Here is a 230,686-nt window from a genome sequence, read left to right on the forward strand (position 1 = left end):
GAATCCGTTCTTTGATGCACAGCTCGATGAACGGTTCGTAGGCCGGATCGGTGCAGATGGGTCCACCGACCGACATCCCGAAGCCGATGAACTCGACGCGGTTCGCAACGCAGCGCCGCAGCTCGTCGAGCGCCTTTGGTTCCGAGGGCTGCAACTTGATCCAGTGCCCGAGGATCACATCCGGGAAGCGGCGCTGCACCTCAAAAGCATAGTCGTGCTGGCTGCGCGCTTCTTCGATCGGCATGTCGGTCGTGTACGCGAGATCGAGCACGGCGCGCACGTTGCTCGTGCGAAAGTCCTCGGCCATTTTCTCTTCGCCGTAAAGCTCGCCCGACCAATTGAAGTATTTCTTCAGTTTCGCGAACGCCTCGGCGCCTTCGGGTTCGAACCAGTTGCCGGGATTGCCGTACCAGCCGCGCTTGGTGCCCCAGTGCGAGTGCATGTCGATAATGCGCGGGACGGGCAGTTCGCTCACGTGTTCACTTCTTTCGTTTGTCGAGGACGCGTTTGACTTTGGCGTTGGAATGCAACCCGGTGATCTCGTCGAGCGATCCGCGCGGAGCCAGCTCCACGCCGACGCGCAGGCCAAGACCCTCGCGCAGACGTTGCGTGAGCGTTTCTCGGATCGGCTGCGTGGCATTGTCGAGCGCTGCACACTCGAGCAGCACGGTCATCTCATCGGCGCCTGCCGCATCGCGATCCACGACGCAGATGTACTCGCCGGTCAGGTGCGGATCGTTGCCGAGAATTCCGGCGACCGCTTCGGGAAACACGTTGATGCCGCGCACCTTCACCATGTTGTCGCTGCGGCCGAACAGCTTCTCGAGGCGTCGCAGCCTGATGCCGCACGCACACTCGGAAGGCATGATCGCCGAGACGTCGTTGTAGTTGTAGCGAATCAGCGGAGCGCTGTACTTGAAGAATGTCGTCACCACGATGTTGCCGCGTTCACCATCGGGCAGCGCGCGATTCGTCTCGGTGTCACAGATCTCGACTTCGTACGCGTCTTCGTAGATGTGCATTCCGTTCTTGTGCTCGCACTCGGAGGCCATATTTCCGGCTTCGTGACCGCCGTAGCAGTCATAGGCGGGGACGCCCCACAGCTCTTCGATCGCGGTGCGATCGTCGGTGCCGAGGTACGAATCGATCAGGCGCACCGAGAGTGATTTTGGATCGATGCCCATCTCGTCGCGAGCGACGAGTCCCACGTGACGCACGTATGCGGGAAAGCCGACGAGCACGGTCGTCTTCCAGGCGCGTGCGATCTCGATTTGCCGGCGCGTCGGCGTCACCGAGCCGCCGCCGGTAATCATCGGAACGGCGCCGGTATATTTCCAAACCGCTTCTTGCAAGCCGTTGCCGCCGTTCGGCAAACCGACGGCCAGCATGACCTGCACGACGTCCCCGGGACGCACGCCGTGCATGTGCAGCGTGCGCGCGCGCAAGATCGCCATGACTTCACGGTCTTGCGGCGCGTACAGCATCGCGCGCGGAAAGCCGGTCGTGCCGCCGCTGCTCTGCAGCGAGATCGGCATGCGCGCGCCGTCCTCGGGCGTGATCCCCATGAAATCTCCGAAGGGCGGATGCGCGGCAATGCTGTCGCGAAAATCGTAGACCGAGCAGACCGGAATCTTGTGCAGATCTTCGAGTCCGTTTACGTCGCCCGGTTCGAGGCCGGCGTTCTTCCAGTGCCGCTGGTAAAACGGAATCTCCCACGCACGCTGCATCTCTTTACGGAAGCGCTCTTGCTTGCGTGCGTGCAGCTCGTCACGCGAAAGGCGATAGACACGCTCGCTCGCGAGCGGTGCGGGCGGATAATCTTCGAGAAGCTGTTCGAAATCGAGCGCGTACGGATAGTACGGGATCGTCATAGGAGGCTGCGCACGAGACCGCCGTCGACTTGCGTTGTCGTCCCGGTGATGAATCCTCCGCGTTCCGACGCGAGAAACGTGATGAAGCCCGCGACGTCGTCGGCCGTACCGAGCCGTCCGATCGGAACGTCGTCGAGCATGCGTTTCAAATCTTCTTGCGGATCGCTGCCTTGCGCTTCCGCCTTCTTGCGCATGACTTTCTCGAGCCGCGCCGTCGCGATGCGGCCCGGGCAGATCGTGTTGACCGTGATCTGGTCGCGTCCGATTTCGAGAGCCAGCGTTTTCGCAAAGCCGACGACGCCCGCCCAGGTTGCAATCGACAGTCCGAGCGATGCGCTCGTGTTCTTCACGGATGCCGTCGTGACGTTGATGATCCGGCCGCCGCCCGCTTTGCGCATATGCGGAATGCACAGACGCGACATGCGCACGACACTCATCAGATTGCGCTGCACGGCCGCTTCCCATGCGGCATCATCGAAGGTTTCCAGCAATCCGACGGGAGGCGCGCCGTCGTTGTTCACGAGAATGTCGACGCGCCCGAAACGCTCAACCGTCTCCGCAACGAACTTCGCGTTGTCGTCCGCGGAAGCGACGTCGCCTTGAACGGTGTGGACCTGCGCCTTTGCTTCGGAGCGTACGCGCTCGGCTGCGAGTTCGAGATCGGCAACGCGGCGTGCCGTCATCGTTACCGACGCGCCTTCGAGTGCGAGCGCCCGCGCCGTCGCATAACCGATGCCCTGGCTTGATCCCGATACGATCGCGACGCGGCCGCGCAGCCCGAGATCCATCTAGTGTGCCGCGACGAATTGTCCGTTACGGACGACCACCAGTTGCGTCGAGCGCGCACCTTTATGATCGCCTTTACGGAACGAGCGTGGCGTGCCGATTGCCGCCGCATACGAGAACGCCTTGTCGGTACCCGCGATGTAATCGTGCAGCGTTTCGAGTCCTGCGATCAGGCGGTCGCGCGTGAGATCTTTGCCCGCACGGCGCATGCCTTCGGCCAGGCAATACATGTCCGAATATGCAGCCAGGGTATAGTGATTCGGCACGCCGGACGGCGGATTCGGAAAGCGCTTCGCAAAGCGCGCTTTCCAATCGGCGATCGGCCCCGTCGTCTCGCCGATGAACTGGCGCGAGACGATCCAGAACGAGTAGAGTCCGTCGATCGAGGCGCCGCCGACGCGAATGATGTTCGCATCGGTGAACGTCCCGTCGCCGAGCAATTTCGACGTCACCCCGGCGCGCTTGAGCTGCGGGATCAGCCGTCCGCCGTCGATCGGAAGGCCGCACATGTAGAGGGCATCGGGATTTGCGCTCTTGATGGCATTGGCTTGCGTCGTGAAATCGGTGTCGCCACTTCGGAATTTCTGCTCGACGACGAGCTTCATGCCGTTTGCCGCGAGCTGCGGCTCCACGAGGTTGACGGCGGCCGTGCACAAGGCTTCATCGCTCGTGACGATACCAACGGTCTTCGCCTTGAGCTCTTTCTTGAGCGCCTCGATGATCGAGTTTGCGATGTCGGCGCGCACGATCGTCATGCCGCTGAAGACGTACGGGCTGTAGGTCTCGAGTACGCGCGGATCCGAGGCGAGCGAGTCGTAGTAGACGATGCCGCCTTGCTCCACGAGCGGGATTACGGAAACTGTCGCCGTGCTCGTGCCGCCGCCCATGATCGCGAAGACGCTGTCTTGTTCGCTCAGACGCCGCACGGCAAGAATGCCGCCTTCGGCCGTGCCGTTGTCGTCTTCGTAGACCGTCTTGATTTGACGTCCGTTCACGCCGCCGTGCGCGTTGATCTCATCGACGGCCATGTCGATGCCCGCACGAAAACCTTGACCGACGGTGCTGGCCGGTCCGGTCAACGCAACTTGCACGCCGATCAGAATCGAGTTCGGCGTGACACCTTGCACGTCAGCGGCGCGTACGTTTCCCGCGCATAACAACGCGAAGAATAAAGCGATGACGACATAACGACGGATCATGGTAGCTCCCTCAATGATTAGCGAGCAAACCATACTGTCGCCGAGAGCGAAGTCCCTACTTCGTTTTTCCGCCAGGCTTCTCGAAGAAAATCGCGATGCGCGTCAACGTCGGCTGCGTATCTTTGTGCTCGATGATACCGATGAAGAATGCTGCCTCATCGGGCTTACTGATTGGTGCCGTTGCTTATGATCGTGTTGGTCGTGGCTCCGGGCTTGTTGCCGCTGATCGGAAGGCCGCCGCTCGCTCCAAGCACGCGCGCTTCAACTTCACCGCAGCCGCGCTCGATCTCGCCGAACTCGACACCGTGTGAAGGCTCGTTGGCAAGCTCGACCAGCGTCGAGATCGCAATCACCTGAACCTCATGTCCGGCAAAGACGATGTTCTCCATCGCGGTTTGCCGGTCGATGCACATCCGCTGTGTCTTGACCGGCGTGGCCGCGATCATCAGCGCTTGCAACGCATTGGCCCACGTTTTTGCGGCTGCCGGTTCCCACTTCAGCTTGACTTCCATGCGATCGCGCAAGCTGTAATTCAAGTCGTCGGCATAACCCCAGCGCGCGTCGGGAGAGACGGCTTTGGGATTCTTCTCGTTCGGATACAGCACCCACGATGCGATCGGAGTCAGAAGATGATCGCCGAGAAATCCATAGTCACCCATCGCAAACAGGATGCTCGCGGCTTGATCGATCGAGATTGTGATGAAGTTTTCTTCATCCATCTTGGCGGCAGCCGGAGAGAAGAGAAAGTCGAAGAAGCGCTCGGCGCGAGCTTTATACGGCGCGAGCTCTTTGGGCGAGCCTTTGCCGAGCACGAGATAAAATTCGCCGAGTGCGTTCTTCTGTGTGTAGGGATTGCCGTTGAGGAGCGCATCCCAGATCGTGTCGATCATCCCCTGCGATTGCAGCTTGGAAAAGTTCTCGGCCTTCATATAACGGATGAGATGCGTGCCCATCGTTTCCGATTCGTGCAGGCACTCCGTCGACGCGATCACCTTCGGATCCAAGAAGAGTTTGAGCTCGTCGCCGGCGACGGCATCGCGCTTGATGCGAATGCGCGGAATCGTGCGCGCGGCTGCGAGGCGCACGAAGTAGCTCGGATCCTTGAAGCACGTGCGTGCAAGCGAGATGTACGCCTTGGTTCCGGCCGGCGAGCCGAGTTTGTCGGCATACGCCTCGATATCCATGATGCAGTTGAGCTTGATCGTGTCCGATCCATCGCCCTGATCCAAGCAATTGATCGCACTATCGAGACTCTCGTGCAATGCGCGCACGGTTGGCGCCGGAGTCGGCGTCGGTTTCGGCGTTGCGCCGGCGCTGGGAGCCCCCGCGGCATCGAGGGTCGAGCACGTTAGCACGAACGCGACCATCACCGCGAAAAGTGCGGTGACGATCCTTGAGGCAGAGGTCATGCGCTATGCTTCACAATCGGGGTCCGATTTCACTTCACGACGGCCGTCGCAAACCCATCAGATTCTAATCGCCGCACGACCTCATCCGCATCCTGGGGATGCTGCGTTTCGAACGATACCATCAGGTATGCGCTGCGTGCCGAGATCTCTGAGAATTGGCGCTGGTGGTCGACCTCGAGGATATTCGCGCCAAGAGCGCTGACCGTCGTCGCGACGCGTGCGAGCGCGCCCGGCTGATCCGGAAGCGCGACGCGAATGATGTGCACACGGTGCTCGCGCAGCCGAACGCGCGCGATAATCGAAGCGAGCAACCCCGTGTCGATGTTCCCGCCCGAAACGACGAGCGCGACGGACTTATTCGCAAATCGTTCCGGCTGGGAGAGCAAGAGCGCAAGCGGCGCCGCGCCCGCACCTTCGACGACCAACTTCTCGGATTCGAGAAACGAGTGGATCGCGCGTTCGATCTCGCGCTCCGAGACCATCAAGACTTCGTCGACCAGCTCGCGCGCGATCACGAGCGGCAACTCGCCGATCGTCTTCACCGCAATGCCTTCCGCGATCGTCTCGCGGCCGACCGCGCTGATCGGTTCGCTCGAGAGCAGCTGCGCAAGCGACGGATAGACTTCCGTTTCCACGCCGATGATTTTCGTTTTCGGTGAGAGCGTCTTCACCGCGACGAGAATGCCGCCGAGCAAACCGCCGCCGCCGACGGGAACGATAATGGCATCGAGATCGACCGCGGCTTCGACGATCTCCATGCCGACCGTACCTTGGCCCGCGATCACGAGCGCGTCGTCGTAGGGATGCACGAAGGTGAGATTGCGTTCTTTTTCGAGCGCGTAGGCGCGTTCCGAGGCTTCAGTCAGCGTCTCACCGTGCAGCACGACGGTTGCGCCGAAACCTTCGGTCCGCCGTACTTTGAAGAATGGCGTCGTCGCCGGCATGACGATCGTCGCGGGAACGCCCATCGTCTGCGCGACGTAAGCCACCGACTGCGCATGATTGCCGGCCGAGAGCGCGATCACGCCGCGCGCGCGCTCGTCTGCGGTCAGATGCGCCATGCGGTTCGCGGCGCCGCGGTCTTTGAACGAACCGGTGATTTGGCGGTTCTCGAGCTTGAGGAAGACGCGCCCGCCGGTCAGCTCAGAAAACGCCAAAGACTCGACGAGATTCGTGCGCCGAACGCGACCGCGAATCGTCGTCGCCGCGCGTTTTATGTCCTCGATGTCGATCAGGCTTTGTGTTTTCGTTTCGGATCCTCCGGCGACGGGAATCGACGGCCCCCGTCCGGTAACTCGCGCTCATGCCAGCCTGCGACGTTATGATTACGCTCTCCCTGCTCGACACAATTCCCGACGGTCAGGAGCAGCTCAAACGCTTCACCGACGCCGGTTACCGGATCAACGTGCACACGGTTCCGCGGCCGCTGACCGAAGACGAAGTCGCCGCGTTTATGCCGGGCGTGCGCGGTTGGGTGTGCGGCACCGATCGATTTACGCGAAAAGCCTTGGAGCACGGCGATAAGCTCGAAATACTTGCTCGCTCGGGCGTCGGCTACGACGCGATCGACACGGCGGCATGCGACGATCTCGGCATTGCCGTTGCCACGACTCCGGGCGCCAACAACGTTGCGGTTGCGGAGTTTGCGCTCGGCATGGTCTTCGCGCTGTCGCGCCAGCTCGTGTGGTCGGATATCGTCGTGCGCCGCAAGCGCTGGGAGCGCGGGCTCATCAACGGCAACTCGCCGCTTGGGAAAACTCTCGGCATCGTCGGCTTCAACAACATCGGCCAAACGCTCGCAAAGATTGCCGGGCCGCTCGGCATGAAGATCATTTACAACGACATTCTGGGTGATTTTGCTCCGAAAGAATTGGGCGCGAAATATGCCGAGTTCGATGAGCTGCTGCGCACGGCCGATTTCGTTTCGTTGCACGTTCCTTTAACGCCGAAAACGAAGAACTTGATCTCGACGCGCGAGCTCGAGCTCATGAAAGACTCGGCCTATCTCATCAATACGTCGCGCGGCGGCATCGTCGACGAAGCGGCGCTGTATAAGGGCCTCAAGGCCAATGTCATCGCCGGCGCCGCGCTCGACGTCTTCGACCAAGAGCCGATCAACACGGACAATCCGCTCTTTGAGCTCGAGAATCTGATCATGACGCCGCACATGGCGGGCGTCAGCACCGAGGCCAAGTCGGCGATGCTGCGCATGGCCGTCGACAACACGCTGGCCGTCCTCGCCGGCGAGTATCCGAAGACGATCGTCAACAACCCGCGCAAGAAGACGAAGACGCCGTAGCAGAGGGAGCGGCCGGTCGGCCCCGAAATTGCCCCGCGAGGCAAAAACTGAATGCCAGCTACGATTGCGCTGCAGATCAATACGTCATACCAGGCGACGCCGCTTACGAGCGGCGCATTGTCTGCTGTTGCCGCGACCAATAAGGTCGCGATCACCACGCCGCCGTCCGTCAACGTGCCGGAGCGGCTCGATCCGCCCGTGCACACGGGGGTTCCGGTTGGATCTCCCGGCGCGACCGTGAAAGGCGCGGCGTTGAATTACTCCGGGAACGCGGACGTTACGCCCGCGGTCAAGTTTAGCTAGCTTCGCGGAAGTTCGGTTGCCGTGAGCCGCATTCTCGTGACTGGGGCAACCGGCACGTGCGGGCCTTTCGTCGTGCGCGAGCTGCTCGCGCGCAACTATGAGGTTACGGCGCATGCGCGGCGTCCGGCGATCGTCGAAGGCGCCAGCAACATTTCGGCCGAGCTCTACGCGTTCGGAACGCTGCATCGGCACATCCAGGCCGCCGACGGCGGGATCGTGCATCTGGCCTGCACGCGCACGAAGCGCCGCAACATGGTCGTCACGAGCGACATTCTCGGAACCGGAACGCTGGTCGAGATGTGGGAGCGCGGACCGTTCATTCTCGCCAGTAGCCAGATGGTATACGGCGCGTCGAACGAGCCCGCGACAGAAGAAACGCCCGTTCAGCCGACGTCGTCGTGGTTCGACATGGGCAAGTACGTCAACGAGTTTCAGCTCGGTCAGGTGTGCGATCGCGAGAAGCGCGGCGCCGGGATCGCGCTGCGCATTCCGGTCGTGCTTTCCGCGTCGCGCGGCAAGTTTCAAACGCTCGACATGTTGTACAACGACATGGTACGCGGCGCGACGTTCGTCTTCGAATCGGACGAAGCGCTCGAAACCTCCGGCAGCGATTATATCGGCGTACGCGATCTCGCGCACGCGATCGGATCAGCGCTCGCTATAAAGCAAAGCGGCGCATATAACGTCAGCTGCGGCTACTTCAGGTGGCGCGAGCTCCTCGACGGGCTCGTCAAGTTGACCGGCGTCAAAGGTAAGTTCATGATTCGGCCCGGCGGCGTCCGGACGGACATGGAAGCGCAGCTGCCGCAGCGTCAGTCACGCGTCGACGCCAGCAAATTCCAAGCCGCCGTACCGGATTTCGCGCCGATCGAGACGGTCGAGCAGATTCTCGATGAGTACGCGGTCGCTATCGGAAAGGCACCCCAGCCGGTCGCGCCCGAAACATAGGCATGGCCCCGAAGCGGTCCAGATACTACCTAGCAGTAGCAAAGCAGGAAGCGCTGTTAGCGTGCGACCTCTATAATGAACCGCGCCAGCCCCGCTCCTTCGAGCTGTTCGTCGTGCACATGGAGACCGCGTGGCTGAATCTCTTCCACTCCGCCGAGCTGGGTGGTGAAGAAGAGAGCTGGGACGCGAACGGATCGAACATCGTCTCACGGCGCGGCAACTGCGCGCGCTCGAGACCGTCGTCTCGGGAAAAGCGCTGGCGTACTTGCGCGAGTTCGGCGAACGTCAATCGCTCGGTTCGAGCTTGCGTTTCCCGGTTTTTCTCGCCTCGCTCGAACGCGATGCACCGGAGATGCTGCAAGAGTCGTACCGGCGCGTCCCTGTTGGGGTGAGAAAGTTCATCGAAGCCTTCGATGCCTCAACGAAAGAGGCGGTGCGCGTCGATCCGGCCTACGATTTCAAAGTCTATCTCGTCCCGAAAAGCGCGGGTGGACCGGCCGCCGATCTCGCGATGGAGTTCGTGCGGCTCGAAGATCTCTCACCCGAACAGCGCGAGCATGTGCAGGCCGGCACGGTCAAAGTCCGGCCCAAGGGCAAGAGCGAGCATCCCGACGCGACCGATACGCGCTATTGTTTCTTCGACTTCGTGCATCGCGATTACACGTACACGCAAGCCTGGACGGAGAAGCTAAAGGAAGCGCTAGCGCACGATCCCGAGCGGGTCGCGGCTGCGTGGAAGGCCGCCGATCAGCGCGCGCCGATGAGCGGCCGCGTCGCCTGATCGAGATTGCCGTCGGCAAAGACGAGCGCGATGTAATCGCGATCGGCTAATCCCTCGTCGATTCCGTGCTTCACGGCTGGAATGATGGTATCGAGCAACGGCAACGGTACTTTGACGTGCGCTCCCGCTTCGTGGGCCAACAGGAGATCCTTGTAGAGCGCGCCCAGCGAGAACCGAGGTTCGGTATCGTGATCGTGGAGCTGCTTAACTTTCGAGTTTGCAATTCGGGTAAACGCTCCGCTCAAGGAATCGATTGCGACGCTTTCATCGATGCCGGCTCGTACGCACAGTCTAAGGAGCCCGCGCAGTGATTCAGCGACGATCCCGATGATCGTATTGTTCGCAAGCTTGAGGAACGCGCTCGAACCCGTTGGACCCACGAACGTCGTGGTGCCGAGGGCGCCGAGAAGTTCTCGCACGCGCTCGTACGTTGTTTGCTGCCCGCTGACGAGAACCGTCAGCTTACCGGTGCGTGCCAGGTCGACGCTCCCGAGCACGGGTGAGGCGAGAAACTCAATGCCCTTGCGCTCCGCCGCCTCGCCCAGCGTTTGATACATAGCCGGCGAGAGCGTTGACATTTCGATGACGACGGTGGGTGGTGCAGTCGCTGGAATGATTTTCGCGAGCGTGATCTCTTTTGCCGCATTGTCGTCCCACAGCATCACCAATACGGCATCGAGGCCACGGACGAGCTCTTCCGGAGATGCGGCAGGCTCGGCGCCGATGGCCACGAGCCGCTGGACGTGCTCCGCCGAGCGGTCCCAGACTTTGACCTGATGGTGCTTACCGATGAGGTTCTCGGCAAAGGCGCTTCCCATCTTGCCGAGCCCTGCGATTCCGACGCGCATCTTACACAGCAGCCATTTCCGGCGGAGCCATGAACTCGGGTCCGACCGGATCGTGAATCTCTTCGCTCAAGATCCGCTCGACTTCGGAGAGCGCGCTTGCGTCGAGATCGAATCCGAATGCACCATCGATCGCGTCGAGCTGGTCCGGACGGCGCGCTCCCCAGAGCACTGCACCGACGGCAGGTTGATCGAGCGTCCAACGAACGGCCAGATCGATCACTCCCTTTCCGTAACGTGTCCGTGCAAGCTCGTCCAAACGCCGCACGGCGCCCAGATATTGTGGATAACGCGGCTGTGTGAACTTCGGATCGACGCGACGCAGGTCGTCACCACTGAATTTTGTGTTCTCGTTCATCTTGCCGCTGAGCAGACCCCGGCAGAGCACGCCGTATGTGAGCGCGGTCAAGCCCTGCTCGCGCGCGTAGGGCAGCACGCTCTTTTCGGCAGCACGTTCGAAAAGATTGTAGGGAGGCTGAACGGTGTGCAACGGCGCGATTTTGCGAAACGCGTCCATTTGCGCCGGCGAGAAATTGCTCACGCCGATCGCGCGAATCTTTCCCGCGGCAAATAAACGGCCCATGGTTTCCGCGGTGTCGTCGATCGGCGTCGCTGGATCTGGCCAATGCACCTGATAAATGTCGATGTGGTCGGTCTGCAAGCGCCGCAGCGAATCGTCGATCTCTTTCATGATTCGCGCGCGCGACGCGTCACGATGCACGTTGCCGTGCTCGTCCCACGCAAGGCCGACCTTCGTTGCGATGACCGCGCTGTCGCGTTTACCCGCGAGCGCGCGTCCAACGACATCTTCGGAATGTCCCTGTCCGTATGCAGGCGCGGTATCGATCAGCGTGATGCCGAGATCCAGCGCGCGATGAATCGTTTCTATTGACGCGGCGTCGTCACTGCCGCCCCACATCCACCCACCCATCGCCCAGGTTCCGAGGCCGATGCGCGAGATGCGGATTCCCGTGGTAGAGACGTTGATGTTTTCCATGATGGTCCTTTCATACCACCCAACGCTTATAAAATCGCGTGTGTTGCCTGAAGAAGCAATTTCCACGTGACGGTCGCACCGTCGGACATTGGATCAGGAATCATTCCGAATCCGCGCGCGAGCATCGAGAACGGAACGTTGATACGGAGGGCGTACCCGACCAGCTCGCTGTACCCTCGCTCGCGTGCTTCCTCGACGACGCGCTCGAGCAACGCGCGTGCAACACCGCGCCGCCGGCCGTCGCGTGCGACAACGATCGCAAGCTCAGCCGTACGGTCGTCGATCGCGATTGCGTGCGCCGTGCCGAGCGGTTCGGCGCCCTCGAAAGCAATGAACCCGATTGCATCGGGTCGCGAGACCGACTCTTCGATGAATTCGGGTTCAAAATGATCGACGGCATGGAAGAAGCGACAATAGCGATCTTCCTCGCTTGTGTCCTCGAGGATCATCCGATATGCGTCACCGTCGTCCGGCGCGATTGGACGAATCTCCACGAGCCCAGTGTTACCTCTGTGCCACGTGTCCCGGAATCAGGGCAACAAGGCGGCCTTTTTCATTGCTCGCGAGCTGCTCGCTGTTCTCCGGCTCGACGACTTCGACAGTGTAAGCTACGCGTGGATGCGGCGTTACTTCACGTTGCGCAACCACCATCACGCTGCGCTCTTTGTCGCTTTGGGTCGCGACGTAGCGGCACACGGTTCCGGTGGTCGGCGACAGTCGCATCGGCGTACCGACGACGGCACTAATTTCCGTTTCGGAAAGAACCGAGCACGCAACGCCGGGTATGACTTTACTCGGATCGCGCGGTGGCGCGAAGGCAAAAGCCGCTAAAATTGCGACAATAATCGCAATAACTGCTAAGCCTTGTGTAGAGTAGGGAACTTGAGGGCCGATATAAGGATCGGTATAAGTGCGTTCGTACATATTACATACAAGTGTAATCATTAAACGCTAAGTTGCATCGGGCAATTGTCGAATGATTGCGCCGATTTACATCAAGTCTGTACTCCAAACGGGATCGCTCGCCGCACGCAACACATCGCGTGCATCTGCTTTCCATCGCGCGCGTGCGATCGTCGAAAGCGGTGCCACCATCAAAATAGCATCTTTACGCGCACGCACCGTTCCGCGCGGTAAGACTTCGCGTGCGGGCGAGGGCGGCAGCCATCCGGTGATGCGACGTAAGTCGCCTGCAGCCGCACGCAACAGTGGAGGGATCAAATGCGCGTGCTGCGGTCCCGCGAAAGAAAATTCATCGACCACGAAGGCGTCGCTTTTGACGACGCGGCGCCCCAAACAATAGGCCAAAATCCGGCGATTAGCGTGAATCGCGAGGTTTACGGTATGCCCGGGTTCGGGCTGAATGCGATGCCGCGCGCGGATCAATTCCCACACGAGGGGCGTGCGGTGAAGCGCGTATTGCCGCTGGTCGTCGATCGCGGCGAAGCAGCGCGCGACGGCGGGCCAATCGTCGTCTCGAATGTGCGCCGGCTTGATGCGCTCGAACGCGAGCGAGTCGGCGCGCAGCGTGAAGATGCGTGAGGGTAGCGCGTAAAAGCCGATCTCCTCATAAAACTGCGGCCGGATGTTCGAATACAGAATCGCGAGATCGGTTCCGTTCTTGCGTTCCTCATCGAGAAGCGCCGCGAGCATCGCCGTCGCAAGTCCTTGGCCGCGATACTCATCGCGGGTGAAGACTGCACCGATTCCGATCGAGCGCAGCATTCGATCACCGCAGCGCAGATCGCGTTCGTAGCGCTTACACGAGCTTGCGATGTCGCCGTTCACGCGCAGCCCAAGCATCGAGAAGCGTCGCTTGCCAAAACCGCTCTTTGCGAGATCTTTGAGATCGTTCACGTAGCGCTCCATGCTGCGGCCTTCGGCCCAGAGCGATGCCGAGTAGGGGAGCACCGCGCGTGTGTACTCCTCGGTTGCGATCGGCTCGAGCTTCAGCACGTACGCGTGCGAAAGAGTGGAATACGTTCGAGCTCGGCCAGCAGCTCAGGTGCGGAGATGCCGCGCGTCGGCCGGTCCCAGGCCGTGAGCCAGCAGCGCTGCGTGGCACGCGTCATCGCGCAGTACAGCAGCCTGCGCGCCTCGGCCGCGTGCGATTGGAGCACCTTGCCGCCTTGATACTGATACCACGTGAATTTTGCGGTTCGAGATGCGCGCGCATCGCCGACGTTATCTTTCGGAATGATGCCGGAACCGGTCGTATAGACGAATGCATCCGGAACCCAATACGGCGGAAACGCGCCGGCGCGCAGGTTCGGAACGAAGACCGATTCGTATGCGCAGCCTTTGACGGCATCGATCTGCGCCACAACGACCCCGCTGCGCTCGACCGGGCCCGGATCGCATTGCGGCCATTCGGATTTTGCGATCCGCTCCAGGTACGTGAGCAAATCGCCAAGCGTGCGCGTGCGATCGGCGCGCGCGTAGCGAGCGATCCGCGCCATCAAGCGTTCGAGCAGATCCCGGCGGTGTGCGAGACGCGCACCATTCTCGCCGGGGTCGGGCTCGAAGATGCCGCCTTCCATTACGATGAGCCGCGACGCGTCTTCGAGCGAAGCGCTCGCAACGATCTCGCGCCAGCGCAGCCGCAGCGCGCGGAAGCGTTCGAGAAGCATGCGCGCATCGGGCTCTAAATCGATATCGCGCGCACCCTCGATCACGTTTTGTCCGAGGCGAACGTCACGGTTGCGGTCCGAACGCACGCGTGGCGATTCCCCTTCGGTCTCGGCTTCCGACGGCGGAAAGAGCCGGGCTTGCGCATCGGACGCTTCGCCGCACAGCGTCACGAGCGTTGCGTCCGAAAGTCGCATCGTCGGCGTTTGCAGCACGCGTAAGAGCCAATCGTGCCGCGACGGATCGACGACCGACCATAACAGCGAGAGGGCATCTTGCACGACGCGTGAGCCGAGGACGTCGAGGTCTCCGATCAGCGTGACCGGCACGTCGTCATCGAGCAGGGCATCGACATACGGACGCGCGTAGCGCAGCGTGCGCACGAGGATCGCGATCGATTGCGGTTGTGTGCCCGCTTCGAGCAGCTTTGCGATCTCGGCGGCGATGAACGTGGCCTCTTTCTCGTGTGAGCCGACCCGCTGCAGCGCGATCGTCCCTTGCGGTTCGGTGAAGACGTTGCGGTCTTGCAAGAATTCGTGTGCGACGGCGATGATCGTGGCGCGCGGTTCCGAGGGAGCCGGCATCTGCAAGACGTCGCGGCCGGTGAAAACTTGCTCCGGTCGCGCGCCGGCGAACGTGCGCGTGGATTGATCCGGGTCGCCGGCGAACGTGACGCCCGTCAGCTCTTTGCCGTAGATCGCGCGCAAGAATCCAAGCTCACCGAGCGTGACGTCCTGCGCGTCGTCGATGAAGGCGAGCGGCCAGCGTTCGCGTGCGCGTTGTGCCGCACCATCGACGCTGACCAAAACACGCGTCGCTTCGGCCATCGCATCAATGTCGGTCAAGCAGCCGCGCGATTCGCTGTCGGCGACGTAGATCAGGTACGTTTTCTCGAGGATCTTCGCGAGATCGATCTCGCGGCGGCGCTGACGTTCGAGCTCGGGACCGTCGGCATTGAGCGAATCGCGATAGCGGCGCGCGGCGATCAGCAAATCGGGATTCGCAAGATTCGGCGGCTTTGCGTACCATTCGGTCGCTTTGTGCAGTGCGGTTTCGAGAAAACGCTTGGGCGTGATGCCGGCGGCGCGCAGCTTGCGAATCAAACGGTACGCGGCTTGCGCAAAACGCTCGGGCGCGCGTAGGCCCGCAACCTCATAGTCGAGATCGCCGCCCAGCTCCGGTTCTGCGACCTCGAGCCACTCGAGCGAGAAGAGCGACGCCGCGGCGTTTTGAAAGTGCGTCTCGGCATCGACGTCTTCGATTCGGCCAAGCTCGAGCGCGAGTCCCGAGACGAACGCATTCTGCTCGAGGATTTCGAACGCATACGTTGCTAGCGTCGTGCCGCCGATACGCGCGGCGGAAAGCGGATGCGGCGAGGCGACGATCAAACGGTCGCGCGGAAACTCTGCGGCTGCGATGCGCGCCAGCAGCTCGCGTGTTTTTCCGCTGCCAGGTTTGCCGGTGATGATCATCGTGCGAACGCCATCGTGTCGTCGGTCGGCTTTTCGCGGCACGACGGCGCGTAGACGCAGTAGCGGCACGACGACGGATCGTCGGTCGCCGGAAAATGCTCGATCGTCCCCGACGCGAGCATCTTTCCCAGCTCGACCATCTTCGTGCGCGCGCGCTCCAACTCGATGACGGGAATCACGCCGCGCGTCGCGTTGTCATTCTTCACGGGCGGACCGCTCGGCACGATCTCCAGCTCGATCGGCGCGACCTCGACGTGCGCTTCACGCAGCGGGACCAGCGCGATACTCCGGACGGTCTCGCCGGCCAGCGTCTGCGCCCAATAGTAGTACGAGAGCTGAAATTCGCTGTCGTCGTTGATCGCGCGCCGGTATTCGGCAGCCGATTCCGCGATCGAGCCGGTCTTATAATCGAAGACGGTCACGCGACCGCTGCGTTCGTCGCGATCGACCCGGTCGATGTAGCCGCGGAATTCGAGGCCGTCGAGCTCGATGTCGGCTTTGATTTCGCAGCCGATCACTTCGAAGGGTTCTTTCTTCGCGCGCTCTTGCAGCCACGCGAGATATTTTCGCGCGGTGCGCTGCGCGCGCAGGCGGTTGAGCCGAAACTCGACTTCGGAGCTGAAATGAATGCGATGCGTCTCGAACGCCGTGTTGATCTCGCCTTCGAGCCGCAGCTCGAGCTCACGCGGAGCGACGGCGGCAATCGACGGATAAACTTTATGGAAGGCTTCGAGCGCGGCGTGAAATGCAGTGCCATACGCCGAGGCCGAGCTTGGCTTGTCTTCAACCGCGCGGCAGAGGTAGCGGAAGTACCATTTGCGCGGGCACTCCGCGTACAGGTTCAGCGACGAGGCGCTGAAATGCCGGTGCCCGGGCAGCGGTCGATCGGGTTCTTGCACGGCGAGCTGCGGCGCATCGGTTTTCGGAACGCTTGCTGTAGGCTTGGCTTCCAGCTCGCGATCGAACGCAAGCTGGACGTCCTCGATCTCCCACGTTTTTCCGAGGCGCTCGCCGGCCGCGTCAACCGCGGCTGCAATCGCGAGAACTTTCTCGCCGTCATCCAGCGCAAGCTCGCGCACGATCGTCGTAACGACTTCGCGCGCGGTCGCGCCTTGCGTGCGGTACGCCGCACCGATCCGTTCGGGCAGCCGCTCGTCGCGCGAGCCAATCCAGGCGAGCGCGTCATTCACGCCGCGTAGCGTCCGCGCATCGATCTGCGTTTTCGCCGGCGCTTCCTTAGGAAGCGTGATTCCAAGCTCGGCAAGTCGCGTCGCGATCGCGTCGCGCAGGTCGGCGGGGACTTGTGGATCGCTGCCGGCCAGCGACGCGTCGACGCGCCATGCAAAAGCCGGGCTTCGGACACTCCGCTTCGCCGGGCCATCCAGCGTCGCGCCCAGAAGCGCGATTAGGCAGCGGCGGACGAGCCCTTCCACACAGGCGTGCTTCCAGCCGCGGGGCCTTCGCCCTCCGTTCGTGAAGCACAACTCGTGCGCAGGATAATCGTCGGCGTCTCGGGAGCAAGCGGCAGCGCGTATGCGTTCGCGTTGATGCGCGCGCTGAACGCGACCGGGGATATCGAAACGCACCTTGTCCTTTCCAAGCAAGCCCCGCTGACGATCGCGATCGAGATGCCTGGGAAGAACGTTTCCGATCTCGAGCAGCTTGCCGACGTCGTGCATCGCGAATCCGATCTGGCCGCCTCGATCTCGAGCGGATCGTTCAAAACGGATGGGATGGTCGTCATTCCGTGTTCGATCAAAACGGCGTCCTCGATCGCATATTCGTTCAACGACAATCTGATCGCGCGCGCCGCGGACGTGTGTCTCAAAGAGCGCCGCAAGCTGGTGCTCGTCGTGCGCGAGACGCCGTTGCATCTCGGACACTTGCGCACGCTCACACAACTTGCAGAAATCGGCGCTATCATCTTGCCGCCGGTTCCTGGGATGTACGCACAACCGCAAAGCGTTGACGACATTCTCAATCACACGGTCGGCAAAGTGCTCGACCAGCTCGCGATCGAGAACGAGCTGTTTACGCGCTGGCGCTAGAGGGAAGCGGATTTGCGTCTGATTTCGAGAAGGGCGAGCGTATGACGGGCGTCGATCTAGCGACCGGTCTGCGCTATTTCGGCGCAAAGGAAATGGAAGCGTTGACGCCCGCGCCGCAGCGAAGCTGCGAGCTTGCGGCGCAAGCGCTACGCTGGCTTGCGTCTGGTGAGATCGAAGTGCCGCCGAAGTTCGGCGTGCACCCGCACGATTTCAACGTGCACGCGATGCCCGCGTATTGCAAGCCGCTCGACGTGATCGCGGTCAAGTGGGTCGCCGATTTTCCGCTCAATCGTGCTAAAGGCGTGCCCACCGTGAGCGCGATGATCATTCTGAACGACGGGCAAACCGGAATCCCGTACGCGATCATGGACGGCAATTGGCTGACCGGCGTTCGCACCGCCGCAATGACGGCGGTGTCGCTTGCAGCCTGTTCGCATGGCGCGAGCGTCATGGCGCTCATCGGCACGGGATTGCAAGCGCGCACACACCTCTCGATCATTCCGATTGCGCTTCCGTCGTTGCACACCGTGCGCGTCGTCGGCCGCACTCCGGACGCTGCAGAAAGATTCGTCGCTTCGAATCCGGTTGTATCGTCGCGCTTGAATGTCGAAGCCTTTGCCGACATCGGCGAGGCATTGAGCGGAGCCGATATCGTCGTCACGGCGACCAACGAAATCAACAACCCGGTGCTCGATCCGAAGATGCTGCACAGCGGCGCGACCGTTGCGCTCGTCGACAATCCCGCAAAAGAGTTTGCCGTGCTTCGCTTGGCGGATCGTGTCATTGTCGACGATCGTGCGCCGTTCGAGACGCCGGAAGGACACCAGCGCTTCAAACGCGGCCTACCGCGAATCAATTCGGTGATCGGTCACATCTTACTCGGCTCCGAGCGCGGTCGCACCGAACCCGATCAGCTCGTCGTCATCGCCAATCTCGGCAACGCGGCACTCGACGTCGTCTTCGCCGACGAGATTTATAAGAAAGCCACGGTCAGCTAGCGCATCGTCGCGCGCACGCCCCCCTTTGTCATCCCGAGCGTAGGCGCGAAGCGCCGCAGTCGAGGGACAGCGACTATCGCTCGAGGTACACGACGTCGTGCGCGTAATCGAAAGTGACGCGAAATGCTTCGAAAACGTCGCGACCGACGAGACCGTCGAGAAACATCGTTTTCATCCAGACGGGTTCGTTATCGACGATCAGAATTCTCGTCATATTGAATCGAAAGTTTCCGAGACTGATCGGCTTCGTCTGAAATTCTTGGCCCGGTATAGATGGAGAATTCACGAAGAAACTGGCGCCGACACCCAATCCCGACAGCGAGGGTCCTACAACTGCGTCCTTTGCGAACGACTGGAAAAGCAGCGTACGATCGTCGCCGGTATCAAACAGCATCGTTGCGCGCCTGTCGCCGAACATAACGTGCACCAGAGGCAGTTGATCGATAAAGCCGATGTCTATGGCGCTTCCGTGAATTTTGCTCGCATCGAAGCTTCCGTTCGGGTACACGACCACTTCGTGCTTTTGAAAGTCGAGCATAACGACGTTTGAGCGAAAGAAGGCGGAGCCGATTAATCCCGTGATGACGGTCCCATCCGGCCGTACCCATTCGCCCTTCATTCTGCCGAATCGGCAATTGTGCGCGTGCAGCGCTCCAACGTCCATATCTGTGACGAAACGGCGGGACCCGTTTTCGCTGATGCCGGCGGTTGCCGCAGCTCGCGGAGAGATAGCTAATGAGTTGGTCCCCGAATCGAGCAGAAACCAGAAGTTGTGTCCGTTGATCGTTCCTTGCACGAGAACGCCGTCTTTACTGAAATGCGACGGAATGATTTGCGGCGTCGTCGCATCGGTGACAAACAGATGATGCGGAGTCGGAGACGGCGTCGGTACTGAAGTCTGCGCGTAGCTCGAGTTGTGCGATGCGAGCAAAAATCCGAACGCAAGAACGATCGACGCAAAACGGCGCATGGTGATTGCTCCTTAGGCGGCTCCCAAGAAGCGTTCGGCAAGCGCGAGATCACTCTTGCGGTCGACGTTAAATGCGAGGTCGGGCGCGGAGACGACCGCGCGCACCCGATATCCGAGAAGTGTCGACGCGCGGGCTTCGGCCGCGCTGATCGGAAGCATTCCCAGGGCAAAGCGCAGGACGACGTCCCAGCCAAATGCGCGTGCGAGACGCAGCGGGCTCTTCCGCGCGGCTGCGAGCTCGTCCAAGAATTGCGTAAGTGCCGACACTACGCGCGGCCGCATCCCAAAAACGGCTCCACCGCAATACACGCCGCCGCGCATCCGTGCCCAGGTATGTGGCACACCCGGGTATTGTTTCTCGTGCGTTTTCTTCTCGGCGATCGAGTAGACGAGATCCGCGTCGATCGATGCGAGCGTCTGTGTGAAGTTTTCGAGACTCGCGGTTGAGAGCAGCGGCGCATCCGACGTAACGACGAGCATCATCGCATCGGGATCGGTCTCAGAAAGTCCGCGCTGCACGCTTTCGATGATCCGCTCGCCCGAGCTGCGTCGTACGTCGGCAAGCGTGAGCGCCGAATCCTCAAGCGCGATCGTCGGCGCAACGACGGTAATTTGCTCGATCGCAGGCACTGTCCGCAGCGTCTTCAGGACGCGCGTTACCATCGGCACACCGCCGACAGGAATGAAGGCTTTGTTGACCGCCCCCGTTCCTTCGCAGACAGCGTCACGCCGTCCACCGGCAAGTACGAGCGCGTTCAGCGCCAGGGTTTCGTTGGGGCGAGGGGTGCGACGTGTACGCGCACTTTGCTCGGAACTTTGAGACGCTCCGCGATTGCCTTTGCTTCGCCTTCGGTTTCCGCGAGTGCGAAGCAGCTCGAACCACTGCCGCTCAATCGCGCGAGACGTGCACCGGCTGCGCGCAGTGCATCGAGCGCACCCGCGATCTTCGGTTCGCGCGCGGCGATGACGCTTTCGAAATCGTTCATGCTCGTCGCGATAACAGCATTGAAGTCGCCGCGTTGCACGGCTTCGACTGCGGTGATACTCGGCGATTCGTTGCGCGAGGCCACTTTGAATCTCTTGCCGCGCTTGGAATCGAGCGCACTGTATGCGACGGCCGTCTCGACGGCGACAGGCGGCATCACGATCACTGTCCACCAATCGGGCAGTGTGCCGAGCGCCGTAACGCGTTCGCCCGTTCCCTCGACGAGCGCACCGGTTTCGACTAAAAAGAACGGAACGTCGGAGCCCAGTCCGCGCGCGATCTTGACGAAATCTTTCTCGCCGAGCGCGCCAAACGCGCCGGAAGCCGCGGCGCGTAAAATCGCAGCGCCGTCACTCGATCCCCCGCCAAGACCACCGCCGGTCGGAATGTGTTTTTCGAGGGTGACATCAAGCGCCGGCTGGATTTCGAGCGCATCGAACGCGCGTACCACCAGATTCGATTTATCGCGCGGCGCGCCGTCGTCGCACACAAATGCAAACCGTTCGGCCGGCTGCCAGCGCACGACATCGTGCAAGCCGATCGGGAGCATCACGCTTCGTACGCGGTGATAACCGTCGGCGCGGCGAGCCATGATCTCGAGCGTCAGATTGATCTTTGCCGGCGCTTGCGCCGCTCCGGATTGCAACATCAGCCGCACGTTTCGCAGGAAGGCCGATGGCCCCCGCTCGCATACCCCTAGTCCACATGGGGCCGAGTTACGATGCGCAACATAACGAGTTCTGCGCCTACGTCTTACCGGAGGCGCAGACGCCCTTTGGTTTGACCCTCGGAAACTACAAAACGTTTGCGACTTCGACCCCAAAAGGCGGCGTGCGCGGCCTCTGGGATGCCGATACCGATCAAATCATTTTCGGCGTGCATCAGATCGCTTATCGCGTCCATGGACGCGAGACGCACTTCCCGTATCAGATCACGCGCGACTTCACGTTTCTTCCGTATGCGCAGATTTCGGAATTCGAGCTCGAAGACCAGATCGCGGTTACGGAGGCATTCTACGTGCCGTGCGGGCCGCGCCACGACCGGCTCGTCGCGTTCGTCGTCGACGTCACGCTGCACAATCCCGGACGCGAAGAGCGCACGGTCAGTCTCTTTCCGTGGTCGCTGCTGATCGGTCAACGTTTTTACGGCGAGCCCGAAAAAGAAGTGCGCGCGAGCGTCGTCGATCGTTACATCCGCTCCGTCAACGAAGAGACGGGCGCCGTGCGTTGGTGGGGCGGTTCGCGTCAGCCGGATTCGGCGGTCGTCGCGCTACGCGAACAAGTGCTCTTGCACGGGATGCGCACCGGACGCCTGATCGAACGAGAGCACCTCGACGAAGTCACCCCGCAGTTGGCCGAGTACGTCAGCAACCGCATCTTCGGGGCCTTCGAGTACGGCATCAATGTCGCGCCCGGAGCCCGCGAGTCGATACGGCTCGCGGTGGTCTTTAATAGGAAAGGCGACGCGCTCGCGAAGCCCGCGCTCGAACAGCTCCTCGCCGATTCGGGAGCGCTCCACGAGACGCAGCGCTTTTACGCAAAGCAACTCTCGTTCGCGCGCTTCATGACGCCCTCGCCCGAGATCTCGCGTGGCACGGTCTGGGCCAAGACCAACATGATGCGGATCGTCAAAGATTATCCGCAAGGTTGGGGCTCGACGAACTCGCCGCCCTCGGACATCCTCGTCTCGCGCGATACGTCGTGGTTCGTTCACGGCTTCGATTACTTTATGCCACAATTCTCGCGCGACTCGCTCGACGTGTTCAACAAGTTTCTCGAGCCGACGGGGCAAGTCGTCGAATACGTGCGCGGCGTTTCCGGCTTCAAGACGTCGTACGAGCTCAACATCAACGACGACACGCCGCTGCACATCATCGCGCTCTTGCACCACTACAACGTCACGCGCGACGATGAGTGGCTCAAATCCGTCTACCCTCTGATCGTGAAGATTGCGGATTTCATTCTCTCGCAGCGCGATGCAAACGGTCTCGTATTCTGTAAGGCTTCGGGCGTCGATATGTTCGGCATAAGCTCGTGGCGCAATATCATCCCGTACTACAATCTGTCCGGCGCCGTAACGGAAATCAACTCGGAATGCTATTTCGCGCTCGAGTCGGCGGCAGTTTGCGCTGCAGTCCTCGGCGAGAACGAAGCGTGGCAACGCTTCTCCGATGAAGCGACCAAATTGCGCGAAGCAATTCGCGCCCGCTTGTTCAACGCGGACACGACCGCATTCGTCCTCAATTACGATCAGAACTCGAACTACCAGGATAACTTCACAGCCGATGAAGTCTTCCCGGTGCTCTTTCGCTGTTCGGATCCCGACGAGAGCCGCGCCATCCTCAAGCGTCTTTCCGAGCCCGATTTCACGACGCCGGTCGGCTTGCGCACGATCTCGACGGCGGACGGTTGGTATTTCCCCTCGCACGGATTTGGTTTGCTGGGCGGCATCTGGCCGGATCTGACGATTTGGTTCGCAGTTGCGCTCGCGCGCAACGGAACGCCGGGCGCGGCTGCGCATTGGTTGCGCATCATTTATGCAACGGTAGAAGAAGGCGCGGCTCGTAACGCCGTTCCCGGGCAATTTCCAGAATGGTTCGACGGCGGCTCGCTCACGAATCGCGGCATGTACATGTCGCCGTGGACGGGTGCGAAGTATTTGTGGGCGGTTGCGGAAACGCTGATGGGTCTCGATGGATATCGCACGACCGGACGTTTTCATATCTCGCCGCTGTTGCCCGATGACTTCTTGTGGGTCGCTGCCGTGAAGGTGCAATGGGGCGGACGTTTGTGTACGTACGTCATCGATCAGACGAACGAGACGATCTACGGCGACATGCGCGAAGCCTCAGCCGAAGAACCGTATCGCGTCGTCTACGCGGGCCGCGACGTGAGCGATGAGGTCACGACGTCGCCCGTGGAAGTTGGCGCGGTCGCATTCGAAGACGACGACGGCGGCATTCGTATCTTTGCCTGTAACTGGAACGATCGCACGCGCAACGTGTCGGTCGAGTTTCGCGGTGAAACGCATCGCCGTCGTTTGTATGCGGGTGAGCTCGCGGAAATAGCGATCGGTGCACCGCGGCTCGTCGATATCATTCCGGAGATCGCAGCCTCCTAATGCGCTCGCGGCGTCCGCAAGTATCGCTCATGCTCGTCTTAGGCGGCATCGTACTGCTCGTCTCGATTTTCATTGGAGAAAAGATGGGCGAACGCGTGATCAAGCGGTCGACCGAAACCGCAATTCTCGTCCCGGAAGTGCAAACCGCCGCACCTATTCCGACGGCGTCCGCCGACCAAGCCGGCCCTATTCGCGATTGGCGGAAGCTGCAGGTTGTCACGGTTGCGACCGACCCCGGATTCCCAGACCCGCGTGTCACGCCAACCCCTACCCCGAAGCCCAAGCCGACGCATACTCCCTTGCCGCAGCCGACCTACTACTTCCCGACGCCATCGCCTGAACCGAGCGGGGAACCGGCGTCACCGGGCCCGAGTACGACACCGCAGCTTCCCGGGACGTAAGCGGTTATGATAGTGTAGGGACTTCGGAGGACAAGGCACTTACAGTGGATCGTACCGGTACAATCACCGTTAAGCGCGGAGCCGCGCAAATGCTCAAGGGTGGCGTCATCATGGATGTCACCGATGCGAAGCAAGCCGTAATCGCGCAAGAAGCCGGCGCCGTTGCCGTCATGGCGCTCGAACGCGTTCCCGCCGACATTCGCAAAGAAGGCGGCGTAGCACGCATGAGCGATCTGAAAAAGATTCGCGAGATCATGGATGCCGTGACGATTCCGGTCATGGCAAAAGCGCGCATCGGGCATTTCGCAGAGGCGCAAGTGCTGCAAATTCTCGGCGTCGATTGGGTCGACGAATCCGAAGTCCTCACGCCGGCCGATGAAAAGTATCACATCGACAAAGAGCAGTTCACGATTCCGTTCGTGTGTGGTGCGCGCAATCTCGGCGAAGCGCTGCGGCGTATTGCCGAAGGCGCAGCGATGATTCGCAGCAAGGGTGAAGCCGGCAGCGGCAACATCGTCGAGGCCGTGACGCACATGCGCGCGATTCGCGACGGTATCGCCGAGCTGACCGCCGTTCCAAAGGAAGAGCTCGTCGCGCGTGCGCGCGATATCGGTGCGCCGCTCGAGATCATCCGCGAGGTCGCCGAAAAAGGGCGCTTGCCCGTCGTGCTGTTTTGCGCGGGCGGTGTTGCGACGCCGGCTGATGCTGCCCTCATGATGCAGCTCGGCGCCGAAGGCATCTTTGTCGGCAGCGGCATCTTTAAGTCGGAAGACCCGGCGAGATTTGCCAAAGCCATCGTCGATGCAACCACGCACTATAGCGATCCGAAGATCGTGATGGACGCGCAGATGCAAATCGCAGGCGCCGGAGCAATGCCCGGACTTGACGTCCGCACGATCCCGCAAGAGCAACTGATGTCGGTGCGGGGCGTCTGAAGAAAAAACCCATCGTTGGCGTTCTCGCGTTGCAGGGAGATGTTTCCGAACATCTCTCAGCCTTGACGCGCGCGGGTGCGGAAGCGATAGAAGTGAAGACGCCTGAAGATCTCGCGCGCGTTGCTGCGCTCATAATTCCGGGCGGCGAGTCAACGACCGTGATGAAGCTGCTCAAGCGTTTTGGCCTGGAAGCGCCGATCAAGAAGCGCGCTTCCGACGGAATGCCGCTGTGGGGCACGTGCATGGGAATGATCGTCGCCGCGCACGACGTCGCCGATCTCAAGGATCAGCCGACGCTCGACCTGATCGACATTACGGTGCGCCGCAACGCCTTTGGGCGTCAGGTTGCCTCGGCCGAGGTCGATCTGTCCATTCCGGCGCTCGGGGTCGAGCCGTTTCCGGCCGTCTTCATTCGGGCGCCCTGGATCGAGCGTGCGGGCCCGGACGTTGACGTCCTCGCTAGCCGCGACGGCCACGTGGTCTTCGTGCGGCAAAAGAACGTCCTGGGCTCCTCGTTCCACCCCGAGCTGACCCACGACGACCGCCTCCACCGGTATTTTGTGGGGATGGTGCCGCAGGCCCCATAGTTGCCGGGGAGCGAATGTTTCACGCGATGACGACGTTCGCTGTTACGCCGGTTATCGAACAATGTGGCCATGCGTTCGACAGGTTGAGTACCAGGCCTGAATTGCGCGCGTCTGCTTTTAAGAAGCGAGGACTGTCATGAACGACGTCCTCGTTTTAAATTTCACGTATGAGGCGCTGAACATTACGACGTTCCAGCGCGCCGTGAAATTGATCTTCGCCGGTAAGGCCGAGATCGTGCACGATCGCGACCGGATTCTCACATCAGCCAAGTGGGAATTGCGGATGCCCTCGATCATTCGGATGCTTTATTACATCCGGCGTCCGATGCAAAAGGTCGCGCTCACGAAGAAGAACGTCCTCTTACGCGACGACTACACGTGCCAATACTGCGGACTCCGCGGCGAACGCATGATGACAGTCGATCACGTTGTCCCACGCAGCCGGGGAGGACCCTCGACGTGGGAGAATCTTGTGTGTGCGTGCATGCGATGCAACAATCGCAAGAACAATCGCTCTCCCCAGGATGCCAATATGTCACTCAAGCGCCGGCCCAAGACTCCGAAGTACATCCCGTGGATCCAGATCCGGAGAAACACGTTCCCCGGCGAGTGGCATAAGTTTCTCTTCCTCTACAACGTCTCCATAGAGACGAAGCTCGAGGGATAGGGCCCTCCGGTGTCCGCAGAGCTCCCGGCTTACGTCACGGTGACGGACGCGGCCGGACGAGTCCTTTTCCGCCGCCTGGCGACCGCCGCCGAGATCGAAGAAGCGATCCAAATCGCACGTGCGGCCGACGGAGAGGCCGAGCAGGTCCTCAAGCGAATCGCAAAAGACAGGGACAAGGTACTCTCCGCACAGGCGAAACGTGCTCAGGCCGAGGCTGATGCCAAAGCTGAGCCCGTTATCCAGGTCGTCGAGGCGGGGGTAGTCACGGAACCTCAGGACGAGCCATTCATGACGACGGAACACTTGCCCGAATTCGAAGGCGACTCGACGTTCCCAGATTTTGTTGAAAGCTCAGCTCCAATCCACCAAGAGCCGAAGGAAGGTAAAGACGCCTTTACGGCTTTTGGGGACGACGAGCTCGACTTTCTGGGCGCGCTCGACGAGGAGAAGGGTAAAAGGGCATTATGATCCGGCGGATTGAGGGCGAACGCCCATCTCAAGTTCAGCGCAAGCTTGCGCTGCGGCGGACCGGCACCGAGCTGGTCCCACTTACCGATTCGGTACCGCTTTTAGCGTTGCGTTACTCGAACGGCTTTGTCACGGTCGAAGTGTCGTATGACGCGCTGGATCGCTTCATCGATCTCACGGGCGACATTCCGCTCCCGGTTACGAACGATCCGGAAACCGGCGATCGCCGTTCCTACGATGGAACGCGCGGCGTCAAAGTTATCTACGATCGCCTTCTGAAGCTGCGCGAGGTCACGTCGCAAAGCCGTGACGGTCTAACCATCCGCGTTAACTTCCCGGCCGGAACAGGGCAGGGCGTCGCGGCCTAAACTCGACCAAAACCGCACGCCGTATTTCGACGTGCTAATGGACTACGTCGATACAGGCGTCGTGCCATTTCACACGCCCGGACACCAACAGGGTCACGGGATGGATCGTGCTTTTCGCGAGTTCGTCGGCGACAACGTGTTGGCGATCGATCTCACGCAGATCCGCGGCCTCGACGATCTGTTGCAGCCTGAAAGCGCGCTGGTCGATGCGCAAGAGCTTGCGGCGCAAGCCTACGGCGCCGATCATTCGTTCTTTTTGATCAACGGGAGTACAAGCGGCAATCAGTGCATGATGATGGCCGCGATCAATCCCGGCGAAAAAATCGCAATTCCGCGTAACTCACACAAGAGCGCGATGGGCGCTCTTATTATGAGTGGCGCTATTCCGGTGTACATGCAGCCGCAAGTCAGCGAAGCGCTGCACATGGACCACACCGTTACGCCAGAAACGGTGAAGGCCACGCTCGAAGCAAACCCCGATGTGAAAGCCGTCTACGTCGTGAGCCCGACGTACTACGGCGCGCAAGCAAATCTCGCGGCCATCGCGCGCATCTCGCACGCGCATCACGTGCCGCTGCTCGTCGATGAAGCCTGGGGCCCGCACTTCCATTTTCATCCAGCGCTGCCGACCGACGCGCTGGCTGCGGGCGCCGACATGTGCATCAACTCGACGCACAAGATGATCGGCTCGATGTCGCAAACCGCGATGTTGCATCTGCAAGGCCGGCGCATACCGCTCGACCGCGTCAAGGCAGTCTACAAACTCTTTCTCTCGACGTCGCCGAATTTGGTGCTGGTCGCATCGCTCGACGTCGCACGACGTCAGATGGCGACGATTGGTGAAGCGCTGCTCGCGCGCACGATCGATCTCGCGAACGAAATCCGCCGGCAGCTCAACGAGATTCCGAACGTCTATTGCTTTGGACGCGAGCTCGTCGACGGCAAAGGCGTCTACGACTTCGATCCGTGCAAGATCACGATCACGGTCAAGGATCTTGGCTACACGGGTTATGAGGCCGAAGAGATTCTGCGCCGGCGCTACAACGTGCAAGTCGAGCTCGCCGATCTCTTCAACTGCGTCGCGCTGATCACGATCGGCACGACCGGGAAGGCTGCTGACGAGCTCGTGCACGCGGTGCGCGAGCTGGCACGCGAAGACCGTCCGGTCGACATCTTTTCGCCCTCGGGCGTCCTCGAGCGCCGGATCAAAACCGGGACGTACCATTTGCCGAAGATTCCGCCGATGCGGCTCTCGCCGCGCGAAGCGTTTCTGTCGCCGACCGAGCTCATTCCGTTCAAACAGAGCGCCGGACGCGTGTGCGCCGAGGTCATCACGCCGTATCCGCCTGGCATTCCGGTGATCTCACCCGGCGAGGTGATCACGAAAGAGATCATCGACTATTTGGGCCTTGAGAAGAAAGCCGGTGTGAAGATGCAGGGTCCCTACGACGACGACCTCCGCCGCATCCGCGTAGTCAAGGGCGTCTAACTTGTCATCCCGAGCGTAGGCGCGAAGCGCCGTAGTCGAGGGACAGCGGAAATCGTTGAGTCTCAAGTACCACATGTAATCTGAGGATTCGGGAATGCTAAGAGCATGCGTTGGATCCGCCCCGCCGGATTTGCACTCGCGATGCTCTTGCTGATGACCTCGCCCGCGGTCGCCGATTCGCCGGTGCAGCAGCTCGAAAGCAGCGTGCGTGCCTCGCTTTCGACCGTCGGGACAACTGACGACGCTGCCGGGCTAGTACGCGCACGGCCGTCGATCAAGACAGCCGTCGCCCCAGAGGTCACCCAACGTGCCCCGGATCCATTGATGACGGTCGTGCATCGCGTCATGAACTTGACCGGCGGCTGGCGCCTCAGTGCGGGCATAAGCCCCGGGATGCAAATCCTTGGCGTTACCGCCAACGGACGCGTCGTCGAAGATCATTGGATGAATTTCCACATAAGCGTAGGCCTGCCACTGAGATAATCTCGTCGGGCGCCTTTGTCATCCCGAGCGTAGGCGCGATCTTGTCATCCCGAGCGTAGGCGCGATCTTGTCATCCCGAGCGTAGGCGCGAAGCGCCGTAGTCGAGGGACAGCGAACAACCTCATCGTGGCAACAATGGTTCGCGCAACAGTCACGCTTCTGGCGGTCGTCATTAGCTTTCTCGCGGAGGCAGCGTTGTGCGCGCGTTTCGACGCAGGCAGCGGCCCCGCCATGACCGCCGCGTTCTTGGCGCTCGGACTCGGCCGCCGTGCAACGACGCGATCGCTGCAGGCGACGCTGATCGCGATCGCGACGCTGCCGCTCGTCGCGATCGCCGGTACGGCGTTCGCCCTCCTTGCGCACACGGAACCCATCGCCGGCGCAGCCCTCTACGTCGTCGCGATGTCACTCGCCGTGTGGTCGCGCGGATTTGGCGAACGTTGGGCGCGCATCGGCGAGGTCGTTGCGTTCCCGTTGCTTGCGATGCTCATCGTCCCGGCCGCACCGCGCGCGCCTGGCGGAACGCTCGTCGATCTTGGCTTGATCATCGCGGCCGGCATCGTCCCGTACGTCATGGTCACGTTGCTGTCGACCGTCGCGCTTCGCCTGAACCTCGTTCATGCAGATCATCACGTACCGAGACCGCCGACCGAGCGTTCGCGCAACATCAGCATGCGCATGGCGCCACAAGTCGTTGTCTCACTCAGCGCCGCGTTCGCGCTTGGCATGCTTGTGTTTCCGCATCACGTCGCGTGGGTCGTGCTCACAGCGTTCATCGTTTCGGGAGCAACGCGCGGACGCGAAGACGCTGCGTATCGTGCGCTCGCGCGCGTTGCCGGCGCCGTAGGCGGCACGATCGCGGCCGCCGTACTGCAATACGCGGTTCCCGCAGACGCAAGCGTCTCGTGGGCCGTCATTCTCATTTGTTTGTTCGCCGGAACGGCACTGCGCGAGTTCAACTACGCCTACTGGGCCGCGGCATTCACGCTTGTCCTTGCGATGCTGCAGCGCTTCGGCGAAGGCTTCAGCTTCGTATTACTCGGCTCGCGCATCGAAGCAATCATTGCGGGCGCGATCTGCGGCGTGCTGGCCGCGTGGTTTGTGATGCCGATTCCAACCAAGCTCGTCGCGCGGCGTCTCGTTGCTGACGCGCTGAACGCACTCCTCGATCTCTTCGCTTCCGGGGAAAGGCCGCGCGAGCGGCATCACGAGCTTCGTATTTTCGAGCATCGGATCAAAGAGCTCGACAACGTCGGGCCGGCGCTCGCTTTTCACCGACGGCTGCCAACCGTCGATGACGACGATCACGCCTCAGAATGGATCGGCCTGCTCCGGTCGACGCTTCCGGGCGTACGCGCCCTCACGACGGAAGACGGAGCCCTGGGAGAGGAGCGCCGCGCCGCAATCGAGCGCGCCGTTCAGCTCTCGAGACGGGCACTCGGAAAGGGTTCCGAACCCGTCGCCATGGCACTGCGGCGCCTCAAGGCGTCGGTCGACGAGAGGTGAAGGTTGCGCGCATGTTAGCTCAAGAGACGACGAACCTTCTGCAGAAGACAAGCATCGACTGCGTGATGATGTGGTCGCGCTGGCAGCCCGATCGCACGATGAACTTCAATTCGTTCTTCATCAAGGGCAAGGAGAACGTACTGGTCGATCCGGTGGCCCTGACCGACGACGACGCGAAGGTGATCGATGCCGAAGGCGGCGTCGCCTGGATCGTGCTCACGACGCGCGATCACGAGCGCGAAGCAGCGGCGCTCGCGCAGCGCTTCAATGCAAAGATCGCGGCACCCGAGCTCGACGTGCCGGAGATCAAAGCGAAGGTTGATCGTCCGTTACGTGAAGGCGATCGCATCGGACGCGTCACCGTCGTGCAGCTTGAAGGGATGAAATCGCCGGGTGAGTTTGCGCTACAGCTCGATGACGACGCTACCGTGATCGTCGGCGACGCGCTCTGGGGTGATCCGCCTGGTTCGCTGCGAACAGTTCCGGACGCAAAGCTCGGTGATGCAAAGAAGGCCGTGCTGAGCCTGCGCCGTCTGTGGGCACTCGAGCCGAAGAATATCTTAGTTGGCGACGGTTACTGTATCTTCGGCGGCGCGATGGCGGCGCTCGAAGCCTTCTTGAAATCGCGCAGCGACGTACTGATCTACAAGATCAATCTCGACGAGCTCGCGAATTGGAAGAAGCGCAAGGGCCCCGGCCGTCACGCGCGCAGCCAAGCCGAAGTCGGACTTTTACTCGGTGCGCGCAAGCTCGGTTATCAAATGTTCGAGATTCCACCCGGCAATTTCGCGACCGCGATGCACATGCACACGGATGAAGAAGAGCTGTACGTCGTCTTCGATGGCGAGGGCGTGATCAGGTTCCCGTTCGGCGAGTATCCGATTCGCAAAGGCGATATGATTGCAATGCCGATCGGAGATCACGCAACGCATCGCATTCAGAACACCGGCAAAGCACCGATGATCGTGCTTGCACTTGCGAACAACGCATCCGACGACAGCGTCTACTATCCGGATTCCGACAAGCTGCTCTACTCACGCCACGTAAAGCGGCGCATGGTCAGCGGCAACGGCGGCGCCGATCTCGACGCCTGGGCCGGAGAACCAGGTTAACCTTGCACGTGAGTGCACACGTTTGTCATCCCGAGCGCAGCAACGCGAAGCGTTGCGAAGTCGAGGGACAGCGCTAATTACCAAGACCAAGGGTACAACGTCAGCCACCAAGCAAGCTCGACGCAGCGAAGTCGGAAGTCTGGGTCAATCCAAAATTTGTAAACGCAAAGCGCTATCGGAATGCCGAGAAGCAGCATCAGCGTGATGAAGCCCGAGACGTCACCTACGACCGACATCGAGTGAATCTACCGCCGTCCCCGCGCAAAGCGGCGGTTCCTCGACTACGCGCCTGCGGCGCTACGCTCGGGATGACAATCCTGGGAACCGGAGCGAGTCTTTTGGGGTAAGGTTAAGTACAGGCCCTCTTCGGACGAACTAAGGTCCGGGGCCCGAATACTACATATGGTAGTCGTCCGACGGCAGGGTCCACTCCCTAGTACTTTGAAACGAACGATAACGTGAGGTCTCAGACCGAGCCGGCCCTTGTGAGGACAGCGCTAATTGGCAATTAATGCCGAAGCCTTTTCGCCGTCTTGGGAGCTCACGCAGCTCCTAGACATTTTTCCGCTACCGATCCGTCAGGCACTGATCCGCCTGCCGAACGTCAACGAGATCATCGAGGTCGTGCTCGACCTCGGCCGGCCGCCTGAGGCGCGGTTCGAGAACGGGTTCGTGTTCCTGACGGACACGCTCGTTACGCACGAAGAAATCGCGCATGTTGCTTCGCACCTCTCGCCGTTTGGCGCAGATAACCGCGCGGGCATCGAGCGCACCTTGCACCGGATCTCGGCGATCCGCAATCGCACCGGAAAGATCATCGGTCTTTCGTGCCGCGTTGGTCGCGCAATCTACGGCACCGTCGACATCATTCTTGATGTGGTGCGCGCCGGAAAATCGATTTGCTTGCTTGGCCGCCCTGGCGTTGGTAAGACGACGATGCTGCGCGAATGCGCGCGCATCCTGAGCGAGGACGGCAAGCGCGTCGTCGTCGTTGACACATCGAACGAAATTGCCGGTGATGGCGATGTCCCGCATCCGGGAATCGGCCACGCACGGCGTATGCCTGTTGCTGATCCGTCGCTCCAACATAACGTGATGATCGAAGCGGTTGAAAATCATATGCCACAGGTCATCGTGATCGACGAAATCGGCACCGAAATGGAAGCCCTCGCAGCCCGCACGATCGCGGAACGCGGCGTTCAGCTGATCGGTACGGCGCACGGCCAGACGCTCAGCAATATTCTCAAGAATCCAACGCTTTCCGATCTGCTGGGCGGCATTCAAGCCGTCACACTTTCCGATGAGGAAGCGCGGCGCCGGGGAACGCGCAAGAGCGTGCTCGAGCGCAAAGCTCCGCCGACCTTCGACGTCCTGATCGAGATCGTCGATCGCGGCCGCCTTGCGATTCATCGCAACGTAGCCGAAGTCGTTGACGCGCTGCTGCGCGGCTACCAACCGCAGCCCGAGATCCGCGAGCGCGGACCGGCCGGCAACGTCACGGTCGTGCAACAAGCCGACACGCAGGTGTTGCCGCCACCAACCGCTCGGATGGACGACGTCGAGTCCGAGGCAGCAGCCGAGCAAGAAAAGCCGCTGATGATCTTCCCATACGGCGTCTCGCGCAACAAGATCGAGCGCGCCGTGACCAATCTGCGCGTCAGCGCGTCGATTGCACGCAAGTGGGATGACGCGGACGTGGTGCTTACGCTCAAAACGCTCGAGCGCAAAGAGTCGGCTAAGCTCAAGATAATTGCCTCTGAGAACATTCCGATCTACACGATCAAGACGAACACGACCACGCAGATCCAGCATGCGCTCAAAGACATCTTCGACTTGCCGTCGATCGACGCCGAAGAGCTTGCGCTACACGAAGCCGAAGAAGCGATCTATCAGGTGCTGCTCGAGAACAAAGCCATCGAGCTTACGCCGCAGACCTCGTACATTCGGCGCATGCAACATCAGATGGCTGAACGCCATCGTCTGCAATCACGCAGCACCGGCCTCGAGCCGAATCGCCGCGTACAAATCTACCGGGGAGCCGACTCGATCGCCTAGCCGCTAGTGCTTGGCGCCTTGAACCTCGACTTTGCCCGTTCCGTCAATTAAGAACGTCGTGTCGTACTGACGGATCTCGCCTTCGACATCGATACGGCTGTGCACGTGGCAGCGGTGAATCTCTTGCGCGCCGCGCTTGACGACGCCCGAATACGTCATACGCAGCAGCGGGGCTTGCCCCGGTCCCGGTACCGACATGTGGTTCATTTGCACGAGCGAGTTGACGATTTGCTGTTGAATCGCAAGCGGCAAGAGCCGGAACGCGTCGTCAGACTTGTTCTGTACGGCCTTGAGTTCGTCGGCGCCGCGGTTGACCGGCGCCGGTGTATCGTTGCAGAAGCGAACGACTGCGTCCCAGTCATCAGCCGAAATGCCCGCGAACTTCGTCGCGAAGCGGTGCCAGGTCGTACCCGCGTTCTGCACCGCGTCATGGCGAACGACTTGCAAGCGAATGGTCATCATTCGCTCGGCGATCTTCATCTGCACCGTGAATTCGGGCGTTGGTGGTTTGTCTTTGAGAACGATCAAAGCACCGGTCGCTGAAATCTCCTGGCCAACGCCGTCGATAACCGTGTTCTCATCTTTATTCCAGCGCACCGGATACGTAACTGTTTTGCGGTTGTGTCCGCGGCGCTCTGGACCCTTACTTCCACCAAAAATTTTGGCAAGTTCGTAAAGCACGTCCTCACCTTTCCCGATCGCTCGGTTGACCTGGGTATTGCGGCTAGGCGGGGCCTAGACCTTGAGCGCGAAGCAGGGTGCGATGTTCATCACCTTCGAGGGTATCGAGGGATCTGGCAAGTCCACCCTGATGCAACGCGTTGAACAAGCACTCCGCGAGCGTGGCGAAGACGTCCTGCAAACGCGGGAACCTGGGGGCACGCCGCTCGGAGACGAGGTGCGCAAAATCTTCCTCGATCCGGCCCAGAAAATCGTCCCGATGGCGGAGGTCATGCTGCTGTGCGCATCCCGTTCTCAGCTATGCACCGACGTTATTCGGCCGGCGCTGCGCGCCGGACGGACGGTCTTGTGCGATCGCTTCTTCGACTCCACGATTGCCTACCAGGGATACGGGCGTGGCATGGACGTCGAGGAGCTGCTGCAGGTCTGCCTTGCGGCGACCTCCGGACTGACGCCGGATCTTACGTTTATCCTTGATCTTCCGCCGGAAATCGCCTTACCGCGCGTCGTCGCGCGTGCCGCGAACGGGGGACACGCCGTCGATCGCATGGAGCGCGAGTCGCTCGATTTCCATCGCGCGGTCCGCGCGGGCTACCTTGACATGGCGCGTCGTTGGAGCCGGCGCTTCGTCGTCGTCGACGTGGAGCAGCCGCCGGAAGCCAGCGTGAAGACGATCCTCGCCGCGGTCGATCACGCGCGGGTAGGACTTCGCACGACGGCTTCGTGAGCGAATTCGACGTCGTCGGCGCCGAGGGCCCGACGAAATTCTTCTCGGCTTATACGCGCGAGCGGCTTGCGCACGGTTACTTGTTCACCGGACCAGACGGCGTCGGGAAGCGCACCTTCGCGCAGCGACTGGCGCAATCGCTGCTGTGCGTCACGCCGAAGTCGACACTGCTCGGCTACTGCGGGCACTGCAGCGGCTGCAAGATGGTGCAATCCCGCACTCATCCCGATTTGTTTGCGACGCGCGGACAGCTGAAGATCGGCGAGCGCGACGTCGAGCAAGGCTTTCACGAATCCGAGGAAACGACGGCGAGGGATCTTGTCAGACAATTCTCGCTGCACGCCTATGAAGACGGCTGGCGCATCTTCATTTTCGAAGACGTCGACTTCACGCGCGAGGCGGCGAATGCGCTGCTGGCGTTTTTCGAAGATCCGCCGGCGCGCGTGCTCTTGCTGCTCACGAGCGACGCGCCGGGCAGATTGCTCGAAACGATTCGCTCGCGGCTGATCGAGGTGCGCTTCCCGCTGTTCTCGCGCGCGCAAGTCGAAGAGATCTTGCGCAAGATGGGTCACACCGATGCGAAAGAGATCGCGCGGGCGGCGCTGCTCTCGCAAGGCAGCGTCGATCGCGCCGTCGCGTCGCTTGGCGGGGAATCGCGTGAAGTTCGCGATGCGGCGATCGCGTGGTTCTACGGAGTCGTGCAAGGCGGCGATGTCGATGACGGTCACTGGGCGGTGCGCGACACGCTCGAAGAGGGGCTCGAGACGATCAAAACGCTGACGCGCGATTGGCTCGTGTTACGTATCGCGGGCAAAGAGGTTGCGCCGCTGGCTTCCGATGAAGCGCGCTCGGTCGGAAAACTTTCGGCCGTCGAGGTGAGCGATCTCGTTCGCGCGCTGACTGCGATCGAAGAAGCCGAACGGATCGCGCGCACCAACGTCACGCCGCATCTTGTCGCGGAATCCGTCCGTATGGCCCTCGCCGCATGCTCCCGCTAAGCGACCTACGCCCCGGTGTCATCCTGAGCGTAGCGCACGAAGTGCGCGTAGTCGAAGGACAGCGAGATTGATGCTCAACGAGGACGACGTTCTCCCACTGCACGATGTTCGTGTCGTTGAGTTCTGTCACACGATCATGGGGCCGTCGTGCGGTTTCGTGCTTGCGGAGCTTGGCGCCGATGTCGTCAAGGTTGAAGCCGCACCGAGCGGTGACGCAACACGACGGCTGGGCGGCTTTGCAGCGGGATTCTTTCCGTGCTTCAACCGCAGCAAGCGCAGCCTCGTCGTTGATCTGAAAACCGAGCGCGGAAAAGCGATCGTTCGCAAGTTGATCGAGCGGTCTGATGTGCTAATCGAGAACTATGGCCCGGGAACGCTCGACCGTTTGGGTTTCGGCGCCGACGCGGTCGAGAAGATGAACCCGAAGCTCATCTACTGCGCCCTCAAAGGCTTCTTGCAAGGACCCTACGAGCGCCGCCCCGCGCTCGATGAAGTCGTGCAGTACATGACTGGCCTTGCATACATGACGGGACTTCCCGATCGTCCGCTCCGGGCAGGCTCGTCGATCGTCGATATCATGGGCGGCGTGTTCGGCGTCGTCGGAATTCTTGCGGCGTTGCGGGAGCGCGAGCGCACCGGGAAGGGCGCGCGCATCACGGCCTCTCTCTTTGAGAGCGCGGCATTCTTGGTCGCGCAGCACATGGCGGCCGAAGCCGTAACGGGCCTGCCGCCACCGCCAATGTCGATGCGCTATCCGGCGTGGGGCATTTACGAGACATTTCCGACCAAGGATGGCACGCCAATCTTTATCGGCGCCACGTCAAACGCGCATTTTGAGAGCTTTTGCCGTGCGCTCGGACGCGAAGATCTGCTCGCAGTCCCTGAGTTCTCGGATAACAACAAGCGCGTTGCTGCGAAAGAGAAGCTGATCCCGATCGTGGCTGAGATCGTGCGCAAGCATAGCTTTAACGATCTTGCGAAGATCTTTGAGCGCGAATCGATCCCGTTCTCGCCCGTCGCCAAGCCGGGCGATTTATTTGAGGACCCGCATCTCAATTCTCACGGCTGGCTGGAACGCACCGAGCTTGCAACCGGGACGATGACGAAACTGCCCGGCATTCCGCTCGAATTCGCCGACCACAAGCTCGGCCTGCGCCATCAACCGCCGCAGCTCGGCGAGCACACCGATGAGATTCTCAAAGAGCTGGGGTTTTCGTAGCCTTTTCATCCCGACACGGAGCCGGTAGATTCACGGCGACGGCGTCGCGCTAGGAACATAAACGCAACTGTAGTCGCGATAAACACGAGTCCGGTTATTGCGTTCACGATATCCGCCGGCAAGAGCGCCGTTGCGAGGAGGCAAACGGCGAATGGTGTCGTCCACAGGAACGTGAACGTTGCGCCACGCCGCGCACCGGCGGGATCGGGACCGATGCGTGCAGCGATGAGGTGCTGAAACCCGAGAATACCGTAGGCGAGCGTGTACGCGCCGAAATACATGCGGACGGCGATAATGTCGCTCATCGAACGAACGTAGAGTTGCGTCGCATAGACGAGCAGCACGACGACCGCGAGCCAAATGAAGTTGAGAATCACCGGCCACGGTTTCGGAACGAAGAATCGCGAGAAGAGGCGATGGTGAAAGAACCACATGCTGCACACGACCGCGAAGGCGAGGACGAATCCGAAGAGCCAGCTCGGGTTTTGCACGAGCGAGATCGCATGTTCGGGGATGATGAGCGACGCACCGAGCTGTGCAAGACTGAAGCCGATGACGATGTCGGAGAACGCCTCGAGACGATGGACGAAATGCCTGGCCGACTCGTCGCTCACGTGGTTCGTCGAGCCATAATTCGTTGCACGACGATCCCGATAACGTAGAACGCGACGAAGCCGTACAGACCATACGGCATCGGCGCGAAGAAACAACAGAACCCAAGAAACATCGCGAGCGTGAAGACCTCGGTCTTCAGGCCCTGCGCGAGATTTGGTTTCAGGTCACCTTCGGCCGGGACCGGTTTCAGGCGCGGCCACAAGCGCGGCACGCTCGCGCGATAGCGTTCGTACGCTTCGCCGAACGTTGTGCGAAGCACCGGCTCCTCGTGATCGATCAGCCGGTTGATCAAGTATGCATTGGCGATGAGAATGAAGGCGGCGCCCGACGGTGGCGCTACGAGAGCAAACCCGAGCGACATGAACATGTTGCCGAGGTAGAGCGGGTTGCGCGTGTAGCGGAACGGGCCCTCGACGAACAGTCTCTCGGCTTTGGCGTCCGCGTTCCATACGATCGAGGCTTGCAAGTAACTCGAACCGGAGAGGCGGATCAAAAAGCACATCAGCACGCACAAGAGCGCGAACAAAAACAGCGCGTTGATCGTCGCGTCGCCACCAGCGAGCGAACCAATGAGCACGATCGTCGGTACATACGGCGTATTCGAGAAGCCGTCGACAACGATCGGAATCCAAAAGCCGGCACCGTACAGCATGCCGAAGACGCTCGAGCGGTTTCGATACCACCACGGCGATTGCGGCGCACCGGTACCCGGCGTCTCGATCATCTCAGAAGCGGCGTCGAACGAATGCTACGTTGGTATACGAACGGGCCAGAACGAGGGCAAAGTAACCGAGAACGATCGCACGAAACGCGGCGGCGATCAAATACGAAACAGTAGGTGACAATCCGAAAATGACGGCGTAGCTCGGAATGAGCACGGATCCGAGCGCCCAGTAGAAGATCAGAAAGAAAACCGCTAACCCGATCGGTTGAAGATAGCTTTCGCGAACGCGCTCGATGCTCGTGTTGAGCGCCATGAATCCGGGGATCCCACCGATTGCGGCCGCCGGTATCGTGTAGATCAAGAAGAAGAACGCGATCACGAAGAGTGCTTCACCCAAGATCGGACTGATGAACGAGCCGATCTGCAGCGCAATGTAGACGATGAAATTCAAGCCGAGCGCGGCCATGAAGATGTCGCCGGCTTTGCGGCGCCCCTCTTCCCAACCGTCTTCGAAAGAGCCCTTCCCGCTACGCCACACGTGATCGGCGATGATCACCGATATGCCCAGGCCGAAGCAATTGAAGAGGAAGATCAAGAGCGCAAGGATGCCGCCGGTAATGCCACCCAGCGCATCACCCGAGACCTGTGCCCCGCCGAATTCTTGCACCAGCACGCCGAGGACGCCCGTAAAGAGCGGCGCCAGCAGCAATGCTGGATTGCGGAACAGCAGCGGGATCGCTTGGAGATACACTTTAGAAGCGCGCGCCTTCGAGCGCCGAGCTGCACTTGCACGAATGCTGCTTAGGCGTTGCAGAGATAATGCCGAAGATAGCCTTCTTCACGCGTTCGTTATTGCTCGCGAAGACTTTCATGACTTCTTCGTGCGAAACGGGCTTGACGCCGGGCATCCCTTCGAGCCCGACGTCGTAGTCCGTGATCAGCGAGATGTTGACGTAGCAGATCTCCAGCTCGCGTGCGAGATAACACTCGGGATACTGCGTCATGTTGATGACTTCCCAACCGTGGCTCGAGAACCACTTCGATTCCGCGCGCGTCGAGAAGCGCGGCCCCTGAATGACGACGACAGTACCGTGGTCGTGCGTAGTAATGCCGATCTTTTTTAGCTCGGCGATTGCAATCTCACGCAGTTGCGGACAATACGGATCGGCAAACGAGATGTGCGTCGTGATCGGGCCATCGTAAAACGTGTCCTTGCGGCCGGTCGTACGATCGACGACCTGATCGCACACGACCATCTCGCCGGGCGCGACTTTGGGATCGAGCGAGCCGCATGCGGTCGGGCCGATGATGCGCGCAACGCCGAGCTCTTTCATCGCCCAGAGATTTGCGCGGTAGTTGATCGCCTGCGGCGGAAAGCGATGATCTTTGCCGTGACGCGGAAGAAACGCGACTTTCTTTCCGGCGACTTCCCCAAGTGCAACTTTATCGCTCGGGGCGCCGTAGGGCGTTTCAATCCAGACTTCGCGCGCGTTCTCTATTAGCGAGTAAAAGCCGGATCCACCAAAAACGCCGATCTCGGCGCTGTCTTTAGCCACCATCTCTCCTTATCGTTGGACGGCGACCAGGTTACGGCAGGCGCGTCGCCCTCTCTTGTCACCCCGAGCGAAATCGAGGCTCGGCCGATATACTCTTGACAGATCACGATATATCGCGATAGGATGCCGATAGGCCTATGCGATAGGCTGGAAAGGATCACTTTGAAGGCGGACGGCATCATATGAGACACGGTCGCCGGCACATGCACCGCATGTGGCGACAAATGGCCCGCGAAGGCGGCGCCGGCTTCGATGGCGAGCCCCGCGTACGCCGCGGCGACGTGAAGTTTCTGTTGCTCAGCGCGCTCACGAAGCGCCCGATGCACGGCTACGACATCATGCAAGATCTCGAGGAGCAATATCAGGGACGCTATCGTCCCAGCCCCGGATCCGTTTATCCGACGCTGCAGATGCTAGAAGACGGCGGCTTCGTAACGAGCCAAGTCATCGACGGAAAGCGCGTCTACGAAATCACCGACGCCGGACGCACGCTTCTCGAAGAGCGCGGCACCGTCGAAGACGAGTCCGCGCCCGGTGCGGAATGGGGCGAGCTCGGCGAGGCCGTACGTAAGTTCATGGCCGCAGTCCAGCAAGGGCTGCGTCAACTCGATGACCGCAAGACGCGCCAGCGCATCAAAGAAGTCCTCGACGCTGCGCGCAAAGAGATCTACTCGATCCTCCAAGACGACTGATCCATCATGAGCGCTGTGAACGAACCGCTCCACCACTTATGCGAAGACCTTTTCGACTCAGGTATCGACGATGAACGAATCGCCGAAATCACCGCCCTGTATGCAGACGCTCTAAAGCGACGAACGTCCGAAGTCTGGATGGCATTCTACGATGCAATGTTCCAAGCACTTCGGGCGTTGGCCGTGCGTCCTGCTGGATTCAGTCAGCGGGAAGCGCGAGAATCGCTCCTACGCATCGTCGAGGACGATCTCGGGCGCACACTATTCGGAAACGCCGTCTCAGAACTCCGCGATCAGCTAAATCCTAGGCTGGGTTACTCCACGTAAAGTTGCGGCGCCTCACGCTCTTGACGAGCGGTTTGCGCGCCGCATCGAATTTTGCATAGTGCGGCGTCTGACGGTGCGCATCGTAGCCGCCCTCGTCGACGTAGATCTCGTAGAGTACGACCGTGTCTTTCGTGTCGTCCGGACGCAGCACGTCAAAGCGTAAGCATCCCGGTTCGTTGCGCGAATTGGTCGCGTTCTCGACGACTATTTTCAAGAACTCGTCGAGTGCGCCGTCGTTGATGACGAACTCCACCTCGAGCACGTACTGCTTAGCCACCAGACCCAGCCTTTCTATTTGAGGACGTGTTTCGTTAACCACGACGAGAGAAGCATGAGATATGCCGGCGCTACCGGCGCGTCGTTCCAGAGTGATTGCGGGACAACGGTGCGCCGGCGGGATATCCGGAAACGTGCCAGGCACCGGCGCCGAGGGTGCAGCAGAGCACGGCCACGAGCAACGCCATTCGTTTCATGTGGACGTTTTGTGCAGTGTTTCCTTATCGTATCCTGCCACGCGTTTGTAGGAATCCGAGAGCGCAACCAGCTCGTCGCGCGGGATGATGTCATCAATGTGCTCGAAGGGCCGATCTCCGGTGCGCAGATAGACTTCACGCAGAATCGCGTCGGGCGGATTGGCGCGGTTGGCGCGCACCACGCCGGACGTCATCGGCAAGCGCCGGGCTTCATATGCGCGCAGCGCTTTGACTGGATCGCCGCCGGCGCCAAGCTCTTCGGCGAGCGCGCGCGCATCCAATATCGCCTGACCCGCGCCATTCGAGCCGCGCGGATACATCGGATGTGCCGCATCGCCTAAGAGCGTCGCGCGTCCGAAACTCCAGCGCTCGAGCGGCTCTTGATCGACCATCGGAAATTCGAGGATCGTCTCAGCGTTGCGGATCAGCAGCGGCGCATCGAGCCAATCGAATTGCCAGTCCGAGAACGCGCCGATGAAGTCGTCGATGTTTCCGCGGCGATTCCAGTCGCGCGCGATGTGCTGCGGCGTTTCGAGTTCAGCCACCCAGTTGACGAGCTGCCGGCCGGAGGCATCGATATTATCCCGGATCGGGTAGATCACCATCTTCCCCGTCGCAAGCCAGCCGGCGCGAATCATCGTCGCGCCGCTGAGAATCGGCGCGTGCTTTGTCACGCCGCGCCACATGTTGTAGCCCGAGTAGATCGGTGCGCCTTCCTGCGGATAGAATTGCTTGCGAATCTCGGAGTGAATACCGTCGCACGCGATTGCAATGCTGCCGCGCTTTCGCGTTCCGTCATCGAAGCGTAAGCTAATGCTGCTGTCGTCCTGTTGCACGCCGATGCAGCGGTGACCGAAGAAGAGGTTAGCGGGGCCGACGCGCGCCAGAAACGCGCGCACCAGCACGTTTTGCAATTCGGCGCGATGAATCGAAAGTTGCGGCCACTCGTATCCGGCCGCCGTTCCGAGTGGCTCGTCGTAAATCAGCTGGCCGAAGCGATTGTAGAAGGCCGAGCGATTCGGCGAGACGGCGAATTTCTCGAGCTCTTCCTGAAGTCCGAGCTGCGCCAGAATCTTCGTTGCATGCGGCAGAATGTTGATTCCGACGCCGACTTGCTGCAAGCGATTAGCTTGCTCGTAGATACGCACCGGAATTCGGAAACGGTGCAGCTCGAGCGCGAGGATCAATCCGCCGATCCCCGCCCCGACAATGAGGACGGTCAAGCTTTCGAGTGGTACGGTCCGAGCATCTTGACTGCAGCTTGGGCGAACGTTTCGTCGAGGACGAAGTCGACGGTGATGCCGCTCGTCACGAATCCAGCTTCTTTAAAGGTCGCGAGATCTTTGGCCAGGCTTTCGGTGTTCAGGCGCCCGTTCGGATCGTTGCCGTTGGGCGTAATCGCACGATAAATGGCCGGATCTTTGATGGCCGTGTATTTCGTGAGAATTGCGATGACCTCGCCTGCGGCACGTCCCGCCATTTTGCCGCCTTTGAGGGCATCGTTGTAATCGCGTGCCGCTTTGATGTAGGCGACCATGAACTTTTGCGCCGCATCGCCTTTGCTCTTGATGAACGGACCGCCATAGAGTACGCATGCGATCTGCTGGTTGGGATAAAACTGATCGTCCGGCATGAACCTGACGGCGACGCCGCTTTCGATGCACTTCGTAGCGATCGGTTCGGCCGTGATCGAGGCGTCGATGGACCCGCCGCTAAAGGCCGCAAAGTGGTCGGGGAATCCGAGATAGATCTCCTCGACGTCACGATACGTGAGACCGCCTTTTTTGAGCGCTTGGTTCATCGTGCAGAAGCTGGCCGTGGCTTGCGCAACTTCGGCGATCTTCATCTCGCGAAGGTCGCGTACGCTCTTGACCTTTCCGGAGTCGGTCAGCGACTTGCGGACCATGAGCGGCAGATAGCCGTAACCTTTGGGTGCAGACCCCTTATCGGCTACGATGCGGATATCGATGCTGCGCGCGGCGGCGTTGTACAAGCCGGCGGAGGGCGCGCCTGCAGCGACGTCGAGTTGTCCGGTAGCAAGCGGCGCGATCATTTTCGCTGCCGAATCGAACGGAATGAGTTCGACGTCGAGTCTCTGCTCGCGAAAATATCCTTTGGCTTCCGCGATGAAGAACGGCGCGTCGCTACTGCTGTTGGTCGTGCCGACGGAAACCTTGGTGTCGGACTGCGCGAACGCAACGCCTGTCCCAAGACCGATCGCGCCGAGTGTAAAACCTGCGCGCGTGATCAATCTTTGAAATCGCTGGGCTTGAGTTCCTCGATGAACTTTTTGAAGCGGTCGCGTTCCTCTTCGTCGGATTTCTTGTCGGGAACAGTCTCTTCGAGCGCAATCTTGTCGCTGACATAGATCGGCGCTTGCATCCGCAGCGCGAGCGCGATCCCGTCGGAAGGACGCGCATCGATTTCTTGCGTCTCGCCGTTGGTCTTCACGATCAGTTTTGCGAAGAACGTCGAGTCTTTGATGTCGTGGATCACGATTTGCTCGAGCTTGGCTTGGAGAGCTTCTAGCATCATGCGCATGAGATCGTGGGAAAGCGGTCGCGGGACCTGCGTTCCTTCCAATGCCAGTGCGATCGCGGTTGCCTCGAATGGACCAATCAGAATTGGAAGGTAACGGCGACCTTCGAGATCCTTAAGGATGACGACGGGATCATGTGTTAACAAATCGATCCCGAGCTTGTCAACCTTCATCTGACGCATCTTTTGCGGGTTTCGACTCCCGGCTAGGCCATCCTACGCTTGTCCCGAAGCGGCGCTTGCCATGGCCCTTTCTTGTGGAATCGTCGGTTTGCCCAATGTCGGCAAGTCGACGATTTTCAATGCACTCACGCGTTCGGCGAACGCGCTCGCAGCTAACTATCCCTTCGCGACGATCGAACCAAACATTGGTGAGGTCCCCGTCCCAGATGACCGTTTAAAGGTACTCGGAGAGATCGTCGGGGCAGCCCGAATCGTGTACGCGTCCACTCGTTTCGTGGACATTGCGGGTCTCGTTCGCGGAGCAAGCAAGGGCGAAGGTCTGGGCAACGCGTTTCTCAGTCACATTCGCGAGACGGACGCGATCGCAATGGTCGTGCGCTGTTTCGAAGATCCCAATGTCACACACGTTGAGGGCGCTCCGGATCCGATTCGCGACATCGACATCATCGGGATCGAAATGGCGCTCGCCGATCTCGCAACGATGGCGAAGCGTCACGAACGTCTCTCGCGCGAAGCGCGCGCCGACTTGAAACTGCGACCGATGCTTGCGGCGGCCGAACGTTTGATCGCAGAGCTCGAAGCCGGGCGTCCTGCGCGAATATTTGAGCTGGGATCGCTCGAATCCGAACTGGCGCGTGAAAGCTTTCTCCTTACGATTAAGCCGGTAATTTACGTCGCAAACGTCGACGAAGGGCAAATCGGAACGCCCGGACCGCTTGCGCAAGCGGTGCTCAAACGTGCGGCCGAAGAGCACGGCCAGGCCATCGTCCTCAGCGGAAAGATCGAATCAGAGCTTGCGGGCCTATCAGATGAAGAAGCGCGCGAATTCTGTGAGGAGCTGGGGATTGCGCGCAGCGGTCTTGACCAATTGATTCTTTCTGCATACAACACGCTTGGTCTGATGACGTTCCTTACCGCGGGTCCCAAAGAGACCCGAGCGTGGACGATCGACCGCGGCAGTAAGGCGCCGCAAGCGGCCGGTAAGATCCACACCGATATCGAGCGTGGATTCATTCGAGCCGAGGTCGTCTCGTACGACGATTATGCGCGCCTTCGCTCGCTGGATGCAATTCGTGCGGCCGGCTTGTTACGCAGCGAGGGCAAAGACTACGTCATGCAGGAGGGCGACGTTGTCGAGTTTCTCTTCAAGGTGTGAGCGTTATCAATGGGGCCAAGTTTTAGCTAGGTATTTTGGCCGTTTGTCCTAAAGGTACAATACGGTAGAGGGTACCGGAGGCATTGAAATTATGTCGACTGCGGTGATACGCGATCTCTCGGTGTTTGGCGAGGCGATCGCCTACTTTAATGAGGCCGCGTCGCTGTTGGATCTGACGCCCGGCATGCGCGCGATTCTCACGCATCCCTCGCGTCAAATGATCTTCTCGCTACCGTTCCAACGCGATAACGGCGAGCTCGAGGTCTACACCGGCTATCGCGTCCAGTACAATTTCGCGCGCGGTCCCGCAAAGGGCGGGATTCGCTACCATCCGGGCGTTACGCTGGATGAAGTCACGGCGCTCGCATTTTGGATGACTTGGAAATGTTCGGTCGTCGATCTGCCCTTCGGCGGCGGCAAAGGCGGCGTCACGTGCGATCCGTCAAAACTTTCGATGAATGAGCTCGAGCGCATCACGCGCCGTTACGCAGCCGAGTTGGTTGAAGTCATCGGGCCGGACAAAGACGTCCCCGCGCCCGACGTCGGAACGACGCCGCAGATCATGGCATGGTTCATGGATACGTACTCGATGCACGTTCGTCAAAACGTGCCGGGCGTCGTCACCGGTAAGCCTCTCGAGATCGGCGGTTCGCGTGGACGCGTTGAAGCGACCGGCCGCGGTGTTTCGATTGTGGCGCTCGCCGAGCTCGAACGTCTGAGGATCCCACAGAAAAACGCGCGCGTTGTCGTTCAAGGCTTTGGAAACGTCGGTTCCTTTGCAGCTCGCTTTCTTTCGGAGGCGGGCTGTAAAGTTGTTGGGATCTCCGATGTCACCGGCGGCTACTACAACGACAAAGGCATCGACGTCAAGAGCGCGATCGCATACGCCCAAGAGCATCACTCGCTCGACGGCTACCGCGGTGGCGATAAACTTCCGTCGGGTGATGTTCTCGAGGTCGATTGCGACGTGCTCGTTCCTGCGGCGCTCGAGAACGTCCTCACGATCGTGAACGCACGAAGCATCAAAGCAAAGCTAATCGTCGAAGGCGCAAACGGTCCGACGACGCCCGAGGCCGATGCGATCCTCCGTGAGCGCGGCATCGAAGTCATCCCTGATATCGTGGCAAATGCCGGCGGCGTCATCGTCTCGTATTTCGAATGGGTACAAGATCGCCAAGGCTTCTTCTGGAAAGAGGCCGACGTGAACGAGCGCCTGCGCGAACACCTCTTGCTGAACTTCGACGCAGTGCGCGAACTTGCGGCTGCGCGCGGCGTGTCGTATCGTACCGCCGCGTACATGCTGGCGATTCAGCGGGTCAAAACGACGCTCGAAATCCGCGGAGTGTACGCTTAACGAACCTTCTCGTTGACGTCGGTCTCGGAGTGGTCGTCGGGTTTCTCGGCGGCCTTTTCGGTTTGGGCGGCGGCCTGTTTCTGATTCCGTTGCTCGGCTTTATCTACGGCTACGATCAGCAGCACGCGCAAGGCACAGCGCTTGTGATGATCATCCCGAATACGACGATGGCGATCTGGCACTACATGCGTCGTACGAAAATGGATCTGCGCGTCGCGGGCTCACTGGCAGTAGCGGCCTTGCCGTTCACGTTTCTCGGGGCGCACTTCGCAACACACATGGCGAGCACGCAATTACGCCGCTCCTTTGCGGTGATGATGCTTGCCATCGCGATTTTCTACGTCTGGACCGGCGTGCGCCACAAAGTCGCGGAGGCGAAGAGCGAGCCACGCTCGCACCTGTGGCCGGTCGCAATTCCGATCGGTGCCGTCGGAGGCGGACTCTCCGGCCTGTTCGCCACAGGTGGTGCGGTCTTTGCCGTGCCGCTCATGGCGACGATTTTCAACTTCCCGCAGGTCGTGGCGCAGTTCATGGGTCTCGCCCTCGTCGGTCCCGGAACGATCATCAACTTGGCGACGTATGCTCTCAATGGTGACGTTGTGTGGGGCGCCGGGATCGCGCTTGCGATCGGCGGGACGATTGCGATCGGATGGGGCGTCCATCTCGCGCACTATTTGCCGGAACGGCTCCTACGCGGCTTATTTGCACTTTTGGCCGCATACAGTGCGGTCGCGTTGTGGTTGCGCGGATAGGATGAAACCCGACCGGCGTTTTAACTTCGAGCTTGCGGTCGGGGCTTACGCCGTTGCGGCCCTGTTGCTCACGATGCTGATTTACTTTTTCCGACACCATGCTCGTTAAAGGCCGCACCAGCGACGCGCTCGCGGGCGGCGTCGACTCGCCGGTGCGTGCCGGCGCAGCCGTCGGCGGCGAGCCGTTCATTCAAGCGCGCGGCGCAGGAGCGTACGCGTACGATGCTGCGGGACGCAGATACATCGACTATCTGATGGCGTACGGGCCGCTTTTGCTTGGACACGCGCATCCCGCGGTGACGCATGGACTCGATGAGATCGCGGCGCGCGGCGTCGTGTTTGGCTCGACACACGAAGACGAGCTCGTTCTCGCCGAACGCATTCGCGGACATCTGCCATCGATGGAGCGTTTGCGTTTCACGACGACCGGTACGGAAGCTGTGATGGCGGCGGTACGCGTTGCCCGCGCCTTCACGGGACGTTCGTCGATCGTGAAGTTTGCGGGCAACTATCACGGACACTTCGATCTCGGCTTGCTCGGCGCAGGCGCATCGGCGCACACCGGCGATGTCGTTCGCGCGGGGATTCCGGCTGCAACGCTCGGCGATCTCGGCGTTGCACGCTACAATGATCTCGAGGATCTCGATCGCGTGCTCGCGCGCAAGGAGATCGAGGGACGTCTCGCCGCGATCCTGGTGGAACCGATCGTCGGCAACATGGGGCTCGTCGAACCCGCCCCCGGATTCCTCGACGGCCTTTTCGTACGTGCACGTGCTCGCGGCGCGCTCGTCATCTTCGATGAGATCATCACGTGGCCGCGTCTCGGACTCGGCGGCGCGCAAGAACGCGTCGGACAACGTCCCGATCTTACGACGATCGGAAAGAATCTCGGCGGTGGCTTTCCGCTTGCAGCGTACGGTGGCCGCGCAGACGTGATGCGGGTCTTAGCGCCCGAGGGACCGACGTTCGCGGGCGGTACGCACGCCGGCAATCCGTTCGCGATTGCGATCGGCCTGCGCGCACTCGATTTTCTCGAATCGAATCCGGACGTTTTCGCGCAGATGCGTGCGCTTAGCGAGCAGCTCGGTAACGGCATTCGTGCGATTCTTGCGCAGTTCGGCCTAGCCTATGCGGTCGTGACACTGGAAAGCATTGTCGATTTCAAGTTTCGCGCGGGGCCGCCTACGCGCAACTACGACGATCAGCAATTCGCCGATGCTCGCGCCTATGCGGCCTACTACCACGCAATGCGGGAGCGTGGCATTCTCTTGCCGCCCTCTCAGAACGAAGTCATGTTCTTATGCACCGAGCATACCGCGAGCGACGTCGACGAGACGCTCGAGGCGACTCGCGGCTCACTGGATAGTATGCAAGATCGTTCCATTATTTGAAACGGGCGCGCCGTGGAGACGCTTCTCGTCCCAATTGAGGACGACGAGCGTCCCACCGTCCTGCGGTTTTTGAATGCTCATCGAGCTGCTGCACTTGCGCATGAGCGGAATACCACGGCCACGTTCGGCCGACGCCGGCGGCAAGGTGCTCGAAATGCGTGTGCTGTCGATGCCGCGACCGTGGTCACGAACTGTCGCAACCAGGTGAGCGTCGCGTTGCTTGACCTCAATTTCAACCGGCTCGGCCGATAAGGCGTGCTCGATTGCATTGGCAAACGCCTCACCGACCGCCGTGACGAAGTCTTCGAGCACTTCGGGGTGCATCTCGACCTCTTCACCGACCTGCAATAACTCGTCGCGCAGTGTTCGGACGTGCCATGGCTCCGCCGGAACCCGCATTTGCAGCAATGTCATTCCTTACGTAGTTATCTTTCCGAGAAAGGCATGCAATTCAAACACGCTGTGTGGCCTGGGAAGAAGGGTACGCTCGCTTGGCGGCCCAGCATACGGTGCGGGCGGAAGTTCCCAGTTTGAGGCAAAGAGGCGGCTATGCCAGCTCATACAGCGCCAACCGGCGACGAACTCTGGGCGCTTCGCGACGAAGCGCGTACTGCTCACGTCCGTATCAAGACGCCAAAAGGTGATATCGTCTTCAAATTCTTCGCCGATGATGCCCCACTGCACAGCGCGGCCTTCATTAAGCTCTCGCGCGCCGGATTTTACGACGGCCTGAATTTCCACCGGCATGAGCCCGGCTTTGTTATCCAGGGAGGCGACCCCAACGGTGACGGCACGGGCGGTCCCGGCTACCACCTCGATGCTGAATTCAACGACAACCCGCATCACCGCGGCGCCGTCGCGATGGCACGCTCGAGCAATCCGAACTCAGCCGGCTCGCAATTCTACATCACGCTCGACGAAGCGCACTTCCTCGACAAGAATTACACCGTCTTCGGTGAGGTAACCGAAGGAATGGACGTCGTCGATCAGATCCGCAAAGGCGACGTCATGGAGACGGTAACGGTAGAGTAGCGCCCCTTGTCATCCCGAGCGTAGCGCCGGAGGCGCGTAGTCGAGGGACCGCGGCAACGTTGATGATCGTGACGCTCCCTCGACTACGGCGCACTGCGTGCGCCTACGCTCGGGATGACAATGAGGTTACGTCAGGCCGTATTTCGCGTTGACCGTGCGGTTGACGTCACGCGCGACGCGGCGGATCGCGCTGATTCCCGCGGAGTAGTCGCGCAGTTCTTTCGTCATGACGACGAGAATGTACGGCGTCTCGCCGAACGGTTCGACGATTGCAACGTCGCTGCGCACGCCCGTGATCTCGCCGGTTTTGTTGGCGACTTGCGTTCCCGGCGGAAGGCCGGCCGGAATCTTGTTGCGGTCCTCTTGTCCGAGCATGATTTGAATCATCGCGCGGCACGAATCGGATTTCGCGATCGTGTCGAGACCTTCGCGTGAGCCGCGTTCGATCTCATAGAGCAGCGCTGCCATATCGCGCGCAGTCGAGACGTTCTCGTTGTGCGCGACGATTGCGGCCCAGTCAAGGAAATGCCTTCGCAAATGCGTGCTCGTCATACCGGCCGGCACCGTCGTCGCATTGATCGCCGCGAAGCCGAAGTGCGAGATCAGCGCATTCGAAGCCGTATTGTCGCTCTGTTTGATCATCGCGTTGATCAGCGACATGAGCGGATACGTCGTGCCGGGGACGGCGCTGCCGTAGGTCTCCGATCCGCCGACCATGTCGGCGGCGCTGATCGGCACCGGCGTCGACGGCTTGATCTTGCCGGCGTCCATCCAGCGAAACGCCGTCGTCATGATGAGAACCTTTATCGTCGAGGCCGTCGGGTACGGATCGCCGTCGTGATAGGCAACGATTGGCGGTTCGTTTGCCATCGTCCGAGCGTGCACGGAGATATATCCCGGAATGGCATCGAGGTATGCCACTGAAAGACGCGGTTGCGCCGCGAGCCGGTGCGGAAGCAGCGCCAGCGCGCCGCAACCGCCGAGTGTTAGAAAGGCTCGTCGCGCAAGCATTCGATCATTCTATGAGCTTCATTGTGAAATAGGTCCACTCGAGCGCGTCGGTTCTGGCTCGTTCTTTCAAATTCGCGCCGGATGCGTGACCGCCCTCGATGACTTCGTAATAGAGAACCGGTTTGTTCATCGACTCGAGCTTCGCAGCAAACTTTCGAGCGTGCTGCGGGCCGACGCGATCGTCTTTCGTCGTCGTCCACACGAACGGCTCGGGATACGTGACGTCGTCTTTCAGATTCTGGTACGGCGAGGTCTTTTCCCAAAACGCACGGACCGCCGGATCGGAAACGCTACCGTACTCGCCGACCCACGAGGCGCCGGCTTGAATTTGTTCGTAGCGCAGCATGTCGAGTAGCGGAACCTCGATGTCGACCGCATGCCACATATCGGGATGTTGCACGAACTCCACACCCATTAGAAGACCACCGTTCGAGCCGCCGACGATGCCCAATCGACGCGGCGTCGTGATCTTGCGTGTGACGAGATCTTGCGCGACGGCATAGAAATCGTCGTAGATGCGCTGCCGATGCGTCTTCAATCCCGCGTCGTGCCAGGCCGGCCCGAATTCTCCGCCACCGCGAATGTTCGCGAGAACGAAGACACCGCCATGTTGGAGCCAGAGCTTGCCGATGATTCCGGAATAAAACGGTGTCGAGGAAATGCCGAACCCGCCGTAGGCATTGATCACGGTCGGATTGGTACCGTCAAGCGCCATGGTCTTCGGATGGACGATGAAGTACGGAATCTGCGTTCCGTCTTTGGAGGCAGCCTGGTGCTGCTCGACGACGTCATTTGAGGCGTTGAACTGCGGCGGCAACGCTTTTGCGAGCGCGACCGTCGCAGATGATGCATTGCCGGCGTAGAGCTGCGTCGGTTTGACGAAGCTCGTTACCCGGACGTAGAAATCGTTGCTTCGCTGTGTGCTGGTGACGAGATCGATCGAGGAGTTATCCGGAAGGTCGAGCGCCTGCCGGCGCCAGCCGCTTGCCGTCGGCGTCAAGACGAGCGCGCGCCCACGGACGTTGTGATACGTCATGAGCGCTACGGCCGATTTCGTGACGCCGACGGTGTCGAGCGTATCACGCGGCCCCGGTGCGTAAACGAGCTTGGGATGAGAATCTTCCGGGTGCGCGAGTGCAGCGCTCAGCGCAAGCGCGATCAAAGCGCCCTGCGGATACCTCACGCCGCGCTTAGCGAACGGCTGCTTCAGCGTAACGAGCAGCTGACCAGCGACGAGGCCGTTAATATCGGACTTGAGGGGAAGATCGAGTCGCTTGAGCCCGTGCGCCGTCATGATGTAGTGTTGCGTCGAGAAAAAGTCGACCGCACGATCGACGGTAGTTACGCTGTTGCCGGCGCCGTCGAGGTAGCGCGTCGAGGAAACGGAGACGTCCGTGCGGGCTCCCCGAAAAACTTCGATCGCGCTCGAAAGCGGCGCACCACGCCGGAGTCGCTTGAGAATGTAGGGATAACCGGACGTGGTCAGTTGACCGGGTTTCCACTCGCGAGCGGCCAGGAGCGTATTGGGATCGAGCCAGCTAGCCCATTGCTTGCCACGCGGCAGCGTGAAACCACCGGGAACGAAGCTGTCCGTCGCGAGATCGAACTCGCGCAGCGTCTGCGCGTCTTCACCGCCGTTCGAGAGTTGCAGGATGCAGCGCTGTTCGAATTGCGGCTCGCATGTTGCGCCCTCCCAAACCCAGTGCATGTGCTCTTTCTTGGAGAGCGCATCTAGGTCGAGCATCGTCTTCCAGGCCGGGGCTTTCGTGGCGTAGCTGGCCGCTGACGTGCGCCGCCAGATGCCTTGCACGTGCGATGCGTCCTGCCAGAGATTGTAGATGCTGCCGTCCAGAATCGCCGGAAGTGGAATGCGGTCTTTCGTCTGTGCGATCGCGAGCGCGTCCGCATAATTTCGCGCGTAGTGCGGATCGGCTTCGAGAACGGCGAGCGTCTTCGCGTTCTGCTCGCGCACCCACGTCATGGCTCGCGCGCCGTCTTTATCCTCGAGCCACAGGAACGGATCGTCGCTCTGCGCGCACACCGGCGCCATGACGAGCAACATGAAGATGGCGCAAGCGCGAACGATTCTCTGCATGGCGCGAAGGTTCGCGCTGTCTAGGACCCGGTTCCCGTGTAGCGATTGAGCCCGATCCGCCAAAATCCGTAAGCCAGTACCGTGACCACGACGCCGACGACGGGCGTCAGCAGCCCGACGGCCGGATTCAGGTGGAGCGCGCCGTCACTCTTCCCCAGAAAATATGTGGCCGGGAAGTAATTCATGAATGCGAACGGGACGACGAACGCGAGAACCAGCTTTACGGATTTGTTGTAGATGCTGAGCGGATAGCGCGTGAAATCTTGTTCGAGTGACATGAGCATCCAGCGCAGCGAATCGACGCGAACGAACCAAAATGAAGCGGCGGCGATCGTCAAGTTGAGTCCGAAGTCGATCAGTGCGCCGCCGAGGGCGATAAGCGGAATGTACGCGATCAGCAGCGCGTCGACGTGGACCTGCGAGTAGGGGATGGCGAAGCCGAGGAAAATCAGCGCCAAGATTAACTCGTCGGGGACGAGGTTGAATTGACTCGGCGCGATCATGGCTTGAACCAGCGCATCGATCGGGCGCACGAGAAAACGGTCAAAATTGCCCTCGCGGATAAGGACCGGGACGTCGCCGACTTTGAAGAAGAGCATGTTATGCAGCCCGTGCCCCATCATCCAAAGGGCATACAAGAACGCCATCTGCCGGAAGTCCCACCCATTCATCGACGGGAATTGGGTCAGCGTAGCCCAAAGCGCAACCAGCGCAACGCCATGATAGACAACCGTAAAGATGCCCCACATGAAAAAATTCGCACGGTACTCGACGATCGTGAGCAGCGATACGCGCCAGTATTCGATGTAGGCAGCTAGCATGGCAACTGTTCCGGTTCGCGCTCCTTTCCGGCTCGACCTCACCGCAAACGCGCTGCGGCGCCTCTCGACGAATGTCGTCGACACGTTCAGCGCGCAAGACGGTTTCATCCGTGCGCACCGCGGGGCGCTGGTGGTGGTCCGGCAAGCAAAGCGTGACTCCCCGCTCGACGTGCGGACGCTCGGAACGGCCGATTTTGATCCGGCGGCGCTGACCATGCGGATGCTGCAGCCCGAATACGATCTGCGGCCGTTCTATCGCTCGGTCAAAGCGATTCCGTGGCTCGACGCAATCGCGACGCGCATGCGCGGCATCAAACCGCCACGCTATCCAACGCTTTGGGAAGCGATCGTCAATGCGATCATCTTCCAACAGGTCAGCATTCATGCCGCCTCCGCGATCTTACGTCGTGTCGTCGAGCATCTGACGAAACCGATCGAGCATCAAGGTCGCAAGTACCATCCATTCTTTACGCCCGAAGATTGGCTCGCGGCGAAAAGTAAACAGCTCCGTTCGCTCGGAATTTCCGAAGGCAAAGAGCTTGCGCTGAACACGAATGCGGATGCGCTGCTCAACGGCACGCTGCAAGAGTCCGAGCTCGAGGCAATGTCGACGAACGAAGTGCTGCAGCGCCTGATCGTGCTGCGTGGCATCGGGCCATGGACGGCCGCCGTGATTTGCTTGCGTGGACTCGGGCGGCTCGATGTCTTTCCGATGGAAGATTCGGGCGTTGCGCGCGCGCTCAGCGATCTTTCCGGCGATCCGAACGTCAGCGTCGGGCCGATACTCGACGCACTCGGCGATCAACGCGGGATGTTGTATTACCATCTGTTGCTCGGACGGCTCGAGTCGAGCGGACAACTTGAATTTGGTGGTGACGCGCCGCCGGCGCCGCGTCCACTTCCCCCGCGTCCGCTGCGACCTGGGCTTCCGCAACGTCAGCCAGGCGGGCCGCCGCGCTCCGGAGATACGGCGGCGCAAGGTCGCGGTCCACGCCGCCGTCCCCGACCGGGCGGCGGACGCGGCGGATCAAATCCAGGCGGCGGCAACAGCCGCGGCCCGAAGCGCTAGCTCGATCGTCGGGCGCACGTCCGATTTCGGCGCGCGAGGAAAATACTTTGTCATCCCGTAGTCGAGGGATCGCGCTGCTTCGCTCGGGATGACAAGGAGTTAACTTAACCGCAGCGTTTCGTTTGTCGCGTACCAGTCGACCGGCTCGTCGAGGTTGACGACGATGCTTTTGGTTTGCGTGTACTCGCGATAGCCTTCGATTCCTGATTCGCGTCCCATACCGCTGGCTTTCGTGCCACCCCACGGCATTGCCGGATCGATGCGATGGTGATCGTTGATCCACACGATGCCGCAGTTGAGCCGCTCCGAGAGTTTCATGCCTTTGGCTGCGTCCGACGTCCAGATCGACGCGCCGAGTCCGAACGGAATGTCGTTTGCGATCCGCACGGCCTCGTCGAGATTCTCGTAGGCGAGCACGCAGGTGACAGGTCCGAAAATTTCGTCTTGTGCAATCCGCATCGACGAGCGCACGTCCGCGAAAATCGTCGGCTCGTAGAAGAAGCCCTTGCCGAGCACGCCGCTTGTCGCACGTTTGCCGCCGCACTCAAGCTCCGCGCCTTCTTTTTTTCCGATCGCGACGTACTCTTCGGTGCGCTGCAGCTGACGCTCGGAAACGAGCGGCCCCAGCTGCGTTTCGGGGAGCAGCGGATCACCCAAGCGTAGCGACACGGCGCGCGCAACCATGCGTTCGATCAGATCCTGCGCTTGACTCTCGTGGACCAGAACGCGCGCTCCCGCAATACACGTTTGACCCGTCGCGATGAATGCCGCAAAGATCGCGCCTGCGGCAGCTTTCTCGAGATCGGCATCCGGCAAGACGATCACCGGCGCTTTTCCGCCGAGCTCGCAGTTGACCCGAACGAGATTGGCGCCGGCCGTTTGCGCGACGACGCGCCCCGTTTCGGTGCCGCCCGTCAGGTCGAGCTTCGCAAGACCCGCGTGCGACGAGAGCGCGCGTCCGGCTTCACCGCCGAATCCGGTAACGACGTTGAAGACACCCGCGGGCACTCCGGCCTCGAGCGCCATCTTCGCAAGCTCGAGCGTCGTTAGCGGCGTGTATTCCGACGGTTTGACGACGACGGTGTTTCCGGCCGCGAGCGCAGGCGCGAGTTTCTTCGTCAGAATCAGCAGCGGGTGATTCCACGGCGTGATTTGCCCGACGACGCCAAGCGGCACGCGCCGCACGTAGCTGAGGTACGGCCCCTCGAAGGGCGTGATCGTGTCTTCGGCGGTGCGCGCGACCGCCGCAAAGTAGCGATAGTATTCTGGGAGGCGGGAAAGCTGGGCGCTCATCTCGCGCAGCGGACGTCCCGTACATGTCGATTCGAGCATGGCAAGCGACGGCAGCGCGTCCTCTAGCATTTGCGCAAGCCGGTTGAGCACGCGATAGCGTTCGCTCACCGAGATGCGGCTCCAGCGCCCATCGTCGAACGCCCGCTGTGCCGCATCGACCGCACGCGCGATCTCCGCCCCGCTACCCTCGGCCGCGCGGCCAACCAGGGCTCCGGTCGACGGATTGCGGACTTCAAACGTGCGTCCGTCGGCGCTCGGCGTCTCGCGGCCGTCGATTACATGCATCACGTCGGCATAATGCCATTTAAGGGAACAGGGAAGCAAGCATGAATCCGCCCCGGACGCCGTTTTCCGTCGCGCATCATACCGAGGCGTCCCAACATCTCGTCGAGGTAGTCGGCGACATCGACATCTTCACGACGCCCGATTTTAGCGCCGCGCTCCAGCAGGTGCACGACGCGCCGCGCGTGATCCTCGATCTTTCCCGCTGCGAATATATCGACTCAACCGGAATCTCGGTGCTCTTCCGTTTGCAGCAATCGACGCAAGGAAAGCTGCGTCTGGTAGTCGGTCATCAGGACAAGATCCGTCGAATCCTAGAAGTCACTCGCGTCGACAAGGTCATCGAGATCTTCCCTTCGGTCGAGGCGGCGAAAGTTTAGTTCGAGCCCCGTTTCCCTCGCTGCTTCGATTCGTAGGGGCTTGCATAGAAGGCTTGAAAAGGTGAGCCAATGTTGGCTGAAAACGAGCGCAGCGAACTACGCGACGGAATGAAGATCGATTGGGACATCCCCATCGTGATGGACGACGGCGTCGTCTTACGCGCGGATCTGTTCCGACCGACCGAGGGACGTCACCCGGTCATCCTGAGCTACGGGCCATATGCGAAGGGCCTCTCGTTTAAGGAAGGCTACGTCTCAGCCTGGGAGCGACTGACCGGCGCGCATCCCGAAGTGCTCGCAAACTCGAGCGGGAAGTACATGAACTGGGAGGTCGTCGACCCCGAGCGTTGGGTCCCCGACGGCTACGCGTGCTTGCGTATCGATTCACGTGGTGCGGGTCGGTCGCCGGGTTATCTCGATCCTCGCTCCGCGCGCGAAATCGAAGACGTCTATCAAGCCATCGAATGGGCGGGCGTGCAGCCGTGGTCGAGCGGCAAAGTCGGGATGAACGGCATCTCGTACTACGCAAGCAACCAGTGGCAAGTCGCCGCGAAGAATCCGCCGCACCTCGCAGCCTGCTGCGTATGGGAAGGCTCGTCGGACATCTATCGAGAGCAATCGCGGCACGGCGGCATTCTGTGCACGTTCCGTCAGCATTGGTACGACATGCAAGTCAAGACCGTGCAGCACGGTCTCGGCGAACGGGGAGCGCGCAGTTCAATCACGGGTGATCTGGTCTGCGGTCCAGAGACGTTGACCGACGAAGAGCTTGCGAAGAATCGCATCGACATTGGGCAAGCACACTACGAGCATCAGCTGATCGACGAGTTCTATTCAAAGAGACAGGCCGATTTCTCGAAAATAACCGTGCCTTTGATGTCAGCCGGAAATTGGGGCGGTCACGGTTTGCATTTGCGTGGCAACGTCGAGGGCTTTCTGCAGATCGCATCCGAGCAGAAGTGGCTCGAGCTGCACGGTCTCGAGCATTGGACCGAGTTCTACACCGATTACGGTATCGATTTGCAGAAGCGGTTCTTTGCGCGCTTTCTCAAAGGCGACGACACGGCGTGGAAGGACGAGCCCCGCGTTCGCATGCAGGTTCGGCACCTCGACAAGTTTGTTGAGCGCGGTGAAAACGAGTGGCCGCTTGCGCGCACGCAGTGGACGAAATTCTATCTCGATCTGGATGCACGCACGCTTAGCCGCGAGCCGGTCGCAGACGCAACGCTCACATATGAGGCCCTCGGCGCCGGCGTAACGTTCCTCTCGGAACCGCTGAGCGACGATACCGAGATCACCGGACCGACTGGACTCAAGCTGTTCTTGTCATCGTCAACGAACGACGCCGACGTCTTCGCGGTCCTGCGTGCGTTCTCGCCGAGCGGCGACGAAGTCGTCTTTCAAGGCGCAATCGATCCGCACACACCGCTTGCGCAAGGCTGGCTGCGGGTTTCGCACCGCAAGCGCGATCCGCAGCATAGCACGCCGTATCGTCCTTGGCATCCCCATGACGCGTTGCGTCCGCTGCGTAACGGAGAGATCGCCGATCTCGACATCGAGATCTGGCCGACGTGCATCGTGTTGCCCCCGGGCTATCGCATCGGGCTATCGTTGCTCGGCAAAGACTACGAGTATTCGGGAGTCAGCGGTGGCCGGCTCTCGAACTTCAAAAACGAGATGCGCGGTTCAGGACCGTTCCTCCACGACGATCCGCGCGATCGCGCACCTGAGGTCTTTGGGGGAAAGACCACCCTTCACACGACAGCTGCTAATCCTTCATACGTTCTCTTACCGATCGTTCCGCCAAAGGAGTAGCTCGCGATGAATCGACGCACGGCCGCAATGTTTGCGGCACTCACGCTTGCGTTTGTCACATTCGTCCCGATGCGGGCCGCGCACAGTCAAGCTGCGCCGCTACGCCTTGGGGTCATGCTCCCGTTGACCGGCGGTTTCGCCGCACTCGGAAATTACACGAAGGAAGGCCTCGAACTGTATCTGCGCGAGCACAACAACGAGCTCGGCGGACGCAAAGTCGATTTGGTCTACGCGGACGATACGAACGTTCCGCAAAACGGCGTCACGCAGCTGCGGCGGCTCGTCGAGCAAGAACACATCGACGTGCTCTTCGGACCGGTCGCAGCCAACGTCGGCGCGGCGGTCGTGCCGTACATCGAAGAGCATAAGCTCCCGACGGTCTGGCCGATCGTTTCCGATGACGATCTCACTCAACGAAAGCCCAGCGACTACATCGCGCGTACGGGTTGGACGAGCAGCCAAACGACGCACGTGCTCGGCGACTACGCGTACAAGGTGCTCGGCTATCGCAAAGCCGCGACGATTGCCTACGACTTCAATTTTGGCTGGCAGTCGATTCAAGGCTTCGCCGACGTGTTCATGACCGACGGCGGCAAGATCACAAAACAAATCTGGACGCCGATCACGACGACCGATTTCTCGTCATATCTTTCAGCGCTGCCGCGTGACGTCGACGTGATCATGTGCAGCTTCTCGGGTCAGACCGCAATCAATTTCATGCAGCAGTACAAGGAGTTCGGCATCAAGATTCCGGTCGTGTGTCAGGGCAATGCGACCGACGAGAGCACGCTCGATCAAGAAGGCCCGGCAGCAGCCGGCATCGTGGACGCGCTTCACTACAGTGCTGCGCTCGACACGCCCGCGAACAAATCGTTCGTGGCGCGCTACACGAAAGCATGGGGACATCGTCCCGGATACTATGGCGAGGGCGGATACGTTGGCGCCGAGTTCTTGGACAAAGGCCTTGCAAAAGCGCACGGCAACACGTCGGATGCGGCGGCGCTGATCAAAGCGATTCGAAGCAATTCCATTCCCGACGCGCCACGCGGACCGATCGAGATGGACTCGTACGGAAACCCAATCGAGAACGTCTACATCCGTAAGGTTGAAGAAAAAAACGGTACGTTGCAAAACACAGTGATTCGGACGTATCCGAAGGTCTCGCAATTCTGGACGTGGCCGCCCGCGCAATACATCGCACGTCCAGCCTATGGCCGCGCTTCTCCAGCCTGCAACGCCTGCCAATAGTGGAAAAAGAGAGCAAGTATAGCTACGCGGAGACGATCGCGCGTCTATCGAAAGCGATCACCGACGCGGGGAACACTGTCTTCGACACGATCGATCAAGCCAAAGCGGCGGCGGGCGTAGGCATGAAACTGCGCCCGACGTCGCTCATCATCTTCGGGAATCCGAAAGGCGGCACGCCGCTGATGGATGCGCACCCGCTCTTCGCGCTCGAGCTTCCGCTCAAGATCATCGTGTGGGACGACGGCGGCATGACGTTCGTCGCGTACACATCGATGGCCGAAGTCGCGAAACGCTACGACATCGACAGCGATCCGCGTATCGCGATGATGGACAAAGCGCTCGACATGCTAACCGGTGCGATAAGCTAGCTCGTCGTTCGTTTCAGGGTGCGTTTGTAGACTAACCCTCGTTTGACAAAGCCTCGCTATCGGCGTATCGGTGAGGTATCGACAGCCCCTTTCTCTATTCGAGGTCTATAACAATGGCAACACTCACCAAGAGAACGAACGGTGATAGTTTGCGCGTGCACAACAATTGGCCGCAGAGAGTTTCAGAAAATGGTATCGGCGGTTTCGATCCACTCGTCGATCAGATTCGCACGATGCGCAGGATGGCGAGTACATTACTCGGAGGTGCATCGACGTATGACGCACTCGACGGGGGATCGTTTCCTCCGATCGAGGTCTACGAACGGGAAGATAGTTATGTGATCGAAGCGATGATCCCAGGTTTCAAACGGGACGAGATCGAGATCGATTGCCGCGACAATCGTTGCACCATTTCAGGTTCCTCCGAACGTCAAGCTGTCGAAGAGCGTTTGAAGGGACAAATCTACCAATCGGAATTCGAGCGCCGTGATTTCAAACGGACGATCATGCTGCCCGCGGAGATCGACGCCGACAAAGTTTCGGCGCGACTTCAAGACGGTGTTTTGACGATCACATTACCTACGACGACGCCGAATGCTGCGAAGCGAGTGCCGATCACAGCCTAAGCCGGCAGGTGGGCGGGAGAATACCCCGCCCACCTCTCTCTTCGCGTCGCCAAAGGGTGCGAACGGCGTTCTCCTTAAATTGGTCTCGCAGTGAAGCGCAATGTCGTCGCATCGGAAGTCGTACGCGCGCAATTCGACGTCCCCATCACCATGGAAGACGGAACCGTGGTGCGAGCCGACATTTTTCTTCCGCTCGAAGAGGGCAAGTATCCGGTCATCTTGAGCTATGGGCCGTACGCCAAGGGCTTGTTATTTCAAGAAGGTTACCCGGATCAGTGGAACCGGATGGTCGACAAACATCCGGACGTCGCTGCGAATTCGAGCAACCGCTATCAGAGTTGGGAAGTCGTCGATCCGGAGAAATGGTGTCCGGATGGTTACGCATGCGTGCGCGTCGATTCGCGCGGTGCGGGTTCCTCGCCCGGTTTCATCGAGCCGTGGTCGCCGCGCGAGACCAAAGATTTTGCGGCGTGCATCGAGTGGTCGGGCACACAGCCGTGGTCAAACGGGAAAGTCGGCCTGAACGGCATCTCGTACTACGCGATGAATCAGTGGATGGTCGCGACGCTCGAACAACCCAAACATCTTGCCGCGATGTGCGCGTGGGAAGGCGCATCGGATTTCTATCGTGAGTTTTCGTACCACGGCGGCATTCTCTCGACGTTCCTTGCCAATTGGTTCGACATGCAGGTCAAGACCGTGCAGTACGGACTTGGCGAAAACGGGGCGCGCAGTGCCGTCACCGGCAAGCCGGCTTGCGGCGATGTGACGCTATCCGAAGCCGAGCTTGCAAAGAATCGCTGCGATCTCGGCGGCGACGTGCTTGCGCATCCGCTTGCCGACGACTATCACGAAGCGCGCACGCCGGTTTGGGAAAGGTTGAAAGTGCCGTTCCTATCGGCGGGCAATTGGGGCGGCCAAGGTTTACATCTGCGCGGGAACACGGAAGCGTTCGTGCGTGCGGCATCGGAACAGAAGTGGCTCGAGCTGCACGGCATCGAGCACTGGACGCATTTCTATACCGACTACGGCCGCATGCTTCAGAAGCGGTTCTTCGATTACTTCCTCAAAGGCGAGCAGAACGGTTGGGATCGGGAACGTCGCGTTCACCTCAACGTGCGTCACATCGACCATTTCGAAGGACGCTACGAAGACGAGTGGCCGATCGCGCGCACGCGCTGGACGAAGTTCTATCTCCATCCCGATGGCAGAACGCTGTCAAAGGACGCACCCAAAGCCGGCGGTGACATTTCGTACAGCGGATTCGGTGACGGCCTGACGTTCGTGACGGAACCGCTCAGCGAACCAATCGAAATCACCGGCCCGAGCGCCGCCAAGCTGTGGCTCTCTTCGTCGACGAAAGATGCCGACGTGTTCATCGTATTGCGCGCCTTCGCGCCGAGCGGTGAAGAAGTGGTCTTTCAAGGTGCAATCGATCCGCATGCACCGCTCTCGCAGGGCTGGCTGCGCTCGTCGCACCGCAAACTCGACCCCAAGCTCTCGCGCGAGTACCGTCCGTTTCATACCCACGAGAAAGAAGAGCCGCTCAAGCCGGGCGAACCGGTCGAGCTCGACGTCGAAGTGTGGCCGACGTCGATCGTGTTGCCGCGCGGTTATCGCATCGCGGTCAGCGTGCGCGGCAAAGATTACGTTTATCCCGGTGGAAGCGGCGGACGCATCAAGAGCTTCAAGAACGAACTCACCGGATGCGGACCGTTCATCCACGACGATCCGCGCAATCGCCCACCCGAAGTCTTCAACGGAAAGAACACGGTGCACATAGCACCGGACAAACCAGCGTACATACTGCTTCCCGTCGTGCCTCCTGAGAAGTGATAGTGTTGCCATCTGATAGAGTGTTGCCACCATGTCATCCTGAGCGTAGTGAGCGCAGCGAACGGAGTCGAAGGACCGCCTAAATGTCGATTTGCATAGATTGCCACGCGCATTTTCTACCCGAAGCGTTCACCGCGGAGATGAGCAAACGCGGCTTCATCGAGATGCACCGGGAGGAAGGCTACATCATGGTCGGCGACGCGCTCACCGGATACAATCGTGATAAAGCGCGTCTTCCCGATTTTTCGCTGCTGTACAACATCGAAGAGCGCACCGCGCTGGCGGAGAAGCAGCGTATCGACAAGCAGATCATTTGTTTGCCGCCGTTCTGGTTCGGCTACAAGCCTGACGCGCAGACGGGTCTTGCGATCTGCCGCTCCGGCAACGACGCAATCGCCGCGACGATCAAGAAATCGCCGGAGCGTTTTGCCGGTTTTGCGACCGTACCGCTGCAGTCGCCGAACGACGCGGTCGCGGAGCTCAAGCGCGCAGTCGAAGATCTCGGCTTCTGGGGCGCGGAGATCGGGACGAGCGTCGCGGGCAAGCCGATGGACGATCCGGCGCTCGATGTATTCTGGCAAGCCTGTTGCGATCTCGACGTCCCGCTTTTCGTGCATCCGCAGCACGAGCTTGCGTCCGAACGCACGGCGCAATTCTACCTTCACAATCTCTTCGGCAATCCGTCCGAGACGGCGCTTTTTGCGGCGCGCATGATTTTCGCGGGCGTCTTCGAGCGCTTTCCGAAACTCAACATGATCCTCGCGCACGGCGGCGGGACGATCCCGTACATCATCGGGCGTCTCGATCACGGCCATCGCGTTCGGCCTGAAACGAAATCGCTGCCGAAGCCGCCGAGCACCTACCTCAGGCAGCTGTACTTCGACACGATCACGCACGATGACGCAATGCTGAAGTATCTCGTCGACCGCGTCAGTGCCAAACACGTCGTGGTTGGAACGGACCGGCCGTTCGATATGGGTATCGACGATCCGCGCGCGCTCGTCGAGAAGATTCCGGGGCTGAGCCAAAGCGACCGTGACGCAATCATCGGCGATAACGCGCGCTCGTTTCTCTCGCGCAGCATGCCGCTCGCCAAATCGTGATTCACGGGCGCGCCCCGTACGTGTCCGCGCCGGATCAGCCGCGCCTCGAGCTGCCGGGTGGCGCGCGGCTTGCAATCCACCTGATCGTCAACGTCGAGGCGTGGCGTTACGATGCGAAGCTTCCGCGCCAGGTTCTCACCGCGCCGCAAGGCGCTGAACCAATTCCCGACGTCCCGAACTTTGCGTGGTTCGAGTATGGAATGCGCGTCGGGATCTATCGCGTGTTCGAAGTGCTCGAACCGGCGCGAGGCCACGTTACGCTTGCGATCAACGGCCTTGTCTGCTCGGAGTACCCGCAAGTCGTCGAGCGAGCCGTGCGCGACGAGTGGGAGATGATGGGGCACGGTTTCGAGCAGCGTGCGATGTCGACGGTCGCCGATGAACGCGATACGATTCGCGCGACGCTCGACGTCCTCCAGGAAGCGACCGGAAAACGCCCGCGTGGTTGGCTCGGACCTGGACTTGTCGAGACGACGAAAACCGCGGACGTCCTCGTCAAAGAAGGCGTCGAGTATTGCTGCGATTGGGGTCCGGCGGATGACGTGCCCTACGAGATCAGCGTCAAACGCGGACGGTTGATCGCAATTCCGTATCCGATCGAGATGAACGACATCGTGCTCTACGGGCTACAGAACCGTCCCGACGAGATCTTGCTCGAACGCGGGAAACGCCAGTTCGATCGGCTCTATCGTGAGAGCGGTCGCGGCGCGAAGGTCATGGCGATTGCGTTCCATCCGTGGATCATCGGCGTTCCGCATCGCATCGGTTTTCTCGAAGAGTTGATCCGCTATATGCAACTGAAGCCCGGCGTCGTATTCATGTCCGGCAGCGAGATTTTGGATTGGTATATTTCTCAGCGACACGATTAGGGCCAAGCGCATGAATAGCAGCTTCGCGATTTGGGGGGCCGAGCCCCCACAGCACAGGCCGCTCAGGCTTGCTCCCCATTGTCATCCCGAGCGTAGCGCCGAAGGCGCGTAGTCGAGGGACCGCCTAAATCTTCAACCTTGTCGCGGTCCCTCGACTACGGCGCTGCGCACCTACGCTCGGGATGACAAGAGAGCGCCTACGCTCGGGATGACAAGAGAGCACCTACGCTCGGGATGACAAGAGAGCGCCTGCGCTCGGGATGACAAGAGAGCACCCTACGCTCGGGATGACAAGAGAGCACCTGCGCTCGGGATGAAAAAGGGCTTGTTGCCAAGAGCGACTGCCGCGATGGAGCGGCATGAAGACTTACTACGTCTACATGCTGCAGTGTTTTGACGGCACGTTCTACGTCGGCGTTTCGGGCGAGATCGAACGCCGGCTTTATCAACATCAGGAAGGTGCCTTCGAGACGTGCTACACGTTCATGCGACGGCCGTTGCGACTCGTCTATGTCGGCGAGTTCGAGTGGGTGAACGAAGCGATCGCTTTCGAGAAGAAACTGAAGTCCTGGAGCCATAAGAAAAAGCGCGCCTTCGCCCAACGTGAGTGGGCGAACTTGACACGCTATAGTCGTGGCCCCGATCGCGTGTCATCCCGAGCGTAGCGCCGAAGGCGCGTAGTCGAGGGACCGCCTAAATCTTCAACCTTGTCGCTGTCCCTCGACTACGGCGCTGCGCGCCTACGCTCGGGATGACAAGAGAGCGCCTACGCTCGGGATGACAAGAGGCGCGTTAGCTTATCGCCAGTGGTGGTAGCCGCCGAAGCCGACTCCGAGAGAGAAGCTCGGACCGTAGTAGGGATACGGATAGTACGGGTAGGGACCGTAAGCGTAGGGTCCGTCGTACTGGTACGGCGTGTCGATCTCGTTGGCGAGAAACAGATGGCCCTGGTTGTGGCCCATGATCGTCACCGACATGCCGGGTGCGAGACGAATTCCGGTCGGATTGATGATCGTGCCTTGGTGCAGCTGAATCCGGTCAACGTAGCCGTTACTGTCGGAGATCTCCATGTACGTGCCGTTCACGACCGTCACACGTCCATGAATCGTCTGTTCCGTCGTCGCGTAGCCCGGCTTAGCATAGCTCGGAAGCGGCTGCTCAGTTTGTTGCGCGAGCGCAGCATGCGGCGCGAACATGCCGAGGGCGGTTACGGCGAACGCCAGCAGCGGGGCAGCGAGCGCACGTCGTGGGAAAGTAATCATTGCTTCCATATTATCCCACCAAGGGCGTAGCCGCAATCATTTTTGATTTCTGGGAGACTAGAAGTCACTGTAATTTTTGCTGGGAATTCATGAATGCAAGCACATTGTCAGCGATGCAATCCGCAATTGCGATGCGCGTATCGACGCTTGCGCTGCCAAGGTGCGGCGTCAGCACGACGTTGTCGAAGTGCAACAAATCCGGATGCACGCTGGGCTCGTTTTCGAATACATCAAGGCCGGCGCCGGCGACTTTCCCCTCAACGAGCGCCCGTACGAGCGCAGATTCGTCGATGATGAGCCCCCGTGAGGTATTGATGATATAGGCTCCCGGCTTCATCAAAGCGAGCTCACGCGCGCCGATCAGGTGATGCGTTTCGGGGCCGTACGCCGCATTGATCGCGACAAAGTCGCTCTCGCGCAGTAGGTCGTCCAGGCTGCGGTATTCGATGCCGTCCGCAGCCTCTTCGTCCGCCGAGAGCCGTCGCGGTTTCGAGTAGAGCACGCGCATCCCGAAGCCGTGCGCGCGTTTGGCGCTGAAGCGGCCGATGGCGCCGTAGCCGATCGAGCCGAACGTTTTGCCCGCGACGGTCGCGCCCGCGAAGTGCAGCGACTGTCCTCCCGGAAAGAGTCCGCTGCGCAGCGCACGATCGGCTTCGACGACGCGTCGGGCGACGGCGAGCAGCAGCGCCCACTGCATATCCGCCGTCGTCTCGGCCACGATGTTCGGAATGTTTGCAACCACAATGCCGCGTTCTCGCGCTCGCGTAACGTTGACGTTGGTCGGATTGATGGCGCCATCCGAGATCATCACGAGCGACGGCGCGGCGTCGATGACTTCAGAGTCGACGCGGTCGTGCAACAAACAGCAAAGAATATCGCACCCCCGCACGGCCTCGATCAACTGCGCTTTCGGCAGAATCGTACGCGAGTCGGGATTAACCTCGACCGTTCCGACCGCACGCAGTCGTTCGATCGCGTTTCCCAAAAGCGGCTGGGTGACGAAGATTCGAAGCACGTAGGTAAATCAAGCTTCGTCTTGTAAGGGGCCTGCCTCGCTAAGAAAGGGTGGCTAATGGCGTCTTTCGGTTCCGTCGGGATGGACTGGCAAGAGCGTATCAATTGGCAGCGGATGCGCGAATATCGACTCCAACGCGCCCGCGAGATGATGCGCAAGCATGAGCTCGGTGCGATGCTCTGCATGTACGACGAAAACGTACGTTATCTGACCTCGACGCTCACGCCCGGCTGGAATCGCCTCAAGCCCGGCCTGAAGTACGCGATTCTGATCGAAGGCAGAGAGCCGATCCTGTACGAGCAGGGCGACATCGGGATCCACATCAAGCGTCATGCACCGTGGCTCAAGCCCGAAAACGTTCGCTTCTCGTACTCGTGGATCAAGGGCGCAGCCGGCCCTGCTTCCGAGCAGCAAGTCAAGAAGTTCACCGACGCGATCGTGCGCGATCTCGAAGAAGCAGGCGTGCGCGGAAAACCGCTCGGCGTCGACTTCATCGACATCAACATGATCAAAGCGTTTGAAAAAGCCGGCCTCAAGTGGACGGACGGCATGACGCCGATGCAGCAAGCGCGTGCGGTCAAGAACGTCGACGAACAAGAAGCGATGCGTATCGTCGGCGCGATTGGCGACTGCATGCACTACGAGTTCCAGCACATGCTCAAGCCGGGACTCACCGAGAATCAAGTCACCGCCTTCGGAATGAAGTATCTCTACGACATTCCGGGGATGGAAGACGTCGAAGACATCATAGTGTCATCCGGTCCGAATGCGTGGCCGAATTGGCGCAATTTCTCGGATCGCATCATTCTGCCGGGCGAGCTCGTCATCATCGATCTTGCCGCGCTCACCTGGAACGGATTCAAGTCGTGCTACTACCGCACGTATTGCGTCGGTGGAAAACCAACCGACGAGATGAAGCGCACCTACGAGACCGCGCTCAAGTGGTGCTATGACGCGATTCATCAAGTGAAGCCCGGTGCAACCACGCGCGACATCGCGTCAAAGTGGCCGTCGGCAAAAGAAGCTTGGGGCTACGAGAGCGAGGACATGGCAGCGGCAAACCTGTGGGGCCATGGCCTCGGTCTCGCGCAATACGACATGCCGGTGATCTCGCGCATCTGGTCGCTCGACTTTCCGCAAGTGATCGAGCCGGGTATGGTCTTCGCTCTGGAGACGCAGCACGGCGTCGTGCACAAATACGGCGTGCGGATCGAAGAGATGCTGATCGTAACCGACAACGGCTACGAGATGATCACGACCTTCCCGGTTCACGAGATAACGCTGGCTGGCTGAGATCTGCGTCGATCTCGATGCGCCGCTTTCGCCTCCAGTCGTCGGTGCGAAGGCGGCGACGCTCGGACACGCACGCCGCCTCGGCCTTCCCGCACTTCCGGGTCTCGTCGTCCCCGCCGAATGTTCGAGCCGGCCGCTCGAGCTTGCGGCGCGCGCGCATGCAGAAGGCGGTCCGGGTGCGGCGCGCCTCGCCGTCATGGAAGCGCCGCTGGATGCGGACTTGCTCGCGGAGCTGCGCGCGCGTGTTCCTTCGCTCGGCGCCACGCTCGTCGTTCGCTCGTCGAGTCCGCTCGAAGGCGAGGGGCGCTGGGCGGGCGCGTTCACGTCGTACATGAACATTACGCCCGAACAGATCGAGGTCGCCGTACGCGGCTGTTGGGCGTCGGTCTATTCGCGCGACGTGCTCGAACGATGTGAGAACGAAGGCATCGATCCCGCGACGCTCCGTCTCGCCGTTCTGATCCAACCGATGATCGATTTCGAAGCCGGCGGCGCCGCGCGCGCCAGCGCCGACGACTTCGTGCACGTTACGGCGACGAGCGGTTCGCCGGCCGAACTGATGACGGGTTGGGTAGCGGGCGAAGAAATTCTCGTCGATGCGAAAAGCACGGTTCCCGTAACGGGAACGCGCGTCATCGGCGGACAGCCGCTGGTCGACGTTGCGGATCTGACGCGCCGTTCGCGCAAACTTCTTGATGAGGATCTGATTGAGTGGGGCTACGCGCCGAAATTCGGCGTCGTGCTCTTGCAGTGCAAGCGCACTGCAGCAATCGCGCAATCAACCGCAGTCGCGCTGCCCGCCGCATCGAGGGAGAGTCCGCAAGCAGTCGCTGCAATCCGCCTCGCGCAGCTCGTGCGGCGTTTCCCGGGCTGGCTTGGTGAAGAAGTCATTTTGCCCTGGGCGATTCTGGTCGGAGACGACGCGATTCCGGAAGACGTCGAGCGCGTCAAGATCGCACCCGCAGAAGCACGCGAAGATGCGCGCATTCTTGCGCGCCGGATCGTCGCGCACGCCTGGAACCTGCCCGGCGAACGTGCCTATCGCACCGCCGTGCAAGCCGTTGAAGCCGTGCGCAGCGGCAATGCGGGCGAAGCGCTGTTGGAACGGATCGTGCGCGGCGTCCAGATCGATCGAAAGCAAGTCGCGCGACTCGTCGCGCTCTTGCGAGCCGCCGAGCACGGCGCGGCAACGCCGGGGCGCGATCGATGGGAGCCGTTTCTTTTTGCTACCGCGCACGCCTACGGTGAGCGCCGTCCCGCCGCATCGGTCATCGAAGGGATCGGTGCGGGGCGCGCCCGTTACGTTGAAGTCCCCGAAGCTGCGCCGGCGGAATTCGATCGTCGCGTGCTCATCGTCAAACAGCCGCTGAACACGTTCGCACCGCTGCTCTGGAACGCCGCGGGGCTGGTGACGATCGGCGGCGGCGCGGGGGCGCATTTGATGGAGATCGCCCGCTCGCTCGCCGTGCCTACGGTGATGCGGTGCCGTCTTGATGACCTCGTCGAAAGCGGCGCGGATAATTTCTTGCTTGGCGTCGACGGCAACGAAGGTAGCGTTTCGGTATTACCCCTGCGAGGATGAAGTCCGAGGTGAGGTGCAATCCTGGGGATGATTCTACGGGTGGGTCTGATCGGGCTTGGAATCATGGGATCGGCGTACGCCGGTCATCTTATCGACGCGGGCTTTCCGACGACGGCCTACGACGTCGACCCGGCTGCGCTCGAACGCTATAAGCAGCGCGGCGGCAATCCCGCGGTCTCGGCCAAAGGCGTTGCTGCGAACTCGGACGTCATCGTCGTTGCGCTTGCGTCGGCGAATGCCGTCGAAGCCGCGCTCTTCGGAGCCGATGGCGTCGCGAACGGCGTGAGCGCCGGGAGCGTCATCCTCGACATGGGGACGTTTCCGCTCGAGCTCAAGCGCAACGTCAAAGAACGTCTCTTGGGACACGGCGCCACCGTGCTCGATACGCCGGTGAGCGGAACGGGTTCGCAAGCCGCGACGCGTGATCTCGTCGTGTTTGCAAGCGGCGACCGCGGAGCCTTCGAGAAAGCGCGCGCGGCGCTCGATGCGCTCGCGCGCGACGTGCGCTACGTTGGCGAGTTCGGGAAGGGTTCGAAATTGAAGTACATTGCGAATCTTCTCGTGACGATCCACAATCTCTCGACCGCCGAAGCGATGGTGCTCGCGGAAAAAGCCGGAATCGACGGCAAGATGCTGCTCGACATGCTCGGCGAGAGCGCCGCAAGCTCGCGCATGTTCCAGGTGCGGGGTCCGATGATGGCTGCGCACACGTACGAGCCCGCGACGATGCGCCTCGAAGTTTATCAAAAGGATCTCGAGATCATCGACGCGTTTGCGAAGTCGCTGGATTGCCCGACGCCGCTGTTCTCGGCAAGTCTGCCATATTATGCAGGCGCGATCTCGGATGGCCGCGGCAAGCAAGACACGGCCGCGATCGTATCCGTGCTGCGCGAACGCGCCGGACTCGTGGAGTAAACGATGGGCGCAGCATTCTACGTCCAGAATTTGCTAGGTGGGCTCGCCTACGGAAGCTTGCTGTTTTTGATCGCGTCCGGCTTCACGCTGATCTTCGGTTTGATGCGTATCATCAACTTGGCGCAAACCGCATTCTATCTGATCGGCGCGTACGTCGGATTGACGCTGATCACGCACCATTTCAATTTCTGGTTGTCGGGTCTCGCCGGTGGCGTTGCGACCGCGCTCTTGGGCTTCGCGCTGTACAGTCTGTTCCTGCACCGCTATCACGCCGACCATCTCACGTCGCTGCTCCTGACGCTTGGCTTCACGCTGATGCTCGACGATTCCGTGCTCGCGATTTGGGGCGGCGATCCCCATTCGATCTCACCGCCGCACGAACTATCGGCGTCGCTGCAATTCGGCCGTCTCGTGTTTCCGTCGTATTGGCTTGCACTGATTTTCGTGAGCCTTGGGATCGCGGCGGTGCTCTTCGTGTTCATGCAACGCACGAAGCTCGGCATGATCATCCGCGCAGCCGTCGATGACGAAGAGATGACGCGCGGCCTCGGCGTCGACGTCAACCGCGCGTTCTATGTTGTGTTTACGGCCGGCGCGCTGCTCGCCGGTTTGGGTGGACTGCTCGGCGGTCCGATCACGGCCGCATATCCCGGACTCGACGGCGAACTGACGCCGCTGGCGTTTGCAGTCGTCATCGTCGGTGGAATGGGCAGTCTTTCGGGCGCCCTCGTCGGCAGCATGTTGATCGGTCTCGTGAATGCCTTCGGTAAAGCGCTCTTTCCTGAATTCTCGTACTTCACGATCTTCGTGCCGGTCGCGCTGATCATGGCGCTGCGACCGGGTGGACTTTTCGGCCGGACGCAATGATCGCACGCGGCTCATGGAAGTGGGTTGCAATCGCCGCGATCGGACTGGCGGTCGTGCTCGTCTTGCCGCGGGCCGGAGTCCCGCCGTTCTACGTTTCGCTTCTGACGCAGACGTGGATCTACGCGATCGTCGCGATGAGCTTGGATCTGCTGGTCGGATTCACCGGGCTCGTCAGCTTTGCGCAGAGCGCATTCTTCGGAGCCGGCGCTTATGGAGTTGCGATTGCCGCGACACGTTACGCGCACACGGATTTCCTGACGGGCATCCTGATCGGTTTGCTGGCCGGCGCGTTTGTCGCCGCGATCTTCGGTCTCGTCGCGCTGCGCGCCGAGGGCGTGGGCTTCATCATCATCACGATCGCACTCAACCAGATCATGTGGGGACTTGCGTATCAGTGGGTCTCAATGAGCGGCGGCGACAACGGCATCACCGGATTCATCCGCCCCAAGGTTGGGCCGTTCGACGTCTCCGGCAATGCGGGATTCTATTACGTCTGCCTCGCGTTTTTGGTGCTGATGTTGGCGCTGCTCGTCGCGATCACGCGCTCGCCGTTTGGTCTCGTGTTGCGCGGCGTGCGTGAGACGCCGCGCCGCATGCGCGCGCTCGGCTACAACGTGTGGCTGTATCGCTATCTCGCGATGTTGATCGCAGGCGGAATCGCCGGTGTCGCGGGCGTGCTCTTCGCGTGGTACAACCAGTTCGTCGGGCCGGGCGATCTCGATCTCACGCTTTCGACGCAGCTCTTGATCATCGTGATTCTCGGCGGCATCGGAACGCTGTACGGTCAAATCCTCGGCGCGGCAATCGTCGTCTTTCTCAGCAACGGTCTTTCGGCGGTCACGCAGCGCTGGGAGTTGGTGTTGGGCGCGATTTACTTCATCATCGTCATGTACGCGCCCGACGGCTTGATGGGGCTCGGAAAGCGCATCGTGCGCCGCATACAAGGGAAGCGCGCGGCCGCACCGCTGATCGAGAATCAGCTGCTGGGCGTAACGGGAGACGAATCTTGAGCGAGTGTCTGGCGCTGAAGAACGTCCACAAACGCTTCGGCAACTTGCGCGTTCTCGAAGACGTTTGTTTCACCGTTGCAGCCGGGGAGCGGCGCGGAATCATCGGGCCGAACGGCGCCGGCAAGTCGACGCTCTTCAATATCATCTCCGGTGAATTGCCGCTAACGAGCGGCTCGGTGCAGCTGCTTGGGCGCGACGTTAGCCGCATGCCGGCGCATCGCCGCGCGCGCATGGGTCTTTCGCGCACGTTCCAGACGACGACTCTCTTCCCGAAGTTGTCGGTCGTCGAGAATATCGTTCTCGCGCTGCAGGCGGGTTCCAGCGATCGTTTCCAATGTATTCTGCCGCGCAGCCGCTTTCGCGAGCGTCACGATCAGGCGCTCGAGCTGCTCGCACGCGTCGGACTCGAGGCGCGCGCCGATCTCGTCGTTGACTCGCTCGGATACGGTGAGAAGCGTCAGGTTGAGATCTTGATGGCGATTGGGCAGCGTCCGAAATTGCTCTTGCTCGACGAGCCGACGGCCGGACTTCCGCAGAGCGACGCATCACTCGTCACCGAGATGCTCAAGCGCGATAAGAGCGGGATGACGATGGTACTCATCGAGCACGACATGAGCGTCGTGTTCGACGTCGTCGAACGTCTGACGGTCTTGCACTACGGCCGAGTTATCGCCGACGGAACGCTCGAAGAGATTCGTGCCGACGCCAACGTGCAAGAGATATATCTGGGCGGCAAGCTATGAGCGCCCCTCGACAGAGCTCGGGACAGGCCATGCTCGAGGTCGACGACGTCCACACATACTACGAGCACAGCCACATCTTGCAAGGGATCACGTTGCAGGCGCAAGCCGGCGCGGTGACCGGGATTCTCGGGCGTAACGGCGTCGGGAAGACGACGCTGATGCGTTCGATCATCGGGTTCACACCGCCGCGCCGCGGCTCGATCCGCTTTGCCGGCGAGCAAATCGAACGGCTCCCCTCGCACCATATTGCCCGCCGCGGGATCGGTCTCGTGCCGCAAGGGCGCCGGGTCTTTCCATCGCTGAACGTGCTAGAGAATTTGCAGATCGGCGCCACCGGAACGCGCTCCGGCCGCTGGAATCTCGATACGGTCTTCGAGCTGTTTCCGCAGCTCAAGGATCGCCGCTCGAATTACGGCGGCCAGCTGAGCGGCGGCGAGCAACAAATGCTCGCAATCGGCCGCGCGCTGATGTCCAACCCGACGCTGCTCTTGATGGACGAGCCCTCGGAGGGCCTCGCGCCCCTGATCGTCCGCGGACTCGGCGAAACACTCGGGCGCTTGAAGGAAACGGGCCTCGCTATCGTGCTAGTCGAGCAGAACCTCCCGCTGGCGCTGTCCGTCGCCGATACCGCCTACATCGTCAGTAAGGGACAAGTCGTCTATGAGGGAAGTCCCGACGAGCTTCGCAACGACGAAGCGCTTCGAACCAAATATCTCGGTGTTTGAGGAGAGAGAGACAACGTGAAGAGACGGGATCTACTGGTCGGTGCTCCTGCTGCAATCGCACTTTCGTCAACCGGAATGCGCGCGGCACGCGCTGCGTCCAAGACGGTCAAAGTCGCGTTGCTCGCTCCGCAAACGGGTTTCGCTGCGGCTGCGGGACACGACATGGTCAATGCGTGGACTCTGTGGTGGAAACAGCACGATAACCGAACCGGCGACACGCAGGTCATCACGACCGCGTACGATACCGGCTCGAATCCGCAAACCGCGCACACAATGGTGCAGCGCGCGGTCGAAGCCGATGGCGCGCAGATGGTTCTCGGTCCGTATCTTGCCAACGAAGGACTCGCCGTTGCGCCGTATCTCGTGCAGCACCGGATTCCGATGTTCTTACCAACGGTCTCGGCGGACGATCTTTCGCAACGCACCGCAAGTCCGTACATCGTCAAAGTTGCGGGCTGGAGTTCGAGCTTGACGACGCATCCGGCCGGCGTGTGGGCATACGAGCAAGGTCATCGTAAAGCGATGACGATCGCGAGCGCATACGCGTTCGGATTCGAGAACGCTGGCGGTTTCTGTCAGACGTTCACGCAGCATGGCGGCAAGATTCTCAAGCAGCTGTGGCCGCCCAACGGTACAACCGATTTCAGCCCGTATCTCTCGCAAGTGCAGTCGCTCAACCCCGACGTCGTGTTCGTCTGCGAAGTCGGCGCGGACGCTGTCCACTTCCTCGAGCAATGGAGCTCGTTCGGCCTGAAGAACAAAGTGGCGTTGATCGCCAACGAGACGTTGATCGATCAATCCAACGTCCGCTCGATGAACCCCGAAGTCGTCGAAGGCACGATGGGCTTCGCGCACTACGCCGAAGGCCGCGATGACAAGATGACGCGCGACTTCGTCCTCAAGTACGGCGAAGCGCAAGGCGTGCTGCCGTCGTATATGGCCGCGGGCTTTTACACCGCGGCGGGTTGGATCGCAGGAGCCATCGAGAAGGTCAACGGCGATGTTTCCGAAGCCGGCAACTTCCTTGGCGCCGTTCGGCGCGTATCGCTCAGCGATTCGATTCTGGGTCCGATGCATCTCGACAGCTACGGCTGCCCGGTGCAAAACGTCTACATCCGCAAGGTCGTCGCGACGACCGGCGCGGCTGCCAAATACGCGAAGACGTGGAACGTCGTCGAGAAAGTCTATCCGAACGTCTCGCAGTTCTGGACCTGGAAGCCCGCCGACTATCTCAAGCAGCCCGTTTATTCGGACACGTACCAGGGCTACTCGTGATTTCGCGGGCGGTCGCGCTTTGCGGCGTCCTGATGCTTCTCGCGGCGGCGCCAAGTCCGCCGCTTAAGATCGGAGTGGAGCTCCCCGTCACGGGGAATTTCGCTGCGCCCGCGCGCTACATGCGCGACGGACTCGAGCTGTACCTCAAGCAGCATAATAATATGCTCGCCGGACGGACAGTCGAGCTCGATGTCGTCGACGACACCGGCCAACCGCAAGTTGCGCTCACGCAAGTCCGCAAGCTCGTCGAAGAAGATCACGTCGATCTGATCTTCGGCGTTCTTTCCGCGGCGACGGGTGCTGCGCTCGTTCCCTACATCAACGAGCACAAGATTCCGACGATTTATCCGATCGTTTCGTCAAACGATCTGACGCAGCGCACGCCCTCGCCATACATCGTGCGCACAGGCTGGACGAGCAGTCAGCCCACGCACGTCCTTGCCGACTACGCCTATCACACGCTGGGCTATCGCCGCGTCGCGACGATCGCGTACGACTTCAGCTTCGGTTGGGAGAGCATCGGCGGATTCGTCGACACGTTCCAACAAGACGGCGGGAAGGTCACGAAGCAGATCTGGAATCCGATCCAAACCTCGGATTACTCGCCGTATCTCTCCGCGTTGCCGCGCGATGTCGATGCGGTCGTTTGTAGCTATTCAGGCTCTGCGGCGATCGCCTTCATCCGGCAGTACCGCGCGTTCGGGCTGAAGATGCCGCTGATCTGTCAGGGCAATACGACCGACGAGAGCACCCTCGCCGAGACCGGTCCGACGGCGGCCGGCATCATCACCGCGCTTCAATATAGTGCGGTCCTCGAGACACCGGCCAATCAAGCCTTCGTAAAGGCCTACCAAGCCGCGTACGGCCACGAACCCTCGTATTACGCCGAAGGGACCTACGTTGCGGCAGGATTGCTTGACCGCGCCCTCGGTTCGGTAAACGGAAACACCTCGGACGCCGATGCTCTAATGAAGGCCCTCAAGCACACGCCGTTCCCATCGGCGCCCCGGGGCCCCGTCGTTTTCGACTCCTACGGGAATCCAATTCAGAACATCTATATCCGGCGGGTCGAAGACCGCGGCGGTCAGCTTGAGAATGCCGTGATCAAGACCTACAAGAGCGTGTCACAATTTTGGACCTACAACCCGCAAACGTTCCTCAGTCATCCGGTCTACTCGCGCACCTATCCCGTGTGCAACGCGTGTCAATAGACGGCTAGCGTTTCGATGGCAGGGATGCGAGCTGCGGTCTATTACGGGCCGCGAGATATACGAATCGAAGAAGTCGAACGCCCCACGGTAGCGCAGGGTGAAATTCTCGTGCGCGTCAACGCATGCGGAATCTGCGGAACCGATGCCAGCGAGTTCGTTGCGGGTCCGAAACTCTATCCGCTGGGCGCGCGGCATCCGATGACGGGTCACATCGGGCCGATTATCCCCGGACACGAATTTTCCGGATGGGTCGAAGAGATCGGCGAGTACGTTGCGACCGACCTCAAAGTCGGCGATCTCGTCGTCACCGGTGCGGCGCTGTGGTGCGGAATCTGCGCGCAATGCCGAGCGGGCCGCACGAGCATCTGTCACTGGCAAGCGAGCGTGGGTTTGCACCGGAACGGCGGACTCGCGGAGTACGTCAGCGTCCCCTCGCACATTCTCGTGCGCGCCGAACCGCTGAGCCCGGACGTCGCCGCGCTTGCGCAGCCGATGTCCGTCGCCAATCACGCGGTGCGCCGCGCGCGTCCGCAAGACAACGAAGACGCCCTCGTCATCGGTGCAGGTGGAATTGGAACGTTCCTGACGTACGCGCTCTCCAATTTCGGCGCGCGCGTGATCGCCGTGGACTTGTCGGCCGAGCGCCTGGCCGTAGCGCGCAAGCTCGGCGCGGAAGCGACGCTGCGCGGCGCTGATACCGAAGCGATTCGCCGCGAGCTTACCAAGCGCGGGATTACGCCGACGCTCGTCTTCGAAGCGACGGGAAGCGAAGCCGGATTCGATGCGGCAATCGCGCTCGTCGAACCGGGCGGAACCGTCGTCACGGTCGGCATCGCAGCAAATCGGGTCAATCTCGACGCCCGCCGCGTCACGCTCAAAGAAGTTGCGATCATCGGCACCAACGGACTCATCACCGACGAAGACGTCCCCGCCGCCGTGAAGCTGCTCGCCAACGATCAAATGCTGTGGTCAGAAGTCGCGCCGGTCGCGATCCCGCTCGAGCACTTGGTTGAGGACGGTCTGCTTCCGATGGCCGAAGGCCGCGCTAAACGCATCAAGACGCTCGTCGACCCCGCGATCAAAACCCAGCGCTCAACGGTCATGCTCGACTCGCAAAAACTGTCGTCCTAGGTTTACCGGGCGCACGTTCGATTTCCGGGAGCTGGCGATTTCGCGCAAAGGGCCGCCTCACGCGACGATTGCGCCTCCAATGTCATCCTGAGCGTAGCGTTCTGCCGCTGTCATCCTGAGCGTAGCGTTCCGCAGCTGTCATCCTGAGCGTAGCGTTCTGCCGCTGTCATCCTGAGCGTAGCGTTCTGCCGCTGTCATCCTGAGCGTAGCGTTCTGCCGCTGTCATCCTGAGCGTAGCGTTCTGCCGCTGTCATCCTGAGCGTAGCGTTCCGCCGCTGTCATCCTGAGCGTAGCGTTCTGCCGCTGTCATCCTGAGCGTAGCGTTCCGCAGGAACGCGAAGTCGAAGGACGATCCCAAACGATGCGGGTTGCGCAACGATGTCAGAGGGTTGAGGACAGGATCGCGCCCGCGACCTTTCGAGATCGCTACGCGAGTGGGATGATTTCTGCGGTCCCTCGACTACGGCGCACTGCGTGCGCCTACGCTCGGGATGACAACGGGTGCGCCTACGCTCGGGATGACACGAAGGATTACTTGGGCTGCCACAGCTCGACGGGGTTGCCTTCAGGGTCGTGTATGCGCGCGAAGCGGCCGTAGGGATAGGTTTCTGGATCGACCTTGACCTCGATTCCGGCGGCTTGCAGCTGCGCGACCATTTTGTCGAGATCGCCGACTCGGAAGTTCACCATCCAATGTTTCTCGAGGTCACCAAAATACTTGGTCGTTTCGGGAAATGGAGTGAACGCGGTTGGGCCCGCTTCTTGCTCCCACGCTGGGTTGGCCGTGATTCCGAGATGCTCTTCGTACCACTTGGTCAACGCTTTGGGATCGTGCGCGCGGAAGAAGAGTCCGCCGATTCCGGTTACTCGTTCCATCGTAGCTTCTTTCTTGCCGCGCGCCGGTTCACCGGTTGGCTGCGCAAACGCCGATTGGTTCCGGTTTATGATGAAGGTTGACCCGAAGGCGCCCGATAGAATGCGAAGTAGCTGTGGTCTTTGAAGCCGCATCGCGGTTACGGCAAGACGTGCATATCGTCCGGAGCTTGCGGTGGTGACTTGATCGCGATTGCCTTGTAATCCGTCATCATTCCGTGCGCGGTGCCTTTCGGGATCAAGATCAGATCGCCGGGGCCGACCGGAACCTGCTTGTCGCCCAGCCAGAACATTCCGTGGCCCTCGACGATGTATTGCGCTTCATTGGCGTTGGCGTGAAAGTGCTTGGCGACGTGTCCGTCTTGAATTTGGATCGCGCCGGTCTCCGTCACGGCGACGACTTTGACCGCGAGTGTTGCATTCGCGGCCTTGGGCGGAAAATCGGCAGCCGTCATCTGGCCGACGTGAATGACTGCGGGTCCCCAGCCGATGCTTGGAGCTTGCGCGCGACCGGTGCTAACGCCGGCAAAGAATGCGATTGCTGCGACTGCGGCAACGCCAGTTAAACGAACCAGAAAACCTTTCATGAATCCCCTCCGAAAAAAGCGTTATGGTACTGGGTGGATATCGTCCGGTGCCTGAGGCGGAGATTTGAATGCGATTGCTTTGTAGTTCGAGTCCATGCCGTGCGGCGTGCCTTTTGGAATGATAATGAGATCGCCGGGGCCGACATGGACTTGTTTGTCGCCAAGCCAGAACATCCCGGAACCTTCGAGGATGAACTGTGCCTCGTTGGAGTTTGCGTGATAGTGCTTCTTGGTTGCACCCTCTTGGATCTGCACGACGCCCGTATCCGCGCGTCCCAGAACTTTGACGCGCGCATACGCGCCCGGTGCGGGCGTCGGAAAATCGGCGTCCGTGAATTGAGCGGTGTGAATGACCACTGGGCCCCAGGTGCTGGGCACTTGTGCCCGCCCGGTGCTGACCCCGGCATAAAATGCGAGGCCGATAACTGCGGCGGAGACGCTGATACGAATCAAGACGCTCTTCATTGATCCCCCCTCCAAAAGCGAACGGTGTTATGGACTACTGCCGTGCGAGCGTAGTAAGACCCTCGTTGGTCCTTTTAGGCGTGGGCGATGTTGAGCGGTGGCGTTTTCGAGCGATGCGCGAGCGATCGCACGTTGGTGATAACCTGTGCCACGCAGATCAAGCCGAATGCAGCCAGAAAACCGAGGATGACGTTGTTCGGAACTGCGGGGATGATCGCGGCCGTCGCGATTACGTAAATTGCGTTTGCGGCAATCAAGACGCCGAAGCGAACCCGCACATGCGCCGGACGCGTCGCGAGAAGGATATCTGCGACGACGATCAGTCCGGTTGCGAAGAAGAGCGCAACGAAAAACCAGTGCCATGCGGCGCCTAGAACGATGCCGTTCGAAACTGCGCCGGCGGCGGTGATGCCGAGGCTTTGTCGGACCGCGTGCTCGCCAAGCAGCCACAGCGCTCCAACGATAAGAACGAAGGCCTCGATCAAGAGATGAACGGGCGAGAGCCGTTCGGTCTCGGGCCGCGGCAACATTTCCGGATCCCAACCACGCGCGACGACACGCTCTATGAGCGTCTCGTCTCCGCCGAGACGTTCGGCTATCGCAAACATCACGGTGATGACCGCGATCGGATAGAGAATCGCAGGCCAAAGCAAACCGATGCCGCTCAGGAAACTCGACAGCGGATCCAAGCTTACGAGCGCTGCAAGCGCGGCGCCGATCATGACGAGAATCACGAACGTCAGGCTCACGATTCTGAGCGTATAGATATAAAACGGATAAAGCAGTGGCCCGATGAGTGAGCGTTGGGGCAGATGCCGAAATGCGACGAGCCGCGGATGTCCGTAATCGGCAAGAATAGGCGCAAGGTCTTCGGACGTCGCAGGGCGCCCGAGTTTTTCCGCGCGTGCTTCGATGCGCGATTGCACTTCGTCGGAAATCTCTGCAAGGATGTCATCCCGCTGCTCACTGTCGTCTAGATGGCGGCGAATCTCAAATAAATAGCGCTCGAGCAGTTCCACCCTTAGGCCTCCTGAAGAATGGACTGAAGCGACGCGTTGATTGCGCGCAGCTCGTCCAGCAATTTTTGTAAAATGATCTCGCCGCCCGCGGACAGGCGATAGAAGCGCTTGCGCCGCTTGTTCTCTTCGCGCCACTCGCTGCTGAGTAAACCTTGCGTTTCGAGTCTGCGAATGAGCGGATAGAGCGTGCCTTCGTCGATATCCAGACCTCGTTCAGCCAGAGCTTTCCGAAGCGTGTAGCCATAGTGCTCGAAACGTAACTGGCCTAGGACGGCTAGCGTCAGACAGCCGCGGCGCAGCTCGAGGCGCATGCCCTGGAGAATATCGTCGAGGTTGCTGTGTGGCATATACTATGTGATACACAGTATAAGCGGCGACCAGCTTCCCTGTCAACGGTGTCGGGTTGGCTCCTCTATATGAGCAGTCGCGCCAGCGAGGGCAGCCCCTCGTTAAAGGTCGGATGGATGTGCACGGAACGTTCCAGCACGCGCCAGGTCGAGCCGGCTTCCATGTGAGCAAGAATTGTGTGTACGATCTCGCCGGCTTCGTAGCCAACCAGCGTTGCGCCGAGAATCGCTTCGCTCTTCGCGTCGACGACGAGCCGGTAGAAGCCGCGCGTCAGATTCCACTCGACTCCGCGCGCGTCGTCCTCAAGCTGGTACGTGACGACGCGAACGTCGCGGCCTTTGCGTTTAGCTTCCTCTTCGTTCATGCCGACGCGCCCGAGCTGCGGCTCCGTGAACGTCGAGTAGCCGAGAACGCGATCGTCCCGCGTGCGCGTCCCGCCCTCGATGACCGCCTTGACGCGCCGGTAATCTTCCCACGCGACGTGCGTGAATGCGGGCTGACCGGCGACCTCGCCCATTGCGTAGACGCCGCTGCACGTCGTGCGCAGACTTTGATCGACTTTCACGAACTTGCGTTCGTCGAGCTCGATGCCCGATTTTGCGCAGTCGAGTGCGTCCGTGTTTGGCGTCCTGCCCGCCGCAACGAGAATCGCGTCGGTCTCGATTTCTTCGCCGCCTTCGATCCGCACGCACAGCTTCTCGCCGCGGCGCACGCACGACGCACTTTTGCCGATACGCAGATCCACGCCATCGTCGCGTAGCGCTTTGGCCAAGACTTCGGTTGCATCGGCGTCTTCGCGTGGAATCAGCCGGGGCCCGGTTTCGAGAATCGTGACGTCGGTGCCCAGACGCTGCATCCCCTGACCGAGCTCGAGGCCGACGTAACCGCCGCCGATGATGATGATGCTCTTCGGCAGGTCTTCGAGATCGAAAAACGTCTCGTTGGTCAGGTATGGCAGCTCGCTGAGGCCGTCGATCGGCGGACAAGCCGGGCTCGTTCCGGTGTCGAGCACGACGAGCGGCGCGCGCGCCGTGTAGCCTTCGGCTTCGAGCGTCCGCTCGCCGACGAAGCGCGCCTCGCCCATCACGACGTGCACGCCAGCGTCGGAAAGGCTGCGCTCGGCGCCGTCATGCCAGTCCCGGCGAACCGCGTTGACGCGGCGCATGATCGCACGCGTGTCGAGCGTGATCTCACAGTGCACGCCGATTTGTCCGGCGGCGCGCGCACGGCCCGCGTTGTGCGCTGAGGCTAAGAACGCTTTGGACGGCGTGCAGCCGACGTTGACGCACGTCCCGCCCAAATGCTTGCGCTCGAAGAGCACGACATGTTTTCCGGCCTTCGCGTAGTCGACGGCGAGCGGGCGGCCGCCCTGTCCTGCGCCGACGACGATCAGATCCGCCTCTTCGATTGGCATCCAGTCTCCTTTAGCCGCCTTGGACGACGAGCCGGCGTTGTGCTCTATTCCAAATGATGACGCTCAGCAGCGCAAAAACCGCAAGCCAAACTATCTGCGACAGGAGCGCGGCCGAGTACTCTGCCGGCGGGATTCGTCCAATGTAGATTAAGAGCGGCGTCGAGTAAATTGCCGCAAATGGTAAAACCAAGACGATCTTTTGCAAGATGCCCGGGAAGAACAAGAGCGGGATGATTTGTCCGCTGAGCAGATCGCTGCACCAGCGCACGATCAGTTGCACGGCAAACGACTCCATCGTCCAGAACGCGACGCAGTTCATGCAGAAATTCAGCAGAAAATTGAGGACGTAGCCGATCGCGAAACTGAGCACGAACGTCGCCGCTGCAAGCGGTGAAGGTATGTCGATGTGCACCATCAGCAGCGCAAAGCCCAGCGACGGAAGGATGAGCAACGTGTGCAACGCCGTTTGCCCGGCGCCGTCACTAAAGAAGAAGAGCACCGGACTGATCGGCTTCATGAAATCGGTCGCGATCGAGCCGTCGCGCAGGCGATCGCGGATGAGTCGCGTCCCGTCGACCTCGAGGATCAGCGACATGAGCAGCGCGACGACCGTGTACGTCAGAATTTGGTGCAGCGCGATGCCCTGCGGCGCCGCGTTCTGCGCGTAGAGCGCGAGCCAGACCATGCGCATCAGATAGACGCGCAGCACGAGGGAGCCGATGTTGGTGAAGACTTCCATCCGGTAGGTGGCTTCGCGTGCAAAGGCTTTCTTTGCAAATTCGAAATACGGCGCGACGCGAAATTCCCAGTGCATGGCTAAACTCAGTGGCCGACGCTTTCGTAGTGGTTGAGGCCCACTCGCCAAAAGGAGTACGCAACCGCGAACGTCGCGAGACCCACAAGGGGTGAAAGTAGTCCGATCTGCGGCGGAAAGTGCAACGCGTCCTCAGTTTTGTCGAGAAAGAACGTCGCCGGGAAGTAGTTCATGAACGCGTACGGCAGCAAGAACGTCAACACCAGGCGTACGCCCTTCGTGTAGATCGAGATCGGATAGCGCGTGAACTCTTGCTCGAGCTGGAATGCGACCCAGCGCAACGCATCGACTTTGACGAACCAAAACGCGCACGTCGCGATCATCAGGTTGATCGAGAAGTCGATCAGCGCCCCGCCGATGACGACCAGCGGTACGAAAATGACGAACCAGATGTCGATGATCGGATTGGACCAGATCGTGGCGAGGATAAACAATAAGATCGCGAGCACCAGCTCGTCGGGAAAGATTTGCTGCGGCGTCGTGAGCACCTGAAAGAGCGGGTTGAGCGGCCGGATGAAGAGCCGGTCGATCTCGCCTTCCCGGACGTGCTCGGGCACGTCGCCGACGGTCAAGAACAGGGTATTGTTTAATGCGTGCGCCAGCATCCACAGCGAGTACAGAAACGCCATTTCGCCGAACGTCCAGCCGTTCATCACCGGAAACTCGCGTAGGATGATCCAGAGCGCGGCCAGCGCCGTTGCGTGGTAGATGAACGTGAAGCCGAACCACACGAGAAAATTCGCGCGGTACTCGAGCGCGGTCAGAAAGTTGATGCGCCAATACTGTTTGTAGACGTCGGCCCAAATCTCAAGCGTGCTCATCGCTTGTCATCCCGAGCGTAGAGGAGCGAGCGAAGCGAGCGCAGCGTAGTCGAGGGACAGGGCGGCGGTGGCAAGGTTGTCGCGATCCCTCGACTACACGCCCTGCGGGCGCTACGCTCGGGATGACAAAACTTCTTCAACTCAACCGCCCTGCACCACGACGCGCCTGGAACCGAAGCGCCACATGAAGACGGCAGCGATCGCGAAGATCACGATCCACATCGCTTGCAGCAGCAACACGCGCAAATATTCGTCGGGCGTGATAACGCCGACGTAGATCAGCAGCGGCGTCGAGTACATCGCTGCAAACGGCAGTATGTAAATAAAGCTCTGGAGGACCGGCGGAAAGAACACGAGCGGAATCACTTCGCCGCCCAACAGATCGGTAATCCAGGTGACGATCAGCTGCATGGCTTGAATCTCGAGCGTCCAGAATGCAATGCAGTTGAGCACGAAGTTCATCAAGAGTCCGACAAAATACCCGAGGGCGAAGCTCAGGAAGAATACAACGAGCACAACCGGCGACGGTACCTGGATGTGCACGATCAACAGCGCGAGCAGCAACGACGGAACGATCGTCGCTGCGTGAAAGACCACTTCACCGGTGCCGTCGCTGAAGAAGTAGAGCGGCACGACGATCGGCTTCATGAAGTCGGTCGCGATGCTGCCGTCTTCCAGCTTGGAGACGAGCAGCCGGGTTTGGTCGATATCCATCACGAGGGACATGAGAAGCGCGACCGTCGAGTAGGTGATCGCCTCCTGGAGCGTCAGGGCGCGAATCCCGGCATTGTGGAAGTACAGCGCGGTCCAGACCATGCGGAACAGGTAGACGCGCACGAGCAACGAGCCGATGCTCGTAAAGACCTCGAAGCGGTACGTTGCTTCGCGCGAAAATGCAACTTTCGCGAATTCGATGTAGGGTCGTACGGCCGTCATGAAGCCGGCGTCGGTGCCTGCGTGCGGTAACCTTCGAGATAGATTCGCCGGATAATGTCTTCCATCTCCGGTTCGACGATCGAGACGTCGCTGATCGTGCAGCGTTCCGTCACAAGTCGAAGCAAATGTTCGGCGGTAATCTTGCGTCGATCGAACCGCAGATGCACGACGTTGGCTTCTTGTTCGACCAGCTCCGTGTTCGGGAACGTGAAGTCTTCGCACGTCTCAGCCAGCGTCACGACCAGCGTGCGATGCGTTCCGTACTCCATGCGCAATCGCTCGAGCTCGCCGTCGAAGACGATGCGCCCGTCGTCGATCAAGACGATCCGGTCGCAAAGCCGCTCGACGTCGGCGAGATCGTGCGTCGTTAGGATGACGGTCGTGCCGCGCTCTCTATTCACTTTGGCAATGAACGTTCGGATAGCTTCCTTCGCAACGACGTCGAGACCGATCGTCGGCTCGTCGAGATAGACGATCGGCGGATCGTGCAGCATTGCAGCCGCAAAGTCGCCGCGCATGCGTTGGCCGAGCGACAGCTGACGCACGGGAGTCGACATGAATTCGTCGAGATCGAGGATCTCGGAGAAGAACGCCATGTTGGCATCGTACTTGGGACGCGGGACGGCGTAGATCGCGCGCAAGAGCTCGAATGACTCCCGTAGCGGAAGATCCCAATAAAGCTGACTGCGCTGCCCGAAGACGACGCCGATGTTGCGCGCGTTCTCTTTTCGTTTCTGATGCGGTACCAATCCCGCGACGTGAATTTCGCCGGACGTCGGAACCAGGATGCCGGTGAGCATCTTGATCGTCGTCGATTTTCCGGCGCCGTTCGGACCGATATAGCCGACCAGCTCGCCGGCTTCCATCTTTAGGTTGACGTCTTCGACCGCGACCTTGTCGACGTATTCACGCGTGAAAAGACTGCGCAGCGCGCCTCCGACGCCCGGATAGCGCTGGACCGAGCGGAAGACCTTGCGCAGCCCGCGCGTCTCGATGATCGGCATCGGCCCGATTCTTCAACTACGGGCTGGCAGATACCGCCCTTCGTCCAAGCGTCAGCGAAACAACGACGAGCACGATCACATTTAGGATGAGCGCCAGGAATCCGGTATTGAGTCCCCACGGTATAGTCGCGCCGGTTGCCGCGACATACGCGAGCGTCGCAATGCCGACGACAATTCCGGCGCCGACTCCGGCCGGATGCGGACGCGTTCGCGGCGAGAGCGAGAGGACGACGCCTGGGAAGAACTGCGTCACGCCGTTATATGCAATCAGGAGCAATCCGACGAGCGACGTGCGCGCAACGGCCCAAAAACCGAACGCGAGCACCGCGATGAGGATCACTGCGATGCGCGTTGCAAACGTCGCGCCTTGCTCCGTGCGAACGAAGCCGTAATCGGCAAGCAGATTCTTCGAGACGAGACTCGCCGCCGCAAGGACCTGTGCGGATGCCGGCACGAGCGCGGCAAGACAGCCGGCGCCGGCGATGGCGCCGACAACCCACGGCGGATAGTATTGTTGCAGAACGAGCATAAACGATTGATCGCCGGCGGGGCCTTTGAGACCGGGGTGCACGAGCAACGCTGTAAAGCCTGCGAAGTAGACGAGCAGCAGCATCAGCTGATAGAACGGCAGGAAGATTGCGTTACGCCGGATCGTCTCCGCGCTTTTCGCGGAGTACGTCGCTGCCATCGATTGCGGGAACATGAAGAAACCCATCGCGGTCAACACGACGGTCGAAACGAACCAAACCGTTCCGCTCGACGTGGTCGTTCCTTGCAACGTCATCCAGGTCGGCTTGTCGGCCAGCACCCGATCGATTACCGCAGCGGGCGAGCCGAAGAAATGGATCGGCAACACGATGCCCGCGAAGATCACGCCGAGCAGCACGAGCACGTCCTTCACGATCGACGCCCACGCCGTTCCGCGAAGGCCCATGAAGAAGACGAACAAGATGATCAGTGCGAACGCGATGCCGACTGCGAGAATCGAGTTCAGCGTACCGTAGCCTGCGATACGCAGCAGTATCTCGAGGCCGGAGAGCTGCAGCGTGACGTACGGGACGAGGAAGATGAAGCCGACGATCGCAACGAGCGCTCCGAGCCACTTGCTGTCATAGATGAATCGGAAGTAGTCAGGACCCGTCAGCAAGTTATTCTCGCGTGCCGTACGCCAAATTCGCGGCAGCATGAAATAGGATATGATGTACGCGACCGTGCCGTAGCACAGAATGTAAAACGCCGGCGCGCCTTTCGTGTACGCCCAACCCGCGGCGCCCAAGAACGTGAAGCTGGTGTAGATTTCGCCGGCCATGAGCAGCCACAGCAATACGGGCCCGAACGAACGACCGCCGACGATGTATTGCGTCGGATCCATCCGGACGTTGCGAACGGCAAGCCAGCCGAAGACGATCGTGAAGAGCAGAATCGCGGCGATCACGCCGAGTGCCACGCCGCTCATTGCCGGTGCTCCAAGCGATAGACGCCGTACATGAACGCCGGCGTAAGGAGAATCCAGAGGACGATGTAGTCCAGCAAGAACGGGAGCCCGAAAATACGCGGCTCCAAATGGTTCGCAAAAGGCACGCCGATGGTCAGCGCGAGAGCCGGGATCAGCGCCAGGATGATTGAGGTGGGACTGCGGCGCGGTTCCACTGTAGGCGGCTTTTCCCAGCCTGCCGAGAACCCACACGTCGTCTGATGATCGTTACGATTTCGCGGGAATACGGCGCTTCCGGCTTGACGGTAGCGCATCGTGTCGGCGATTTGATGGGCTATCCTGTCGTCGGCGACGCCCTGCCCAAGATCGCCGCCTTGCGGCTCGGCACGACGCACGACGACGTGGTTGCCGTCGAGCATCGCGCACCATCGATCGCGGAGCGTATTCTCCAGAATCTGGGAAGCGCCGACGGCGCCACGACGCTTGCTCCGAGCTTCGAGAGCGAGGTGCGCAAAGAAATCGAGACCGCGGTGCTCGAGGCGGCGCAAGAACCCGACGTCGTCATCGTCGGCGGGATTGCAAACGTCATCTTACGCGGCCGGCCGAATCTGCTGAGCGTCTTTTTGCACGCGCCGCTCGATTTTCGTATCAGCCGCGTCATGGAGTCGCTCAAAGTCGGTCGAGAAGAAGCCCGCAAAGAAGTCGCGCGTGTCGATGCCGCGCGCAAGCGCTGGGCCAAAGTCCACTACGATCTGGAATGGGGCCGCGCCGAGTATTATTCGATGACGCTCGACGTGGCGCGCGTCGGCGTCCACGGCGCCGTTTATCTGATCGCGAACGCCGCGAGTCAGCTACACGAATGATGCCGTGCAGAATGATGCCGTGCAGATGAAGACGTCGCTCGTACCGCACATCGACGAGCCGCGCATACCCGAACGCAAACTCCGTTTGTGGAGCGCGTTCGCATATCGCGATTTCCGTTTGTTGTGGAGCGGGCTGCTCATCGCCAACGTCGGTTTCTGGATGCAGTTCACGTCGATGACGTATTTGGTCGGCGTCGTCCTAGCGCATAGCGCTGCGCAAAGCGCGTTCAATCTCGGCCTGGTCGGTGCTGCGCGTTCCTTGCCGGTTTTCATGTTCTCGCCGATCGCCGGTTTCATGGCGGATCATTTTCCGCGCCGGCGCACGCTGCTCATCACGAATACGGGTCAAACTATTCTCGCGCTTGGCCTTGCGTTCACGGCGCTGTATCACGAAAGTTGGGCGCTCTACGTCGTCTATCTGATCGCGGCGCTCCAGGCTACCGCGCAAACGTTCGACTCACCGGCGCGGCAGAGCTGGGTTCCGATTCTCGTCCCGCGCAATCTGATCTCGAATGCCATCGGCTTGAATTCGATCGCCTTCAATGCCCCGATGACCGTCGGCCCCGCGATCGCCGGTATCTTGATCGGTGCAGTCGGCGTGCACGTCTCATTTTTCGTCAACGCGTTCCTATCGTGCGCGGTGGTTATCGCCCTGATCTTCATGACGCCCGCGCCACCGGCGAGCACGTCGCGCGAACCGGTCTTCCGCCAGATTTCCGAAGGGTTGCGCTTCATCGCTTCGCACCCGGTACTGCGCTGGATCATCGGGATGCTGGTCGTGACGTCGTTCACGGTGCGGCCGTTCACGTCGCTGCTGGCGGCCTTTGCGACGCACACGGTGCACGTCGATGCCTCGGGTTACGGCTGGCTGCTGGCCGCCGGCGGGGTCGGAACGATCGTTGGTGCGGTGACGACGGCGCTCTATCAATCCGAACGGCGAGGCGGCTGGTGGTTTTTCGCGGGGACCGTCTCTGCCATCGGCGTTATTGCCCTCGGCTACACGCACGACTTCAAGGTCGCTCTCTTCGAGCAAATCGTGTTGGGTTTCGGGATGATGTCGTTCATCGGTTCGTCCAATGTGCTCGTTCAGATGCTTTCGCCAGATGAGATGCGCGGGCGCGCAGTTTCCGTCTATTCGATGACAATCTTGGGCCTGGTGCCTGCGGGGACGCTCGTCCTTGGATTTCTCGGCTCGCAGATCGGCTTGAGTCTTACATTCGTCTGCAGCGGTGTCGTGGCGCTGGTCGCCGGCGCGTGGGTTTGGCTCGCGCATCCGGCATTGCGGCGCGCGTAGTGGAGGGCGGCTGGCCGATCTTCGGCTTTCTGGTGGCGACCGCCGCACTCGCCATCATTGCGAAGCGCATCAACGTCGCGTATCCGATCGTCTTCGTCGTCGCCGGCGCGTTGCTCGGCTTCGTCCCCGATCTCCCGAACATCGAGCTGCAGCCCGATACGATCTTCCTGATCGTCTTGCCGATCTTTCTGTTCAGCGGGGGCTGGACGACCGACTGGACCGAGTTCAAGCGCAATCTGCGCCCGATCGGCCTGGCTGCTATCGGCCTGGTCGTTTTCACCACAGTGATGGTTGCCGCAATCGCGCACGCCGTCATCGCCGGCATCTCGTGGCCGGCTGCGTACGTGCTCGGCGCGATCGTCGCCCCGACCGATGCGATCGCGGCCGAAGTCATCTCCGAAGACCTCTCGCTGCCGCGCCGCATCATGACCATCATCAGCGGCGAGGCCCTGGTGAACGATGCCAGCTCGCTGATTATCTATCGCTTCGCGATCGGCGCCGCCCTCACGGGGACGTTTCTCGCGAGCCACGTTCTGCCGCAATTCTTCCTCGTCTCGATCGGCGGGATCGCGATCGGCCTGGGCGTCGCAGCCGTCCTTTCATGGGCTCACCAATTTATCCGTTGGCGCGACCTCGACGACGAGGTCCTCGAGAACGTCATCAATCTGTTCGCGCCCTTCGCCTGCTATCTGCCGGCCGAAGCGCTGGGCGTGAGCGGCGTTCTGGCTGCCGTCGCCGGCGGCATCTACATGAGCCGCCGCTCGGGGCGGATGTCGGCCGATGCGCGGATCGTCGGCTACAGCGTCTGGGAGATGATGACCTATCTCCTCAACGCGCTCGTCTTCTTGCTGCTCGGATTGCAGCTGCACCGCATCGTCGCAACACTCGGACACGAGTCGTTCGAGCGGCTGATGCTCTACGGTTTCGTCATCAGCGTCGCGGTCATCGTGCTGCGCTTCATTTGGATTTATCCCGCAACGTACGTGCCGCGGTTGATCAGCAAGCACATCCGCGAGGTGGATCCGTCGCCGCCGTGGACATGGCCCGCAATTCTTTCTTGGGCAGGAATGCGCGGCATCGTATCGCTTGCGGCCGCGCTCGCAATTCCGGTCACAATGGTCGATCGCGATGCGATTATCTTCGTTACGTTCTGCGTCATCTTCGCGACGCTCGTCGTCATGGGCTCGACGTTGCCGTTCGTCATTCGTATCTTGAAGGTGCGCGACGACGGGCGCATGGAGAAGAAAGAAATCGAGATTCGAATCAAGGCGCTCGAAGCGGGAATGTCGCGCGTACGCGAGCTCGAGCCGACCTTCGATTCAGAAGTCGAATGGGAAGTTGAAGGACGCATCATCGGAGAGTACCAGCATCGCATCCAGCATCTTCAAGGACATCTCGAGCTCGGCCCGGATGGCGAAGAGCTCACCGAAAACAAGGTCGATCACCAACTGCAAAAGGCGGCGCTGCTCGCCGAACGCACCGCGATTCAGTCGATGCGCCGCGGCGGGCAGATTCCCGATGACATCTACCGCGCAATCGAGTACGACCTCGATCTGGCCGACGCGCGGCTACGTCAGGGCTGAGATTTCGGTTTCGGCTTGGCCGTGAAATAGTAGTCGGCGAGCCGGAAGCCCGCGCGCTCGAGCACCGAGCGTGACGCGGTGTCGGCGTACGGAACCGCGGCGCAGACCATCCGCCCGGTGTGCTCCGCAGCATCTGCCGAGCGCGCCAAGATCTCGGCGCCGTAGCCGTGCCGTCGTCCCGCCGGAAAGACGAACGCACTGACCTCACTCCACGTCGGAGTCAACTCCTGGAGAATCGCGTAGCCGACGATCTCGCCGCCTGCGAGCGCAGCTGCGAAGCGCGGCGAGTCATAGTGCTCGACGTGCCGGGAGATGAGCTGGCGCGTGCGCGCGTCCATCTCCGAGGCGGCGCGCAGATTGAGCTCTCCAGCCCGCTGCACCGGCTCGGCGCGGCGGACGAACACGCCCGTGTGCGGCTGCGATTCCATCCCGAGATCATTGACGGCTTGGCGTGTCGAGAGGTCGCCGCCGAAGTACCAAATTAGCGAGGCGCCGGTTGCCACGAACGCGTCGGCGAGCAGCCTGCGCCCGTCTTGTCCTTCGGCAATATCGAAGCGTACGATCCATGATTCGGGCACTAATTTTCCGTCGCCGGTGAACGCTACGCCGGCGGCTTTGCCATTTTCGGTAATGGCGCGCCCACGCGCAGCAGCCTTGATTTTCTGCGCTACTGCAGCATCTGGGATATCGTCGAGATACATTGCTTTTTCCATAAAAAAGAGCGAGTCGCAGATTTGCGACTCGCCTTTGCTGTTTCCTAGAGAAGGTTGTTTACTTGGCAGCCTTCTTGCGGCGAGAAGTCTTGCGGCGCGCTGTCTTTTTGCCGCGAGCCTTGCGAGCCTTCTTGCGGGTTGCAGTTTTCTTAGCGGCCTTCTTGCGGCGCTTCGGAGCTGCAGTCTTTTTCGCTGCTTTCTTTTTACGTCTCTTGGTAGCCATTAGGGTCCTTTCTGCTCAACCCAAAGGGCGAGCGACCCGGCATAACGCCGGTGTGATTGCTTAAGTTATAGCACAAATTCGGCTGCTGTTGCAAATGTCGTACGTCAAAACGCAGGAAGGCACGACGTTGCCGACGACGCAAACCGCAAAACATGCAGACGATTCCAATCGACGGCGGCGTGCTTTCGTACGCTGATGACGGTACCGGAGACGCGGTGATCCTGATCCACGGCTTCTTGCTCGATCACTCCATTTGGGATGCAATTGTGCCCGCGCTCACGCCGCGCGCGCGTGTCATCCGTCCGGATTTGCGCGGACTCGGACGCTCGTCCGTAACGCCCGGTCCGTATCTGATCGAAGCGCTCGCCGCCGACATCGCAGCGCTGCTCGACGCTAAAGGCATTGCCTCCGCGACGTTGGTTGGACACTCGCTCGGCGGCTACGTCGCGCTCGCATTCTTCCGGATGTTTCGCGAGCGCGTCAATGCGCTCGCGCTCGTCGGCAGCCGTTTCGTAAACGATACGGAAGCCGCTGCACACGATCGCTACGCGCTTGCAGATCGCGCCGAACGCGAAGGAATTATGCCGGTGTTAGATGCGTTTATTCCGCGATTCTTCGCGCCGGCCGTTTATACGGAAAAGCCGCAATTAATTGAGGAAATTCGCCAATTATGCGGCCGTACCGATCCGCACGGTGCAGCCGCACATTTGCGCGGCGCAGCGCAACGCGTCGATGCACGCGATCTGGTCGACGACATCGATGTCCCGTTCTTGTTTTCGATCGGCGATCAAGATGCGATCATGGGTTTGAGCGAAGCCGTCAACGTCGTGCCGCGGATTCCGAGCGCGCAGCTCGCGACGTTTGCAGGCTGCGGACACATGCCGATGTACGAGGCGGCGGATCAGCTCGCGGACGCCCTCGGCGCGTTGCTCGAGATCGCGGGGACGTCGACCGCCGTCAGCTGACGCTGGCCGTTTCCGTCGGTCGTGAACTGCGTCGTCAGCCGGCGGAGCGTGCGCGCAGTCTCGTCCAGCTCCGTCGCCTGTTCTTGGACTTGCTCGACCTGCGCGCGGACGTCGAAGGAGATCCGCGCGACGCGCTCGGCTTCCATCCGGTGCTGTGCGCTGGTCGCGGCGATCGAGCCGATCGACGCTGTGATCTCCGTCGTCTGCGACGCCATCTGTTTGGTGCCCGCCGAGTTTTCCTCGACGACGTCGTTGATCGAGCGAATCGAGTCGGTGAGACTCTTGGCGCTGCGCGCCATCACACCGGTGGCGTCCGCGATCTCGGAGACTTGCGCAACGGTCTGCTCGACGCTCTGTAAGATCTCGCGCAGCGCGGCGCCCCCGACCACGGCCTTCTCGGTCCCGGTCGACACCTTCTCGGCGCCCGCGCCGACCGCGCGAACGGCGTCGCGCGTGCGGACCTGCACCTCGCGCACCAGCTGGCCGATCTGCTTGTTCTCGGAGGCCGAGCGCTCGGCGAGCTTTCGCACCTCGTCGGCGACGACGGCGAAGCCGCGGCCGTGCTCGCCGGCGCGCGCGGCTTCGATCGCCGCGTTGAGCGCCAGCAAGTTCGTCTGTTCGGCGATCTCTTCGACCGCTTCGACGATCGAACCGATCTGCGCGCTGAGCGTCTCGAGCTCGTTGATCTTGTCGGTTGCGGCGCGAACCGCTTCCGCGATCTGATACATTTCTTCGACCGTGTCGGCGACGGCACGCTCGCCGCTTGCAGCTGCGGTTCTCGTTTGTACGCCGGCGGCAGCCAGTGTCATCGAGATGTGCGCGAGCCGTTCGACGTCCTCGAACATTCGCGATGCGTCGTTCGTGGCCGAGCTGACTTGTGCGGCTTGGTCGACAGCGCCGCGCGCGATCGCGTCAACGCCGACGGAAAATTGCCGCACCATCGTATCGAGCGTCGTCGCGGCTTCGCTTAGCGCATCGTAGCCTTTCGCGAGGCCGGCCATTGCGATCGTCGCTTCCGCGACCATCTTGCTCGAGCGCTCCGACGTCGAGCCGAGCTGCGTCGAGCTGGCTGCGAGCGAGTCCGACGTGCGTTGAATTTGTCCGACGACGAGTGCGAGATTTTGATTCATGCGTGCCAGCGCATTTCCGAGACGGTCGCCGGGTGCGTGCGGCTCGATCGTTGTTGCGAGATCGCCGGCTGCGATCGCTTCGGCCGTCGCGGCCATCTCGCGCTGATACGCGATCATCTCGTCGAACGCGTCGGCGATCTCACCCAGCTCGTTTTGTGAGTGAATATCCGCGGTGTCGTCGAGGATGCCGCTCGCAAGCGCGCGCGCCGTCGTCGCCAGCTGGAACGCATCCCGCCGGATGTAGCGCAAAAACCAGAAGATCAGCGCCAGGATGACGATCAGCGCGGCCAGCGAGATCGCGGCGACGCGGAAGAACGTCAGCTGAGCAGCATAAGAGAGCGCGGTTGCGGGCTTGGCGGTAAACAGCACGCCGACCATGTGCTGCGCATCGTCGATGATCGGTTCGTAGGCCGCGATGTACGTCTGGCCATTAAAAGGAACGTAGCCACGATACGGCCGCTGGACGTCGATCGCGTTGCGCGCCAAGCCGGTCAGTTCGGAGCCGATGATCGGCTTGCCATCCTTTTGAAGGGTGGTCGAGATCGCGATCGGGGCGCCGTTCTCGATTTCGTAGATCGTCGCGTCGCAGCCGGTGATCTTCTTGACGTTGTTGACTAGCTCGATGTCGTTGTTGGCGATCCAGCCGCCGAACTGCAGCGTCTTGCCGATTACGACCGGCGTACCGCCGTGGACGCCGAGCAGCGTCGACGCGGTGCGCTGTGCGACCTCAACCTGGCTCTGGATCTCCTTTTCGACCGAGTCCCGAACCGTGTTGTCGACGACGAAGAGCAGGACGGCCGTGAAGGCGAGCAACGACGCCATCGCAACGGCCAACACTTGCGTTGCGAGAGAATTCCATCGGATCAGCTCCCGCAGCCTCACCTATTTGATTCCCCCTAATCCTTCGTGGATGGCGCTAGAGTTCGACAGCCAAGCTCTGCCGCCTACGGCTCGCTTGTTTGCCATTAGAACGAGGGCTTAAGGGGTAGGCCTTAACACGACATTCAGGATGGACTGAGAGTTTGCGTGCTATGTTGGCGACCGGCGTGCTCGGCTCGGTACAGCGCGTGGCGTTACCTAAGGAAAGAAAGGGCTCCGGGATGACCTCTTCGATGCGTGCTTCACTAGCGGCCTTAGTCGGCATGGCCCTCCTACTCCCGGCCTGCGGCGGTGGTGGCGGGTCCAGCCCTGGCGGCGGCGGCAATCCGACGCCGACCCCGACCGGAGTCGTGTCTGATTTCACCTGTCCGACGGGCGACGGCAGCAGCTCGGTCGCGCGCAGCGGCGGAGTATCCGGAGCCGAAGCAACGCGTCACGCGATCGTCCGCGCGCCCAAACAAACACTTACCTCGGTCAGCCGAATCGCCGTCGTCTACGATCGCAGTGCGCTCTCGCGTTCGGCCGCGGCGTTTACGCGTGCGGAGACCAGTGCCGGATCAACACTCGCGCAGACATTCGACTATCCGACGCTCGGCAAGACGATTCACATCCTCACGGTTGCGCCCTCGCAGTCGCTCGCGGCGATGACGACACTGCGCGCTCAAGCCGGAGTACTCAGCGTAACGCCGGCCGGTCTGAAGCGCTACAGCCTCACGTCGACGCCACTCATGGCGAGCAATAATTACTTCCCGGGCTTCACCGGCACGACCGCGCCTTTCTACGAGGCGGCGGCTCTTCCGGGTCAGTGGGACATGCACGCGATTCGTCTTGAATATGCGTTCGGATATTCGCAAGCCGCCGGCAATACCGCGCCCGGCGGCGCCAACGCAAACGCACTGGGTACGCACAGCGCCAAGCTCGCGGTGATCGATACGGGCCAAGATACGCTGCATCCGGATCTTGCCGGCAACATCGTGTATCAGAAGTGCTTCATAACGAACGAAGCGGGGACGGCGCAATCCACGTCCACGTTCTCGACGGATCCGCAAGGACACGGCACCGACGTCACCGGTATCGCCGCTGCGGTTACGAACCCATCGGGTTCGCATCCGAACGATCTCGGATTCGCGGGTGCGGGCGGAAACGTCGGAATCATGGCGTACCGCGTTTTCCCGACGCCGGATGACAACTGTGGCAATCCGAATTCAAACGATGACGTCTGCGGTGCTTCGACCGCCGACATTGCATCTGCGATCGATGACGCCGTCACGAACGGCGCGAGCGTCATCTCGATGAGCATCGGCGGCCCCGGTTGCACGACGCCGGGCATCGATCCGGATCCGACGGAGGGTGCGGCGGTCGCAAATGCCATCGCGCACAACGTTATCGTCGTTGCTGCAGCGGGCAACGAAAGCACGAGCACGAGCAGCAAACAGCCTATCGACGCGCCCGGGTGCGACACGGGCGTGATTGCGGTCGGTGCGACGTCGCTCGACGACGGCACGCCGAACGGTTCGAGCGCCGCCGGCGGAAACGCGCATCCGGCCGGTACGTCATTAGCGCCGCAAGAGTACGTTGCCTATTACAGCAACGCCGGTTCGACCAATACGCTCAACAGTTCCGCATCATGGGGAATCGTCGCGCCCGGCGGCGATCCGGATTGCCCAACGGCCAATTGCGGCGACAACGACGATCTTCACTGGATCGAGAATATCTGGACGTCGACGCCGTACATGGCGAACTCGCAAGACCAAACGTTCGCAGGCGAATGCACCGACGATTACCCGAATTCGACCCTGACGTTTGCACCCGTCGACTGCCGTACGCTGATCGCAGGAACCTCGCAGGCTACGCCGCACGTAGCTGGCGTGGCAGCCCTGATCTGCGGACTCAATCCCGCCGATTGCAATCCGACGACGATGAAAAATCTGTTGTGCACGACGGCAGATACGATCAGTGACGCCAATCAAGGATGTGGCCGCCTCGATGCGTACACCGCGGTGGCGACGGCGCTGAGCGATCCGACTCCGCCCGGCCCGTTCACACAGTGATCGATTGCGTCGTCGTTGATGCCGTTCGAACTCCGATCGGCAGATACGGCGGCGCTCTCTCGATGGTTCGGCCCGACGATTTATCGGCGACCGCGATCAAAGGTTTGCTCGCGCGCAATCCGATCGATCCGTCACTGATCGAAGACGTCTATTGGGGCGCGGCAAATCAAGCCGGTGAAGATTGCCGCAACGTTGCGCGCATGGCGGTCCTGCTCGCGGGCTTGCCCACGACCGTCGCGGGGACGACACTCAACCGTTTGTGCGGAAGTAGTCTGCAAGCGCTGAACTCGGCCGCGCACGCGGTGATGGTCGGCGCGGAAGAGATCGTGATTGCAGGCGGCGCCGAATCGATGTCGCGCGCACCGTTTGTGTTGCTGAAAGCAGAAAAAGCGTTCGACCGTGCGCCGGAGATCGCCGACTCGACGCTCGGCAATCGCCTTACGAATCCGCGGCTTGCCGAAGTCTATCCGCCTATTGCGATGGGCGAGACGGCCGAGAACGTGGCCGACAAGTTTAATATTTCGCGCGAAGCGCAAGATGAGTTCGCATTGCGTTCGCAGCAGCGCTGCGCGAAAGCGATGGAGAGCGGCCGTTTCGAGAGCCAACTGATTCCGGTTGCGATCAAGAACGGCAAGACGGACGCGATCTTCGACGTTGACGAGCACCCGCGTCCGAAAACGACGATTGACGATCTGCGCAAACTGAAGCCCGCGTTTCGGCCGGGCGGCACGGTGACGGCCGGCAATTCTTCCGGGCTCAACGACGGTGCCGCTGCGATGTTGCTGATGAGCGCCAAAGCGGCCAAAAAACACGGCCTCGAACCGTTCGCGCGCATCGTCACCACCGGCGTATACGGCGTCGATCCGAGCATCATGGGCATCGGTCCGATCGGCGCGACGCAGCGCGTTCTTTCTAATGCAGATCTCACGATCGACGATATCGATCTCGTCGAGCTGAACGAGGCGTTCGCGGCGCAGTCGCTCGCTTGCATACAAGAGCTGCGCATCGATCCTGACAAAGTGAATGTGAACGGCGGAGCGATCGCGCTCGGCCATCCGCTGGGCTGCAGCGGAGCACGTATCGCGACGACGCTTTTGCACGAGCTTAACAAACGTGACGGGCGTTACGGTATCGCTACGATGTGCATCGGCATGGGACAGGGCATAGCGACGCTTTTCGAGCGCGTTTAGTCGACCGCATCACATAGGAAGTCACGCTGCGCGCACGGTAGTGGTTAATGTGAATTATCGTGCATTGCTTGCTTTGGTTATCTCCGTGTCGCTGCTTACGGCTTGCGGCGGTGGAGGCGGTTCCACACCCGGCGGCGGCGGTGGTGGCGGCGGCAACGGCGGCGGAGGTTCGAGTGGGACACTGAGCGCGAGCGGCGGAACGATCGCACTGCCGACATCCGGCGGCATCTCGCCGACCTTGACATATCCGAGCAGCAACATTCCGAGTGGCGTCAAGGTAACGTTCACGGCAGCAGGCAGCGGTCCGACGCCGTTCAGCAACGCGCGGCACACGGCATCCGGTACCGCGTCCGCGATCTACACGATGACGTTCGGCGGCAATGCGTCGGGACAGAGCGTGACCTTCAATGGTAACTTGACGCTCTCGTACTCGGGCACAAGCTCGAATCTGATTTTAGAAATCTTCGACACGACGCAGATCAATAACGCGTCGTTTACGAATCCGGTAGCGACGTGTCCCGAAACCTCGAGCAGCGGGACCGTTACGTTCACGTGCTCCGGCTCTGTTTCGATTTCAAGCTTGAGCGATGCGTTCGCGCTCGAGATCGTCTCCGGTTCGAATCTCGTCTCTGCCAACGCATTCACTTGCCCGACCAGCGACAGTACGAGCTCGGTCGCGCGCGGCGCAGTTTCGGCGAGTGAAGCAACCCGGCACAACCTTACGCGGGTGCGGCCGTCGATGAAGAACGTCGGCGGACAAATTGCGGTTGTTTACAATCGCGCAAGCTTCCAGCGTTCGACCGCCTCGTTTACTCGCAGCGAGCAGAGCGCAGGCACGACGCTCTCGCACACGTTCGACTATCCGAACCTCGGTAAGACGATTCACGTCCTGGCCGTTCCGGCGGCGCAATCCGCGGCTGCGATTGCAGCACTGCGTTCGCAACCGGGCGTGCTCAGCGTTGCTACGACCCAGCGCCGCTATTCGTTGACGTCCTCGGCATTGATCGTCAACAACCACTATTTTGGCGGGTTCGCACCCTCGAACGTCGCGCCGTACTACGAAGGCTCCGCATTACCGGGACAATGGGACATGCACGCGATTGGGATGGAGCACGTTTTCGGCTATTCGCAAGCCTCGGGCAATGGAGCACCTGGCGGAGCGAACGCCGCCGCTCTCGGCACGCATAACGCCAAGATCGCGATCATCGACACCGGTGAAGATACGACGCATCCGGACTTGACCGCGAATATAATCTATCAGAAATGCTTTATCACGCCGGTCGATTCGAACGGCGACCCGACCGGTTCACAATCGACGTCGAATTTCACGACCGATCCGTTCGGCCATGGTACGGATGTGAGCGGCATCGCGGCCGCCGTCACGGATCCCGCGAGCATTCCCGCAACGACGAACGGTTTCGCCGGTGCGGGCGGCAACTCGGGCATTATGGCGTATCGCGTGTTCCCGACCCCCGATGATACGTGCGAACAGAGTAACGGCGGCGACAATCAGTGCGGCGCATCGACGACGGACATCGCCGCTGCGATCGACGATGCCGTTACCAATGGCGCCATGGTCATCTCGATGAGCTTGGGCGGCAGCGGATGCAGCGGTGGTAACGACACAGATGCAGCCGAGGGCGCTGCAGTTGAAAATGCAATCTCGCATAACGTCATCGTCGTGGCTGCATCGGGCAACGAATCTGCCAGTAGTGTCGATGCGCCCGGCTGCGACACGGGTGTCATCGCGGTCGGCGCGACCTCGCTCGACGACGGCTCGCCGAACGGAACGGGGGCTGGCGGGAACGCAGTTCCGGCGGGCACTCCTAGCGCCCCGAGCGAGTACGTTGCGTCCTACAGCAACTTCGGTTCAACGAACACGCTGCATAGCGCGGCCTCGTGGGGTATCGTCGCCCCGGGCGGCGATCCGGCAAGTGATGTCGATGATGACGACCTGCACTGGATCGAAAATATCTGGACCTCGACGCCGTACATGTCGAACAGCAACGATACCGACTACGCCGGTGAGTGCACGGACGACTATCCGAATTCGAGCGGGACGACAGCGCCGGTGGATTGCCGCACGTTGATCGCCGGCACCTCGATGTCGACGCCGCACGTCGCGGGCGTGGCAGCCCTGATCTGCGGCTTGAATCCCGCCGATTGCAATCCGACCGCAATGAAGACGTTGCTCTGCACGACGGCGGACACGTTGAACAGCACGCATCAAGGTTGCGGCCGGCTCAACGCCTATCGCGCCGTCGCCATGGCTCTAAGCGACCCGAGCCTGCCGTAAACAACGGCTAACCGTTCGCGCGCGAATGTGTCGACATTTGCGCGCGTAACTGTCGACTTTCTTGCGCCGGAAGGTTCCCAAGCCGGCGGCAACCGAGTTGCTTTGCATGCGCAGAGCGATACCGGTCTTACCGTTCGCGTTGTCCTTGCTTTTGGGTTGCGGCGGAGGTGGCGGCAGTGCTCCGTCATCAGGTGCCGTTGCGAATTTCAACAGCCCGTCCGGCATACAACAGCTCAAGGTTCAGCAAGCGATGGTTCAGCAATCGCTCGCGCTGATTACCGCGTCTTCGTTACTTGGCGTAGGCAGCGGTTCGCCAGTCGTTGGCGTTCTGATGAAGGCGCGCCGCAGTCACCCGGCTGCCCACGCGCAAACGCTCTCGTCGTGTCAGGGAGGCTATGAATATTCCGACGATCCGATCAGCGCCACGACTGATGTCCTTACCGAAGAGGTCTTCTACGATAGCGCGTGCACTGAGCCGCAAAGCCTCAGTCAGCTTACCCTAAGACCTCATCACCGACGTCGGCGTCAGTGAGCGGAAACGTAACATTATATGCGCTCTCCGGTGCCATTCAGGGGTACGACACGATCACTGCATCGATAAGTACGTCTGGGACGACTTCGACATTCAGGCTGAGTGAAAGCCAAGCGACTTCATCGTCGACGCCACCCTTCGTCAATCTCGGTTTGGGGTGTTCGATCACGCAAACCGGAGATGAGACGTGTTCCGTCGCGGTTGACGATCACGTCGCCGCGCTCAACGAAGACAATGCCGTCGTCGAGAACGTGACCTTGTCGCAGACGAGCGCTCCAATTGTTTCGGAAAATTACTCGGGTAGCGGTTCGGCCTATGTCGGCGGGCTCAATTCGACGAAACTTGCCCGCCAGGGAGCGTACGGCTGGACGGTGACCGGCGGCTCGCTCGTGACCTTCACCATCGACGCCACGGAAACGGGGACGGTCACGTACAGCGACGGGTCCTCAGAATCGATCTCCAACGGGGCGATCTCGAGCTAACCTAAGGCAACCCAGCCGCGCCGCCGAAACCGAGAGAGATGCGGTTTGTGCGGTTCGCGGTCGTTGCGGTCATCGCCGTGAGTGCTTTTGCGCCCATTTTGGCGGCGCGCGCCCACGAGGGTCTGCCCGAAGTCCCGGGGCCGCAGCCCTCGGTTATCGCACGAACGACGGTCTACGCGTTCTATGGCAATCAGCTGGATCGCCGTCACTGGCATGCGGTCGAGCACCGCGGCGCCGGTCAAGACACGCCGTATCCTGAACAGCAGTACTACACGCCCGATGCCGTTATCGTCGATCGCGGCGTGCTGCACCTCAACGCGCTCTCGTACGACGTGCTCGATCCTGCAACGGGTTACGACTATCCGGTCGAAGCCGGCCGCGTCGAGAGCAACGATGCATATCTCTACGGACGCATCAGCGTAAAGCTGAAGGTCCCGATCGGCAACGGTTTTTGGCCGTCGGTTTGGATGCGCACGCCCGAGGGACGTCCGCTCGGCGGACAGATCGACATCTTCGACGGCTTCGGCAGTCATACGAACGGCTTCACCGCATCGGTTGCGACGTGGTCGAACGGCTCAGTGGCTTCGAACCGGTGCGTCATCGTCGAGAATTATCAGGCGCTAACCAATTGCACGCGCATCGGCAATCCACAGCGCAAACTGATCAACTACGCGCACGAGTATCACACGTTCGGCATCGATTGGCGTCCGGATCATCTTACGTGGTACGTCGACAACAAGCCGTACTGGACGATCACGAGTGGCATTCCGAGCGTACCGATGGTGCTGGTTATGGATCTTGCGGTCGGAGGCGTCCAAGATGGGCCGCTTCCGATTCCGATGCACCGAAAGCTTCCGGCCGACTTCGAGATCGCTTCAGTCACAATCTCGCGCTAATTGTACTGTTTAGCGGTCACGTACGTTATCCAGGCCGGTAAAGAAGAAGAGGCGCTCGCGCATCTGCGCGTGCTCGCGTCGGAATCGGTGAAAGAGCCGGGCTGCAAGATGTACGTCGGCCACAAAGCGACGGAGCTCGAGCGCACGATATTCATCTACGAACAATACGTTGATGAAGCCGCATATTGGAAACACCGTGAGACGCCGCATTTTCTCGCACACGGCGGCGGCGGATTGATGAAGCTCGCCGAATCGCGCACGCCGGTTTTCTGTATTCCGGTCGACTAGCTCGTCCGGCCGAATCGAAACGTAAACCGGAATTTGTCGGCGCGATAGTACGCGCTTCCGGTCAGGGCCGGGACGCCGTTCTGGTCGAAGAACGTGTGCATCCGCAGCAGAATCGGCGTACCGACTCTGATTGCCAGCAGCCTCGCGATCTTGGCGCGCGACGGTTCGGCGGCAACCGTTACCGCCGCGCCGCTGAAACGTGCGCCCATCGCGGATTCGGTCATCGCCATCGCCGAGGTATTCGTGAGGGACGACGCGGGTATGCGCTTTCCGATGCGTTGCGGTAATGCGCGATCCTCGTAACCGACGATTTCGCCGTCGACGAGTCGCAACCGCTGCAAGCGAAAGATGTGCGACTTCGGTGCAACTTGCAGAGCACTGGCCATCTCTTCCGAGGCGGCCACTTCCTCAAAGCTGATCAGGCGAAAACCGACGCGCACGCCGGCCTCTTCCATTTGTTCTTCGAACGAGATTGGTCGCGATGTGGAGAGATGGCCTTCGATTTGCGGTTTTGCGACGAACGTGCCGTGCCCAACGCGGCGCACGATCAGGCCTTCAAACGTAAGGTGCGCGAGCGCTTGACGGACCGTGCTGCGCGTCGTCTCGAATCGTTCGGCGAGTTCGCTCTCGGATGGGACGCGGGCGCCGACGGCAAGCTCTCCCGAGGCGATCTGCTGGCGCAGCATCTCCTGGATGCGGTAGTAGAGCGGCGGAAACGCGAGGCTCACGGCAGGAGATGTCTAGTTGTCTATACCATTGGCAGCTTCCTGGGATGAGCCGCACGCACGCCTCAAGAGCGATCGATCCCGTCGATCTGGAGATCCTGTGGAATGGCCTCGTGATGATCGTCGACGAGGGAGCGTTCGCGATCATTCGCACCTCAATGTCCAAGGTCGTCGTCGAAGGACGCGATTTCGGCGCGATGCTCTACGATCCGCAAGGACGGTTGCTCGCCGCAGACGTCAGCATCGCTTCAAAGACCGGCGCGACCTCGATCGTCGTGAAAGAGCTACTCAAACGCTTTCCGCCGGAAACTCTGCGACCCGGCGACGTCCTGGCCACCAACAATCCGTGGTGGATCATGGGACATCTCAACGACATCGCCATCGTCGCGCCGATCTTTCATAAAAAGAAGCTCGTCGCGTTCGCCGAGTGTATCGCACATATGGGTGACATCGGCGGCAGTCTCTCCGGTGCGCCGCGTGAAGTCTACGAAGAAGGTGTCATCATCCCACCGCTGCGCGTCGCGACGGCTGCCGGCGAGAACGAAACGTTCTTCAAGATGCTGGAAGCCAACGTTCGCACGCCGGGACAGGTTGGCGGCGATGTGCGTGCCTTAATCGCGGGCTGCAACGTGATGGAACGCTCGCTGCAAGCATTTCTCGAACGGCACGCGCTAGCGGATCTCGACAGGCTCGGCAGCGCGATTCTCGAGCGCTCGGCGCGAACCATGCGTGCCTCGATTCGCAAAGCGATTCCGAACGGGGTTTACTACGGCGAGACCGCAATGGACGGGCCGAGTGGGCCGATGGACATCCGCGCAAAGGTGACCTGCACTGACGGCGACGTGACGATCGACTTCGAGGGCAGCTCGCTGCAAAGTACGCTCGGCATCAATTCAACGCTGGTCTACACCGGCGTATGGTGCAAATACATCATGAAGTGCCTCGTCTGTCCGGAGCTGCCGAACAACGAAGGCACGTTCGCGCCCATCAAGGTGCAAGCACCGGAAGGTAGCTTCCTCAATCCGACGTGGCCGGCACCGGTTAAAATGAAACCGAGCAGCGGTCACTATATCCCTGTTGCGATCGTGGCAGCGCTCGCCGACGTGATCCCGGAGCGTATCTTGGCGGAATCCGGCAACAAGTTCTTGCTGTACCTCGCCGGACGCGACGCGGACGACCGTGCGTTTTCCGACATGTTGTTCGTCATGGGCGGCATGGGCGCGCGCGCAAACAAAGATGGTTTGCACTGTATGAGCTTCCCGGCGAACTCGTCAAACCTGCCAGTTGAAGTTTTGGAGAATGCGATTCCCGTGCTCGTGCGGCATAAGCGCTTGCGTCCGGATTCCGGTGGCGCGGGCCGGTTCCGCGGCGGATGCGGTCAGGATTTTGCAATCGAATCGCTTTCGGAACGGCCGGTGACGGCGCGCGCCGAGCACGGCAAGCTTCATACGCCCCCTCAGGGATTTCGCGGTGGAAAACCGGGAGCAGCCGGTGACCTGACGTTGAACGGCACGCGCATCCCGGACAAGCTGCCGGTCATCTTGAATCGCGGCGACGTTCTGCGGATGGAAACGCCGGGTTCCGGCGGTGTCTATCCCGCAAACGAGCGCAATCCGGACGCTCTGCGCGCCGACGTTGAAGGTGGAATTGTTTCCCCCGGCTCGGCGCAACGCGACTACGCATGAGTCCGAAGCGGTTCGCACTCGGCGTCGATATCGGTGGTACATTCACCGATCTCGTAGTGTTCGATTCGTCGAGCGGGCGCGTCCAAACAGGCAAGGTCTTGAACGACTACGGAGATCTTGCGGAAACCGTCCTTCGCGGTGCGCGGCAGATACTTGCGAACGGTTCGTTTGCAAGTGCCGATCTTGCACGCGTGGTTCATGGGACCACGCTCGTGACGAATGCATTGATCGAGCGGCGCGGTGCGGACACAGCGCTGATCGTGACCAAAGGATTTCGCGATGTCCTCGAGTTCGGTCGCGAAAGCCGCTACGACATCTACGCGATCGACTTGGAAGTACCGCAACCGCTCGTCCCGCGACAACTTGTTTTCGAAGCCGACGAGCGTCTCGACCGCTTGGGGAACGTTCTTCAAGAACTCGATGAATCAGGGGTCCGCACGCTCGCGCGCGATCTCGTCAAAGCCAATGTCCGTGCGGTTGCCGTCTGCTTGCTGCACGCCTATCGCAAGGCAGTGCACGAGCGGCGCATAGCCGCGATCTTTGCCGAAGAAGCACCCGGGATCGACGTTTCCCTTTCGTCCGACGTAATGCCCGACATCCGCGAATACGAGCGCGCGTGCACGACCGTAGCCAATGCCTACGTGCAGCCGCAGATTCGCGACTATCTGGATAATCTCGCGGGAGGCTTGCGTTCGCTGGGCGTGACGGCGCCGCTGCTCTTGATGACGTCCGACGGCGGCACGATCAGCTCGCAAACTGCACTCTCGCATCCGGTGCGGCTTGTCGAGTCCGGTCCGGCCGGAGGCGCGATTGCGGCTTCGTTCATCGGACGCGAGCACGATATCGATCGCATCCTTGCATACGACATGGGCGGGACGACTGCTAAGATTTGTTTGATCGAAGGCCAAGCGCCCGAGCATACGGATCGTTTCGAATTCGGGCGAGTCTTCCGGTTCGCAAAGGGAAGCGGGTTGCCGCTCAGCGTTCCTTCGATCGAGATGATCGAGATCGGCGCCGGCGGCGGAAGCATCGCACACGTCGACACAACGGGCCGCTTGCGTATCGGTCCGCAAAGCTCCGGCGCATCTCCCGGTCCCGCGTGCTATGGTCTGGGCGGCCAGTCCGCGACCGTAACCGACGCGGATTTGTTTCTCGGGTATCTGGATGCCGATTCGTTTTTAGGTGGCCGGATGAAACTCGATCGCGACGCGGCCGCGGCTGCGATCGATCGAAGCGTCGCGCAACCGCTTGCGCTGTCGCGCGTGCGCGCGGCTTCCGGAATCTATGACGTCGTCAACGATAACATGGCTCGCGCCGCCAAGATTCATTGTCTCGAACGCGGTAAGGACGCGCGCGAATACACGCTTGTCGCGTACGGCGGTGCGGGTCCCGTGCACGCTGAAGCGATCGCGCGCGAGCTTGGAATTCGAACGATTGTTTATCCGCTGCGCGCAGGCGTCATGTCGGCCTTTGGATTTCTGGTGGCGCCGCCGTCGTTTGAGATGTTGCATGCCATTCCGGCGCCGCTTGAGATGCTCGAGCCGGTTGACGTGAATCCAAGACTACGGGAAATGGAGTCGCGGGGCCGGGCACTCGTGCGAAGCGCGGGCGTCGCGGCTTCGGAATGCATCGTTCGGCGCGAGGTCGACCTGCGTTTCCGTGGGCAGAGCTTTCAACTATCAGTTGCGCTGCCGAACGCCGTATTTCGCAAAAAAGACGTGGCCACGTTGCGTACGCGTTTTCTCCATTTATACCGCGAACGATTTCATCGCCTCAATCCCGATGTACCGCTTGAAGTAACCAGCGTGCGCGTCATCGTGAGCGGCAAACGCAAAGCGGTGAAGCTGCAGCGTATCTCCGGTACCGGATCGCGGGCGAAGAAGGGCGAGCGCAAAATCTACTTTTCCTCGCGTGGCGCATTCGTAACGGGCGGGGTCTACGATCGTTACGCACTGCGTCCGAGGGCGCGCATCGCTGGGCCGGCGGTGATCGAAGAAGCGGAGTCGACCGTCGTCTTGCATCCGGGTTCGCGCGGGCGCGTCGCCGAGAACGGAAGCTTGATTGTGACACTGCCGTCATGACCGCCGCCGAGCAGCTCGGGCATTTCATCGCGCGTTTGCGCTGGAAAGACGTCCCGGCTCGCGTTCAAGCCCAGGTGAAGCTGCACGTGCTCGATACGCTCGGCGTCATCTGCGCCGGCGTGCGCGCGCCGGAGACAGTCGCTGCCCGAACGCCGTTCGAGCGGTGGGGCGGTGCCGAAGATGCCGTCGTGATCGGATGCAGGCGCCGCCTACCGGCGCCGCACGCCGCTTTCCTGAACACGTTTGCGGGACGCGTGCACACCTTCGACGACACCTATGAAGATGGTCCCGTGCATCCCGGCAGCTGCGCCGTCGGCGCGGCTCTCGCAGCTGCTGAAACAGCCGGCGCTTCGGGTGCGGATTTCTTGGCCGCGACGCTCGCGGGTTACGAAACGAGCGTTCGCGTGTCGACGGCGCTCGGGCCGACGCATTATGGCTCGGGCTTTCACAACACGGGGACGTGCAACGTCTTCGGCGCATGCGCGGCGGCCGCACGCGCGTACGGACTCGAGCCGGATGCGGTTGCGGATGCGCTTGGCCTCGCAGGTGAGACGGCCGCGGGGATCCGTCAGTATCAAGTTGACGGTTCGATGGTCGATACGGCGCTGAACGGTGCGCATGCCGCGCGCGGAGGGATTACGGCCCTCGAGCTGCAGCGCGCGGGCTTGCAAGGCCCGCACGGCGTCTTGGACGGCGAGTGGGGCATCGCGCGCGTGATGTCGCGCAACGGTAACGTAAGCGAGTACACACTTGGGCTTGGAGAAACGTACGTCTTCGAGCGCACGACGATGAAACCGTATCCGTCGTGTCGCTTCACGCATGGGCCCGTCGAGGCGCTGCTCGAGCTGCGCGCGCGTCATCATCTTCAGGCTGATGCGATTGAATCGGTCGAGATCGCGACGTTTCGCGAATCGATGCAAGTCTCGGATAAGCCGGCCGTCGTCTCGCGCGTCGACGCAATCCTCAGTCACCAGTATGTTGCGGCCCGCGTTCTGCTCGACGGCGCGATCGCGCTTGCCGATTTTGATGCCGATCGTCTTGCCGAACCCGCCGCCCGCGCCCTCACGCAGCGGGTACGCGTGACCTTCGATCCGGTACTGCAGCAAGCGTATCCGGAGGAATGGCCGCATCGTATTACGGTCGTGCTGCGAGACGGTAGCCGGTTCGTAACCGAAAGCCGAAGGCCGCCCGGCAGCGAGCGCGCCGCGGAAAAATTCATGATGCTTGCAGAGCCCGTCTTTGGGAAAGACCGGGCGCACCACGTGATGGATCTGGTCCAACGGCTCGACCAAGTCGCACACATTCGTGAGCTGGCATGCGCGCTGGAATAGGCAATCGCGGCGCATACGCAGCTTCGATTCTCATTGGACTGATCTGCTGGGAACTCGTCGCGCGCGATCTCCCACGCATCATTCTCCCGCCGCCCTCGATCGTTTTGGTGCGTCTGGCGACGGACTCGCTTTCCGGAGCGCTGCTCGTTGCGCTGGCGAAGGCATTGCCCGCGATGTTGATCGGCTCCGGGCTTGCGCTTGCGATCGGCATTCCGCTCGGTCTTCTCTTGGGGCGCAGCGCCGCTCTCTCAACGATGTTCGACCCGGTCATCAATGCGATTTACACGGTTCCTCCGGTCGCATTCGTTCCGTTTTTCATCGTCTGGTTTGGGCTCTATCTATGGGCGCGTGTGGCGCTGATCTTCCTCATGTCGATCTTCGAAATAATCATCGCAGTCGAGGCCGGCGTCCGTGACGTCCGGCCGCAATTGATCGACGTCGGACGCTCGTTCGGAGCGAGTGGGACTACCCTCGCTTGGAAAGTGCTCGCGCCCGCAATCTTGCCGTTCATCTTTCTCGCGGTGCGGATCGGAATCGTGCGCGGCATCAATGCGATGATCACGGCCGAGCTCTTTTTCGCAGCCGTGAACCTCGGATACATGATGAACGACGATGCGCGGCGGTTCGACACCGCAGGTGTTCTATCGATTATCGTATTGCTTGCGATCGTAGGTTTGGTCGCGCAAGAGGTTCTTAAATGGGCCGAGGCACGCGCGCTCCCATGGCACGTGAGAGCCTCATGAACCGCGCATTCAAGCTCGGCCTGCAGCTTGCCGGCGTCGCGATCGCACTGCTCGCGTGGCAGGCGATCGGCATGCGCATGGGCGACGCGCTGTTTGCGCCGCCGTCGTCCGTCGTTATGCAATTCATGCCTCAACTGTTGGACGGCAGTGCAGTCGACGCGCTAGCCGGCTCGCTGCGGCAAATGGCAATCGGCTTTGGTCTCGCGTACGCAATCGGAGCGCCGGTCGGCATCGTGATGGCGCGCTCGCCGCTCGTGGACGCTCTCGTCCACCCGTGGTTGAACATGGCCGTCGTCACGTCGGTCGCAGCGCTCGTTCCGTTTTTCATCTTAGTCCTGGGAACCGGCTTTTGGTTCCGCGTTTCGATCGTCTTTATCGCGACGATTTGGTTCGTGATGTTGACGGTCTATCAAGGCGCGCGCGGCATCGAGCCGCGCTGGCTGGAAGTCGGCCGTGCATTCGGCGCCCGCGCGGATCAGCGATTTTGGAAGGTCATGGTACCGGCGCTTTTTCCGTATCTCTTTACGGCCGCGCGTATCGGTCTCACGCATGCAATACGCGCGATGGTTGTGGCCGAAATGTTCGTGGTCGTCGGATACGGTGCGCTGTTGCACAACGCGGGACTCGGCGTTTCGACCGCGCCATTGCTCGGCCTCATCTTGCTGTTGATGACGCTGGGCGTAATCGTGAATACGTTGCTGGTGGCGGCATCGCGGATGCTGGCGCCTTGGTACGAAGAACGTGCTCGTGCATAACGAAGGAGGGGACCTATGAGTTTGATCAGACGTGACGCAATTAAACTGCTCGGCGGAATCGGCGGCGCAGCTTCACTGGGGTTGCCGCTTGCGGCAAGCGCGCAAGCGAAGCGCGCACTCGATATCGAGCTGCTGGGTTTTGCGCTCGACATTCACGTGCCGGGGACGGCCGCGGTTTTCGAAGGCATCCAGGCGATGCCCGCATACGCTGCGCCGAAGGTCGCGCGCATCGATCAGATTCGGACGCTGACCTCAAACCTGGTTGCGGGCTCGACCGAGTTCGGAACGCCGGGACCGACCGGCATATTCGGCGCCGACGAACAGGGTTCCGACGTCAAGATCATCGGCATGTACTACCGGAACACCGATTTGGTCTTCGTCGTCAACACCGACAAAGTCAAGTCGTACAAAGATCTGGAGAAACCCGACAACGCGGTTGCCGTCAACGGCAAAGGCGACATCACACACGTCATGCTGTTGGGTCCGTTGCTCAAAAACGGCGTCGACATCAACAAGATCACCGTTGTCGAGATCGGGGGCTCGGGCGGCCGGATGCGTGCACTTCTCTCAGGACGCGTCGCGGCTGTTCCGATTCATTTCGATCAGGCCGGTGAAGTCGCCAAACAAGGCCCATACAAGATTTTCTTCCAGCCGTGGGAGTTCTACAAGATCTGGATCAACGAGATCTGGGCCGCCAAGGGTTCGTGGCTGAAGAATAAGGATAATGCGCGCGCTGCCGTCGATCTGATAAAGGCGACGACCGTCGCATTCCGGCGTGCGAATCGTGATTTCAATTGGTACGTCGACATGTATCACAAATACGTGACGTTAGCCGATGCGAAGACCGCAACGCCGCAATCCCTGAAGCCGCTTTGGACGCAGCTGTCGACGACGATGAGAGCCTGGCCCGATCAAAACGTTCTGACGGGAGCCGACTTCAAGGACTTGATGCCGCTCTACAAAGCCGCGGGCGATATAACCGGTTCGATCAACATCGATCAGGTCGTCGATTCGTCGTATGCGGAGCAGGCCATGAAAGAACTCGGCAGGCAGGGTCTCTGATTACGACGCAGCCGAAGCTCGAGGTCCGTGACCTCAGCAAGAGCTTTAGCCACGGAGACCAGACGGTTCCAGTCATCGACGACCTGACGTTTGCCGTTGCCGACCTCGAGTTCTTGGCGATCATTGGTCCGAGCGGATGCGGAAAGTCGACCTTCTTGCGGATCATCGACGGCCTCATTCCGCCGGACAGCGGCAGCGTCTATCTTTCGGGCAAGCAGATAACGGGTCCGGGAAAAGGCCGCGGCATGGTGTTCCAAGGCTTCGATCTTTTCCCGTGGCGGACGACGCTGAAGAACGTCGAGTTCGGTCTCGAGTTGCTTGGCGTGCCGAAAGGCGAACGTGTCGAACGAAGCCGGCATTTCATCGACCTCGTCGGTTTAGGCGGATTCGAGAATGCCTATCCGCATCAGCTCAGTGGCGGAATGCAGCAGCGCGTCGGGATCGCGCGCGCACTGGCAGTCGATCCGGAAATACTCTTGATGGACGAGCCGTTCGGCTCGCTGGACGTGCAAACGCGCGACTTGCTGCAAGACGAGCTCGCGCGTATTCTCGAGCGCGATAAGAAGACGGTGCTGTTTGTTACGCACGGAATCGAAGAGGCGATCTATCTTGCCGACCGTATCTTGGTACTCTCAGCACGCCCAGCGAAGATTCAGATGACGATTGAAGTTCCGTTTCCGCGCCCGCGCACCGATGAGGTAAAGGCGCATCCCGAATTTCTCGCGATACGTCAACGCATCTGGGAGTTGCTGAAGACCTCGGCTTCGCTCTCGGGTTAGATCGGGATGTCGACGTCGAGCAACGGCGCGTGCTGCTGTGCGCCGTAGACGTCGGTGTCACCAACGTCGCCGGACGAGACGGCGCGCGGAATTGTGGCTTTAAATGCTAGCCCGGCCGGATATTCGGTGAAGAGCACCTCCTCCGGTTTCACGTTATAGAGCTTCGCAAACAACGACGGACCAAGGACGCGCGTCGCGGCCACTTTGTCGTACGTCGTCCGGTCGGCAAAGACGACGTCGATCGTGAGCTCGAAAGGGCCGGCGTTCTTGCTTTTGCAGACTTCGGCGATGTCACGAATCAGCGCCATCTCAGACGGCCTCGTATGCGATCGGGAACATCTCGTATGGATCCGCGGGCTGAGCAATGTGGAAGATGCTAAAGCGATAGCATGGTTCCGTAACGATGTCGGCAGGCGAGTACGGAAACGCCATATTCCCTTCGCGGCAGAGGCGTCCCGGAAAATCGGTGTGCAGCAGCGTCACGCGCGCGAGCGCAAGTACGGCGCTCGAAACCTCTTGGGTCGAGGCGACGACTTCGGCGAGTATTCCAACCTCGTGTCCGCGCACGTCCCGGATGAATTCGCGCGGGCCCATCACGCCGTCGTGCCCGTACACGTGGAAGACGAGCTTGTAGTCGTCAGCTTTTACGTCCAGCGCCTTGGCCTTGAGCTCAACGCTGGCGCGAACCTCATCGAGGAAAGTGTCGAGCCGCGCGACGAGCATCGGATCGCGAGTTCCACAAATCGTAATCGAGCGATAGCCGACGAATTCCGCGCCTTCGAGCTTGACGGTGTAGGGAGTTTGCGACCATTTCATGCCCGAGATCTTTACGGCTCGATCCGAAAGAGCTTCAAACCGGCAATCGGTCGTGTCGAGAATTCCGCCCGGCTCGACGAAGATCGTGGGACTCGAGTTCTCGTGCAAGCTGTGATTTGCAACCGAGACCGGAGTACAGCGCCGGGATTCGTTCATCGGTTCGACGGTGACATAGTCTTCGCCGACCCACGTCAGCAAACAATCGTGGCCTTTGGGGATGGCAGCGGTTGCGCCGCATTCGAGAAACTTTCCGCCATACCAGGACGGTGCGGGCGGAAGGCCGGCGCGCATCGCGCATGCAGCCCACGACGCCGGATCGCTGCTGCGACCCGCAAGCACGACTTGCGCGCCTTCATCGAGCGCGCGCATGAATGGTTCAGGCCCCATCATCGCCGTGATGTGTGCAGCACGATCGATCGTCGCTTCGTCGAGCGGCGGCGGACCGACGCGCAACGTCTTGATTTTTCCGGCCGCAAGGCGCCGCTTCAGGGAAGCCTTATCTTGCTCTGCGCGAATCAACGCCATCCGAAAATGCGAGCCATCCTCGCGAGCGATCTCGCGAACGATCTCCGCAACCCCCTCGAGATGCGGATCGGAACCCGAGCCGCCGCAGCTTCCGATGACGAGCGGAATGTTCGCGCCAAGAGCGGCTCGCAGCATCAGCGCAAGATCGCGCTTCATCGCGCGACGCGAGTTGACGGTCTTCCCGGATCCTAGATAAAACGGACCTGGATCCGTGCTCCCGCCATCGACGCCGATCATGTGTGGTTCGCGTGCGATTCCGGCTTCCAGCGAACTTTCGGGAAAGCCGTAACCCAACAAGCCGCTGGTCGAGAGCAGGCGAAACTCTGCGGTTGTAATCATAATTCGGCGTTCTGCATGACCGCGAAGCCGCCTTTTGCGGCGCAGCGGCGGTGTTACGCCAAAAGAAAAGGGACCACGATTATCGCGGTCCCTCGACTACGGCCTACTCTGGGCCTACGCTCGGGATGACAGTCCTATTGGAATCGGGTTGCGTAGAACGTGCCGTCTTCCCAATAGCCGTGCGCGGTAATCATTCGTCCGACTGCAACGCGACCGGTTTGGTCGGCTGAAAGTGCGGGTGAATCATTGATGACGAGCGTCTGGGTGCTCATCTGCACCGTCACGAGGTGACCTTGCACGGACGTGATCGTTCCGCGAACGCGCTGCATGACGCGGCCTTGATGTTCTACAACGGTCGTTGTCGTCGCTGCCGGGACTGCATCCTCGACGCAATTGCCGTTAGGAACAAACGTGCCGTTCTGCCACGATCCGCAGTACGGGTTGTGAGGTCCGACCACATCGACGGTCGTCGTCGTGGTGGTTTGTGCGCCGACAGGTGCGGCGATCATCGCGCCCGCGCTGAAGATAAGTGCTGCTAGGAACAAACGCATACGAGATTTGGGTCTCCTTTCGGTTGACACCCTATACCCGTCCGCGCGGATTGCTCATGCTTTAGGATGAAGATTGCGCGAAAAGTGAGCCTTTGTCTCGTAGAGCGGGCTTGCGTCCCCATACTAAGTAAAGACCAAGTGCAATCAAGAGCATGGTCAACAGGCAGAAAACGCTGCCTTCCGGACCGGTAGCGCCGCCGCTCAACCAGGTGGTGCCGGCCGAATGCGATTCGAGAAAATGTCCACGCATGCGTAAGCCGCTGTCAGCCACGCCGAATAGATAGCTTTGCGCCCAATCCCAGGCGGCATGAATGCCGATCGCCCAATACAACGATCCGGTCAGCCAAATACTGAAGCAGAAAACAAGACCGATAACCGCGGCACCGACGAGGCCGAGCGGAGATTCGCCGGGATTCGATGAGTGAATCGCTCCGAATGCGATCGAGAGAATGATCGAAGCCCAGAAAAAGTTCAAGCCGCGCGTCAGCGTGAAGAGCAAATAGCCGCGCGTCCACGATTCTTCCGCGATTCCGACGAATGTAAAGCCGATCAGCCATGCGAGCCCGTAGCCGAGGATCGACGGGCCGCTTAAATTTGGTTTATCGAAAACGATCAAATGCGCGAGAGCGAGAACTCCGACGAGCGCAGAGAGCGCGACGACGCCGGAAAGCAGACCCCAAAGAAAACGCGAGAGCCTACGCGGCCCCGAGTAGCCGTACGCGAGAAACGAACGGCCTTCGATGCGCGACATCACGAATGTCGGGATCGCGACCGTGACGATGAACACCGCCTCGAAGGCAAGTGTCACTAGCGGCGGTATCTCGCCCTGACCGGTAAGGCGATGCAAATGAAGTGCCCGGGCGGCAGAATTAAGAGTGAAGACCTCGAGCGCTACGATCGCCGCGAAAATAGCGATGCTCCAACCGGCGCGAATCCCGGCAGAGCCAAGGAAAACCCAGCGAAGGTTCACGGCTGCCCCGTAAAAGCCGGTTGCCGCTTTTCGCGGAACGCGGCCAGGCCTTCCGCAAAATCGGAGCTGTTGCCGGCGATGGCTTGCATCTCGGCTTCGTAGCGCAGCGCTTCGTCAACGCTCCGGGAACCGAAGGTATTGTGCGCAAGCTCGCGCTTTGCGAGACCCAGCGCGCGCGGACCGCGCGCGAGCGTGCCGGCAACCTCCATCGTTTCGGCGAGGAGCTTCTCCGGCGCACAAACGCGATTAACGAGGCCGATCTCATACGCGCGTTGTGCGGTGATCTTTTCGGAGAGCAAGATCGCTTCCATCGCACGGCCGTAACCGATGAGCCTCGGCAACAAAAACGAGAGTCCGCTATCGGGCACGAGACCGATTCGCACGAACGCCGTCGAGAACGAGGCTGTCTCGGAAGCCAAGCGCAGATCGCAGGCCAGCGCAATGCCCATGCCTGCGCCGGCAGCCGGACCGTTGATCGCCGCAACAATCGGTTTCTCGAGACCGAGCATCTTGCGTAAGAGCGGGTTGTAACGCGCTTCGACCGTACGCATGATGTCGATTTTGCCGCCTTCACCCGCAAGCGACGGATCGTCGAGTGACTGTCCGGAGCAGAACCCTTTGCCTTCTCCGGTCAGAACGATGGCGCGTACGTCTTTGTTGCGCTCCAGATCGACAAACGTTTTCGTCAGTGTTTCGAGCATCGTCGCCGTCAGCGCGTTGTACTGCGCCGGCCGGTCGAACGTGATCGTCGCGACGCCGCTTTCGATTGCGACGCGCAGCTCCGCGGTTATCGTCCCGTCCATTGTGCTGCCCTCCGTTCGCGAAATGCGGAAACGCCTTCGCGTCCGTCTTCGGTTTCGAGAAGCTCGAAGAAGATGGCGCGCTCGCGCTCGAGCGAGGTCCGCAAGCCATCTTCGAATGCGTGCATGATCGCGCGTTTCGCCGCGCGGATCGCAAGCGGCGGTCCCGCAGCAAGCGAGGTCGCGAGGTCGAGCGCCGTTGCTTCGACACGTTCTGAGGGTACGCAGCGATTCGCAAGTCCGCGTTCGTACGCGAGTTGTCCGCTGATCTCGCCGCCGAGCATGATGAGCTCGCTCGCCAATGTTTTTCCGAGCGCGCGCGTCAGCCGTTGCGTTCCGCCGGCGCCGGGAATAAGACCGAGCTTGATCTCGGGCTGTCCGAGGCGCGCGTCTTCCGCGACGACCATCAAGTCGCAGCTCATCGCAAGCTCGAGTCCGCCGCCGAACGCAATGCCGCGCACTGCGGAGATCATCGGCAGCTCGCACCTCCAGATCAGATCCCATGCAGCAAGCAACGGGCCTTCCTCGAGGAATTCATCCAGATCGGCGCCGGCAGCGAATGCGCGCGCATCGCCTGCGATGATGACGGCCCGGGCTCCGTCGATCTGCGCGTCTGTAAGCATCTCGCCGAGATCGGCGACGACGCCATTGGAGAGTGCGTTGAGTTTCTTGGGACGGTTGAGGCGAAGCACGACCACGCCGTCGGCGGGCGTCTCGCGGAGAATGTCGCTCATTTTGCCGTGTTTCTGTTGTCGAACACGCGCTTCACCTTCCCGACCTCGACGCGCTCGATGGTCATCGGCGCGAGGATTCGCACATCCAGCGATATGGCCAAGACTTCGCTGAGCTTGTGCTCGACGGCGGCTCTGAGCTTGATGTGGTCCATTTGCGTGCCGGTCGAATGCTCGACCTCAACGCTGAGCTTGTCGAGACCGCCGTGCGGACGTTCAAGGATGATACGGTACTGCGCAGTCAGCTCGTTGAACGAGAGCAAGACTTCCTCGATCGCGGTCGGGAACACGTTGACGCCACGCACCGTCAACATGTCGTCGACGCGGCCGAGAAGCCAGTCCATACGAGCATGGGTCCGACCGCACGAGCATGTGCTGCGATTGATACGCGTGATGTCGCCGGTGCGATAGCGCAGCACGGGCATCGCGTCGCGCGTGAGCGTCGTCAGCACCAGTTCGCCGAGCTGTCCGTCGGGGACCGGTTTCCCGCTCGAAGAGTCGATGATCTCGGGAAGAAAGTGATCTTCGAAAATGTGCAGCCCGGCCTTGGCCTCGGCGCACTCTTGCGCGACGCCGGGGCCGATGATTTCGGTCAGACCGTAAATGTTGGTCGCGGTAACGCCGAGCATCCGCTCGAGCTCGCTGCGCATTTCGGTCGTCCACGCTTCGGCGCCGCACAGGGCGATGCGCAGCGCTTTGGGCTTGCGCTTTTCGGCTTGAAATCGCTCGGCGAGTAAGAGCGCGTAGCTCGGCGTGCATCCGATCCCGACGACCGGAAGCGACTCCAGCAGCTGCATTTGCCGCGCGGTGTTTCCGCTGCTAGCTGGGACGACGCACGCGCCCAGACGTTCGGCGCCGGCGTGCATTCCGAGGCCGCCCGTAAACAACCCATAGCCCCATGCAACTTGAAACATCTCGCCGGTGCGAACACCGGCGGCAGCCAGGCAGCGCGCCGCGACCTCGCCCCAAATCTTGAGATCGAGATCGGTATAAGCGCCGACCGTCGGGTTCCCGGTCGTGCCGGAAGATGCGTGAATCCGCCGCAATTTCTCAGGTTCGACCGCGAGTAGTCCGAGCGGATATGTATCCCGGAAATCGGCTTTCTTGGTGAAGGGCAGCTTTTGCAGTTCATCGAGCGAACGTGGGGGCTGCCGGCCTTCGAGGCGCTCGCGATAGAGCGCGACGTTCGTCTTTAGACGTGCAAAGAGCGCCTGCAAACGTTCAAGCTGAAGTGCTTCCAGCTTAGGACGCGGCAGGCGCTCCTCGGGAGAAAAGATCAGCGGCGCTTAGCGGTTTTGCGCGCGGGAGCTTTCTTGGCTTTCTTTGCGCCGGCTTTGGCCTTTGATGCGCCACGCTTAACGCCGACTGCTTCCTTAAGTGCACGGCTGGGAAGAAAACGCATCACGCGCTTCGCCGGTACTTTCACCGGTTCGCCTGTTTGCGGATTCCGAGCCATGCGGGCAGGACGATTGCGGACTTTGAACTGGCCAAATGGCGTGAGCTGAACCTTCTCACCCTTTTTAAGGGTGGCGGTCATTTTCTCGAGGATAGTTTCGACGATTTCCGCGAGCTGTCTGCGCGGAAGTTCGAAGTCCTCGGCAAGCTCTCTAATAAGCTCAGGTTTGGTCATTCTTTCCTTTCGGCGGGAGCGTAACTCCCGAGAGCGTGGGGCACGACTCTAAGTGCCTAGCGGCAAGACGCTGCCAGGGCGATTATACGCCTCTTTCAAGGGAAATCGAGGGTTTCCCGTTATTTTTTCAGCCGTTTTCAACCGCCGTGTGACCTAGATATGCTTGACGTACGCCGGCATCTAATGCAATCTCCTCGGCAGGTCCGTGAAGCGCAACTAAACCCTCCGCGAGAACGTACGCACTCTTCGCTAACTGCAAGGACGATGCGACGTTTTGCTCGACGAGAACGACTGTCGTTCCGCCTTGATGGATCTCGCGAACCCAGTCGAAAATCTGCTGTACGATGCGCGGTGCGAGCCCAAGCGACGGCTCGTCTAACAACAGTAAGCGCGGCTCCGACATAAGTGCGCGCGCAATTGCGGCCATTTGCTGCTCGCCGCCCGACAGGGTGCCGGCAAGTTGCGCACGGCGTTCTGCCAGGATCGGTAGACGATCGTACATCTTCTTGAGATTTGCACGGGCGCGCGAGGTCGCGCGCGCTTCTGTTCCGGCCAACAGATTATCTTCAACCGACATCGCGGGGAAAAGCTGACGGCCTTCGGGCGTCAGCGCAATTCCGCGCTCGACGAGCTTGCGCGCCGAGAGTCCGTCGACGCGCTCGCCGTCGTACGTAATCGTTCCGCTACGCGGCGGCGTCAAGCCGGAAATCGCGCGCAGCGTCGTCGTCTTTCCCGCGCCGTTTGCACCGAGAATTGCAGCGATCGAACCTTCCTCGACTTCGAGCGAAACGCCGTGCAGCGCCTCGAAATCTCCGTAAGAGACGTGCACATCTTCCAGCTTTAGGAGGAGGCTCACGTCTCGATCGGCGTCCCGAAGTACGCGGAGATGACTTCCGGATCAGTCGAGATCTCCGCGGGCGTTCCCTCAGCGATCTTGCGTCCGAAATCGAGGACGATAATCCGGTCGGAGATGTTCATCACGAAGCGCATCAGATGTTCGATCCCGCCCACGGCGGAGATCCCATGCTTGCGCAGATCGAGAATAAACGCGCACATCGCGTCGACTTCGGTCGGATTGAGACCGGCCATCACTTCGTCAAGAAGTATGAGCGTTGGACGCGTCGCGAGCGCGCGCGCGACCTCCAAACGTTTGCGTTGCGTCAGCGTCAAGCTCGAAGCCGGGACGTCGGCCAAGTGCGCGAGACGGACGAGCTCCAAGACTTCCATCGCCGTGCGTCGCGCAGCAGCGTACGTCTTCTCGTGCACGAGCGCTCCGACCGCAACGTTGTCGACGACGGAGAGTCGCACGAACGGACGCACGATCTGATACGTTCGTCCGATGCCGGCGTGGGCGATTTTATGCGTCGGCATTCCGACGATCGACTTTCCTTTGAAACGCACGTCGCCCGTCGATGGCGGCATGACGCCGCTGATGACGTTGAACAGCGTTGTCTTGCCGGCGCCGTTCGGACCGATGATGCAAACGATCTCGCCTTCGCCGACGGAGAAGCTCACGTCGGTAAGCGCGCGTAATCCGCCGAACGAACGGCTGACGCTGTCGATCTCGAGCAGCGCGCTCATGTGACGGCCTCTTGCGGAAGTGGTTTCGCAGCCGCCTTCTTGCGTCCAAGACGTTCCACAATCGCAGGGACGATGCCGCGCGGCAGCGCGATCAATAAGACGACGATCAATGCACCGAAGATCATCAAGTGCGTCTGCGGGAATTTCGTGCTGAGCGTTTCGGAGACTTGCGACATCAAGATGCCGCCGACGAGCGGTCCCCACAGCGTTCCCATTCCGCCGAGAATCGCCATCGCGACCGTCTGCAGCTCGATCTCTGTTGAATAGATCGAGCTTGGCTCGACGTACGTCAGATACCACGCGTAGCCGCCGCCGAGTAGTGCCGGGACGATAGCGCTCAAGACAAAGGCTTGCACTTTGCTCGAAGTCGTATCGACGCCGAGCGTGCCCGCCGCGCGCTCGTCTTCGCGAAGCGCGCGCAACCGAAGTCCGAATGCGCTGCGATCGATCCATGCCGTCAGAAGAATCGCAAGCACCAAGACGCCCAGCGTCCAGTAGTAGACGACGACGGCGTTCGCGCCCGGCGGAAGATAGATGCCCTCGGCGCCACCGGTAAAGGGAATCGTATCGGTTGCTATGCGCAAGCTCTGCGCCAGGCCGAGCATTCCGAGTGCAAAGAACGGCCCTTGCAAGCGGAGCATCAGATAACCCATCGGGACGGCGAGTGCTGCGCACAAGGCGCCGCCTATCAGCGCGCACACCCACCACTCGGCGTGAAAGCGAGTCGTGCCGATCGCAACGACGTAGGCGCCGATCCCGAAGAACGTTATTTGCCCGAACGAAAGATAGCCGGCATAGCCTGAGATGATATTCCAGCCGTATGCGAGCCCAGTAAAGAGCAAGCTGATATAAAACAGCGAGAGAATATAACCGTTTCCGGATAACGGCACGAGCGCCGAAGCGATAAAAAGCACCGCTAGGGCGGCAAAACCGAGAATGCGTAGATTCACGTGGTTGCGGGCTTACCTAAAATTCCGGACGGCCGGAACAGCAGCACGAGAATGAAAACGACGTACGGCATCATCGAACCGAGGTGCGTGTTGCCGTAAAATCCCACGAACGATACGAAGAGGCCGAGCAAAAGCGCGCCGAGGATGGCTCCGGCGTAGCTTCCAAGGCCGCCGAGCACGACGACGCTGAACGCGATCAGCGTGAATTGCGAGCCCGTGTCGGGGTTGAAAGCGTAGATCATGCTGAGCAGCGCGCCCGACGCAGCAGCGATCGCGCAGCCGAGCGCAAAGCTCAGCGTGCGCATGCGGCTGATGTCGATCCCGCAGGCACGCGCTCCATCCAAATTCTGACTGGCCGCGCGCAGCGCGCGTCCGACTTGCGTCGAGCGCAGTACGAGGCCGAGAATGCCGGCGATCAAAATCGCGAGCACGAATGCCAAAACTTGCGCCTTCGGAAAATCGACTAAGCCGACATGCCATGAGTCCGTTAAATACGCAACGGAGCGGAAGTCGCCGCTGAAGATCGCAAGACTAAGTCCGATCAGGAAGTACGAGACGCCGAACGTGATGAGCAGCGACGACCATTCACGGCTCTGGGCGTGTTCGGGAAGACGCTGCAGCAGAAGACGCTCGAACACCGTTCCCAAGATTGCGCCCGCAATCAGCGCGACGGGCAGCGCTTCGATCGGCGTGATGTTGTACCGTTGAAAGACGACGGCGCACGCGAGCGCCGTCCCGATGACGATCTGGCCGTGTGCGAGATTGACGATTCGCGTCACGCCGAAAATAACGTTCAGCCCAAGGGCGGCGAGTGCGAACACGCCGCCCAAGAGCAGACCGTTGATGATGAGCTGGATGACCAGCTCTAGGTGCACTATTTAGCCCAGGCGTATGGAGTGATCAACTTCGCTTGTGCCCATTTGCTCGGGTACACGACGAGTTGTTTTCCGCCTTGCCACTGATCGGTCAGTGAATCGTAGCCCGTCTGCATTCCGGTCGAATCGACGTGATACGTTCCGCAGACCGTGTCGACTTCGTGCGTCGCCATGTAATCGCGGATCTTGTCGTTGTCGAGCGATTTCACACTGGCAATCGCAGCGCCGAGGACTTGCATCGCGGCGTAGTTTTGCGCCGAGTGATAGTCCGCATCCACTCCGAACGCGGCTTTGAACGCCTTGGCGAACTCGGCGTTGCCTTTCGTCTTGAGCTCTGAGCTCCAGTTACTCGCAAAGAGCACGCCTTGCGCGTCGGCTCCGACTTCCTTCGCGAAGTTCGGTTCGGCTGGGCCTATCGTGAAGAAGAGCTCCTTCGGCGTCACGTTGGCTTGTTTGAGCGCCCGAATGATGCCGACGGAATCCGGGAAGTACGAGATTGCGAGCACGACGTCCGGATTCGATTGTTTGATCTTCTGAACGATCGCCGTGTAGTCGGATGCGTTGTGCGGATATAGCTCGCTAAAGACGACGTCGAGACCAGCCGCCTTCGCCATGTCCGGGACTGCCGAGGCGATCGACTTTGGGAAAGCAGTGTCTTCGCCGGTCAATGCGATTCGCTTGTAGCCGTATTGCTTTGCGATTTGAATCGCGCCGTACACGTAGCGGTCAGACGTAGCCGTACCTTGGAAGATGTACTTGAGATTACGCTTGAACGGTCCCACGGATGCGACTTCGGGTGAGATCATCGGCATCTTGTACTGATCGGCGATGTTCGCGACCGCCGCGGTGATTGCACTCGAGTACGGTCCGACGATCAGATTCACGTGATCCTGTTGGACGAGCTTTTGATACTCGGTGACCGAAGTCGCCGGATCGCTCGCGTCGTCGTACACTTTCAATTGAAGCTGACGTCCGAGCCAGCCCCCGTGTGCGTTAATCTGATTGACGTAGAGCTGATAACCTTGTAGTGCGTACTTGCCGACTTCTGCGTACGAGCCGGTCTCCGAAACCGTCGTCCCGATGACGATCGGATCGGCCGCGCTTGCCTTGTGCGAACTAGCGCCGATAAAACATGCGAGTATGGCGGCGCTCAAAAGAAAAGCGATCCCCTTGGATGCGCTGGCTGACTTCATGCCCCTCTCCTTCCGGTGAGTTCCCCTGGGTTATGAGGAGTAACGGCAGCCATCCTCCAAAAGTCGCATCATATAAAGGAGGCCAAGATGACGACCCTGACCGCGTCCCCGGCACGCCAGTTGATCACGCGACGCCTTGCGGAGTATGCCGTGAACCTTGGGTTCACCGATCTTCCGGCAGCGACCGTAGAGAAGACGAAGCAGGCGATCCTCGACCTTTTGGGGATCGCGATCCGCGCAAGCATTGCGGGCGAATCGAGCGACGTCGTCCTACGGGTCGTCGACTCGCTGGGGAGCGCCGGGAAAGCGACCGGGATTGGAATCGGTCCGCGCTATCAAGCGCACTACGCCGCGCTATTGAACGGAACGTTCGCGCACACGCTGGATTTCGATGACACGCACGAGGGCGGCTCGATCCACCCGGGGGCACCCGCGATTACGGCCACGCTGGCGGTTGCCGAGGAGATGCGCGCCTCCGGCGCGCGGCTGATTGCGGCCGTCGTCGCGGGCTACGACGCGACCGTTCGCATCGCGGAAGCTGCGGATCCGGCGGCGCACTACGATCGCGGTTTTCATCCGACCGCGACCTGCGGGACGTTTGGGGCGACGGCCGCCGTCGCAAACGTCGCGAACGCGAGCGCCGATGTCCTCGAAAACGCTTTCGGGATAAATGGAAGCCAATCCGCCGGCTCTTTACAATTTCTGGAAAATGGCGCTTGGAACAAGCGGATCCACACGGGACTCACCGCGCACAACGCAATCCTGGCGTTTCGTTTTGCCCGGGCGGGAGCCGTCGGCGCTCGCGATGCGCTCGAGGGACGCTCGGGATTTTTCCGCGGATACACCGACGGCGCGGACGTCGAACACGTGGTTCGCACGCTCGGAGAACGGTTCGCCGTCGACGAGACCGCATTCAAGCCGTATCCTTCGTGCCGTTACTCGCACGCAGCCATCGACGTGATTCGCGAGATCGTCGCTGAAGCGAACCTGAAGCCCGAAGCCGTCACCGCGATTCGCATCGGCCTGCCGCGCAAGGGCATGGATCTTATCGGCGTCCCTGAGGACGCGAAACGTGCGCCGCGTTCGATCGTCGACGGACAATTCAGCATGTTCTTTCTCGCGGCGGTCGCGCTGCTGCACGGGCGCATGACCTGGGATGACTATAAGTTGCTCGGAAATGCGGACGTCGCGCGAACGATCGAGCGAATCGAAGTGCGCTTGGATCCCGAGATCGAAGCACGTTTCCCAACCATGGCTGCGAGCGTCGAGATCGATGCGAACGGCACTACCACGCGGCGGATCAACTGGACGCCGAAGGGCGAACCCGACAAGCCGCTTTCGTGGGACGAAGTCGAAGCCAAGTTCCTCAGCTTGGCGCGCGCAGTCTACGACGATGCGCACTGCGCGCGGATCGTCGAGACGGTGCGCGGTCTCGAACTTCTGGACGAAGTCGGTGAGCTGACGACGCTACTCGGCAGATGACGATCGACCAAGACGTCCTCGCGCAAATCCGGCGCTTCGCCGAGACGGAAATACGTCCGGTTGCGCACGATCTCGAAGCACGCAACGAATATCCGGCCGCGCTTGTCGCGCGCATGCGCGAGATGGGGCTGTTCGGTGCGATCGTTCCGGAAGCGTACGGCGGCGCAGGCCTCAACGTCAGCACGTACGCTGCGGTCATCGAAGAGATGGCGCGCGTGTGGATGTCGATCACCGGCGTGCTCAACAGCCATCTGATCATGTGCTACGACATCCTCACGGGTGGAACCGAGCGTCAACGTAAGGCGTGGCTGCCGGCCTTGAGCGACGGTACGAAGCATGGCGGCATCATGCTGAGCGAGCCGGAGGCGGGGAGCGATTTGCAAGCAATTCGCGTCACCGCGCGCCGCGACGGCGATTCGTATCTGATCCGCGGAACGAAGATGTGGGTTACGAACGGCCGCACCGGCAACACATTTCTCGTGCTCGCGAAAACGGATACCGAGGTGCGGCCGCGTCATCGCGGCATCAGCCTCTTCATTGTCGAAAAAGACAAGGGACCGGGGTTTACCGTCAGCCGCGACATCGACAAGCTCGGGTACCGCGCGCTTGATACGTGTGAGGTTGTCTTCGACGATTATCGTGTCCCCGCGGAAAATCTGCTCGGCGAACAAGAAGGCTTGGGTTTCAAGCAGATCATGAGCGGACTCGAGCTCGGGCGCATCAACATTGCCGCTCGCGGTGTCGGCATCGCGCAAGCCGCACTTGACGAGGCCGTCAAGTATTCACAGCAGCGCGAGACCTTCGGAAAGCCGATCTGGCAACATCAGGCAATTGCGCTCAAGCTTGCTGACATGGTGACGACCGTGAACGCGGCGCGTCTCTTGACCTACGCGGCGGCGGAGCGAAAAGATCGTGGAGAGCGCTGCGACATGGAAGCCGGAATGGCCAAGCTCTTTGCAACCGAAACGGCGATGACGTGCTCGCTCGAGTCAATGCGCATCCACGGCGGTTACGGCTACACCAAGGAGTTCGACGTCGAGCGTTTCTTCCGTGACGTGCCCTTGTTGATCATCGGCGAGGGCACAAACGAAATTCAGAAGACGATCATCGCCCGCCAGCTCATCGAGCGAAACACGATCTCGTAAGCCGGCGGGCCCGTCAGTGTTACGGTTGGCGCGGAAGGTTGTGTTTTGTGTAGTCGATCCGCTGCGAGTTATTGTTGAGCTCGTGGTTGATCTGATGATACTGCCCGGCCGTCAAGTGGCCGTCGTTGTGGCGCAGATCGTAGCGGCGCTGGGCATTGACGGCGTCCAGATGATTCTCGTCGCGCCGGTATTTGCCGTAGGTTAACGAGCCGTTGCGCACGCCCTGGTTGATACGGGCTTGCTGGTTGTGCTCGCGATTATAAACCTCGCCGGCTTGCACCGCGAGCGGCAACATCGACGCGACCAGCATGCTTGATGTGAGGCTGGCAAGCAAAACCTTACCGAAGAATGTCTTCATATCCCGAGTTTGCGCTTTGCGGCGAAAAAGACAACGCTTCGGGCGCGCATTCTAAGGGCGCCTTTAACGCGCCTTAAGGGCGGTCTAATCCCGGAATTCGAAAAAGCCTTCGTACCCGCGTACGAAGACCGATAGCAAATCCGGCGGCAGCGTAAAATTGCCGTTCTCGCTTTGCATCTCACCCAGCTGCGAGCGATGCGCGAGAACCGCGCGCTGCTTGCGCCCCAGCACCGAGGCGATATCGAGTTTCCAAACCGTCGGCGCAAGTTCGTCGCAGATTGCTTCTGTAAGCGGCCCGATCCAAACGGGATATTCGAGGATGCGAGGCGCGCGCTTCATCTGTCGCACCGCAGAACGAACGATGTGCCAGGTTGCGGTGTGGTCCGCGTTCGAGTCGCCGCGAAAAGGAATGATGAGCGTGCTCGGGTTGAGTGTCTCGAGCACCGAGCTAACGTGTTTTACGATTGCCGGAAACGCACTGACCGGGTCGCTCGCAACTTTACCGTCGGGGTAATCGAGAAACTGCACGTCTGCCGGCGTCACACCCAGCTCTTGCACCGCGGTCATGACCTCGATCTTGCGCATGCTGATAAACGCTTCGCGCGTAAACTCTTTCGAGTTCGGATGCGAGTTGCCGCCGTCACTTACGACGACGATCGAAACCGGCTGCTTGTTACGGTGGAGCAGCGCAATGAGCCCGCCGCACGCTAAAGTTTCGTCGTCCGGGTGCGGCGCGACGATCGTGGTTGGGCCGAATGCATTGAGCGATTTGTGCGGGAGCTCTGTGCCGCCGAACGTAACATGAGCTTCCCTCAACATAGCGAAGCACGAGGCTACACGTCCGGAGTCCAGAAATCGTCAAGGAATATATGAGGAAAATCGCCGTCATTTCGCCAAGCGCCCGGGTGAAATAATGCGAATTCTTATCGTTGAAGACGATCAACGCATCGCGAGTCCGGTTGCGGATGATTTGCGATTGCAACAGCACGTGGTCGACGTAACGAGCGACGGACGCGACGGTCTCAACTACGCGCTCGCCGGCTCTTACGATCTCATGCTTCTCGACATCATGTTGCCGGGAATCGACGGACTCACGATCTGTCGCAAACTGCGCGATGCCGGCGATCAAGCCATGATTCTCATCATTACGGCGCGCGATGCAATTGAAGACAAGGTTGCGACTCTCGATGCCGGGGCCGACGACTACGTCGTCAAGCCGTTCGATCTCGCGGAGCTGAGCGCGCGCGTGCGCGCGGTGTCACGGCGTACGCGCGAATCGCGCCCGATGGTCTTGGAGCGCGGACCGCTCTCGCTCGATCCGAAGAGCGCACGAGTAACGTTTGAGGGAAAGCACGTGCCGCTCACGCGCACGGAACACGCGATCCTCGAGACACTGATGCGCAATTCAGACCAGATATTCACCAGCTCGATGCTGCTCGACCGCGTCGTCACATTCGACGTCGGCAGCGGAACGGGTTCGATCAAAACGCACATCGCAAACCTGCGCCGCAAGCTCCGCGCCGCAGGATGCACCGATCCGATCGAGACCGTCTACGGTCTGGGGTATCGCTTAAGCGATCTCGGAGCCTAAGTTAGTGACGGTGGGCGGCGCGGTAGCGTAATCGTAAAGGTGCTGCCGGCTGCAAGGCGGCTCGTTACGAGGATGCGTCCGCCGTGACGTTCGGCGAGCGCGCGTGCAATCGCAAGCCCCAGTCCGCTTCCTCCGTCGTTGACGCGTGAAGGTGCGGCGCGCCAGAAGCGATCGAAGATGCGATCCAGATGTTCGGCCGCGATGCCGATTCCGCTGTCTTCAACCGAGACCTGAACGTTGACCGGATCGCCGCTACAGGAAATGATGACCGAACCATGTTCGGGCGTGTAACGGATCGCGTTCTCGACGAGATTCGCAATGATGCGCGAAACCTGTTCTGGATTGCCGATCACTTGGCCGCCGGCGCCCGGATGAATCGCGAGCTTGATCGACTTTGCGGCGGCCGAATCTTTGTAGCGTTCGCAGATTTCCCGGACGATCGCATCGACGTGCACGGTGAACATCTCGCGCTCGAGCGAACGGCCTGCGCGCGCCAGAATCAGCAAATCGTCGACCAGCCGGTTCATGTCCTTGGCAGTCGCGGCGATCGACGTCAGACGGTTCTTCGTTTGTTCCGACATGTCGGGCGCTTCGTGTAGCGCGACCGCGGCGGTGGTTGAAAGTGCGGTAAGCGGGCTGCGCAGCTCGTGCGACGCGTCGGCCGTAAATTCACGCAGACGCTCGTAGCTGGCTTCGGTGCGCTCGAGCGATGCGCGTGCCAGCATCGATCCGCCGACGCTCGCAGCGAGAATCGCGAGCAGCGAGCCGAACATGATGCCGAGATCGAGCGCGCCGACACCTTGCGCAAACGCGTCGCTCGTCAGCGCAGCACGCACGTACCCCACGTCTTGATGTTCCTGGTTCTGCAGGTAGATCGTGTAGGTTTCCAAGCGCTTGCCGCCCGCGCCGGTCAACGCGAACCGGCCGAGCTGCGGCGGAACATATGAGGGCGGCCCATGTCCGCGGCGCGTCACGAGCCGCTTCTGCGAATCAAACCATTCGAGCCCTTCGATTTTGGGATCGACGTCGAAACCGCCCAGCGAGTGTTCGTTGACGACGAAGCCGCCCGGTACGAAGTCGGTCGCAGCTTCGCCGGCACGCGCCAGCGTCGAAAGCCGGTTTGTCGCTTGCTGCTGCACGATCGATTCGAACGAGAAGCGAACCGCCGCGGCAAAGATTATGATAACGACTGCAAAGGCGCCCAAATAAGACGCGAACAGCCGGCGCTCGAGCACGCTATATTCCCCCCAGCGGCATCATCGGTTTGCTGGTGGTTCGACGCCTCGACCGCGTCCCTCCAGGCCAGCGCCTGGGGCCGTCGAAAGTGGGCCGCATCATGAACGGCCAGACGCTGCAGCCGCTCGTAATCGAGCCGAAGGAGACCACCGCTATCTGGGGTGGCGATGCCCTCGTCAAAGCCTACGGAAAGAAGGGCGATCCGAACGCGACCCTCGGCGAATCGTGGGAGTGCTGGGACGAGAACACGATCCGGAGCGGACCTTACGCTGGAAAGTCGATCGCGGAATTGCGCGCGTTGCTCGGCAAACGCCTCATGGGGACGCTCGAGACCGGACGCATCTTCCCGGTTCTCACGAAAATCATCGATGCGCGCAAGAACCTGTCGGTGCAGGTCCATCCCGACGATGCCTACGCGCAACGAGTCGAGCACGAGCCGTTCGGTAAGACCGAATGTTGGGTGATCCTCGAAGCGCAGCCGGGCGCAGAGCTCGTCCTTGGTTGGACCAAGGCAACAACGCGCGAAGAATACGAACGCCGCGTCAAAGATGGAACGCTCGGCGATATCTTGCGCCGCGTTCCGGTCAAACCGAACGACGCATTTTATCTTCCGTCCGGAACGTTGCACGCAATCGGCGAAGGCATTCAGCTCTTCGAGACGCAGCAGGCCAGCGATTTAACCTACCGGATCTTCGATTGGAATCGTGTCGGTCCGGATGGGAAGCCGCGCCAGCTGCACGTTGAAAAAGCCGGCGACGTTTTGAACTACGGCGCGGGAACTACGGCGCAGACCACGCATCTGAAATATGACGTCGACGGTATTCGCGCGGAAGCATTCATCGCAGATCCGCGTTTCGTCGTTGAGCGTATTAGCGTTTCGGGTGCAAAGGCAACGCTGCGGCCTGACGGCGAGCCGATCATCGTGATGACGCTGGACAATTCCATGACGCTCGTCACCGGTGAGTCGATGACGCAGCTCGAGCGTTGGACGACGGTGCTCGTTCCGGCCGAGCTCGGTTCGGTCGACGTGCTGGGCGGTTCGGCGCTTTGCGTCACCCCCAATCGCGAGGTGTTTGTGCGCCGCCTCGAGCGCGCGAGTGTCTCCGGCGCGCAGCGCGATGCATTTCTCGCGCAGTTCGAGCCAAAGAGTTTGCAATCCCGAGCGTAACGCGGCCATTTTTGTCATCTCTAGCGTAGCCCCGCCGTTCTTGTCATCCCGAGCGTAGCTTGCGCAAAGCGCAAGCGTAGTCGAGGGACCGAGAGAATCCTCAGCCATACTGTGGTTCGGCCGAACCACCACAACATGCACGCTTGCTCGGGATCGAACGTGCGCCCGGCCAATCCGGCACTGCGACTTCCAGTTGCGGGACCGAGGGCGTTGAGCCATTTGGCTCTCGCGTCTCCGGCGGCGAGCCGCTTACGCTGGCAGCGTGGCCACGGCAGCTCCGCAACTAATCTCGAGTCCGCAGCTTGGACGCCTCTCGCGTCCATGGATCATTACGCTGCTCTCGGCCGACATTCTCGGTTTCGTACTCTCCGCGTTTCTCGGTGCGCGTATCGCGCAAGCCGTCGCACACGAGACGCTCGATGCGTCGCGTGTCGCGCTCTCCGTCATCGTCTATGTTGCGTTGTGGCTGTGGCTGTTCAACCTGCTGGGGTTATACGAACGGTCGTTCGCCATGACGATCCAAGATGAGATCTACGCAACGATTGCGGCATTGTCGCTTGGAATCGCCCCGCAGCTCATCTTGTTCACGCTCGTGCCTTCCTTGTCGTCATCGCGGTTGGTTCTCCTAACCTCCCTTGGACTCTCGATCGCAACGGTGACGACCATGCGCGCAATCGCACACCGGGCACGAGAAGTCGAGCTCCTCGCACGCGAACGTCGGGTCGCACTGGTCGGAAACGCGGCACGATTGCGGGCTGCGTGCGAAGAGCTTGCGCTCGTTCCGAATACGCACATCCTTTCGATTCCGATCGACGACCTCGATCTGGATCTCGCCACGACGGTAGCCTTCGAAGAGCTGTGGTGGTTCGTGAAGCTCCTGCGTTGGGAGTGCGACACGCTGATCTTCGCGGACGTTCCCGACCCGCGCCATGTGCCGTCATTGCTTGCAGCCGCCCGCAAATGGGGTCTGCAGATCGCATTTGCGATGCCACGCATTCGCGCTTACGGTTACCAACTGCGTACGGAGATGCTCGGTCATCAAGCCCTGATCTTGCCGCGTCCCGTTCGGATTTCTACGTCCGCGGCGCGCCTTGTCAAACGCACCGCCGATGTGTGCGGCGCGGCGTTCACGCTGCCGTTTGCACCGCGCATCGCACTGCAAGTGTTCCGCGGCGAATTGGCGCTCGTTGGTCCGCGTAAGCACGATCCGGATGTCGCCGAATCGGCGCGTGCCTTCAACCCGCGTTACGTCGAGCGTGAGCTTGTGCGTCCCGGTCTCACCGGTTGGGCGCAAGTTCACGGCGCAAACTCGAGCGACGAGCGCGAACTCGCGTACGATCTGTTCTACGTTGAGAATTGGGGTTTGGTTCTGGACGCCTATGTCATCGTCAAAGCGGCGGCCGGACTCGTGCGCAAAGCGGCGATCGCGTCGCACAAGTATTTCGCCGACCAGCTCGGATAGCGTCCTCGTAGGTAGCGTCCCCAGATCGGATGCGATCCCGAAACAGCGCCGCGAACGCCGAGGATCGGATGATCGATCTTTTGGTGCCGGCAGATATCTTCGATGAGAACGCCGGCCGCATGCGGATAGCGGTGGTGCGGCTTCATCGACTCTGCGCTCACGAGGCAAAGCGCGATCTGCGCGCTTCCGGATAAGCACGAGTAGCGTTTGTCGCTCCGCCAATCGGTGTCGTATGCGCCGGCCAAACGCCCGTCCGAGGCGATTGCGTCATCCGCGAGCCGGCGCAGCGCGTTGATCAGCGGCGCGCCATAACGCGGCCAAGCGTCAAGTATGCGCGCACTTTCGAGAAAACCGCGCAGCGTGTATCCGATCGTGTGCGTGAACGCGGAGTCCGAGCCGCCGAATCCCCAGCCGGCAAATGCGCCGATCAGCGTTCTGCGCGCTCGCGCGCGTTCGAGAATCGCAATCGCGGCCGTGCGTTGCCGTTCTTCGCTCGTAATCGACCAGGCATCGAGCAGCGACCAGGCGACTTGCGTGTGATACGTCGCGTTCAGCGATTCGGAAGCGCTCGCGAGCCAGCCCGCCGCTCGCTCTGCGGCATCAAGCCAGATTGCTTCGCGCGAATGCCGGTAGAGCGCGCAGAGACCTTGGAGAATCTGCGCCGTGCTCATTGCATTGCGGGCTGCATGGTTGCGCGTCGGCCACATGCCGGCGGTCCAAGCTCCGTCGGCGTGCTGAATCTCGAGCAAGAACTCGCCGAACGAGCGTGCAAGCTCTTCATCGCCTGCTTGCAAAACGGTTGAAATCAGCGAGCCGGTAACCTCGGGGAATGTTCTCGACCAGCCGCGCAGCGGCGTGAAATAGGCGCGGCTCCCGCCGGTTCGCGGTGAGCGGCTGCGAACGATCCAGCCTTGAGCGGCGCCAAGATGGACGAGAAGATCCGTCTGCTGATTCACCACGTTCCACTGCCTTTTGCCCGCTACGCAAGCAAAAAGAACCTCAAAAGACTGTCAGTCCCAATCGAAACAGGCGAAAGTACCGCGCTTGCACGCTTAAGTGTACCGCGCGCGACCGAAGCCGGAAGCGTAAAATCGCGCCATGAGAACCGCAGCCCTGACGTTCGCCGCTTCCCTGCTCTTGTGTATGGCCGTTCCATTGCACGCCGCTGCGCAGACGCAGCCGCAAATGCAATCGCAGGCTGCGAGCGACTCACATATCAACGCCGGCGACCAGCTCAACGTACAAGTATTCGGTGAGCCGACGCTCACTCAAATCGTAACCGTTCAAGACGACGGTAACATTCAGTATCCGCTTGTCGGACGAATCAACGTCGGCGGCAAAACGCCCCCGCAGGCTGCCGACGAGATCAAGACGGCGCTTTTGAAATTCGTGCGTCATCCGATCGTGACGGTGGCTCTCTCGCAAGAGGGACAGAATAACGTCCTCGTGCTCGGCAACGTGAAGACGCCCGGCAAATACGTGGTTCGCAGCGGCGCGCATCTGAGCGATGCGGTTGCCGCGGCCGGCGGCCTGGGAACGACGAATGGCGACTACCCCAAAGCGCGCGTGACGCAAGACAACGGCACCGCCACGGAAGTCTCGCTGCAAGACCTCTTGGTCGGCGGGAAGAGCAAGCTCAACGTTCCGCTCAGCAACAACGCCGTCGTTTACGTCGAGGGCCCCCTGCCCATTCAAATTGAGGTCGTGGGCGCCGTCGATCATCCCGGCTACTACACGGTCCACCAGGGCGATCGTCTTTCCGTCGCGATTGCGCAAGCCGGCACCAGCGCCAATGCGAAAGCCGATCTCAATCACGTCACTGTAAGCCGTGACCTCAACGGAAAAGTCGAGAAGGATCAGATCAACATGTACGACGCCCTACACGGCGGCGATCGCACGCATTCGGATCCGGTCCTGGAGAAAGACGACGTGGTTTACGTGCCGCAAGCGCGTCAAGGGAATGCCTTCAATCCGATCTATTTGATCGAAAATCTGATCGGAATCGGGACGCACATCTAGCGAGCAAGCGTCGCGATTCTCATTGAATTCTTTTCGGTGAAAGGCGTTTAGCGGGGCGTTCGGGGGTATGAACGTCCCGTATCAGCTTCCCAAAAGGACTCTCTCCCGGCCCAATGTCGATATCTCCAATTCCGATACGTCCCACGGTCCGGGTCGCAGTCGTCGAAGGTCAGGTTCTTTTCGCGAAGGCTCTCTGCCAAGTCTTCGCGAGCGATCCCGGCCTCGAAGTCATCGGCGATGCCCAGACGATCAAAGACATTCCCACCGACGGGCACGCCCCGGACATTATCGTCATCGATCTGGACGGACATCCGATGGACTTCTCGGATACGATGCGGTATTGCCGGCAAACGGTGCCGAACGCGCGCGTCGTCGTTCTGTCGTTGAACGGTCACGCCGAGCTGCTGCAGCGCTGCCTATCCGCGGGCGCCGAAGCCTACGTGCTCAAAGATATTACGCCGGGGGAGCTGGTTCGTGCGGTCAAGGCCGTGGCCGGAGGCTCGACCTACGTTGATCCGCGCATCGCCGGAAACGTCTTACGCCGCCAGACACTGATGCCGACGCGTTCGGCGCTCAGCGATCTCTCCGAGCGGGAGACCGAGATTATCCGGCTGATCGCCCGGGGTCTTTCAAATAAAGAGATCGCCTCGCAGCTGTCCGTCTCCGAGAAGACAATCAAAAATCATATCAGCCGGATTTTTGCAAAGCTCGGAATCACGGCCCGCACGCAGGCCGCGATTCATGCAATGAAGGCGGGCTTGGTTTAGGCCGGTTTGGTTTAGCGCCGGACCAGTGGACCGGGTCGCGAGGATAGCCGCCGGAAAAACCCGGTGACGAAGATGCCGGCCACGATCAGGGCGGCAACGAGCGCGCCGACCACGAGCGCCTTGAGGACGAACGCCAGTACGACCAGCGCTACCACCGCGAGCGCGACGATGACCGTCAGGCGAATGAAAAGACTCAACTGCCTAGACCTCCATTAGCTTCTACGCCGGGGGCCGCCCAGAGGTTTCAGAGCCGGCCGAGCCGGTCGAGAATCGTGTAGATCGCGCCGACGTGATTGCAAACGTTGATCTCGCCGCTGTGAACGAGATCGATCAGCTTGTCGATGGGGACGAGCTCGACCGCGATGTCTTCAGTCGGATCCAGATGACGTTTCTGCGTGAGCGAGACGTCGTGCGCGATAAAGAGCGTAAAACGCCCGTTTGAGTTCGTCGGATCGACGATGAACGTTTGAACGCGTTCCAGTTCGCGCGGCGTCGTATAACCGGTTTCTTCACCGAGTTCGCGTAGCGCGGCATCCTCGGCAGATTCCCCTTGATCGATCGCGCCGGCGGGTAGCTCAAGGACGATTTCGCCGATGCCGTGCTTGTATTGCCGAACGAGCACGACGTTCTGTTCGGGCGTAATTGGGAACACTACGACGAAGCCGCGTGTCTCACGTATGTGGTAGCCCTCGACGATGGTTCCTGCGGGAAGTTCGATCGAATCACGGCGCAAACGCAGGTGCGGCGTGTCGATAACAACCTCGGATTTGAGGATCTTCCAGTCCGGCATGATATGAGCCCGGACTACGCGAAAACCACCCGAACGTCTTGCGAGGAGCAAAGGGCCAATCGATAGACTACGTATCGGAGAACTCTACGACACGACGTACGGCACGCTCTGGAAAGAGGGACCGTACTTTCCCCGCGGCACTCGCGTCCAGGTCGTCGGACTGCATATCGATCAGGGATTTTGCGTTCGATTTCCAGGTGAAGAAGCCGGCGAACCGCTCGAAGCATGGGAAGATTGGGACGAACTCGATTTTCTTGCTGAAGAAGGTTCGATAGAACCGTCGGGAGATTTGTCGCAGGCGGCGCTCGCCGAAGCGCGTGAAGTGTTGAACGAAGCCGAAGATGGCTGCCACCTTCACTTAGACGAAGAATAGGGCGCTCTGATTTCGCCATGACTTCGTTGCTGAAAGGCTCATTTGCCAAAGCAAACTTCGCCTTTCATCGCCTCGTCCTGACGAAATCATAACGCCCTATGCCTAGATGGTATGACCGTTATGCTGTTGTGGCGATTTTGTTTGCAGCACTCGCTATCTTGCCGTTCTGGCCGACGCCGGCGCGCATCATCTGCGCACTCCTTGCGTTTGCGATCGTCATCGTTGTGCTCGTCGTTCGGCTGCAGAGGCACGCATCGATGATTACCGGCTCACGCTCGACGATCAGAGATATGGAGTCGCGGATCGATCGCATTCGCGCCGATCGCGAAAAGCGCTTTACGCGCAGATAGTCAGTGGCGGCGCTCGTAGCCTGCGAAGGTTCCCTTTTTCACGCCCGTCCGGCGCTCGCCGGCCCCGATGACCAGAAGCTGGTCGTGGTTGTAAACCGCAATGGATCCAAGCTCGCCGCCGCGCAGCGTGAATCCGTGTACCCGCCAGCGATCCAGCCATCCGAATGATGCCGGCAGCTCGAGCGCAAGCTCGCCGAGACCCACCGCAATCGTTTGAAGTGGCGACTGTTCGACGACGGAGTTCGCGGCTTGGAGTGCGCGCTTGCGCGACCAGATCGCGAGCAGCGCGCGGCGTCGCGCAGCAGGGCTTAGGCCTGTAATCAAATCGCGCTCTTGCACGCAAATCGAATCTTCTATTGCAGGCATGAGCCGGTCCGCATCCAGCGGTGAAACGAGCTCGATGCCGATACGCGCCTCGCGCGAGATGATTACGACGCCGAGCGCCATCGAGCAAGCGATGCCCAGGTAAAGCGGCCTTCCGAGTACGTCTTCGCGTAAATACGTTCGCCCGTACGAGCTACGAGTAATCTCGATCGATTCGGGACGCCGCCATTGATATTTGGCGATTATGCTGCGCAGCGGCACATCGAAGGCGCTTTCATCCGCCTGCAACAGCCATGAATCGATCTGAACGTTCGAAAGTGTTAGCTGTTCGCGTTCCAGGATCGCATGCGTGCCGTTCGTTTGCGGCGCATTACTGCGCAAAAACATAATGTTTTCTTATGATACGGCCGCTTGGATTGTTTTGGATGCGGCTTTCCACCCGCGCCAACTAGGCTTTTCGCCAGTCCCGGAAGACTGCGCGCACTAGGACCAGAGACTGCTCTAGCCCGTCAGTAGATGTTAAAACGTGCCTTCAAATTGGGCCTTATAACTGCATGTGCGTTCGCTAAATTCCCATCGCAAGTGATGTGTTGCAAATGTTATCCTTGCGAACAACCGACCATCGGTTCCCCGCCTCTGCTTCCGACCCGCAACTCTGAGGAATCTCATGCTACAGATCGACACCCGCCCGCAACGCGTCGTCGTCATTGAATCGCAGGCACTCTTTGCCAAAGCCATTTGCCACTTGCTTTCGACCGACGACGAGATCGAGATCTTGGGCGACTATCGCAATATAACGCTCGCCCCCTTATCGAACTTGCGACCCAATCTCTTACTGGTTGACATGGAAGCGCACGCTTACGATCTCGCCGAGACGATCGCGCGTTGCCGCGAAACTCTTCCCCAGCTGCGCGTTTGCATTCTCTCGAGTCACCTCAATGCCGAGGCAATGCAGCGTTGTCTGAATGCCGGCGCTGATGGGTATCTTGTGACCGACATATCTCCGAGCGAGCTCAAACAGGCTGTAAAAGCCGTCTCATCAGGATCGTCCTATGTCGATCCACGCATCGCCGGAGGAGTGCTACGACGCCGCTCGACGATGAATGGTCGCGCCGACATCAACGAGCTCTCGATCCGCGAGACGCAGATCATCCGCTACATTGCGCGCGGACTGTCGAACAAAGAGATCAGCTCCGAGCTGTTTCTCTCGGAACGCACCGTCAAGAACCACATCAGCCGCATCTTTTCCAAACTAAACGTTTCAGCGCGAACGCAGGCTGCTGTTTACGCGATCAAATCGGGCTTGGCGTAAGCCTTCGGCACACTGACGGCTGCCACAAGTACCCATGCCGACAGTTTGCTTGGCCCTAACGAACGCTGCGTGCGCCAAACTATACTGGCGCTGTTTCTGGAGCGCTTAACGTGGATCAAACATTTCTCAGCCCTGACTATCGTCCTCAACTAACCGGATCCGTCATCGACACGATCGAGGACGTTGCAGCAGGCAATCGCACGTCGATTCGCGATCTGTGGCGCACGCTCGTTCGCCGTCGCAAAGTTTTTCTGGCGATCCTGATCGCCTTTCCGCTGCTGGTCACGTGGTGCACGCTGGTCATTCCGCGTTCGTACACGACGACGGCGAAACTCATGACCGGTCCGGGCGGCCCGACGAGCACGCAGCCTTCGTCGACGTTGCCGGTCCTCAACGAGTTGCTAACCGGCTTCGGAACGCAGACGGCGGAATCGTACGTCGAGCTGCTGCAGGAAGAACCGGTCGCGCAGGGCGTGGTCGATCAGCTTCATCTCAACGTTTCGCCGCCCGATCTGCTCAAGCACATCAAGGCAACGCCGGTCATCAACACGTCGATCATCTCGCTCGAGGCGACTTGGTCGGACCCGGTGACGGCTGCGAACATCGCCAACACCACGGCGAGCGTCTTCGTCGATCGCGAACGCGACATCGTGGCACGCGAAGCGATCAGCGCGATGAATTACATCGGGCAACAGCTCCCGCGCGCACGCAGCGACATGGAACAGGCAGCCACGGCGCTCGCCGCATTTCAATCCGAGCACAGCATCGCCGACATCACGAATCAGACGCAAACGACGATTCAAGCGCTCGCTGCGCTTGATTCCAAGCTAAGCCAGTCGCAGACCGATGCCGGACAGGACCAAGCCCAGCTCAAGAGTGTGGAATCCGTGCTCGCCAAGACGCCTACAACGTTGATCGGCAGCAAGAACGTCGGAACGAATCCCGTCGTCGATCAACTGCGCACGCAGTTGGCGCAGGTCGACGTTCAGCTGAAGACCGCCGAATCGGAGTATACGGAACAACACCCGACCGTGATTGCGCTCCGCGAACAAAAGGCGCAGCTCGAATCTCGCATCAATGCGCTGCCCCAGACGGTCAACTCGTCGAATTCGGTCGTGCCAAATCCGATCTATCAGCAGTTCCGCACGGAAGAAGGCACGCTGCAGGGTCAGATTGCTGCACAGCAGGCGCTGGCTTCCGGTCTGCAACGTCAACGCAACACGATGGAACAGCAGATTCGTACGATCCCAACGGAGCAGCTGCAGTACACGGAGCTCGCGCGCAAAGCGAAGTCGACGGAAGACATCTACAATGCGCTCGAAGGCAAATACAACGAAGCTTCGGTTGAGAAAGATGCTGCAATCAGCGACGTCGCCCTCATCTCGCCGGCACAGTCGACCCTCTACACCGTCATCCCGAATCTCAAGCTCAACGTCATCGTCTCGCTGATCCTCGGCATCATGCTGGCCTTCGCCGGCGTCGCGCTGGTCGAAGTCTTCGACGCCTCACTCAAAGGCGACGAACGCGAGCTCGAAGAGGCCTACAAACTTCCCGTGCTCACGACGGTCCCGAAGCTCGAAGACCGCCACGCGGAAAAGCTGCCCGCCGGTTCGCACAAAGTGCTTCCGCCCGCCAACGAAGACGCTCAAGGCGCCCCCGACGGCGAAAGCATTGGTTGGCTGCGTGCGATGTGGATCGAATCATTCGTCCGCCTCGTCGCCAACCTGCGCTACTCCACGGGCAAGCCGCTCCGCTCGATTGCGATCACGAGCCCATCCGCGAACGACGGCAAGTCAATCGTCGCGCTCAACACCGCGATTGCGATGGCCGAATTCCAGCCGCGCGTACTTCTGGTCGATTGCGATCTGCGCCGTGCGACGCTCCACACCGCGCTTGGCGTCGACGATCCACGCCCGGGCATCACCGACGTGCTTGTCGGCCGGGCAACTCTCAAAGACGCGATTCGCGCAACGCGGCACGCCGGACTCGATTTCCTACCATCGGGGACGACGTCGCCGAATCCCGCGGCTCTCTTGCAGGCAAAGCCCTTCGAAGAGCTGCTGGCAGAAGCAGCCGCCGAGTACTCGCTGGTCGTGTTCGACACGCCGCCCATGGCTGCGATGTACGACGCCGGCATTCTTGGGGCGCGCGTTGACGGCACCGTCATCGTCGTGTCGCAAAATCAAACGAATTCGCACGCGCTCAAGCGAGTGATTCGCGAGATCTCGCGCATGCGCGGCGTGAATCTGCTCGGCCTCGTTCTCAATCGGATCGCTCCATCTCGTTCGGCACAAGCCGACTACATGGATTACCTCGCAAAGGCGGGGCCTGCGCTTCTTACGCCATGAAATTCAATCCCAAAACGCTCATGACCGTGCTGCGCGCCGTGCAGCGCGAAGCCGGGTACGCGATCGCGCGTGAGAAGGCGCAATCGCAATTTCCCCACGTGATCTTCGGCGAGGGCGTCATCGTACGCGCACCCGATCGCTTCAAAGCCGGCCGGAAGTGCTTCCTCGACACGCGAGCCTACCTCTCGTGCGGCGGCTCGGCGTGGAGCGGCGGCAGCGGTTACATTCGTCTCGGCGACAACTGCGAGATCGGACCCTACTGCGTACTGTGGGGCGCCGGTGGAATCGAGATGGGCGACAACGTGCACATCGGCTCGCATGTCAACATCACCGCGCACGAGGCCGTGCGCATCAATCCCGAGGTCACCGATCCGATGCTGCCGCTCAATTTCAAGTTCGAGCCGGTCATCATCGAAGATCACGTTATCATCTGCTCGGGGACGAGCATCATTCCGGGTGTGCGCATCGGTCATCACAGCATGATCGGTGCAGGAGCCGTCGTGATCGACGACATCCCGCCGTACTCACTCGCAGTCGGCGTCCCTGCAACCGTCGTCAAGCGTTGGGATGAAAACGCGTTGCCCGAGTTGACGCTGTCGCGCGTCGAGCGGTGGGTGCCTTAGTAATGGAAACGCTGATCGCCGGCATCGTCATCATTCTCATTGCCGGTGTGCTGAGCTTCTTGATCGCGCCGCCGCGCCGTATGAAGAGGGCGGTCGTCGTCGAACCTGCTGCCAAACCCGTCGTGACGATCCCGCGTGCTGCGCTCCCGGATTTTCCGTGGGAAGTGCTGCTGGACCGTCCACCAGCGCGTATCGTGCTCGAACACGTCGAACCGTACGTACGCGACAACGTCGTGCTCGTGACGGGGGCCGGCGGTTCGATTGGCAGCGAGATCTGCCGTCAAGTATCGTCGCTCGAACCCAAGCAACTGCTCTTGATGGGACACGGCGAGAACAGTTTGTTCGCGATCCAGCAAGAGCTGGCCGAGCGCGGCTTTGCGCGGACGCGCATTGTCCTGGCCGACGTCGGCGACATTCAAGCAGTGCGCAACGTCTTTGCGAACGGGCAACCCGACATCGTTCTGCACGCGGCTGCGCACAAACACGTCCCAATCCTGGAAGAGAACGTCTGCGAAGCCGTTCGCAACAATATTTTCGGGACGCACAACGTCGCTCTCGCTGCCGCAGCCGCGGGCACGGGACGCGTCGTTCTCCTGTCCACCGATAAGGCGGTCAATCCTACAAGCGTGATGGGCGCGACGAAACGCGCGTGCGAACTAATCTGCCAGTCGTTCGCGCATCGTACGCCCACCGAATTTGTGTCGGTCCGGTTCGGTAACGTGCTCGGAAGCCGCGGCAGCGTGCTTCCGCTTTTCATCCGTCAAGTGCAAAAAGGCGGTCCCATCACGATCACCCATCGCGACATGGAACGCTTTTTCATGACGATCCCCGAGGCGGTCTCGCTCGTCCTCGAGGCCATGGTCATGGGCTACGACGGTCAAGTGTTCGTACTCGACATGGGCAAGCCGATGAAGATCATCGACGTAGCGCGCCGTGTCATCGAGTATCACGGGCTCGTTCCGAATCGCGACATCGACATCGTTGAGACCGGCATGCGCCCCGGCGAGCGGCTTTATGAAGAGTTGCTGACCGCGGGGGAGGGCATGACGCGTACCAGTCACGAGCGCCTCTACATCGCAGAGCAAGAACGCGTCGAGTACGATGTCGTCGCAGCTTCGATCGCTGAATTGCAACGCGCGGTGCGCATCTCCGACGTGAAAGCCACCGTGTCACTGCTGCAAACGCTCGTACCGAGCTTCACACCCGGCACACATCTGGTGCCAAGACCGGAAAGCGTTCCGGTCATCCACGAGGTCGAGGCGGCTGCTCGAGCCGCATCCTCGCCGCTCGCTCCCGCCATTGCTCGCGCTTCTTAAACGGACTCAAACGCCATAATGAATCTCCTCTCCCAGGCCACGCATGCCCAGCAGGTCCAATCCACTCCGCCGCAGCGGCTTCGGCATCTGATCAAAACGCACGAGGCGCTGGTCGGCGTCGTCGGCATCGGTTACGTCGGGTTGCCGCTCGCCGTCGAACAGGCGAAGGCGCGCTTCCAGGTTCTCGCATTCGATCGCAGCGCGATCCGCGTCGCGCAAGCCAATCAAGGCCTCAATTACATTCGCGACGTCAACGACGAGGATCTAGCTCGCGTCGTTGCCTCCGGCAAATTCACGGCTACGACGGATATGTCGCGGCTCGGAAGCTGCGACGTCATCGTCATCTGCGTCCCGACGCCGCTGACGCCGAACAAAGAACCCGATATCTCGTACATCACGAACGTCGTGCACGACATCGCCTCGCAGCTGCGTCCGGGTCAGCTGATCATTCTAGAGAGCACGACCTATCCGGGGACGACGGAAGAGGTCGTACTCCCGATACTGCAGCGCAGCGAGCTGATCGTCGGCAAGGACTTCTATTTGGGCTTCTCGCCCGAGCGCGTCGATCCGGGAAACAAGCGCTTCAACACGCACAACACGAACAAAGTCGTCGGAGCCGTGACGGCCGAGTGTCTCGACATGGCGGCGACGTTCTACGAGCAGACGATTACCGAAGTACTGCGGGTATCGAGCCCGCGCGTTGCCGAGATGACGAAAGTCTTCGAAAACACGTTCCGTGCCGTCAACATTGCGCTCGTCAACGAGATGGCGTTGCTGTGCGACCGCATGGGGATCGACATTTGGTCGGTGATCGATGCAGCAGCGACCAAGCCCTTCGGCATCATGCGTTTCGAGCCGGGTCCGGGTGTGGGCGGCCATTGCATTCCGCTCGATCCGCATTACTTGTCGTGGAAGGCACGCCAGTACGATTACTACGTACGCTTCATCGAACTCGCGGCGCAGGTCAATCAAACGATGCCGTACTTCGTGCGCGATCGTATCGCGAGATCGCTGAACAAAGAACGCAAGTCGCTGCGTGGCTCGCAAGTTCTCGTCTTGGGCATGGCCTACAAGCGCGACGTCTCGGATTGGCGTGAATCGCCCTCGCTCAAGGTCGTCGAGCTGCTCGAAAACGACGGCGCGAACGTGAAATATCACGATCCGCACATTGCGAGCTTCGCGGACGATCACGGAAAGGTCCGCCGCTCCGTACCGCTTACCGATGATCTGCTCGCATCTTCCGATTGCGTCGCGATCCTTACGGATCACTCCGCCTTCGATTGGGAACGGATTGTCGCGCGCGCACGGTTGGTCGTCGATACGCGCAATGCAACCTGCCGCGTCGAAAGCAACCGGGAGAAGATCGTCCTGCTATGAGCCGCACCAAACCGTTGCTCGGCATCGCCGGCGCAGGCAAGTGGGGCGCAAATCACGTCGCGACCGCTGCGTCGCTTGGGGTGCTGGGCGCGATCTGTGACGCCGATTCGGCGCTACTCGGGAAGACGTGGGATAAACATCCTGAGGCAACGGCGACCCTCCGCTTCGACGAGCTTCTCCGGATGCCGATCGATGCGGTGGTCGTCGCGACTCCGGCGCAAACGCACGCCCAGCTTGCGCTGGCGGCAATTGCGGCCGGCAAGCACGTCTTCGTGGAGAAACCCCTTGCGCTGAGCGTCTTAGACGCGCAAATGATCGTTGCAGAGGCGCGGCGCAAGGGCGTTCACGTTTTCGTCGGTCACATCGTGCTCTATCAGCAGGGCGTGCGCGCCGTGCTGGAAGCCGTGCGAACCGGCATGGTCGGCGACGTGCACCACGTGCGCGCGCGCCGCGCGAGCTTCGGGCGTCTGCGCTTTGTCGAGGACGTGTGGTGGAGTTTTGCGCCGCACGACGTTGCGACGATGCTTGCCGTCATGGGCGAGGAACCGGTCGGTACCTCGATTGCGCGGCATAGCTTCGCAACGCCGGGCATTGCCGATTTTGCGTACGGTGATTTTCGTTTCTCCGGCGGACGTAGCGCGCACATCGAAGTGACGTGGCTCGACCCTCTCAAAAGCGCGTCGCTCGACGTGTTCGGCTCGGGCGGAATGCTGGCACTGCGCGAGCTCTCGGGTGAGACGCGCTTGGCGTACATCCCGTGTGGCGTCGATCGCAAAGAAGTTGCGCGCGCCGAGCTTTGGCGCGGCGAGGAAACGACCCACCGTTTCGAACGGGATGAGCCGCTGCGCACCGAGCTGCAAGCGTTCATCGATCAAATCACGCACGGAACGCCGGTTCCTACGAACGGCGAGGCCGGGCTCGCAGTCGTGCGCGCGCTTTCGATGAGCGCATCGTCGGAACCGCAGATCCTCCACGAGACCTATGAAAGGACACCGGTATGAGCGCGGTAGCCGCAATTGCGTCGCCGCTCGTGCACGCTACGGCGGTTGTCGACGACGACGTCGTGATCGGCGACGGAAGCCGCGTGTGGCACTTCAGCCATCTTGGCAAGGGTTGCCGGATCGGCGAGCGTTGCTCGCTGGGACAGAACGTCTACGTTGCCCCAGGCGTCCGGATCGGCTCGAACGTCAAGATTCAAAACAACGTGTCGATCTACGAAGGCGTCGAGCTGCACGACGACGTGTTTTGCGGACCGAGCATGGTGTTCACGAACGTGATCACACCGCGTTCAGCTTTTCCGCGCAACACGTCGGAGCATTATGCCAAAACGATCGTCAAGCGTGGCGCGACGATCGGTGCCAACGCGACGATTGTTTGCGGCCACACGATCGGCGAATTCGGATTCGTCGGCGCCGGCGCCGTCGTTACGCACGACGTTCCACCGTTCGCGATCGTGGTCGGAAATCCAGCTCGTGTCATCGGTTACGCCTGCATGTGCGGTGCGCGTCTCGCACTCGAGCAAGGCGGTGCGCATTGCACCGGGTGCGCCAAACTTTATCGCAACAACGACGGAAGATTACAGCCGAAATGAACCAGATCCCAATCCTCGACTTGCGTTCGCAGCATCGCGCCATCCGCGAGGACCTTTTGGCTGCGGTTGAAGGCGTCATCGACAGCGGGCAGTTCATCCTCGGCCCGAACGTTGGTGCCTTCGAAGACGAGTTCGCAGCCTATCTCGGCGTCGAGCATGCGATCGGCCTGAACTCCGGAACCGATGCACTGCACTTGGCATTGCGTGCGCTCGACGTCAGTCCCGGCGACGAAGTCGTCACGACCACGTTTTCATTCATTGCAACCGCGGAAGCGATCTCGATCGTCGGCGCGACGCCGGTCTTTGTCGACATCGATCCGCAAACGTGGCAGATCGACGCGAAGGCAGTAGAAGCGGCGATCACGCCGCGTACGCGCGCGATCATCCCGGTGCATTTGTACGGAGCGCCGGCGCCGATAGACGAGATCATGCGCATCGCGCAGGCCCACAACATCGACGTGATCGAGGATTGCGCGCAATCGGTCGCGGCGGCGATCGGCGGCAAGAAGACCGGGACGTTCGGGACGATTTCTGCCTTCAGCTTCTTTCCGTCCAAGAACCTTGGTGCGTGCGGCGACGGCGGCGCGATCGTCACGGATCGAACCGATCTCGCACAGCGTATACGCGCGCTACGCGCGCACGGCGGCCGGAAGAAGTACTATCACGAGGAGATCGGTCTCAACAGCCGTCTCGACGAGATGCAGGCCGCGATCTTGCGGGTCAAGCTTCGTCACCTTGACGCATGGACCAGCTCACGGCGCGTCATCGCCGCGCGCTATAACGAAGGCTTCGCTGCCTCGGAAGACATCCAACAGCCGGTCGAAGAGAACGGCTGCTACAACGTCTATCATCAGTACACGATCGGCGTGGCAGAGCGCGACGCGCTTCAGGAACGCTTGCGTAACGCCGGCATCGCAACTGCCGTGTACTATCCCTTGCCGCTGCACTTGCAGCCCGCGTATGCCATGCTCGGTGGAAAAGAAGGCGACATGCCCTTCGCGGAAGCGGCTGCGAAAGCAGTGCTGTCACTCCCGGTCTCCCCCGACATGCCGGAGTCGGACCAAGATGTCGTCATCGAAGCCGTGCGTGAGCTGACCTTAACGTTGAGTGCTGCATGAGAACGATCACGGTCGTGGGCGCGCGGCCGCAATTCGTCAAGGCCGCGGTCTTGGCACCGGTTCTCGCACGCGCGGGCATCGCAGACTCGATCGTTCACACCGGACAGCACTACGATCGCAATATGTCCGACGTGTTTTTCGACGAGCTCGAGATTCCGGAACCCGCCTATACGCTCGGCGTCGGATCGGCGCCGCAAGGCGAGCAGACCGGGGAAATGATGTGCCGCATTGAGCCCGTTTTACTGCGGGAGCAGCCGGACTGCGTCATCGTCTACGGGGATACGAACACAACGCTGGCGGCCGCGCTCGTAGCAGCGAAAATGTCGATCCCGATTGCGCATGTCGAGGCCGGTTGCCGCTCGTTCGATCGCTCCATGCCCGAAGAAGTCAATCGCGTCGTCACCGATCATCTCTCGACATTCTTGTTTGCTCCGACGGAAGTAGCGGCCGCGAACTTATATGCGGAAGGCATCCGCAACGGCGTGCACGTCGTCGGTGACGTGACGATCGACCTCGCGCACGCCACCAGCGAGCGGCTTCCCGCGATGCCGAATATCTTGAGCCGCTGGCACGTACGTAGCGGAACGTATGCGTTTGTTACGATTCATCGTGCCGGGACTGCGAATGACGTCCTTGCATTCGAGCGTATCGTCGGAGCACTGCGGCAGCTTGGAATGCCGGTTATCTTCGCGGCGCATCCGCGCGTGCGCCCGATGCTGGACGCGATGGGGGCCGGTATCGACGGCGATCCGATCGTGGTGACCGATCCGCTCTCCTACATCGAAACGATTGCGGCGGTTAAAAACGCGCGTGTCGTCATTACTGATTCCGGCGGATTGCAAAAAGAAGCCGCCGTCCTCGGTGTCCCATGCGTGACGGTGCGAAGCTCGACGGAATGGCTTGAGACCGTCCGGTCGGGGTGGAATGTGCTCGCGGGAACCGATCCCGAAGCGATCGTTTCGCTGGCTCACCGCGCGCGTCCCGAAACGCCCCTTCCTTATGTCTCCGATGGCCGAACGGCGGAGCGCATGGTTACGATTTTGCTCGAATCGCGGACGCCGATGCGAGAGATCGCATGAGAGACATCGTCGAAAATCCGCGCAACGCCAAGATACTAGCAGCATCGGGCGCGGCGGTGACGATGATCGGGCTGGCATTCGTGGTCGCGCACGGCACGCCGATCACATTTGCGCTCGGTCTCGCCGTCATTCTCGCGCTGCCGTTATTTTATCTTGCGATCGAGCGTCCGCTGCTGTTTCCCTTCGGACTCTACGCGGCGATGGTTCCGTTCGATGACATCCTCAACTTCGGTCACGTTGGAACGATCAACAAATTCATCGGCATCCTCGCGTTTGGCGCGATCCTGTTCATGATGCTGCGGCGCGGAGAGATCTCGAAGCCCTCGCCCGCAGTGCTGGCGTGGATGGCGCTCGGCGTGTGGATGGGGGTCAGCGGATTTTGGGCTCTCGACAGCAAGGCGTGGCTGCTCGCGTATCTGACATTCGCGCAGCTCTTCTTGCTCTACGCTTTGCTGACGCTGACGATCGCAACAAAGGAAGACATCCGGGCGCTGTGTACCGCAATCGTCGTTGGCGGAATGGCTGCGTCGGCGTTCGCGATCGGGCCGTTTATTCACGGCTTCAACGATAAGGGACGCCTGACGCTACCGGGCGGCAATCCGCACGATCCCGTCGACCCGAACCAGTTTGCGGCCGCGCTCTTGCTCCCGTTCGCGATCCTGTTTGCGACGACGCTTTCGACGAAGAAGGCCATGCCGCTTATCTTCAACATCGCCGGGCTCGCGCTGCTTGCGATCACGATCGTGTTGACCGGTTCGCGCGCCGCAATGCTTTCGCTCGTCGTCGTCCTGTTCTTCATGGTCATCCGCAGCCGGCATCGTGTCCTCGCGCTCGGACTGCTCGTGGTTTCTGCGGGGGCGGTCGTTCCGTTCGCCATGAAGGTTCAGGAGCGTTTCTCGAGCGCGATCTCGAGCGGCGGCGCGGGGCGCGAAGACATCTGGAAGGTCGCGATCATCGCGCTCAAGCAGCACTGGCTGTTTGGCGCGGGCTTCGCGTCGTTCCCCGCCGCCTACGACAGCGCCGTGCTGCAGGCGCCCTTGCAGATGTATGTAGGCTGGCACCGGGCACCGCACAATCTCGTGATCGCAACCAGCGTTGAGTTGGGTATCGTGGGGATTGTGCTCGTCGCTTTGGCGTTATTCATGGAGTACCGCAACATGGCGCGGCTTCCGCGCATCGGCGGCTTCATGGACGAACTGCGCGTCGCGTTTCAAGCCACGCTGCTCGCGATCTGTCTCGATGCTCTTTTCCTCGACCTCACCAACCGCAAATATCTCTGGCTTCTATTTATCATGATGGCCTTGCTGAGATCGACCGTCCTCAATGAGGCGGCGTCTCGGCGTGACCGAAGGAGAACCACGTGCGTAGCAAGTTCCTTGCCTATTCCCGACCGGACATCGGACCAGCCGAAATTGCACGAGTCACCGAATCTCTTACAAACGGCTGGTTGACGACGGGCCCGAGCGTGAAAGCGCTCGAGGACGGATTCGTCAAGGCCTCAGGAATTGCGCATGCCGTGGCGCTGAACAGTTGCACGGCGGGTCTGCATCTCGGATTGGTCGCGCTCGGCGTCGGTCCGGGAGATGAGGTCGTCATGCCGTCGTTGACGTTCGTTGCGGGAGCGCAGTGCGCACGCGAGATCGGCGCGATTCCTGTCTTTGCAGATATCGATGAACGTACGCTGACCGTAACGGCCGAAACGGTCAAAGCCGTTACGACGCAACGCACGCGTTGCATCATGCCCATGCACTATGCGGGACGCCCTGCACCCGTCGACGAGATCGTCGAGTTCGCGCGTCCGCGCGGGATTCGCGTGTTGGAAGACGCCGCGCATTCTGTTGGGATGCTCAGTGGCGGAGCCTGGGCCGGCGCTAATTCGGATGGTGCAGCCTATAGCTTTTATCCGACCAAAAACATCACGAGCGGCGAAGGCGGATTGTACCTCACGAACGATGCCGAGATCGCGGCGCGCATTCGGCGTCTCTCGCTGCACGGCATGAGCCGCGATGCGTGGAAGCGTTACACGGCCGGTGGTGGTTGGCGTTACGACGTCGTCGAACTCGGCTACAAATACAACTTGCCGGATCTCGGTGCGGCAATCGCCGTTGCGCAAATGGAACGGCTCGAAGAGCTGCAAGAAGCCCGCGAAGCGCTCGCGCGTCTGTATCTCGACCGTCTTGCCGATCTGCGAGGCATTACTCCCCTCACCGAGTTCGTCGATGAACCCGATCGCCATGCATGGTGCATGTTCGTCGTTCGCGTCGATCCTCGAACCGCGGGAATAACGCGCGATGCGATGATCGACGAACTGCGCGCAGCGAATATCGGAACGAGCGTTCACTATATTCCAACGCATCAGTTTACCGCCTATAAAGATTTGCCGGCCGACGTTCCGGTTACGGACCGCGTATGGGAGCAAATCCTCTCGCTGCCGCTGTATCCGACGATGACCGAACGCGACGTCGATGACGTCGTCGACGCTCTCAGGGGCGCAACGAGAGCACGTCGTCTTGCGGAAAACGTTGCCTGACACGAATTTAACGAAGATGCAATGCGCCGGCGATTTATACACGCCGGCGCTTCTCTTTGTGCAAAGATTTGCGTGTTCACGTCGGGCTCGCTTGCATGCTATGGAATACTGCATGCTACCGCTCGAGCGACAGGAGCACGTTGCAGCGGGGCCTGAAGCGCATCCACAGTAAAGTCGGTGCGCGTTTCCTCACGCCCGTACCAAGCTAACCGCGCGCCACCTTAGAGTAAAAGGGAGATTAAGCTTTTGAGAGGGCGCATATCCGTATGCGGCGCGCTTTGTGCTGTGCTGCTTACTGTGGGTTGTTCACATTCGTCGGGAGGAGGTGGCAGCCAATTGCCTGCTACCCCGCTCCAAACCGGGGAAAATGGAGGCGCTGCGCGTTCCGCGATGAGCGTGAGTGTAAGCGGCTCGACTGCGACGGTAACCGGCACCATCACGAGCGGCAACAAGTTTGAATTCGTACTGAACGCGGGCTCAGGTTGTGGAAACGTTCCTATCCTCACGAACAGCGCAACTGCCTGGAGCACGAATGGTCTCAGTGTAACCTCTGGGACGGCGGCGACCGTGCTCGGTGAAGGGAGCTGCGCGACATCATTCACGGCCTCATCCGTGACCTTGGGGAGCGGAAGCAGCACCCCAAATCTCGCGGGGACGATAAACTCGACCGGCACCGACACGATCAATGTCGCCGGAGCCAACGGCTGCGGCGCGGTCAACGTAAATTACAGCTCAAGCACCGCGATCACGTACAACGGTAATTCGCTCGCAAAAGGCGTCCCAATTTCCGTTTGGGGCTCCGGGAGCTGCGCCACATCGTTCACCGCTACGACGATAACGCTGGGATCGGGAAGTTCGAGCGCGTCAACGACCTCGATGACGCACGTGCTGACCGCGGATTATCTTGGCGGCTATTCCGGAACGAACACCGTTACCGCGGCGCAAGCCGCGCCGTATCTGAGCTGGGCGTCGACGTCGACTGCCGATTCGAGTGGAATCTCGAAAGCGGGCATCAAGACGATGATGTATCTCAGTCCGACGCGTCAAGCTACCACGGATCCGCTCTACTCATCCCATGCCTTTGCGTACGCATGCGGCGGGAGCACTATTGCCATTCCGTACAACAGCACCACCACGTTCTATCTTATGAATCCCGCTTCGACTACTCTGCAAAGCGCAATGAATGCATGGGCTAAAAACGAGCAGAGCGAAGGTCACTTCGACGCCTTCTTCTTGGACGACATGGACGACTTATATTCCGTTCCGTCCACGCCGTGCAATGTAACGTCATCGGAGTGGGATTCCGAAAACTGGACGCTGATCTCGTCCTTCAACTATCCTGTTATATTCAACGGCTACGCAATATCTTCGGATAGCGAAGCGCTCATCGGTGATTCCCGCGTGACCGGAGCAATGGTCGAAGAGTGTTATGGCCGCGTCTCCAATCCAACGCCACCCTACTCGACCGGCTCGTACTGGACAGAGGACGAAAATCTGCAAATTTCGGCCGCAAAAGCCGGTAAGATGTTTTTCTGCTACAATAACGGCGCGTACGCTTCGCAGTCGTATATTCAGCTGCGCGAATACATCTACGCCTCATTCCTCCTGACGTATTCCCCGAGCTCATCCGTCTTGTGGGAATCGCTGGCGACGACGAGCGGCTTGCACGTTTTTCCGGAAACGAAGCTCGTTCCGACGAGTCCGTACGTGGCCGCGAGCACGGTTTCTGCGCTCGAGACGTCAAGTGGTCTTTACGCTCAAGAGTACGCAGCCTGTTATCTAGCCGGCCAGAGCGTCGGTCCGTGCGCGGTCGTCGTAAATCCAAACTCGTCCGGCTCTCTCGCGTTTCCGTCCCTCAGACATACGTACAAGCACACGATGGCCCTGAGTGGTGAGGGTGTGCTGGACGGAGGCTCAGTTTCAGTGACGGGATCTGCACCGCCGGCCTCCGTAGCGCCCGAAACGGGGTTAGTCGTCCTAGAATGAAAATCTAAGGCAACAAAATATACGCACTCAAGCCTGGAATAGTTGACGGCACGGCGGCGCCGGTTAGTGACACGGTTCCGCCGTCGAGAACGCTCAGTTGATTGCTGATCGTCATCGTATGACCGTAAGTTCCATTAAGCATTGGTTTCGCGTGCGCGCTCGAGGACGGATTCACCACGAACGCGCACGCGCCGACGCTCGTTCCGTTGTAAAAGCAGCTCTGATATTCGCGGAAATACGTTCCGGCGGGATCTTGCAGCGCACCGATGCCGGGCGAAGTCGACGGGTACGTGACGATCGGGTTGTACGCGGTGAGCTCTTCTTCGGGGAAGACGTGAATCTGCGGGTTCGTCGAGTTCGGATTCTTGCCGTTGCCGGGATAACCGTAGTAGTCGTTCTGATAAGCGGTGTAGACCGGGTCCCAGACCAGCATGAAGGATGCAAACGCGTAGGTTCGCGCGGTATACGACATCGCGCCGGTCGAGATCGAATCTTGATCTTGCAGCAAGTAGAGCTTTTGAGCGTTTACCGTGGCAATCTCGGCGTCTTCGGTGACGATCCATTGATTCACCAGCTCGCCGCTCGTATTCAGGCCAATGATCGCATTCTTCGTATCACCCAAGCACTCGTCGCACACGAATCCGAACACGTTTGCAAGGCCGGTGAACTGGTTGATCGCGTTGGCAATGTTGGCGGTGCTGCCGCCGGCCTGGATCGTGATCGCCGAGAGCGCATTGAGCAGGTACTTTGGCGCCGTGTGCCCGGCGAGTAAGCCGGCGACGCTCATCGAATCGACGATCGCCGCGTAGGCGGTCGAAGATGCCGGCTCCGACCACTGTATGCCGTTGTGGCACGGCAAATCGTTGTTGTCGTTGTAGAGGTAGGCGTTGACGTCGTCTATGAAGACGATGCCGAACTCGGTGCTATAGTTGTATTGCGTTGTTACGTCGTTGTCGTATAACGCGAGCGCAGCCGGTTGCCATGGATCAGACAGATAACCGTTGCTGTTCTTTTCCGTGACTGGGTTGCCGGCGCAATCCAAAGCTTCAGCGCTCGCGTCGAGCCCGCCGGGCTTGATGTTGTTGAACTGCGCATCACCTGAATACACGTGCGAGTCGTCGATGTAGGCGTAGACGTGACTGGCGGAGACTCCGGCCGCCGCGAGTCCGGGCGTTCCGTAGCTCGGATACGTTCCGGTCGGATCGTTATTCGGAGACGGCGCTGCGAAATACGTGATCCATGGTTTCGCCGCTGCGACGCCACCGGACGGTGTGTCGCTCGTGTAACCGCCGCAGCAGTAGTCAAAACTTTGCACATGCGTGAGCGCGTTTGGCGTAGGAGTAGCACCAGACTGTGACGTAGGTGACGTTCCTGGTGTGTTTTGTGTCACAGGGATGTTGTTTGCGACACTCGAGTGCGAGCCCGATCCTCCAGCGCCACCGCAACCGAAAACGGACACGAACATAAATCCGAGTAGGAACGCCAGTCTAAGCCGTCTTCGTAACAGCGACATCGCCCCAAAAAATTCGGTCTACAAACGAGCGGGCTTTAGCAAACGTTCTTCGACTTTGTAAAGCAGCCGCTAAGAAATACTGAGATCGATCGGGCGCTAGTTTGCACGCTTAGTAGTCAAGCATGCGCCCTCAAACCCTTGCTGCATAAGGGTTTTTCGAAAGCTTTTCGATTTCGTCGAGCGATTGCTTGCCTCTATGACGGCCAAGTATGGTCGTCCTAGACATCCAAATCGAACCCATTAGTAACTTATAGTGGCAGGCTGCGCGGCGTTCTCTTAGAGACTCCGCCTATCGTGCTTGGTCACGATACCTGTTACACGCAATGCCGCTTTAAAAAGTGGAGGACTTTCAGCGTGGCGCGATGGTTGAAGGTGTCCTGGGTTACAGCCGGCCTCTGTTTTCTATTTCTGGCCGCATGTTCCGAAGGTTCGCATACCACGTTTCCGATGACGGCAAGTAATGCGAGTCTCGGTAACGTCAACGGGGTTCGAACGACTGCTAGTGTGCAACTACCAGCAGTTGCCGGCACGATTCAAACCGTCAGCCCGTCGCAAATCAACATTTTGGCGCCTGCACCGTGTGGACACGTCAACGTCACCTACAGCGGTTCGACACAAATTGTTTATAACGGCTACACGCTAAGTGCCGGTACGTACGTGAATGTGTACGGAACCGGAAGTTGCTCGACGTCGTTTACGGCGACGGAGCTGTTCTTGGGAACGGCGACTCCTACGCCGGCACCGACGCCATCGCCGACTCCGACCGGCGTTCCCGCCTTAACCGCGACAATTCAGACCGTCAGCCCGACGAAGCTCAACGTCCTGGGGCCGGCACCGTGCGGTCACGTCAACGTCACCTACGGAAGCACGACACAGATCGTCTATAACGGCTACACGCTCGCGGCCGGCACCGTCGTCAACATTTACGGCACCGGCAGCTGCGCGACGTCGTTCACTGCGACGGCGCTTGTGCTCGGCACGCTGCCGACTCCGTCGCCGACGCCAACGGCAACGCCGACGCCCTCACCGACAAGCCCGCCGTTGCTCACGGCGACGATTCAATCCGTAACCGACTCGCAGCTGAAGGTGCTCGCGCCTGCGCCCTGCGGTCACGTTAACGTGAATTACGGACCCACGACCCAGATTAACTATTACGGTTACACGTTGGCTCCCAACGTTATCGTCAACGTCTGGGGCAGCGGCAGCTGTGCAACCTCGTTCACGGCCACGATCATGACTCTCGGCGTGCTGCCGAATCCGACCCCAACGCCGTCACCGCCGCCGGTGAACAATCCGCTCAGTCACGTGCAAACCTTCGACTATTGCTGCGGTGGCTATAGTAACGACACGCCGACGGGCGGCGTCGCGACGGCGAAACCCTGGATTTCGTACTACGCAGCGCCGTCTGCGAACGGCGATCCGAGCGGAACGAATCCGACCTATGGCGCACCCGGGCTCCAAGCTGCCGGAATCCCAGCCAGCCGCGTCTACACGTATATCGATGACTCACATGTCTACTCAGGCGATGCGCAATTCAGCAACGTCGCGCCCGGCGGCATCGACGCAAGCGCCGAAGCCAAGACCTGCGCCGGCGCTGCGATCACAGAAAAGAGCGGCGCCGGCTATCTCACCGATCCGTGGCAACCCGCGACACTGACGCTGTACGACAATGATGTCACCACCCAATACAACTACAGTACCGAGTTTGGGATGGTGTTCATCGACGACATGAATGCGTACATCTATAACGACAACAGCGCAATGCCGTGTCACAACGGCGCACAGTGGTCACAGCCGACGGCGTCGGCCGCCTACGCCACGATCGTGAATTCGATGACCGTCGCGAACCTACTCGCGGGTCATCCGGCACCTGCGTACATGCTCAACGTGCTCTCGCCGATCGAGATCGAAGCTTCCGGCAGCATACCCAGCATGTCCAGCATGATCACTTCCTTCTCGGGTCTCGCAAACGTCATGGGCTTCACGTGCGACGAATGCTTGGCCGACAACAAGAACGCGATCATCGGTCAAAACACGGCGACCGAGATGAAAAATCAGTGGAGCATGACGGAGAACGCTGAGATCGCAACGGTCAACACGCGCAAGCTCTACGTCCTGCTCGATCAAGATTCGTCGTCGCGCGGCACATACTCGTATGCGGGCCGCACGTACGCCTTCGCCTCCTTCATGTTGGCATGGGACCCCGTCTACACTGGGTATCAAACCGCATACTACGGTTTTCCGGGGAACGGCACCAACCCGAACTCGGCAAATCCGCAGATCCATGTCTTCCCCGAAGAAGCGCTGACGGCGTACAATCCGATCGTTCCGTATCCGTCGACTTCGACCGGCGCTGCGGCCTTCCAAGACACCGGCGGAGCATTCTTCCGCGAATATCAGAGCTGCTTCTACAACGGCACGGCCATCGGCGGATGCGCGTTCATCGTGAATCCGAATGCAAGCTCTGTCGGGACGCCGTCGCTGAAGGGCACGTACACGCATACGATGGTCATCAGCAGCGAGAACAGCGTCCTCGACGGTGGTACGGTCTCGCTTACGGGCGCGAGCGTTCCATCCTCAATCCCTGCCCTTGCTGGTTATATCCTATTGCCGTAAGCCTGGCCCGGCGCGCGGTGAACAAGTAGGCCTTTCAACCAACCGAGTCCATACGAAACGTGCATCGTTAGAAGCACGAACGGCATCAGCATTGCGAGCGCACCCAATTTCGGAGTTGCGGCCGCGCTCGCTGCCGCCGTGAAACACGCGTAGGCGCCCGGGACGAGCCAGCAGAGCGGCTGCGGCGCTATCGCCGAAAGTGCAAGGCCGAGCACGAGTGCCGGCGGAGCAAGGACACGGAAGGGGATGCGCGCCCCGAAATTCAGCTGGCTTTTTCGGCGCCAGAAACCGTAGCGGAACATCTGCGAGGCAAGCTCCGGAAGCGTGCGCCGAACATGGTAGCGGCAACGCAGCTTCGGACTCGTTGCGAGCTTGTAACCTGCAGCACGCAAACGCAAGTTGAGGTCGGTGTCTTCATCGAAGGGGACATCTTCGTTGAAGCCGCCGATCTCGAGCAGAACGTCACGGCGAACGAAGCCGACCAGAACCGAATCGACGTAGCGTTCATCATCGACGTAACGGAACGTGGCGTCGCCGACGCCGTAAGGCGACGACATTGCGTACGCGATCGCTCGTCCGATGGTACCGTCGCCGAGTGCCTTCGGCGTTCCGCCGACGTTCGCCGCGTCGAGACGCTCCGAGAGCGCAATTGCTTGCGCGATGTAGTCATCGCCGTATTCCGCGTGGGCAACGACAAACATGACGTACGTTCCGTTGGCAGAACGAATGCCTTGATTGTAGGCAAAGACTTGAAATCGCTTGGGATTCTCGATCAGGCGAATCGTCGACCCGAATTCCGGATGCGAACGGACGATCTCCGCTGTACGATCGGTGCTGCCGCCGTCTACGACCAACACCTCGAGCTTGCCGTGCATGTCGCGTTGCTCGAGCAACTCGCGCAAACAGCGCTCGATGTGCCGCTCTTCGTTGAAGGTGGCAACGACCGCGGTAACGAGCGGAGTCATCGCGTGAGTATGTATCCCGTGGTAGGCGCGAGCGATCCCGGCATCGGAGGTCCGTCGAAGGACAGGGTGCCGCCTTCGAGGACCATGCCGCCGTGTAGAGCCGCCGTGTGATTGTAGTTTTGCGCGAGGTGCGGCCGTGAGCGCGCCGCCGACCGATCGCTGTTGACGACGAACGCGCAGCCGCCGATCGGCGAGCGCCGGTAGTAACAGTGCGCGTATTCACGCACGTACGTTCCGGCGGGGTCACGCAGCTCATCGACCGATTCGATGTTGCCTTTGAGCGGATCGTGCGCTACGAGCTGTGTCTCCGGGGTCACGTGCAGCTGGCCGGCTTGATTCGGAGCGTATGCCGTTTGATACACCGAGAACTTGGGATCCCACGCCAGCATGTAGGACGCGAAGGTGTATGCGCGCGCGGCCGGATTGTTCGCGATATAGCGCACGTAGAGCCAAAAGATCTTGCGCATGCGCTCGGTCTTGATCTCGAGGCCGAGATCGTCGCGCCACTCCGTATCGTAGGTTACCTTATCCGGTTTGTTGCCTGCGAAGCACTCCTCGCACATTCCGCCGAGCACGTTCGCGGGTTTGAGCATCGCGAGCGGGACCGTATATTGGTCGCCCTTGTCGACGTAGTCCGAGAGTCCGTTGAAGATCAAATTGGGGACGATCGAGCGTCCAGCGACCTGGATGCGCGCGGCAGCTAGAAGTGTCGCGTCTTGCTCTGCTGTAGCCGGCTCGGGCCATGGCGTATTCCCGATGCACGGCGGTCCGTTTGTCAGGCCGTAACGATACGCGTCGGCATCGTCGATGAAGTACGCGTTGTAGGCCGGATAGTAACGGTACGCAAGCTCTTCGTCCAGCAGATTGAGCGTTTGCGGCGAGCGCGGGTTGGTCAGATAGCCGGGCGGCGATTCAGTACGGATCAACACTCCGCCGCAATTGGTTGCGCGCGTCGCAGCATACTTACCGCCGTCAACGGCAGCATACAGATGATCGCCCTGATAAACTTTGAAGACGTCGACGTAACGGTAGATGTTTTGGATTCCGGCCGCGCGATCGGCGTCCGCCCCCGGATTGTCGGGCGTCGCCGCCCACGTGAGGTACGGCGCCGCCGACGAGGGTGCGACCGTGTCGTTTGCGTAGCCGTGGCAACAGTAAGCTGCGGTCGGAACGTGCGCTTCAACCGGGACCGCTGCAGTTGCAGGGCGGCCAACCAGAAGTGCGGTTGCAAGTAAGAGTCCGAGTACGCGCACACAGGCAGTTTAGGTCGTTGCGGCCATCTCGAAAAGTGCCAAAAGGGCCGAGTAGGCAAGCGATTTCCGGGTAACGTAAACGCGTTCCCCGCATCTCTTGGATCGAGTATGGTCGCAACTGCCTTAGACTCTCGCTCGCCCGAAGAATCACTTCGTGGAAACGGCGCAACCTCGCTGCGCCACTATTCCGCGCGTTGGCAGGCGGTTATCATGGCCGTCGACATCGTCGCGTTCTTTGCGTCGTTCTACGTCGCCATGGGGCTCGTCAACCACACGTGGACGTTCCGCAATTTTATCTCGATCGTCGAGGTCGCCGGCTGGCTTTCGATCGGGATGTGGATTGTGATATTCGCGCGGGTCGGTATGTATCGCCGCTCGCTTGCGCTCAACTCGCGCGACGAGATCTATTACACGATCGCAGCACTTTCGCTCGGAATTTTGCCGCAGCTGATTCTGTTTACGATCGTCCCCTCGCTCTCGACGTCGCGCCTCTTGTTGCTCGTCGCCGTATGCCTTGCGACGCTCGGCGTCGGAGGCGCGCGTGCCGTCGTCCATCTTGCAATTCGCATTCAGGAGGATCGCACGTTCAGGCGGATCTTGGTCGTTACGCCGAGTCATGTACCGACGATGCTCGGTAACGACGGTGGAATGCCGAGCCAGTGGAGCCTCTTGCCGTACCGTTCCAACATCGAGCAGGCCTCCGGAAATTCGCCGGAAGCGATCGTCGAGCGCATCGCCTGGTTTCGCGCCGCGGCGCGTGATGGTTGCGATATGGTTTTGGTCGAAGGGCTGTTGCCGCCGCTGGCTGCGGCGCATGTTGCGGATTTAGCCGCGCGCGGGGGTGTCGAATTGCGATTTGCGCCACCCGAGCTGCAGGCGAGCGCATTCGAAGTGCGGATCGACCGTCGCGGTGGACAGACACTGCTGATGCCGGTGCCGCTCGGCGTACTGAGCCCGCCGGCGGAATTTTGCAAATCGCTGCTCGATCGCTCGGTCGCGTTCATCGCGTTGTGCGCGCTTTCGCCGTTGCTGGTGGCGACTGCGGTTGCAATTCGTCTGGAAGGTCCCGGGCCGGCCCTCTTCCGACAGCTTCGTGTCGGGCGCAACGGACGCTCGTTCAATGTGTTCAAGTTCCGCTCGATGCGTCTCGATGCCGGCGAAAACTGGGCGACGACAAACGATGACCGCGTCACTCGTGTGGGCGCATTCATTCGAAAATATAGCATCGATGAGCTGCCGCAGCTGCTCAACGTTCTGCGCGGAGAGATGTCGCTGGTCGGGCCGCGTCCCGAGATGCGTGAATACGCCGACCGTTTCAGCATGCAGTTCCCGCGGTATGCCGACCGGCATCTCGTCCGTCCGGGAATCACGGGTTGGACGCAAATCAACATGCGCCGCAACTTGACGCCGAGCGACGTCGAAGAAGTTCTCGAGAGCGACCTCTTTTATATCGAGAACTGGTCGTTCTTGCTCGATCTCTCGATTCTATTCAAGACCGCTTGCGAGATTTTCTTCCACCGGGGAGTTTAGCCGCTTCGAAAGATACGAGGAGATCAGCCTGCGGTATCCGTGGAGATCTTCGGGCTGCACGCAAGCGACGTGCCACAACGGCACTTTCGCCTGGATCGAGAAGATGATCATGCTCGCGATGACGGTCGAAATGTACGATACCGTCGTTCCGATTGCGGCGCCGACGATCCCGATGCGCGGGATCAGAATCAGACTGATCGCGGCACAGATGAATGCGGAAGCGCCGGCGATGATGAGCGGATATTGCGGCTTTTTCGCATTGAGCGTGTAGTAGCTCGAGATGATGCTCGCGGCGGACATCGGAATGATGCCGATCAGCAACACGCGTAGCGGCGCGACGGCGGGTAGAAATGCCGGCCCGAACAGCAGCTCGACGGCGGCCGGCGCGACCAGTGCGGCGACGATGCACAGCACGGTGATGAACGCGAAGTTGTTGCGCACGCAGCGAGCCGTGAGATGCGCCGCTTCGCGCGCGCCGAGCGAACCGATGTGCGGGACGGTAACGATCGAGCCGACTTGTGCGGCGACCAGTAACGTCTCGGCGGCGGATACGGCGGTTGAATAAAAACCGAGCTGGCTGTGCGAGGTGAAGAACGCGACCATGTACAGGTCGATGCGGTAGTTAAGGATGGAGACCAGGCCAATCGCGCCGATGCGAGCCGCATATGTCAAGAACGCCCACGTCGCAATGGGTCCGGTCGCCATCCCGCGTGCGCTCCAAAGCACGACGCAGATGGCGACGAGTCCGACGAAGACGTTGCCTGCAAACCACGATTCGATTGCGACGTTTGCGGTACGCCCGACAAAGAGTAAGCCGGCTGCCAAGCAGATGAAGATTGCGATGTTCGTCGCCAGCGTGAAAAGCGTGACTAGCCGCGGATTCTTCACGCCGTAGCCGTAGCCGTTGACGATGGCGATGAGCGCCATGAAGGGCAGCACGATCGCTGCGTACGGTGCCGCCCACAGCTGATTCGTCGCGACCGTAATCGCCATGACGACGACGATTCCGGTCGCGACCATCGGAACGGCGGCCGCAAACGCAGCCCGGATCGCACCGGAGCCGGCACGGTCCTTTAACATCGACGATGCAATCGTCGTCGTCAGTCCTGCGAACACGGTTGCAACGAGGCCTGCGAGCATGCCCGGCACCACATACGTGCCGCGGCCCTCCGGGCCGAGCATCCGTGACACAAAAATACTGACGCCTGCTGCACAGACCAAGTTGAGGACGCGGACGATCAGAATCTGAAAGCCGTCCGCGAACAGCGTCTTGGCCTTCACGGCGGACATTTACCACGAAAGCGCGGACTCAATCACGGCCTTTCGGACTAACGGGTGCGTGCTAAGGCACCTATCATAGTTCAGATCATCCTGGGGAAACTTATATGGTGAACCTGCCCGCAGGTCGAAACGCCATGCGCACCGCTCTTCTCTGGGGATACACACACCACGTTCATGCGATTTCGCAGTTCGTAAACGAGCACGCGTCGCATTGGCGCTTGATTCCTCGGGGAGGCGGGCGGGCAGCACGCAATCGTACGCTTGCGCTTTTGCCCTTCGTCGACGCGGTCGTCGAATTCGGCGGACCCGCACCCGACGCGCTCCTTGCAGCCTGCGCACGCCGTTTGCATAAACCGATCGGCGTCGTCTGGGCGGGCTCCGATGTGTTGCGTGTGCGAGAGAAGCCGGCCGAGATCGCACGAGTGCGCGCTCGCCACTATCGTCACGTAGCGTGCTCGGCAACGCTAGCGGCCGAGTTGCTCGAGCTCGGCATTGCGGCCAGTGAGCTGCGTCTCGCCGTTGCAACGCCTCCGGAGACGTTGCCGCCCCTCCCCGAAAAATTTTCCGTGCTCGGTTACGGACCCATGAGCAAGGAGTGGCTCTACGGAACTGACATTTTGCTCGCCGTCGCGGAACGCATGCCGCACGTGCGATTCGACATCATCGGCGAGACGACGCATCGTGAGTCAACGCTCAAGAACGTCGTCTATCACGGATGGTTGGACGACGTAAACCCTGCGGTCGATGCCGCAACGGTGATCGTGCGTCCGACACGCCACGACGGGATGCCCCTGATGGTGATCGAGGCCTTGGCGCGTGGCCGCTACGTCATCTGGTCGCGCGAGATGGCCGGCGCCCTTTACGGAATGACCGTTGAAGCGATTGTCGATCATCTCACGCGTCTCGAAGAGCAGCATCGGGCCGGAGAGCTTTCGCTCAATCACGACGGCGTGCGAGCGGTGCGCGAGCAATTCGACCCGGCGGCGATTACCGCCGGCGTCGAAACGTTTCTCGACGACTTGACCGCGCGTCCGCGTAAGCGCGTCGATCCACGAAAGCGCGCCGTGGTCTCGGGCGAGCCGGAGATCGTTGCGGCGTTTCTGGAGCGCGCACGCTTCGAAGCGCCGGATTGGCACATTCATTCGGTCATCGGACGCTCGCGCAGCGAGCGCCTCGACGACGTTCTCGCAATGGCTGTCAGCAAGCGTTGGTTCAATCTCGGAGACTCACGGCTCGATCCGATCGTTCGTACAGTCGCGCATCTTCTCGGGAAGAATCCGATTGCGGCCGGCTTCGAGGTAGCGCGCTCGCTCAACGTGTCTCTGCGGCCGCGCCGGCGCGGTCGTGGAAACCATCGTATCAAGCTGAGTCCCGCCGAATGGCGCGCCTTTGATGCATGTCATCCTGCGCCGACATTTTTTGCACGTCCGGCTTGGGGTCTCGCACTCGAACGCGTCTACCCGCGATTTGCAGCCGAGCCGACGCTGTTCAATCTCGCCGAAGGCGAAGCGATCTTTCCGTTGATGCATTCGAACGGACGCTTCACCTCATACGAGGCGATGCCACTCGGAACGTACGCGCTGCCGTTGCTTCCCGACGGACGTCCTGCCGATGCAAAGATGGCGCAAGCCATCGTGCACGATATCGTGGCGCAGGATGCGGACGAGTTCAGCTGCGCGTTTTGGCCGCTTGCCGGTTACAGTGAGTTTGGCCTCGGCGAAACGCGCGCGTATCAAACCTCGGTAATCGATCTGAGCGAAGGAGCCGACGCGGCCGTCGCACGCTTCAAGGGTGTTGCGCGCCGGATGGCGGGACAAGCGGTTCGTAAAGGCGTCAGCGTTTCATGCGAAAGCGGCGCGATCGAAACCTACTACGGATTGCTCGAGGACTCGGCCAGGCGTTGGGGTCGCGGTGCACCGCACATTCCGCTGAAGCTCTTCCAGGCGGTCGTCGAGCTTGGCGGTGACGACGTTGAAGTCTGGATCGCGCGTTATCGTGGCGAGGCGATCGCGGGCGGCGTGATGTTGTACGGCTCGACCGAAGCATTTTTCTGGTCGGCCGCGTTGCGCGCGGAGTTTGCAGATTTACGGCCGAGCAATCTGCTCAACGTTCAGATGATTCGGGCGGCGGCAGATCGCGGCATTCGCTGGTATAACATGGGAGCAAGCGAAGGGCTTTCGGGTGTGGCGCGCTTCAAGGAATCGCTCGGAGCCGAGCCCGTCGACTATACCGCGCTCCTGTGGCAATCGCCGGCGTATCGCCGCTATCTGCGATTGCGTTCGCTGTGGCGTGGAAACGCCGTGCAAGCGGCCGTGCTCTAATCCGTGCGCGCGCTCGTCTTCGCGCACGATTTTCCATCGAGTGAAAATCCGCAGGCAGGCGTGTTTTTCTTGCGGCAAATTCACGCGCTCGAGAACATCGGCTTCAAGATCCGCGTCGTACGTGTCGTCCCGCACGCACCGCCGTTCGGTGGCCGTTGGTCGAATTACCGGCGCGTGCCGCAACGCTACGAGTACGAGGGCGTGCAGGTCCGAACGTTGCGCGCCTTCGTTCCCCCGCGCAATCTCGGCTGTGCCTTCGTCGCGAAACAGCTGCGTCCGGCGCTATTGCGCGAGATCGCAGAGTGGAACGCCGATTACGTGCACGTTCACACGCTCATTCCGATGGCCGCCTACGCGATAGATCTGCCCGTCCCCGTCGTGCTAACGGCGCACGGCCGTGACACCTACGAGAATCCGTGGCGGCGTCCCGGACTTGAAGCGGCCGCACGCGAAGCACTCGCCTCTGCAACGGCAGTCGTCTGCGTCAGCGATTTTGTACGCACGCACGTCAAGCGCCTCGGGCGCGACGATGCGTTCGTCGTTTACAACGGGGCCGACGAACGTGTCTTTAGGCCGCGTGACCGGCGAGTTGCGCGCGAACGCCTCCGACTTTCGCACACGGCGCCCGTCATAGCGTTCGCGGGAAATCTCCTGCGCGCCAAAGGCGTGCTGGATTTGCTCGAGGCGGCGAAGCGGCTAGGCGATCTCAAGCCCACGCTCGTCTTTGCCGGCGACGGCCCCGAGCGAATTGCAATAGAAGAAGCGCGCACCGATCTGCAGATTCAATTGATGGGAATCGTGACGCAGCGGCAAATCGCCGACGTGTTCACCGCCGCCGACGTCGTGGTTCTGCCCAGCTATCGCGAAGGCTTACCGGCGACCGTGTGCGAGGCGATGGCGTCGGGCCGCGCCGTCGTTGCGACGCGCGTCGGCGGAATTCCGGAAATCGTTGAATCCGGAAGAACCGGAAAGCTGATCGAACCGGGCGACGTCGGTGCGCTAACGGATGCGCTACGTTACCTTTTGAGGGATCACGCGGAGCGAATTCGGATGGAATGCGCGGCCGCCTCGTTTGCTTCCGAACATCTGACGTGGCGTCATAATGCGGAAGCGTACGCGCAGATCATCGAAGGCTTTCGTAAAACCAATACAGCCGCGATGACTCACTGCTCCAGTTGAGCTCGCGCATAACGCGGTCGCGTCCGCGTTCACCCATTTCGCGCGCTTCCTCCGGGTGATTGTCGAGATACGCAATCGCTTGAGCCAGCGCTACGGGATCGTTCGGATCGATTGATATGCCACAGCCTTCCACGAGTGCGCGCCACCCTGGAAAATCGGAAGCGATCACCGGAATCCCGGCCGCAAAGTATTCGAAGATTTTCGTCGGCAGCGAATCGAGATGGCCGCGCGTCGCGTGCAGCATGCAGAGTCCGGCGCGTGCGCTCTGCAAGATCGGCGCGATCTGATCGTTGCGCAGCCGGCCATAGAAGTCGACGTTCGGCCAGCCGGAGAGGTTGCGCACCATCGACTCGACGGCTTCGTCGTGAAAGTTTCCGATCAACGCCAAGCGCCGGCCCGAAGAGATATTGGCGGGCGCAAAGGCTTGAACCATCTCCACGATCCCGCGCACGACCGTAATGCTGCCACAGTAAACGGCAGCGTGCGAGACCCTCAGGGATGCTTCGCCCGGTGTTTGGAGTGAAAGGTCGACCAGATTACGGACGACGACGACGTTTGCTTGCGGGAACCGCTCGGCGATCGTGTCGACGGCTGCGACGACACCGGTGAAGCGCCGTCCGGCCGCGCGCAATCCCCATTTCGCCGCGCCCGATACGAACGGGCGAATGCGCGACGGGATCCAGTCCTTGACCTCGATGTCGTACGGCAGATCTTCGTGCGCGTCGTACACGACCTTCTTGCCGCGCAGCCGCAAGAACAGTCCGAGCGGGATGAGCTCGGGATCGTGCAGATGGTAGACATCGGCGTTTTCTTTGATTGCCGCGCGCAGCATCGCCGCCATCGTTCGCGTCATCCGTTCGAAGCGGCCGCGGGCACGTGGCAGCGTCACGATCCGAACGCCGTCTTGAACGAAGGGCTCATCCCCCTGCGCGATGACGCACACGTCGTAGCCTCGTGCCTTGAGGCTGCGGGCTTCCTTGAAGAAAATCCGCGGATCCAAGGCGCCATGCACCGAGGTCAAATGCGCGACACGAAGCTGAGGCATGGCCTCTTTCTTGCTCTCCAACAATAGCGGGTTACAAACCTAAGCGACCACGTTTCGCTTTGCACACTCTGGAAAATTTAAGAATAATGCAACGACGGCGAGCACTGATCGTCGCCTATCACTTCCCGCCTGAACCGGCGTCGGGTGCCTTACGCATGGGGTACCTCGCCAAGTATCTTCCGGAGTTCGGTTGGGATGCGGTTGTGCTTACGCGGCGCCGAACGGGAACCGGACGAGTTGCGGCCACGCTTCCGCGTCTGGCCGCGAAGCCCGTGTTCGCGCCGCTGCGGAGCCGTCTTCGCGATGTCGTCTTTTACCCGGATCGTGCTTCGTGGTGGATTCCGCGTGCGATCCTGGCCGGGCTCCGAATGTATCGCCGGCAGCCGTTCGACGTGATCCTCAGCTCTGCGATGCCCGCGTCCGCGCACGTCGTCGGATGGGCACTCTCGTCGATGCTGCGGGTACCGTGGATCGCCGACTATCGCGATCTCTGGAACGGGAATCCGTACGTGTCGGAACCACCCTGGCGTGCGAAGAGCCTGCTGCAGCTCGAAAAGCGTCTGTTGCGTAAGGCTGCGCGGATCACGACGATCACGCCGTCACTCGCCTCGGCGCTGCGTCTATCGCACGGGCGCGAGGCTTTGGTCGTGCCGAACACGCTCGACGCCGAAGAATGGCGTGACGTTCCGTACGAAGAGCCGGCCGACTTTCGTATCGTGCACGCCGGGACGCTATACGGCGGCGTGCGGAGCCCGGAGCGCTTGTTTGCGCAGATCGCGGAGCTACGTGCGCAAAACGAAGCGGCCGGCCTTGGCGCGCGGATCGACTTCTACGGGCACGATAGCGGAAATTTGCTCGAGCTTGCGTCACGCTATCAGCTCTGTGATGCGGTGCGTTATCACGGCGTCGTCGAGCGGTCGGCGGCAATGCGCGCCGAGCGTGGCGCCGCGTTGCTCGTCGTAATCCAAAACAGCGATCCGCGCACGGCTTCCGAGTATGGAAGTAAGATCTTCGAATATCACGCGGCCGGACGTCCGGTGCTGGCGCTTGGACCGGATCAGAGCGTGCTGCGCGGATACGTTGGCGAAAACAAAATCGGTTGGTTTGCATCGACCGACGAAGAGTTGCGCGAGGCGCTATGTGCGGCACATCGTGCATTCACCGAAGGCCGGCTCGCGGAATACCAAGCGTCGAATGGACATTCGGCGCGTCCGATCGCGGAGAGTTTTGCGTCTATTTTCCGTTCGACGTGCGGTAGCGCCGCTTGAGAAATAGACGCGCCGCGTACCGAAAGATTCGATCCTCGCGTTGGTCGCCCAGCCGGTACCATCGCTTTGCCGTGATCAACGACAACAGGTCGTCGATGCGCTCGGTTCGCGAGCCGGAGATCGCGGCGTGAAACTCCCAGTCCGGCATCGTCGTCGCGGCGGCTTCAACGAAGGCGGCCACGCGTTGCGAGTTTCCCGAAACGATTCCGCGCTTCTTGGAGGCGGGAGCGTTCGCTGCAACGCGCTCGAAGAACGACTCGACGTGGGCGACGCCGTCGCTTTCCGGCGACGTGGCGATGGGGAACTCATCGGCGTCGATTCCGAGATCATGCAGCTCAGCCTGAATTCGTTCCGAGGACGCCGCGTGAGTGTAGCGCCGTGCGCGCACACGTGCTGCGGCATCATAACCCTGGTCGATGCGCGCGACGTCGCTTCCGGTCCAAACGATCCCAATAGGAACGCGGAAGCAATGCGCCCAGGCGGCGATCATCGGATCCGGTTGCGGTCCACCGATGGAAATGACGGCATCGACGAGCACGGGCGTGGAAACTGCGCGCCATTTCGTCGACGAGCGGTTTACCAAACGCTTTACGGCTCGTGCTTGGGTCGGGTATCCGGTAAGCAGTACTCGTTTCATCGGCCCTATCTGCGCAAACGAATTCATGCGCAGGAACGTCATCTCCTAACCCTGCTCGTACGTACAACGAGGAACCACACGGTTACCGTGTAGTGAAGAAAACTCTCCTCGGTATTGCAATAACTCTCTTGGCCACGAGTCTCGCTGCGTGCGGAGGCGGTGGAAGAAGCACGCCCGGGGCGTCGATTCCCGTTGTGAATCCGGCGGCGCCGAATCCCGGAACGTCAACGACGCCGATGCCGTCACCATCCGCGGCTCCGGCGACGTTGAAGGTCACGCAGTATGCGGCGCCTTCCTTGATCGAAGCGCTGACGCTCGGCCCGGATGGTAACGTTTGGTACATCCCGCAGAGCGGCACGACCGCGAGCCTCGTCAACGTTACATCCGGCGCGATCACGACGTACAATGCGGAGCCCGCATCCGAAGCGAGCTGCGTCAATGATTTCGGATTGCAAGAAAACGCGATCACGCCGGGTCCGGGCGGGACGTTATGGGTCAGCGTGTTCTGCGGTCAACCGATGCAGATCGGTTTCTGGGGTTTCAACGTGCTCACGACGAGCGGGACGGTTACCGCAAACATCGTGACACAGTACGATCCGCTTGTCATTCAGGGCGCGACCATGGGCAGCGACGGGAATGTGTGGAGTGATACGCTCGATCCCTCGAACGCGGCAGCCGTCGTTGAGTTTCCGGCAACCGCGAGCGGACCGTCGCAGGGCTGTTCGATCGGTCTTCCGGCCGAATCGGCGATCGTCCCCGGACCTGACGGGGCGCTGTGGCTTCCTTCGAATAACGGCAGCAACGCGCAATTGCTGCGTGTGACGACCCTGTGTGCGATCAACAGCATTGCTACGATTGTGGGCACGTCGTTTGACGTGAACACGATCGTCTCGGCAGGCGGAAGCTTGTGGGTGCTCGATCGCACTCACGGTGCCGTCGTGCGTTTCAGCACGAGCGGAACGTCGACGAACTACGCGATTCCAAATTCGTTCGGCGGTAGCGGCTTTCTCGCGTCGTCGGCTGCTTCGAACTATGTGTACTTCGACGACACGAAGAACGGCGAGATCGGACGCATCAACATTGCGACCGGGATGATCCAAGAGTTCTCGCTGCAAAGCTCAGGCGGAATTTTCCATCCAAACGATATGGTGATCGACGCCGCCGGAAACGTGTGGACGAACTGCGGAAGCGCGCTCTTGAAATTATCGATCTCGACCTAATCAAAGTAGCGGCAAGCCGCGTGCCGAAGGGCGGCCGTATGCACGTAACGGAAGCCGTGAACGCGCCCTACGTCGTGGAGATCTGGCGAGGGCATCAGATCGAGTCACGGCACCGGGTCGCCATCTGCGCGGTTGACGTCTCGGGCAAGGTGCTATTAGAGGTAGGGACGATCGACCTCCCCGTCTTTTTGCGCTCGACCGCCAAGCCGTTCATCGCCGCCGCCTCGGTTCGTGCGGGGGCGGTCGATGCATTCGGGTTCGATGACCGGGAGCTTGCGCTCATGTGCGCGTCGCACGCCGGCGAGCCCGAGCACGTCGAGACCGCTCGCTCGATGCTCGCAAAGGCGGGGATTCACGAGAACGCGCTGCTCTGCGGTGGCACGCCGAGCGCGATCTACAATAACTGTTCGGGCAAACACGCCGGGATTCTCGCGCTCTGCAAGCACATAGGTGCGCCCCTCGGCACGTATCTCGAGCCCGACAATCCCGCGCAGAAAATGATTCTCGCCTTATGCTCGCGCGTCATCGACGAACCGTTGCCGCCCGAACGTATCGCGGTCGACGGCTGCGGCATCCCCGTCTTTGCAACGAGTCTGCGCCGCGCCGCGCGCGCCTTTGCACGCTTTGCCGCGCTCGAAGAGCTCGATGCCGAAGACGGCGAGGCGCTCGCGCGTTGCCGTACGGCGATGGCGCAGAATCCGTGGTTTGTTTCGGGGACGGGACGCTTCGATACGGGACTGATCGAATCAACCGGCGGTGCGGTCATCGGAAAGGGCGGCGCCGAAGGCTTTCACGGCAGCGCCATCGTGCACGCGCGCGCCGGCCTTGCAATCAAGGTCGTCGACGGCAACGGCCGCGCGACCGCGCCGGCCGTGATGGCTGCGCTCACGAGGCTCGATGCGCTGACGCCGGCCGCAACCGATTTGCTCGCGCCTTTCACGCAGCCGCCGGTGCGCAACGTCGCGGGGCGCATCGTCGGAAAGATCGTCGCGCGCGTCTAATTGGCTATTCGCGAATGCCTTCACGTTCCAGCATTTTGCCGTAGATTTCATTGACGCGAGCGATCGTGTCGATCTGGTCCGCCGACTTGTCGTCGCGAATGCGGGCGATACGCGGAAAGCGCAGTGAGAAACCGCTCTTGTGCAGATCGCTCTTCTGGATGACGTCGAACGCGATCTCGACGACGATCTGCGGCTCGACCGGAATCTCGTAGCGCGACAGTCCGAGCTCTTCGTAGGCACGCTCCGCGTCCGGAATACGATGCGCGAGGAACCACGCAGTCATCTCGGCGATCTCGACGTCGGTCAGTCCCGAATAGGCTTTGCCGGTGACGAGCAGCTCGCCGGCTTCGCCGCGCACGGCGAACGTGTAGTCGGAGAGAACCTGCGCGCGCTTGCCGTGGCCCCATTCGACGCCGACGACGACGCAATCGAGAGTATCGAGCTCGCGCTTGAGCTTGAGCCACCACTTACCGCGCTTGCCGGGCGCGTAGGGCGAATCCGTTCGCTTGAAGACAAGGCCTTCGTTTCCGCGCGCACGCGCGGCTTCGAAGCGATCGTGTAAGTCCTCTTGCGTCGCGCCGGCTTCGACGGTGCTCCACCCAGCCGCCTGAACGATGCCGCCCAGCTGCAACCCCGCGAGCTCTTCGCGCCGCGTTTCGAGCGGCTCGTCGAGCAGAAACCGTTCGCCGCGCGCGAGACAATCGAAGACGACGAATACGACGGGGACTTCGGCCTGCAGCCCAGACGTCACGTCTTTGCGCTGCAGCCGTGTTTGCAAGTAGCGAAACGGTAGCACTGCGCCGTCACGCATCGCGACGACCTCGCCGTCGAGGATGACGTCGTCGGGCAGGTTGTGCATCGCTGCGACAACTTCTGGCCATGCGTTCGTCGTCTCGTTCAAACGGCGTGAGAAGAGCCGAATACGCTCCCCCTGTTTGTGGGCTTGGATGCGAACGCCGTCGTACTTGTCTTCGAGGAGCCAGCTTTGCGTCGCAAGTTCTTTGTATTCGGAGCCGAATTGCATCGGCGATGCGAGCATGAACGCGATCGGCGTTCCGTAGGCGATCTCGACGTTCGCAAGCGTTCCGTGTTTCGCCGCGATCGCCACAACGCCGACGTCACCGGCTGCCATCGCGGCGCGGCGCACGTCCGCAACCGGCACTGAAAACGCGGCGGCGATTCCTTCGACGATCAAACCTTCGCGCAAACCGATCCGCAGCTCGCCGGTGAGGATCTTGATGATGTACTTCGCTTCCAGGTCGGTTTCGCACGCGCCGAGAATGCGCTCGACCAGCACCTGTCGCTTTTTGTTTGCGAGCTTGCCGGATGCGCTCGCAGTCTCGTCGAGCAGCGCCATGAAAACGCCCGGCGTCAGTGCTGTCCGGAAGAGTCCGAGATCGTGCGCAGGCCGCACGTGCGACGCGAGCGCTGCACCGAGGTCGCCAGTGGCGCGATATCCCCGCGAGAGCTGAGCGTCGGTGATACCCCAAACCGCGCGCGCAGCCGCAACGATTGTCGCGCCGCCGACAGACAGCGCGCGCTCACTGGTCGGCGCGAATGGGCTCCCGGTGAAAAATCTCGCAGCGGGCGCGAGGTCCGCGTCGTCGAGCGTCCGCAGATACTCGCCGAGCAGCGCGACCTTTGCGAGTTTGCTCGGGTCGCTCGCGATCGCTTCCGCAGCCTCTGCGAACCTTTTCACCGCTTGCCGTGTTGGCGCCAGCAAATGGACCTAAGCACCTGGGTGGCCTTCGCGGTTCTCGAGACGATCCTGTGCATTACGCCGGGACCGGCGGTGCTGTTCACGGTCGGCTCGACGCTGAGCCGCGGCCGTACTACCGGATTCGCGGCGATGAGCGGGATCGTCACCGGAAACACGATCTACTTCGTGCTCTCCGCGACGAGTCTCGGCGCGATTTTGCTCGCATCGTACGAAGTGTTCACGCTCGTGCGCTGGGTCGGCGCCGCGTATCTCGTGTATATCGGTCTGCGCGCGTTGTTCGGTAAACAAAAGGCCCTGTCCGTAGCAGATGTCCGCGGTCCCTCGACGTCAAGGGGAGCGTTCGTGGGCGGAACGATGACGCAGCTCTCCAATCCGAAAGCGTTGATCTTTTTCAGCGCGCTGCTTCCGCAGTTTTTCGATCCCCATCGTTGGCTTGTCGGTCAGGTCGCGATCCTCGGCGTGACCTCGCAAATCATTGAGGCGCTCGTTATGACCGCGTATATTCTGCTCGCCTCCGGCGTGGCGCAATCGGCAAAGAAGACGGTCGTCGCCGGAATCTTCGAGCGTGTCGCCGGCCTCTTCTTGATTGGCGCCGCGCTCAAGCTGGCACTCACGAAACGAACGTAGGACATGGCTCGCATCTACGAAAATCTCGCCGACACGTTCGGCAATACGCCCCTCGTGAAGATCCCGCGCTTGAATCGTGGTATCGGCGCCACGATTCTCGTTAAGATGGAATCGTTCAATCCCGCGGGGAGCGTGAAGGATCGCATCGGCGTCGCGATGATCGAAGCCGCCGAGCGAAACGGATTGCTCAAGCCGGGGAAAGTCGTCATTGAGCCGACCTCGGGTAATACGGGGATTGCGCTCGCATTCGTGTGCGCAGCCAAAGGTTATCCACTAATTCTCACGATGCCCGACACGATGACGATCGAACGGCGCAATCTCTTGCGTGCGTACGGAGCGCAGTTGATTCTTACACCCGGCGCAGGCGGCATGAAAGCTGCGATCGCAAAAGCCGTCGAGATTCGCGATTCGAATCCCGAGACGTACTACATGCCGGGGCAGTTCGAGAACCCCGCAAATCCGGAGATTCACCGCCGTACGACAGGTGAAGAGATCTGGCGAGACACGGACGGCGCCGTCGACATCTTCATTGCCGGCGTCGGAACGGGCGGAACGATTACCGGAACCGGCGAGCTGCTACGCTCGCGCAAACCTTCGATCGAATGCATCACGGTCGAACCGGATACGTCGTGCGTTCTTTCCGGTGGCCAGCCGGGAGCTCACCGCTTACAAGGTCTCGCGCCCGGGTTCGTTCCGAAGGTGCTGAACACGTCGATCTATAGCGAGGTCATTCAAGTCAGTGTCGATGAGGCGTTTGCAACGTCGCGGCGTCTCGCTCGCGAAGAGGGAATGCTGGTGGGCATTTCGAGCGGCGCGAACGTGTTCGCCGCGTTGAAAGTCGCTGCGCGCCCCCAGAATTCCGGCAAGCTCATCGTCACCATCGCTGCGGACAACGGCGAACGCTATCTGTCCAGCCCTCTTTTCACGGAACTTGAAGCAAATGTGGTGGAGTCTGCGTTAACGTAGGGTATGAAGGCCCTGCATATGAAGTCGCTCTCCTCACTCTGCATTTTGAGCATGCTGGCGGTTTTGTTGGTCGCCCTTGCGCCCGCGCATGCACCGGCGCAAAAAGTCGCAGCTACGACCGTCACGCGCGCAACGCTCAAGAACGGCATGCAAGTCGTCGTGTTGCGCGATCCGCTCGCGCCCGTCGTCTCATTGATGACGAACTACGAGGTCGGCGCCGACGAAGAACCGATCACGGGGCTTGCGCACGCGCAAGAGCACATGATGTTCCGGGGCAGCAAGACCGTTTCGGCCGCGCAATTCGCGGAAGTCACCGCGCTCCTCGGCGGCAGCTTTGATGCTGATACGCAGAATCAGGTCACGCAGTTCTTTTTCACCGTGCCCGAGCAAGGCCTCGATGCGGCGCTGCATCTTGAAGCATCGCGCGCCCAAGGCATTCTTGACACGCAGGCCCTGTGGGAAGAAGAGCGCGGTGCAATCGAACAGGAAGTCCAGCGCGACAACAGTTCGGCGGGTTATCGGCTGTATGTTAAAGTGCTGCAGAATCTTATGGCCGGTACGCCGTATGCCGATGCGGGGCTCGGAACGATGCAGAGCTTCTCGCAGCAAGTCAGTGGCGCGCAGCTCAAAGCCTTCTATGCCAAGTGGTATCATCCGAACAATGCGATTCTCGTAATCGCGGGCGACGTCGAACCGAAAGCCACGATCGCAAAGGTCGATGCGCTGTTCGGCGCGATTCCCGCCAAAGCACTCCCCGCGCGTAAGGCCGTAAGTCTCGGAGCACTGCACCCGCAAACGTTTACGGATACGAGCTCTGATCCCCAAGCGAGTGTCTTCGTTGGTTACCGCTTTCCGGGTTACGACAATCCGGATTACGCGGCTTCGCAAGTGCTGCTCGATGTGCTGAATAGCCGCCGTGGAGCGCTGTATGGGCTCGTGGCCGACGGGAAAGCATTCGACGCCGGTGCGCAGGGACAGGCGTACACCAAAGCTGCAATGGCACTCGTCGAGCTCGACGTTGCGCCGACGGAGTCGCCGAAAACTGCCCTCGCTGAACTGCGCGGCGTGATCGACGGGTATCGCAAGAACGGTTTCCCCGCCGATCTCGTAGCGGCAGCGAAATTGCGTGAAGCCGCGCAAGATCAGTTCACGGCAAATTCGATTTCAGGCCTTGCACAAGAGTGGAGTCAGGCGCTTGCGGTCGAGCATCGCTCGCCGGACGTCGATCTGGCCGCGCTCGAACGCGTAACGCCGGACGACGTCAATCGCGTCGCGCAGCGCTACATGAGCGTCGAGCCGACAATCGCGTACGCAGTGCCGAAGAACAGCGGCGAGGTCGGGAGCGGTTCGAGCGCCAAGGCGCCCGAGAACAACACGATCATTCCCGCGCATCAGGAACCGTTGCCGCCGTGGGCGCAGTCGCTGCTTTCGCAGCTGCGCGTTCCGCCCGATACGACGAATCCGACGATCAGCGTGTTGCCGAACGGTTTGCGTTTGGTCGTTCAGCCCGAAGCGCTCACACATACGGTCGTCGTGCGCGGCGCGATTCGCACGTCGCCCGTGATGGAAGAGAAGGCCGGAAAAGACGGCGTCGCATCGCTGGCTTCAACGCTGCTCGACTATGGTACGACGACATACGATCGCCTGGCGTATCAGCGCCAGCTCGACAAGATTGCGGCGGACGTTTTTACCGGCACGAGTTTCGGGGTCGACGTCACGACGTCGGGTTTTGATCGCGGCGTTCAACTCCTGGCCGATGCCCAGTTGCATCCCGCGATGCGCGAGGCCGATTTCCAGATTGCCAAACGGCAAGAATACCAAGAAGTCGCAGGTGAAGAGCACAGCCCCGATCATCTCACGCGGCTATCGTTGATTAATGCGCTGTATCCCGAAAGCGATCCGATCCGGCGGCATCCGACCCCCGATAGTGTGAAAGCACTCACACTGGATGACGTACACGATTGGTACGACACCGCGTACCGTCCCGACCTCACGACGATCGTCGTGATCGGCGACGTGACGCCCGCGCAAGCGCAGCAAGTCGTTGAGAAATGGTTCGGCGGCTGGCAGGCGCACGGACCTTTGCCGAACCTCTATCCAAGCGCGGCTCCCAACAACGCAGCGGCAAATGTTACCGTCCCCGCTACGGGTCGCGTGCAAGATACTGTCATACTGTCGCAGACCTTGGGCCTCAAGCTCGAAGATCCGGACATTCCCGCTTTGCGCATCGCGAACGCGGCACTGAGCGGCGGGTTCTATGCGTCGATCCTCTTCCACGATCTGCGCGAGACCACGGGCTATGTCTACTCGATCAACAGCGACTTCGACCTTGGCCGTACGCGCTCGGCTTTCAGCGTCGTCTACGGTGCGTCGCCCGAGAACGTCTCGAAGGCGAACGCTTTGATCCAAATCGATCTGAAAGGTATGCAATCGACCCCGATCTCTGCGAATCGCTTGCAAGTAGCAAAGGCGCTGCTCCTCGGACAGCTCGCGACGCAGGGCGAGAGCTATAGCGAGATCGCGGGTCGCTTCCTTTCGGACGCGCGCGACGGTCTGCCGTTCGACGAGGACACACGCGAGGCGCGTGCCGAGCTGGCGGCCACGCCGCAACAGGTGCAGGACGCGATGGCACGATGGATACGTCCCGACGGCTTCGCACAAGTCGTTGAGGGGCCGGCTCCACAGTAGCAACCTTTCTGTGAAACCTGCGGTCGGTTGCGACCGTAAGGATTCCTGAGAATGTCATTCTTCCTACGGCGCCCCATATTCGCGGCGGTCTGTTCCCTGACGATTTTAATCGCCGGGCTCATCGCAATTCCGACGCTGCCCGTCGCGCAGTACCCGGCCATCGCTCCGCCCGTTGTGACCGTCACGGCGAACTACATCGGCGCGAGCCCGCAGGCCGTCGAGGCTTCTGTCACGACGCCGCTGGAACAGGCGATCAACGGCGTCGAGGGCATACGCTACATCTCTTCACAGAGTACGCAGGGCACGTCCTCGATAACGGTTACGTTCGATCTCGGCCGCAATCTGGACATTGCAGCCGCCGACGTGCAGAACGTCGCGCAGTCCGCGCTTGGCCAGTTGCCGGCTGTCGTACAACAGACCGGCATTACCGTAGGTAAGAATTCCGGATCGTTCGTCATGGCGCTCGGCTTGACGTCGAACAGCAATCAGTACGATACCGAGTTTCTCAGTAACTACGCCGAGCTGAACATCGTCAACGATCTCAAGCGCGTTCCCGGCGTCTCCGACGTTCTGATTTTCGGTGAACGCCGTTACGCGATGCGCGTCTGGCTCAACCCGGTAGCGCTGAGCTCACAAGGTCTGGCAGTTAGCGACGTTCTCAATGCGGTGTCGGAGCAAAACGTTCAGGTTGCCGCCGGGAGAATCGGTGATGCGCCCGAGTCTTCCAACCAACCGTATACGATGACGGTCAACGCGGTTGGACAACTGAGCGATCCCAAACAGTTCGCGAACATCATCGTGCGCGCTGATCCGAATGGCGGCTTCACGAAGCTCGGCGACGTTGCGCGGATCGAGCTCGGAGCCGAAGATTACTCATCGTTCGTTCGCTTCGACGGCAACGACAACGTCGTCGGTTTGGGCGTGATTCAACTCCCAACGGCGAACGCGCTTTCAGTCTCGCAGGCCGTCAAAGCGCGGCTCGATCAGCTGCAAAAATCGTTCCCGCCGGGCGTGCACTACTCCGTCGCCTTCGACAGCACGACGTTCGTGCAAGCCTCGATGAAGGAAGTCGTCGTCACGCTCTTCGTGGCGATCATCCTCGTCATCTTGGTCATCTATCTGTTCTTGCAGGATCCGGCGGCGACGCTGATCCCGAGCGCGGTCATTCCGGTCTCGTTGGTCGGTGCGTTTTTCGTGATGGCGATGTTCGGCTTCACGATCAACACGATCACGCTCTTCGGACTCACCCTCGCCACAGGTCTCGTCGTCGACGACGCAATCGTGGTCATCGAAAACATTGCCCGTTACGGGCAAGAGCACAATATTCGCGGCATCGAGGGTGCCGGCGCGGCTATGCGAGAGGTGCAGAGCGCCGTCGTTGCATCGTCGCTCGTGCTGCTCGCCGTCTTTGTTCCCGTCTCGTTCTTCCCGGGCACGACCGGCCAAGTTTACAAGCAGTTCGCGCTGACGATCGCGGCCTCGATTACGATCTCGCTGTTCGTCGCGTTGACATTGACGCCGACGCTTTCTGCGATGCTGCTCAAACACTCGCCGGACGCGACGCGCGGTTTCTTCGGTTGGTTCAACCGGATGTTTGCGAGATTCAAGGGTGCCTACGGCCGCGTTTTGCCGGGGTTGTTCCGCGCGCGCTGGATCGTGCTCGGTCTCTTTGCGCTTGCGCTCGTTTGGACGGGCGTGCTCTTCAAGACGACGCCGACGGGATTCATACCGCAAGAGGATCAGGGATACTTCATCGTCCTCGTGCAGGCGCCCGAAGGAACGTCGCTTGCCGGCGAGCGCAAGATCGCGCTCAAAGCCGAGAAGATCATTCGAGACAATCCTGACGTGGCCGACGTTTTCGACGTCGGCGGATTTAGTTTCGCGGGCAGCAGCCCAGGCCGCGGCGTCATGTTCGTTTTGCTCAAACCCTGGGATCAGCGCCCTGGATTCTTCCACTCGGTTACCGGTGTTCTGTACGGCCCGAACGGCGTACAAGGGAAGTTTGCTTCGCAGATACCGGAAGCCCAAATCTTCGGCTTCAATCCTCCCGCAATTAACGGCGTAGGGAGCATTGGGGGATTCACCTTCGAGCTCGAGGATCGCGGCAACATCGGTTTCCCTGCGCTGATGCAAACCGTATATGGATACGAAGGACTCGCCAATCAACCGGGCGGACCGACATCGCAGGTCTTCTCGCAGTTCCGCGACGACGCGCCGCAACTTCAAATCGTGGTCGATCGCAATAAGGCGAAATCGGTCGGCGTTTCCCTCAACGATCTCTTTAATACGTTGCAGACCGAGCTTGGATCAGACTACGTCAACAACTTCACGTACTTGAACCGGGCATATCGCGTCTTCGTACAGGCCGACGCGCCGTACCGTAGTCGAGTTTCCGATCTCCAGAGTCTGTTCGTGCGATCCTCTACCGGCGGTATCATCCCGCTGAGTGGACTCGTCAACGTTCAGCAGATCAAGGGACCGCCGACGATCACGCATTACAATCTGTACCGCTCGATCGAGATTGACGGAAACGCGGCGGATGGTCATGGAACCGGCGAAGCGATTCAGCGCATGCAGCAGATCGCAAAGCAGATCGATCCGCCCGGCGTCAGCTATGAGTGGTCCGGATTGTCACTCGAAGAAATCCAGGCTGGCTCTCAGGCTGCGCTCATCTTCCTGCTCGGGTTGGTCTTCGTCTATCTCGTGCTGAGCGCGCAGTACGAATCATTCATCGATCCGCTCATCGTCATTTTGGCGGTTCCGGCAGCCTTGCTAGGCGCGCTGGTATTCATCAAGTTCAGGTTATTCTTGGGGCACTTGCCCATGCCGTTTGCGATCATCGGCTACCTCACCAATGGATTCCTAAGATTGGCGAACGGCAATCTCACGCAAGATGCCTACGCGCAAGTTGGTTACGTGATGTTGATCGGACTCGCGAGCAAGAGTGCCATTCTGATCGTCGAGTTCGCAAATCAACAGCTCAAAGCGGGAGCAACGATCGTCGAGGCCGCGTTCCGCGCAGCGCAAACGAGGCTGCGTCCGATCTTGATGACGTCGATTGCATTTATTATTGCAATCTTTCCGCTCGTCGTTGCAACCGGAGCCGGTAGTGGCGCGCGTCAAGCACTCGGTACCGCAATCTTCGGCGGAATGTTGATCTCGACGTTCCTCAACTTGGTGATCACGCCCGTGCTTTACGTCGTGATTAAGGGTATCGAGCTTCGCGGTCACGATCGTCTGGAAAGGGTTGCTCCGGTTAACGGAAACCCTACGCAGTCGCCGCAAACGGTACCGTAAGTCACAGAGGCGTTGAGCATTGCTGGGAAGAAAGCTTGAGTACGTCGCTGCGAGGATAATGGACGCAGCGGCGTTCTCGCGCTCCCAGGAATGGTTGAGCACATGGTTGATCGACGCCGTCTGAATCTCGCGCGGACCGCGACCATCTTGTTTGGGATCGTCGCGGTAACCGATGTTTGGCGGTGGTTGACGACGCGCAACATCGACACGTTCGTGATCGCGGCGGCGTTCACGGCTGCAACGGTCGTGTGGATCGCTGTCTGCATTCGCTGGAGCCGCCAAATCTGATCGAAGCAGTTATCTTCGATATGGACGGCGTGCTGCTGGACAGCGAGCAAATCTGGGACAAAGCACGCGAGAAGTATGTGAAAGACGTCGGTGGCCGCTGGATCGCGAGCGCGCAGCGCGACATGATGGGCATGAGCTCGACTGAGTGGTCGCAGTACATGCACGACACTCTCAGCGTGCCCCGTCCGCCGAAACAGATCAACGCGGACGTGATCAAACTGATCGAGGAAATCTATGAGCGCGACGGGTTTCCCATCATTGACGGCGCCCTCGACGCCGTTGAGCGCATTTCTGGGAAATGGCGGCTCGGCGTCGCATCAAGCTCGAACCGGCCGATCATCGACCTCGTCATGTCGTCGACGCCATTCGGAGCGTTGTTCAAGGTTACGGTCTCGTCGGAAGAGGTCGCGCGCGGTAAGCCCAATCCGGACGTCTATCTGAAAGCGGCGGAGCTACTCGGCGCACGACCCGATCGCTGCGCAGGCGTCGAGGACTCGCACAATGGGATTCTTGCGTTGCGCAACGCCGGCATGCGTGCGATCGCAATTCCGAATCTACACTATCCGCCGCACCCAGTCGCCCTCCGCGCCGCTACCGTCGTGCTCGCAACGATCGAGCAATTGACGCCGGACGCCGTCGAGCACGGCATCGTCACTTCCCCGCAAGCGTAATATTACCGGGCGCGGGTTCCGGATGAGATAGGTGGTCTTCCCGCTCGCGACTTGCCGGCGCGATATGCGTCGATCCAAGGTTGCGTCGTCAGGATCTCACGGCCGCGCGTCACGATGCGCAAACGTCCACGTTGTGCGGCTTTGCGTAGCGCATCGACGCTGAGTCGCGAGCCGGCGAAGGACGCGAGCGGCTGCAGCGCGCCCGTGTCGACGATTGCTGCGGTCAGGCGCTCGAGATTCGCGCGCACTGCGCGTTCGAGGATGCTCGCGAGCTTGCTGCGATCGCCGGCGTCGGCGGTGCTAAGTGCATGCTTGTACGAATCGACGAGCGCGTGCGTGATCGTTGCGGGCGGATAACCGAGGCGCGATAGCAGCAAGTTAACGGCAAGCCGCGCGATACGCCCGTTCCCTTCGACGAAGGGGCGAATGCGTTCGAGACGCTCGTATGCGTCGGCGAGCCATGTGAAGAGTGTATCTTCATTCGGCGGCCCGCTGCCGATGCGCTCGACGAGCGTCGACATCTCGAACTCGATCAACCAGTGGGGCGTTGTCACAATCCCTTCGCGCACCGGCGGAAGATTGGTGCGTCGCCATGCCGTTTGCAATGCGGGACGCGGACGCGCCACATCCAGCGGCGCCATTATCGTAACGTGAAGCCGCTCGATCTCAGCGACGGAGGTAAGCCAACGTGCTCCCGGACGGAAGCGGTGTTCGCGCGCGATGTCGAGCGCCGCACGCGCGTAGCCCAGGACGAGAAGATGATCAGGAAGACTCCCGGCAACGGTGATGTTGCGTTCGAGGAGCCGCCGGACGGCGAGCGGCGTGAGGTGGACGCCCGCCAGCTCGCATGAGGCGGCAATCTCGTCATAAATGACGTCGCGCCGGGCGCGCTCGAACCGGCGCGTCGTCGCGGCATCGGCCGGACGGGCCTCGATTTCGGCACGAAGCTCCTGAACCGTCATTGTCCTCTTTTGTCCGATATTTGGTTAGCTGGACAATTTCCCCCGGGTACTTGGCGCACGACGGCGATCTATATAATGATGGCTTTTCTCGATGCCCTGCGCGACCGGGTCCTCGTCTTCGACGGGGCCATGGGGACGCAGCTCATGGCTCTCGAGCTCGACGACGCCGCTTTCGGCGGCGCTTCGTATCACGGCTGCAATGAGGCGCTGGTCCTCACGCGCCCCGAACTGATCTCGAATATCCACGCCGCGTATCTCGAAGCCGGAGCCGACGTCCTCGAGACCGACAGCTTCATGGCCTCACGCCACAAGCTCGGAGAGTATGGGCTCGCCGAGAAGACCGCTGAGATCAATCGCCGCGCGGCCGAAATCGCGCGCGACGCAGCCGACCGATTCTCGACCCGCGATAAGCCACGCTTTGTGGCCGGTGCGCTTGGGCCGACCGGAATGTTGATCTCATCCTCGGATCCGGCGCTCTCGAAAATCACGTTCGAAGAGCTCGCGGCCATTTACGGCGAGCAAGCGCGGGGGCTTGTCGAGGGTGGCAGCGATTTGCTGCTCCTCGAGACGAGCCAAGATCTCTTAGAGATGAAGGCCGCGATCATCGGCATCGTTCGCGAGTTCGATCGCGGATTACGACGCGTTCCGATTCAAGCGCAAGCTACGCTCGACGTGACGGGCCGCATGCTGCTTGGCAGCGACATTCGTGCCGTGCGCGTCACGCTCGAAGCGCTGCCGATCGACGTCATCGGCCTCAATTGTTCGACGGGTCCACAGCACATGCGCGAACCCGTTCGCTATCTCGGTGAAACGTCGCGCTGTCCGATCGCGGTCATTCCGAACGCCGGCCTTCCGTTGATGGGACCCAAAGGCGAAACGATTTATCCCGAAGGGCCCGAGGAAATGGCGCGCGAGCTGCTCGCGTTCGTTCGCGACTTTGGCGTCAGCGCGATCGGTGGTTGCTGCGGAACGACGCCGGCGCACATTGTCGAGTTTACTCGCGCCGTTCGCGGGTTGCGCGGACGCACTCCGACAGTCGAGCGCACGCAGTGGGCGGCATCGGCGATGACGGCGGTAAGCCTGGAGCAAGAGCCGCGTCCGCTGATGATCGGTGAGCGCATCAACGCTCAAGGCTCGCGCAAAATTAAACGCTTGCTGCTCGAGGACGACTACGACAGCATCATGCTCGTCGCGCGCGAGCAAGTCGAAGGCGGCGCGCACATCCTTGACGTTTGCACCGCGCTTACCGAGCGCGCAGACGAAGACGTACAGATGGAAGCCGTTGTCAAGAAGCTCGCGCAATCGGTTGAGTCGCCGGTGATGATCGATTCGACCGAAGCCAAAGTGATCGAACGTGCGCTCAAGATCTACGCGGGCCGTGCTATCGTCAATTCCATTAACTTGGAAAATGGCCGTGAACGCATCAACGCCGTCATGCCGCTCGTGAAAGAACACGGTGCTGGTGTCGTGGCATTGACGATCGACGAGCAAGGTATGGCGAAGACCGCGGTGCGTAAGCTCGAGATCGCGCAGCGCATTCACCAGATCGTCACCGAAGAGTTCGGGTTGCCGGAAGGCGCGTTGATTTTCGATGCGCTTACGTTCACGCTCGCGACCGGTGACGCAGAGTTCATCGATTCCGCGAGAGAAACGATCGAAGGAATCCGCGCGATCAAAGGGGCGATGCCCGAGGTTCTGACCTCGCTCGGCGTGTCAAACGTCAGCTTCGGTTTGAAGCCGCATGCGCGTGCAGCCGTGAACTCGGTGATGCTCCATCATTGCGTCGAGGCCGGTCTTGATATGGCGATCTTGAATCCGAAAGAGATCACACCCTACTTTGAGCTCAACGGTGAAGAGCGCGAGTTGTGCGACGACCTCGTTCTCAACCGCCGTCCGGATGCGCTTCAGCGGCTCATCGCACATTACGAGGAAAAAGGCACGGGCAATACGCCGCAGGTTGCCGCTGCCGAAGATCTCGAGGCGCCCGTCGAGGAGCGCATTCAGTACGCGATCTTGCACCGGCGCAAGGACGGTATCGAAGCTAAGCTCGACGAGGCGATGAAGGCCCGCGATGCCGTCGAAGTCCTCAACACGATCTTGTTGCCGGCGATGAAAGAAGTCGGCGATCGGTTTGGACGCGGCGAGCTGATTCTGCCCTTCGTACTGCAGTCCGCCGAAGTGATGAAGAAGGCTGTCGCGCATCTCGAACAATTCCTCGAGAAAGTCGACGGCGTCACGAAAGGCAAGGTTGTCGTCGCGACCGTCTTCGGCGACGTGCACGACATCGGCAAGAATCTCGTTTGCACGATTCTCTCAAATAACGGCTACACGGTTTTTGATCTCGGCAAGCAAGTTCCGATGAATACGATCCTCGAGAAGGCGCAGGAAGTCGGCGCGGACGCGATCGGTCTTTCCGCACTTCTTGTCTCGACGTCGAAGCAGATGCCGATCTGCGTACAAGAACAAGACGCGCGCGGGCTAAGCTTTCCGGTCGTCGTCGGCGGTGCGGCGATCAATCGCGAATTCGGCCGGCGCATCGCGTTGCTCGACGAAGGCCAGCGCTGGTTTGCTCCCGGGTTGTTTTATGCGAAAGACGCCTTCGAAGGTCTCGAGATCATGGACGTGCTTACCGGCGAGCCGGCACGGCGTGATGCATTCGTCGACAATAAAAAGGATGAAGCTTTCGCGGCAGCTGCGGCAACTAGGAATGCTACTGCGCTTCCGAAACATGGCCTGACCGCGCGTGGACAGCTCAAGGAAGCCGCCGTGCCGCGCGCGCCGTTCTTGGGCCCGCGCACGCTGCGCGACAGGATCGACGTGCGCGAGTTGTGGCCGTGCTTCGACCTCAAGAGTTTGTATCGTCTCTCGTGGGGCGGCTCGAGCGTCAAGGGTGAGGCGTGGGAAGCGCTCGTACGCGATGAGTTCGAGCCGCGATTGCATTCGTATCAGCAACGGGCGAAGAGCGACGGTCTGCTTGCCCCGCGCGTTGTCTACGGTTACTTCCCGGCGTCCGGAGAGGGCGACGATGTCGTCGTGTACTCGCCGAACGATCCCGGGTGGCCGATCGCACGATTTAGTTTTGCACGCCAAGCCGGCGGCGAACACTTGTGCTTGGCAGACTATCTGCGCGAATCAAAGGAGGGTCGCGCGACGGATTTGATTGCTCTACAGGTGGTCACCGTTGGAGAACGAGCGGCCGAGCGTATCGAACAGCTGCAAGCTCAGAATGAATACACGGAAGCGTACTTCCTGCACGGCTTCTCGGTGCAGACCGCTGAGGCGCTTGCGGAACACACGCATCGCCGCATTCGTGCCGAGCTTGGGCTTCCGCCCGAACGCGGCAAACGATATTCATGGGGCTATGGCGCGTGCCCGGATCTCGCGCAACACCAGCTTGTGTGGGAACTGCTCGATGTCGAAAAGGCGATCGGTGCCCGTCTGACCTCGGCCTTCCAAATCGTCCCTGAGCAATCGACCGCGGCGATTATCATCCATCATCCGCAAGCTGCATACTTCAATGCGGCCGCCGTTCGGGAGCTTATCGCCAGCTAAAGCAGAGGGAAGAACCGTGCCCCGGCGTACCTTCAAGCGATTCAACCGCTTTTGAGGAGGTTTGTCGATGCGCTCATTCCCCGCGTTAGGGCGTGCGATTTCACTGGCGGCGGCGGTCGCCATGTTCGGAACGGTTATGGGCGCTCCCGTCCAAGCCGCGACGACGTACAAGATAGGTGTCGATCTGCCCATGAGCGGAGCCGATGCCAGCAACGGTATCCCAACAGACAACGGGGTCGTTCTTGCCGTTGAAGAAGCCAACAAGAAAGGCTTGCCGGGCGGAATCACGCTCGAACACCAAGTGCTCGATGACGCCGTTCAAGGCGTGCACGATCCGGCTGCAGGCAGCCAAAACATCAAAACGTTCGCCGCAGATGCGAGCGTGATGGCAGTCGTCGGGCCGTTCAACTCGAACGTGGCGCAAGCCGAGATCCCCGTCACCAACGACGCAGGTCTCGCGCAAATCAGCCCGTCGAATACAAACGACAAGTTGACGATCGGCGAGGACGCGAAGAAGCTTCGTCAATCACATCCGGATACGATCACGTACTTCCGCGTTTGCACGCGCGACCACTATCAAGGTGCAGCCGGCGCGCAATCCGCAAAGAAGCTCGGCTTCAAGAAGATCTACATCATCGATGACAACGAGACGTACGGTAAAGGTCTCGCCGACGTATTCGAAGCCGCGTTCAAAGCCGGCGGCGGTACGGTTCTCGGACACGACCACCTGACGAAGAACCAACAAGACTTCAAAGCCCTGCTTACCAAAGCCAAGTCGACGAATCCGGACGCCATCTTCTACGGTGGCGTGACGGCGACGGGCGGCGGACTGCTGCGCAAGCAGATGGCAGATGCCGGTATGGCAAAGACGCCGTACATCGGCGGCGATGGAATCAGTGACGAAGAGTACCTGAAGATCGCAGGTTCGATGGCGGACAACAGCTACTATACGGTGGCTGCTCCCGATGTCGGAATGGCGAGCGCGCAAGCTTTCAACAAGGCGTATCAAGCCCGCTTCCATGCGGCACCGGGCGCGTACAGTGCGGCTGCATACGCTGCTGCCAACGTGATCATCAACGCCATCGCGACGGCACAAAAGAGCGGTAGCGTCACGCGCGCTGCGGTGCTCAAGAACATCCAAAACACGAAGGCAATGCCTTCGCCGGTTGGTCCTGTTGCGTTCGACAAGAACGGCGACACGACCAACGGTGTAATCAGCTTCTATAAGATCGAAGGCACGCCGCCGAAGGCGAAATTCCTCAGTACCGTCAGCATCGCAACACTCTAGGCCAACTCGTTGGAGCTGTTCTTTCAGCAGCTCGTTAACGGGCTGTCGCTCGGTGGTATTTATGCGCTCATAGCCCTCGGCTATACCATGGTCTACGGGATCATTGAGCTCATAAACTTCGCTCACGGCGACATCTACACACTAGGCTCGTTCTTCTCGCTTTCGATCCTGACAGTGCTCGGGATCGAGAGCGAGATGCACGGGTTTCCGCTCATCGCGGCAATCATCGGCATCATGGCGGGGGCGATGGTGTTTTGCGGCATCGTCGGTGTCCTCATCGAGCGATTCGCATATCGTCCCCTCCGCAATGCGCCACGCCTTGCGCCTTTGATCACGGCAATCGGCGTGTCGTTCATTCTCGAGAACATCATGCAATTGTGGCAGGGCCCTTCGCCCGTGCCCGTTCCGACCTTCATCCCCGATCCGAGCTTTGTGATCGGCGGTGTATCGATCGAGGTCAAGCAGATTCTCGTCGTTGGCCTTGCGATCGTCATGATGATCTTACTCAATTTCTTCGTTTACAAGACGAAATTGGGCAAAGCGATGCGCGCGACCGCACAGGATCGCGACGCGGCGCAGCTGATGGGGATCAACATCAACACGACGATTATGTTGACGTTCTTGATCGGGAGCGCGCTTGCAGGCTCAGCCGGCTTCGTGTCGGGTGTCTACTACGGTACGACTTGGTTCTTCAACGGTTTCGCCGCCGGCTTGAAAGCATTCACCGCCGCCGTGCTGGGTGGAATCGGAAACCTTGCCGGCGCCATGCTCGGCGGATTCTTGATCGGACTCGTCGAGGCGTTCGGTGCGCAATACGTCTCGGATCAATGGACGAACGTCATCGTCTTCTCGCTGCTCGTCCTCGTATTGATCTTCCGTCCGTCTGGATTGCTCGGCGAATCGCTGCCGAATAAAGTCTAAAGCTTGAGCTTCTGGACTGCGCTGGATCCCCGCGTCAAAGGGATCATCGTCGTCCTCCTCGTCGGGTTCGTCCCGTTCTTCGATCACAACGGTGCGCACTTGAACTTCCTCGCCGATGCGTCGACGTTCGTACTGCTCGCGCTGGGATTGAACATCGTCGTCGGATTCGCGGGGCTCTTAGATCTCGGGTACGCCGCGTTCTTTGCGATCGGCAGCTATTCGTACGCGATGCTCGCGAGCGGCCAGTTCAACATTCATATCCCGTTTTGGGTGTTGCTGTTTCTGGCCCCGGCGATTACCGCGCTTTTCGGCGTACTGCTCGGTGCTCCGACGCTGCGGCTGCGCGGGGACTACCTTGCGATCGTCACGCTCGGTTTCGGCGAGATCGTCCCGCAGACGTTTCTCAATCTTTCGCAGTGGACGAATGGACCCAACGGCATTTCGGCGCTCGATTCGCCGGTTCTCTTCAACTACAAATTCGGTTTGCAAACGCTCCCGTATTTTTACGTCGGCCTGCTATTGCTCATCGTCGCGATCATTATCGTGCACAACCTGCAAGACAGCCGCCTCGGCCGATCGTGGATGGCGATTCGCGAAGACGAGCTGGCTGCAGCGCACATGGGCATCAATACGACCAAGGCAAAATTGTCGGCGTTCGCGCTCGGCGCGTCATTCAGCGGTCTTGCCGGTGTCGCATATGCATCGAAGCTAAGTCTGGTCTCGCCCGACAACTTTCAGTTCAACGTCAGCATCTTCGTCCTATCGATGCTCGTTCTCGGCGGAATGGGCAACATCTACGGCGTTATCATCGGGAGCCTGCTGCTCTCGTCGCTCGAGCGGTTCATCTTGCCGCAAGCCACGATTTTCGCCCATAACCTCGGCTTCATGAGCGTCGACTTTTCACAATTCCGCTTCATGATGTACGGCATCATCTTGGTTTCGATCATGCTCTTCCGGCCTGAGGGATTATTCCCGAGCCGTCAACGCAAGGCGGAACTGCACGCCGCGGAGATCGAAGCGAGCCTCGCCGCGCAGGAGCAGAGCTTGTACGAGGAGGCCGTGCATTGAGCATCCTCGCCATCAAGAAAGTGACGCAACGCTTCGGCGGCTTGGTAGCCGTTAAGGAGCTCGATTTCGAGGTCGAAGCCGGCTCGATCGTCGCCATGATCGGTCCAAACGGCGCCGGGAAATCGACGGTGTTCAATCTGATCACGGGCATCTATAAGCCCAGTGAAGGCGCGATCGAGTTCAACGGCGCGCAAATTCAAGGACGCTCGACCAGCGCGATCGCGGCGCTTGGTATCGCGCGGACCTTCCAGAACATTCGGCTTTTCGCGTTTATGTCGGCAATCGACAACGTCATGACGGGCCGTCATGCGCGCATGCACGCCACGCTGGCGGATTCGCTCTTGAATACACCGCGCGCGCGAAAAGAAGAAGGAAGCGTGCGCGAGCGCGCCCACGATATATTGAAGTTCTGCGCACTCGACGAGCACGCGCACTCCTACGCGGCGAATCTGGCTTACGGCCCGCAACGCCGTCTCGAGATCGCGCGCGCGCTCGCGAGCGATCCCAAGCTTTTGCTGCTTGACGAACCCGCGGCCGGAATGAATCCGAACGAGAAGACCGATCTGATGGCGCTGATCCGCCGGATTCGCGATACCGGCGTCACGGTGTTTTTGATCGAGCACGACATGGGGCTCGTCATGCAGATCAGCGAGCGAATCGCCGTTCTGGACTACGGGGAAAAGATTGCCGAAGGTTTGCCTGAAGCGATTCGCGCCAACGAGCGTGTCATCGAAGCTTATCTCGGGAAACCGGCCTGATGCCGCTGCTGCAGCTCGAAAGCGTCGAATGTGCGTACGGCCGGATTCGCGCGCTGCGCGGGATCTCGCTGTATGTCGATCAGGGTGAGATCGTCACGCTCATCGGTGCGAACGGCGCGGGCAAGACGACGACGCTGCGTTCGATTAGCGGGTTGCTTCGTCCGACAAAAGGCAAGATCACGTTCGACGGCATGGATTGCACGACGACGACGCCCGATAAGATCGTGCGTCACGGTTTGAGTCACTCGCCCGAGGGCCGCCGCATCTTTGCGCGCATGACCGTTCGCGAGAATCTCGAGCTTGGGGCGTTTACGCGCACGTCTCAAAGCGAGATTGACGAAGACTTCGCACGCGTCTTCGAGATATTTCCACGCCTCAAAGAGCGCGTCGATCAAAAGGGCGGAACGCTTTCGGGCGGCGAGCAGCAGATGCTCGCGATCGCGCGCGCGATGATGTCGCGTCCGCGTCTGTTGCTGCTTGACGAGCCGTCGCTTGGGCTTTCGCCGCTGCTCGTGCAGACGATCTTCAAGATCATCCGCGAGATCAATGCCGCCGGTACGACGATTCTTCTGATCGAGCAGAACGCACGCCAGGCGCTGCAGATCGCGTCGCGCGGTTATGTCCTCGAGGTTGGGGAGATCGCGCACACGGCGGCCGCGAGCGAATTACTCGCTAGCGAGGCCGTCCAGGCCGCTTACCTCGGCGGCGCCGCCTAAGCGAACGGCCGCGGCGCGATAACCGGGCGCACGTTCGATTTATCGCACGCGAAGCATCTCGCGCGAAGGGCCGCCTCGGGTGACGATTACGCCCCCGCCTGTCATCCCGAGCGTAGGGAGCGAAGCGACCGTAGTCGAGGGACCACTCGAATGATGCAGGCAGCGAAAGGATGCGGCAAGGTCAGGGCACGATCATGCCCTCAACCTATTGAGATCGTTGCGCGACCGGGATAAATCCTGCGCTCCCTCGACGACGCGCTCCTGCGGAGCGCTACGCTCGGGATGACAAGAGACTGCGGAGCGCTACGCTCGGGATGACAAGAGAGTGAGCCTCAGCGACGCGTTTACCGTTTCGCTTTGTAGCGGAAGCAGGTGATCAAATGGTCGTTGACCATTCCGGTCGCTTGCATGAAAGCGTAGGCGATCGTCGTTCCGAAGAACGTGAACCCCGCTTTCTTCATCGCTTTCGCAAATGCGTCGGATTCGTTCGTCGATGCCGGAATCTGCGACGAAGCTTTTAGCTTGTGGTCGATCCTCTTTCCGCCGACGAAGCTCCACACGAACTCATCGAGGGTTTGACCTGATTCGCGCAGCGCCAAATAGGCGCGCGCATTTTTAACCGTGCCTTCGACCTTGGCACGGTTGCGAATGATACCTTCGTTGCGCAGGAGCGATTCGATCTTGCGCTGGTTGAAGCGCGCGATCTTTTCCGGATCGAAACCGGCGAAGGCTTCGCGATAAGCGTCACGTCGATGAAGGATCGTTTTCCAGCTCAGGCCGGCTTGCGCGCCTTCGAGCGTCACGAACTCGAAGAGGCGTACGTCGTCATGCGACGGTACGCCCCATTCGGTGTCGTGGTATGCGATCATGAGCGGATCCGTTCCGGCCCATGCGCAGCGGGTTATCTTCCGAATAATCCCACGTACTGCCCGCGCGCGAGCATCTTGGCACCGCTCTTTGAGAGCAAGAACTCAAGACGTGCGCCCGTGACTTCCGGACCGAAACCGGTGAACGCCCGATCGAGTGCCGTCACCGTGATGTAGTAGTGATGCGGTGCATCACCGACCGGCGGACACGGACCACGATATGCACTCGTGCCACCGTCGTTCATGCCGATGATCGCGCCGGGCGGCATTCCGGTCGCGGCTGCATTGGCTGCAAGGCTCGTCACGTTACCCGGAATATTGTAGACGACCCAATGATTGAAACCGATTCCGGTAGGCGCGTCCGTGTCGAACATATGGATGGTGTAGCTTACCGTTCCGGGAGGACCAGCGGACCAGGTTAGCTCCGGAGAAATATTTGATGCTGTCGCTCCGCCGGCGCCGCAGCCAACCGTTGCGTTGGGAGACGGAATCGTGCCGCCCTTTGAAAACGTCGCGCTCGTTATCGTCAACGTCGGAATGCCGGTCGGGATGATCGGCGTTGCAAGAGGGGTCGGATACGCTGCGCCAAGCGACGCGACAATAATGCCGGCGAGAACCGTAAGACGTAGGTTCATGCTCATCCACCTTTCGTGGCCGCTACAGTTTGCGGGAAAGGCTCATGCGGCCTTTCGGGGAACCGCGGGCGCATGGACGAGTTAATCCGCCGGCGGCGCAGCATCGGACGTTCGGAAGGCGAGGTTTCTCGCGAGACGATCACCGAGTTGATCGAAGCCGCAACGTGGGCGCCGAATCATCATCTGACGGAACCGTGGACGTTTACGGTTCTGACCGGCGATGCACGACGTCAGCTCGGCGATTACTGGTCGAAAACGCGCGCCGACGAGCTTGCGCTCGAAGGCGAGAAACGCGACGGTTTCATCCAAGGCGAAATGAAGAAACCGCTGCGCGCGCCCGTATTGATCATCGTGAGCACGCGTACCGACCCCGATCCGGTGATTGCAGAAGAAGATTTCGCTGCGACCGCAGCCGCCGTTCAAAATCTCCTGCTCGCCGCCGAAGAGCGCAATCTCGCCGCGATGTGGCGGACCGGCGACATCGTCTATCATCCAAAGGTCCGACAACATCTCGGTTTGCATAGGACGGACAAGATCGTCGGTATCATCTACCTCGGCGAGCGCGGCGTCGCCGACGCGCAACCTCGGTCGCGCAAACCACCGGTGATCAACTGGCGCTCGTAGCACTATTGCAGCACGGCTTGCCCGCATGGAATCGTGTGCGCTTCGGTCGCGACTCCATCCGAGAACGTCAAGCCGATCGTCGTGTCACACGCTGGTTCGGAAGATAGCACACCGGCATTCACGGTCCATGACGTCGTCGACGCCGTTCCTGAGCTTGAGATGAAGATTGCAACCGGCGTGAGCGCAACATTGCCTTTAAGCGTACGCACCGGCGCGCTGCTCAAGTCGGCGCCTTCGAGCGGACGATAGGGATAAAGCGTCGCGATAAATCCGCCCTGTGTGTCGCCGGCGATCTCGATTGTCGCCCCGGTGCCGCTCGTCTGCGCAACGGCGCGCGCATCATCGAGAAAGGCGGCAAAGCTCTGCACCGCCGCACGCAGCGCATATGACTTTCTTCCAAGCGTGTAGGCGCCGAATCCAGCCGTCACGATGACGATGATCGCGACGCACACGATCGTTTCGATCAGCTTCATCGCGACCATCCATTCGGTTGAGCGTTGGCGTTGTACCATGTGCTTGGCGGCGTGTTCACGGGATCAGCGCTGACGAATTGCTGCGCGCACGCTCCGGTCCCGCCCGCCACGCATTCCCTCAGCGCATGAATGCGCGTGTCCCCCGGATTCATGGCGGCGACCGGCGCAGGTGTGCTGCCGGTCGATGCATTGTTCGTATCGCAGGTCGAAGGCGTGGTAGGGTCGCAGCCGCCGGCATCGCCTTCGAGGGATACGTCGCGTGCTGCGGACGCATCAGTCATCCCGTCGATCCCAGCGTAGGGTGGCACGCCGAACGTTCGCAGCGTCACGTATTCGGTGCGTACGGCAAGCGCCGTGCCGTCGGCGGCGCTAACGGTTTCCGTGATCGTTGCGGCGATGCGGCCTTCAGCGATCACCGGATGCGACTGGACGCTCGTCGCCACGACGTTGGGTGATTCGATGTCTCCAAGAGCTCCTTGCAATGCGAACGTGGCTGCCAGCGTGAACGGGCACGGCGTTGATTCGCACGCCGGCGTTGCCGCGAGCGGCGCAGGCGCTTGTAAGTCGTGCACGCCGGCCGACACTTGTGCAGCGATGCCGTTCTGTAACTGCAAGCGGGCTTGCGCGAGGCCGATTTGCGCATAGTGCGACGCGGCGTGCCGCGCGCTGATGCGTGCAAAGCCGAGCCAGCCTTCGAGCGCTACGCCTGCGGCGAGGCCGATGATCGCAATGGAGAAGAGCGCGACCGCAAGCATATGCTTACGGGACGAGAACGTTGCCCGACGTGTCGACGATCGCGCCTTGCGGTAGCGCTTCGCGCGAAACCGGATAACGCACCGTCGCATTTTGCGTACCGGACGTCGCGACGAGCACGAGCGTTTGACCATCGATCGTGCTGCGCATCGTGACCGTGCCGTCGCTCCAGGTTGCGGGCGGCGCGGAAAGAATTGCCGCCGCCGCGCTCGCGTCGTACGCAGCGAGAGCGCGAGCTTCGACGGCGGCGTTGTGCGCCGCGACGAGCACATGGTCGCGGCTTGGAGGCACACTCGTGACGCGTGAAGATGCTAGCGTCGCGCTGAGCGCCGCGCCGGCGGCGATTGCGGTGAGCCCGATCCCGATCACGCCTTCGAGGATTGTCACGTGCGGGTTGGTACCCGCACCGACGCGTTGCTAGCCGCCGATACCCGCGGTGCCGCGTTGGTGCAAATGGACGGACCCGTAAACGGGCGTGCCGCCGACGACCGTTGCAACGACGCGCAATTCTTCGTCCCACACGGCGAAATCGGCGCGCATTCCCTCTGCGATCGTTCCGAGCTCGCGCTCGAGCCCGAGTAGCCGGGCCGGTGCGGCGCTTGCGTTGACGATCGCGCGTTCGAACGGCAAATCGGCATACGACATCAAGTTGCGTACGGCCTGATCGCAGCGCAGTGCGCTTCCGGCGATCGTTCCGTCTTCGCTGCGCACGACGCCGCCGTCAATGCGATATCCCGATCCGGACGGCGGCATATTGTCCGTCGCCAAAACCAACCGCTCACCGACGGTGCGGTAGAGCAGATCGACCATCGGCGGTGCGACGTGGTAGCCGTCGCAAATCAACTGGACCGTCGTACGCGCTTCTTGCATAAACGCGACGAGCAGCGACGGATCCCGGTGATCGAGCGGCGGCATCGCGTTGAACGCGTGCGTCAGCGTACGAAACCCAAGTCCGATCGCGAGCATCCCTTCGCGATATTTCGCGGCGGTGTGTCCCGCCGCGCACACGATGCCTTGATCGAAAAGAAAGCGCGCGACTTCTTCGGCGCCTTCGATCTCCGGCGCGAGCGTGACCATGACCAAAGCGCCGTGACAGGCGTCGACCATCTCGCGGGCGCGCTCGACCGTCGGACGCACCACCCAATCGCCGCGATGAACGCGCCGGAATTTCGGATTGAGGAACGGTCCTTCGAAGTGGATGCCCAAGCACCGCGCGCCGATGCCGCCCTGCTCTTCGAGTTGATTCGCCGACTCGCAGATCTCACTCGCGGCGTGCAGCATCGACTCCCAGGGTGCGGTAATGATCCCAGCGACAAAGCCGGTAACCCCTTGCTTGACGTACGAGCGAGCGGCTACTTCGACCGCGCTCCCCTGATCGCGGTTGAACAGCACGTCCTCGGCGCCGTTCGTGTGGACGTCGATCATCCCGGGCGCGATCGTGGTTTCGGACTTGACCTCGACGTCACTCGGGCCGCGCGGCTCCAAAATCGCCGCGACGCGCCCTCGTTCGATGCGCAGGCGTGCTTCGCGCGCGGTGCCGTCGCCAAACGCAATACGCGCTGGCCCTAATGTATAGGAGTCGGTCACGTCACCAGTCCTTCGACGCGCGCTTCCGTCACCTTCGCGCGCATCCGCTTGGCTTCCATCGCGAGCCGAAAAGGCGCTCGTACCTCTCGCGCGAACGACGCTTGGTGCGAGCGAGGAGGACGTTCGTTCTTGTTGCGGTGCTGGCGGCAGTTTTGTTTCCGATGCCGTCGCAATCGCAAGGCCCCGACGTTTGTAAGGCGTCGGTCGGGCAGCGTGTTCTCCTTGAGTCGATCGACTCCGATCCAGACGTCTTCGTGTGGGACAGCCGTTTTCGCTTGATCGAGTACGCCGCTGGAAATTTCGACAAGGCGAATCAAGTGATGGCTCACACCATACTCGCCAATCCTGGGACGCACGCGATCGTCGCGATGTGCGCTTCACGCACGGTAAGGCCCGCATACAGTCCGGAAGCCTACGATGCCATCGGTGTCAAAATTACATCCGGCCCTTTCCGCAATCGCTGGGGCTGGGTTAGCTCCGAAGACGTGCGGGTTTAGGTGCCTAGTTTTTTGCGTGTGCGATCTGCTCGATCAGCCACTTTAGGCCGGCATTGTAGCGCGGACTCGGGTGCAAAAGGATGCCCGGATCCGGAATCATTGCGACATTCCCGCGCTGGACTGCGTGCAGTGAACGCCACGGCTCTCGGTTTTCCATGGATTGAAATCCGACTGCGGGATCGACGACGATAATGTCAGGCTGCAGCGCGAGAACTGCTTCGGCGCTGTATTGGCCGTACGCCTCATTGAGGTTCGCGGCGTTCCTTCCGCCGGCCATCTCGATCAGCGCGTTGATGTACGACCGTTTACCGACGGTGTAGATCGGCGCGACGTCGAGAATGACGAAGACACGCGGCGCGCGCGAGCGATCGACGCGCTGCATCAAACGTGCACTCGTCGCCCGCATGTCCGCGACGAGCGCGTTCGCTTGCCGCTCTCGGCCGAGCAACGCGCCGAGCCGCTGTAGCACGGCATAGATTTGCGGGACGGAGTCTTCCGCAAAGAGCTCGACGTGAAGCTTCGCGCGCGCGAGCGGCTGAACGAGCGCTTCTTCTGAGGCATCGCCGACGATCAAGTCGGGATGCAGTGCGACGATGCGCTCGGCATCGAGGCTCGTGAAGGACGCGACACGCGGAAGGCGCTTTGCGTCCGGGGGAAAGTCGCTGTACTGCGAGACGCCGACGACGTTTGTGCCTGCCCCGAGCGCAAAGAGATCTTCGGTCAGCGAAGGGATCAACGAAACGACGCGGTGTGCTGCAGGCTGACTCTGCGAGGGCGTCGCGAGCACGACGAAGACCGAAGCGAGGAACAGAGCGAGAGCGCGTTTCACAGGGAGCGTACTCTGCGGGAGTGAACGCCGCTCCTCCCTTGAGATTCGACGACGAATTTCGTACGGAACTGACGCAACTGTTCGCGTGGCGGCGCGACGTGCGGCGTTTTCGCGCCGATCCGATTCCCGACGAAATCGTCGAGCGGCTCGTGGCGACGACGTCGTTTGCGCCATCGGTTGGCTACAGTCAGCCCTCACGTTTCGTGCGGGTCGACGATTCCGGGCGCCGTCTGAACATTATTGCTGAGTACGAGCGCTGCAATCACCAAGCGGCAGAGGAATACAGCGGAGAGCAGCAGCGTCTCTATGCCGGCATGAAGCTTGCGGGCCTGCGCGAGGCGCCCGTGCATCTCGCGGTGTTCGTCGATCGTGACACGCCGCGCGGATCGGGCCTGGGGCGCGCTACGATGCCCGAAACGCTCGCGTATTCGACCGTACTCGCGATCCACACGTTGTGGTTGATGGCGCGCGCAATGGGAATCGGGGTCGGCTGGGTTTCGATTCTCGACCCTGACGCCGTCACGCAGATTCTCGACGTTCCGCCGTCGTGGTCGTTCGTCGCGTATCTATGTCTCGGCTATCCGCAAGAAGAGCATCTTGATCGCGAACTCGTTCGCGCGGGTTGGGAAACCGATGATTCGGAGGCAACGAGGCTGCACCGGCGTTGACGCAGAACCGGCCGGACAGCGTGCTCGCGATGGGAACCCGGTGGAAATCCGGGACGGTCGCGCCACTGTAAGCGGGGAGCCGCCGAAACGCCACTGGCGCAAGCCGGGAAGGCATCGGCAAACGGCTACGATCCGCGAGTCAGGAAACCGAGCGGGCCGCATTTGATCGCTTCACCTCGCGTAAAGGTAGGAAGATCGTGCTGGCTATCCTATTCGCTGCCGCGCTGACGGCGGCAAGTCCCACTCCGTCGCCACAGCCGAGTGAAATCGGGCATGTCACGACGGCCGACCGGCAAGACGAGCCGGTAACAATGACGACGCGTCCGACGTTCGTCGTCGATCGATCGACGATTCAAGCACAAGGCGATCGCACCGTCGCGGACGCCCTGCGTGACATTCCCGGAATCACGATGTTTCGCTACGGCGCGTTTGGCGCGCAGGCAAACTATGGCGTTCTCGGTGCTACGTCCGAACAAACGCTGATACTCGTCAACGGCTTTCCGGTCGCCGCGGGGTCGGCGGGATCGATCGATCTCGGAACGTTCTCGACCGTCGACGTCGAGCGCATCGAAGTCGTTGAAGGCGGCGGCTCGACGCTTTACGGCAGCAGTGCTGTCGGCGGCATCATCAACATCATCACCGGTCACGTCCGTTCACCGTATCTCGAGGTTGCCGACGGAACGTATGGCGAGCAAGATGCGCGGCTCGAATTCGCTCTAGGCGGCTTCGGAGTCGGATTCGAGCGCCATACTGCGACGAACGTCTATGACTATCCGAGCCTCGATGGATTTCCGGCCGGTACTCGCGCGAATTCGTGGGCGCAAGCGACTGCCGGACGTCTCGACTATCAGTCGAATCCGAGCGCAACGTATACGGTCGATGCAAGCTTAGGGAACGACGCCGTGAAACTCGGTGTGCCGGGGAACCTCTCGTTTCTCACACCTCTCGCATTGCAAGCGACCGCGCAAGGTGACGGACACATCTCGGTCACGCGTCACACACCGAACTCCGCGCTGAGCCTATCGTTTAGCGGCGCAAATGCGAGACTTGACTACGACGATCCGCAGAACGGAGGCGAAAACGACACGTACGACTCTCGCACGCAAGTCTCACTCCGTGACGTCATCGCGAACCCATCCGGTTCGCTTGTCACGGGAATCGATCTCTCGCGGGAAAGCGTATTGCTTAACCTCGGCACATTCGCGGTTCCGCCGGCTTCGTCGGCTGCGCAATCGTCCAGCGCCATTTACGCGCAGTATCGCGACAGCATCTCAAACAGTGTAATCCTTACCGCAGGATTGCGCGGCGAACACGATGCTCCGCAGGCTTCGGTTCTCGAGCCCGCGTTCGGAACGTCCGTACAGCTCGGAAGCACGCGCTTCTCGGCCAACTACGCGGGTACGTTCCGCGTTCCGACGCTCGACGAGCTCTACTATCCCGGATTTTCGAATCCATCGCTCGTTCCGGAACGTTCGAAAAACCTCGACGCAACGTTCAACGCACCGCTAGGCGGGGCGGGTGCGAGCCTCGGCTGGTTCGATCGTGAAGCAACGAATCTGATTGCGCTCAACGCGAGTTTCGTCCCGGAAAATATCGCGCAAGCGTCGCTCGCAGGATTCGTTTTCTCGGCTCACACTGCGCCGTTTCACGATCTGGTCGCAAAAGTCGGTATAACCGATATGTATCGCGCACAGAACCTGACGCTCGGGCAACCCGCCGTCCGCCTCGATTTCGAGCCGGTCACGACGACCACGCTCGGACTCGAACGCGGGTTCTCCGGGAACGTGGTTGCGTTCGGTGCCGACGCCCAGATTCAAAGCCCGCACAATGAATCGGGCGTGTTGCGCGGCGGACAGACCACGGTCAATGCATACGTGCGCGGACGATTTGCGCAGAACGTGATCGCGTCGATTCGTGTCTACAACCTCGGCGACGAGCGCTACGCACCGATTCTCGGCTATCCGGCTCCCGGCCGCACCGTCGAGTTCGAGCTCTCGACGCGGTGATTGAATGACGCGCCCAGCAGTGATCGTTGTCGCCCTGCTTGCGCTCGGCGCGGCGATCATTGCGGGCGCCTCGTGGGGAACGATCGGGTTTTCGCCCGCCGCGATTCTCTCTGCGCTCGCTCATCCGCATGCGCAGACCGATGCGAGCACGGTGCTGTGGTCGCTGCGCCTGCCGCGCGTTGCGATCGCAGCGCTCGTCGGCGCTGCGCTCGCTGTTGCGGGACTGCTGATGCAAGATCTGCTCGGCAATCCTCTGATCGATCCGTATCTGACCGGCACGAGCGCGGGTGCGGCACTCGCGATTGCAGTGGCAATTGCGCTCGGCGCGCCGCCGGCGCTGTATTCCGCGATTGCACTCTGCGCCTCGCTTGCGACCACATTGCTGGTCGCGGCGCTCTCGCGTGCTGGGACGGGACTCTCGGTCGAGCGCATGATCGTTGCCGGCATTGCCCTTTCGTCGCTGTTCGCCGGACTTACAACACTCGTGATTTTGTGGTCGCCGTCGGCTTCGGTGTCGCTCAGCATCTTGGCATGGTTGGGCGGAAGTCTCGCGGGGCACGGCTGGCGCGATCTGGGTTGGGCCGTGCTCTATGCGGCGTGCGGGCTTGCGCTCGCGCTTACGACGATTCCCGCGCTCAACGCGCTGCGACTCGGAACGCGGCGCGCACAGGCGCTCGGCGTCGATTTGGATCGCACGCGCTGGCTGGTCGTCCTGTCCGCGTGTTTGCTAACGTCGGCAGCCGTAAGTGTTTCTGGCGTGATCGGTTTCGTCGGCTTGATGGTGCCGCACATCGTGCGCGGCGCGATCGGGCATGACGTACGTTGGACGATCGCCGCGGCACTGCCGGTCGGTGCGATCGTCTTGATTCTTGCCGACACGTTTGCGCGTTCGGCGACGCCGCCGACGGAAATTCCACTCGGCATTCTTTTGTCGCTCCTGGGCGTGCCCGCGTTTCTGTATCTCGCCTCGCGGCGGGCGAAGCCGGTATGATCGACGCGCAGGATCTGACGCTCGCGTACGGATCGAACGTTGTGCTGCACGACGTCTCGATGCAGCTCGGCGAAGGCGAGCTTCTGGCGATCATCGGTCCGAATGGCGCGGGTAAATCGACGTTGCTGCGCGCGCTCGGCGGTTTGCACGCGCCGCAGCACGGTAGCGTGATAGTAAACGGCCGTGCCGTCGCGCAGATGAACGCACAAGAGCGCGCGCGCCGTCTCGCGCTGATCGAAGTCGACAGTGCGCCGGTCGCGAACGTGACCGTACGCGAAGCCGTTGCGCAAGGGCGCCTTCCGCATCGTCCTTGGTGGCGTTGGAACGAGTTGCCTGAAGACGAAGCGATCATCGACGAAGCTCTCGAACGCGCCCAGCTGACCGATCGTTCGGAGCGTTCGCTGGATGCGCTTTCGAGCGGCGAACGTCAGCGCGTCTGGGTTGCGCTCGCGCTCGCACAACGCGCGCCGAGCCTGCTGTTTGACGAACCAACGACGCATCTCGATCTCGGCCATGCGATGCACATCTTGTCATTGCTGCGCGAGCTCGCCGATGCAGGCACGACCGTGATCATCGTATTGCACGATTTGAACGTTGCAGCCGCGCACGCCGACCGCATCGCGCTCGTCGGAAAGAACACGTTGCTCGCCTGCGACGTCCCAGAACGCGTTTTTCAAGAAGAGTTGCTCTCGACTGCCTACGGGGCGCCGATCGTCGTCCGCCGCGAGGAGGGGATGTTGCTCGCATTCGCAAGGCCACCCCAGCGTAAAGGAGATCCCCGATGAATCTGCCGCGCATTCCGCTTCCCGACCCGGCGATCGCAAAAGCCGCGCGCGAGCGCGTCGATCAACTTACGAAGCCTCTCGGAAGCTTGGGGCGCATCGAAGACTTGGCGGTTCGCCTGTGTGCGATAACCGGCGGCGTTCCAAAGCACGCCTTCGAACGCCGTGCGGTTCTGATCGGCGCGGCCGATCATGGTGTTGCGCGCGATGGCGTCAGCGCGTATCCGCCGGAGGTCACCGCGCAAATGGTCGGCGGATTCTGCGCGGGCTTCGCCGCGATCAGCGCGTTCGCGCGGGAGGCCGGCGCCGACGTATTCGTTGCGGATTTCGGCGTCGATGCCGAGCTAGCGCCGCATCCGCAGCTGTTCGATCTCAAAGTTGCACGCGGAACTGCGAGCCTCGCTCATGGACCGGCTATGTCGCACGATGACGTCGAGCGCGCGCTGGGCGCCGGTATCGAAGCCTTCAATCGCGTTCGCGAACGCATGGGCAGGCTCGATATCATCGCGCTCGGCGACATGGGAATCGGTAACACGACGAGCGCCGCGGCATTGATTGCAATCTTCTCGACGACGCCGGTTGGGTTGGTCGTCGGTCGCGGCACCGGCATCGACGACGAAGCTCTGTCGCGTAAAATCTCGATCGTCGAATCGGCAATTGCGCGCCTCAACGGTAGCGATCCGATCGCGGTCGCAAGCCAGGTCGGCGGCTACGAAATCGTCGGGCTCGCGGGCGTGATGCTCGCCGCTGCAGCGTCACGCACGCCGGTCGTCGTCGACGGCTTCATCGTCACCGCTGCAGCGCTGTTGGCGAAGGCACTCGATCCGAATGTCGCTTCGTATCTAATCGCATCGCATCGTTCGCGGGAGGCGGGGCACACGATCGCCTTACGAGCGCTCGGGCTCGAGCCGCTCTTGGATCTCGACATGCGCCTTGGCGAAGCGACCGGCGCTGCACTCGCACTTCCATTGATCGGCGCGGCTACGCGCATGATCTCCGAGATGAAGACATTTGCGGAAGCGGGCGTTTCCACTGCGGAGGGAGCGCCGGTTTCGTGAACCTGCGGACGCTGGCCGCAGCGTTCTCCTATTTCACGATCTTTCCAACGGTCAATCGCGAACATACGCCGCCGGCATCAGCTGCGTTCGGATATCTTCCCATCGTCGGCATCATCATCGGCGCGATCGCGGGCTGGGCGGGCTACGGTCTTTCGCTGCTTGGGCTGCAACCGCTCGCAATTGCATGCGCGTTCGCACTGCCGATCGTGCTCACCGGCGCGCTGCACGTCGATGGGTTTCTTGACAGCTGCGATGCGCTGTTTGCGTGCGTCGATCCCGAACAACGTTTGCGCATCCTCAAGGATCCTCATCACGGAACCTTCGCGATTGCGTACTTGGCGGTCGCGGTCGCCGTATGGATTGCGGCGATTGCGATGCTGCCGCCGGTCGCGTGGCCCGCGTCCTTTGCCTTGGCGGGCGGGATCGGACGCTGGAGTGCAGCCATCAATCTCATGCGCTATCCCTACGCGGGCACGGAGCGCTTCACGACCGTTGCCGTCATGGCGAATGCTTTCTTGCTCGGCGTTCTCTCGATGACGGTAGCGCACTGGGCGCGATTCGCGCTCGTCCCAGTGGCGGCGCTTTCGCTCATAATCGGCGAATGGGCCGCGCGCCGTTTGGGCGGACGCCTGACGGGAGACGTTTACGGCGCACTCATCATTGTGTGCGAAATTGCAACGCTTACGATCTACGCAGCGCTCTATGGACGATAGTGCTGACGTTCATTACTGGTCCGGTCCGTTCTGGGAAAAGTGCGCTTGCGCAGCGTCTTGCGCTGCGTTCGGGTCGTGGCATCGTCTTTTGCGCGACCGCGGCGCTCGACGTCGACGACGAAGAGTGGAGCGCGCGAATCGCGCGGCATCAAGCCGAACGTCCGAGTGACTGGACGACGATTGAGACGGCCGTCCCGGGGGGTAAGGATCTGGTGACGGCGCTGGACGGCGCACAAGCGAACCAGATCGTCGTCGTCGATTCGATCGGAACGTGGCTTGCCGACGTCATGGGGCGCCATCCGCTCGGAACGAGCGTCGTGGAATGGCACGATCAGATTGAAGCTCATGCGTCGCGTTTGACGAGTACCCTCGAACAATGCGCAGCCGACGTTATCGTAATCAGTGAAGAAGCCGGTTGGGGCGTCGTCCCGGTGCACGTTTCCGGTCGTGTCTTTCGCGACGTGCTCGGACGAACGAACCAGCGTCTGTGCGCCATGGCGAATGACGCGTTCCTTGTCGTTGCCGGCGCCGCAATCGATTTGAAGAAAACATGAAAGCGCTCATTGCCGCCGTCGATCTACAGGATCGCGAATCGCCGCTGGCGCCGCAGCTCGAAGAGTTCGCAGCGCTTGCGCGCGCCGCCGGCGCAACGATCGTGGGTGAAGTCGTGCAGAAGCTGCCCCGCGTAAATGCCGCGACGCTCTTCGGCGCTGGCAAGGCTGCAGAGATCGCAGGCACCGCGGACGAGCTGGGAGCGGAGGCAGTTCTTGTGTACAACGACTTGCGTCCACGTCAGCGGACCAATCTCGAAAAGGTTATCCCGCTGCAGATCATCGATCGCACGATGCTGATTCTCGACGTGTTTGCGCAGCATGCGCGCAGCCGCGAGGGCAAGCTTCAAGTCGAGCTGGCCCAGCTGCGCTACCGGCAAGCGAATCTCATCGGCGTCGGTACCGAGCTTTCGCGTCTGGGCGGCGGTATCGGAACGCGCGGCCCCGGTGAAACCAAGTTGGAAACCGATCGCCGCCAAATTCAACGCCGCATCTCGACGCTGCGCCGTGCGCTCGAAGACGTGCGCACACAGCGCGCTACGCGCCGCGTTTCCGGCGGGCGCGAGCCGCTGGTAGCGCTCGTCGGGTACACGAACGCCGGAAAAAGCTCGTTGCTCAATCGTTTGACCAGCGGCAAAGATGCGTTTGTTGCGGATCAGCCTTTTGCTACGCTCGACCCGCTCGTACGCCGCGCTTGGGTTGCGCAGGATCAAACGGTTCGTCTTGCCGATACGGTCGGCTTCATCACGAAACTTCCCGAAGAGCTGGTCAACGCGTTTCGCGCGACGCTTGAAGAGCTGGAGAGTGCTTCGCTGCTCGTGCACGTGATCGATGCGTCGAATCCGGATTGGCAGCGTCAGAAGAAAGCCGTCGAAGCCACACTCGATGAGCTCGGACTCGGTGAGAAGCCCGTGCTCGCGGTCTACAACAAGGTCGATCGCAGTCCGCGAGACGTTCCCAGGGATGCTTTCACGGTTAGCGCGGTAACCGGCCACGGCATACCCGAGCTGCGCGCCGCGCTTGCCGCGCGCGCCTGACGTGCGGCGCGGACTGGTTCTCGTGGTGGTGGCGCTGTGCGCCTGCGCGCGGCCGAGCGCGAACGGCAATCTCGAGGGATTGTACCGGCAGATTCACCCGAGCGTCGTGTTTCTTACAATGAAGGCTCCCTCGGACGATCCGAAGATGCATGGCAAGATCGACGACGCGTACGGAAGCGCGTTTGTCGTCGCGAGCGGGGATTGGGGGACGCGGATCATCACCGCCAAGCACGTCATCGACGACGCACACAACCTGCGTGCGCGTATCGGCGATGCTGAGCGCGCGCAGACCGTTCGCATCGTAGCACAGGACGATCGCGAGGATCTCGCACTCCTCGAGGTGAGCGCGATCAGGAACGCCGCCGTCGTCAAGTTCGATAATTCAAATGCCGTCGTTCCGGGTGAACCGATCGGGTTGCTCGGCTATCCGATCCCGGATGCGTTTATCGACGAGGGCTTGGGAACGACTGCTTCCTTTTATACCGGTCACGTCGCGAGCGTCCGCGACGTCGGCACTCCTGATGAGACGATCGAGCTTGATTTGCCCGTAATTCCCGGCGAAAGCGGCGCTCCGGTGTTCACGCTCGACGGAAGAGTCATCGGTATGGCCGAGTCGCGTTTCGAAGAAGAGCATGCGATCGGATTTGCGACGCCCGTCGACATCATCAAAAAATTTCTATTGCGCGAGCGTTGATTTCAATCGGATATAACCGGCGTCGCTGGTTTGATCTTTCACGACGTTGACGTCGAAGCTCGCCGGTATGTACGTGATCGCATTGATGTTCACGGTTTGTTTACCGACGGGAACTTTCGGGAGTACGAAGCCGCCTTTGTTATCGACTTGCGAAACGACAACCGATCCGACCGAAATGTAGACCGTTGAGACGCTAAGGGGTTCGCCCGTTCGATCGTCGAGCAATCGACCGGTGATCGAGCCGAACTCCTGGAGGCCGCCTCCGTTCGGATTTTCACACCCGGCGCCGAGCAAGGTCACGACGGCGAGGGCACAGATCAGGCTTCGGGTCAGGATGCGCAAGGCCGGTCCTCCAAAAGTAGCATCGAGGGTCCCGTACGTTGTCTGCGAAAAGTGCCCCGGCTATGTCTCCGTACGGTCCCGTCGCCATTTACTTGGCGCTCGCGTTCGTCGCCTCGCTGGTGTTCTCCATCGTACCCGGGCTCCTGGGTAAGAAGAAGCCGAATCCGGTTAAGGAGGAGGCGTATGAGTGCGGCGTCGAGCCGACGTCGGACGTTTCCGGTCGCTTTCCGGTACGCTTCTACCTGATCGCGATGCTCTTTGTGGTCTTGGACGTCGAAGCCGCGTCGTTCTACCCATGGGCCGTTCAGATGCACGCGCTGCGTGTGTACGGGCTGCTCGAGATGGTCGCGTTCGTCATCGTCCTCGGCATCGGTTATGCGTACGTCTGGAAGCGGGGAGGGTTTCAGTGGAGGTAGTCCCAGGAACGCAGTTCTTACTCGCGCGCGTCGACGACGTCGCCCGCTGGGCCCAATCTTCGAGCGTCTGGCCCCTCACAATGGGTCTCGCCTGCTGCGCCATCGAGATGATGAGCGTGACGGCGCCCGAGTACGATATCGCCCGCCTCGGCTCCGAAGTTTTCCGCGCATCGCCCCGCCAGGCTGACCTCATGATCGTCTCCGGCCGGGTCGCGCAAAAAATGGGCCCCGTCATCAAGCGGCTCTACGACCAGATGGCCGATCCTAAGTGGGTGATCTCGATGGGCGCCTGCGCCAGCTCGGGCGGCGTCTTCGATAACTACGCAATCGTCCAAGGCGTTGACACGATCATTCCCGTCGACGTCTACGTCCCCGGGTGTCCGCCGACTCCCGACGGCTTGCTTTACGCGGTGAACCTCATCCAGCAGCAGATCCGGCAAGGCGGACGGGGAGGCATACTGGCGCGTGCCTAGCCCGCAAACACCACCTCGCGGGGGAAGTGCCCTCGATCCGACGGCCATCCGGCCCGATATCAACGACGCCGTCATCGAACGAGTCGAACCCGCGCAGCTTCGCGGGCGGCTCGAACAATTGAAGGCCGAGGGTGCCTCGATGCTGCTCGACGTCGGCGGCGTCGACTACCTCGAGCGTTCGCCGCGTTTCGACGTCGTCTACCATCTTTTGAAGCTACCGGATCGCGCGCTCAATCCCGCGTCCGTCCGCGCGCCCGTGCGCATTCGCGTATTGTGCGGCCTCGACGATGGGCAGTCGCTCCCGACGATGAGCGATCTGTGGCCGAGCGCCGATTGGCCCGAACGCGAGATCTACGATCTCTTCGGAATTACGTTCGACGGTCACCCCGATTTGCGGCGCATTCAAATGCCGAAGGACTGGGAAGGCTATCCGCTGCGCAAAGATTATCCGTTGCGCGGACCTGCGCTCGAGAAAACACCGCGTCCGGATTTTGCGCTGAAGAGCAACTTGCTCGCGGGAACGCCGGCATCCGGTAGAACGGCGGCTGCACTCGCGAAACAGATCGCCAAGATTCGGGGACAAGCATGACGGCGACGCGCGTTCCCCTTGACGTCGTTGCGATGGAAGGCAACAAGATGTTGCTGTCGCTTGGACCTCAGCATCCGTCGACGCACGGCGTTTTGCAAGTGCTTACCGAGATCGAAGGCGAGACGATCACGAAGGCCGATCCGGAGATCGGCTACCTGCACACCGGTATCGAGAAATCGGCCGAAAATCTCTTTTGGCATCAGGCCTCGACCGTCATCGAGCGGATGGATTATCTCTCGCCGCTCACCAATGCCATGTGCTACGTCCTCGGTGTCGAGCAGCTGCTCGGCATCACGAGTCATATCCCCGAACGCGCACAACAACTACGCGTTCTGCTTTGCGAGCTCTCGCGTATTGCCTCGCACTGCGTGTGGCTCGGAACGGGCGGGATCGACCTTGGCGCCATATCGCCGTTCTTCTACGCGTTCGATTTGCGCGAGAACATTCTGGATCTGTTCGAAGCCTCGGGCGGCGCGCGGATGCATCCGAATTACCTGCGCATAGGCGGCTTACGCGAGGACGTGCCGCAAGGCTTCCTCGACCGGCTCGACGATCTGATCAAGAAATTCCCGGGCCGCGTCCGCGAGCTGCGTGGCGTTCTGCAAAAGAACCCGATCGTGCAAGACCGCATGATCGATGTTGCGATCCTCTCGCCGGAAGAGGCGCTTGCGTGGAACATCACGGGACCGCCGCTGCGCGGATCGGGAATCGCGTACGACGTGCGCAAAGCGTTTCCGTATTCCGGCTACGAGCGATACGAGTTCGAGGTACCAGTACGAACCGAAGGTGATGCCTATGCGCGGTTCTTGGTGCGTCTCGACGAGATGGACGAATCGATGAGCATCATCCGCCAAGTTCGCGAGCAGTTGGTCGAGGGTTCGGTGATGATCGACGATACGAAAGTCGGTCCGCCGCCCAAAGAAGCGATCGCGCTCTCGATGGAAGCATTGATCCATCACTTCAAATATGTGTCCGAGGGCTTCCGTGTGCCGCCGGGCGACGTGTATCAAGCGGTCGAGGGTCCGCGCGGCGAGCTCGGCTACTACATCGTTTCCAACGGTGAGAACCGTCCGTGGCGCGTTCGGACGCGTCCGCCTTCCTTCTATAACCTGCAAGTACTCAAGAAGCTCGCGATCGGCGAGCTGATCGCGGACATGGTCGTGTGCATCGGTTCGCTGGATCCGGTGTTCGGCGAGGTCGACCGATGATCGACTTGAGCAGCGAAGCCAAAGAGATTCTCGCGCGCTACGAAGACCCGCGTTCCGCGACGCTCCAGATCATCTGGCGTTTCCAAGCGGAAGAAGGCTACGTTTCGGCCGACGCGATGAAACAGACGGCCGAATGGGTCGGCGTGCCGCTCGCCGTCGTCGAGTCGACGGTCTCGTTCTACACGCTGCTGTTCCGCAAGCCCGTCGGAAAGTACATGCTGCAAGTGTGCCGCAATCTTTCGTGCTCGATCAACGGCGCGGAAGACATCATGGCGTACTTTCGCGAGCAGCTCGGCGTCGGACATCTCGAGACGACGGCCGACGGACTCTTCTCGTACGAAGAAGTTGAGTGTCTGGCCGCGTGCGATCGCGCACCGTGCATGCAGGTCAATCTCGATTTCGTCTACGATTTGACGCCGAAGATGGTCGACGACATGCTGGCGGCGATCCGCGGAGGGACGTACGACGTCCCGCCGATGGCGCAGACGAAGAAGCCCGAACGCACGTGGTCCGTCCCCAAAGATACGGTTCCGAAATCACTGGGTGCGCAGCACGTCTCGAATCCGAACGATGCCGGCGGGATCGGGGATCGCAGTGGCGTCATCATGCTCGACCGCTTCGTGCGCGACATTACTCCGGATCGTTCGCGCGAGCGTTTGGTGAAAGACGGACGCGCAATTCTTGAGCACGAGGACGGCCATGGACACTAAACCGGTATTGATGAAGGGCGTCGGCGAGCTCGACTTGCGCTCGATGGACGTCTACAAATCACAAGGCGGCTACGAGATGCTCGAGCGGGCCGTCAAAACGATGCAGCCGGCCGAGATCGTTTCGATCATCGACAAGTCCGGTCTGCGTGGCCGCGGCGGCGCCGGTTTCCCAACCGGCCGCAAGTGGCAGTTCTTGCCCGACAACGGCGAGCCGCGCTACATGGTGTGCAACAACGACGAAGCCGAGCCCGGCACGTTCAAGGATCACATGCTGCTCGAGGAAACGCCGCATCAGATCATTGAGGGCATGCTGATCGGATCGTACGCGATCCGCTCGCATCACGCGTTCATCTATATTCGCGGCGAGTTCAAGCGCGGCTATGAGATCTTTTGCAAGGCAGTTGAGGAAGCGCGCGCAGCCGGCTATATCGGTAAGGGTATCTGCGGCACCGATTACGACATCGAGCTGACCGTCCATCGCGGCTCGGGAGCGTATATCTGCGGTGAAGAGACGGCCTTACTGAGTTCGCTCGAAGGCAAGCGCGGCGAGCCGCGGCTCAAGCCGCCGTTCCCCGCGGTCAAAGGGCTCTACGGGAAGCCGACCGTCGTCAACAATTCCGAGACGCTTGCATATCTGATGCCGATTCTGCGCAACGGCGCGGAGTGGTTCGCGAGCGTCGGTACCGAGAAGTCGAAAGGTTACAAGATCGTTTCGGTCAGCGGCCACGTGAAGAAGCCGGGCAACTATGAAGTTCCGCTCGGAACGACGCTGCGGCAGCTTATCGACGACTGCGCGGGCGGCTTGCGCGACGAGCGCAAGTTCTTGGCAGTGCAGCCGGGCGGCGGCAGCTCGGCGTGTTTGTTCGAAGAGCATCTCGATGTGCCGTACGACTACGAGAACATGGCCAAGAACGGAACGATGCTCGGTTCCGGTGCGGTCGTCGTGTTCGATGATACGACCGATTTCGTAAAAGCCGCGCTCGCACTCGTGCGTTTTTTCTCGCATGAGTCGTGCGGACAATGCACGCCGTGCCGCGAAGGCGGCCACTGGCTCGAGCTCATGCTCGAGCGCATCTTGGAAGGCAAGGGCGTGGCGAGCGATATCGACATGCTGCTCAGCGTTTCGCACCAGATAACCGGACTGAATTTGTGTCCCCTAGGCGATTCGATCGAGCCGTTCCTCGCATCCGTCGTGAAGCGATTCGAGAGTCACTTCCGCAAATATATCCGCGAGCCGCAATATGCCTGAGCAAAAAATGGCGACCGTTACGATCGACGGCGTGAAGGTCGAAGTCCCGGCCGGTACGCTGCTCGTCGAAGCTGCGAAGCAAGTTCAAAAAGACATTCCCGTCTATTGCTATCACACGAAGCTCGGGCCGGCGGGTCTGTGCCGCATTTGTCTGGTTGAGATCGAGGGAATGCCGAAGCTGCAGATCGCGTGCAACACGGCAGTAACGGACGGCATGGTCGTCAACACCGTCGGCGATAAAGCCAGCGAAGGCCGTCGCGCGGTTCTCGAAATTCTGTTGCTCAATCACCCGCTCGATTGCCCGATTTGCGACAAAGGCGGCGAGTGCGATTTGCAAGACTTCTCGATGGCCTACGGCCAAGGTGCTTCGCGTCTCGCCGATCCCAAGGCGCTCAAACCGAAAGCCGTCGATTTGGGTCCGACGATCGTCCTGGATGAAGAGCGGTGCATTCTCTGCTTGCGCTGCGTGCGTTTTGACGACGTGATCACGCGCGAGCGCTCGCTGCGCACGGAAGATCGTGGCGTACGTGCCATCATTGCAACGGCGACGGGGCAACCGTATCGTTCGAAGTTTAGCGGCAACGTGACGGAAATCTGTCCGGTCGGCGCGCTGACCTCCAAAACGTACCGTTTCAAGGCGCGGCCGTGGGATCTGCATCGCACCAAGACCACCTGTTTGCAATGCAGCGTCGGTTGCGAGATGAACGTCGATACACGCCACAACATTCCGTTGCGCACGATGACGGATCCGGACGGAAAAATCTCAGACGGTTGGCTGTGCGATCGCGGGCGCTACAACGTCGGCTTTTACGACGATGAGCGGCGTCTGACGACACCGACCGTGCGCGATCCCGGCGGCGAGCAATTGCAAATCGCCTGGGACGATGCGATCTCGTTGTGGGCGACCTCGATTCGCAAGACGATCGATACGCATGGACCGGGTGCAGTCGGCGTGATCGGCGGTGGCCGGTTGCTCAACGAAGAAGCCTGGCTGCTCCAGCACATCTATCGCGGGCTCGGCGTAAAGAACATCGACTGGCGCGCGGGACGGCAACGTCAGGCGACACCGGGTCAATACGGCGGGACATTGTCCGATCTCGAGAACGCGCAAGTAATCGTATCGACGCGCCGCCCGCTCTCACGAACCGCGCCGATCGCCGATCTGCGTATTCGGAAGGCAGTTCAGCACAAGGGCGCGCGCCTTTTTACTGTTGGCGAGATTCCCGCGGATGCCGCGGTCCCCGAGACGCACATTGCGTCGCTCGATCGCCTCGTCGACGTGATGCCTGCAAGCGCGCAGCGGATCGCGTTCATCTGGGGCGGCGTGCGCAAAAGCACGGGCGATGACCTCGAACGTGTGTTGAACACGCTCACCGGCAAGACGCTGCACGTGTTCATCCCGGGCGAACAGCAAAATTCGCGCGGTGCGGAAATGCTGGGCTGCATTCCGCAAGACGGGGGACTCGATACGCGCGGAATGCTCGAGGCTGCGCGCGACGGCAAGCTCAAGAGTCTCGCGATTTTTGGTGCGAATCCGCTGGCGCACTATCCGGATCGTGCGCTCGTCGAGGCCGCACTCGCCAAGGTCGAATTTCTCGTCGTCGGCGAGTTGTTCCCGACCGCAACGGCAAGCGCAGCAACGCTCGTGCTTCCGGTATGCGGACCCTTCGAGAAGACCGGCACGACGACGAATATCGACGGCGAACGCTTGATGGTCGAAGCCGCATTAATGGCGCCGGATGGTGTCTATTCAGATCTCGAGATTCTCGTCGGTTTTGCGGAAGCGCTCGGTGTCGAGATTCCGGAGCCCAATGCAATCGAATCCGCAGTTGCGACCGCGCTAGCGGCCCGCGCTTCGAGCGGACTCGTGAACGCGTCACTCTACCGCGCCGACGAGCTCGCGCCGTCGCTGCGTGAAGACGAAGTCTTCAGTGGCCTGGGTACGGCGGCATTCGATGCGCCGTTTGCAACGGTGCTGACGGCGCCGCTGGTCGCGACCGCACAGGGAGCCAGCTAATGGACATGGTTCCGGTGTGGCTCATCGTCGTCATCAAGTCGCTCGTTGTCTTGCTCATCGTGATCACGACGTTCGCCTACTCGATGCTCTTCGAGCGCAAGATTCTCGGCTGGATGCAGCTGCGTCCCGGCCCTGATCGCGTCGGACCCTGGGGAATGCTACAGCCTGCAGCCGATGCGGTGAAGATGTTCTTCAAAGAAGACCTCACGCCGAAGAACGCCGATCCGGTTATCTACAAACTCGCCCCGTTCATTTCGTTGATTACGGCCATGGGTGCGTTCGCGATAATCCCCTTCAGCGAAAGCTCTGCGGGATTGTGGGCCGTGGGCAACGTCGACGCGGGAATTCTCTATATCTTTGCGCTGACGTCGATCAGCGTCTACGGGATCACGCTGGCCGGATGGGCATCGAGCTCGAAGTATCCGCTACTCGGCTCCATTCGTTCGACCGCGCAGATGATCTCGTACGAGCTGGCGATGACGCTCTCTGTCGTCGGCGTTCTCATCATGGCCGGAACGACGTCGCTTAGCGGCATCGTGCACGCGCAGTACAACCTCTGGTTCATCGCGCCGCAGTTCCTCGGCTTCCTGATTTACCTGACGACGGCCGTCGCCGAAACGAATCGCGCGCCATTCGATCTGGTCGAAGCTGAAACGGAGCTGGTCGGTGGATTCCACACCGAGTACTCAGGCTTGCGCTTCGGATTGTTCTTCATCGCCGAGTATCTGAACATGATCACCGTGTCGTGCTTGGCGACGCTGCTGTTCCTCGGCGGTTGGTCGGCGCCCCTCGGCTTGACGATGGTTCCCGGAATCGTCTGGTTCGTCGCCAAGGCCGGCGTATTTCTGTTCATCTACATGTGGCTGCGCGGGACGTTGCCGCGGCTGCGCTACGATCGTCTCATGGCGTTCGGCTGGAAGGTCTTGCTGCCGGTTGCCACGTTGAACCTGATCGTCACCTCTGCGGTGATAGCTTTTAGGGGTGGCGTCTAATGCGCAAGAATCTGTTCAATATCCCGGCAATCGTGATCGGATTTGCGACGACGTTTTCGTTTCTCTTCCGCAAACATCCGACCAAGCCGTATCCGAGCCGGAAGAAGCAGCATGCGCCGCGTTTCCACGGCCTGCACGAGCTGCGGCGCTATGCAGACGGCAAAGAGCGCTGCATCGGATGCGAGCTGTGCCAAATCGCCTGCCCCGCAAATGCCATCACGGTAATCGGTGCGGAGAACAGCCCCGATGACCGGCGCTCGCCCGGCGAGCGTTTTGCCGCGCGTTATGAGATCGATGAGTTGCGCTGCATCTTCTGCGGATTGTGTGAAGAAGCGTGCCCGACCGATGCGATCGTATTGACGCCGCGCTTTGAGATGTCGGACTACCGGCGCGGTTCGTTCATCTACAGCAAGGACCGTCTGCTCGTTCCACCCGAGGCCGGCGTAGGAACGCCGCCCGACGAGCGACCCGGCGGAATTCCGGCCGACCTCGGTTCCGTGACGCAGAAGAAGAATACCGTCGACATTCAATCGGGCTACGAGGCGACGTGGCGCGGCACGATCCTCAAGACGCAGCGTAAAGGGCTCGCGGGTTGATCACGTTCTGGATTCTCGCCGTGCTGATCGTGGCAAGCGCGGTCTTCGTCGTGAGCGCTTCGCGGCCGGTTTACAGCGTGCTGGGCCTGCTCCTCAATTTTTTGCTCTTGGCGATGATGTACCTGACGCTCGACGCGGAATTCTTGGCCGTCATTCAGGTCGTCGTTTACAGCGGCGCGATCCTGATGTTGTTCCTGTTCGTGATCGCACTGCTTTCGAGCGGTGTCCGTCAGTTTTCGGTCGGTCCCAATCGTCTGCCGCGCATTCTTGCGCCGCTGTCGGTCTTTGGAGCGCTTGCACTCGGCGGTTTGCTGTTCGTCATCGTACAGTCGGTCACGCCCTCGCTACCGCAGTCCACCGCCGCGAGCGCAGCCGGAAACGCCAACGTCTTCGGGAGCGTCGCGGATTTCGGACAAGCGCTCTTTACGACGTATCTCCTACCATTCGAAGCGACGGCCTTCGTTTTGATGATTGCGGTTATCGGCGTCATCGCGCTGGCAGGCGACGTCGATCCGCCGCGCCCGCCACGCCGCAAACCACTGCGGAAGCGTGAGCCGATTTTGAAGGAACGATCGTAGTGCAGGTCGCGGTCGCGAATTACATCGCCTTATCGGCGATCATTTTCATGATCGGCGTCGGCGGCGTCGTCGCTCGCCGGAATCCGCTCATCATGTTGATGGGCATCGAGCTGATGTGGAATGCCGCGAATCTCGCCTTCATTGCGTATGCGAAAGCGTACATGAGCAACGCCGGTCATGTCTTCGCGTTCCTCGTGATTACCGTCGCGGCGGCTGAAGCTGCCATCGGGCTTGCAATCATCGTAATCGTTTTCCGCCGGGCTGAAAACGTCGACGTCGACGACGTCGCGGTGTTGAAGGGTTAGCGCGTGCCGCAACACGTGATGGGAGTCGAAGGCGTCTACATGCCGCTGTTCGCGATCTGGCTGGCGCCGCTGGTCGGCGCCATCATCATCTGGGCTTTCGGTCCGTCGTTACGGTCTTGGGGTGGCCCGATCGGTTGCGCTGCGATTGCGGTTTCGTTTTTGGCGACGCTTGCCTCATGGAATGACGCCACGCGTCAAACCGTCGCGGGCGCGACGACGCTTGTTGGCGCGCATCAGTCGCTCGTGACGTGGGCCAAGGGATTCAACGTTGGACTGTTGTGGGATCCGCTCTCGCTGACGTGGGTTTTGATCATCACCGGCATCGGCTTCCTGATCCACTTCTACTCGATGGGCTACATGGCGGGCGACAAAGGCTACGCGCGCTTTTTCGCCTACATGAATTTCTTCGTCTTTGCGATGCTCACGCTCGTGCTCTCCGACAACTTCGTCGGTTTGCTGATCGGCTGGGGCCTCGTCGGTCTCGCCTCGTTCTTCTTGATTGGGTTCTGGTACGAACGCCCGTCTGCAGTCGCGGCTGCGACCAAGGCCTTCGTCATGAACGTCGTCGGCGACGTCGGAATTCTGTTTGCGATCTTCATCATCGTCGCGGTCGTCGGCTCGATCTCGTACGCCGACGCGTTTGCCGGAGCCGCGGCGCACAAGTTCTCGCCGAGCCTCCTCTACCTGGCGTGCTTGATGCTCTTCGTGGGTTGCGCGGCCAAGTCGGCGCAGGTTCCGCTGCACTCGTGGCTTCCGGATGCGATGGAAGGCCCGACGCCGGTCTCCGCGCTGATCCACGCTGCAACGATGGTCACGGCGGGCGTTTATTTGATCGCGCGTTGCTGGCCACTCTGGCAAGGTTCCGCCGATGCGCGCGAGCTGGTCGGCATCATCGGCGGCGTTACGGCGCTGCTGGGTGCGATCCTCGGCGTCGCGCAATGGGACATCAAACGAATTCTCGCGTATTCGACGATGTCGCAGATCGGTTACATGATCATGGCCGTCGGCGTCGGCGCGTACGACGCGGGCGTGCTGCACTTCTTTACGCACGCATGGTTCAAGGCGCAGCTTTTCCTGACGGCCGGCCTTATCATCCACGCGCTGAACAACGAGCAGGACGTCCGGCTCATGGGCGGCCTGCGTACGCGTCAGCCGTTCGCATTCTGGTCGATGACGATCGCGACGCTCTCGATTTGCGGCGTTCCGCCGCTCGCCGGTTTCTTCTCGAAAGATGCCGTCGTCTACGATACGCTCTTGCGCGGACATCCGGAGCTATACGCCGTTGGTGTCCTCACCGCCGGGATCACCGCCTACTACATGTTCCGCATGATCTTCATTACGTTCTTCGGTGAATATCGCGGCGACGTCGATCCCTCCAATCTCGGGATTCGGCATCCGGAATTTGCCGGAACACCGGCGGTCGCAGAGCATGCGCACGAGGGGTTCGATGAACACGAACACCACACGCCCGTATGGCTCATGGTTGCGCCCGTCGCGGTGCTATGGATCGGAACGATATTCGCCGGTTTCTTGAACGTCGGCGGAGACAGCAGCCCGTGGCATAAGCTGCTCGAGCCCGTCTTCGGCGCAGCGATTTCGTATCCGGAGGGAACGGCGCCCGTGAGCGAGCTGATTTCGAGCGCGATCGTACTCGCGGTCGTCATTTTGGGCGTCGCGATTGCGTACGTGCGCTACGGTAACGCCGGAGCGTTACGTGATGCGATCAGCCGGTTGCGCGAAGAGACGGTTTGGATGCCGGCGATTCTCGTCCATCTGTTTTACTTCGATCTTGCCATCGACGCGCTGCTGGTTCGTCCGTCGCGTGCCCTCGGATTCTTATTCGGGCAGCTGGTCGATCCGCTTGTCATCGACGGCACGGTCCGCGAAGCGCGCGTGTCGGCCGTCTGGCTTGGTCACTTGTTCCGCAGTTTCCAGACCGGTCTCGTGCGCGCATACGCCTTGACGATCGTCTTCGGTGCCGCGGCCTTCATCGTTTACTACGCGATCGTGGCGGTGCATTAATGCTGACGGCACTTGTTTGTGGAACGTTACTCCTCGGGTTCTTGACCTTCGCGTTGCCGAAGTCGGCCGACGTTATCGCGAAATGGTACGGCGTCATCGTCGCCCTGGCGGGCTTCGTGCTTGTCATGTTCATCAATCCGTGGAATCCGCCGGCCCAAGAGTCGACGCATTGGCTCTCGTATCCGTTTAGCGCGAACTATCACTTGGGCGTGAACGGCATCTCGTACGCGCTCGTCCAGTTGCTGACATTGTGCACCGTTTGCGCGCTGCTCGGAACGAAAGTCCCGCGGCAACGCAACTTCGTCGGCTTGATGTTGCTGCTCGAAGGCTCGATGCTGGGTCTGTTCTTGGCGCGCGACCTGCTCTTGTTCGCGCTCTTCTGGGATGCGATGCTCATCCCGGTCTTCTTGCTGATGATCGCATGGAGCGTGCATCCGGCGACCGCGTGGCGCTTCTTGATCTACAACGTGACGGGCGGCCTCTTGTTGCTGCTCGCGACGGCCGCGTACGGCTGGTTGTATGGAACGACCGACGTCATCGACACGGGCGTCTTGCCGCCGCTCTCCGACAATTGGGCGCCGTGGATCTTCATCGCATTCGCGATCGCTTTCTTGGTGAAGACGCCGGTCTGGCCGTTCCACACCTGGATGCCGGATACGTACGCAGAGCTGCCTGCGCCGGTTGCGGCCCTCGTCGGCGCCGTGCAGTCCAAAGCCGGACTGTACGGTTTTATCACGATCGGTTTGCCGCTCTTCGGCCCGCAGATGACGCGCTTCGCACCGTGGTTGATTACGCTCGGGTTCATCGGTCTGTTCTATGGCGCTTTCATTGCGCTAACCGACAACGATGCGCGCAAGGTCGTCGCGTATAGCTCGCTCTCGCACCTTGGGTTGATTCTCGCGGCCATCGTCGTGCACAACGAATACGCCGTGCGGGGTGCGGTACTATATATCGTCGCGCACGGATATTTCACGGCCGCGATGTTCCTGATTATCGGCTACGTTGAATCGCGCGAGGAAACGCGATCGCTTGCACGCATCGGCGGTCTGGCGCGGGGCAATCCCGTGTTGGCGGGCGCAATGGCGATCGCGGCGCTCGCGATGCTCGGCCTTCCGGGTCTGGCAGGATTCACCGGCGAGCTGTTTATTCTGGTGGGAATCTATCAGGCCGGCTATGTGTGGCTGGCGGGTATCGCCCTGATTGCGATCGTCCTCGCGTCGGCGTACATGTTGCGCGTCTATCAAGGCTTCATGCACGGTCCGGAAAAGCCGGATCTGCCGCAGCGGCCTGATCTCGCGCCGATCGAAGTCTTTGCGCTCGTCCCGTTGTTCGCAGCGCTGGTGATCCTCGGCGTCTATCCGATCACAGCAAATTATCCCGATCAGGCTTATTCGCTGGTTGCGAATGGCGTCTCAATGGTGGAGAACAAATAGTGCCGCATCTGCTCGTCCCGCCGTTCGGCAACTTTGACTACAACGCGCTCTTCCCGCTCGGCATCGTAGCGATTACGCCGCTCATCGTTTTGCTTGCGGACCTCGTGATGCCGTCGGGAGAGCCTCGGCGCGGAATTGCCGTCGGAATTTCGGTAGCGGGACTCCTGGCAGCGGCCTACGTGCTGGTCGAGCAGTATCTGTCGCACCAATTCGGACCGGCCTTCGGCTTTGGATTCGTACTGGGCGGATTCTCGATCGCGTTCAGTCTGATTATTATCGCCGCAGCGGTTTTCTCGATCATGATGGTTCCGACCGAGCGCGATGACGACAAAGAAGGCCCCGTCTGCGCGCTGATGTTGTGGAGTACGACCGGCGCGATGCTGATGGCCGGCGCCGCCGACCTCATGACGATCTTCCTCGGCCTCGAGATTTTGTCGCTGGCCCTGTATTGCCTGTGCGGCATGATCAAGGGTGCAAGCGAAATTCGCAAACGCGAAGCGCGTGAAGCGGCGCTGAAATATTTGATCCTCTCGTCGATGGCGAGCGGCTTTATGCTCTACGGTATGGCGCTGTTGTTTGGAACGAGCGGATCCGTCAATCTCGCGGCCTTGCAAGCAGTACCCGCATCGAACCCGCTCTTTACGATGGGCTGTGGCCTATTCATGATCGGCGTTGCCTTTAAAATCGGGCTCGTACCCTTCCACGTTTGGATGCCGGACGTGTTCGAAGGCGCACCGATTCCGGCCAGCGCCTACATGAGCGTTGTCACGAAAGCCGCGATGCTGGCCGTGTTCGCCCGCTTTCTCTACAGCGTGCTGACGCCGGCGGGACACGAAGCGCTGATTTGGCCCGTCTGGGCAACAGCCGGTTTGTCGATGGTCGTTGGTAACCTTGCTGCGCTCGCACAGATCGACATGAAGCGTCTGCTTGCCTACAGCGGTATTGCGCAGCTCGGCTACATCATGGCCGCAATGGCTGGAACGTCGACGCTCGGCATGCGCTACGCAATCTTCTATCTCGGCGCATATCTGTTCATGAATCTTGGGGCATTCAGCGTCACGGCGCTGGTCGCGCGAGATTCTGAAGAAGATGCCCACTTCTCGGCATTCTCCGGGCTTGGAACGCGGCATCCCGTGCTGGCTGCGGCGATGTCGTTCTTCCTGCTCTCGCTTGCGGGCTTGCCGCCGACGGCCGGCTTCATCGGAAAGATTTTGATTCTCGCGAGCACGGTCGCTGCCGGTTACGTTTGGCTAGCGGGACTTCTCATCTTGGGTACTGCGATCTCGATCTATGTGTACGTCAAGATCATTCGTGCAATGTACGTGCACGTCGATCTGGCACACATTCGCGAAATCAAGCCGCTGAGCCGCGCGCCGTGGATTGGTGTGTGGGCGTGCGCGATCGCGACATTTTTCTTCGGTTTCTATCCGGTTGCGCTGCACGACGTGCTGCCTCGAATAAGATAACATTGTTACGAGCCCCCTCGGGGAATGGGAGTATTGGCGCAATAATGACGGGCTCGTACTCTTGGGGGCCCCTTGCGAAGCATGGGGGGCGCGGAGCCTGGGGCGGAGCGCCGTTTAATTGAACTATCGCTTATTCGTCCCCGAAGGACGACGTAGAGAGCTTCCGCTTTTTGTTGCGATCCACGGTTGCCGCCAAGGCGCCGAGGATTTTGCGCACGGAACGCGGTTCGATATCCTCGGTGAACGCCACGGCGCCGCCGTGCTTTATCCCGAGCAAGATGAACGCGCCAACGGCCAACGCTGCTGGAATTGGTTTGCCCCCGAAAATCAGCGTCGCGACGGACCCGAACCCTCAGCCGTGCTCGATCTCGTCGAGCGCGTGGTGCGCGAAGGAGACATCGACCGCTCGCGGATCTTTCTCGCGGGTCTCTCGGCGGGCGCGTGCTTGGCGACGATCCTCGCCGAACAAGCTCCGGACATCTTTGCGGGCGTCGCCGCGATGGCGGGCGTTGCATTGCACGCCGCGCACGACGTCGACAGCGCCTATGCTGCGATGCGCGGCGAGCGCATGCCGGACATCCCGGCGAACGTTTTGGGCACGGTCGCGTACCGCCGTTCGCGCGCCATCATCTGGGTCGGCGAGCGCGACATTCGCGTAGCTCCGGTGAACGCATGGTTGCTCGGACGCCAGTTCTCTCAACTCTACGGCCTGAACGCCGAGCCCGACGTCGAGGACATCTTTGGGGGCGGCAAGCGCGCTCTCTGGCATGACCGATCCGGAATGACACGCCTAGAAGTCCGCGAACTCGATGCCATCGGGCACGCCTGGAGCGGTGGCAGTCTACGCGGTTCCTACACGGCGCCGGTAGGGCCGAACTTCAGTGAAGCCCTCTTTCGTTTCTTTTTGGAAGAAGGGGAGGCGGAGACGGAGCAAGCCATGCGACAGTGCGGCTAATCTTCTTGCTCGCGGCAGGGCTGGTGCTGCTTATTGCGCCCGGCCGTGCAACCGCGCAAGACACCGTGCTGGCTGCGTGGACGCAAGCCGGTCCGAATGGGACGTACCTCGCCCGCATTATTCGACGCGGCGCGTGTCCCCAAGTCCGCATCGACAATCGCGAAGTAATTTCGCACGAGCGCGCCGGACCTAGCCGCAATTTCGACGTTCGCACTTGCGAAGCAGCCGTACCGGCGAACGCACGGAGCGTGTCGGTCGCCGGCCATCAGTTGCCGCCACCGCCTGCGAAGATTCGGACGATCGCCGTCCTGGGCGACACCGGCTGCCGCATCGAGATCGTCTTTTTTCAAGCCTGCAAAGATCCGGTGAAGTGGCCGTTTCCGACGATTGCGCTGCAGATTGCGGCCTCGCATCCCGATCTCGTCATTCACGTCGGCGACTACTACTATCGCGAGACGCCCTGTCTCGTACCGGAATGCGCGGGCTCGCCGCACGGTGACGGCTGGAAAGCGTGGGACGCTGATTTCTTTACGCCGGCCGCGCCGATGTTCGCTGCTGCACCGATTCTTGCCTTACGGGGCAATCACGAAGATTGCGAGCGCGGCGGAAAAGGCTGGGATCGCTTTCTGTCGATTTATGCGTACGCCGATTGTTCGGAACGCGAAGCGGGTTGGTCGACCTCGATCGACGGTATACGCTTCTTCGTGCTCGATTCATCGAGCGCACTCGATCCGCGCCCGCGCAGCATTCTTGTGCCCGAGTACAAGCAAGATTTCGCAAAGCTGCGTTCGCTGCCGCATGAAGATACGTGGCTGCTCAGTCATCGTCCAATGTGGGGAGTCGAAGGTGCAATCGCGGGTGGCGCGCTCCTGCTGAATAAGACGCTGGACGCAGCCGAAGGCGACCCGCGGACGCTTCCGATCGACCTTTCGATATCCGGGCACGTGCATTTGTTTGAAACGCTGACGTTTGCCGACCATCGTCCGCCTCAAGTGATCGTCGGAACCGGAGGCGACACGCTCTCGCCCGACCCTGGTAATATTCAAGGCTTAAAAATCGATAACACGCGAATCGCGCAGGCGACGATCCGTCACGGCTTTGGGTTCGCGTTGTTCGACGTCGGACGAAAATCGTTCGAAGTCTACGACAGCATCGGCAAGAAAGTCTACGCCTGCAAATATAGCCCCGGCGAGGTTAGCTGTAACTCTGTGTCATCCTGAGCGTAGCGCCAAAGGCGCGTAGTCGAAGGACAGAGGTAATCATGCCATTCATGTATTGCGACCCACCCGCAGCAATCGTGCAGATCCGCCCGGCCGTCGACCAATCACATGCCGGCGCCGGAATGATCAAGCTGAAGAGCGGCGCGACCTTCGAGATCTCGACGCCCGATTCAAACGATGGTGACTTCCTCAAGCACCTGAAGAAGACGGACCACATTCTGCTTTGTTACGCGCCGTCGCAGCGCTGGGCCGACGCGGGACCGACGGCTCGAATGGCTATCGCCGGTGACGTCGAGAGCAAAGCCTACACTTACACACTCTCGTATCCGGCAAAATAGGTTAGCGCGGCTGTTTACGGCGCCATGGTGTCGTCGCGTACGTTGCCTTTGAAAAGAGCGTGCGCGGTCACCGGATCAATACCGTAGCTTACGGCGCCCGCCTCGCCAAGATAACCGCCTCCGGCGGTGATGACTTTGAAACACGTCGGGCACGCTTTCTTATTGATGAAGAGCGCCTGTCCGCCGTCATCCGCAAAGTGCATCCACCCCATCACAACGGTTCGCGTCCACGCACAGTGTCTACCCGTAGCACAGCGTTCGCGACCGACTGCGTATCCATCTATAATTTCTCCCGGAACCCTTACGCCCCAACGCCGGTGTTCGAACGCGTCCAAGGCATGCTGCATCGTGAGTGCAGTCCGCAGCGCTGCCGGTAAAGCTGCGGGCGAAATATGCACATGCCGCGCAGAGTTGGCTCGGAGCAGCCTCCCCGCGGAATCCGCGTCGAGTCCGTAGTGCTTCAGCCTCCAGGTCGTCATTGGACCACTTCGCGCGGCGAAAACATGAAAGCACGTGTGGCAGCCGTGGACATTCTTGAGCAAGGCCGTGCCGGACGCGCCTGTCGTCGCATCCTTATAGTTGACGAGCACAAGAGTCGGAATCCAACAGCTGAGGACGCCCCGTGGGCAAGTCATGACCGTCCAGGTGTACGAGACGACCGCGAGCGATGGGTTGTGTAAATCGTGCGCCACGACCGATTGAACGATCGGCGCCGACTGCGCAAACGCTAGGCGCTGCCCAAGCGACGCTACGAGGACCAGCGCCACCAGAACGCTAGTTAACGCGCTTTTCGTGGCCTTTCCATTCTTTGTCGCGTAAGACGAATTTCTGAATCTTGCCGGTTGAGGTTTTCGGAAGCGGACCGAACTCGACGGCCTTCGGCACCTTAAAGCCAGGTAGTTGCTCGCGGCAGAATGCGAGCAGCGCTTCGGCGGTGAGCATTTGACCCGGCTTGAGCGTAACGAACGCCTTCGGCACCTCGCCCCATTTGCTGTCGGGCATCGCGACAACCGCGCATTCGAGCACCGCGTCGTGCGCGACGATCACTTTCTCCACCTGGATCGTCGAGATGTTCTCGCCGCCGCTGATGATCACGTCTTTCGCACGGTCGACGATCTCGATATAGCCGTCGGGCTGAATGACGGCGACGTCGCCCGAGTGGAACCAGCCGCCGGCGAACGCCTTTGCCGTCGCTTCGGGATCGTCGTAGTAGCCCTTCATAACGTTGTTGCCGCGCATGACGATCTCGCCTGGGGTCTTGCCGTCTGCAGGGACGTCGTTCATCTCGGTGTCGACGACGCGCACATCGCGCGCGTCCATCGTGATCATCGCAACGCCTTGGCGGCTCTTAAGGCGCGCGCGTTCGGTCTCGTCGGCGCCGTCCCACTGCGGACTCTGCCATTCGCACACCGTGATCGGTCCGTACGTTTCGGTGAGCCCGTAAACGTGCGTGATCGTCGCGCCGAGCGCTTCCATCTGCTTGATGATCGTCGGCGACGGCGGCGCACCGGCTGTCGTGATGTGAATCTTGTGCGTGAAGCGCATCGCATCGGGGTCGTTTGCGAGCATGATCCAGACGGTCGGAGCCCCGCACATGTGCGTCACCTTTTCCGTCTCGATCAGCTCGAGAATCTTCTTCGGATCCACTTTCCGTAAGCACACATGCGTTGCGCCCGCCGCAGTGACGGCGTACGGAAAGATCCACCCGTTGCAGTGGAACATGGGCAGCGTCCATAGATACACGCTCTCAGGTCGCATGTTGGCGTGGAAAATCTCGGCTTGCGCGTTCACGAATGCGCCCCGATATGTGTACATCACCCCCTTGGGGCGGCCGGTCGTGCCGCTCGTGTAGTTGATCGAAATCGTGTCGTCTTCGTCGATGTCACGCTGTTCTAGTCTCTGCGGATCAGCGCTCGCAATCAACGCTTCGTAAGCGTCGGGCACGCGGATGCAGCGCATCTTCGGTTTGAGCTCGCGGACGAACTCATCGAAATCGGTGTCGTAGATCAGGATGCTCGCGCCGCAATGCCCGAGGATGTAATCGATCTCCGGAACCGTCAGCCGGATGTTGATGGCGCACAGTACACCGCCCGCGAGCGGCACCGCAAAGTGGGCTTCGAGAATCGCCGATGAGTTCGGCGACATGACGGCCACGCGTTCCCCATCGCGAATCCCGAGCGACTGGAGCGCTGCTGCGAAGCGATAGACGCGATCGCGCAGCTGTGGATACGTTCGGCGCACGTCGCCGTCGACGACCGCGACCTTGTCGCGAAAAATGTAGGCGCTGCGCTCGAGATAATCGAGCGGTGTGAGTGGCCGCAGATGGACGGCCTTCGGTTTCGCTGCGACAGCCATGGACGGGGGCGTTTCTACGGCGTAAGAAGGAGTCCCGCGATTTTGTTCTGCTGATCGAGCATGAACTGAAACTTTAGCTGCGTGCTCGCCGTGGTCGCTATGTAGATGTAGGCGCGATATCCGCCCTGGTATTGGAAGCCCCCCAATGTGAAGCTGGTTATCGCTCCCATTGCGTTCAGGTACGCAGCGGCGTTCTTGAGGACCGTGGGCGTCAGTGCTTGAGCCATCTGCGGCGTCAACTGGTCGGCGTCGATCTTTCCGGTTCGCAGACGGTCCAGCCAGTCGCGCGCGCGTGCGCGCACCGCTGGGTCATCTAGCTCGGCAACGCGTTCCTTTGTTTGCGTCTCGAGCGCCGCGTCGATGCCCGGCAGCAAGACGTCTGCGATTTTCGTTGCGGGCAGCGCAAGGCTGAAGTCGATTGTGTTCGCGAGCGTGGCGATCGCGATGCCGTCCTCGGGACACACGAGGTTCTGGGCGGAAAATCCCGGTAACCCACCGCTGTGCGAGATTATTCGATGACCTCTAATAGTAACGACAAACAGCCCAAAACCGTAGTCCGTCGAGTGTCCGTCTGAGAGCTTCACCGGCGTCGTCATCGCAGTCAGCGATTCACGGCTGACGACGCGACCCGAGAAAAGTGCGCGGTCCCATGCGAGTAAGCCGGCAGTCGTCGCAAAGATCTCGCCGGCGGCGTACGCCCAGCTCACGTCGGCCGTCTGGACCGGTGTAGGCTTCACGGCCGCGGTATAACCGCGCGCTACGTTGTCTCCTTTGGGCGTATTCGCCGTGATCGCGATGCCGAGCGGTTGCGCAATCCGTTCGTGGAGCACTTGCGCGTACGGCTTTCCGTACAGCTTTTCGATCGTGAGTCCGAGCGCGAGATAGTTCGTGTTCGAATAGGCCCACAGCGTACCCGGTGGCGACATCAGCGGCTTATCGGCGATGAGCGCAACGAGCGCTGCCGGCTGCACGTTCGGCTCTTTGTCCAGCCCCTCCGTGTAAACCGCATCCGCATAATCGATGATGCCGCTCGTATGGCTCAGTAGCTGGCGGAGCGTCACTTCCGAAGCGTGCGGGAAAGCAGGCAGCACCGTTGCAAGCTTGTCATCGAGCGCAAGTTTCTTCGCGTCGACCAATTGCATAACGAGCGCGGCCGTGAATTGCTTCGTAACCGACCCAATGCAATACCACGTATCCAGCGTCGCCGGCAGTTTTGGATCGAGATTTCGGCTCCCGCGCGCAGCTTGATACGCAATCGATCCGTCACGCGAGATCGCGACGCTGAACCCGACGGTCTGCGGCGCCTCACTGGCCTCGGCGATCACCTGTGTCAGCGATGCGCGCTGCTCGGCATTGATGGCCTCATCGGCGCCCGCAAGGCGCGGGGACAGTGCAAATCCGCTCGCGAGACTGATGGCGTACGAGCGCTTCACCGCTCGCCGATCAATTAGCGCGCAGTTTGCAGAGGGTGACTTCGAGCGCTTGCATCACATGCGCGCGTGTCGCTTCCTCGGCCGCATCCGGATTGCGGCTTTCGATGGCACGAAAGATCGCCGAATGCCCCTCAAGCGAATTCTCGGCTTCAGGGTCGGTGTACATGCGAGCGATGCGATAGTTGAAATAGAATTCGCGATTGCGGCGGATCAAATCGAGCAGGCGCGCATTGTGCGCGGCTTCGATGATCGCATCGTGAAAGCGATCGTTGACGTCGACGATGTGCTCGCGCGGCGAGCGCACGAGTTTTTTAACGTCGGTTTCGTGGAACGAACCAATCGTGTCGATCTCATTTTGCGTCGCTCGCATAGCCGCCAAGCGCGAGGCATAGCCCTCGAGTGCGGCGCGCGATTCATAGATCTCGCGAATTTCTTCGGGCGCGTGCTCGCGTACGACCAGGTGATGGCGTCCGCCATGAATGAGACCCTCGGCGGAAAGGCGCTTGAGGCTCTCGCGCACCGGCGTCCGACTGACGCCGAGACGCTCGGCAAGATCGAGCTCGACAAGACGTTCGTTTGGACGGATTAGCCCCTTGACGATCTCGTCGCGGAGACGTTCGTAAACCTCGTCCGAAAGCGTCGTAGCGCTCACGAGGCGAGGAGCGCGTGCGCTCGAAGGCTCATAAGGATGAATTCAAAGACGCAAGTTTCTTTTACCTGCGACCTGCGCGGCAAGACGGCGTTCGTCACCGGCGGTTCGAGCGGGATTGGCGCGCACCTTGCGGGCGAACTGGCCGCTGCGGGCGCGCGCGTCATCGTCGCTGCACGGCGCGAGCAAGAACTGGCAAAGGTTGTCGCCGCGATCGAGCAGCGTGGCGGCACAGCTCTCGCCGTTCGAATGGACGTAACCGATTCTGAGAGCGTTGAGAACGGTTTTCTCGTGGCCGAACGGGAGCTGGGAGTCGCCGACGTGCTGCTCAACAACGCCGGCATCACCATCGTCAAACCCGCACTCGATGCGCGTGTCGAGGATTGGGATAATGTCATCAGCACAAACCTTCGCGGTCCGTTTCTGGTCGCCCAAGCCTTTGCGCGACGTCTCATCGCACATTCATCTCCCGGTTCGATCATCAACATCGGTTCGATCATGGGCGCACGCGTGGCCGGCGGTCTGACATCATATGCTGCAGCCAAAGCCGGACTGCATCATCTCACCCGGGCGCTTGCGCTCGAATGGGCGCGCTACAACATTCGCGTCAATGCAATAGCGCCCGGCTACATCATGACCGACATGACACGTGACTTTTTTGCATCGCCGCAAGGCGAGGCCATCGCAAAACGCGTTCCGCAGCGGCGCATCGGCGAGCTCGACAATCTGGTCGCGCCTATATTGTTGCTCGCATCCGATGCATCGACATATATGACCGGCGCCGTCGTCCCCGTCGACGGCGGGCATCTCGTCAGTACGCTGTGACCGAATTCGCAGAGCGTTTGCAGGCGTTTGCCGCGCGCGAGCTCGGTATTCGCGAACCGCTGGCGTTCGAACGCATCCTCGGCGGTCAATCGAACCCGACGTGGTTCGTCGATGCCGGAAAGCAGCGCCTCGTCCTGCGCATGCAGCCTCCGGGCGAGCTTCTTCCGAGCGCGCATGCGCTCGATCGTGAATCGCGCGTTATTCGAGCTCTCGAAGGCAGCGGTGTTGCCGTTCCACGCGTGCTCACGTACAGCGAAGACCGTTCGGTCGTCGGCACGACATTCTATCTCATGGAACGAATCGATGGCCGCGTCTTCCCGCATGCGCGACTCGAAGGCGTTAACGCAATCGACCGGCGCGCAATGTACCGCTCGGCGGCGGCGATGCTGGCTGCATTGCACGCGGTTGATTGGGAGCGCGCCGGTCTCTCCGACTTCGGCAAACATGAAGACTACTTTGGACGCCAGGTTCGACGGTGGTCGCGGCAGTGGGAAGCTTCTCGCCGGCGCGAGATTCCTGATCTCGATCGTCTGATCACGCATCTTCCGAAATTTATCCCGAAAGAAAATCCAACCGTGATCTGCCATGGGGACTATCGCTTTGGAAACTTGATGTACGCGCCGGCTGCAACGGACGTCGTGGGCGTGCTCGATTGGGAACTATCAACGCTGGGTGATCCGATGGCCGACGTCGGCTATGTCTGCATGCCGTATCACTTGCCGTCCGGGACGCAAGAAGGCATCGCGGGGCTCGACCATGCGGCGCTCGGTATTCCGAGCCGAGATGAGCTCGTCGCCGACTACAATGCGGCCGCGGGTGAGAAGCGCGAGCTCTTGCCGTTCCATATCGCCTTTGCGTTTTTCAGATTCGCAGTCATCGTTGCCGGTATCGAAGATCGCGCACAGCGCGGCAACGCCGCTCACCCCGATGCGGGCAAGTCATTCGGTCGCGCCGATTTGTATTCGCGCGTCGCTTGCGAGCTGCTCGGAATCTAGCCGCGAACGGCGACGCGCAAACCGGCACCAATTGCGACGACCGTTTGGGTCAGCCGTGTTTCAGCTTCAACCATGCGAGTGAATTCGACCAGCTCGCTTTGGTGCGAGATGACGTTGTCGATTGCGAGGATGCCGTGCGGCGAAAGACTACGCACGAGATGCGGCAAGTACTCGGGATATGCGGGGCGCTCGGCGTCGAGGAAGATGAAGTCCCAATAACCGCTGCGCGACGAGGCTAGGGTCGAGGCCGCGTCTTCCGTTCTCAACGTGACGCGGTCGAGCACACCCGCGCTTTGCAAGTTCTTGCGCGCGTATTCGGTGCGTTCGGGATCGGTGTCGACGGTTAATACCGAGCCCTCCGTTTCTTCTGCGGCGTCGGCCAGCCAAATCGTTGAATAGCCGCTCGACGTTCCGATCTCGAGGATGTGCTGCGCGTTGCGCGCCCGCACCAGAATTCCTAAGAGCTGAGCGACCGGTGGATCGACGCTGCGAAAGCGTAAAAGCCGGTCAGCCAGGGCGTCGTCATGTGCTTTGTTGCGAACATACAGCTCGTCGGCTAACTTCTTGCGCGATTCATCCATCTAACCCAGCGTGCCCTTGTCGCCCCGAGCAGGCAATTACTTACGTCGCGATACCTTGAATTTTTCGAATTCGGCGCGACGCGACTCGGGCAGCGGATATGCTTCATCGAGAGCGGTGCCGTCTCGCAGAAGCTTCTGTGAGAACTCGTCTTCAAGTGCCATCTCTTCAGCCTTGCGTAAAAGTGCTTGCGCGTGCTGTGGCGGGACGACGACTGCGCCGTCGGCATCCGCGACGATGTAGTCTCCCGGTTGCACGAGGGCGCCTCCGCATCCGACGGCGATGTCGGTCTCCCACGCGAGCATGTTGCGCGAGTTTGCATCCGGATAAGCGCCGCGCGCCCACACCGCGAGTCCGATATCGCGGATACCGTCGACGTCGCGAATGACACCGTCAGCAACGACGCCGGCCGCACCGCGAGCATGCGCGCGTGCCGCAAGCATGTCGCCGAGGACCGCGCCCTCCATGTTACCGGCTGCATCGATCACAAGCACGTCGTCGCGATCCAGCGTGTCGATCAGCTTGCGATTGACGCCTTTACTTGGAGCCTTTGCATCTTCGCGCAGCGGCAAGAACCGCAGTGTCCGCGCTTTCCCGGCAATTCGCCGGTCGGACGTAAGCGCACGTAAACCGAGCATCAGCGTGCGATCGACCCCGAGCTCGCGCAGCACTTGCTTGGCTGTCGCGGTCGGCACCTCGCGCAAACGTGCGACCGTTTCGTCAGGCATGGACGAGACCGTGCCGGCGCGATTTCGCGTTTTCCCACGCTTGCGGATTCTTCGGGAACGCCGGCAGGTTGCCGTCCATTGCCGCGAGGATTTGCTCGACCGCGGAACGCGTGCTGCGCTCGTTGGTTTCCGTCGTGAGTCCCGCATTATGCGGCGTCACGATGACGTTCGTCATTTTGAACAGACGGTGCGTCGGCGATAAGGGTTCGGGTTGAAACACGTCGAGTGCGGCACCGGCAATTTGCCCGGCTTCGAGAGCCGATGTCAACGCTTCGAGGTCGAGCACGCCGCCACGCGACGTGTTGACGACATAGGCATCCTTCGGAAGCTTCGCAAGCTCTTTTGCACCGATAAAGTTTTTCGTATCGCCGGTCAGCTCGAGGCACAAGCACAAGAACCGCACTTCCGGCAGCATCTCATCGAGCGAGCTGACGCGATTGATGTGCAACAGTTGCGGAATGCGCGGATCGACATACGGATCGTAGCCAATGACGTTGCAGCCGAATCCCACGCGCAGCTTGCGCGCCAATTCGGAACCGATATAGCCGAGGCCGACGATCCCGACGGTCTTTCCGCCGAGCTCGAAGATCGGGTAGTCGGTTCGTTTCTCCCAGCCGCTGCCATCCCGCGTTGCGCCTTCCGACCATGTGAAGCGGCGCGCGAGTGCAAGTATCAACATAACGGTATGTTCGGAGACGGGAATTCGCCCGAAGCCGCGCTGGTTCACGACCAGAATCCCACACTGCGTGGCGGCATCGATGTCGATGTTGTCGTAGCCGAAGCCGGACGTCGAGACGACTTGCAGCTTCGGCGCCGCATCGAGGACCTGCGGCGTTACCTTTTGCGGATAGCGGACCCAAAGGCCGCGCGCGTCCGCCAGAGCTTCGGCCAACTTATCGTCGTCCGAAGCCCCGATGATCGTAACGCGGCAGCCTGCCTGGCGTAGTTGATCCGCACCCGTCGGATCGTACATATTGCGCCAGAGAACGACGTGGCGCTGTTGGTTGTTGTCCAGCTTACGGCAAGCCCATCGAGATGTAGCGGACCTCGAGGTACTCGTTGAGGCCTTCATGCCCGCCTTCGCGTCCGACACCGGAGTCTTTCACGCCGCCGAATGGTGCGTGCGGTGCCGACGGCACCGGGTCGTTGACGCCGACGATTCCGTATTGGAGTGCTTCCGCGACGCGGAACGCACGACCGAGATCTTTCGTCCACAGATATCCGGCCAGGCCGTACGGCGTGTCGTTCGCGAGCTTGATCACTTCGGCTTCATCTTTGAACTTCAGCAGAGGCGCAACCGGACCGAACGTTTCCTCGCGCAACAACCGCATCTCGAGACTGATGTTCGTGAGTACGGTCGGCTCGAAGAAGAGCCCGCTCGCGCCTTTCTGTTTCCCGCCGGCGCGAGCAACTGCGCCTTTGGAAATGGCGTCGTCAACGTGTGCTTTCACTTTGTCGAAGCCTTGCTGATCGACGAGCGGTCCGAGGCGCGTCTCTTCCTCGAGTGGATTGCCGACTTTGATGCCGACGACTTTATCGGCGAGAAGATCCGCAAACTTATCGTAGATTCTCTCCGAGACGTAGATGCGGTTAGCCGAAACGCAGACTTGGCCGGCGTTGCGGAATTTACACGCGATGACGTCGGTGACCGCGCGATCGATATCCGCGTCCTCGAAGATGATGTACGGCGCGTGTCCGCCCAGCTCGAGCGAGATGCGTTTCATCGTCGACGCCGACTGCGCATAGAGTTTCTTGCCGACCTCGGTGCTGCCCGTGAACGTCACCTTGCGGATGCGAGGATCGTTGATGATCACTTCGGAGACGGGAACCGGATCGAGCGCGGTGATGATCTGCAGCGTGCCGGGTGGTCCACCGGCCTCTTCCCAGAGGCTCGCGATCGCAAGTGCCGTGAGCGGCGTCTGCTCGGCAGGCTTCATGATGAACGTGCATCCGGCTGCAAGCGCCGGCGCAGCTTTGCGCGTCACCATGCCTGCCGGAAAGTTCCACGGCGTGATGCCGTAGGCCGGGCCGACCGGTTTCTTCATCGTGAAGAGACGTTTGTTGTTATCGTGCGTCGGGATGATCTCTCCGTACGCGCGTTTTGCTTCCTCGGCGAACCACGACGCGAACGCGGCTGCATATTTGACTTCACCGCGGCCTTCGATGACGGGCTTGCCCATCTCGTGCGCCATGATGCGCGCGAGTTCGTCCGCATGATCGAGAATCAGCGTATGCCACTTCATGAGAATCGCGGCGCGCTCGTACGCGGTCGTCTTCGACCACGTTTCAAATGCGCGCACCGCGGCATTCACTGCGGTTCGTGCCTCTTCGGGGCCGCAATCGGCGACCTCCGCGAAGGGCTCCATCGTGGTAGGATTCGTGACCGAGAACCGCTTCGAAGTCTCGATCCATTTCCCGTCGATGAACGCCTTGTGGAACTCAGTCTTCGGCCCTACCGTCAGCATGTTCTCAAATCTCCTCCGTCCCTCGACTACGCGCTTCGGCGCTACGCTCGGGATGACATGGCAGGATCGTCTCAGGTTGCGTCCTTTCCCGGGTCGGCGGGTATGGGTCCGGCATGCGCTTTCATGCCCTCG

The 230,686-nt window shown here is 60.8% G+C and carries 225 protein-coding genes, 2 pseudogenes and 1 riboswitch (2 of these 228 cut by a window edge); of the genes and pseudogenes, 135 read left to right on the plus strand and 92 right to left on the minus strand.

Annotated elements, in window-relative coordinates:
* The 6 genes from VGG22_12390 to VGG22_12415 all read right to left on the minus strand — a co-directional run.
* Positions 1-475, minus strand: the 5' portion of a protein-coding gene (locus VGG22_12390; protein ID HEY1729168.1) for an amidohydrolase family protein. Its footprint begins 428 nt before the window's first position; only the first 475 of its 903 coding nucleotides appear in the window; the start codon lies at positions 473-475; its stop codon lies off the left edge, out of view.
* A gap of 4 nt (positions 476-479) precedes the next feature.
* Positions 480-1,871 carry a hypothetical protein gene (locus VGG22_12395; protein HEY1729169.1) on the minus strand — a complete coding sequence of 464 codons (1,392 nt, stop codon included), beginning with the start codon at positions 1,869-1,871 and terminating at the stop codon, positions 480-482.
* A complete protein-coding gene (locus tag VGG22_12400) occupies positions 1,868-2,659 on the minus strand; it encodes an SDR family oxidoreductase (protein HEY1729170.1) in 792 nt (263 codons plus the stop codon). Before VGG22_12400 ends, VGG22_12395 begins: the two co-directional genes overlap by 4 nt.
* Positions 2,660-3,856 carry an ABC transporter substrate-binding protein gene (locus VGG22_12405; GenBank protein ID HEY1729171.1) on the minus strand — a complete coding sequence of 399 codons (1,197 nt, stop codon included), beginning with the start codon at positions 3,854-3,856 and terminating at the stop codon, positions 2,660-2,662.
* Between the two features lie 164 nt (positions 3,857-4,020).
* Positions 4,021-5,265 (minus strand): hypothetical protein, encoded by a 1,245-nt coding sequence (locus VGG22_12410; protein HEY1729172.1) that lies wholly within the window; start codon positions 5,263-5,265, stop codon positions 4,021-4,023.
* Positions 5,266-5,294: 29 nt separating this feature from the next.
* Positions 5,295-6,539, minus strand: a complete 1,245-nt coding sequence (locus VGG22_12415) for a threonine ammonia-lyase (GenBank protein HEY1729173.1) — start codon at positions 6,537-6,539, stop codon at positions 5,295-5,297.
* Positions 6,540-6,586: 47 nt separating this feature from the next.
* On the opposite strand from VGG22_12415, the gene VGG22_12420 reads away from it, so the two are divergent.
* The 4 genes from VGG22_12420 to VGG22_12435 all read left to right on the plus strand — a co-directional run bounded on the left by VGG22_12420 (position 6,587) and on the right by VGG22_12435 (position 9,596).
* Complete coding sequence (locus VGG22_12420; protein HEY1729174.1) at positions 6,587-7,564, plus strand: phosphoglycerate dehydrogenase; 978 nt, start codon at positions 6,587-6,589, stop codon at positions 7,562-7,564.
* A gap of 51 nt (positions 7,565-7,615) precedes the next feature.
* The gene (locus tag VGG22_12425) at positions 7,616-7,867 is read left to right on the plus strand and encodes a hypothetical protein (GenBank protein ID HEY1729175.1); all 252 of its coding nucleotides are present in this window, start codon (positions 7,616-7,618) and stop codon (positions 7,865-7,867) included.
* Between the two features lie 21 nt (positions 7,868-7,888).
* Complete coding sequence (locus VGG22_12430; protein HEY1729176.1) at positions 7,889-8,815, plus strand: NAD(P)-dependent oxidoreductase; 927 nt, start codon at positions 7,889-7,891, stop codon at positions 8,813-8,815.
* Positions 8,816-9,080: 265 nt separating this feature from the next.
* Complete coding sequence (locus tag VGG22_12435; GenBank protein ID HEY1729177.1) at positions 9,081-9,596, plus strand: hypothetical protein; 516 nt, start codon at positions 9,081-9,083, stop codon at positions 9,594-9,596.
* Here VGG22_12435 and VGG22_12440 read toward each other — a convergent pair.
* The 7 genes from VGG22_12440 to VGG22_12470 form a co-directional block, all read right to left on the minus strand.
* Positions 9,563-10,444, minus strand: a complete 882-nt coding sequence (locus tag VGG22_12440) for an NAD(P)-dependent oxidoreductase (protein ID HEY1729178.1) — start codon at positions 10,442-10,444, stop codon at positions 9,563-9,565. The genes VGG22_12435 and VGG22_12440 overlap by 34 nt on opposite strands.
* 1 nt (position 10,445) lies before the next feature.
* Positions 10,446-11,438 (minus strand): aldo/keto reductase, encoded by a 993-nt coding sequence (locus VGG22_12445; protein HEY1729179.1) that lies wholly within the window; start codon positions 11,436-11,438, stop codon positions 10,446-10,448.
* A gap of 26 nt (positions 11,439-11,464) precedes the next feature.
* Complete coding sequence (locus VGG22_12450) at positions 11,465-11,932, minus strand: GNAT family N-acetyltransferase (protein HEY1729180.1); 468 nt, start codon at positions 11,930-11,932, stop codon at positions 11,465-11,467.
* Positions 11,933-11,942: 10 nt separating this feature from the next.
* Complete coding sequence (locus VGG22_12455) at positions 11,943-12,362, minus strand: hypothetical protein (GenBank protein HEY1729181.1); 420 nt, start codon at positions 12,360-12,362, stop codon at positions 11,943-11,945.
* A gap of 66 nt (positions 12,363-12,428) precedes the next feature.
* Positions 12,429-13,394 (minus strand): GNAT family N-acetyltransferase, encoded by a 966-nt coding sequence (locus VGG22_12460; GenBank protein ID HEY1729182.1) that lies wholly within the window; start codon positions 13,392-13,394, stop codon positions 12,429-12,431.
* Positions 13,388-15,538, minus strand: coding sequence for a 3'-5' exonuclease (locus tag VGG22_12465; protein HEY1729183.1), 2,151 nt, complete (start codon positions 15,536-15,538; stop codon positions 13,388-13,390). The genes VGG22_12460 and VGG22_12465 overlap by 7 nt, the downstream gene beginning before the upstream one ends.
* Positions 15,535-16,971 carry a PD-(D/E)XK nuclease family protein gene (locus VGG22_12470; GenBank protein ID HEY1729184.1) on the minus strand — a complete coding sequence of 479 codons (1,437 nt, stop codon included), beginning with the start codon at positions 16,969-16,971 and terminating at the stop codon, positions 15,535-15,537. Before VGG22_12470 ends, VGG22_12465 begins: the two co-directional genes overlap by 4 nt.
* Positions 16,972-17,025: 54 nt before the next feature.
* On the opposite strand from VGG22_12470, the gene VGG22_12475 reads away from it, so the two are divergent.
* Together VGG22_12475 and VGG22_12480 are read left to right on the plus strand one after the other, a co-directional pair.
* Positions 17,026-17,586, plus strand: coding sequence for a UbiX family flavin prenyltransferase (locus VGG22_12475; protein ID HEY1729185.1), 561 nt, complete (start codon positions 17,026-17,028; stop codon positions 17,584-17,586).
* A gap of 41 nt (positions 17,587-17,627) precedes the next feature.
* Positions 17,628-18,584: an ornithine cyclodeaminase family protein gene (locus VGG22_12480; GenBank protein ID HEY1729186.1), complete on the plus strand. Its 957-nt coding sequence runs from the start codon at positions 17,628-17,630 to the stop codon at positions 18,582-18,584.
* 73 nt (positions 18,585-18,657) lie between these two features.
* On the opposite strand, the gene VGG22_12485 is transcribed toward VGG22_12480, so the two are convergent.
* Genes VGG22_12485 through ispE form a run of 3 tightly spaced genes read right to left on the minus strand, consistent with a single transcriptional unit; the run spans position 18,658 to position 21,188 of the window.
* Complete coding sequence (locus VGG22_12485) at positions 18,658-19,554, minus strand: retropepsin-like aspartic protease (protein ID HEY1729187.1); 897 nt, start codon at positions 19,552-19,554, stop codon at positions 18,658-18,660.
* 12 nt (positions 19,555-19,566) lie between these two features.
* Complete coding sequence (locus VGG22_12490; GenBank protein HEY1729188.1) at positions 19,567-20,427, minus strand: nucleotidyltransferase family protein; 861 nt, start codon at positions 20,425-20,427, stop codon at positions 19,567-19,569.
* The gene (gene ispE / locus VGG22_12495) at positions 20,310-21,188 is read right to left on the minus strand and encodes a 4-(cytidine 5'-diphospho)-2-C-methyl-D-erythritol kinase (protein ID HEY1729189.1); all 879 of its coding nucleotides are present in this window, start codon (positions 21,186-21,188) and stop codon (positions 20,310-20,312) included. Before ispE ends, VGG22_12490 begins: the two co-directional genes overlap by 118 nt.
* A gap of 56 nt (positions 21,189-21,244) precedes the next feature.
* Between ispE and VGG22_12500 the strand changes: the two genes are divergently transcribed.
* The 13 genes and pseudogenes from VGG22_12500 to VGG22_12560 all read left to right on the plus strand — a co-directional run bounded on the left by VGG22_12500 (position 21,245) and on the right by VGG22_12560 (position 33,730).
* Positions 21,245-23,659, plus strand: a complete 2,415-nt coding sequence (locus VGG22_12500; protein ID HEY1729190.1) for a hypothetical protein — start codon at positions 21,245-21,247, stop codon at positions 23,657-23,659.
* Positions 23,659-24,060, plus strand: coding sequence for a hypothetical protein (locus tag VGG22_12505; protein ID HEY1729191.1), 402 nt, complete (start codon positions 23,659-23,661; stop codon positions 24,058-24,060). The genes VGG22_12500 and VGG22_12505 overlap by 1 nt, the downstream gene beginning before the upstream one ends.
* 44 nt (positions 24,061-24,104) lie before the next feature.
* A complete protein-coding gene (gene pdxS / locus VGG22_12510; protein ID HEY1729192.1) occupies positions 24,105-24,995 on the plus strand; it encodes a pyridoxal 5'-phosphate synthase lyase subunit PdxS in 891 nt (296 codons plus the stop codon).
* A gap of 11 nt (positions 24,996-25,006) precedes the next feature.
* Positions 25,007-25,582, plus strand: coding sequence for a pyridoxal 5'-phosphate synthase glutaminase subunit PdxT (gene pdxT, locus VGG22_12515; GenBank protein ID HEY1729193.1), 576 nt, complete (start codon positions 25,007-25,009; stop codon positions 25,580-25,582).
* Positions 25,583-25,718: 136 nt separating this feature from the next.
* Positions 25,719-26,249, plus strand: coding sequence for an HNH endonuclease (locus tag VGG22_12520; protein HEY1729194.1), 531 nt, complete (start codon positions 25,719-25,721; stop codon positions 26,247-26,249).
* Between the two features lie 9 nt (positions 26,250-26,258).
* Positions 26,259-26,717: a hypothetical protein gene (locus VGG22_12525; protein HEY1729195.1), complete on the plus strand. Its 459-nt coding sequence runs from the start codon at positions 26,259-26,261 to the stop codon at positions 26,715-26,717.
* Positions 26,714-27,085, plus strand: a complete 372-nt coding sequence (locus VGG22_12530) for a hypothetical protein (protein ID HEY1729196.1) — start codon at positions 26,714-26,716, stop codon at positions 27,083-27,085. The genes VGG22_12525 and VGG22_12530 overlap by 4 nt, the downstream gene beginning before the upstream one ends.
* Before the next feature lie 28 nt (positions 27,086-27,113).
* A pseudogene (locus VGG22_12535) lies at positions 27,114-28,178 on the plus strand (aminotransferase class I/II-fold pyridoxal phosphate-dependent enzyme).
* A 150-nt stretch (positions 28,179-28,328) separates the two neighbouring features.
* Positions 28,329-28,574, plus strand: a complete 246-nt coding sequence (locus tag VGG22_12540) for a hypothetical protein (protein ID HEY1729197.1) — start codon at positions 28,329-28,331, stop codon at positions 28,572-28,574.
* Between the two features lie 105 nt (positions 28,575-28,679).
* Positions 28,680-29,057 carry a hypothetical protein gene (locus VGG22_12545; protein ID HEY1729198.1) on the plus strand — a complete coding sequence of 126 codons (378 nt, stop codon included), beginning with the start codon at positions 28,680-28,682 and terminating at the stop codon, positions 29,055-29,057.
* A gap of 135 nt (positions 29,058-29,192) precedes the next feature.
* Positions 29,193-30,563: an FUSC family protein gene (locus tag VGG22_12550; protein ID HEY1729199.1), complete on the plus strand. Its 1,371-nt coding sequence runs from the start codon at positions 29,193-29,195 to the stop codon at positions 30,561-30,563.
* Positions 30,564-30,574: 11 nt separating this feature from the next.
* On the plus strand, positions 30,575-31,675 hold the full coding sequence (locus tag VGG22_12555) for a cupin domain-containing protein (protein HEY1729200.1): 1,101 nt from the start codon (positions 30,575-30,577) through the stop codon (positions 31,673-31,675).
* Between the two features lie 501 nt (positions 31,676-32,176).
* Positions 32,177-33,730 carry a R3H domain-containing nucleic acid-binding protein gene (locus tag VGG22_12560; protein ID HEY1729201.1) on the plus strand — a complete coding sequence of 518 codons (1,554 nt, stop codon included), beginning with the start codon at positions 32,177-32,179 and terminating at the stop codon, positions 33,728-33,730.
* A gap of 3 nt (positions 33,731-33,733) precedes the next feature.
* Here VGG22_12560 and VGG22_12565 read toward each other — a convergent pair whose 3' ends face one another.
* Positions 33,734-34,411, minus strand: coding sequence for a PilZ domain-containing protein (locus VGG22_12565; protein ID HEY1729202.1), 678 nt, complete (start codon positions 34,409-34,411; stop codon positions 33,734-33,736).
* A gap of 82 nt (positions 34,412-34,493) precedes the next feature.
* Here VGG22_12565 and tmk point away from each other — a divergent pair, with 82 nt between their 5' ends.
* From tmk to VGG22_12580, 3 genes are all read left to right on the plus strand, one after another.
* On the plus strand, positions 34,494-35,138 hold the full coding sequence (gene tmk, locus VGG22_12570) for a dTMP kinase (protein HEY1729203.1): 645 nt from the start codon (positions 34,494-34,496) through the stop codon (positions 35,136-35,138).
* On the plus strand, positions 35,135-36,136 hold the full coding sequence (locus VGG22_12575) for a DNA polymerase III subunit delta' (GenBank protein ID HEY1729204.1): 1,002 nt from the start codon (positions 35,135-35,137) through the stop codon (positions 36,134-36,136). Before tmk ends, VGG22_12575 begins: the two co-directional genes overlap by 4 nt.
* Before the next feature lie 70 nt (positions 36,137-36,206).
* On the plus strand, positions 36,207-37,355 hold the full coding sequence (locus VGG22_12580) for a CaiB/BaiF CoA-transferase family protein (protein HEY1729205.1): 1,149 nt from the start codon (positions 36,207-36,209) through the stop codon (positions 37,353-37,355).
* A 5-nt stretch (positions 37,356-37,360) separates the two neighbouring features.
* On the opposite strand, the gene VGG22_12585 is transcribed toward VGG22_12580, so the two are convergent.
* The 4 genes from VGG22_12585 to VGG22_12600 are packed head-to-tail and all read right to left on the minus strand — an operon-like array spanning position 37,361 to position 40,193.
* Positions 37,361-37,969 carry a TMEM175 family protein gene (locus VGG22_12585; GenBank protein HEY1729206.1) on the minus strand — a complete coding sequence of 203 codons (609 nt, stop codon included), beginning with the start codon at positions 37,967-37,969 and terminating at the stop codon, positions 37,361-37,363.
* Positions 37,966-38,694 (minus strand): isoprenylcysteine carboxylmethyltransferase family protein, encoded by a 729-nt coding sequence (locus VGG22_12590; protein ID HEY1729207.1) that lies wholly within the window; start codon positions 38,692-38,694, stop codon positions 37,966-37,968. Before VGG22_12590 ends, VGG22_12585 begins: the two co-directional genes overlap by 4 nt.
* Position 38,695: 1 nt before the next feature.
* Positions 38,696-39,385 (minus strand): hypothetical protein, encoded by a 690-nt coding sequence (locus VGG22_12595; GenBank protein ID HEY1729208.1) that lies wholly within the window; start codon positions 39,383-39,385, stop codon positions 38,696-38,698.
* 1 nt (position 39,386) lies between these two features.
* Complete coding sequence (locus VGG22_12600) at positions 39,387-40,193, minus strand: S-methyl-5'-thioadenosine phosphorylase (GenBank protein ID HEY1729209.1); 807 nt, start codon at positions 40,191-40,193, stop codon at positions 39,387-39,389.
* A gap of 179 nt (positions 40,194-40,372) precedes the next feature.
* Between VGG22_12600 and VGG22_12605 the strand changes: the two genes are divergently transcribed.
* The gene (locus tag VGG22_12605) at positions 40,373-40,882 is read left to right on the plus strand and encodes a PadR family transcriptional regulator (protein ID HEY1729210.1); all 510 of its coding nucleotides are present in this window, start codon (positions 40,373-40,375) and stop codon (positions 40,880-40,882) included.
* A gap of 304 nt (positions 40,883-41,186) precedes the next feature.
* On the opposite strand, the gene VGG22_12610 is transcribed toward VGG22_12605, so the two are convergent.
* The 4 genes from VGG22_12610 to VGG22_12625 all read right to left on the minus strand — a co-directional run bounded on the left by VGG22_12610 (position 41,187) and on the right by VGG22_12625 (position 44,394).
* Positions 41,187-41,486, minus strand: coding sequence for a putative quinol monooxygenase (locus VGG22_12610; GenBank protein ID HEY1729211.1), 300 nt, complete (start codon positions 41,484-41,486; stop codon positions 41,187-41,189).
* Positions 41,487-41,678: 192 nt separating this feature from the next.
* On the minus strand, positions 41,679-42,905 hold the full coding sequence (locus VGG22_12615) for a flavin-dependent oxidoreductase (protein ID HEY1729212.1): 1,227 nt from the start codon (positions 42,903-42,905) through the stop codon (positions 41,679-41,681).
* Positions 42,902-43,933 carry an ABC transporter substrate-binding protein gene (locus VGG22_12620; protein HEY1729213.1) on the minus strand — a complete coding sequence of 344 codons (1,032 nt, stop codon included), beginning with the start codon at positions 43,931-43,933 and terminating at the stop codon, positions 42,902-42,904. Before VGG22_12620 ends, VGG22_12615 begins: the two co-directional genes overlap by 4 nt.
* The gene (locus VGG22_12625; GenBank protein ID HEY1729214.1) at positions 43,930-44,394 is read right to left on the minus strand and encodes a bifunctional nuclease family protein; all 465 of its coding nucleotides are present in this window, start codon (positions 44,392-44,394) and stop codon (positions 43,930-43,932) included. The genes VGG22_12620 and VGG22_12625 overlap by 4 nt, the downstream gene beginning before the upstream one ends.
* A gap of 70 nt (positions 44,395-44,464) precedes the next feature.
* On the opposite strand from VGG22_12625, the gene ychF reads away from it, so the two are divergent.
* The 4 genes from ychF to VGG22_12645 all read left to right on the plus strand — a co-directional run bounded on the left by ychF (position 44,465) and on the right by VGG22_12645 (position 49,056).
* Positions 44,465-45,559, plus strand: a complete 1,095-nt coding sequence (gene ychF / locus VGG22_12630) for a redox-regulated ATPase YchF (GenBank protein ID HEY1729215.1) — start codon at positions 44,465-44,467, stop codon at positions 45,557-45,559.
* Between the two features lie 91 nt (positions 45,560-45,650).
* Entirely contained in the window at positions 45,651-46,913 is a 1,263-nt protein-coding gene (locus tag VGG22_12635; GenBank protein HEY1729216.1) for a Glu/Leu/Phe/Val dehydrogenase, read from the plus strand.
* A 29-nt stretch (positions 46,914-46,942) separates the two neighbouring features.
* Complete coding sequence (locus VGG22_12640; protein ID HEY1729217.1) at positions 46,943-47,665, plus strand: sulfite exporter TauE/SafE family protein; 723 nt, start codon at positions 46,943-46,945, stop codon at positions 47,663-47,665.
* 98 nt (positions 47,666-47,763) lie between these two features.
* Complete coding sequence (locus VGG22_12645; GenBank protein HEY1729218.1) at positions 47,764-49,056, plus strand: aspartate aminotransferase family protein; 1,293 nt, start codon at positions 47,764-47,766, stop codon at positions 49,054-49,056.
* Here the strand turns inward: VGG22_12645 and VGG22_12650 are convergent.
* Positions 49,021-49,470, minus strand: coding sequence for an ATP-binding protein (locus tag VGG22_12650; protein ID HEY1729219.1), 450 nt, complete (start codon positions 49,468-49,470; stop codon positions 49,021-49,023). The two genes, VGG22_12645 and VGG22_12650, sit on opposite strands and share 36 nt — an antisense overlap.
* A gap of 135 nt (positions 49,471-49,605) precedes the next feature.
* Between VGG22_12650 and VGG22_12655 the strand changes: the two genes are divergently transcribed.
* On the plus strand, positions 49,606-50,088 hold the full coding sequence (locus VGG22_12655) for a peptidylprolyl isomerase (protein HEY1729220.1): 483 nt from the start codon (positions 49,606-49,608) through the stop codon (positions 50,086-50,088).
* A 126-nt stretch (positions 50,089-50,214) separates the two neighbouring features.
* Here the strand turns inward: VGG22_12655 and VGG22_12660 are convergent, their stop codons facing one another.
* The 3 genes from VGG22_12660 to VGG22_12670 are packed head-to-tail and all read right to left on the minus strand — an operon-like array spanning position 50,215 to position 54,015.
* Positions 50,215-51,099: a serine hydrolase gene (locus VGG22_12660; GenBank protein ID HEY1729221.1), complete on the minus strand. Its 885-nt coding sequence runs from the start codon at positions 51,097-51,099 to the stop codon at positions 50,215-50,217.
* Between the two features lie 4 nt (positions 51,100-51,103).
* On the minus strand, positions 51,104-53,194 hold the full coding sequence (locus VGG22_12665; protein ID HEY1729222.1) for a prolyl oligopeptidase family serine peptidase: 2,091 nt from the start codon (positions 53,192-53,194) through the stop codon (positions 51,104-51,106).
* Positions 53,195-53,214: 20 nt separating this feature from the next.
* Positions 53,215-54,015, minus strand: a complete 801-nt coding sequence (locus tag VGG22_12670; GenBank protein ID HEY1729223.1) for an ABC-2 family transporter protein — start codon at positions 54,013-54,015, stop codon at positions 53,215-53,217.
* On the opposite strand from VGG22_12670, the gene VGG22_12675 reads away from it, so the two are divergent.
* Positions 54,014-55,084, plus strand: a complete 1,071-nt coding sequence (locus tag VGG22_12675) for a hypothetical protein (protein ID HEY1729224.1) — start codon at positions 54,014-54,016, stop codon at positions 55,082-55,084. The genes VGG22_12670 and VGG22_12675 overlap by 2 nt on opposite strands.
* Before the next feature lie 99 nt (positions 55,085-55,183).
* Here VGG22_12675 and VGG22_12680 read toward each other — a convergent pair whose 3' ends face one another.
* Entirely contained in the window at positions 55,184-56,662 is a 1,479-nt protein-coding gene (locus VGG22_12680; GenBank protein HEY1729225.1) for an aldehyde dehydrogenase, read from the minus strand.
* Between the two features lie 41 nt (positions 56,663-56,703).
* On the opposite strand from VGG22_12680, the gene VGG22_12685 reads away from it, so the two are divergent.
* The 9 genes from VGG22_12685 to VGG22_12725 all read left to right on the plus strand — a co-directional run bounded on the left by VGG22_12685 (position 56,704) and on the right by VGG22_12725 (position 65,569).
* Positions 56,704-57,039, plus strand: coding sequence for an STAS domain-containing protein (locus tag VGG22_12685; protein HEY1729226.1), 336 nt, complete (start codon positions 56,704-56,706; stop codon positions 57,037-57,039).
* A gap of 69 nt (positions 57,040-57,108) precedes the next feature.
* Positions 57,109-58,854: a CocE/NonD family hydrolase gene (locus tag VGG22_12690; protein ID HEY1729227.1), complete on the plus strand. Its 1,746-nt coding sequence runs from the start codon at positions 57,109-57,111 to the stop codon at positions 58,852-58,854.
* A 6-nt stretch (positions 58,855-58,860) separates the two neighbouring features.
* Positions 58,861-60,102, plus strand: coding sequence for an ABC transporter substrate-binding protein (locus VGG22_12695; GenBank protein HEY1729228.1), 1,242 nt, complete (start codon positions 58,861-58,863; stop codon positions 60,100-60,102).
* Positions 60,102-60,470 (plus strand): DUF302 domain-containing protein, encoded by a 369-nt coding sequence (locus VGG22_12700; protein ID HEY1729229.1) that lies wholly within the window; start codon positions 60,102-60,104, stop codon positions 60,468-60,470. The genes VGG22_12695 and VGG22_12700 overlap by 1 nt, the downstream gene beginning before the upstream one ends.
* A gap of 113 nt (positions 60,471-60,583) precedes the next feature.
* A complete protein-coding gene (locus VGG22_12705; protein ID HEY1729230.1) occupies positions 60,584-61,096 on the plus strand; it encodes an Hsp20/alpha crystallin family protein in 513 nt (170 codons plus the stop codon).
* Between the two features lie 90 nt (positions 61,097-61,186).
* The gene (locus VGG22_12710) at positions 61,187-62,932 is read left to right on the plus strand and encodes a CocE/NonD family hydrolase (GenBank protein HEY1729231.1); all 1,746 of its coding nucleotides are present in this window, start codon (positions 61,187-61,189) and stop codon (positions 62,930-62,932) included.
* A gap of 83 nt (positions 62,933-63,015) precedes the next feature.
* The gene (locus VGG22_12715; protein HEY1729232.1) at positions 63,016-64,035 is read left to right on the plus strand and encodes an amidohydrolase family protein; all 1,020 of its coding nucleotides are present in this window, start codon (positions 63,016-63,018) and stop codon (positions 64,033-64,035) included.
* Positions 64,032-64,904, plus strand: coding sequence for a polysaccharide deacetylase family protein (locus tag VGG22_12720; GenBank protein ID HEY1729233.1), 873 nt, complete (start codon positions 64,032-64,034; stop codon positions 64,902-64,904). Before VGG22_12715 ends, VGG22_12720 begins: the two co-directional genes overlap by 4 nt.
* 359 nt (positions 64,905-65,263) lie before the next feature.
* The gene (locus VGG22_12725; protein ID HEY1729234.1) at positions 65,264-65,569 is read left to right on the plus strand and encodes a GIY-YIG nuclease family protein; all 306 of its coding nucleotides are present in this window, start codon (positions 65,264-65,266) and stop codon (positions 65,567-65,569) included.
* Positions 65,570-65,701: 132 nt separating this feature from the next.
* On the opposite strand, the gene VGG22_12730 is transcribed toward VGG22_12725, so the two are convergent.
* Both VGG22_12730 and VGG22_12735 read right to left on the minus strand, forming a co-directional pair.
* Complete coding sequence (locus VGG22_12730) at positions 65,702-66,166, minus strand: hypothetical protein (GenBank protein HEY1729235.1); 465 nt, start codon at positions 66,164-66,166, stop codon at positions 65,702-65,704.
* Between the two features lie 64 nt (positions 66,167-66,230).
* Positions 66,231-67,181: a D-glycerate dehydrogenase gene (locus tag VGG22_12735; protein HEY1729236.1), complete on the minus strand. Its 951-nt coding sequence runs from the start codon at positions 67,179-67,181 to the stop codon at positions 66,231-66,233.
* 57 nt (positions 67,182-67,238) lie between these two features.
* Between VGG22_12735 and VGG22_12740 the strand changes: the two genes are divergently transcribed.
* Genes VGG22_12740 through VGG22_12785 form a run of 10 tightly spaced genes read left to right on the plus strand, consistent with a single transcriptional unit; the run spans position 67,239 to position 77,933 of the window.
* The gene (locus VGG22_12740; protein ID HEY1729237.1) at positions 67,239-68,474 is read left to right on the plus strand and encodes a Xaa-Pro peptidase family protein; all 1,236 of its coding nucleotides are present in this window, start codon (positions 67,239-67,241) and stop codon (positions 68,472-68,474) included.
* A 1-nt stretch (position 68,475) separates the two neighbouring features.
* The gene (locus VGG22_12745) at positions 68,476-70,056 is read left to right on the plus strand and encodes a PEP/pyruvate-binding domain-containing protein (protein HEY1729238.1); all 1,581 of its coding nucleotides are present in this window, start codon (positions 68,476-68,478) and stop codon (positions 70,054-70,056) included.
* Positions 70,057-70,083: 27 nt separating this feature from the next.
* Complete coding sequence (locus VGG22_12750; protein ID HEY1729239.1) at positions 70,084-70,971, plus strand: NAD(P)-dependent oxidoreductase; 888 nt, start codon at positions 70,084-70,086, stop codon at positions 70,969-70,971.
* Positions 70,972-70,974: 3 nt separating this feature from the next.
* Positions 70,975-71,838 (plus strand): branched-chain amino acid ABC transporter permease, encoded by an 864-nt coding sequence (locus VGG22_12755; protein HEY1729240.1) that lies wholly within the window; start codon positions 70,975-70,977, stop codon positions 71,836-71,838.
* A complete protein-coding gene (locus tag VGG22_12760; protein ID HEY1729241.1) occupies positions 71,835-72,848 on the plus strand; it encodes a branched-chain amino acid ABC transporter permease in 1,014 nt (337 codons plus the stop codon). Before VGG22_12755 ends, VGG22_12760 begins: the two co-directional genes overlap by 4 nt.
* Positions 72,845-73,591, plus strand: coding sequence for an ABC transporter ATP-binding protein (locus VGG22_12765; GenBank protein HEY1729242.1), 747 nt, complete (start codon positions 72,845-72,847; stop codon positions 73,589-73,591). Before VGG22_12760 ends, VGG22_12765 begins: the two co-directional genes overlap by 4 nt.
* Positions 73,588-74,316: an ABC transporter ATP-binding protein gene (locus VGG22_12770; protein ID HEY1729243.1), complete on the plus strand. Its 729-nt coding sequence runs from the start codon at positions 73,588-73,590 to the stop codon at positions 74,314-74,316. The genes VGG22_12765 and VGG22_12770 overlap by 4 nt, the downstream gene beginning before the upstream one ends.
* Before the next feature lie 15 nt (positions 74,317-74,331).
* On the plus strand, positions 74,332-75,591 hold the full coding sequence (locus VGG22_12775) for an ABC transporter substrate-binding protein (GenBank protein ID HEY1729244.1): 1,260 nt from the start codon (positions 74,332-74,334) through the stop codon (positions 75,589-75,591).
* Complete coding sequence (locus VGG22_12780; GenBank protein HEY1729245.1) at positions 75,588-76,802, plus strand: ABC transporter substrate-binding protein; 1,215 nt, start codon at positions 75,588-75,590, stop codon at positions 76,800-76,802. Before VGG22_12775 ends, VGG22_12780 begins: the two co-directional genes overlap by 4 nt.
* Positions 76,803-76,826: 24 nt before the next feature.
* Positions 76,827-77,933, plus strand: a complete 1,107-nt coding sequence (locus VGG22_12785; protein HEY1729246.1) for an alcohol dehydrogenase catalytic domain-containing protein — start codon at positions 76,827-76,829, stop codon at positions 77,931-77,933.
* Between the two features lie 531 nt (positions 77,934-78,464).
* Here the strand turns inward: VGG22_12785 and VGG22_12790 are convergent.
* From VGG22_12790 to VGG22_12845, 12 genes are all read right to left on the minus strand, one after another.
* On the minus strand, positions 78,465-78,809 hold the full coding sequence (locus VGG22_12790; protein ID HEY1729247.1) for a VOC family protein: 345 nt from the start codon (positions 78,807-78,809) through the stop codon (positions 78,465-78,467).
* Between the two features lie 137 nt (positions 78,810-78,946).
* Positions 78,947-79,393 carry a cupin domain-containing protein gene (locus VGG22_12795; GenBank protein HEY1729248.1) on the minus strand — a complete coding sequence of 149 codons (447 nt, stop codon included), beginning with the start codon at positions 79,391-79,393 and terminating at the stop codon, positions 78,947-78,949.
* Positions 79,394-79,414: 21 nt separating this feature from the next.
* The gene (locus VGG22_12800; GenBank protein ID HEY1729249.1) at positions 79,415-79,858 is read right to left on the minus strand and encodes a cupin domain-containing protein; all 444 of its coding nucleotides are present in this window, start codon (positions 79,856-79,858) and stop codon (positions 79,415-79,417) included.
* 74 nt (positions 79,859-79,932) lie between these two features.
* Positions 79,933-80,877, minus strand: a complete 945-nt coding sequence (locus tag VGG22_12805; GenBank protein ID HEY1729250.1) for a hypothetical protein — start codon at positions 80,875-80,877, stop codon at positions 79,933-79,935.
* Between the two features lie 2 nt (positions 80,878-80,879).
* A complete protein-coding gene (locus tag VGG22_12810; protein HEY1729251.1) occupies positions 80,880-81,224 on the minus strand; it encodes a PadR family transcriptional regulator in 345 nt (114 codons plus the stop codon).
* A 65-nt stretch (positions 81,225-81,289) separates the two neighbouring features.
* Positions 81,290-82,639: an FAD-dependent oxidoreductase gene (locus VGG22_12815; protein ID HEY1729252.1), complete on the minus strand. Its 1,350-nt coding sequence runs from the start codon at positions 82,637-82,639 to the stop codon at positions 81,290-81,292.
* Positions 82,640-82,649: 10 nt separating this feature from the next.
* On the minus strand, positions 82,650-83,453 hold the full coding sequence (locus tag VGG22_12820) for an ABC-2 family transporter protein (protein HEY1729253.1): 804 nt from the start codon (positions 83,451-83,453) through the stop codon (positions 82,650-82,652).
* 8 nt (positions 83,454-83,461) lie between these two features.
* Positions 83,462-84,274 carry an ABC-2 family transporter protein gene (locus VGG22_12825; protein HEY1729254.1) on the minus strand — a complete coding sequence of 271 codons (813 nt, stop codon included), beginning with the start codon at positions 84,272-84,274 and terminating at the stop codon, positions 83,462-83,464.
* Positions 84,275-84,415: 141 nt separating this feature from the next.
* A complete protein-coding gene (locus tag VGG22_12830; GenBank protein ID HEY1729255.1) occupies positions 84,416-85,210 on the minus strand; it encodes an ABC-2 family transporter protein in 795 nt (264 codons plus the stop codon).
* Positions 85,207-86,214 (minus strand): ATP-binding cassette domain-containing protein, encoded by a 1,008-nt coding sequence (locus VGG22_12835; GenBank protein ID HEY1729256.1) that lies wholly within the window; start codon positions 86,212-86,214, stop codon positions 85,207-85,209. Before VGG22_12835 ends, VGG22_12830 begins: the two co-directional genes overlap by 4 nt.
* Positions 86,215-86,230: 16 nt before the next feature.
* A complete protein-coding gene (locus VGG22_12840) occupies positions 86,231-87,670 on the minus strand; it encodes a sodium:solute symporter family protein (GenBank protein ID HEY1729257.1) in 1,440 nt (479 codons plus the stop codon).
* Positions 87,667-87,864, minus strand: coding sequence for a DUF3311 domain-containing protein (locus VGG22_12845; protein ID HEY1729258.1), 198 nt, complete (start codon positions 87,862-87,864; stop codon positions 87,667-87,669). The genes VGG22_12840 and VGG22_12845 overlap by 4 nt, the downstream gene beginning before the upstream one ends.
* A 45-nt stretch (positions 87,865-87,909) precedes the next feature.
* Here VGG22_12845 and VGG22_12850 point away from each other — a divergent pair, with 45 nt between their 5' ends.
* Genes VGG22_12850 through VGG22_12860 form a run of 3 tightly spaced genes read left to right on the plus strand, consistent with a single transcriptional unit; the run spans position 87,910 to position 91,389 of the window.
* Positions 87,910-88,512, plus strand: coding sequence for a cytidylate kinase-like family protein (locus tag VGG22_12850; protein HEY1729259.1), 603 nt, complete (start codon positions 87,910-87,912; stop codon positions 88,510-88,512).
* 4 nt (positions 88,513-88,516) lie between these two features.
* Complete coding sequence (locus VGG22_12855) at positions 88,517-89,806, plus strand: MFS transporter (protein HEY1729260.1); 1,290 nt, start codon at positions 88,517-88,519, stop codon at positions 89,804-89,806.
* Positions 89,767-91,389, plus strand: a complete 1,623-nt coding sequence (locus VGG22_12860) for a Na+/H+ antiporter (protein HEY1729261.1) — start codon at positions 89,767-89,769, stop codon at positions 91,387-91,389. The genes VGG22_12855 and VGG22_12860 overlap by 40 nt, the downstream gene beginning before the upstream one ends.
* Here the strand turns inward: VGG22_12860 and VGG22_12865 are convergent.
* Positions 91,380-92,090 carry a GNAT family N-acetyltransferase gene (locus VGG22_12865; protein ID HEY1729262.1) on the minus strand — a complete coding sequence of 237 codons (711 nt, stop codon included), beginning with the start codon at positions 92,088-92,090 and terminating at the stop codon, positions 91,380-91,382. The genes VGG22_12860 and VGG22_12865 overlap by 10 nt on opposite strands.
* Positions 92,091-92,477: 387 nt before the next feature.
* Here VGG22_12865 and VGG22_12870 point away from each other — a divergent pair, with 387 nt between their 5' ends.
* The gene (locus VGG22_12870) at positions 92,478-93,290 is read left to right on the plus strand and encodes an alpha/beta fold hydrolase (GenBank protein ID HEY1729263.1); all 813 of its coding nucleotides are present in this window, start codon (positions 92,478-92,480) and stop codon (positions 93,288-93,290) included.
* Here VGG22_12870 and VGG22_12875 read toward each other — a convergent pair.
* Positions 93,227-95,302: a methyl-accepting chemotaxis protein gene (locus VGG22_12875; GenBank protein HEY1729264.1), complete on the minus strand. Its 2,076-nt coding sequence runs from the start codon at positions 95,300-95,302 to the stop codon at positions 93,227-93,229. The genes VGG22_12870 and VGG22_12875 overlap by 64 nt on opposite strands.
* 260 nt (positions 95,303-95,562) lie before the next feature.
* Here VGG22_12875 and VGG22_12880 point away from each other — a divergent pair, with 260 nt between their 5' ends.
* The 6 genes from VGG22_12880 (at position 95,563) to VGG22_12905 (ending at position 103,034) form a co-directional block, all read left to right on the plus strand.
* On the plus strand, positions 95,563-97,350 hold the full coding sequence (locus tag VGG22_12880; protein ID HEY1729265.1) for a S8 family serine peptidase: 1,788 nt from the start codon (positions 95,563-95,565) through the stop codon (positions 97,348-97,350).
* Positions 97,347-98,540: a thiolase family protein gene (locus VGG22_12885; protein HEY1729266.1), complete on the plus strand. Its 1,194-nt coding sequence runs from the start codon at positions 97,347-97,349 to the stop codon at positions 98,538-98,540. Before VGG22_12880 ends, VGG22_12885 begins: the two co-directional genes overlap by 4 nt.
* A gap of 49 nt (positions 98,541-98,589) precedes the next feature.
* Positions 98,590-100,836: a S8 family serine peptidase gene (locus VGG22_12890; GenBank protein HEY1729267.1), complete on the plus strand. Its 2,247-nt coding sequence runs from the start codon at positions 98,590-98,592 to the stop codon at positions 100,834-100,836.
* 528 nt (positions 100,837-101,364) lie between these two features.
* Complete coding sequence (locus tag VGG22_12895; protein ID HEY1729268.1) at positions 101,365-101,850, plus strand: hypothetical protein; 486 nt, start codon at positions 101,365-101,367, stop codon at positions 101,848-101,850.
* A gap of 38 nt (positions 101,851-101,888) precedes the next feature.
* Positions 101,889-102,746: a glycoside hydrolase family 16 protein gene (locus tag VGG22_12900; GenBank protein HEY1729269.1), complete on the plus strand. Its 858-nt coding sequence runs from the start codon at positions 101,889-101,891 to the stop codon at positions 102,744-102,746.
* The gene (locus VGG22_12905; protein HEY1729270.1) at positions 102,747-103,034 is read left to right on the plus strand and encodes an antibiotic biosynthesis monooxygenase; all 288 of its coding nucleotides are present in this window, start codon (positions 102,747-102,749) and stop codon (positions 103,032-103,034) included.
* Here the strand turns inward: VGG22_12905 and VGG22_12910 are convergent.
* A complete protein-coding gene (locus tag VGG22_12910; protein ID HEY1729271.1) occupies positions 103,031-103,762 on the minus strand; it encodes a GntR family transcriptional regulator in 732 nt (243 codons plus the stop codon). The genes VGG22_12905 and VGG22_12910 overlap by 4 nt on opposite strands.
* A 44-nt stretch (positions 103,763-103,806) precedes the next feature.
* Between VGG22_12910 and VGG22_12915 the strand changes: the two genes are divergently transcribed.
* From VGG22_12915 to VGG22_12945, 7 genes are all read left to right on the plus strand, one after another.
* Positions 103,807-105,444, plus strand: coding sequence for a hydantoinase B/oxoprolinase family protein (locus VGG22_12915; GenBank protein ID HEY1729272.1), 1,638 nt, complete (start codon positions 103,807-103,809; stop codon positions 105,442-105,444).
* Positions 105,441-107,525: a hydantoinase/oxoprolinase family protein gene (locus VGG22_12920; protein HEY1729273.1), complete on the plus strand. Its 2,085-nt coding sequence runs from the start codon at positions 105,441-105,443 to the stop codon at positions 107,523-107,525. Before VGG22_12915 ends, VGG22_12920 begins: the two co-directional genes overlap by 4 nt.
* Complete coding sequence (locus tag VGG22_12925; protein ID HEY1729274.1) at positions 107,522-108,856, plus strand: MmgE/PrpD family protein; 1,335 nt, start codon at positions 107,522-107,524, stop codon at positions 108,854-108,856. The genes VGG22_12920 and VGG22_12925 overlap by 4 nt, the downstream gene beginning before the upstream one ends.
* On the plus strand, positions 108,841-109,599 hold the full coding sequence (locus VGG22_12930; GenBank protein ID HEY1729275.1) for an ABC transporter permease: 759 nt from the start codon (positions 108,841-108,843) through the stop codon (positions 109,597-109,599). Before VGG22_12925 ends, VGG22_12930 begins: the two co-directional genes overlap by 16 nt.
* Positions 109,596-110,354, plus strand: coding sequence for an ABC transporter permease subunit (locus VGG22_12935; protein HEY1729276.1), 759 nt, complete (start codon positions 109,596-109,598; stop codon positions 110,352-110,354). Before VGG22_12930 ends, VGG22_12935 begins: the two co-directional genes overlap by 4 nt.
* 15 nt (positions 110,355-110,369) lie before the next feature.
* A complete protein-coding gene (locus VGG22_12940; GenBank protein HEY1729277.1) occupies positions 110,370-111,416 on the plus strand; it encodes an ABC transporter substrate-binding protein in 1,047 nt (348 codons plus the stop codon).
* Positions 111,417-111,499: 83 nt separating this feature from the next.
* Entirely contained in the window at positions 111,500-112,195 is a 696-nt protein-coding gene (locus tag VGG22_12945; GenBank protein ID HEY1729278.1) for an ABC transporter ATP-binding protein, read from the plus strand.
* Here VGG22_12945 and VGG22_12950 read toward each other — a convergent pair.
* The 13 genes and pseudogenes from VGG22_12950 to VGG22_13010 form a co-directional block, all read right to left on the minus strand.
* Entirely contained in the window at positions 112,192-112,503 is a 312-nt protein-coding gene (locus VGG22_12950; GenBank protein ID HEY1729279.1) for a DUF4387 domain-containing protein, read from the minus strand. The genes VGG22_12945 and VGG22_12950 overlap by 4 nt on opposite strands.
* 1 nt (position 112,504) lies before the next feature.
* Positions 112,505-113,875 (minus strand): acyclic terpene utilization AtuA family protein, encoded by a 1,371-nt coding sequence (locus tag VGG22_12955; protein HEY1729280.1) that lies wholly within the window; start codon positions 113,873-113,875, stop codon positions 112,505-112,507.
* A gap of 134 nt (positions 113,876-114,009) precedes the next feature.
* Positions 114,010-114,426 carry a hypothetical protein gene (locus VGG22_12960; GenBank protein HEY1729281.1) on the minus strand — a complete coding sequence of 139 codons (417 nt, stop codon included), beginning with the start codon at positions 114,424-114,426 and terminating at the stop codon, positions 114,010-114,012.
* Between the two features lie 61 nt (positions 114,427-114,487).
* Positions 114,488-115,396, minus strand: coding sequence for a CPBP family intramembrane glutamic endopeptidase (locus VGG22_12965; protein HEY1729282.1), 909 nt, complete (start codon positions 115,394-115,396; stop codon positions 114,488-114,490).
* On the minus strand, positions 115,393-116,199 hold the full coding sequence (locus VGG22_12970) for an enoyl-CoA hydratase-related protein (protein ID HEY1729283.1): 807 nt from the start codon (positions 116,197-116,199) through the stop codon (positions 115,393-115,395). The genes VGG22_12965 and VGG22_12970 overlap by 4 nt, the downstream gene beginning before the upstream one ends.
* On the minus strand, positions 116,184-116,930 hold the full coding sequence (locus VGG22_12975) for an enoyl-CoA hydratase-related protein (protein ID HEY1729284.1): 747 nt from the start codon (positions 116,928-116,930) through the stop codon (positions 116,184-116,186). The genes VGG22_12970 and VGG22_12975 overlap by 16 nt, the downstream gene beginning before the upstream one ends.
* Entirely contained in the window at positions 116,927-118,144 is a 1,218-nt protein-coding gene (locus VGG22_12980; protein ID HEY1729285.1) for a phenylacetate--CoA ligase, read from the minus strand. Before VGG22_12980 ends, VGG22_12975 begins: the two co-directional genes overlap by 4 nt.
* Positions 118,145-118,203: 59 nt before the next feature.
* Positions 118,204-118,566, minus strand: a pseudogene (locus tag VGG22_12985) (HU family DNA-binding protein).
* Positions 118,567-118,684: 118 nt separating this feature from the next.
* Entirely contained in the window at positions 118,685-119,413 is a 729-nt protein-coding gene (locus tag VGG22_12990) for an ABC transporter ATP-binding protein (GenBank protein ID HEY1729286.1), read from the minus strand.
* The gene (locus VGG22_12995; protein HEY1729287.1) at positions 119,410-120,138 is read right to left on the minus strand and encodes an ABC transporter ATP-binding protein; all 729 of its coding nucleotides are present in this window, start codon (positions 120,136-120,138) and stop codon (positions 119,410-119,412) included. Before VGG22_12995 ends, VGG22_12990 begins: the two co-directional genes overlap by 4 nt.
* The gene (locus VGG22_13000; protein HEY1729288.1) at positions 120,135-121,088 is read right to left on the minus strand and encodes a branched-chain amino acid ABC transporter permease; all 954 of its coding nucleotides are present in this window, start codon (positions 121,086-121,088) and stop codon (positions 120,135-120,137) included. Before VGG22_13000 ends, VGG22_12995 begins: the two co-directional genes overlap by 4 nt.
* Positions 121,085-121,963: a branched-chain amino acid ABC transporter permease gene (locus VGG22_13005; protein ID HEY1729289.1), complete on the minus strand. Its 879-nt coding sequence runs from the start codon at positions 121,961-121,963 to the stop codon at positions 121,085-121,087. Before VGG22_13005 ends, VGG22_13000 begins: the two co-directional genes overlap by 4 nt.
* Positions 121,963-123,156 (minus strand): amino acid ABC transporter substrate-binding protein, encoded by a 1,194-nt coding sequence (locus tag VGG22_13010; protein ID HEY1729290.1) that lies wholly within the window; start codon positions 123,154-123,156, stop codon positions 121,963-121,965. The genes VGG22_13005 and VGG22_13010 overlap by 1 nt, the downstream gene beginning before the upstream one ends.
* An 87-nt stretch (positions 123,157-123,243) precedes the next feature.
* Between VGG22_13010 and VGG22_13015 the strand changes: the two genes are divergently transcribed.
* Together VGG22_13015 and VGG22_13020 are read left to right on the plus strand one after the other, a co-directional pair.
* Positions 123,244-124,638, plus strand: coding sequence for an MmgE/PrpD family protein (locus VGG22_13015; protein HEY1729291.1), 1,395 nt, complete (start codon positions 123,244-123,246; stop codon positions 124,636-124,638).
* Positions 124,635-125,783 (plus strand): acyl-CoA dehydrogenase family protein, encoded by a 1,149-nt coding sequence (locus tag VGG22_13020; GenBank protein HEY1729292.1) that lies wholly within the window; start codon positions 124,635-124,637, stop codon positions 125,781-125,783. Before VGG22_13015 ends, VGG22_13020 begins: the two co-directional genes overlap by 4 nt.
* A gap of 19 nt (positions 125,784-125,802) precedes the next feature.
* On the opposite strand, the gene VGG22_13025 is transcribed toward VGG22_13020, so the two are convergent.
* Positions 125,803-126,141 carry a hypothetical protein gene (locus VGG22_13025; protein HEY1729293.1) on the minus strand — a complete coding sequence of 113 codons (339 nt, stop codon included), beginning with the start codon at positions 126,139-126,141 and terminating at the stop codon, positions 125,803-125,805.
* A gap of 84 nt (positions 126,142-126,225) precedes the next feature.
* The gene (locus VGG22_13030) at positions 126,226-126,960 is read right to left on the minus strand and encodes a PIG-L deacetylase family protein (protein ID HEY1729294.1); all 735 of its coding nucleotides are present in this window, start codon (positions 126,958-126,960) and stop codon (positions 126,226-126,228) included.
* A gap of 94 nt (positions 126,961-127,054) precedes the next feature.
* On the opposite strand from VGG22_13030, the gene VGG22_13035 reads away from it, so the two are divergent.
* Complete coding sequence (locus tag VGG22_13035) at positions 127,055-127,732, plus strand: response regulator transcription factor (GenBank protein ID HEY1729295.1); 678 nt, start codon at positions 127,055-127,057, stop codon at positions 127,730-127,732.
* Here VGG22_13035 and VGG22_13040 read toward each other — a convergent pair.
* Positions 127,729-128,967: a HAMP domain-containing sensor histidine kinase gene (locus tag VGG22_13040; GenBank protein HEY1729296.1), complete on the minus strand. Its 1,239-nt coding sequence runs from the start codon at positions 128,965-128,967 to the stop codon at positions 127,729-127,731. The two genes, VGG22_13035 and VGG22_13040, sit on opposite strands and share 4 nt — an antisense overlap.
* Positions 128,968-129,068: 101 nt before the next feature.
* On the opposite strand from VGG22_13040, the gene VGG22_13045 reads away from it, so the two are divergent.
* Entirely contained in the window at positions 129,069-130,136 is a 1,068-nt protein-coding gene (locus tag VGG22_13045) for a type I phosphomannose isomerase catalytic subunit (GenBank protein ID HEY1729297.1), read from the plus strand.
* A 262-nt stretch (positions 130,137-130,398) separates the two neighbouring features.
* Entirely contained in the window at positions 130,399-131,598 is a 1,200-nt protein-coding gene (locus VGG22_13050; protein HEY1729298.1) for a sugar transferase, read from the plus strand.
* Here VGG22_13050 and VGG22_13055 read toward each other — a convergent pair.
* Positions 131,514-132,554, minus strand: a complete 1,041-nt coding sequence (locus VGG22_13055) for a hypothetical protein (GenBank protein ID HEY1729299.1) — start codon at positions 132,552-132,554, stop codon at positions 131,514-131,516. The two genes, VGG22_13050 and VGG22_13055, sit on opposite strands and share 85 nt — an antisense overlap.
* A gap of 142 nt (positions 132,555-132,696) precedes the next feature.
* Here VGG22_13055 and VGG22_13060 point away from each other — a divergent pair, with 142 nt between their 5' ends.
* Together VGG22_13060 and VGG22_13065 are read left to right on the plus strand one after the other, a co-directional pair.
* The gene (locus VGG22_13060) at positions 132,697-133,617 is read left to right on the plus strand and encodes a polysaccharide biosynthesis/export family protein (GenBank protein ID HEY1729300.1); all 921 of its coding nucleotides are present in this window, start codon (positions 132,697-132,699) and stop codon (positions 133,615-133,617) included.
* A gap of 113 nt (positions 133,618-133,730) precedes the next feature.
* Complete coding sequence (locus tag VGG22_13065) at positions 133,731-134,384, plus strand: response regulator transcription factor (protein ID HEY1729301.1); 654 nt, start codon at positions 133,731-133,733, stop codon at positions 134,382-134,384.
* Between the two features lie 11 nt (positions 134,385-134,395).
* On the opposite strand, the gene VGG22_13070 is transcribed toward VGG22_13065, so the two are convergent.
* From VGG22_13070 to VGG22_13080, 3 genes are all read right to left on the minus strand, one after another.
* On the minus strand, positions 134,396-134,581 hold the full coding sequence (locus tag VGG22_13070; protein HEY1729302.1) for a hypothetical protein: 186 nt from the start codon (positions 134,579-134,581) through the stop codon (positions 134,396-134,398).
* Positions 134,582-134,628: 47 nt separating this feature from the next.
* Complete coding sequence (locus VGG22_13075; protein HEY1729303.1) at positions 134,629-135,174, minus strand: NUDIX hydrolase; 546 nt, start codon at positions 135,172-135,174, stop codon at positions 134,629-134,631.
* 67 nt (positions 135,175-135,241) lie between these two features.
* The gene (locus VGG22_13080) at positions 135,242-135,526 is read right to left on the minus strand and encodes a hypothetical protein (GenBank protein HEY1729304.1); all 285 of its coding nucleotides are present in this window, start codon (positions 135,524-135,526) and stop codon (positions 135,242-135,244) included.
* Positions 135,527-135,645: 119 nt separating this feature from the next.
* Between VGG22_13080 and VGG22_13085 the strand changes: the two genes are divergently transcribed.
* A complete protein-coding gene (locus tag VGG22_13085; GenBank protein HEY1729305.1) occupies positions 135,646-135,897 on the plus strand; it encodes a hypothetical protein in 252 nt (83 codons plus the stop codon).
* Here the strand turns inward: VGG22_13085 and VGG22_13090 are convergent, their stop codons facing one another.
* Positions 135,898-136,608, minus strand: a complete 711-nt coding sequence (locus VGG22_13090; GenBank protein HEY1729306.1) for a hypothetical protein — start codon at positions 136,606-136,608, stop codon at positions 135,898-135,900.
* Between the two features lie 280 nt (positions 136,609-136,888).
* On the opposite strand from VGG22_13090, the gene VGG22_13095 reads away from it, so the two are divergent.
* The 12 genes from VGG22_13095 to VGG22_13150 all read left to right on the plus strand — a co-directional run bounded on the left by VGG22_13095 (position 136,889) and on the right by VGG22_13150 (position 151,501).
* A complete protein-coding gene (locus tag VGG22_13095) occupies positions 136,889-137,533 on the plus strand; it encodes a response regulator transcription factor (protein HEY1729307.1) in 645 nt (214 codons plus the stop codon).
* Positions 137,534-137,643: 110 nt separating this feature from the next.
* Positions 137,644-139,881 (plus strand): polysaccharide biosynthesis tyrosine autokinase, encoded by a 2,238-nt coding sequence (locus tag VGG22_13100; GenBank protein ID HEY1729308.1) that lies wholly within the window; start codon positions 137,644-137,646, stop codon positions 139,879-139,881.
* The gene (locus VGG22_13105) at positions 139,878-140,504 is read left to right on the plus strand and encodes an acyltransferase (protein ID HEY1729309.1); all 627 of its coding nucleotides are present in this window, start codon (positions 139,878-139,880) and stop codon (positions 140,502-140,504) included. The genes VGG22_13100 and VGG22_13105 overlap by 4 nt, the downstream gene beginning before the upstream one ends.
* A gap of 2 nt (positions 140,505-140,506) precedes the next feature.
* Positions 140,507-141,820 (plus strand): SDR family NAD(P)-dependent oxidoreductase, encoded by a 1,314-nt coding sequence (locus VGG22_13110; protein ID HEY1729310.1) that lies wholly within the window; start codon positions 140,507-140,509, stop codon positions 141,818-141,820.
* 18 nt (positions 141,821-141,838) lie between these two features.
* Positions 141,839-143,197 (plus strand): nucleotide sugar dehydrogenase, encoded by a 1,359-nt coding sequence (locus tag VGG22_13115; GenBank protein HEY1729311.1) that lies wholly within the window; start codon positions 141,839-141,841, stop codon positions 143,195-143,197.
* Positions 143,194-144,198 (plus strand): Gfo/Idh/MocA family oxidoreductase, encoded by a 1,005-nt coding sequence (locus tag VGG22_13120; protein HEY1729312.1) that lies wholly within the window; start codon positions 143,194-143,196, stop codon positions 144,196-144,198. The genes VGG22_13115 and VGG22_13120 overlap by 4 nt, the downstream gene beginning before the upstream one ends.
* Positions 144,195-144,788: an acyltransferase gene (locus VGG22_13125; protein HEY1729313.1), complete on the plus strand. Its 594-nt coding sequence runs from the start codon at positions 144,195-144,197 to the stop codon at positions 144,786-144,788. Before VGG22_13120 ends, VGG22_13125 begins: the two co-directional genes overlap by 4 nt.
* Positions 144,785-145,906 carry a DegT/DnrJ/EryC1/StrS family aminotransferase gene (locus tag VGG22_13130; protein HEY1729314.1) on the plus strand — a complete coding sequence of 374 codons (1,122 nt, stop codon included), beginning with the start codon at positions 144,785-144,787 and terminating at the stop codon, positions 145,904-145,906. Before VGG22_13125 ends, VGG22_13130 begins: the two co-directional genes overlap by 4 nt.
* Positions 145,903-146,985, plus strand: coding sequence for a UDP-N-acetylglucosamine 2-epimerase (non-hydrolyzing) (wecB, locus tag VGG22_13135; GenBank protein HEY1729315.1), 1,083 nt, complete (start codon positions 145,903-145,905; stop codon positions 146,983-146,985). The genes VGG22_13130 and wecB overlap by 4 nt, the downstream gene beginning before the upstream one ends.
* Entirely contained in the window at positions 146,982-148,436 is a 1,455-nt protein-coding gene (locus VGG22_13140) for an O-antigen ligase family protein (GenBank protein ID HEY1729316.1), read from the plus strand. The genes wecB and VGG22_13140 overlap by 4 nt, the downstream gene beginning before the upstream one ends.
* Positions 148,346-149,515, plus strand: a complete 1,170-nt coding sequence (locus VGG22_13145; protein ID HEY1729317.1) for a DegT/DnrJ/EryC1/StrS family aminotransferase — start codon at positions 148,346-148,348, stop codon at positions 149,513-149,515. The genes VGG22_13140 and VGG22_13145 overlap by 91 nt, the downstream gene beginning before the upstream one ends.
* Positions 149,516-149,911: 396 nt before the next feature.
* Positions 149,912-151,501, plus strand: coding sequence for a hypothetical protein (locus tag VGG22_13150; protein HEY1729318.1), 1,590 nt, complete (start codon positions 149,912-149,914; stop codon positions 151,499-151,501).
* 4 nt (positions 151,502-151,505) lie between these two features.
* On the opposite strand, the gene VGG22_13155 is transcribed toward VGG22_13150, so the two are convergent.
* Positions 151,506-152,816 carry a hypothetical protein gene (locus tag VGG22_13155; GenBank protein HEY1729319.1) on the minus strand — a complete coding sequence of 437 codons (1,311 nt, stop codon included), beginning with the start codon at positions 152,814-152,816 and terminating at the stop codon, positions 151,506-151,508.
* 702 nt (positions 152,817-153,518) lie between these two features.
* Between VGG22_13155 and VGG22_13160 the strand changes: the two genes are divergently transcribed.
* Positions 153,519-155,630 (plus strand): DUF5666 domain-containing protein, encoded by a 2,112-nt coding sequence (locus tag VGG22_13160; GenBank protein ID HEY1729320.1) that lies wholly within the window; start codon positions 153,519-153,521, stop codon positions 155,628-155,630.
* Here VGG22_13160 and VGG22_13165 read toward each other — a convergent pair.
* The gene (locus tag VGG22_13165; GenBank protein HEY1729321.1) at positions 155,612-156,595 is read right to left on the minus strand and encodes a glycosyltransferase family 2 protein; all 984 of its coding nucleotides are present in this window, start codon (positions 156,593-156,595) and stop codon (positions 155,612-155,614) included. The genes VGG22_13160 and VGG22_13165 overlap by 19 nt on opposite strands.
* Positions 156,592-157,848 carry a hypothetical protein gene (locus VGG22_13170; protein ID HEY1729322.1) on the minus strand — a complete coding sequence of 419 codons (1,257 nt, stop codon included), beginning with the start codon at positions 157,846-157,848 and terminating at the stop codon, positions 156,592-156,594. The genes VGG22_13165 and VGG22_13170 overlap by 4 nt, the downstream gene beginning before the upstream one ends.
* Before the next feature lie 108 nt (positions 157,849-157,956).
* On the opposite strand from VGG22_13170, the gene VGG22_13175 reads away from it, so the two are divergent.
* Positions 157,957-159,378: an exopolysaccharide biosynthesis polyprenyl glycosylphosphotransferase gene (locus VGG22_13175; protein ID HEY1729323.1), complete on the plus strand. Its 1,422-nt coding sequence runs from the start codon at positions 157,957-157,959 to the stop codon at positions 159,376-159,378.
* On the opposite strand, the gene VGG22_13180 is transcribed toward VGG22_13175, so the two are convergent.
* Positions 159,334-160,668, minus strand: coding sequence for a polysaccharide biosynthesis C-terminal domain-containing protein (locus VGG22_13180; GenBank protein ID HEY1729324.1), 1,335 nt, complete (start codon positions 160,666-160,668; stop codon positions 159,334-159,336). The two genes, VGG22_13175 and VGG22_13180, sit on opposite strands and share 45 nt — an antisense overlap.
* Before the next feature lie 125 nt (positions 160,669-160,793).
* On the opposite strand from VGG22_13180, the gene VGG22_13185 reads away from it, so the two are divergent.
* Positions 160,794-162,980 carry a GNAT family N-acetyltransferase gene (locus VGG22_13185; GenBank protein ID HEY1729325.1) on the plus strand — a complete coding sequence of 729 codons (2,187 nt, stop codon included), beginning with the start codon at positions 160,794-160,796 and terminating at the stop codon, positions 162,978-162,980.
* A gap of 3 nt (positions 162,981-162,983) precedes the next feature.
* Complete coding sequence (locus tag VGG22_13190) at positions 162,984-164,159, plus strand: glycosyltransferase (GenBank protein ID HEY1729326.1); 1,176 nt, start codon at positions 162,984-162,986, stop codon at positions 164,157-164,159.
* Here VGG22_13190 and VGG22_13195 read toward each other — a convergent pair.
* A complete protein-coding gene (locus tag VGG22_13195) occupies positions 164,104-165,159 on the minus strand; it encodes a glycosyltransferase family 4 protein (protein HEY1729327.1) in 1,056 nt (351 codons plus the stop codon). The genes VGG22_13190 and VGG22_13195 overlap by 56 nt on opposite strands.
* A gap of 131 nt (positions 165,160-165,290) precedes the next feature.
* Here VGG22_13195 and VGG22_13200 point away from each other — a divergent pair, with 131 nt between their 5' ends.
* Entirely contained in the window at positions 165,291-166,472 is a 1,182-nt protein-coding gene (locus tag VGG22_13200; GenBank protein ID HEY1729328.1) for a glycosyltransferase, read from the plus strand.
* Here VGG22_13200 and VGG22_13205 read toward each other — a convergent pair.
* A complete protein-coding gene (locus VGG22_13205; GenBank protein ID HEY1729329.1) occupies positions 166,438-167,109 on the minus strand; it encodes a hypothetical protein in 672 nt (223 codons plus the stop codon). The two genes, VGG22_13200 and VGG22_13205, sit on opposite strands and share 35 nt — an antisense overlap.
* Positions 167,110-167,201: 92 nt before the next feature.
* On the opposite strand from VGG22_13205, the gene VGG22_13210 reads away from it, so the two are divergent.
* Positions 167,202-168,329, plus strand: coding sequence for a hypothetical protein (locus VGG22_13210; GenBank protein ID HEY1729330.1), 1,128 nt, complete (start codon positions 167,202-167,204; stop codon positions 168,327-168,329).
* Between the two features lie 38 nt (positions 168,330-168,367).
* A complete protein-coding gene (locus tag VGG22_13215; protein ID HEY1729331.1) occupies positions 168,368-169,330 on the plus strand; it encodes an asparaginase in 963 nt (320 codons plus the stop codon).
* A gap of 4 nt (positions 169,331-169,334) precedes the next feature.
* On the opposite strand, the gene VGG22_13220 is transcribed toward VGG22_13215, so the two are convergent.
* Complete coding sequence (locus tag VGG22_13220) at positions 169,335-171,029, minus strand: ATP-dependent DNA ligase (GenBank protein ID HEY1729332.1); 1,695 nt, start codon at positions 171,027-171,029, stop codon at positions 169,335-169,337.
* Between the two features lie 24 nt (positions 171,030-171,053).
* On the opposite strand from VGG22_13220, the gene VGG22_13225 reads away from it, so the two are divergent.
* The 6 genes from VGG22_13225 (at position 171,054) to VGG22_13250 (ending at position 179,587) form a co-directional block, all read left to right on the plus strand.
* Positions 171,054-171,677 carry a LysE family translocator gene (locus tag VGG22_13225; protein ID HEY1729333.1) on the plus strand — a complete coding sequence of 208 codons (624 nt, stop codon included), beginning with the start codon at positions 171,054-171,056 and terminating at the stop codon, positions 171,675-171,677.
* A gap of 3 nt (positions 171,678-171,680) precedes the next feature.
* Entirely contained in the window at positions 171,681-172,643 is a 963-nt protein-coding gene (gene cysK / locus VGG22_13230; protein HEY1729334.1) for a cysteine synthase A, read from the plus strand.
* A gap of 3 nt (positions 172,644-172,646) precedes the next feature.
* Positions 172,647-175,331, plus strand: a complete 2,685-nt coding sequence (locus VGG22_13235; protein HEY1729335.1) for a pitrilysin family protein — start codon at positions 172,647-172,649, stop codon at positions 175,329-175,331.
* Between the two features lie 51 nt (positions 175,332-175,382).
* Entirely contained in the window at positions 175,383-178,628 is a 3,246-nt protein-coding gene (locus tag VGG22_13240) for an efflux RND transporter permease subunit (GenBank protein ID HEY1729336.1), read from the plus strand.
* 102 nt (positions 178,629-178,730) lie between these two features.
* Complete coding sequence (locus VGG22_13245) at positions 178,731-178,916, plus strand: hypothetical protein (protein ID HEY1729337.1); 186 nt, start codon at positions 178,731-178,733, stop codon at positions 178,914-178,916.
* On the plus strand, positions 178,877-179,587 hold the full coding sequence (locus VGG22_13250; protein ID HEY1729338.1) for an HAD family phosphatase: 711 nt from the start codon (positions 178,877-178,879) through the stop codon (positions 179,585-179,587). Before VGG22_13245 ends, VGG22_13250 begins: the two co-directional genes overlap by 40 nt.
* A 2-nt stretch (positions 179,588-179,589) precedes the next feature.
* Here VGG22_13250 and VGG22_13255 read toward each other — a convergent pair whose 3' ends face one another.
* Positions 179,590-180,549 carry a Fic family protein gene (locus tag VGG22_13255; protein HEY1729339.1) on the minus strand — a complete coding sequence of 320 codons (960 nt, stop codon included), beginning with the start codon at positions 180,547-180,549 and terminating at the stop codon, positions 179,590-179,592.
* 75 nt (positions 180,550-180,624) lie between these two features.
* Here VGG22_13255 and metH point away from each other — a divergent pair, with 75 nt between their 5' ends.
* From metH to VGG22_13285, 6 genes are all read left to right on the plus strand, one after another.
* Complete coding sequence (metH, locus tag VGG22_13260) at positions 180,625-184,101, plus strand: methionine synthase (GenBank protein HEY1729340.1); 3,477 nt, start codon at positions 180,625-180,627, stop codon at positions 184,099-184,101.
* A 67-nt stretch (positions 184,102-184,168) separates the two neighbouring features.
* Positions 184,169-185,389, plus strand: a complete 1,221-nt coding sequence (locus VGG22_13265) for a branched-chain amino acid ABC transporter substrate-binding protein (GenBank protein HEY1729341.1) — start codon at positions 184,169-184,171, stop codon at positions 185,387-185,389.
* A gap of 9 nt (positions 185,390-185,398) precedes the next feature.
* Positions 185,399-186,310: a branched-chain amino acid ABC transporter permease gene (locus VGG22_13270; GenBank protein HEY1729342.1), complete on the plus strand. Its 912-nt coding sequence runs from the start codon at positions 185,399-185,401 to the stop codon at positions 186,308-186,310.
* Between the two features lie 3 nt (positions 186,311-186,313).
* Positions 186,314-187,378, plus strand: coding sequence for a hypothetical protein (locus VGG22_13275; protein ID HEY1729343.1), 1,065 nt, complete (start codon positions 186,314-186,316; stop codon positions 187,376-187,378).
* A complete protein-coding gene (locus tag VGG22_13280) occupies positions 187,375-188,136 on the plus strand; it encodes an ABC transporter ATP-binding protein (protein ID HEY1729344.1) in 762 nt (253 codons plus the stop codon). The genes VGG22_13275 and VGG22_13280 overlap by 4 nt, the downstream gene beginning before the upstream one ends.
* Before the next feature lie 5 nt (positions 188,137-188,141).
* Positions 188,142-188,852, plus strand: coding sequence for an ABC transporter ATP-binding protein (locus VGG22_13285; GenBank protein HEY1729345.1), 711 nt, complete (start codon positions 188,142-188,144; stop codon positions 188,850-188,852).
* A gap of 344 nt (positions 188,853-189,196) precedes the next feature.
* Here VGG22_13285 and VGG22_13290 read toward each other — a convergent pair whose 3' ends face one another.
* Both VGG22_13290 and VGG22_13295 read right to left on the minus strand, forming a co-directional pair.
* On the minus strand, positions 189,197-189,769 hold the full coding sequence (locus VGG22_13290; protein ID HEY1729346.1) for a DNA-3-methyladenine glycosylase I: 573 nt from the start codon (positions 189,767-189,769) through the stop codon (positions 189,197-189,199).
* Positions 189,754-190,353, minus strand: a complete 600-nt coding sequence (locus VGG22_13295; GenBank protein HEY1729347.1) for a YbhB/YbcL family Raf kinase inhibitor-like protein — start codon at positions 190,351-190,353, stop codon at positions 189,754-189,756. The genes VGG22_13290 and VGG22_13295 overlap by 16 nt, the downstream gene beginning before the upstream one ends.
* A gap of 72 nt (positions 190,354-190,425) precedes the next feature.
* Between VGG22_13295 and VGG22_13300 the strand changes: the two genes are divergently transcribed.
* The gene (locus VGG22_13300; protein ID HEY1729348.1) at positions 190,426-190,977 is read left to right on the plus strand and encodes a nitroreductase; all 552 of its coding nucleotides are present in this window, start codon (positions 190,426-190,428) and stop codon (positions 190,975-190,977) included.
* Positions 190,978-190,979: 2 nt separating this feature from the next.
* On the opposite strand, the gene VGG22_13305 is transcribed toward VGG22_13300, so the two are convergent.
* From VGG22_13305 to nagA, 4 genes are read right to left on the minus strand one after another with little or no spacing between them, the layout of a single operon-like run.
* The gene (locus VGG22_13305) at positions 190,980-191,450 is read right to left on the minus strand and encodes a hypothetical protein (protein HEY1729349.1); all 471 of its coding nucleotides are present in this window, start codon (positions 191,448-191,450) and stop codon (positions 190,980-190,982) included.
* Positions 191,447-192,205 carry a hypothetical protein gene (locus VGG22_13310; protein HEY1729350.1) on the minus strand — a complete coding sequence of 253 codons (759 nt, stop codon included), beginning with the start codon at positions 192,203-192,205 and terminating at the stop codon, positions 191,447-191,449. Before VGG22_13310 ends, VGG22_13305 begins: the two co-directional genes overlap by 4 nt.
* Before the next feature lie 4 nt (positions 192,206-192,209).
* The gene (locus VGG22_13315) at positions 192,210-192,590 is read right to left on the minus strand and encodes a hypothetical protein (GenBank protein HEY1729351.1); all 381 of its coding nucleotides are present in this window, start codon (positions 192,588-192,590) and stop codon (positions 192,210-192,212) included.
* 30 nt (positions 192,591-192,620) lie between these two features.
* On the minus strand, positions 192,621-193,790 hold the full coding sequence (gene nagA, locus VGG22_13320; protein ID HEY1729352.1) for an N-acetylglucosamine-6-phosphate deacetylase: 1,170 nt from the start codon (positions 193,788-193,790) through the stop codon (positions 192,621-192,623).
* 104 nt (positions 193,791-193,894) lie between these two features.
* Between nagA and VGG22_13325 the strand changes: the two genes are divergently transcribed.
* A complete protein-coding gene (locus tag VGG22_13325; protein HEY1729353.1) occupies positions 193,895-194,287 on the plus strand; it encodes a hypothetical protein in 393 nt (130 codons plus the stop codon).
* Positions 194,288-194,291: 4 nt separating this feature from the next.
* Here the strand turns inward: VGG22_13325 and VGG22_13330 are convergent, their stop codons facing one another.
* Positions 194,292-195,116 (minus strand): helical backbone metal receptor, encoded by an 825-nt coding sequence (locus VGG22_13330; protein ID HEY1729354.1) that lies wholly within the window; start codon positions 195,114-195,116, stop codon positions 194,292-194,294.
* 38 nt (positions 195,117-195,154) lie between these two features.
* On the opposite strand from VGG22_13330, the gene bluB reads away from it, so the two are divergent.
* The 9 genes from bluB (at position 195,155) to VGG22_13375 (ending at position 203,616) form a co-directional block, all read left to right on the plus strand.
* Positions 195,155-195,784, plus strand: a complete 630-nt coding sequence (gene bluB, locus VGG22_13335) for a 5,6-dimethylbenzimidazole synthase (protein ID HEY1729355.1) — start codon at positions 195,155-195,157, stop codon at positions 195,782-195,784.
* A gap of 29 nt (positions 195,785-195,813) precedes the next feature.
* Positions 195,814-195,934, plus strand: a riboswitch (cobalamin riboswitch).
* A gap of 47 nt (positions 195,935-195,981) precedes the next feature.
* A complete protein-coding gene (locus tag VGG22_13340) occupies positions 195,982-197,790 on the plus strand; it encodes a TonB-dependent receptor (GenBank protein HEY1729356.1) in 1,809 nt (602 codons plus the stop codon).
* A 4-nt stretch (positions 197,791-197,794) separates the two neighbouring features.
* The gene (locus VGG22_13345; GenBank protein HEY1729357.1) at positions 197,795-198,781 is read left to right on the plus strand and encodes an iron ABC transporter permease; all 987 of its coding nucleotides are present in this window, start codon (positions 197,795-197,797) and stop codon (positions 198,779-198,781) included.
* On the plus strand, positions 198,778-199,566 hold the full coding sequence (locus tag VGG22_13350) for an ABC transporter ATP-binding protein (protein ID HEY1729358.1): 789 nt from the start codon (positions 198,778-198,780) through the stop codon (positions 199,564-199,566). Before VGG22_13345 ends, VGG22_13350 begins: the two co-directional genes overlap by 4 nt.
* A complete protein-coding gene (gene cobT, locus VGG22_13355; protein HEY1729359.1) occupies positions 199,563-200,621 on the plus strand; it encodes a nicotinate-nucleotide--dimethylbenzimidazole phosphoribosyltransferase in 1,059 nt (352 codons plus the stop codon). The genes VGG22_13350 and cobT overlap by 4 nt, the downstream gene beginning before the upstream one ends.
* A complete protein-coding gene (locus VGG22_13360; GenBank protein HEY1729360.1) occupies positions 200,618-201,334 on the plus strand; it encodes an adenosylcobinamide-GDP ribazoletransferase in 717 nt (238 codons plus the stop codon). The genes cobT and VGG22_13360 overlap by 4 nt, the downstream gene beginning before the upstream one ends.
* Entirely contained in the window at positions 201,334-201,888 is a 555-nt protein-coding gene (cobU, locus tag VGG22_13365) for a bifunctional adenosylcobinamide kinase/adenosylcobinamide-phosphate guanylyltransferase (protein ID HEY1729361.1), read from the plus strand. The genes VGG22_13360 and cobU overlap by 1 nt, the downstream gene beginning before the upstream one ends.
* Entirely contained in the window at positions 201,885-202,922 is a 1,038-nt protein-coding gene (gene hflX / locus VGG22_13370) for a GTPase HflX (protein ID HEY1729362.1), read from the plus strand. The genes cobU and hflX overlap by 4 nt, the downstream gene beginning before the upstream one ends.
* Positions 202,906-203,616 (plus strand): serine protease, encoded by a 711-nt coding sequence (locus tag VGG22_13375; GenBank protein ID HEY1729363.1) that lies wholly within the window; start codon positions 202,906-202,908, stop codon positions 203,614-203,616. The genes hflX and VGG22_13375 overlap by 17 nt, the downstream gene beginning before the upstream one ends.
* On the opposite strand, the gene VGG22_13380 is transcribed toward VGG22_13375, so the two are convergent.
* Positions 203,599-203,958, minus strand: coding sequence for a carboxypeptidase regulatory-like domain-containing protein (locus VGG22_13380; protein HEY1729364.1), 360 nt, complete (start codon positions 203,956-203,958; stop codon positions 203,599-203,601). The genes VGG22_13375 and VGG22_13380 overlap by 18 nt on opposite strands.
* A 62-nt stretch (positions 203,959-204,020) precedes the next feature.
* Between VGG22_13380 and VGG22_13385 the strand changes: the two genes are divergently transcribed.
* From VGG22_13385 to VGG22_13465, 17 genes are all read left to right on the plus strand, one after another.
* Positions 204,021-204,374, plus strand: a complete 354-nt coding sequence (locus tag VGG22_13385) for an NADH-quinone oxidoreductase subunit A (GenBank protein ID HEY1729365.1) — start codon at positions 204,021-204,023, stop codon at positions 204,372-204,374.
* Positions 204,365-204,847, plus strand: a complete 483-nt coding sequence (locus VGG22_13390) for an NADH-quinone oxidoreductase subunit B family protein (protein ID HEY1729366.1) — start codon at positions 204,365-204,367, stop codon at positions 204,845-204,847. The genes VGG22_13385 and VGG22_13390 overlap by 10 nt, the downstream gene beginning before the upstream one ends.
* Positions 204,840-205,436, plus strand: coding sequence for an NADH-quinone oxidoreductase subunit C (locus VGG22_13395; protein ID HEY1729367.1), 597 nt, complete (start codon positions 204,840-204,842; stop codon positions 205,434-205,436). Before VGG22_13390 ends, VGG22_13395 begins: the two co-directional genes overlap by 8 nt.
* Entirely contained in the window at positions 205,433-206,644 is a 1,212-nt protein-coding gene (gene nuoD / locus VGG22_13400; protein HEY1729368.1) for an NADH dehydrogenase (quinone) subunit D, read from the plus strand. The genes VGG22_13395 and nuoD overlap by 4 nt, the downstream gene beginning before the upstream one ends.
* Complete coding sequence (locus tag VGG22_13405; GenBank protein ID HEY1729369.1) at positions 206,641-207,354, plus strand: NAD(P)H-dependent oxidoreductase subunit E; 714 nt, start codon at positions 206,641-206,643, stop codon at positions 207,352-207,354. Before nuoD ends, VGG22_13405 begins: the two co-directional genes overlap by 4 nt.
* Positions 207,344-208,603 carry an NADH-quinone oxidoreductase subunit NuoF gene (gene nuoF, locus VGG22_13410; GenBank protein ID HEY1729370.1) on the plus strand — a complete coding sequence of 420 codons (1,260 nt, stop codon included), beginning with the start codon at positions 207,344-207,346 and terminating at the stop codon, positions 208,601-208,603. Before VGG22_13405 ends, nuoF begins: the two co-directional genes overlap by 11 nt.
* Positions 208,604-208,610: 7 nt before the next feature.
* The gene (locus VGG22_13415; GenBank protein HEY1729371.1) at positions 208,611-210,620 is read left to right on the plus strand and encodes a molybdopterin-dependent oxidoreductase; all 2,010 of its coding nucleotides are present in this window, start codon (positions 208,611-208,613) and stop codon (positions 210,618-210,620) included.
* Positions 210,620-211,612: an NADH-quinone oxidoreductase subunit NuoH gene (nuoH, locus tag VGG22_13420; GenBank protein ID HEY1729372.1), complete on the plus strand. Its 993-nt coding sequence runs from the start codon at positions 210,620-210,622 to the stop codon at positions 211,610-211,612. Before VGG22_13415 ends, nuoH begins: the two co-directional genes overlap by 1 nt.
* Positions 211,612-212,208: an NADH-quinone oxidoreductase subunit NuoI gene (gene nuoI, locus VGG22_13425; protein ID HEY1729373.1), complete on the plus strand. Its 597-nt coding sequence runs from the start codon at positions 211,612-211,614 to the stop codon at positions 212,206-212,208. The genes nuoH and nuoI overlap by 1 nt, the downstream gene beginning before the upstream one ends.
* On the plus strand, positions 212,205-212,786 hold the full coding sequence (locus VGG22_13430) for an NADH-quinone oxidoreductase subunit J (GenBank protein HEY1729374.1): 582 nt from the start codon (positions 212,205-212,207) through the stop codon (positions 212,784-212,786). The genes nuoI and VGG22_13430 overlap by 4 nt, the downstream gene beginning before the upstream one ends.
* Entirely contained in the window at positions 212,786-213,091 is a 306-nt protein-coding gene (gene nuoK / locus VGG22_13435) for an NADH-quinone oxidoreductase subunit NuoK (protein HEY1729375.1), read from the plus strand. Before VGG22_13430 ends, nuoK begins: the two co-directional genes overlap by 1 nt.
* Before the next feature lie 3 nt (positions 213,092-213,094).
* Positions 213,095-215,113 (plus strand): NADH-quinone oxidoreductase subunit L, encoded by a 2,019-nt coding sequence (gene nuoL / locus VGG22_13440; protein ID HEY1729376.1) that lies wholly within the window; start codon positions 213,095-213,097, stop codon positions 215,111-215,113.
* Positions 215,113-216,546 (plus strand): NADH-quinone oxidoreductase subunit M, encoded by a 1,434-nt coding sequence (locus VGG22_13445; protein ID HEY1729377.1) that lies wholly within the window; start codon positions 215,113-215,115, stop codon positions 216,544-216,546. The genes nuoL and VGG22_13445 overlap by 1 nt, the downstream gene beginning before the upstream one ends.
* Complete coding sequence (locus tag VGG22_13450) at positions 216,546-218,012, plus strand: NADH-quinone oxidoreductase subunit N (GenBank protein HEY1729378.1); 1,467 nt, start codon at positions 216,546-216,548, stop codon at positions 218,010-218,012. Before VGG22_13445 ends, VGG22_13450 begins: the two co-directional genes overlap by 1 nt.
* Positions 218,013-218,130: 118 nt before the next feature.
* Complete coding sequence (locus tag VGG22_13455) at positions 218,131-218,967, plus strand: PHB depolymerase family esterase (protein HEY1729379.1); 837 nt, start codon at positions 218,131-218,133, stop codon at positions 218,965-218,967.
* Entirely contained in the window at positions 218,958-220,187 is a 1,230-nt protein-coding gene (locus VGG22_13460) for a metallophosphoesterase (GenBank protein HEY1729380.1), read from the plus strand. The genes VGG22_13455 and VGG22_13460 overlap by 10 nt, the downstream gene beginning before the upstream one ends.
* A 50-nt stretch (positions 220,188-220,237) precedes the next feature.
* Positions 220,238-220,525: a hypothetical protein gene (locus tag VGG22_13465; protein ID HEY1729381.1), complete on the plus strand. Its 288-nt coding sequence runs from the start codon at positions 220,238-220,240 to the stop codon at positions 220,523-220,525.
* A gap of 14 nt (positions 220,526-220,539) precedes the next feature.
* Here the strand turns inward: VGG22_13465 and VGG22_13470 are convergent, their stop codons facing one another.
* The 4 genes from VGG22_13470 to VGG22_13485 are packed head-to-tail and all read right to left on the minus strand — an operon-like array spanning position 220,540 to position 224,965.
* Positions 220,540-221,292 carry a hypothetical protein gene (locus VGG22_13470; protein HEY1729382.1) on the minus strand — a complete coding sequence of 251 codons (753 nt, stop codon included), beginning with the start codon at positions 221,290-221,292 and terminating at the stop codon, positions 220,540-220,542.
* Between the two features lie 7 nt (positions 221,293-221,299).
* Complete coding sequence (locus VGG22_13475; protein ID HEY1729383.1) at positions 221,300-222,880, minus strand: acyl--CoA ligase family protein; 1,581 nt, start codon at positions 222,878-222,880, stop codon at positions 221,300-221,302.
* 14 nt (positions 222,881-222,894) lie between these two features.
* The gene (locus VGG22_13480) at positions 222,895-224,313 is read right to left on the minus strand and encodes a serine hydrolase (protein HEY1729384.1); all 1,419 of its coding nucleotides are present in this window, start codon (positions 224,311-224,313) and stop codon (positions 222,895-222,897) included.
* Positions 224,314-224,323: 10 nt separating this feature from the next.
* Positions 224,324-224,965, minus strand: a complete 642-nt coding sequence (locus VGG22_13485; protein HEY1729385.1) for a GntR family transcriptional regulator — start codon at positions 224,963-224,965, stop codon at positions 224,324-224,326.
* 36 nt (positions 224,966-225,001) lie between these two features.
* On the opposite strand from VGG22_13485, the gene VGG22_13490 reads away from it, so the two are divergent.
* Both VGG22_13490 and VGG22_13495 read left to right on the plus strand, forming a co-directional pair.
* Positions 225,002-225,787 (plus strand): SDR family NAD(P)-dependent oxidoreductase, encoded by a 786-nt coding sequence (locus tag VGG22_13490; protein ID HEY1729386.1) that lies wholly within the window; start codon positions 225,002-225,004, stop codon positions 225,785-225,787.
* On the plus strand, positions 225,784-226,782 hold the full coding sequence (locus VGG22_13495; GenBank protein ID HEY1729387.1) for a phosphotransferase family protein: 999 nt from the start codon (positions 225,784-225,786) through the stop codon (positions 226,780-226,782). The genes VGG22_13490 and VGG22_13495 overlap by 4 nt, the downstream gene beginning before the upstream one ends.
* Here VGG22_13495 and VGG22_13500 read toward each other — a convergent pair.
* Genes VGG22_13500 through VGG22_13515 form a run of 4 tightly spaced genes read right to left on the minus strand, consistent with a single transcriptional unit; the run spans position 226,779 to position 230,554 of the window.
* Positions 226,779-227,363, minus strand: coding sequence for an O-methyltransferase (locus tag VGG22_13500; protein ID HEY1729388.1), 585 nt, complete (start codon positions 227,361-227,363; stop codon positions 226,779-226,781). The two genes, VGG22_13495 and VGG22_13500, sit on opposite strands and share 4 nt — an antisense overlap.
* A gap of 36 nt (positions 227,364-227,399) precedes the next feature.
* Positions 227,400-228,089: a hypothetical protein gene (locus VGG22_13505; protein HEY1729389.1), complete on the minus strand. Its 690-nt coding sequence runs from the start codon at positions 228,087-228,089 to the stop codon at positions 227,400-227,402.
* Complete coding sequence (locus VGG22_13510; protein ID HEY1729390.1) at positions 228,082-229,062, minus strand: hydroxyacid dehydrogenase; 981 nt, start codon at positions 229,060-229,062, stop codon at positions 228,082-228,084. The genes VGG22_13505 and VGG22_13510 overlap by 8 nt, the downstream gene beginning before the upstream one ends.
* Positions 229,063-229,105: 43 nt before the next feature.
* Positions 229,106-230,554, minus strand: coding sequence for an NAD-dependent succinate-semialdehyde dehydrogenase (locus VGG22_13515; GenBank protein HEY1729391.1), 1,449 nt, complete (start codon positions 230,552-230,554; stop codon positions 229,106-229,108).
* A 113-nt stretch (positions 230,555-230,667) separates the two neighbouring features.
* Here VGG22_13515 and VGG22_13520 point away from each other — a divergent pair, with 113 nt between their 5' ends.
* Positions 230,668-230,686: the beginning of an HAD-IIB family hydrolase gene (locus VGG22_13520; protein ID HEY1729392.1), read on the plus strand. Its footprint extends 1,694 nt past the window's final position; the window shows 19 of its 1,713 coding nt (coding positions 1-19); it begins with the start codon at positions 230,668-230,670; the stop codon falls past the right edge of the window.

It is taken from the genome of Candidatus Baltobacteraceae bacterium, from assembly GCA_036489885.1.
Taxonomy (GTDB): domain Bacteria; phylum Vulcanimicrobiota; class Vulcanimicrobiia; order Vulcanimicrobiales; family Vulcanimicrobiaceae; genus JAFAMS01.

Excerpts from the sequence above, each read along its gene's own strand:
- VGG22_13020 (HEY1729292.1), top strand. The coding sequence starts at position 124,635 with ATGACGATCGACCAAGACGTCCTCGCGCAAATCCGGCGCTTCGCCGAG.
- VGG22_12850 (HEY1729259.1), top strand. The coding sequence starts at position 87,910 with ATGATCGTTACGATTTCGCGGGAATACGGCGCTTCCGGCTTGACGGTA.
- VGG22_12810 (HEY1729251.1), bottom strand. The coding sequence starts at position 81,224 with ATGCCACACAGCAACCTCGACGATATTCTCCAGGGCATGCGCCTCGAG.
- VGG22_12465 (HEY1729183.1), bottom strand. The coding sequence starts at position 15,538 with ATGATCATCACCGGCAAACCTGGCAGCGGAAAAACACGCGAGCTGCTG.
- VGG22_13445 (HEY1729377.1), top strand. The coding sequence starts at position 215,113 with ATGCTGACGGCACTTGTTTGTGGAACGTTACTCCTCGGGTTCTTGACC.
- VGG22_13215 (HEY1729331.1), top strand. The coding sequence starts at position 168,368 with ATGCACGTAACGGAAGCCGTGAACGCGCCCTACGTCGTGGAGATCTGG.
- ychF (HEY1729215.1), top strand. The coding sequence starts at position 44,465 with ATGGCCCTTTCTTGTGGAATCGTCGGTTTGCCCAATGTCGGCAAGTCG.
- VGG22_12440 (HEY1729178.1), bottom strand. The coding sequence starts at position 10,444 with ATGCGCGTCGGAATCGCAGGGCTCGGCAAGATGGGAAGCGCCTTTGCC.
- VGG22_13510 (HEY1729390.1), bottom strand. The coding sequence starts at position 229,062 with ATGTACGATCCGACGGGTGCGGATCAACTACGCCAGGCAGGCTGCCGC.
- VGG22_12705 (HEY1729230.1), top strand. The coding sequence starts at position 60,584 with ATGGCAACACTCACCAAGAGAACGAACGGTGATAGTTTGCGCGTGCAC.
- VGG22_12925 (HEY1729274.1), top strand. The coding sequence starts at position 107,522 with ATGACCGCCGCCGAGCAGCTCGGGCATTTCATCGCGCGTTTGCGCTGG.
- VGG22_13025 (HEY1729293.1), bottom strand. The coding sequence starts at position 126,141 with ATGAAGACATTCTTCGGTAAGGTTTTGCTTGCCAGCCTCACATCAAGC.
- VGG22_12520 (HEY1729194.1), top strand. The coding sequence starts at position 25,719 with ATGAACGACGTCCTCGTTTTAAATTTCACGTATGAGGCGCTGAACATT.
- VGG22_12820 (HEY1729253.1), bottom strand. The coding sequence starts at position 83,453 with ATGCACTGGGAATTTCGCGTCGCGCCGTATTTCGAATTTGCAAAGAAA.
- VGG22_12825 (HEY1729254.1), bottom strand. The coding sequence starts at position 84,274 with ATGAGCACGCTTGAGATTTGGGCCGACGTCTACAAACAGTATTGGCGC.
- VGG22_13310 (HEY1729350.1), bottom strand. The coding sequence starts at position 192,205 with ATGCTTGCGGTCGCGCTCTTCTCCATTGCGATCATCGGCCTCGCCGCA.
- VGG22_12600 (HEY1729209.1), bottom strand. The coding sequence starts at position 40,193 with ATGGTGGCTAAAGACAGCGCCGAGATCGGCGTTTTTGGTGGATCCGGC.
- VGG22_13350 (HEY1729358.1), top strand. The coding sequence starts at position 198,778 with ATGATCGACGCGCAGGATCTGACGCTCGCGTACGGATCGAACGTTGTG.
- VGG22_13175 (HEY1729323.1), top strand. The coding sequence starts at position 157,957 with ATGGTCGCAACTGCCTTAGACTCTCGCTCGCCCGAAGAATCACTTCGT.
- VGG22_12625 (HEY1729214.1), bottom strand. The coding sequence starts at position 44,394 with ATGAAGGTTGACAAGCTCGGGATCGATTTGTTAACACATGATCCCGTC.
- VGG22_13060 (HEY1729300.1), top strand. The coding sequence starts at position 132,697 with ATGAGAACCGCAGCCCTGACGTTCGCCGCTTCCCTGCTCTTGTGTATG.
- nuoD (HEY1729368.1), top strand. The coding sequence starts at position 205,433 with ATGACGGCGACGCGCGTTCCCCTTGACGTCGTTGCGATGGAAGGCAAC.
- nuoH (HEY1729372.1), top strand. The coding sequence starts at position 210,620 with ATGGACATGGTTCCGGTGTGGCTCATCGTCGTCATCAAGTCGCTCGTT.
- VGG22_12840 (HEY1729257.1), bottom strand. The coding sequence starts at position 87,670 with ATGAGCGGCGTGGCACTCGGCGTGATCGCCGCGATTCTGCTCTTCACG.
- VGG22_13130 (HEY1729314.1), top strand. The coding sequence starts at position 144,785 with ATGAACCAGATCCCAATCCTCGACTTGCGTTCGCAGCATCGCGCCATC.
- VGG22_13515 (HEY1729391.1), bottom strand. The coding sequence starts at position 230,554 with ATGCTGACGGTAGGGCCGAAGACTGAGTTCCACAAGGCGTTCATCGAC.
- VGG22_13065 (HEY1729301.1), top strand. The coding sequence starts at position 133,731 with ATGTCGATATCTCCAATTCCGATACGTCCCACGGTCCGGGTCGCAGTC.
- VGG22_12955 (HEY1729280.1), bottom strand. The coding sequence starts at position 113,875 with ATGATTACAACCGCAGAGTTTCGCCTGCTCTCGACCAGCGGCTTGTTG.
- VGG22_12865 (HEY1729262.1), bottom strand. The coding sequence starts at position 92,090 with ATGTATCTCGACGATATCCCAGATGCTGCAGTAGCGCAGAAAATCAAG.
- VGG22_12505 (HEY1729191.1), top strand. The coding sequence starts at position 23,659 with ATGCGCTCGCGGCGTCCGCAAGTATCGCTCATGCTCGTCTTAGGCGGC.
- VGG22_12420 (HEY1729174.1), top strand. The coding sequence starts at position 6,587 with ATGATTACGCTCTCCCTGCTCGACACAATTCCCGACGGTCAGGAGCAG.
- VGG22_12795 (HEY1729248.1), bottom strand. The coding sequence starts at position 79,393 with ATGAAAGGTTTTCTGGTTCGTTTAACTGGCGTTGCCGCAGTCGCAGCA.
- hflX (HEY1729362.1), top strand. The coding sequence starts at position 201,885 with ATGAAAGCGCTCATTGCCGCCGTCGATCTACAGGATCGCGAATCGCCG.
- VGG22_13205 (HEY1729329.1), bottom strand. The coding sequence starts at position 167,109 with ATGAAACGAGTACTGCTTACCGGATACCCGACCCAAGCACGAGCCGTA.
- nuoI (HEY1729373.1), top strand. The coding sequence starts at position 211,612 with ATGCGCAAGAATCTGTTCAATATCCCGGCAATCGTGATCGGATTTGCG.
- VGG22_12485 (HEY1729187.1), bottom strand. The coding sequence starts at position 19,554 with ATGCGCCGTTTTGCGTCGATCGTTCTTGCGTTCGGATTTTTGCTCGCA.
- VGG22_13235 (HEY1729335.1), top strand. The coding sequence starts at position 172,647 with ATGAAGGCCCTGCATATGAAGTCGCTCTCCTCACTCTGCATTTTGAGC.
- VGG22_13090 (HEY1729306.1), bottom strand. The coding sequence starts at position 136,608 with ATGTTTTTGCGCAGTAATGCGCCGCAAACGAACGGCACGCATGCGATC.
- VGG22_12760 (HEY1729241.1), top strand. The coding sequence starts at position 71,835 with ATGATCGCACGCGGCTCATGGAAGTGGGTTGCAATCGCCGCGATCGGA.
- VGG22_13165 (HEY1729321.1), bottom strand. The coding sequence starts at position 156,595 with ATGACTCCGCTCGTTACCGCGGTCGTTGCCACCTTCAACGAAGAGCGG.
- VGG22_12650 (HEY1729219.1), bottom strand. The coding sequence starts at position 49,470 with ATGACATTGCTGCAAATGCGGGTTCCGGCGGAGCCATGGCACGTCCGA.
- VGG22_12605 (HEY1729210.1), top strand. The coding sequence starts at position 40,373 with ATGAGACACGGTCGCCGGCACATGCACCGCATGTGGCGACAAATGGCC.
- VGG22_12725 (HEY1729234.1), top strand. The coding sequence starts at position 65,264 with ATGAAGACTTACTACGTCTACATGCTGCAGTGTTTTGACGGCACGTTC.
- VGG22_12770 (HEY1729243.1), top strand. The coding sequence starts at position 73,588 with ATGAGCGCCCCTCGACAGAGCTCGGGACAGGCCATGCTCGAGGTCGAC.
- VGG22_12580 (HEY1729205.1), top strand. The coding sequence starts at position 36,207 with ATGCTCAACGAGGACGACGTTCTCCCACTGCACGATGTTCGTGTCGTT.
- cobT (HEY1729359.1), top strand. The coding sequence starts at position 199,563 with ATGAATCTGCCGCGCATTCCGCTTCCCGACCCGGCGATCGCAAAAGCC.
- VGG22_13095 (HEY1729307.1), top strand. The coding sequence starts at position 136,889 with ATGCTACAGATCGACACCCGCCCGCAACGCGTCGTCGTCATTGAATCG.
- VGG22_13255 (HEY1729339.1), bottom strand. The coding sequence starts at position 180,549 with ATGACGGTTCAGGAGCTTCGTGCCGAAATCGAGGCCCGTCCGGCCGAT.
- VGG22_12655 (HEY1729220.1), top strand. The coding sequence starts at position 49,606 with ATGCCAGCTCATACAGCGCCAACCGGCGACGAACTCTGGGCGCTTCGC.
- VGG22_12870 (HEY1729263.1), top strand. The coding sequence starts at position 92,478 with ATGCAGACGATTCCAATCGACGGCGGCGTGCTTTCGTACGCTGATGAC.
- VGG22_12500 (HEY1729190.1), top strand. The coding sequence starts at position 21,245 with ATGGGGCCGAGTTACGATGCGCAACATAACGAGTTCTGCGCCTACGTC.
- VGG22_13035 (HEY1729295.1), top strand. The coding sequence starts at position 127,055 with ATGCGAATTCTTATCGTTGAAGACGATCAACGCATCGCGAGTCCGGTT.
- VGG22_13180 (HEY1729324.1), bottom strand. The coding sequence starts at position 160,668 with ATGTCCGCCGTGAAGGCCAAGACGCTGTTCGCGGACGGCTTTCAGATT.
- VGG22_13300 (HEY1729348.1), top strand. The coding sequence starts at position 190,426 with ATGGACGAGTTAATCCGCCGGCGGCGCAGCATCGGACGTTCGGAAGGC.
- VGG22_12690 (HEY1729227.1), top strand. The coding sequence starts at position 57,109 with ATGTTGGCTGAAAACGAGCGCAGCGAACTACGCGACGGAATGAAGATC.
- VGG22_13085 (HEY1729305.1), top strand. The coding sequence starts at position 135,646 with ATGCCTAGATGGTATGACCGTTATGCTGTTGTGGCGATTTTGTTTGCA.
- VGG22_13465 (HEY1729381.1), top strand. The coding sequence starts at position 220,238 with ATGTATTGCGACCCACCCGCAGCAATCGTGCAGATCCGCCCGGCCGTC.
- VGG22_12675 (HEY1729224.1), top strand. The coding sequence starts at position 54,014 with ATGGCAACTGTTCCGGTTCGCGCTCCTTTCCGGCTCGACCTCACCGCA.
- VGG22_12400 (HEY1729170.1), bottom strand. The coding sequence starts at position 2,659 with ATGGATCTCGGGCTGCGCGGCCGCGTCGCGATCGTATCGGGATCAAGC.
- VGG22_13505 (HEY1729389.1), bottom strand. The coding sequence starts at position 228,089 with ATGCCTGACGAAACGGTCGCACGTTTGCGCGAGGTGCCGACCGCGACA.
- VGG22_12995 (HEY1729287.1), bottom strand. The coding sequence starts at position 120,138 with ATGAGCGCGCTGCTCGAGATCGACAGCGTCAGCCGTTCGTTCGGCGGA.
- VGG22_12555 (HEY1729200.1), top strand. The coding sequence starts at position 30,575 with ATGTTAGCTCAAGAGACGACGAACCTTCTGCAGAAGACAAGCATCGAC.
- VGG22_12950 (HEY1729279.1), bottom strand. The coding sequence starts at position 112,503 with ATGGCGCTGATTCGTGACATCGCCGAAGTCTGCAAAAGCAAGAACGCC.
- VGG22_12445 (HEY1729179.1), bottom strand. The coding sequence starts at position 11,438 with ATGGAAAACATCAACGTCTCTACCACGGGAATCCGCATCTCGCGCATC.
- VGG22_13075 (HEY1729303.1), bottom strand. The coding sequence starts at position 135,174 with ATGCCGGACTGGAAGATCCTCAAATCCGAGGTTGTTATCGACACGCCG.
- VGG22_12665 (HEY1729222.1), bottom strand. The coding sequence starts at position 53,194 with ATGCAGAGAATCGTTCGCGCTTGCGCCATCTTCATGTTGCTCGTCATG.
- VGG22_13240 (HEY1729336.1), top strand. The coding sequence starts at position 175,383 with ATGTCATTCTTCCTACGGCGCCCCATATTCGCGGCGGTCTGTTCCCTG.
- VGG22_13490 (HEY1729386.1), top strand. The coding sequence starts at position 225,002 with ATGAATTCAAAGACGCAAGTTTCTTTTACCTGCGACCTGCGCGGCAAG.
- VGG22_12545 (HEY1729198.1), top strand. The coding sequence starts at position 28,680 with ATGCGTTGGATCCGCCCCGCCGGATTTGCACTCGCGATGCTCTTGCTG.
- VGG22_12800 (HEY1729249.1), bottom strand. The coding sequence starts at position 79,858 with ATGAAGAGCGTCTTGATTCGTATCAGCGTCTCCGCCGCAGTTATCGGC.
- VGG22_12920 (HEY1729273.1), top strand. The coding sequence starts at position 105,441 with ATGAGTCCGAAGCGGTTCGCACTCGGCGTCGATATCGGTGGTACATTC.
- VGG22_12395 (HEY1729169.1), bottom strand. The coding sequence starts at position 1,871 with ATGACGATCCCGTACTATCCGTACGCGCTCGATTTCGAACAGCTTCTC.
- VGG22_12645 (HEY1729218.1), top strand. The coding sequence starts at position 47,764 with ATGCTCGTTAAAGGCCGCACCAGCGACGCGCTCGCGGGCGGCGTCGAC.
- VGG22_12975 (HEY1729284.1), bottom strand. The coding sequence starts at position 116,930 with ATGAGCGACATTCTCCGCGAGACGCCCGCCGACGGCGTGGTCGTGCTT.
- VGG22_13405 (HEY1729369.1), top strand. The coding sequence starts at position 206,641 with ATGATCGACTTGAGCAGCGAAGCCAAAGAGATTCTCGCGCGCTACGAA.
- tmk (HEY1729203.1), top strand. The coding sequence starts at position 34,494 with ATGTTCATCACCTTCGAGGGTATCGAGGGATCTGGCAAGTCCACCCTG.
- VGG22_13140 (HEY1729316.1), top strand. The coding sequence starts at position 146,982 with ATGAGAGACATCGTCGAAAATCCGCGCAACGCCAAGATACTAGCAGCA.
- VGG22_13030 (HEY1729294.1), bottom strand. The coding sequence starts at position 126,960 with ATGTTGAGGGAAGCTCATGTTACGTTCGGCGGCACAGAGCTCCCGCAC.
- VGG22_12410 (HEY1729172.1), bottom strand. The coding sequence starts at position 5,265 with ATGACCTCTGCCTCAAGGATCGTCACCGCACTTTTCGCGGTGATGGTC.
- VGG22_12915 (HEY1729272.1), top strand. The coding sequence starts at position 103,807 with ATGAGCCGCACGCACGCCTCAAGAGCGATCGATCCCGTCGATCTGGAG.
- metH (HEY1729340.1), top strand. The coding sequence starts at position 180,625 with ATGATGGCTTTTCTCGATGCCCTGCGCGACCGGGTCCTCGTCTTCGAC.
- VGG22_12835 (HEY1729256.1), bottom strand. The coding sequence starts at position 86,214 with ATGCCGATCATCGAGACGCGCGGGCTGCGCAAGGTCTTCCGCTCGGTC.
- VGG22_13415 (HEY1729371.1), top strand. The coding sequence starts at position 208,611 with ATGGCGACCGTTACGATCGACGGCGTGAAGGTCGAAGTCCCGGCCGGT.
- VGG22_12880 (HEY1729265.1), top strand. The coding sequence starts at position 95,563 with ATGGCCCTCCTACTCCCGGCCTGCGGCGGTGGTGGCGGGTCCAGCCCT.
- VGG22_13200 (HEY1729328.1), top strand. The coding sequence starts at position 165,291 with ATGCAACGACGGCGAGCACTGATCGTCGCCTATCACTTCCCGCCTGAA.
- VGG22_13125 (HEY1729313.1), top strand. The coding sequence starts at position 144,195 with ATGAGCGCGGTAGCCGCAATTGCGTCGCCGCTCGTGCACGCTACGGCG.
- VGG22_12590 (HEY1729207.1), bottom strand. The coding sequence starts at position 38,694 with ATGATCGAGACGCCGGGTACCGGTGCGCCGCAATCGCCGTGGTGGTAT.
- VGG22_12970 (HEY1729283.1), bottom strand. The coding sequence starts at position 116,199 with ATGGACGGGACGATAACCGCGGAGCTGCGCGTCGCAATCGAAAGCGGC.
- VGG22_13295 (HEY1729347.1), bottom strand. The coding sequence starts at position 190,353 with ATGAACCTACGTCTTACGGTTCTCGCCGGCATTATTGTCGCGTCGCTT.
- VGG22_12530 (HEY1729196.1), top strand. The coding sequence starts at position 26,714 with ATGATCCGGCGGATTGAGGGCGAACGCCCATCTCAAGTTCAGCGCAAG.
- VGG22_12830 (HEY1729255.1), bottom strand. The coding sequence starts at position 85,210 with ATGACGGCCGTACGACCCTACATCGAATTCGCGAAAGTTGCATTTTCG.
- VGG22_12680 (HEY1729225.1), bottom strand. The coding sequence starts at position 56,662 with ATGCATGTAATCGACGGCCGCGAGACGCCGAGCGCCGACGGACGCACG.
- VGG22_13015 (HEY1729291.1), top strand. The coding sequence starts at position 123,244 with ATGACGACCCTGACCGCGTCCCCGGCACGCCAGTTGATCACGCGACGC.
- VGG22_12755 (HEY1729240.1), top strand. The coding sequence starts at position 70,975 with ATGGGCGCAGCATTCTACGTCCAGAATTTGCTAGGTGGGCTCGCCTAC.
- VGG22_12730 (HEY1729235.1), bottom strand. The coding sequence starts at position 66,166 with ATGATTACTTTCCCACGACGTGCGCTCGCTGCCCCGCTGCTGGCGTTC.
- VGG22_13045 (HEY1729297.1), top strand. The coding sequence starts at position 129,069 with ATGAACGGCCAGACGCTGCAGCCGCTCGTAATCGAGCCGAAGGAGACC.
- VGG22_12425 (HEY1729175.1), top strand. The coding sequence starts at position 7,616 with ATGCCAGCTACGATTGCGCTGCAGATCAATACGTCATACCAGGCGACG.
- VGG22_12480 (HEY1729186.1), top strand. The coding sequence starts at position 17,628 with ATGACGGGCGTCGATCTAGCGACCGGTCTGCGCTATTTCGGCGCAAAG.
- VGG22_12900 (HEY1729269.1), top strand. The coding sequence starts at position 101,889 with ATGCGGTTTGTGCGGTTCGCGGTCGTTGCGGTCATCGCCGTGAGTGCT.
- VGG22_12670 (HEY1729223.1), bottom strand. The coding sequence starts at position 54,015 with ATGCTAGCTGCCTACATCGAATACTGGCGCGTATCGCTGCTCACGATC.
- VGG22_12715 (HEY1729232.1), top strand. The coding sequence starts at position 63,016 with ATGTCGATTTGCATAGATTGCCACGCGCATTTTCTACCCGAAGCGTTC.
- VGG22_12790 (HEY1729247.1), bottom strand. The coding sequence starts at position 78,809 with ATGGAACGAGTAACCGGAATCGGCGGACTCTTCTTCCGCGCGCACGAT.
- nuoF (HEY1729370.1), top strand. The coding sequence starts at position 207,344 with ATGGACACTAAACCGGTATTGATGAAGGGCGTCGGCGAGCTCGACTTG.
- wecB (HEY1729315.1), top strand. The coding sequence starts at position 145,903 with ATGAGAACGATCACGGTCGTGGGCGCGCGGCCGCAATTCGTCAAGGCC.
- VGG22_12685 (HEY1729226.1), top strand. The coding sequence starts at position 56,704 with ATGAATCCGCCCCGGACGCCGTTTTCCGTCGCGCATCATACCGAGGCG.
- VGG22_13115 (HEY1729311.1), top strand. The coding sequence starts at position 141,839 with ATGAATCTCCTCTCCCAGGCCACGCATGCCCAGCAGGTCCAATCCACT.
- VGG22_12740 (HEY1729237.1), top strand. The coding sequence starts at position 67,239 with ATGGCGTCTTTCGGTTCCGTCGGGATGGACTGGCAAGAGCGTATCAAT.
- VGG22_12750 (HEY1729239.1), top strand. The coding sequence starts at position 70,084 with ATGATTCTACGGGTGGGTCTGATCGGGCTTGGAATCATGGGATCGGCG.
- VGG22_12455 (HEY1729181.1), bottom strand. The coding sequence starts at position 12,362 with ATGTACGAACGCACTTATACCGATCCTTATATCGGCCCTCAAGTTCCC.
- VGG22_12695 (HEY1729228.1), top strand. The coding sequence starts at position 58,861 with ATGAATCGACGCACGGCCGCAATGTTTGCGGCACTCACGCTTGCGTTT.
- VGG22_13385 (HEY1729365.1), top strand. The coding sequence starts at position 204,021 with ATGTCTCCGTACGGTCCCGTCGCCATTTACTTGGCGCTCGCGTTCGTC.
- VGG22_12930 (HEY1729275.1), top strand. The coding sequence starts at position 108,841 with ATGCGCGCTGGAATAGGCAATCGCGGCGCATACGCAGCTTCGATTCTC.
- VGG22_13225 (HEY1729333.1), top strand. The coding sequence starts at position 171,054 with ATGGACCTAAGCACCTGGGTGGCCTTCGCGGTTCTCGAGACGATCCTG.
- VGG22_13110 (HEY1729310.1), top strand. The coding sequence starts at position 140,507 with ATGGAAACGCTGATCGCCGGCATCGTCATCATTCTCATTGCCGGTGTG.
- VGG22_13105 (HEY1729309.1), top strand. The coding sequence starts at position 139,878 with ATGAAATTCAATCCCAAAACGCTCATGACCGTGCTGCGCGCCGTGCAG.
- cysK (HEY1729334.1), top strand. The coding sequence starts at position 171,681 with ATGGCTCGCATCTACGAAAATCTCGCCGACACGTTCGGCAATACGCCC.
- VGG22_13010 (HEY1729290.1), bottom strand. The coding sequence starts at position 123,156 with ATGAAGTCAGCCAGCGCATCCAAGGGGATCGCTTTTCTTTTGAGCGCC.
- VGG22_12635 (HEY1729216.1), top strand. The coding sequence starts at position 45,651 with ATGTCGACTGCGGTGATACGCGATCTCTCGGTGTTTGGCGAGGCGATC.
- VGG22_12940 (HEY1729277.1), top strand. The coding sequence starts at position 110,370 with ATGAGTTTGATCAGACGTGACGCAATTAAACTGCTCGGCGGAATCGGC.
- VGG22_13500 (HEY1729388.1), bottom strand. The coding sequence starts at position 227,363 with ATGGATGAATCGCGCAAGAAGTTAGCCGACGAGCTGTATGTTCGCAAC.
- VGG22_13245 (HEY1729337.1), top strand. The coding sequence starts at position 178,731 with ATGGTTGATCGACGCCGTCTGAATCTCGCGCGGACCGCGACCATCTTG.
- VGG22_12785 (HEY1729246.1), top strand. The coding sequence starts at position 76,827 with ATGCGAGCTGCGGTCTATTACGGGCCGCGAGATATACGAATCGAAGAA.
- VGG22_12960 (HEY1729281.1), bottom strand. The coding sequence starts at position 114,426 with ATGCGTTTGTTCCTAGCAGCACTTATCTTCAGCGCGGGCGCGATGATC.
- VGG22_13305 (HEY1729349.1), bottom strand. The coding sequence starts at position 191,450 with ATGAAGCTGATCGAAACGATCGTGTGCGTCGCGATCATCGTCATCGTG.
- VGG22_13345 (HEY1729357.1), top strand. The coding sequence starts at position 197,795 with ATGACGCGCCCAGCAGTGATCGTTGTCGCCCTGCTTGCGCTCGGCGCG.
- VGG22_12935 (HEY1729276.1), top strand. The coding sequence starts at position 109,596 with ATGAACCGCGCATTCAAGCTCGGCCTGCAGCTTGCCGGCGTCGCGATC.
- VGG22_12660 (HEY1729221.1), bottom strand. The coding sequence starts at position 51,099 with ATGCTTGCGCGACGAGCCTTTCTAACACTCGGCGGTTGCGGCGCGCTG.
- VGG22_12540 (HEY1729197.1), top strand. The coding sequence starts at position 28,329 with ATGCGGCTCTCGCCGCGCGAAGCGTTTCTGTCGCCGACCGAGCTCATT.
- VGG22_13265 (HEY1729341.1), top strand. The coding sequence starts at position 184,169 with ATGCGCTCATTCCCCGCGTTAGGGCGTGCGATTTCACTGGCGGCGGCG.
- VGG22_13475 (HEY1729383.1), bottom strand. The coding sequence starts at position 222,880 with ATGGCTGTCGCAGCGAAACCGAAGGCCGTCCATCTGCGGCCACTCACA.
- VGG22_12550 (HEY1729199.1), top strand. The coding sequence starts at position 29,193 with ATGGTTCGCGCAACAGTCACGCTTCTGGCGGTCGTCATTAGCTTTCTC.
- VGG22_12815 (HEY1729252.1), bottom strand. The coding sequence starts at position 82,639 with ATGCCAATCGAAGAGGCGGATCTGATCGTCGTCGGCGCAGGACAGGGC.
- VGG22_12405 (HEY1729171.1), bottom strand. The coding sequence starts at position 3,856 with ATGATCCGTCGTTATGTCGTCATCGCTTTATTCTTCGCGTTGTTATGC.
- VGG22_13185 (HEY1729325.1), top strand. The coding sequence starts at position 160,794 with ATGCGCACCGCTCTTCTCTGGGGATACACACACCACGTTCATGCGATT.
- ispE (HEY1729189.1), bottom strand. The coding sequence starts at position 21,188 with ATGTTGCAATCCGGAGCGGCGCAAGCGCCGGCAAAGATCAATCTGACG.
- VGG22_13120 (HEY1729312.1), top strand. The coding sequence starts at position 143,194 with ATGAGCCGCACCAAACCGTTGCTCGGCATCGCCGGCGCAGGCAAGTGG.